The organism is Microvirga flocculans ATCC BAA-817 (assembly GCF_000518665.1).
Taxonomy (GTDB): domain Bacteria; phylum Pseudomonadota; class Alphaproteobacteria; order Rhizobiales; family Beijerinckiaceae; genus Microvirga; species Microvirga flocculans.
Genome location: NZ_JAEA01000007.1, coordinates 115344 through 282207, shown reverse-complemented (window position 1 = coordinate 282207; position 166864 = coordinate 115344). Strand labels below are relative to the sequence as shown.

Sequence of the window (166864 nt, the reverse complement as noted above, 5' to 3'; positions counted from 1 at the left end):
TGGAGACCCAGCTGGCTCCGACCCTGTCGCACGGCGACGTCGTGATCCTCGACAATCTTCCGGCACACAAGAGTGCGAAAGCCGAGATGGCCGTCCGGGCCCGTGGCGCGTGGCTCCTGTTTCTGCCGCCCTACAGTCCGGACTTGAATCCGATTGAGCAGGTCTTCTCGCAGATCAAAGCGCACTTGCGCAAAGCCGAAGCCCGAACCATCGAGGCACTCTGGCGCGCCATCGGCGACATCTGCGATCTCGTGAAGCCTGAGGCGTGCCGCAACTACTTTACCGCCGCCGGATATGGATTCGTTTGAATGACCGCCGCTCTAGCATCCGCACCGTTGCCTGTCACGAAACCAGGCCGGAAATCCCGGCGGGACCGCACAGGACAGTTAATGGAACCTCCATCGCGGGGCTTAGCGCATCGGGTGGATCCCAAAAGTGCAAGTCAACTTTTCTCGTCAGATGTTTACGGTGAGCGCGTTGCATGCGCCGATCGCCATTCGCGGCGCATCCCGTGTTCAGGACGTCAGGCGAGGATACATGCGGGCCGCAATCGCCACGAGCAGCGCCGTCACGGCGGTGAGGATGGCAAGGTCGACACCAAGCCCGTATTTGCTCGTGCCGCCGGCCAGCATGAGGGCGCGGAGGCCGTCGACTTCATAGGTCAGCGGATTGGCGGATGAGACGGCCCTGAGCCACGCCGGCATCAATTCGATAGGATAGATCGCGTTGCTGGCGAAGAAGATCGGCATGGTGAGCACCTGGCCGATGCCCATGAAACGCTCCCGTGTCTTCACGATGCAGGCGATGATCAGGGAGAAGGTCGAGAATAGGGCCGAACCGATGGCGATGAAGAGCGCGACACCGGCGATGTGGACCGGGGAGAACGAAACCTCGATCCCCATAAGGACTGCGAGCCCATATACAATGACGGCCTGGGACAGGCCCCGCACGGCCGACGAGGCCGCCTTGCCGAGAACGAGCGCGCTGCGCGGTGCAGGGCTGACCATGTAGCGGTGCAGCACCCCGAGATCCCGCTCCCAAATTACGGCGATCCCGTAGAAGATGGCGGCGAAAAGGACGCTCTGGGCCAGGATGCCGGGCGCCAGGAAATCCAGGTAGCGGCCTCCATCCGCGATGCCCCGCACCTGGGCCATGACCTGCCCGAACAGCAGAAGCCAGATCGCAGGCTGGAGGGCTCGCGTCAGGAGTTCGCTGGGGTCATGCCCGAGCTTCTGGATCTCGGCTGCCGCCACCGCATAGACCTGGGTGAGGTACCCCATCGCCGGTGACGGCAAAGCCGCTTCACGAATGGGCGCGAGCGCTGGCGCGGGTCTGTCGGACATCGCGATAGGATCCTGCGGTAGTGATCTCGGTCCCCGTCACATGGGCGAACACGTCGTCGAGAGTGGCTTCGGGACCGATCCGGGCTTTCAATTCCTGGGGCGCGCCCACCTCTTCGAGCCGCCCCGCATGCAGAACCCCGATCCGGTCGCAAAGCTCGTCCGCCTCGTCCATCAGATGGGTCGTGATCAGGATCGTGGTGCCGAGATTGGCACGCAACTGCCGCACATGATCCCAGACGGCGCGGCGGGCCACCGGATCGAGCCCGACCGTCGGCTCGTCCATGAACAGGACGGCAGGCTCGTGGATCATGCTCTGCGCGATCTCGAGCCGCCGGATCATGCCCCCGGAAAAGCCCGAGACGAGGCGCTGAGCCGCATCTTCCAGATCCATCAGCTTGAGGGCGGCCTCGATGCGCACCGCCCGTTGTGCCGGAGGAACGAGATAGAGGCGCGCGGAAACCAGAAGGTTCTCGTAAGCCGTCAGGGCGCCGTCCGCCGACAGGAGCTGGGGCACATAGCCGATATGGGCCCTCACCTTCGCAGGCTGGCGCACCACATCGAAGCCCGCTACGCGGGCGGTCCCGGAGGTCGGCGGCAGCAGGGTCGTGAGCATCTTGATGAGGGTCGATTTTCCGGCCCCGTTCGGCCCGATCAGACCGAAAATCTCACCCGGGCGGACCTGCAGGGAAACGGCGTCGAGAGCCGTCAGATCGCCGAAGCTCCGCGTCAGAGCCTGCGTCTCGATGATGCCGGCCTCATTGGGCCGATCACCTGAATCCGGTGCAGCCATCGCCTCTCCGCCCGTTACCTTCAGATCAGGAAGCTTGCCCGGCGATGAGCAGAGTCAATAAGCCGGGCCGCCTTGTCGCAGGCCAAGGGCACTAAGGCTCAGGCGCGTCAGGCTCACGCGGAGAAATAGGCGTCCAGCACCTTGCGGTAGATCGTTGCCAGCCGGTCGAGATCGGCAACCGGCACGCGCTCGTCGATCTGGTGCATGGTCTGGCCCACGAGGCCGAACTCGACCACGGGGCAGTACTTCACGATGAAGCGAGCATCCGAGGTGCCGCCCGTGGTGGAGAGCTTAGGCACTGAGCCGGTCTCGGCCTTGATGGCATCGGCGATGAAGTCCACGAAGGCATTCGGCGGCGTGAGGAAGGCGACCGCGTTGGTCGGCTCCATGGTCAGGGTGTAGCGCACCGTGTTGCCGGCGGCCTCGCGCAGGCGGCGCTCGATCTCCGCCTCAAGGCTACGGGGCGTCCAGAGATCGTTGAAGCGGATGTTGAAGGTGGCCTTCGCCTCGGCCGGGATCACGTTGGAGGCCGGATTGCCCACGTCGATGGTGGTCACCTCCAAGTTCGAGGCATCGAAATGGTCGGTGCCCCGGTCGAGCGGCTCCTTCAAAAGCCCGTCGAGCAGGCGCATCATGCCCGGAATGGGATTGTCCGCGAGGTGCGGATAGGCCACGTGCCCCTGCTTGCCCTCGACGACGATGCTGCCCGTGAGCGAACCGCGCCGCCCGATCTTGATCATGTCGCCGAGCTGGTTCGGGTTCGTCGGCTCGCCCAGGATGCAATGATCGAACCGCTCGCCGCGGCCCTTCGCCCATTCGAGGAGCTTCACCGTGCCGTTGACGGCAGGCCCCTCCTCGTCTCCCGTGATGAGGAAGCCGATGGAGCCTTTGAAATCCGGATTGTCGCGGATGAAGTCGAGCGCCGCCGCCATCATGCAGGCGATGCCGCCCTTCATATCGACCGCGCCGCGCCCGTAGAGTTCGCCGTCGTGGATTTCGCCGCCGAAGGGATCGTGCGTCCAGCGGCCCACATCGCCCGGCGGCACCACATCGGTGTGGCCCGCAAAGAGCAGATACGGCTCGCCCGTGCCGTACCGGGCATAGAGGTTCTCCACGTCCGGCGTTCCGGGCTCGGAGAAGACCGGGCGGTGAACCTCGAAGCCTGCTTGCTTCAGAACGCTCTCGATGAAGGAAAGCGCCCCACCCTCCTCCGGCGTCACGGAGGGGCAGCGGAGAAGGGATTGGGCGAGGGAAAGCGGTGAGTGTTCCATCGGATCAGTCGCGCAACAGCTCGTTGATAGCCGTCTTGGCGCGGGTCTGCGCATCGACGCGCTTCACGATGACGGCGCAGTAGAGGGATGGGCCGGGAGTGCCGTCCGGCAGGGGCTTGCCGGGGAGCGAGCCGGGGACGACCACGGAATAGGGCGGCACGCGGCCGATGAAGACCTCGCCGGTGTTGCGGTCGACGATCTTGGTCGAGGCGGAGAGGAACACGCCCATGGAGAGCACCGAGCCCTCGCCGACGACCACGCCCTCCACCACCTCGGAGCGGGCGCCGATGAAGCAATTGTCCTCGATGATGGTGGGATTGGCCTGGAGCGGCTCCAGCACGCCGCCGATGCCGACGCCGCCGGAGAGATGCACGTTCTTGCCGATCTGGGCGCAGGAACCGACCGTCGCCCAGGTATCGACCATGGTGTTCTCACCCACATAGGCACCGAGATTGACGAAGGAGGGCATCAGCACCACGCCGGGCGCGATATACGCGCCGCGCCGCACGGTGCAGTTCGGAACGGCGCGGAAGCCCGCCTCCCGGAAGCGGTTCTCGCCCCATCCGGCGAACTTGGAGGGCACCTTGTCCCACCAGGTCGCTTCGCCCGGACCGCCCTTGACGATTTCCATGTCGTTGAGGCGGAAGGACAAGAGAACGGCCTTCTTGAGCCACTGATGCACCTGCCACTCGCCGCCGGCGGTCTTCTCGGCCACGCGCGCCTTGCCGGAATCGAGAAGCTCCATGGATTCGTCCACGGCCTCGCGCGCGGCTCCCGTGGTGAAGGGGCTGACATTGGCCCGGTCTTCCCAGGCGGCGTCGATGGTTCGGGCGAGATCGGCGATGGACATGGGGCAACTCGGCGCAAGGGTTTCCAAGGGGTTCATTGCCGTCTGATTAGCAACGGCGCTCCGGCCTGTCACCTGCAACACGCACGATCCGATGCTTCCTTCCTTGATGAGCACATCGTTGACGGCGCAAAACCGGGGCCACTTTTGCGCACGAGGCGCTCACGGATCAGAACGAGGTGCGCTGGCGGATCGCGGCGGAGAGCGTGCCTTCGTCGAGATAGTCGAGCTCGCCGCCGACGGGCACGCCATGGGCGAGCTTCGTCACCTTCACGGGCAAATGGGCAAGAAGCTCCGTGATGTAATGGGCCGTCGTCTGCCCATCCACCGTGGCATTGAGCGCAAGGATGATCTCCGTCACGCCGGGCTCGGACGCGCGGGTGACGAGGCGCTCAAGGTTCAGGTGCTCGGGCCGCACGCCGTCGAGCGGCGAGAGCACGCCGCCGAGCACATGGTACTTGGCGTTGATCGCTCCCGCGCGTTCCAGCGCCCAGAGATCGGACACGTCCTCCACCACCACGAGGATGGACGGATCGCGCTTCGGATCGCGGCAGATCGTGCAGGGATCGGACGTATCGACATTGCCGCAGGACGAGCACACGACGATGCGCTCATTGGCGATGCGCATGGCATCGCTCAACGGATTGAGCAGCGTCTCGCGCTTCTTGATGAGATGAAGCGCCGCGCGCCGCGCCGAACGGGGCCCTAAGCCCGGCAGGCGCGCGAGCAGCTGGATCAGCCGCTCGATCTCAGGGCCGGCGACGTGCTGGGCCATTCGTCACCTCAGAACAGCTTCAGGCCCGGAGGCAGCGGCAGGCCCTTGGTGATGCCTTCCATGCGCTCCTGCGCGGCGCGCTCGGCCTTGGCCCTGGCGTCGTTCATGGCGGCCACGATGAGATCCTCGAGAATCTCCTTCTCGTCCGGATTCATGAGCGACGGATCGATGTTGATCGCCTTGAGGCTGCCCTTGCCGGTGACCTTGACGATCACGACACCGCCGCCGGCCGTGCCGTCGACTTCGAGAGCATCGAGCTCGGCCTGGGCGTCCTGCAGCTTCTGCTGCATCGCCTGAGCCTGCTTCATAAGTCCCATGATGTCCTTCATGAGCGTATCCTTCGCTTAAAACAGATCGTCGTCATCTTCGGCTTCGAGCGCGGCGAGCGTCTCGTCTTCGCCGAGGCTTTCCGCCTGCGCATCGTCGCCGGGCTTCTCGGCGCGCTCGATCACGTTGACGATCTGCGCGCCCGGAAATTTCGACAGCACGGCCTGCACGAGAGGATGATTGGCCGCCCCTTCCTTGCGCTCGCGCTCGGCCGCGATGGCCTTCTCATGGAGGGTCTGCTGCCCCTCCTCGGAGGAGAGCGCCACCATCCAGCGCTCGCCTGTCCATTGCTGGAGGGCGCGGGTCAGATCGTTGGCGATGGTGCGGCTGCCGGTTTCGGTGAGGCTGAGCTCGATCCGCCCTTCCTCGAAGCGCACGAGGCGCACATCCCGTTCGAGCTGCGACTTCAGCACGATCTCGCGCTTCTCGCCGGCCAGCGCCACCACGTCCTCGAAGCGGCGCAGCCGCATGGTCGGCTGGGGCGAGGCCGGTTGCGGGCGCGGCTGCGGATGAGGCTGCGAGGTCGCCAGCGCCATGCTGCCGGAGGTGGCGGGGCCGGAAGGCCGTGGCACCGGGGCGGACGGTCCGCCGGACGGCACGGGCGCACCGTCCTTCAGGGCGCGCAGGGCTTCGTCCGGCGTCGGCAGGTCGGCCGCATAGGCCAGGCGCACGAGCACCATTTCGGCGGCGGCGATCGGGCGGTTCGAGGACTGAACCTCGGGAATGCCCTTCAGAAGAATCTGCCATGCCCGCGACAGGGTGCGCACGGAAAGCTTCTGCGCGTAGTCGAGGCCGCGCGTGCGTTCGATCTCGGAGAGCGCCGGATCCTTCGCCGCTTCCGGGATGAGCTTGAGGCGCGTGACCACATGCGAGAAGGCGGCGAGATCGGAAAGGATCACGGCCGGGTCGGCGCCCGCGTCGTATTGCGAGCGAAGGCCCGCGAAGGCCGCCGGCACGTCGCCGCGCATGACGGCCTCGAAGAGATCGATGACCTGGGTGCGGTCGGCGAGCCCCAGCATGTCGCGCACGGTCTCGGGCGTGACCACGCCGGCTCCGTGGGCGATGGCCTGATCCATGAGGGACAGGGAATCGCGGGCCGAGCCTTCCGCCGCGCGGGCGATGGCGGCGAGCGCCTCCTGGTCGGCCTGCACGCCCTCGGCCTCGCAGATGCGTGCGAGATGCGCGACGAGCTTGTCGGCCTCGATGCGGCGCAGGTCGAAGCGCTGGCAACGGGACAGGATCGTGACCGGCACTTTACGGATTTCGGTGGTGGCGAAGATGAACTTCGCGTGGGGCGGCGGCTCCTCGAGCGTCTTCAGGAAGGCGTTGAACGCCTTCTCCGAGAGCATGTGGACCTCGTCGATGATGTAGACCTTGTAGCGGGCCGAGACCGGCGAGTAGCGGATGCCGTCGATGATCTGGCGCACGTCGTCGATGCCGGTATGCGAGGCGGCGTCCATCTCCAGCACGTCCACGTGCCGGGATTCCATGATCGCCTGGCAATGCACGCCGAGCTCGGGCATGTGGATGGTAGGCGCGCCGGAGCCGTCGGCCTTCTGGTAGTTCAGGCCGCGGGCCAGGATGCGGGCCGTGGTGGTCTTTCCGACGCCGCGGACGCCCGTGAGCATCCAGGCCTGCGGAATGCGGCCGGTCTCGAAGGCGTTCGAGAGAGTGCGGACCATCGCCTCCTGACCGATCAGGTCGTCGAAGGTCTTGGGGCGATATTTGCGGGCAAGGACGCGATAAGGCGAAGCCGGCGCGGCAGGTGCGGGCGCGGAGGGGAAACCCGGCAGGGCCGGCTCGTCGTTCAGGGGCGTGCCGGCTGTGGTGTCGTCCATCGGCTGCAAGGCTTTGGGAAACGGATAAGGTGGGAGGCTGGACGAAGACCCGTTCGGTCTCGTTAGGGCTGCTTCCTTCCGGACCTGACCCGGTTGGCGAGTGAGACGTCCCTCGCCAACCTCCCAGTGGCTATATGGGCGTTTCGGGGCAGGAACGCAAGTTGGAAACGCGCGCACTCCACGGTCATCTCGGCTGGCGGGATGGAGCAGGCGACAGGGCGGCTGACACGACGGCGCAGGCTCGGTTACATAGCGCCATGACATTCACGCTCGATTCCCGGCTCGAAGCCGACACGATCCCCGTCGGGGACCTGGTCCTCTCCTCCGTCCTGCTCCTGAACGACGCCCGGTTTCCCTGGTTCGTCCTGGTGCCGCGCATCGCGGGGCTCAGCGAGTTGACGGACCTCTCGGAGGAGCAGTCCGCCCAGCTCATGCAGGAGATCCGCATCGCGACCAAGGTCATGCTGGAGCTCTCCAAGCCCGACAAGGTGAACGTGGGCGCGCTCGGCAACATCGTGACGCAGCTTCATGTCCATGTGATCGGGCGCTTCCGCTCCGATCCCGCCTGGCCCGGCCCCGTCTGGGGGCACGGCACCCGGACGCCCTACCCTCCTCACGCGGCCACCGCCCTGATCGAGCGCGCCGCCTCCCTTTTCGCGGCAGCCTGACCTCATGACCCGTCCCATCGCCTACATCACGAACCCGCTCGTCCGCCACAGCGCGGAGCGGGACCCCGAGGCGCTCGTCAAGGCCGCCCAGGATTCCCGGACCGCCCAGGTGATCCTGGCAGGCGATCTGCCGGTCCTCCAGACCGGCGAGCCGGGCACAAGCCTCCTCCCGTCAGACGCCATGGGGCGTCTTGCCGCGCACCAGGAACAGGTCTTCCTCGGCACCCTGGGCGAGCGCCCGGTGGTGGCGACCCTGGCCGCGCCCGAGGCCGCCGGTCTTTTCCAGAACGATCCGGCCTTCACGGTGACGGATCTGCGCTCCATCGCGATGCGGGGCCTCGTGCCGGCGGAGGAACTCGGGCTTCTGGCCATGGCCAAGTCCTTGCTCGACTGGCATCGCCGCCACCGCTTCTGCGCCAATTGCGGCGCGCCGACGCAGCCCGCTCAGGCCGGTTTCCGCCGCGATTGCGCGGCCTGCGGCGCCCAGCATTTCCCCCGCACCGACCCGGTGGTGATCATGCTGATCGTCCGCGGCGACAAATGCCTCATGGGTCGCCAGCCGCGCTTTCCGGAAAAGATGTATTCCTGCCTTGCGGGCTTCCTGGAGCCTGGGGAGACCGTCGAGGACGCGGTCCGTCGCGAGACCTTCGAGGAATCCGGCATCCGGGTCGGCGCGGTGCGCTATCTCGCCTCCCAGCCCTGGCCCTTCCCGTCGAACATCATGATCGGCTGCATCGGCGAGGCCCTTACCGACGAGATCCATTTCGACGGCGAGGAACTGGATGACGCCCGCTGGTTCAGCAAGGACGATGTGACGCGCATGCTAGAAGGCTCCCACGAGCATTTCGCCGCTCCCGCCCCCATCGCGATCGCGAACCATCTCCTGCGGGAATGGGTGAAGAAATAGGCGGCTTACGGGAGCCCCGGCCGGTCGAACCTGTAGGCGATCTCGGTCACGCCCTGCCCGCGCAGGTCGAAGGATTGCTCCGGTCCGGGACGTCCGCCCAGCGCTTCATAGAACCGGCGCGCGGCGAGATTGTCCTTGAGCACCCACAGGCCGACGGAAGAGCAGCCCTGGGCGAAGAGGTGATCGAGAACGCGGGACATGAGTTCGCGCCCCAGGCCCTGCCGCTTGACCCTGTCGAGCAGGTAGAGGACGAAGATTTCGGCGTCCGTTGCGAGCAGGTCGGGGGCCTTGTCCCGAAGGGGGCCGCCGCGGATGAACCCGACGATCTCACCCGTCTCGGCTTCCGCGACCAGCAGCTTGGCCTGAGGGTCAGGCTGCGCCAGCACCTTCCGCCACATCTGCACACGCTCGTCGACGGACAATCCGGCAAGGGCGTCAGGCGAGAGGAAATCCTTGTAGGTTTCCCTCCATCCCTGGACATGGACCCTGGCGATGCCTTCGATATCGGCTTCGCCGCCCTCCCGGATCAGGATTCTCACGCCGCCGCGTCCCGGATCTTCTCGCGGAACGGATCGGCCGGATAGACGCCGAGAATGCGCAGCTCGCGGGAGAAGAACTCGAGCTCCTCCAGCGCCCGCTTGAGATTGGCGTCCTCCGGATGGCCGTCGACCTCCGCATAGAACTGGGTGGCCAGGAACTCGCCTTCGAGCATGTAGCTCTCGAGCTTCGTCATGTTGATGCCGTTGGTCGCAAAGCCTCCGAGCGCCTTGTAGAGCGCGGCGGGCAGGTTGCGGACGCGGAAGACGAAGGACGTGACGGTCGGGCCTTTTCCGGCAGGCGCCCATTGCGGCGTCCTGGAGAGGATCACGAAGCGCGTGGTGTTGTGGGCCTCGTCCTCGACGTTCTCGGCCAGGACCTTCAGGCCGTAGATTCCGGCCGCCATGGGTGGAGCGAGCGAGGCCCGGGTCGGGTCCTTCGACTCGGACACCTCGCGGGCGGAGCCCGCCGTGTCGCCCGCGACGACGGCCTTGAGCCCGAGCTTGCGGATGATCTTGCGGCACTGGCCCAGCGCATGCACATGGCTGTGGACGCTCTTGATGGTGCCGAGATTGGCTTCAGGGATCGCCATCAGGTGAAAATGGATCGGCAGGAAGTGCTCGCCGACAATGTGCAGCCCCGACGTCGGCAGGAGGTGATGAATGTCGGCCACCCGCCCCGCGATGGAGTTCTCGATCGGGATCATGGCGAGTTCCGCCGTTCCTTCCTTTACGACGGCGAAGGCGTCCTCGAAGGTCGGGCACGGCAGGACCTCCCAATCCGGACGCGCCTCCGAGCAGGCGGTATGCGAATTGGCGCCGCGCTCGCCCTGGAATGAAATGATCTTGCTCATGCTGTCCTCCGAGCCGCGATGATGGCGCGCGCCCTTTCCAGGTCGTGCGGCGTGTCGACGCCGAGGGGCACATCCTCGACGACGACGGCGTCGATGCGCATGCCGGCTTCCAGGGCGCGCAATTGCTCCAGCTTCTCGCGGATTTCAAGCGGAGAGGGTTTCAGCCCCACGAAACGCTGCAGCGCCTTGCGGCGATAGGCGTAAAGGCCGATGTGATGATAGAGCGGCCCGTCCCCGTAAGGCGCGGTCGCGCGGGTGAAGTAGAGCGCCCGGAAGCGGTGGGGAGAGACTTGGCTTCCCACCATTTTCACCACGTTGGGATCGGTCTTTTCCTCCTCGCGTCCGATCAAGGCGACGAGCGTCGCGAGATCGACGGCGGGATCGCTCAGCGGGGCGACGGAGGCCGCGATGGCCCTCGGATCCACCGTAGGTAGGTCGCCCTGGACGTTCACGACCACATCGTGCCTGCCCTCGGGGTCGAGCTTTTCCACAGCCTCGAAAATGCGATCAGAGCCGGAGGCGTGGTCCGCCCGGGTCATGACCGCCTGCCCTCCGGCGCTGGCGACGGCCTCGGCGATGGCGGGGGCATCCGTCGCCACGGCGACCGGCCCGATCCCCGCCTCCATGGCCCGGCGCCAGACATGAACGATCATGGGCTCGCCCCCGATGTCGGCGAGGGGCTTGTTCGGCAGGCGGGTCGCGGCCAGGCGGGCGGGAATGAGAACGAGAGGATCGGACATTGATGGGATCTTCGATGGAAAGCCTGCGCGTCCTTAGCAAGGGCAGCCCTCTTTGTCATGGGCTCCGGCCAGACGGATCCCGGGAGCTCGGCCGACTTTAGGTGTTGCAAACCCGAGCTGCGACCACGAGAACGGCGAAAACTCCCGAAAACCCCATTGTCAAACCCCCTCGACTACGGCTAAGCAACGCCCCGTCGCGGGCGCTCGCCCGCGGATCCTTTCTGCTGCGCTGGTGTCGCCGGTTGTACGAAGGCGAGGAGAGCCAAACCTATGAATATCGAGACGAATAAGATCGCGGGCGCCGTTTTCGCTTCGCTTCTCTTCGTGGTCGGCGTCAACGTCATCGCCGGCGGCCTGTTCGCTCCCCACAAGCCCGCCGTTCCCGGTTACGACCTCCCCTCCCCCGAGGAAGGCGCCGCCGCCGGCGCGGGCCCTGCGGCCGCTGCGGCAGAGCCGCTGCCGGTCCTCCTCGCCAAGGCCGATCCGGCCAAGGGCCAGGCCCAGGCCCGCAAGTGCGCCTCCTGCCACACCTTCGAGAAGGGCGGCCCGAACAAGGTCGGCCCGAATCTCTACGGCGTCGTGGGCCGCCCGGCCGCCTCGCATGAGGGCTTCAACTATTCGGCCGGCATGAAGGCCCATGGCGGCAACTGGACCTACGAGGCGCTGGACGCCTTCATCCACAACCCGAAGCAGGCGGCGCCCGGCACGATCATGGCCTTCGCAGGCCTTGCCGGTGCCCAGGACCGCGCCGATCTCCTGGCCTACCTGCGGACCCTGTCCGACAATCCGGTTGCTTTCCCGGCCGCCCAGTAAGGCGGCAGAACAGCTTCACGTTTCACAGGAGCCGGGCGCGAAGCCCGGCTCTTTTGTTTTTGCGCCGTCCTTACGTTTCGGGCGTTCTCCCTTGCGCTCGCCCCGGCGGGCACAAAAATGTACCCTGCCGACAGACGCCTCATCTTCAGGAGACGCCGTGTGATCCGCTCCCTTCTGCCGGGCCTCCTGGCCGCCTGCCTCGCAATCTCGCCCCTCGCTGCCCAGGACGCGCCCTGGCGGCATGGCGCGGCCCTTCTCGGCGAGCCGAAATATCCTAAAGGCTTCAAGCATTTCGACTACGTGAACCCGGACGCCCCCAAGGGCGGGCTGGTGCGGCTGGGGGCCCAGGGCACCTTCGACAGCTTCAACATCGTGGTGGCGGGCGTGAAGGGCGCGCCGGAGCAGGGCCTGGGCCTGATCTACGAGACGCTCACCACCTCGGCCCTGGACGAGCCGAGCGCCTCCTACGGCCTCCTGGCGGAGGCGTTCGCCTATCCGGACGATTATTCCTCCGTGACCTTCCGCCTGCGTCCCGAGGCGCGCTGGCACGACGGGAAGCCCGTGACGGCCGACGACGTGATCTTCTCCTTCGAGGCGCTCAAGGCCAACAGCCCCACCTACGCCTTCTACTACGCCAACGTCACGAAGGCGGAAAAACTCGGCGAGCGAGAGGTGAGGTTCACCTTCGACGAGAAGGGCAACCGGGAATTGCCGCAGATCATGGGGCAGCTGATCGTGCTGCCGAAGCACTGGTGGGAGGGAACGGCTCCCGACGGACGCAAACGCGACGTCGCGCAGACGACCCTGGAACCGCCATTGGGCTCGGGCCCCTATCGCCTGAAGAGCTTCGAGCCTGGCCGCAACGCCGCTTATGAGCGCGTGAAGGATTACTGGGGCGCTGCCGTCAACGTGAATGTGGGCCAGAACAACTTCGACGAGATCCGTTACGAGTATTACCGCGACGCGACGGTGCTGCTCGAAGCCTTCAAGGCGGACCGGATCGACTTCCGCTCCGAGAACAGCGCGCGCAACTGGGCGGTGGGATACGACTTTCCGGCGCGCACCGAAGGCCGCGTGGTGCTGGAGGAATTCCCGATCCGCGCGAGCGGCGTGATGCAGGCCTTCGTGCTCAATCTGCGCCGCGACAAGTTCAAGGACCCGCGCGTGCGCCGCGCGTTCAATCTCGCCTTTCCCTTCGAGGAGCTGAACAAGACGCTGTTCTACGGACAATACGAACGCGTCGGCAGCTATTTCTCCGGTCTCGAACTGGCTTCGTCCGGCCTGCCGGAAGGCCGGGAGCTGGCCCTGCTCGAATCCATGCGCGACAAGATTCCTCCGGAAGTCTTCACGACACCTTACCGGAACCCGGTCAACGACTCGCCCGAAGCGATCCGCAACAACCTGCGCGAGGCCGACCGCCTCCTCAAGGAAGCGGGATGGGAGATCAAGGACAGGCGCCGGGTCAACGCGAAAGGCGAAACCCTCAGCGTCGAGCTGCTGGCGGACAGCCCCAACGACGAGCGCGTGTTCCTGCCCTACAAGGCATCGCTCGAACGCCTCGGCATTGCGGTCTCCGTGCGCACCGTCGATGAGGCGCAATACATCAACCGCACCCGCTCCTTCGATTTCGACATCGTCACCGGCGTCTGGGGGCAATCCCTCTCGCCCGGCAACGAACAGCGCGAATACTGGGGCTCGCAGGCAGCCGCACGCGAAGGCTCCCGCAACCTCTCCGGCATCGCCGACCCGGCCGTCGACGCCCTGATCGACAATGTGATCTTCGCCAAGGATCGGGAAGAACTCGTGGCGGCGACGAAGGCCCTCGACCGGGTGCTGCTGGCGCATGACTACGTCGTTCCGCAATGGACCTACCGCAAGCAGCGCACCGCGCGCTGGGACCGTTACAGCCATCCCGTGACCATGCCGCGCTACGGCGCGGCGAGCTTCCCGACCATCTGGTGGTACGACGCGGCCAAGGCCGCCAAGACCGGAGCGCCGCGATGACGCGACTGACCCGCCGCAGCATTCTCAAGACCGGCGCAGCGACCGCCGCCCTGTCCGTTCTTCCCAAGATCGGGCGCGCCCAGGACGGCGAAACGGAGGTCCATGGCCTCTCGAGCTTCGGCGAATTGAAATACGCCCCTGACTTCAAGCATTTCGATTACGTGAATCCGGCGGCGCCGAAAGGCGGGACGCTGGCGATCCAGCTCAAGCAGACCTTCGGCAACCAGAATTTCGATACATTCAACACGCTCAACATCTTTGTGCTGAAAGGCGACGGCGCGGCCGGCATGAGCAGCACCTTCGACAGCCTGATGGCGGGCGGCGGCGACGAACCGGATGCGCTCTACGGCCTCGTTGCGAAGAGCGTGCACGTGAGCGCCGACAAACTGACATACCGCTTCTTCCTTCGACCGGAAGCGCGCTTTCACGACGGCTCGCGGCTGACCGCGAAGGACGCGGCGTTCTCCCTGAACATCCTCAAGACGAAGGGGCATCCGCTCTATGCCCAGCTGCTCACGCAGATGGAGTCGGCGGAGGCCGAATCCGACGAGATCCTGCGTGTCCGGCTGACGCCCCGGCGCAGCCGCGACCTGCATCTCGTGATCGCCGGCATGCCGATCTTCTCCGAGCGCGACTGGCAGGGAAAGGACTTCGAGGCCTCGACCCTGGAAGCACCCCTGGGATCGGGCCCCTACAAGGTCGGGCGCTTCGAAGTCGGGCGCTTCATCGAGTTCGAGCGCGTGCCGGATTACTGGGCCAAGGATCTTCCGGTGAATGTGGGCCAGAACAATTTCGACCGCATCCGCTACGAGTATTTCCGCGACCGCACCGTGGCCTTCGAGGCCTTCAAGAACGGCACGCTCAACTACAACGAGGAATACACGTCCCGAATCTGGGCGACGGGATACGACTTTCCCGCCGTGCAGGACGGCCGCGTGAAGAGGGAGGACATCGAGAGCGGCGCTCCCTCCACCATCCAGGGCTGGTACTTCAACACGCGCCGCGACGCGTTCAAGGATCCGCGCATTCGGGAAGCCATCGGTCTCGCCTTCGATTTCGAATGGACCAACACGAACATCATGTTCGGCCTCTACAAGCGCACGACGTCGTTCTTCGAGAACAGCGACATGAAGGCCGTGGGCGCGCCGTCGCCGGAGGAAACGGCGCTGCTGGAGCCGTTCCGTGACAGGCTTCCCGCCTCGGTGTTCGGGGACCCTCCTCTGCCGCCCGTCTCCGACGGCACGGGACAGGACCGGCGCCTGCTGCGCCGCGCGGACGAACTCCTGCGGGAGGCCGGCTGCAAGCGCGAGGGCGGCGTGCTCAAATTGCCGAGCGGTCAGCCGTTCCGCATCGAGTTCCTCGATTTCCAGCCGTCGCTCCAGCCGCATACCCAGCCGTTCCAGGCCAACCTGAAACGGCTCGGCATCGATGCGTTTTCGCGCATCGTGGACGCGGCGCAGTACCAGCGCCGCATGGAGGAATACGACTTCGACATGGCAAGCCGCAATCTCGGCGGCTCGGCGACGCCTGGGGACAGCCTGCGGCTCGTTTACGGTTCGGCAGCCGGAAAGCGGCCAGGATCGCAGAACATCGCCGGAATTAACGATCCCGCTGTCGATGCGCTGGTCGAGACCATTGCCACCGCCAAGTCGCGGCGGGACCTCACCATCGCCTGCCGCGCCCTGGACCGGGTGCTTCGGGCGGGCCATTATTGGGTTCCCATGTGGTACCGGGCCAGCGACTGGATCGCCTACTGGGACGAGTTTTCACGCCCCCAGACCAAGCCACGCTTCGCCTCGGGCGCACCGGGAACCTGGTGGTACGATGCCGAGAAGGCGAAACGGATCGGGCGAGGGTAAGGCTTGAACGGACCGACATCACGCAGCGCCGCTGAGTGGCCGCTTCCGCCCCTGAGGCCGGACGGCGCGGCTCTCTTCGCCCTCGGGCCTGCGGTCCGACGGGGCTTGGTCTTTTTCTCAAGGGCTCTATGCTGCTCGCGACTGCCGCCATCCGGGCGGCGCATATCGGATTCGACCGCATGTTGGGATATGGCTTGAAAGACACCTCCGGCTTCAACGACACCCATCCCGGCCGCATCGGCCGCCAGCCGGCGGGCGCTTGATGCTGGCTTATATCGCGCGTCGTGTCCTGCTCATGATCCCCACCATCCTGGGGATCATGCTGATCTCGTTCGTCCTGGTGCAGTTCGCCCCCGGCGGCCCCGTGGAGCGCATCATCGCCCAGCTTCAGGGCATGGACACGGGCGCCACCGCGCGCATCTCGGGCGGCGGCGGCGACTTCTCGGGGGGAGGCCAACCCCCCGGCGGCGCAGGCGCGGGAGACGCCTCCTCGTCGCGCTATCGCGGCGCGCAGGGCCTCGACCCGCAATTCATCAAGCAACTCGAAGCGCAGTTCGGCTTCGACAAACCGGCCCATGAGCGCTTCCTGAAAATGCTCTGGGACTACGCGCGTTTCGATTTCGGCAGGAGCTATTTCCGCGACATCTCGGTGCTGGAGCTGATCAAGGAGAAGCTTCCCGTTTCGGTCAGTCTCGGCCTCTGGATGACGCTGCTCTCCTACGCCATCTCAATTCCCCTCGGCATCAAGAAGGCTGTGCAGGACGGCTCCTCCTTCGACATCTGGACATCCGCGGTGGTCATCGTCGGCTATGCGATTCCCGGCTTCCTGTTCGCGATCCTCCTGATCGTGCTGTTCGCGGGCGGGTCGTTCTGGCAGGTCTTTCCCTTGCGCGGACTGATCTCGGAAGGCTGGTCCACCCTGCCCTGGTATTGGCAGATCGCCGATTATCTCTGGCACCTCGTGCTGCCGATTACCGCCATGGCGCTCGGCGCCTTCGCCACCTCGACCCTGCTCACGAAGAACTCGTTCCTCGACGAGATCCGCAAGCAATACGTGCTCACCGCACGGATGAAGGGCCTCTCCGAGCGGCAGGTTCTCTACGGCCACGTGTTCCGCAACGCGATGCTCATCGTAATCGCAGGCTTTCCCGGGGCCTTCATCGGCGCATTCTTCGCGGGCGCGCTCCTCATCGAGACGATCTTCTCCCTCGACGGGCTGGGCCTTCTCTCCTTCGAGTCCATCGTAAACCGCGACTATCCGGTGGTCTTCGCCAACCTCTACATCTTCTCCCTGATGGGACTGGCGGTGAACCTCATCTCCGACCTCACCTATACTTGGATCGATCCGCGGATCGACTTCGAAACCCGGGAGGCGTGAGATGAACGAGAACGTTCCGCTCGTCTCCCCCGCATCATCGCCCGTCGCCCCGCCGCTGCCGCGAGAGGGCTTCATCAAGCTCTCGCCGCTCAACCGGAGGAGGCTTCAGAACTTCAAAGCGAACCGGCGCGGCTCCTGGTCGTTTTGGATCTTCATGGTCCTGTTCGTCCTGAGCCTCTTCGCGGAGCTGATCGCCAACGACAGGCCGATCCTCGCCTCCTACAAGGGCGAGCTGCTCTATCCGGCCTTCGTCGATTATCCGGAGGAGAAGTTCGGCGGGTTCCTGGCACAGACCGATTATCGCGACCCGGTGATCGCCAAGGAAATCCAGGGCAACGGCTGGCTGCTCTGGGCGCCGGTCCGCTTCTCCTACAACACGCACAACCTCGACCTTCCCGTTCCGGCCCCCGCGCCGCCGACCTGGATGCTCACCGACGAGCAGTGCCGCCCCATCGCGGAGCGCACCGGCGGAACGGGCTGCAAGGACATCGAGTGGAACTGGCTCGGCACCGACGACCAGGGGCGCGACGTGGTGGCGCGCCTGATCTACGGCTTCCGCATCTCGGTTCTGTTCGGCCTCACGCTCGCAGGGATTTCGTCGATCATCGGCATCCTGGCCGGCGCGGTGCAGGGCTATTACGGCGGCTGGACGGATCTTCTGTTCCAGCGCTTCATCGAGATCTGGACCGCGATTCCCTCGCTCTACCTGCTGATCATCATCTCGGCCGTGATCACCCCGAGCTTCTTCGTGCTGCTCGGCATCCTGCTGCTCTTCTCCTGGGTGTCGCTCGTCGGCGTCGTGCGCGCGGAGTTTCTGCGCGCGCGGAACTTCGAATACGTGCGCGCCGCCAGAGCGCTCGGCCTCTCCAACGCCACCATCATGTTCAAGCACCTGTTGCCCAACGCCATGGTGGCGACGCTCACCTTCATGCCGTTCATCATCAACGGCTCGATCACGACGCTTACCTCCCTCGACTTCCTGGGCTTCGGGCTGCCGCCGGGATCGCCGTCCCTCGGCGAGCTTCTGGCGCAGGGCAAGGCCAACCTGCAGGCGCCGTGGCTCGGCCTTGCGGGCTTCTTCGTGATCGCCCTCATGCTCAGCCTTCTCATCTTCATCGGCGAAGCCGTGCGCGACGCCTTCGATCCGCGGAAGACGTTCCGATGACAGAGCCTCTCCTCTCCGTGCAGGATCTCTCCGTCGCCTTCCGCCAGGGCGAGCGCGACATGCTGGCGGTCGACCGCGTATCGTTCGACGTGATGCCCGGCGAGACGGTGGCGCTGGTAGGCGAGTCGGGATCTGGCAAGTCCGTCACGGCTCTCTCCGCCCTCAAGCTCCTGCCCTATCCTGCCGCGCATCATCCTTCCGGCCGCATTCTCTTCAAGGGCAAGGACCTGATCGCGGCGGACGAGGACGCGATGCGCAAGGTCCGCGGCAACGACATCACCATGGTGTTCCAGGAGCCGATGACCTCGCTCAACCCGCTCCACACCATCGAGCGGCAGGTGGGCGAGATCCTGAAATTGCATCGCGGCTTCTCGGATCGCGAGGCACGCGCCCGCACGCTCGAACTGCTCGATCTGGTCGGGATCCGCGATGCGGAATCGAGACTCGACGCCTATCCACACCAGCTCTCCGGCGGCCAGCGCCAGCGCGTGATGATCGCCATGGCGCTGGCCAACGAGCCGGACCTGTTCATTGCCGACGAGCCGACCACCGCGCTCGACGTGACGGTGCAGGCGCAGATCCTGAAGCTTCTCGCCGAGCTCAAAGGCCGGCTCGGCATGTCCATGCTCTTCATCACGCACGATCTCGGCATCGTGCGGAAGGTGGCCGACCGGGTCTGCGTGATGCTCAAGGGCAAGATCGTCGAGCAGGGAACGGTGGCGGAGGTCTTCGGCAACCCGCAGCACCCCTACACGCAGCAGCTGCTCGCGGCGGAGCCGAAGGGCCGCGCCAATCCCGTGCCCGCGGATGCGCCGACCGTCGTCGAGGCGGGTCCCCTCAAGGTCTGGTTCCCGATCAAGCGCGGCTTCCTGCAAAGAACCGTCGGCCATGTGAAGGCGGTGGACGGCGTGTCCGTGCGCGTGCGCAGAGGCGAGACCGTGGGCGTCGTGGGCGAGTCCGGTTCCGGCAAGACGACCCTAGGACTCGCCATCCTGCGTCTGATACAGTCGGAAGGCCCCGTCGTCTTTCTCGGCAACCGCATCGACGGCTTGCGCTCAAGGGAGATCCGCCCGATGCGCAAGAACCTTCAGGTGGTGTTCCAAGACCCTTACGGCTCGCTCTCCCCGCGCCTTTCGGTGGCCGAGATCGTCGAGGAGGGCCTCCTCGTCCAGAACAGGAGCCTGACCTACGCGCAGCGCCGCGACGTGGTGGCGAAGGCCCTGCACGATGTGGGACTCGATCCCGCCACCATGGACCGCTACCCGCACGAGTTCTCCGGCGGCCAGCGCCAGCGCATCGCCATTGCCCGCGCCATGGCGCTGGAGCCGCAATTCATCATGCTCGACGAGCCCACCTCCGCCCTCGACATGTCGGTGCAGGCGCAGATCGTCGAATTGCTGCGCGATCTCCAGAAGCGCCGCGACCTCGCCTACCTGTTCATCAGCCACGACCTGAAGGTCGTGCGGGCGCTCGCCAACCACGTGGTGGTGATGCAGAACGGCAGGATCGTCGAGGAAGGTTCGGCCGAGAGCATCTTCGCCGCGCCAAAGACGGATTACACCAAGGCGCTCTTCGCCGCCGCCTTCAACCTCGAAACCGCGGCCTCGAACGCGGTCCGGCAGTAGGGGCGCAGGGCCCGGGCTTGAAGAAATCCACAGGCCGAGGCCCCGCATGCGCGGCCCGGAACGCCTCCCGGGCCATGGGAATGCGACCCCTTGCGCCCCAGGGCAACAGGAATGGCAGGCACCCTCGTCACGAAGGACCGTCGCATCTTTTGCCGCAATGACGTATCACTCGTGATTCTCACGGCTTGAAGGATTGGAACGGATGCCTCGCGCTCTTCTCATCGTGCTCGATTCCGTCGGTATCGGCGGGGCGGAAGATGCTGACGCCTATGGAGATGCCGGTGCCGACACGGTCGGGCACATTGCAGAAGCCTGCGCCGAAGGCCGCGGCGACCGGGGCGGCCTTCGGCGGGGGCTGCTCCATCTGCCGCATATGACGGCGCTCGGCCTCGGGCTCGCCTGCGAGGCCTCCACGGGACGCTTGCCGCCGAACCTGGCACCGCAGGGTCCCCTGAAAGGCGCCTGGGGTTACGGCGTCGAGACCTCCAAGGGCAAGGACACGCCCTCGGGCCATTGGGAGATCGCGGGCGTGCCCGTCGCCTTCGACTGGGGCTATTTCCCCAACACGATCCCGAGTTTCCCAGAGGAATTGACGGCAGCGCTCATCGAGCGCGGCAACCTGCCCGGCATTCTCGGCAACAAGCATGCCTCCGGCACCGCCATCATCGACGAGCTGGGCGTGGAGCACATGCGCACGGGCAAGCCCATCGTCTATACCTCCGTCGACAGCGTGCTTCAGATCGCCGCCCACGAGGAGAGCTTCGGCCTGGAGCGGCTCTACGAGCTGTGCCGGATCGGGCGCGAGATCTGCGACGCGTACAGGATCGGCCGCGTGATCGCCCGCCCCTTCGTCGGCTCCCCCGAGACGGGCTTCAAGCGCACCGGCAACCGCAAGGATTTCGCCACGCCGCCGCCCTCGGACACCATTCTCGACACGCTGAACAAGGCGGGGCGCTCCATCGTCACCGTCGGCAAGATCGGCGACATCTTCGCCCACCGCTCGACGGGCCGGGAGGTCAAGCCCAACGGCAACGACGCCTGCCTCTCCGCCGCCATCGACGCCATGAGGGACCTTCCCGATGGCGGCTTCGTCTTCGCGAACCTCGTCGATTTCGACAGCGAGTTCGGCCATCGCCGCGACATTCCCGGCTATGCGGCGGCGCTGGAGGCCTTCGACCGGCGCATCCCGGAGATCGAAGCGGCGCTGAAGAGCGGCGACCTCGTCATCATCACCGCCGACCACGGCAACGACCCCTCCTGGCGCGGCACGGATCACACCCGCGAGCACGCGCCGATCCTGAGCTTCGGGCCGGGGATCGGGCCCGGCACCATCGGGCGGCGGGAGAGCTTTGCCGATATCGGCGCGGCGGTGCTCGCGCATCTGGGCATTTCCCACAAAGGCAAGGGAGCTTCGTGGATTTAAGCTCGCCCCATCCCGGGACTGCGCCGGCGAAATCGGGGATGGCACCGGGACCGTTCGCCCCCGTCCGAACACCCGCAAAGGCCGGATTTCCGCGTCCTCTGCGGGGCCATTGACGCCTTCGCAACTTTGGATCAGTCTTCCATGGGTCGTATGGAGGCTCTCCGACGATCAGTGGGGGAGTCTTCCCGTTCTTGCGTGGAAGATCGTTCATGAGCTCGCCCAACCGCTCGACCCATATCCGGCTCACCTCCCATCCCGAGCCGAATGCAGGCACCATCAAGCACCCGATCCGGTGGGGCGCGAAAGATCCTGCGGAACGCGGGCCGGTGATCGGCACCGTCACCAACCCGTCCGACCGCAACGTGATCGGCGCCCATGGCGGCTCGTATTCGCTCTACCGGGCCCTTGCGATCTCCGCACGGGCGCTGAACCCGCTGGCGCGGCCCGACCTTCACAATACGCATCCCACCGCCGAGGTCGGTCCCCATCCGCAATGGTTCGAGCCGGGCAAGATCGTTTCCATCGACCCCTGGGGCCATCTGGTCGGCGAGGTCTATAAGGACGAGATCGCCAGCGGCCTCGATATCCGCCCCTCCATCGCGGTCACCAAGGCGCGGCTGAACATGCCGGAGATCCTGTCCGCCATGGGCGCGAACAGGCTCAAGGCCGATGGCGGTTTCCTGTACGAGACGGGCGATATCTCGGTGACGAAGATCGCCGTCGATCCCGTCTGGTACCTGCCCGGCATCGCCCAGCGTTTCGGCTGCTCCGAGGGCGAGCTGCGCCGGACCCTGTTCGAGCAGACCGGCGGCATGTTCCCGGAGCTCGTCACGCGGCCCGACATGAGCGTGTTCCTGCCGCCCATCGGAAACATCACGGTCTATGTGGTGGGCGACGTGTCGCGCCTGAGCGATACGAAAACCCGCATCGCCTGCCGCGTCCACGACGAGTGCAACGGTTCCGACGTGTTCGGCTCCGACATCTGCACCTGCCGTCCCTATCTCGTTCACGGCATCGAGGAATGCGTGAAGGAAGCGCAGGCCGGCGGCGTGGGCGTGATCGCCTATAACCGCAAGGAAGGCCGCGCGCTGGGCGAGGTCACCAAGTTCCTCGTCTACAATGCCCGCAAGCGCCAGGAGGGCGGCGATTCCGCCGCCACCTATTTCGAGCGCACGGAATGCGTGGCCGGCGTACAGGATGCGCGCTTCCAGCAGCTCATGCCCGACGTGCTGCACTGGCTCGGCATCCGCCGCATCGACCGGCTCATGTCCATGTCCAACATGAAGTACGACGCCATCACAGGCTCAGGGATCGAGGTGGTGGAGCGCGTGCCGATCCCGCCGGAACTGGTGCCCCCGGATGCGCAGGTGGAGCTGGAAGCGAAGAAGGCCGCCGGCTACTACACGCCGGACGGCGCACCGGATGCCGCCGATCTCGAACGGGTCAAGGGACGCGACCTGGAGCGCTTTTAACCTTTTCGCCAAACGGTCTCGCCCGGGGATGCTGGGCTGCCCGAGACTGTGCTATCGCATGCCGATTGGAGAGCACCGGAGCCCTGCGTGACCGACCAGCCTGACCTGTCATCCGAAACGAAAGCCGCCCGCAGCCTTCTGTCCGCCGCCGCGGTGCGGGCGCGCTCGCACCAGCTCCTCCAGGCGGGCCTCGAAAACAGGCTTGCGCATTTCACGGTCGATACGGCCCGCCTCGCCGCCTGCGCCGAGGAGGTCGTGAAGACCATCCGCGAGGCCTATCCCTCCCTCGATATCCCCTTCCATGCCCGTTGGCGCCATTTCGCCGCCGGAGGGCACGAGCGCTGGGAAGCGGTGATGCAGGGCGCCCCCTGGGAAAGCGCCGCCGACATGGCCCGCGCAGCCTTCGATCTCGCCATCGTCTCTGTCCTGCTCGACGCGGGAGCGGGCGCGCAATGGCGCTACGAAGAGGGACGCACGGGCGAAACCTATGCTCGCTCCGAAGGGCTTGCCGTGGCAAGCTTCGACATGTTCGTGAGCGGCGCCTTTTCCAGCAGGCCGGACGATCCGTTCCGGGTCGATGCGGACGTGCTGATGGCGCTTACGCCCGAGGACCTGGCCTCCGGCTTCCAGGTTTCGGCCGAAAACCCCCTCGTGGGTCTCGAAGGCCGCGCGGCGCTTCTCAACCGCTTGGGGCGCACGGTGGCCACCAACCCGGACATTTTCGGGCAGGTCGACGATCCCCGCCCTGGCGGCCTCTATGACGTGATCGCCGCGACCGCCGAGAACGGCAGCATCGAGGCAACAGCGATCCTGGAGGCCCTGCTCGCCCATCTGGGGCCGATCTGGCCCGGCCGCATCGTCCTCGGCGGGGTCGATCTCGGCGACACCTGGCGCCATCCCCTGGTCGAGGCCCCGGATGCCACGAAGGGGCTGATCCCCTTCCACAAGCTCTCCCAGTGGCTTTCCTATTCCCTGATCGAGCCCCTCGAATGGGCCGGTTTCACCGTGGTCGACATCGACGGCCTCACGGGCCTGCCCGAATACCGCAACGGCGGCCTTTTCCTGGATACGGGCGTTATCGCCCTGAAGGATCCTGCGGACGCCACCCGCGCTCATGCGGTGGATTCGCAGCTCGTGGTGGAATGGCGGGCCTTGACGGTCGCCCTTCTCGACCGCATTGCCGAACCGATCCGCGCGAAGCTAGGATTCGCGGCGGCGGACTTTCCCCTGGCCAAGGTGCTCGAGGGCGGCACCTGGGCAACCGGGCGGAGGCTGGCGAAGGAGAAGCGTGGCGACGGGTCGCCCCCTCTCAGCGTGATCAGCGACGGGACAGTTTTTTAAATGAATCAGCACACGACAATCCAAGAGGGAAAAAAGATGCAGGGCGTCACGGTGGTCGATCATCCGCTGGTTCAGCACAAGCTGACCTTGATGCGGGAGAAGGAGCGCTCGACGAAGGGCTTCCGGCAGCTCCTCAACGAGATCGGGATGCTGCTCTGCTACGAGGTGACCCGCGACCTGCCCGTCGAGCATATCGAGATCGAGACCCCGCTCACCAAAACGCAGGGCGTGCAGATCGCCGGCAAGAAGCTGGTCTTCGCTCCCATCCTGCGAGCGGGCGTAGGCTTCCTGGACGGCATGCTGACCCTCGTGCCCGCCGCGCGCGTGGCCCATATCGGCCTCTACCGCGATCCGGAATCGCTCCAGGCCGTGGAATACTACTTCAAGGCGCCGTCCGACCTCGCCGACCGCATGGTGCTGGTGCTCGACCCGATGCTCGCCACCGCGAACTCGGCGGTGGCCGCCATCGAACGCCTGAAGGAGCGCGGCGCGAAGGACCTGCGCTTCGTCTGCCTTCTCGCCGCACCCGAGGGCATCGAGAGGCTGCGCAGCGCCCATCCGGACGTGCATATCTGGACCGCCTCCATCGACGAGCGCCTCAACGACCACGGCTATATCGTGCCGGGCCTGGGCGATGCCGGCGACCGCATGTACGGAACGCGTTAGCCCCGAAGCGACTTAACCCTGCGCAGCTCTCAGGATGGATCACCGGACTTGCGCTTCATCGTCGCCGACTGGGGAACGACCCGCTTTCGCGGTTATCTGATCGAGAATGAGACCATTCTCGATCAGATTTCGTCGGATGAGGGCGTCTCGACCCTGCGCAAGGGCCAGCATCGCGACATCTTTCTGAAGCATTGCGGGCCTTGGCTCGCCGCGGAGCCCGATGCGCCGGTCATGCTCGTCGGCATGGCGGGAAGCCGCGAGGGCTGGGTCGAGGCGCCTTACGCCTCCTGCCCCGCGGGTCCCGCCGAGATCGCGCAGGCGCTCGTGCCGGTCGAGCTGGCGAACGGGCGCAGGGGCCACGTCATTCCTGGCCTGTTCTGCGAACCCGCGCCTGGGGCGTCGGACGTGATGCGCGGCGAGGAGACCCTGGCGCTGGGCGCGGGCGTCGCGGATGGGCTGATCTGCGCGGCGGGCACGCACCCCAAATGGATCCTCATGCGCGACGGACGCATCGAGCGTTTCGCGACTTTCATGACGGGGGAGATGTATGCGCTTTTGCGCGAGCACTCCATGATCGGGAGGCCCGCGACGGAACCGTCCGATCCGAGAGGCTTCGACATGGGTCTCGATGCGGCGGAGCGCAACAGGGGCGCGAGCGGCGTGGGCCTGCTGCATCTTCTCTTCGGCGCGCGCGCCGCCGTCGTTTCCGGGCATATGGCGAGCACCCTGCTCGCGCCCTACCTCTCGGGTCTCCTCACCGGCGACGAGATCAACGGCGCCCTCTCGCAGTTCGGGCGCCCCTCCTCCGTCACCGTCCTCGCCGATCGGGCGCGCGCTGACCTCTACGCTCACGCCCTCGCACGCCATGGCGTCACGGCAGTGTCGAAAAACCCTCAGCAGGCCCTGATCGCAGGCCTCGCACGAATCGTGCGTCATCATGCTCTGGGATGACAGCACCGCGTTTCATCTTTAGAACTTCGCTCCGAGTGCCTTCAACTTCAGGTCAAAGCCTATGCCCCACGCGCTTCTTGCCACGTCCGCCGAAAACTCGCTTCCGATCTGGCTCGTGACGGAGAACGCGTGGAGCACGGTTTCGGCCCAGCTGCCGAAGGCGGCCCAGGGCTTTGCGAAGGCTCAAGGCTTCGAGGGCAAGGCCGGCAGCCACTGCCTGCTGCCCGATGCGGATGGCAATCTCTCGGGCGTCGCTTTCGGCTTGCCGAACGGGGATGCCAAGCAGCGCGATCCCTTTGCGGTCGGCAAGCTGCCGAGCGTTCTGCCTGATGGAATCTATCGCTTCGAGACGGAAGCGCCGAACCCTGCGCTCGCAACCCTTGCCTGGCTCCTGGGGAGCTACGGCTTCTCCCGCTATCGCAAGCGCCATGAGAAATCCGTGCGCCTCGTGGTACCGAACGGCGTCGATGCGGAGGAGGTGACCCGCATCGCGGATGCCGTCGCAGCAAGCCGCGATCTCGTCAACACGCCGACGAGCGATCTCGGCCCCGACGGGATCGAAGCGGCTGCGCGACGGATTGCGGAACGGCATGGCGCCTCCTTCACCAGCATCGTCGGCGACGATCTTCTCAAGCAGAACTTCCCGATGATCCATGCGGTGGGCCGCGCGTCGGCCACGCCGCCGCGCCTCATCGACTTCACCTGGGGCAAGGCCGATGCGCCGCGCATCACGCTGGTCGGCAAGGGTGTGGCCTTCGATACCGGCGGCCTCGATATCAAGCCCTCGTCCTCCATGCTGCTCATGCGCAAGGACATGGGCGGCGCGGCCGCGACGCTGGCGCTCGCCGACATGATCATGGGCGCGAAGCTTCCGGTACGCTTGCGCGTTCTCATCCCGGCCGTCGAGAATTCGATTTCGAGCAACGCCTTCCGCCCCGGCGATATCCTCGACAGCCGGAAAGGCATCACGGTGGAGATCGGCAATACGGATGCGGAAGGCCGCCTCATTCTGGCCGACGCCCTCGCGCTCGCCGACGAGGAGAGCCCCGACCTGATCGTCGATTTCGCGACGCTCACGGGCGCGGCCCGCGTGGCCCTCGGCCCCGAGCTGCCGCCTTTCTACACGGATGACGATGCGCTCGCCGCGGACATTGCCCGCCACGGCGCGGAACAGAACGACCCCGTCTGGCGCATGCCGCTCTGGTATCCCTACCAGAGCCAGCTCGATTCCAAGTTCGCGGACATGAACAATACCGGCGGGCCCATGGGTGGCTCGATCACCGCCGCCCTGTTCCTGCGTCGCTTCGTCGAGTCCGCGAAGGCGCATGTGCATTTCGACATCTTCGCCTGGAACAGCGCCACCAAGCCGGCCCGGCCTGAGGGCGGTGAGGTCCAGGCGGCCCGGCTGATGTACGCCCTCCTGAAGGAGCGCTACGATCTTTAAGCATAGCGACAGGCATTGCTTGCACCGTTCGCCCGGAGTCCGAATACTTACGGCTCCGAAACGAACAGTGCGGCCATGCCCATCGCGTTGAGCCCTCTCCAGTCCTTGAAACTCTGGCACGACGTCCATCTCGACCTCGTGCACCAGGGCGGCGACCTCTCCTCGCGGCAGATCGCCATTCTGCTCACGATCTACCTGGAGCCGCCCCCGCATACGGTGCGAGGATTGGCCAGGAAGCTCAACGTGACCAAGCCCGTCGTCACCCGCGCTCTGGACACCATCGGCAAGCTCGGCCTCGTCTCCCGCAGGAGAGACGAGGCTGACCGCCGCAATGTCGTCATCCAGCGCACCGTGGCTGGCGCTTTGGCCGTGGAGCGGCTAGGAGACATGATCATGGCCAGAGCCAAGGAATTGCCCCGATGAATTTCGACCGCCGCATCACCCCTGTCCGCGCCGATCTTGCCGATGAGCGCCTGCGCGGTCAGGTGGAGGCCGAGCGTTACACGCCAGGCGCGGTGAAGCGCGTCGTCGCCTCCTTCTCGGCCCTGCACCGTCAGCCCTCCCGCGAAGCGCCCGTGGACACGCAGGCGATCTTCGGGGAAAGCGTGACCGTTTATGACGAGCATGAGGGCTGGGCCTGGGTGCAGCTCCATGGCGACGGCTATGTGGGCTACCTGCCGAGCGCCGCCCTCGACGAACCGGGGATCGAGCCGACCCACAAGGTGCGCGCGGTCCGCACCTTCGTATATCCGGGTCCGAACCTGAAGCTGCCCTATCTGAGCTACCTGACCTTGAATGCGAAGGTCGCCGTCACGGAGAGGCAGGGAGATTACGCGCGCCTCGCCACCGGAGGCTGGGTCTTCGCCCCGCATCTGGACGATCTCGATGCGTTCGAAGACGATTACGTCGGCGTGGCCGAGCGCTTCCTGCACACGCCCTACCTCTGGGGCGGCAAGACGAGCCTCGGCATCGATTGCTCGGGACTGGCGCAGACCGCCCTCACCGCGGCAGGAATCAAGGCTCCGCGCGACAGCGACATGCAGGAGCGCGATTTAGGAACGCCTGTCGAGGTGACGCCGGGCCTGAGCGGCTTGCTGCGCGGCGACCTCGTGTTCTGGAAGGGTCATGTGGGCCTGATGATGGACGAGTCGAACTTCATCCACGCCACGGGCCACAGCATGACCGTCATGATCGAGCCGCTGGCCGTCGCCGAAGAGCGGATCCGCCGCACGAGCTACGGCCCGATCAGTTCGATCAAGCGGCTGGGCTAGAGCATTTTCGGCGAAGTGGACCCGGTTCGCCGTCAAGAAATGCGACACAACAAAGAAGAGAGACGATTCCATCTCAATGGAAACGGCTCTAATATCCGCGCGTCCTGTCCACCAGGTTCTCGAACGGCTTGCCCGCCTCGTGGCGACGGATCTGCTCCGCGATGTAGCGGGCCGTTGCCTCCGGCTCGCTGACGGCCGAGTTGTGCGGCGTGATCGTAACGCGCGGATGCGTCCAGAGCGGGGAATCCTCCGGCAGCGGCTCGGTCTCGAAGACATCGAGCGTCGCCGCCTTCAGGGTGCCGTCGTCGAGGCAGGAGAGGATGTCCACCTCGACCTGCAGCTTGCCGCGCCCCGCATTGATCAGGACCGGCCCGCCGAGCTTGCCGTCCCGCGCGAGTTTCTCGAACAGGGAGCGGTTCAGAATGCCGCGCGTTTCCGGCGTGAGCGGCACGAGGCTGATGAGGATATCGGTTCGGTTCAGGAAGGGCGCGAGCCCCTTCTCGCCCGCATAGACCTCGAATCTTTCGACGGATTTTGCCGTGCGGCTCCAGCCGGCGACATCGAAGCCCATCATCTTCAGCTTGCGGGCGGAATCCTGGCCCAGGACGCCGAAGCCCATGATGCCGACGCGCACATCGCCCGCGATGGGCGGAGACCGGTCGGGATTCCAACGCCTGGCCTTCTGGTCTTCGTCATAGCGGCGCTGGTCGCGCAGATACATGAGGCAGTGCAGCACCATGTATTCGCTCATGCGATGGGTCAGATCGTCCTGCGACACGCGCACGATAGGCACGTCCGGCAGGCCGGGATAGCTCATCAGATGATCGACGCCCGCACCGAGGGAAAAGATCGCCTCGAGATTGGGAAGGCCCGAGAGGCTTCCCGGTTTCGGGCCCCAGGTCGCCACGTAGCGGATGGCATTCCTGTCGAAATCCTCGCCCAGCACGGCGATCTCGCGGCCGGGCAGATGGCGCTTGAAACGCTCCATCCAGGGCTGCGTCTCCCAGGTGACCGCGATGAGAAGGCTCATGCACTCGCTCCGATCCGTTCGAGAATGCTGGGTCCGGGGGAAGCCTTCGCATCGCCGACGGTGTAGGCCGCACGCACGGCGCGCGCGGCCGCCTCGGCTGCATCCTCGCTGCGGGCATGCACGATCGCCAGCGGACGCGCGGCATCGACCGTCTCGCCGATGGCGGCGAGTTGCGTCAGGCCGACCGCGTGATCGATCGGATCCTGCGGGCGCGTGCGCCCGCCGCCCAGCGCAACCACGGCCACGCCCACATCGCGCGTCGCGATGCTCTGCACAATGCCGGACCGTTCCGCGTGAACGGCCTTGACCACCGGAGCCGCCTGCAGGTGCTTGGCATGGTTCTCGATGAAGTCGGAGGGACCGCCGAGGGCGGTGACCATGCGCTGGAACACCTCAGCCGCCTTGCCCGAGGCAATCGCATGCTCGATCTTTGCGCGCGCATCGGCGATGTTCGCCGCCAGCTTGCCGAGCATCAGCATCTCGGCGGAGAGCTCCACCGTCACCTCGTGGAAACGCTTCTCGCGGCGGCGGCCCGTCAAGTAATCGACCGCATAAGCCATCTCGACCGCGTTGCCTGCGGCCGATGCGAGGGGCTCGTTCATGTCGGTGAGGAGCGCGCTCGTGGGCAGGCCCGCACCGTTGGCGACGAGCACGAGGCTCTCGGCGAGCTTGCGCGCATCGGCGGCATTGTCCATGAACGCGCCGGAGCCGAACTTCACGTCCATCACGAGTCCCTGGAGCCCCGCCGCGAGCTTCTTCGAGAGAATGGACGCGGTGATCAGATCGATCGACTCCACCGTCGCCGTCACGTCGCGGATGGCGTAGAGGCGCTTGTCGGCAGGCGCGAGATCCGCCGTCTGGCCGATGATGGCACAGCCGACCTCCCGCGTGACGCGCCGGAACGTGTCGAGATCGGGCTGCGTGACATAGCCCGGAATGGAATCGAACTTGTCGAGGGTGCCGCCCGTATGGCCAAGGCCGCGTCCGGATATCATCGGCACATAGCCGCCGCAGGCCGCAACCGCAGGACCGAGCGCAAGGCTCACCGTATCGCCTACGCCGCCAGTCGAATGCTTATCGAGCACCGGGCCCGGCAGATCCCATGTGAGCACCGTGCCCGAGTTCATCATGGCCCGCGTGAGCGCCACGCGCTCCGGCACGGAAAGGCCCCGGAAGAAGATCGCCATGGCGAAGGAAGCCACCTGGCCCTCGGTGACGCGGCCGGCAGTGAGCCCTTCGATGAACTGCGCGATATGCTCAGGGTCGAGTACGCCGCCATCGCGTTTGCGGCGGATGATTTCCTGCGGAAGAAGGGTCATGTCAGTAGGTTCCGCCAGTGGTTGTGCCGGTGCGTCCTTCGAGCGCCGCGATCAGCGCATCATAGACGCTGCTCGCGCCGATGCGGAACGTCTGCGGGTTCGCCCAGCCCGGGCCCATGATACGGTCGGCGAGATCGAGATAGACCTTCGCGTCGGCCAGCGAGCGAATGCCGCCCGAGGGCTTCACTCCCACGGGGCGGCCCGAAGCCTTGATGGCGTTCAGCATGATTTCGGCAGCCTCCGGCGTCGCCGAAACCGGCGTCTTGCCCGTCGAGGTCTTGATGAAATCCGCGCCCGCTTCGATGGCGATGCGGCTCGCCGTCTCGATGAGCTTGGGATCCTTCAGCTCGCCGGTCTCCAGGATCACCTTCAGAAGACGTCCCTGGTCGACGAGTTCGCGCACGGCCTCCACCATCTCGCTTGCAACGGCGAGATCGCCGCGGCGCACGGCGTCATAGGGCAGAACGAGATCGATCTCGTTCGCGCCATCGGAGAGCGCCTCCTGGGTGTCGTCCGCCACGCGGCTCACATCCTCGCCGCCGGCGGGAAAGTTGACGACGGTCGCGATACGCACGGCAGAACCCTTCAGGTTCTCCTGCGCGCGCTTGACGAATTGCGGCCACACGCAGACGGCGGCTACCGGTCCGCGCGGATCGAGCGCCTTTCTGCACAGCGCGTCGATGGCCTGATCGGTGCAGTTATCCGTCAGGTCCGTGAGATCGAGACTGCGCAGGGCGCGCACGGCGATTGATGCGTCAGACATGGGGCAACTCCGCAACGAAGGACCGGATGAGGCGCTTGAATTTCTCGGAGGCTTCCGCCGCCGTGTCCTTGGTCTCCTGATGCGAGGGCGAAGCGCCCTCGATGCCGGCCGCGAGATTGGTAACGACGGAAATCGCGGCGACGTTCAGGCCGTAATAGCGCGCTAGGATTACCTCCGGCACCGTAGACATGCCGACGAGATCGCCGCCCAGAATCTGCACCATCCTGATCTCGGCGGGCGTCTCGAAGCTCGGGCCCGACAGCCAAGCATAAACGCCTTCGGGCAGATCGATTCCGGTCTTCTTCGCGGCGCGCTGAAGCGTCTGACGCAGCCCCTCGTCATAGGCGCCCGTCAGGGAGACGAAGCGCCCTTCGGTATGGTCGCACAGCAGCGGATTGGCGCCCGACAGGTTGAGATGATCGTTGATGGCGACGAGGCTTCCGGGGCGGATATCGGCGCGCACGGACCCCGCCGCGTTGGTGGCGACGAAAGTCCTGATGCCGAGTTCCTTCACGAAGGCGACGGGCACGCGCATCGCGCCCGCATCGCCGGTCTCGTAATAATGCGCGCGACCCTGAAACAGCAGAACGCGCTTACCCTCGAGCTTGCCGGCGACCAGCTTGCCCGCATGACCGGAGACGCCGCTGCGCGGGAAATGCGGGATCTCCGCATAGGGCAGGCTCACCGCATCGCTCACCTCGCCGACCAGGGTGCCGAGCCCCGTGCCGAGCACGAAGGCCGCATCGAAATGGCCATCGAAGCCGCGGCTGCGCACGAAGGCGGCCGCTTCCTGAATCATCTGCTGCATCGTCATCGTTTCAGGCCTGAATGGCAGGCCTTCCTTCTGTTGAAAACAATCGGCCCCAGAACGCGTCTACCGGTCGCCCAGATTGTCGGGACCGAACGAGAAGGGCAACAATTCGTCGAGCGTAAAGCTTTTCCGGATGCCCTCGGGCCCCGCGACATGGATCGGCGTATCGGGCGCGGCAAACTCGCGGATGCGTTGGCGGCAGCCGCCGCAGGGCGTGACGAGATGCTCGCCCTCCCCCATCACGACGATCTGCGCAATGCGATCGGCGCCTCCGGCGATCATGGCCGAGATGGCGCCCGCCTCCGCGCAGGAGCCGACCGGATAGGCGGCGTTCTCCACGTTGCAGCCGGTGAAGATCCGGCCATCGGGCGTGGCGATCGCGGCTCCCACCTTGAAGCGGGAATAAGGCGCGTAGGCCTTGGCCTGGATGGCCCTGGCCGCCTCGAAAAGCGTGTCGAGGGACCCCATGATCAGCGCTCCTTCACATAGGGCAGGCCTGCGGCGCGAGGCGGAATCGCCTTGCCGATGACGCCTGCGAGCAGGATGACCGTCATGAGATAGGGCAGCGCCTGAATGAATTGCACAGGCACTTCGCCGATTCCGGGAATGGAGCGCCCCTGCAGCTGGTTCGCTGCGGCATCGAGCCAACCGAAAAGGAAGCAGGCACCGAGCGCGGGCCAGGCCCGCCACTTGGCGAAAATGAGTGCTGCGAGCGCGATGAAGCCTCGGCCCGCGGTCATGTTCGGCAGGAAGCCTGCGGCTTGCCCAACCGAGAGATAGGTGCCGCCGATTCCGCACAGGATGCCGCCGATCACCACGGCCGAGTAGCGAAGGCCCGTCACGGAGATGCCCGCCGTGTCGACCGCAGCCGGGTTCTCACCGACCGCGCGCAGGCGAAGGCCGAAGCGCGTGCGGGCGAGAACGAACCAGGTGAGCGGCACGGCCAGCAGCATGACATAGGTCAACGCGGAATGACCGAAAAGAACGCCATCGAAGCGCTGCGCGCCTTCAAGCGGGGGCGTCCGCCCGCCCTGGCCGTACCAGGCATTGCCGACGATGGCGGTCAGGCCGGCGGCCAGCATGTTGATGGCGACGCCCGACACGATCTGGTTGCCGCGCTGGCTGATGGAGGCAAAGCCGTGGACGAGCGCGAAGGCGATGGACGAAAGAATCCCGAAGACGAGTCCGATCCACGCGGAGCCGAACACGTAAGCACCCGCAGCCGCCGCGAAGGCCGCCACCAACATCTTGCCCTCGAGGCCGATATCCACCACGCCGGAGCGTTCGGACCAGAGACCGGCAAGGCATGCCGCCAGAAGCGGAATGGACATCCGCAGCGCCGAGTCGAAGGTTGCGGGACTGAAAATCGTCGTGAAGAGGAAGAGAAGGAGTTCCACCGCCTTAGGCCCTCGCCAGCTTCTGACGCGCGAACAGATGCGCCACTGCGCGGCGGAACAGCCCGTCGAGCGCCCCCGCGAAGAGAATGATGATGCGCGCGGGCGAAATGCCCGCATAGACTGCCGCCGTCGGGTTCGATCCGACGACGCGGATCGCATAGCCGAGGCGCGAGCGGTAGATGAGGAGCCAGATGAAGTAGGATGCCGCGAGCGCCAGCACGAGCGTGAGATTGAGCTGCGAGGCCGGGATCTCGACGCCGAAGGCGGCGAAGATATCGTGCATGAAGGGGATGTAAGCCTGCTCCGGGAAGGCGCGCGTTTCCGGGTTCATGGATTGCGGCTCGCGCAGCACGTTCACGAGAAGGTAGACGATCAGCACGCTGGCGAGCCAGTTGAACATGATCGTGGTGATGACGATGTGGCTGCCCCGCTTGGCCTGGAGATAGCCCGGCACGGCGGCCCATGCGGCGCCGAACGCCGCCGCGCCCAGAATGCCGAGCGGGATGAGCAGGAAGCCCGGCAGGAACGTGAGATTGTTGAGCACGAGAGCAATGCCGAGCCCCGCAAGCGTGGCCTGCCCTTCGCCGCCGATATTGAACAGGCCCGCGTGATAGGCCACCGCGACGGCGAGACCGACAAAAATGAAATCGGTCATGTAGAACAGAGTGAAGCCAAGCCCCTCCCCCGTGCCGAGACTGCCCTGAAGGAGATGGCGCGTCGCCGTCAGCGGGTTCTCCCCGATGGAGAGCACGACGAGGCCTGCGACGAGAAAGGCCGCGACCACGGAAATGGCGGGGACGAGAACCGTGTCGGCCCATTTGGGTAGGTCGAGAGGAGCGCTCACGTTTTAAGCATCCGGCAGGAACAGGTGTCCCTGTTCATCGAGAGGAAAGAACGGGTTCCAGGCCACTTCCCAGAGATGTCCGTCAGGATCGGCGAAGTAGCCCGAATAACCGCTCCAGAAAACGTCCTGAAGCGGCTTGACGGGTTTCGCGCCCGCCGAGAGAGCGCGGGCAAAGACCTCGTCGGCCTCCGCCTTCGAGCGCGCATTGTAGGCGAGCGTGACGGCGGCAAAACCGGTGGGCTTGTCCTCGACGCCTGCATCCTTGGCGAGATCGGCGCGGCCGAAGAGCGCCAGCGCCAGGCCGTTCGCCTGGAAGAAGGCGATGCCGGGCTGGCTGGCGGAAGATGCCTTCCAGCCCCAGGCCTCGTAGAAGGCCCTGGCCTTCGCGAGATCGGCCACGCCGAGGGTGACGAGGGACAATCGCGGCTGCATCAGGCGGCCTCGTCGGTGACGCCGGCCATGAGCAGGCCGAGTTCCTGCTCGTTGGTCTCTGACGCCTTGCGCTCGCCGGTGATCTTGCCGCCGCACATGGTGAGGATGCGGTCGGAGAGATTCATGATCTCGTCGAGTTCGACGGAGACGAGCAGGATCGCGACGCCCGCATCGCGCAGCGCGATCAGCCGGCGATGGATGAATTCGATGGCGCCGATATCCACGCCGCGAGTAGGCTGCCCCACGAGCAGCACCTTCGGGTTGCGCTCGATTTCGCGGGCCAGCACGATCTTCTGCTGGTTTCCGCCGGAAAACTTCGAGGATTTCAGCCGCGGCGCGGGCGGACGTACGTCATACTGCTCCATCTTCTTCGCGAGATCGGCGATCAGGCGGTCATGATCGAGCAGCGGCCCCGGTCCGAGCCAGGGCTCGTCGCTGAAGCCGAGGATAGCGCTCTCGAAAGCCGGGAAAGACGGAACGAGCCCCATGCGAAGCCGGTCCTCCGGCACATGCAGAAGGCCGAGCCGGCGCATCCGGTGCGGGTCGTGCTCGGCGGGCGGAATGGTCTTTCCTTCGAGCCGGATCTGGCCCAGCACCGGCTGGCGCATGCCGGCGATAGCTTCCAGCAATTCGCTCTGGCCGTTTCCGGCCACGCCTGCGATGCCAACGATCTCGCCCGCGCGAACGGTAAACGAAGCATTCGCCACGCGCAGCACGCCGCGTGCATCGACGACGGAAAGTCCCTCGACTTCGAGCAGCGGCGCACCGGGCGTCTTTTCCGCTTTCTCCACGCGCAGAAGCACGCGCCGCCCCACCATCAGCTCCGCCAGTTCGGGTGGCGAGGTCCTGGCCGTCTCGAGGGTCGCCACCATCTCGCCGCGGCGCATGACCGAGACGCGATCCGTGATCGCCATGATCTCGCGCAGCTTGTGCGTGATGAGAATGACGGTCTTGCCCTGCTCCTTGAGGGAGCGGAGAAGGACGAAGAGCGCATCGGCCTCGGCCGGGGTGAGCACGGCGGTAGGCTCGTCCAGGATGAGGATGTCCGCGCCGCGATAGAGCGCCTTCAGGATCTCGACGCGCTGCTGCAGCCCGACGGAGAGATCGCCGACGGTCGCGTCCACATCGATTTCGAGGCCGTAATCCTTGGCAAGCCGCGCAAGCTCCGCGCGCACCTTCGCCTCGCCCTTGGCGAGCATGGCCCCGCCCTCGGCGCCGAGCATCACATTCTCGACGACGCTCAGAGGCTCCACCAGCATGAAGTGCTGATGCACCATGCCGATCCCGGCTTGGATCGCATCGTTGGGCGAGCGGATTCTGTTCGGGTGACCGTTGATGAGGATATCGCCGGTATCGGCCTCGTAGAACCCGTACAGAATCGACATGAGAGTCGACTTGCCTGCACCGTTCTCGCCAACGATGCCGTGGATCGTGCCGCGCTCCACGCTCAAGTTCACGTCCTTGTTGGCGTGAACGGCGCCGAAGCTCTTGTTGATGGCGATGAGTTGGATGGCGGGGGACATCGGTCTCAAACGGTCTTCCGGCCTCTGTCGAAACGAGAGCCGGATCCTATCGGAAAAACAAAAATCGATCGAAAAGATTCGGCCGCGGGCCTTGAAGGGCCCGCGGCCGGGATAAGTCTTACCTTACATCGGGCACTTGGAGTCCGACATGTAGTCGTGCACCTTGATGGCGCCGGACTTGATGTCGGCGGCAGCCTTGTCGGCGGCGGCCTTCATGTCGGCGGTGATCAGGGACTTGTTGTTGTCGTCGAGCGCCCAGGCCACGCCGTCCTCCTTGAGGCCGAGAACCGAGACGCCGCCCTTGAAGGTACCCTTCTTCGCCTGATCGAAGGCGTTGTAGGTGGCAACGTCCACGCGCTTGACCATGGAGGTCAGCACCTTGCCCGGATGCAGGCCGTTCTGGTTGGAGTCGACGCCGATGCCGAGCTTGCCCGCGTCCGCGGCTGCGCGCAGCACGCCCACGCCGGTGCCGCCGGCCGCATGATAGACCACGTCCGCGCCGCGGGAGATCTGGCCCTTGGTCAGCTCCGCGCCCTTCACCGGATCGTTCCAGGCAGCGCCCGTGGTGCCGGTCATGTTCTGGAACACCTCGGCGTCCTTGTTGGCGTATTTCGCGCCCTGGACGTAGCCGCAGGCGAATTTGCGGATGAGCGGGATATCCATGCCGCCCACGAAGCCGACCTTGCCGGTCTTCGAGGCCTTGACGGCCAGCAGGCCGACCAGGAACGAGCCCTCATGCTCCTTGAACACGATGGACTGCACGTTCGGCTTCTCGACCACGGCGTCGATGATGGCGAACTGGGTCTTCGGGAATTCCTCGGCGACCTTCTTCAGCGCGGTCTCCTGCGAGAAGCCCACGGCGACGATCGGCGAGAAGCCGTCCTTGGCGAAGCGGCGCAGGGCCTGCTCGCGCTGGGCATCGTTCTGCGGCTCGAAATCGCGGTAGTCGGTGCCCGTATCCTTCTTGAACTTCTCGGCGCCCGTGTGCACGCCCTCGTTGAAGGACTTATCGAACTTGCCGCCCAGATCGTAGACGACGGCGGGCTTGAAGGCCGGCTGCTGCGCGAAGGCAGCGGAGGCGGAGAAGGCGAGGCCCGCGAGTGCGAGGCCGAACTTGGTGACTGTCATCGGCTTTGTTCCCTGTTAGACGCCGGATTGGGATCCGGTTGCCCCTTGACGATGGCATGGCAAGGGTCACAACGCCAAGGCTTCTGTCAAGGCGGCATGTTATTTCCTTCACTGAATGGTTGATAGCGCCCGCCATTCCCGTAAGGTCAGACGATGAGCCTGAGCCCCGATGAAATCGACCGCTACGCCCGCCACCTCGTTCTCCGGGACGTGGGCGGCCCCGGGCAGCGAAAGCTGAAGGCCGCTCGCGTTCTCGTGATCGGAGCCGGGGGGCTGGGCGCTCCGCTGATTCAGTATCTCGCGACGGCGGGCATCGGTACCCTCGGGATTGTGGACGACGACACGGTCAGCCTCTCCAACCTGCAGCGGCAGGTGATTCACGGGACCCCGGATGTGGGCCGCCTCAAGGTGGAGAGCGCAGCGGAGGCGGTCGGGCGCCTCAACCCGCATGTGAAGGTCGAACTCCACGCCACCCGGCTCACACCCGGCAATGCGCGCGATCTGGTCCGCGATTATGACGTCGTCGCAGAGGGATCGGACAATTTCGAGACCCGCTATGCGGTGTCCGATGCCTGTTTCTTCGAGAAAAAACCTCTGGTGACGGCGGCCCTCGGGCAGTTCGACGGGTCGCTCACCACGATCAGGGCCCACGAGGTAGGCCCCGACGGGCGTCCCAATCCCACCTATCGCTGCCTCTTTCCCTCCCCGCCCCCGCCGGGCGCGATCCCCACCTGCGCGGAAGCGGGCATCCTGGGAGCGCTTGCCGGGGTCATGGGAAGCCTGATGGCGATGGAGGTGATGCGGGAAATCGTGGGCTTCGGCGAAGGCCTCGTCGGCCGGCTTCTGATGATCGATGCCCGCGCGATGCGCTTCGACACGGTGCGCTACGGATGGGATGAGGGAAATCCGTTGAGTGGCTCATCGCAATAGCCCTCTCCCGCGTCAGGGAGAGGGCTAGGCTGATCCGTCAGGAGCGCAAAACCGCGCCGGTCTTCTTCGACACCTCGCCGACGATCTTGGCCGAAACGGCCTCGATCTCCGTGTCGGTGAGCGTCTTTTCCGTGGGCTGGAGGGTGACGGCGATGGCCACGGACTTTTTATCCGGGTCGATTCCGGCGCCCTCGTAGACGTCGAACACGTCCACGCCCACGATCAGCTGACGCTCGGCCCCTTGCGCCGCCTTCACGATGTCGCCGGCGGCCACGTCGCGGCCGACCACGAAGGCGAAGTCGCGGGTGAGCGGCTGGAACTCCGGAAGGGTGAGCTTCGGCTTCATCTTGGTGGGCTTCGCCTTGGGCGGCGGGAGCGCATTCAGATTGAGCTCGAAGGCCACCAGCGGCCCCTTGAGGTCGAGAGCCTTCAGGATCTTCGGATGAACCTCTCCGAAAGCGCCGACCACGTTCTTGGGGCCGAACTGCAGGGTCCCGGAGCGGCCGGGATGGAACCAGGCCGGACCGCCCGCAACGATCTGGAGACCGCCGGCCGGGATGCCGAGGGCCGCCAGCAGGGCGAGCATATCGGCCTTGGCGTCGAAGGCATCGACGGCCTGCGCGCCGCCATCCCAGTGACGGCCCACGCCCTCCGCCCGCGCGGTGCCGCGACGGACGGCCGCCGCCTTGACCGACTGGCCCTCCGGTTCGTCGGAGGCGAAGGTCTGGCCGACCTCGAACAGGGCCACGTCGCCGAAGCCACGGTCCGCATTGCGCTGCGCCGCCTTCAGCAGGCCGGGCAGCAGGCTCGGACGCATGTCGGAAAGCTCCGCCGCGATCGGGTTGGCGAGCGCCAGGCGCGGGTCGCCACCGCCGAACAACTCCGCCTCGTCCTTGGCGATGAAGGACCAGGTGACGGCCTCCACCAGCCCGCGCCCGGCGAGCGAGCGGCGGGCGAGGCGCGTGCGTTTCTGGATCAGGGTGAGGATCGGCTTGGCCACCGCTGCTTCGAGACGCGGCAAGGGCTGCGGTGCGATGCGGTCGACGCCGGCGATGCGGATGACCTCCTCGACCAGATCCGCCTTGCCGTCGATGTCCGGACGCCAGGACGGAGCCGTGACGCTCACGCGCTCGCCCGATCCTTGAACCTCGAACCCGAGCGCCTTGAGGATCCGCTCCGATTCGGCAGGCGTCACGTCGAGGCCTGAAAGGCGCGGAACCTCCGCCCAGGGGAACTCGACCACCAGCCGGTTGTCGGGAACCTTGCCCGCCACGACCGCTTCGCTCGCCTCGCCGCCGCAGAGGTCGAGAACCATCTGCGTCGCGAGGTCGAGCCCCGGCAGGGTGAAGGCCGGATCGACGCCGCGCTCGAAGCGGTAGCGGGCATCGGTGATGATCCCGAGCCTGCGTCCGGTCTGCGCGATATTGAGCGGATCCCAGAGAGCCGATTCGATCAGCACGTCGGTGGTGCTCTCGTCGCAGCCCGAATGCTCGCCGCCCATGATGCCGCCGATGGATTCGACGCCGTTGTCGTCGGCGATGACCACATTGCCGGAATCGAGCCTGTAGGTGCGCCCGTCGAGTGCCAGCACCTCCTCGCCGTCCTTCGCGCGGCGGACGGTGAGATTGCCCTTCACCTTCTTGAGGTCGAAGACGTGGAGCGGGCGGCCCCGGTCGAAGGTCATGTAGTTGGTGATGTCGACGAGCGCGTTGATCGGGCGAAGCCCGATGGAGAGCAGACGACGCTGCATCCAGTCCGGCGAGGGGCCGTTCTTCACGCCGCGCACGAGGCGCAGCGCGAAGGTGGGGCAGAGCTTCTCGTCGCCGGGGGCGAAGTCGAGCGTCACCGGAACCGGGCAGGCACCCTTGCCCGCGACGGACGCAACGGTAGCGCCCTTGAGCGTGCCGAGACCGGCCGCCGCGAGATCGCGGGCGATGCCGTGGATCGAGGTGCAGTCCGGACGGTTCGGCGTGAGATTGATCTCGATCACCGGATCGTCGAGGCCCGCATAGGCCGCGTAAGCCACGCCCACCGGCGCGTCTGCCGGCAGGTCGATGATGCCGTCATGATCGTCGGAGATTTCCAGCTCCGCCGCCGAGCACAGCATGCCCGCGCTCTCGACGCCGCGGATGGTGCCGACGCCGAGCGTGATGTTCTTGCCCGGGATGTAGGTGCCGGGAGGGGCGAACACGCTCTTCATGCCGGTGCGGGCGTTCGGCGCGCCGCAGACGACCTGGATGGGCGCGCCCTCGCCCGTGTCGACCATGCACACGCGCAGGCGGTCGGCGTTCGGGTGCTGCTCGGCGGAGATCACATAGGCGACCTTGTAGGCACCAAGAGACTTCGCCTTGTCCTCCACGCCCTCGACCTCGAGGCCGATGCGGGTGAGCGTCTCCACGATCTCGTCGAGAGAGGCCGTGGTGTCGAGGTGATCCTTCAGCCAGGAGAGGGTGAATTTCATGGTTGCTCTCCTTTACGCGGTCAGGCCGCCGACGAGGGACGGAATGTCGAGCGGGCGGAAGCCGTAATGGTTCAGCCAGCGCACATCGGCCTCGAAGAAGGGGCGCAGGTCCGGCATGCCGTATTTGAGCATGGCGATGCGGTCGATCCCCATGCCCCAGGCAAAACCCTGGTACTCGTCCGGGTCGAGCCCGCAATTGCGCAGAACATTCGGATGGACCATGCCGCAGCCGAGGATCTCGAGCCAGTCGTTGCCCTCGCCGAAGCGGATCTCGCCTCCCTTACGCGAGCACTGGATATCGACCTCGGCCGACGGCTCGGTGAAGGGGAAGAAGGACGGGCGGAACCGCATCTTCACCTGGTCGACCTCGAAGAAGGCCTTGCAGAACTCCTCCAGGATCCACTTCATGTGCGCGATATTGGCCTGCTTGTCGATGACGAGGCCCTCCACCTGATGGAACATCGGCGTGTGGGTCTGGTCCGAGTCATGGCGGTAGGTGCGCCCCGGGATGATTACCCGGATCGGCGGCTTCTGCGCCATCATCGTGCGGATCTGCACCGGCGAAGTGTGGGTGCGCAGCACCTTGCGCTCGCCCTTCTCGTCGGGGGCGAGGAAGAAGGTGTCGTGCATCTCGCGGGCCGGATGGCCTTCGGGAAAGTTGAGCGCCGTGAAGTTGAGGTAGTCCGTCTCGATGTCCGGCCCCTCGGCCACGGAGAAGCCCATATCGGCGAAGATCGCCGTCAGCTCCTCGATGACCTGGCTGATCGGATGGATGCGCCCGCGCGATTCCGGCGCTTCCGGAACGGGAAGCGTCACGTCGATGCGCTCAGCCGCGAGACGGGCCTCCAGGGCGGCCTCGGCGAGGCTTTCCTTCTTGGCCGCGATCGCGCCCTGCACCCTGTCGCGCAGGCCGTTGATGAGCGGTCCGCGTTCCTTGCGCTCCTCGGGCGTCATGGCGCCGAGGGTCTTGAGCAGTTCGGAGACGGAGCCCTTCTTGCCGAGCGCGGCGACGCGCACGGTTTCCAGAGCCGCCTCGTCTCCGGCGGCTTCGACCTGGGTGAGCAGGTCACGTTCGAGATGGTTGAGATCGGTCATCGGTCCCTGGCCAGATGCAAGCGCCAAATCCAGGCGCCTTGAGTGAGGCGCGGCGCGGGAACCGTCAAGTCGTCCGAGCCGCGAAAAAGCGACCGACAGCAATCAGCCGTCAGCGCAGATGGTCTCGGAGAAGGGGGAGTAAGGCGGTGCGGCTGACAAGCCAGCCGCACCGAAAGCTAGTCTATCCGGCTTTAAGCGGCCTGCTGCGGCAGGGCAGCCTTGGCGCGCTCCACGTAAGCGGCGAAAGCCGCCGGCTCATGGATGGCCAGCTCGGACAGGACCTTGCGATCGACCTCGATCCCAGCCTTGCCGAGACCGTCGATAAATCGGGAATAGGTCAGGCCATGCACGCGGACCGCAGCGTTGAGGCGCTGGATCCAGAGAGCGCGGAACGTGCGCTTCTTGTTGCGACGGTCGCGAGTGGCATATTGCATGCTCTTCTCGACCGCCTGCTTGGCGATGCGGATCGTGTTCTTGCGGCGGCCGTAGAAACCCTTGGCGGCCTTGAAAACCTTCTTGTGCTTGGCGTGGGCGGTAACGCCCCGTTTGACGCGGGCCATGGAAAAACTCCTTCAAAATCCGGGATGTGGGGAAGAACCGCCTTAGCCGTTCGGCAGGAAGTACTTCTTCACGTTGTACGCGTCGCCCTCGAACAGGGTCGTGGTGCCGCGCAGGTTGCGGATCTGCTTGTTGGTCCGCTTGATCATCCCATGGCGCTTGCCGGACTGGGCGTAGACGACCTTGCCGGTGCCAGTGATCTTGAAGCGCTTTTTCGCGCCCGATTTCGTCTTCAGCTTGGGCATTTGGCTCTCCTTTGGTCAGGCCGGGAGGGCAGTAAACCGCCCTTTCGGCCCTATCATTGCTGCTTGAGCAAAACGAACCGCCACGGCAGCCCTAACGGCCGGGCGGTTCAATGAAGGCGGCCTTATGGCAGAAGACCGCCTGAAAAGCAATGGCCGCCGGGATCGCGGCGGCCATGAAATCAGATCCTATGGAACCCTTTACCGGGGAGCCAGGACCATCACGACCTGGCGGCCCTCGAAATTGGGCTCCATCTCGACCTTGGCGAGATCGCCCACATCGGCCTTCACCCGGTCGAGCACCTTCAGGCCGAGCTGCTGGTGCGCCATCTCGCGGCCACGGAAGCGCAGGGTGATCTTCACCTTGTTGCCTTCCTCGAAGAAGCCCTTCATCGCCTTCATCTTGACCTCGTAATCGTGGTCGTCGATGCCGGGACGCAGCTTAATTTCCTTGACCTCGACCGTCTTCTGCTTCTTGCGCGCCTCGGCGGCCTTCTTCTGTTCAAGAAAGCGGTACTTGCCGTAATCGAGGATCTTGCAGACGGGAGGAGTGGCGTTCGGCGAGATCTCCACGAGATCGAGGCCCGCCTCTTCGGCAACCTTGAGGGCGTCGAAGAAGGGCATCACGCCCCGGTTCTGCCCGGCATCATCGATCAGCTGCACTTCGCGAACGCCGCGAATGTCTCGGTTGGCGCGCGGTCCCTCCTTCTGGGGAACCGGCATGGGTCTCATTGGTCTGCGAATGGCTCGTATCTCCTGTTGAAGGGCTCGACCGAGGATCGGTGATCCCGAGGGATCCCGGAGTGTCTGCTCAGTCTTGCCGCGAATGATTCGACATTTCGCGCAAACGCGCGCGAAGTCAACTTGTTCTATGGCTGAATCGGCTCTCGAGAAGGGCGGAATAGACGTCCAGGGTGCTCGAGACCATGCGTTCGAGCGAGAAGTGACGCTCCACATGCGCCCTGGCCCTGGCGCTCAAGGCGATCCTGGCGCTGGCGCCGAGGCCGAGCGCGGCCCCGAGCGCCTCGGCCAGGGCCTCCGCATCGCCTGCCGGGATTCGCCAGCCGGTCCGCTCGTGAGGGGCGACGGCGGGCGGGGCGAGCACCGTCTCCGGCACGGCCCCGAGATCGGAGACGACCACCGGCGTGCCCATGGCCTGGGCCTCCACCGCGGAGCGGCCGAAGGCCTCGGGCTCCGTCGAGGGAACGGTGACGACCGAAGCCGCCAGGAAGGCGGCCGGCATGTCGGTGCAATGGCCGACCCGGCGGACGATGCCCTTGAGCCCCCGCGCCTCAATGAGGCTGTCGAGCTCCTTCACATAGGAATCCCGCCCCTGCGGATCGCCCGCGAGGATATAGGCCACGTCGGCGAGGCCCGCGTCCCGCAACCTGGCGGCGGCCTCGATCAGGACTTTCTGCCCCTTCCAGCCGGTCAGGCGGGCGGCGAGCAGCACCACGCGCTCGTGAGGGGCCACCCCCCAGGCCTTGCGCAAGGCCTCGATTCGCTCCGGGGACACGGCGTGGGGCGAAAAGACGGAAAAGTCCGTTCCCCGGTGGATGACCTGGATGCGGTTTGCGGCCTGGGGATAGACCGAGCGGATGAGATCGCCCGTGTAATGGGAATTGGCGATGACGGCATCTCCACGGGCCATCACGGAATTGTAGAGAACCTTCACCGAGGAACGGCCGGAATAGCTGCCGTGATAGGTCGTCACGAAGGGGATGTTGAGGGAGCGCGCGGCCCCCAGCGCCACCCAGGCCGGCGCCCGCGAGCGGGCGTGAATGAGGGAAACGCGCTCGGTGTAGCAGATCCGTGCGAGCTTTCGCACGTTGAGGAGCATGGAGAACGGGTTCTTCGTCGCCGCGGGGAAAGGAATCCAGATGCCGCCCTTGGTTTGAAGCTCGCCGACCAGCCGCCCGCCTTCCGTTGCGATCAGCGCCCGGGCTCCGGCATGGACCAGCCCCTCGGCGATGTCGACGGTGGTGCGCTCCGCCCCCCCCGCCTCGAGCTCGGGGACGATCTGAAGGATGGTCCGGCCCGCCAGCGGGTGGACGTGAGAGAGCGGAAAAGCCGCCCCGCCGCCGGGTCGCGATGAAAAACTCACGGAAGTAGGAGCCTTCTCATAAGAATCGTCTATGAACGCTTGCTTCAAAGCAGTTGAGGATGAGTTAACCATGCCGCAAAGCGTCACGGTCGGCCAGGATGCCCGCCCCATCGCCGTTCTTGCCCGTGAGGGAAAGGGCCCGCCGGTCGTCTGGCTCGGCGGCTTCAAGTCGGACATGCGGGCCACCAAGGCAACCGCCCTCGACGACTGGGCCGCGGCGAAGGCCCGCGCTTTCGTGCGGTTCGACTACAGCGGCCACGGCGAATCGGGCGGCGCCTTCGAGGAGGGCACGATCTCCCGCTGGCTCGAGGAAGCCCTTGCCGTGATCGAAACCTGCATCCGGGAGCGGCCGATTCTCGTCGGCTCGTCCATGGGGGGCTGGATCGGTTTGCTCGCAGCACGGTCCCTGATGGAAAAGCGGCCCGACCTCGCGCCCGTCGGGATAGTGCTCATCGCCCCGGCCGTAGACATGACCGAGAGGCTGATGTGGGACCGGTTTCCCGAGGACCTCAGGCACAGCATTCAGGAGAAGGGCGTATATCACCGGCCATCGGCCTATTCCGAAAGCCCCTACCCCATCACCTGGAAACTGATCGAGGACGGCCGCCGGCATCTCCTTCTCGGAGGGCCGATCCAGACCGGCTGCCCGGTCCATATCCTGCAGGGAATGGAGGACCCCGACGTGCCCTGGAGCCATGCGCTGGAAGTGGTGGAGCACCTGCCGGGAGACAGCGTCTCCGTGACCCTGATCAAGGACGGCGACCACCGCCTCTCCCGGCCCGAGGACATCGAGCGGCTGATCGCCGCCGTCGCGGCCATCGCCTAGCGCATTCTTTAGCGAAGCGGATCCGATTCGCCGTCAAGAATGCTGCCTGTGAAAGAAAGGAGGGTGAGCCTTAATGCAGGCTCACCGTCGTCAGGTCGTGCGCCCAGGCATTGGCGACCGCGGCGTCGCGGTTGTCGGTGAGCAGAATAGGCTCGCCGCTGGCCGAGAGGAGCGCGAAGAGACGCATGCCGGGCTGGAGCTTCGGCGCCTGCGGAAAGAGCCGGGCGACCTCATCGGATTCCATGGGCTTCACATAGGCCATCTGGCCGAGGCCCAGGCTCGCCAGTTCGGACACATCGGGGACCGGCGCGTGAGAATTCTTGATATCGAAGTTCATGGACATCTCCTTGATGCGGATGCCGTCACACCTTGTCCGAGGCGGCGATGTCGATCTTGCGGATGATCCGTTCCGGCTCGGGCCGGACGAGATCGATCGACAACAGGCCATTGGACAGGTCCGCGCCCATGACCTCCATGCCGTCGACGAGGAGGAAGGTGCGCTGGAATTGACGGGCGGCGATGCCGCGATGAAGGAAGTGCCTTGTCTTGTCGTCGGACTGGCGCCCCCGGATGACGAGCTGGTTCTCCTCCAGGGTCACCTCCAGCTGATCCCGGGTGAATCCGGCGACGGCCAGGGTGATGCGCAGACGCTCGGGAGCCTTTTCGGTGCGAGCCAGACGCTCGATATTGTAGGGCGGATAACCGTCTCCTGCCGCCTTGGCGACCCGATCGAGCGCCTGCTCGATCTCATCGAAGCCTAACAGAAACGGATGCCCGAAGGGCGACTGACGCGACATGTTCGAAGCCCAAGTTTGAGAGGCACTTCGGTGGGTTTTGAGCCCGCTGATGCGGCGCTCAGGCGATCCCGGACAGGACCGCTGCCAGCAATATGGCGATGGCGCGGTGCCCTATCAAGACCCTGCCGGATCACCCGGCAGGGTCCGTTCATGATCGTGACAGGGCAGGATCAGACCCGCTCCCGCCACCAGGCGACCTGCTCGGCCACACGGACGGGCGAGGTGCCGCCGAAGCTCGTGCGGGAGCGGACGGAGTTCTCGACGCCCAGGACGTCGAAGATGCCCTTGTGGATCTTGGGCTCGACCGCCTGCATGGCCTCGAGCGGCAGCTCTTCCAGGGTGCAGCCGCGCTTCTCCGCCTCGGAGACGATGCGGCCCGTGACGTGGTGGGCATCGCGGAACGGGATGTTGAGGCTGCGCACGAGCCAGTCGGCGAGATCCGTCGCCGTGGAAAACCCGGCGCCGGCTACCGCCGCCATCCGCTCCGGAACGGGCTCCAGGTCCAGGATCATGCCGGTCGTGGCGGCCAGCACGATCTCGATGGTGTCGGCCGCGTCGAAGAGCTGCTCCTTGTCCTCCTGCATGTCCTTGGAATAGGCGAGCGGCAGGCCCTTCATGACGGTCAGCAGCGAAACCAGGGAGCCGATCACGCGCCCGGTCTTGCCGCGCACCAGCTCGGCCGCGTCGGGATTGCGCTTCTGCGGCATCATGCTGGAGCCGGTCGTCCAGCGGTCCGGCAGGCGGATGAAGCCGAAGGGCGCGGACATCCAGATGATGATTTCTTCCGCCAGCCGCGAGAGGTGCATGGCGCAGATGGAGGCTGCCGCCATGAACTCGAGCAGGCTGTCCCGGTCGGAAACCGTATCCAGCGAGTTGCGGGTCGGACCGTCGAAGCCGAGCGCCTTGGCGGTCATGTGCCGGTCGATGGGGAAGGACGTGCCGGCGAGCGCCCCCGCGCCCAGGGGGCATTCGTTGAGCCGCCTGCGGGAATCGCGGAAGCGGCTGCGGTCGCGACCGAACATCTCCACATAGGCCATGAGGTGATGGCCGAAGGTCACCGGCTGGGCGCTCTGGAGATGGGTGAAGCCGGGCATGACGGTCGCGGCATGGGCCTCGGCCTTGTCGAGAAGCGCCTTGATCAGCCGGGTGAGCTGCTCATCGGTCCTGTCATGGGCTTCGCGCACCCACAGGCGGGTGTCCGTGGCGACCTGGTCGTTGCGGCTGCGGGCCGTGTGGAGGCGGGCCGCCGGATCGCCGACGATCTCGCGAAGCCTGCTCTCCACGTTCATGTGGATGTCTTCGAGCGCCCTGGAGAAGGTGAAGGAGCCGGATTCGATTTCGCCGAGGACCCGCTGCAACCCCTGGTGGATAGCGTCCCGGTCGCTCTCCGCGATGATCCCCTGCTTCGCCAGCATGGCGCTGTGGGCGATGGAGCCCTGGATGTCCTGCGAAGCCAGTCGCTTGTCGAAATCGATGGAGGCGTTGATGGCTTCCATGAGCGCGCTGGGCGAGGACGAGAACCGTCCGCCCCACATGGTGTTGGCACCCGTTTTCTTGGCTTCTTCAGACACTGTGTTTCATCCGATCGAAAGAGACAGGCAGCCTTTGCCACAATTTGCCCCGCAAGGCCAACCCGGATCGCTGCACCGCAACTGGGCAGGTTCACCAAGGGCTGCACAAAGTTTGCCAGTTCAAAACCAGTTGCTAGACTCGACAGCGCTTGTGTGATTTGCATTCATATCGGCGCACAACAAGCGCTCCTAGCGCTGCAAGGGAATGGCCAATGAAGAGACTTCCGAAATTTCTCCTATCCGCCGCCATGGTTGCTTCCATGGCGACCTCGTTTTCTGCCGTTAAGGCAGCGACGCCGCCGGACACCCTCGTCCAGGCCTGGCAGAGCGACGACATCATCTCGCTCGATCCGGCTGAAATCTTTGAGATGAGCGCATCCGAGATCGCCGGCAACACTTATGAGCGCCTGATCACCTACGATATCAAGGACGTGTCCAAGATCTCCGGTCAGGTCGCTGAATCCTGGACCGTGTCGCCGGATGGCAAGACCTACACCTTCAAGCTCAAGCCGAACAGAAAGTTCGCTTCCGGCAATCCGATCACGGCAGAGGATGTGGTTTACTCCCTCCAGCGCGCCGTGTCGCTCGACAAGTCCCCGGCCTTCATTCTCGGCCAGTTCGGCCTGACGAAGGACAACGTGAAGGACAAGATCAAGCAGACGGGACCGCTCGAGCTCACCATCGAGGTCGACAAGGCCTACGCCCCGACCCTGGTTCTCTACTGCCTCGGCAACTCGGTTGCCTCCATCGTCGACAAGAAGCTGCTCGTGCAGAACGAGAAGGACGGCGACTGGGGCTATAACTGGCTGAAGACCCATTATGCCGGCTCTGGCCCGTATATCATGCGCGATTGGAAGGCCAACGAGGTCATCGTTCTCGAGCGCAACCCGAACTACGAGAAGAAGACGCCCCTCGCCCGCGTCATCTATCGTCACATCAAGGAAACCGCGAGCCAGCGCCTTCTGCTCGAGAAGGGCGACATCGACGTGGCCCGCAACCTGAATCCGGAAGAGCTCGCCGCGATGTCCAAGAACGCGGACGTCAAGATCCAGAGCGCTCCGAAGGGCACGGTCTACTATCTCGGCCTGAACCAGAAGAACCCGAACCTGGCGAAGCCCGAGGTTCGTCAGGCCCTGAAGTATCTCGTCGACTACCAGGCGATCGCCGACACCATCATGAAGAACAAGGGCGAAGTGCACCAGAACTTCCTGCCCAAGGGCTTCCTGGGCGCCGAGAGCAACAACCCCTACAAGCTCGACGTCGCCAAGGCGAAGGAGCTGCTTGCGAAGGCCGGCCTGAAGGACGGCTTCTCGGTGACCATGGACACCCGTTCCACCGCCGAGATCACCGGCGTCGCCCAGGCGATGCAGCAGACCTTCGCGCAGGCGGGCATCAAGCTCGAGATCCTGCCGATGGACTCCAAGCAGGCCCTGACCAAGTACCGCGCCCGCCAGCACGATATCTATATCGGCAACTGGGGCTCGGACTATCAGGACCCGAACTCGAACGCCGACACCTTCGCGGCCAACGACGACAACTCGGACGGGGCTAAGGCCAAGCCGCTCGCATGGCGCAACGCCTGGGATCCGGGCCCGCTGACCGCCAAGACCCGCGCTGCCGTGATGGAGCGTGACGGCGAGAAGCGCGCTCAGATGTACAAGGAACTCCAGAAGGCCGTGCTCGACGACGGTCCCTTCGTGATCTTCCTGCAGCAGACGGAAGTGGCGGCCGTTCGCAAGAACGTGGAGAATTTCATCCTCGGCCCGTCCTTCAGCGACAACGACATGTCACAAGCGAAGAAGAACTGACATCTCGATGACCTCAGCAGTCATGACAGAGGGCGGAGGGCACGCAAGTGCCCTCCGCTCCTTCCTTAAAAAAGCCGCCCAGTTCGTCATCGTCCTAATGACGACACTCCTCGGCCTCGTGGCCGTCACCTTCTTCATCGGCCGCGTCGTGCCGATCGATCCTGTCATCGCCATCGTCGGCGATCGCGCGCCCCCCCAGGTGTATGAGCGCGTCCGGACGGAACTCGGCCTCGATCGTCCGCTGATCGAGCAGTTCGTGATCTATGTGAAGAAGGCGGCCACCGGCGATTTCGGCAATTCCGTTCTCACCACGAATCCGGTGATGACGGATATCGCCAACGTCTTTCCCGCGACGCTCGAACTCGCGACGCTCGGTACCCTCATCGGCGTCCTGTTCGGCATTCCGCTCGGCGTTCTCGCCGCCGTGAAGCGCGGCACGCTGATCGACCAGTTCGTGCGCGTTCTCGGCCTCGTCGGTTATTCCGTGCCGATCTTCTGGCTCGGCCTCATGGGCCTCCTCCTGTTCTACGCCAAGCTCGGCTGGGTCGCAGGACCGGGCCGCATCGACGTGACCTATTCCTATCTCTACACGCCGGTCACGGGCATCGTGCTCCTCGACACCGCCATGCAGGGGCAATGGGATGCGTTCTGGGATGCGGTTTCCCACGTCATCCTGCCCGCCTGCCTGCTCGGCTATTTCTCGCTCGCCTATATCAGCCGCATGACGCGCTCCTTCATGCTCAACGAGCTGGCGCAGGAATACGTGATCGCGGCGCGGGTGAAAGGCCTCTCCGAGTTCCGCGTGATCTGGCGTCATGCCCTGCGCAACGCGGCCGTCCCCCTCGTCACGGTGATCGCCCTGTCCTATGCCAACCTGCTCGAAGGCTCCGTGCTGACCGAAACGGTTTTCGCATGGCCGGGCTTAGGCCAGTACATCACCAATTCCCTGCAGAACGCGGACATGAACGCGGTGCTTGGCGGAACCCTCGTGATCGGGGCCGTCTTCGTGCTGCTCAACCTCGTCTCCGACCTGCTCTACCGCTTGCTTGATCCGAGGACCCGCTGATGGCCGGCGCCCCTCTTGCTGAACAACCCACAGGCCTTCGCGCCTGGCTGCTTTCCGCAGAACCCCATTCCCGCTGGCAGGCCCGCCTCGGCCGCTTCTATCTCGGCTGGCGGTCCTTCACGAAGAATCCGCTCGCCGTGGTGGGCCTTGGCGTCGTCATCCTCCTGATCCTGATGGCGATCTTCGCCGACGTCATCGCGCCCTACTCGCCCGTGGCGGGCGGCGATCTGAGGACGCAGCGCCTCCTGCCGCCGAGCGAGACCTTCTGGCTCGGCACGGACGACCAGGCGCGGGACATCTTCTCCCGTTTGGTTCACGGCTCGCGGATCACCCTCTTCGTGGTGGTGCTCGTCGCTTTGATCGCAACGCCCATCGGGCTTCTGGTCGGCACGGTTTCCGGCTATCTCGGCGGTTGGGTCGATACGGTGCTCATGCGCGTCACCGACATCTTCCTCGCCTTCCCGCGCCTCGTCCTGGCGCTTGCCTTCGTGGCGGCCCTGGGTCCGGGCATCGAGAACGCGATCATCGCCATCGCGATCACCTCGTGGCCGCCTTACGCGCGCATCGCCCGCGCCGAAACGTTGATGATCCGCAACAGCGATTTCATCGCGGCGGTGAGGCTTCAGGGCGCTTCGACGCCGCGCATCATCCTCGGCCATGTGGTCCCGCTCTGCGTTTCCTCGCTGATCGTGCGCGTGACGCTCGACATGGCCGGCATCATCCTGACGGCCGCGGGCCTCGGCTTCCTGGGTCTCGGCGCGCAGCCGCCGATGCCCGAATGGGGCGCCATGGTCGCCACCGGCCGCAACTACCTCATCGACCAATGGTGGGTCGCCGCCATGCCGGGCCTGGCCATCTTCGTGGTGAGCCTCGGCTTCAACCTGCTGGGCGACGGCCTGCGTGACGTTCTCGATCCGAAGGCCGCAAAATGACGAAGCCGCTTCTCGACGTCGAAGACCTCCGCGTCCGTTTTCACCTGCGCACAGGCACCGTGGAAGCGGTGCGCGGCGTATCCTTCCAGCTCGGCCGCGAACGCCTCGGCATCGTGGGCGAGTCGGGCTCCGGCAAGTCGCAGACGGGCCGCGCCATCCTCGGCCTCACGCCGCCTCCCGGCGAGGTGACGGCCAAGCGGCTCGCCTTCGACGGAATCGATCTGCTCACGGCATCGAAGCGCACGCTCCGCCACCTTCGCGGCGGGCGCATCAGCATGGTGATGCAGGACCCGAAATACTCGCTGAACCCGGTCATGACCATCGGCGAGCAGATCATCGAGGCCTATCAGGCCCATGCCAAAGCCGGCCGCAATGAGGCCCGCGACAAGGCGCTGGCCATGCTGGAGGCCGTGAAGATGCGCGATCCCGGACGAGTCTTCTCGCTCTATCCGCACGAAGTCTCGGGCGGCATGGGACAGCGCGCCATGATCGCGATGATGCTCGTGACCGAGCCCGACCTGCTCATCGCCGACGAGCCAACCTCGGCGCTGGACGTCACGGTCTCGATGGAGGTGCTGCGCATCCTCGACGAGCTCGTATCGGAGCGCGGCATGGGGCTCATCTTCATCTCGCACGACCTGAAGCTCGTTTCCTCCTTCTGCGACCGTGTGCTCGTGATGTATGCGGGGCGCGTGGTCGAGGAGCTTGAGGCGAAGAACCTCCGCGAGGCGCAGCACCCCTATACGCAAGGGCTGATGCGCTGCCTGCCGACGCTGGCGAACGACGTTCGTCCGCTCCCCACCCTGAACCGCGACCCGTCCTGGGCCCTGTGAGCCGGGGGGAGAAACGATGATCGATATCCAGAACCTCAGCGTCGTCTACGGCACGGGCCGCCTGCGGGTCGATGCGGTGAAGAACGTGAGCTTCAGCGTCGCGCAGGGTGCGGCCTACGGGCTCGTGGGCGAATCCGGCTCCGGCAAGTCCACTGTGCTGCGCGCCATCTGCGGCCTCGCTCCGATTTCGGGCGGGCGCGTGCTCATCGACGGCAAGGAAGTCACGACGCCGCGCAGCAAGGACTTCTACCGCACGGTGCAGATGGTGTTCCAGGACCCCTATGCCTCGCTGCACCCGCGCCATACGGTCGACCGCACCCTCTCCGAGCCGCTCGCCATTCACGGCGAGAAGGACGCGGAAGCCCGCATTCTCCAGGCGCTCAAGGAAGTGGGCCTGGGCTCCTCCTTCCGCTTCCGCTATCCGCACCAGCTCTCCGGCGGCCAGCGCCAGCGCATCGCCATCGCGCGCGCGCTGATCCTGCGGCCGAAGGTGCTGCTGCTCGACGAGCCGACATCGGCGCTCGACGCCTCGGTTCAGGCGGAGATCCTGAACCTGCTCGACGACCTGCGCCGTCGCCTGGGCCTGACCTATATTCTCGTGAGCCACGACCTCGCCGTCGTCGCGCATCTGTGCGAGCGCCTGCTCGTCATGCGCCATGGCGAAGCGATCGAGGAGATGACGGCCGAGGCGCTGCGCTCCGGCAAGGCCTCCAACGACTATACCCAGTCGCTGATCCAGGCGAGCCAGGGCTTCACGAGAGATTCCCATCCACCGGCTCAGGCTCTGGCCGGTTGAGTGCCTTCCACCTTCCAACTGCTTGATGTGAAAAGATGTCCCGCTCTTCATTGATGCCCGTCTTCGATGGCCATAACGACGTTCTGTTGCGCCTCATGCGCGGCAAGCTCCCGCCGGAGCAGGCATTCCTGGAGGGCGACAATATCGGTCATCTGGACTGGCCGCGCATGAAGCAGGGCGGCTTCGTCGGCGGCTTCTTCGCCGTCTACGTGCCCTCCGAAAGCACGGGCGTGGATGTGGATGCGCTCATGACGCATCCGCAATACGATGTGCCCCTTCCCGCCCCCCTGCCCCTGGCCACCAGCCAGCAGGTCACGGTGCACATGGCCGCCCTTCTGATCCGCATCGAGCGGGCCTCGAAGGGCGAGGTGAAGATCTGCCGGACCGCCGCCGATATCCGAGACTGCATCGATACCGGCAAGCTCGCAGCCATCCTGCACATCGAGGGCGCCGAGGGCATCGACCCCGATCTGCACATGCTCGACGTGCTCTACGGGAGCGGTCTGCGCTCCATCGGTCCGGTCTGGAGCCGGCCGAACATCTTCGGCCACGGCGTGCCGTTCCGCTATCCCTCGACGCCCGATACGGGCCCCGGCCTGACGGAGCGCGGCATGGAGCTGGTGCGCGCCTGCAACCGGCTCAAGATCATGATCGATCTTTCGCACCTGAACGAGAAGGGCTTCTGGGATGTCGCGCGGCTCTCAGACGCGCCGCTCGTCGCCACGCACTCGAACGCCTATGCGATCAGCCCGCATTCGCGCAACCTGACGGACAAGCAGCTCGCCGCGATCCGCGAAAGCCGCGGCATGGTCGGCGTGAACTTCGCCACCTCCTTCATCAGGCCCGACGGCCAGCGCAACGACGACACGCCGCTGGAGGAGATGATCCGCCACATGGATCACCTGATCGAGCATGTGGGCGTCGATGGCGTCGGTTTCGGCTCCGATTTCGACGGTGCGACGATCCCCGCCGAGATCGGCGACGTGCGCGGCCTGCCGCGTCTCGTCGAGGCAATGCGCAAGCACGGCTATGACGAAGCGACCCTGCGCAAGCTCTGCTACGAGAACTGGGTGAACGTTCTGGAGCGCACCTGGGGGCAGTGAGGCTCTAAAGCAGCGGGCACAAAACCGAAGATCGGTTTTGTGTGAAAAGACGCTTCAAAGCAAAAGCTTGCAGTATCGGCCGTGACCTCGACGTCATGGCCGATTTTTTTGATATCCCCAAAGCTAGAAATGACTCAACCTGATCTCCTCCCTCTCGTGGGGATGGCCAGGGTGGGGGTGTGAGCGAGTGCCTATCAAAGTTCGGCGCTGGCACCCCCACCTCCATCTCCTCCCCACAAGGGGGAGGAGGGTTCCAGAGCCGGATGAAGACAGGTCCCAGGCAAGCCCGAGGCTGGAAGGACAGGAGTTTCAGCGTCCCGCCTTCGAGGTCAGCGCGAAGACGCTCGCGATTCCGCCGACGCCCAGCATCAGCAGAAGACTCACGGCGTTGATCGCCGGCGTCGCGCCCTCACGCATCTGGCCGTACATGGTGATCGGCAACGGCGCGTCCGAACCGACGAGCATCAGCGTCGTGTTGAAGTTCTCGAACGACATGAGCAGCGCCACGAGTCCCGCGCCGATGAGCGCCGGGCTTAAGAAAGGCAGCGTGACGGTGCGCAGCACCCGCGCGCGGCTGGCGCCGAGATCGAAGGCGGCCTCCTCAAGGGAGCGGTCGAACTTGCGCAGGCGCGCCGCGATGATGAGCGTCGCGATGGTGAGGATGAACGAGAGCTGCCCGAGCACCACCAGCGGCAGGCCGGGGCGTAGCATGTCGAGATCGGTCTGAAGCCAATCCTCGAGTCCATTCGCGACGCGCGAGAAGAAGGCGAGGATCGAGATGCCGAGCACCACGCCGGGAATGACGAGGGGCCAGAGCATCATCATGGCGAGCACGGTCTTGCCGGGGAACTCCGCGCGCTCCAGGACCCAGGCGTTGACCGTGCCGATGAGTACGGCGAGCAAGGCAACCGGCACCGCCACCTTGAAGCTGTTTCCGATACTGTCGAGCCAGATCGGATCCATCAGGATGCCGGGCTTGCCGAAGACGCTTCCCGAGCCGGTGAACCATTCGAGCGTGAACCCGCGCCAGGGCGGCGACGGGAACGGGCTCGCATTGAAGGCGAAGATCGCCACGATCAGAAGCGGCGCGAACAGGAAGAGATAGAACGCCGCGATGTAGAGTTTCCAGGCGAACGACGGACGGTTCATGGTCTTCAAGCCTGCTTCAAGGTGGTGCCGAGGCTCTGGCCCGTCAGGCGCAGGCCCAGCCACACGATGGCGGAGGAAAGCAGCAGGAGCAGCATGCCGAAGGCCGCGCCCTGAGGCCAGTTGAAGCGCGTGATGAACTGCGCGTAGATCTGCTCGGTGAACCACAGGCCGTTCTTGCCGCCCAGCAGCACCGGCGTCGCGAAATTGCCGACGGTGAGCATGAACACGATGATCGAGCCTGCGACGATGCCCGGCATGGCGTGCGGGATGACGATCCGGCGCAGCACGGTCCAGCGGCTGCCACCGAGATCGAACCCTGCCTCGACGACCGCAGGCTCGAGGCTCTCGAGCGCATTGGCGAGCGGCACGATCATGAAGAGCAGGCCGCCATAGACGAGACCGAGGATTACCGCGCCGTCGTTGTAGAGAAACTCGACCCGCTCCGCGGTGAGGCCCGTGGCCTGCAGAACGTAGGACAGCACGCCCGTCTCGCGTAGGATCATCATCCAGCCAAGGGTGCGAACGAGTTCCGAAACCCAGAAAGGCAGAAGGCACAGCAGAAGCAGCATCGCCTTCAGGCGGCCTTGCGCCACTCGTGCGATGTAGAGCGCGATGGGAAAGGCGAGCACGAGTGTCAGCGCCGTGACCAGGATCGACATGCCCGCCGTGCGCGCGAAGGTGCGCCAGTAGAGCGGCTCGGTGAAGAATTCGAGGTAATTGCCGAAGCCGAAGGCATAGACCCGCGGCGCCACCCTCTCGCTGAAGGAGAGGACGAGGATCTCCACGTGCGGGAGCACGATGAGAAGGCCGAGCCACAGGATGGCGGGCGCGAGCAGCAGGAAGAGCGTGAGGCGTTGCGCCGATTTCGTCATCATGCGGCGAAGACCTTCATCGCATCCGCCGTCCAGCCGAGATGAACGGGAGCACCGACCTCGATGCCCGCGAGCGGACCGGCCTGCGGCAGCACGGCGCGGACAGGTTGTTCGAAGCCGACTGTGTCGATCAGCAGGCTGGAATTGGCGCCATCGAACAGAACCGCCGAGACGCGGCCTTCGAAGCGGTTCGCCAGGGCGCCCAGGGCCGAGGCATCCTGCGCCAGCGCAATCGCCTCGGGGCGCACGAAGGCGAGCGACGTCTTGTTCGCCTCCTTGCCCTGGCCCTGAAGCACGGTGCCCGAGGGCAGGCGCACGGACACGGAGCCGTTGGAGGCAGCAGACGCCTCGCCCTGCCACTTGTTGGTCTCGCCGACGAAGCTCGCGACGAAGGGCGTCGCCGGGTTGTGATACAGCTCGCGCGGGCTTCCCACCTGCTCGAACCGGCCCTGGTTCATCACGGCGATGCGATCGGACATGACAAGCGCTTCGGACTGGTCGTGGGTGATGTACGCGAAGGTTGTATTGAAAGTGCTCTGAAGCTGCTTGAGCTCGATCTTCATGTGCTCGCGCAGCTTCAGGTCGAGCGCGCCGAGCGGCTCGTCGAGCAGCACGAGGGTGGGCTCCAGCACGAGGCAGCGGGCAATGGCCACGCGCTGCCGCTGACCGCCCGACAGCGCCGTCACGCGGCGCTCGCCGAAGTCTTTGAGGCCGACGCGCTCCAGCATGCGGTTGGCGCGTTCCTCGGCCTCCGCGCGGGAAACGCCGCGGCAGGTCAGCCCATAGGCCACGTTCTCGCCGACGCTCATCATGGGGAAAAGCGCGAGGCTCTGGAACACCATGTTCACGGGGCGCTTGTTGGCGGGCACGCCGATCATCGACTGGCCACGGATGCGGATGTCGCCCGATGTCGGGTGTTCGAACCCGGCGATCATGCGCATGAGGGTGGTCTTGCCGCAGCCGGAAGGGCCGAGGATCGAAAAGAACTCGCCGGGCGCGACGCTGAAGCTGACGTCATTCACGGCTGCATGCGAGCCGAAGCGCTTGATGACGTTGACGAGATCGAGATCGGTGGAATGTGCCATGAGCGGTGCAACGCAAAAAGTCATCCCCCGGGCAAGCCGGGGGATGATGATGCTACAGGAAGGGTTCTTACGAACCGGCCTTGAGACGGTCGAGGACCTTGCCCTCGATCTCCTCGATGCCGGCCGGGACCGCCGGGTACCACTTGATGTTGTCGATGGCGGCCTTCGGGAAGCTCTCGGCGAACTGGTCCTTCAGCTTGCCCTGCATGAGCTTGTCGGCACCGTTCGAGGCCGTGAAGTTGCCGGCGGAGGCAGCAACCTTCGCGGCGATCTCGGGCTTCATGTTGAAGTTGATCCACTTGTAGGCGGCATCGTCATTGCGGCCCTTGGCGGGAATCGCGAAGGTGTCGACCCAGCCCAGAGCGCCCGACTTCGGCGCAATGAACTTGATGTCCGCATTCTCGGAATTGAGCTTCCAGCCGCCCGTATCCCAGGCCATGGCCGCGACGACTTCGCCGGAGCGCAGGGCGTTGAGAAGCTGATCCTTGCCGTCCCAGAAGAACTTCACGGTCTTCTTGCACTCGGCGAGCTTGGCGCCGACCTTGTCCATCATGGCGGCGTAGGCCTTCGGGTCCTTATAGGACGCGAAAGGATCCATGCCGTTGGCGAAAGCGAAGGCGATCAGCGCCGGGCGCTTGGCGCGGAAGCTGGTCTTGCCGGCGAGAGCGGCGTCGCAGAGGTCGTTGTAGTCGGCGACCTTGGGGGCGGCCTTCGTGTTCACGATCAGGCCGTCCGTGCCCCAGATATGGGGAACGCCGTAGACCTTGCCTTCCACAGTGGTGTTCTTCTTGGTCGCTTCCAGCATGGAGGCGATGAAGAGGTCGGACTTGATCTTGGAGAGATCGAGCGGCTTGTAGATGCCGAATTCGGCCTGCGGGCCGGCGATGCGGTCCTGGCTCGGCTGGACGAGATCGAAGCCTGCTCCCTGCGTCGCACGCAGCTTGGAGATCATTTCCTCGTTGTTCGAAAGAGTGACCTCGACTTCGATGCCGGTCTCCTTCGTGAACTGCTCCATCACGTCTTTCGGAACGTAATCGGCCCAGGTCAGAAGCCGCAGCTTCTCGGCGGCCTGCGCCGTGCCGACGACCATGAGAGCGGCGAGAGCCGTAGCCAGCTTCAGGCTGGCGCGTTTGGTCAACATTGTAGTCCTCCAGTGTGGTCCGGGCTTTGCCCTGTTCCCCGGTCGCAAAACTATATGACAGTTAGACGACGCGCTAGAGGTTTTGAAGCCGGCTCAAGACTTGTTTCTTTGGGCTGACAACGACTTTTCCCATCTTTATGGATAGGAGCTCCCCTTCCGGAGCCTTTCGCGATGCGCACGTTCTACCCTGAAATCGAACCTTACGACCATGGCATGCTCGATGTCGGCGACGGGCATCGGATCTATTGGGAGCTTTGCGGCAATCCCAACGGCAAACCCGTTGTTTTCCTGCATGGCGGGCCAGGCGGCGGCTGCACGCCGACCCAGCGTCGGCTCTTCGATCCGGAGAAGTACCGGATCCTTCTCTTCGATCAGCGCGGCTGCGGGCGTTCCACCCCCTATGCCAGCCTGGAGGCCAACACCACGTGGCATCTGGTGGCCGATATCGAGCGCCTGCGGGCCATGATTGGTGTGGACAAGTGGATGGTCTTCGGCGGCTCCTGGGGCTCGACCCTCGCCCTGGCCTATGCCCAGACGCATCCCGAGCGCGTCACCGAGCTCGTGGTGCGCGGAATCTTTACCTTAAGGCGCTCGGAACTGCTCTGGTATTACCAGGAGGGAGCTTCCTGGATCTTCCCCGACAAGTGGGAGGGCTTCCTCGCCCCGATTCCGGAAGAGGAGCGCGGCGACCTGATGGCTGCCTACCGCAAGCGCCTCACCGACCCGGACCCGGCCGTGCAGGCCAGCGTGGCGCGGGCCTGGAGCCTGTGGGAGGGCGAGACGATCACGCTGCTGCACAACCAGGGCTACAGCGACCAGTTCGGAGACGAGCACTACGCCATCGCCTTCGCCCGGATCGAGAACCATTATTTCGTCCATGGCGGATGGTTCGAGGAGGATCAGCTCATCCGCAACGCCCACCGGCTCAAGGACATTCCGGGCGTGATCATCCAGGGCCGCTACGACATCGCCACGCCTCCGAAGACCGCCTGGGAGCTGCACAAGGCCTGGCCCGAGGCCAAGTTCATCATGGTGCCGGATGCGGGACACGCGGTCAGCGAGCCCGGCATCACGCATCACCTCGTCGAAGCAACCGACGCTTTCGCGAACCGATAGCCGTCATCCCGGATTGCCTTGCGGCATCCGGGATGACGACGGGAGGCCTTACTTCGCGGTCCAGCCGCCATCCATGGACATGTTGGTGCCGGTGATCTGGCTTGCCGCATCCGAGCAGAGGAAGACGGCGAGCGCCGCCACCTGATCGACGGTCACGAACTGCTTCGTGGGCTGCGCCTCGAGCAGCACGTCGTTGATGACCTGCTCCCGCGTGAGGCCGCGTGCCTTCATGGTGTCGGGAATCTGGTTCTCGACGAGAGGGGTCCAGACATAACCGGGGCTGATGCAGTTGACCGTGACGCCGTGGGTCGCGACTTCCAGCGCCACGGTCTTGGTCAGGCCCGCAACGCCGTGCTTGGCGGCCACGTAAGCCGACTTGAAGGGGGATGCCACCAGGGAGTGAGCCGAGGCCGTATTGATGATCCGGCCCCACTTGCGCGCCTTCATGCCCGGCACCGCGGCGCGGATGGCGTGAAAGGCGGAGGACAGGTTGATGGCGATGATCTGATTCCACTTCTCGACGGGGAAGTCCTCCACCGGCGAGACGAACTGGATGCCTGCATTGTTGACCAGGATGTCGACGCCGCCGAAGGTCCGCTCCCCGAGCCGGACCATCTCCTCGATCTCGTCGGCCTTGAGCATGTTGGCCGGCGAATAGAGAGCCTTCACGCCGAACTCGCTCTCGATTGCCGCACGGGTCCTCTCGATCTCGGCAGCGTCGCCGAGGCCGTTCAGGACGACGTTGGCGCCCTCCTTGGCCAGCGCCCGGGCGATGGCAAGGCCAATGCCGCTGGTCGAACCGGTGACGACGGCTGTCTTGGATGTCAAAGTCATGGTCTTCTCCGCATGGCCTGGGGTCCAGGCGTCAGGTGAGGATGGCATACACGAAGAACAAGGCGGCGATGAGCCTAGCAAAAAGGCGCATGGGGGACAGGGGGCTCGCGCAGTACGCCCATGCCCGCAGAGCATGTGTATTGCGCCCCGGCCCGGCGTTGTCTCCCGAGCCCCGATGTGAGAAGGGGCAGATGCCGTTTCGTCAAACCGGATAGGGCATGGTGCAGATACCGAGAATTCTTCCCTGCGGCGACAGCGCCCTGACGATCGAGTTCGGGGACGCGATCGACCCCGAGATCAACGGCATGGTCCTGGCGCTCGACGACGCCCTGCGGGCCCGCGCGCCGGCGGGTCTGATCGAGACCGTGCCGACCTATCGCTCCCTGACCGTCCAGTTCGATCCCCTCGCCACCGATTACGACGCCCTGATCGAGGCGCTCCACGAGGAAACGAAGGATCTGGCGCCCCGCGCCGCCAAGGGCAAACGCTGGCGCGTGCCCGTCGTCTATGGCGGCGCGTACGGGATCGACCTGGAGGAGGTCGCCGCCCTGCACGGCCTGACGCCGGCCCAGGTGATCGAGATCCACGCATCCGCCGTCTACCGGATCTACATGATTGGCTTCCTGCCGGGCTTCGCCTATCTCGGCGGGCTCGACGAGCGGATCGCGACGTCCCGGCGGGTGCATCCACGGGCTCGGATCCCGGCGGGCTCGATCATGATCGGCGGGGTCCAGGCCGGCATCGCGCCCATGGACATGCCGAGCGGCTGGCACCTGCTCGGCCGCACGCCCGTGCTCACCTATGCGCCGGAGCGCAACCCGGCCTTCCTGTTCGCGGCCGGGGACGAGATCGTCTTCGAGCCCGTCGACGCTTCGCTCTGGGACGCCCTGGAGAGGGCGGCGCTCGCCGGGGAGCCGGTGGCCGAGGAGGTGCGCCCGTGACGGACCTGATCGTCAGAGCATGCGGGCCGATGACCTCCCTGCAGGATCGCGGCCGCCTCGGCTATCAGCGCTTCGGCGTCTCGCCCTCCGGCGCCATGGACCTGCGCGCCCTGGCGATGGCGAACGCCCTTGCCGGCAACCCGCCTGAGATGGCGGCCATCGAGTTCATAAATCTCGGCGGAGCCTTCATCTGCGAAGGAGGCAACCTTCTTGTCGCCCTCACCGGCGCTTCGGCCAGCCTCGACGGAACGCCCGTTCCGCCCCTGACCTCACTGATCCTGCAGGAAGGCCAGACCCTGGAGGTAGGGCATCTGCGCACCGGAACCTTCGCCTATCTGGCCGTGGCCGGGGGCTTCGCCGTGGAGCCTCAGCTGGGCAGCCTCTCGTTTCATCTGCGCTCCCGTCTCGGCGGCCTGAAAGGTGCCGCCCTCCAGGCCGGAAGCCGCCTCCCCTGCCGGCCCGAGGCACAAGGGGGCGAGCCGATGCAGCTCACCCTCGCCATCCCTGAGGAGAACGAGCCTATCCGGGTCATGCTGGGGCCGCAGGACGACTACTTCACGCCCGACGCCATCCGCCTGTTCCTGGAGAGCGAATTCACCATCAGCCCCCAGGCAGACCGCATGGGCTTCCAGCTCACCGGCCCGAGCCTCGGCCATGCCAAGGGCTTCAACATCGTCTCGGACGGAATCGTCGACGGGCACATCCAGGTGCCGGGCAGCGGCCAGCCCATCGTGCTCATGCGCGACCGGCAGACCGCGGGCGGCTACCCGAAGATCGCGACCGTCATCAGCGCCGATCTCCCGCGCCTAGCCCAGATGCGCCCCGGCTCCGCCTTGCGTTTCAAGGCCGTAGAGCGCGAGGAAGCCGTAGCCGCGGCGCGTCGCTTGAGAGACTGGATCGCTGCCCTGCCTGAGCATCTCGTGCCCCTGCGCTTTGCCCTGACGACCGAGCACCTGCTGAGCCGCAATCTCATCGGCGGCACGGTCGATGCGCTGTCCCCCGCAGCGCACGATTGACATAAAAAGGGTGCCGCTTACGCGACACCCTTTCTCGCTTATTGCGCTGCTTCGACAGCCTCGCCCCTTGTCGGCCGTAAGAAGCTACTCAGTGAACACCTTGTCCCGGCCCTTTCGGATCGATGGCAGGACGGCGAGCACCAAGAGGATCAAGGCCGCCACCAGCAAGGCGGCGCTGACGGGACGCTCCATGAAGGTCTCAAGCGAACCGCGGGAGATGACGAGCGCGCGACGCAGATTCTCTTCCATCAATCGCCCAAGGACGAAGCCAAGCAGCATGGGAGCCGGCTCGAAGTCGAGCTTCAGCAGCATGTAGCCGATGATGCCGAAGAACCCGATGAACAGGACATCGGTTGAAAGGGAATTGATCGAATAGATCCCGATGCAGGAGAACATCAGGATTGCCGGAAACATAATGCGGTAAGGAACCTTGAGAAGCCGCACCCACGCGCCAATCAACGGCAGATTGATGACGAGCAGCATCAGGTTCCCGACCCACATGGAAGCGATCATCCCCCAGAACAGATCCGGGTTCCGGGTCATCACCTGAGGACCCGGAACAATGCCGTGGATGGTCATGGCTCCTACCATGAGCGCCATGACCGCATTCGGCGGAATGCCGAGTGTCAGAAGAGGAATGAAGGATGTCTGCGCGCCGGCATTGTTTGCCGATTCAGGGCCAGCCACGCCTTCGATGGCCCCATGTCCGAAACGGCTTGAGTTCTTGGCAAGTTTCTTTTCGAGCGTATAGGAGGCGAAGGGGGCAAGAACGGCCCCATTCCCGGGCAGGATCCCGAGGACGGACCCCAGAAACGTCCCGCGAATGACGGACGGATAGGCCTGCTTGAACTCGCTCCGGCTCGGAATGAGACGTCCGATCGCCTGACGAACGGTATCTCGCGTCTCGACCGCTTCGAGGTTGCGGAGAATTTCGGCAATGCCAAAGATGCCGACGCCAATCACCGTGAACTCGATTCCATCCAGCAGAAGCTGCGATCCGAAGGTCATGCGCTCCTGCCCCGTTTCGAGATCGAGACCAACGGTGGAGAGCAGGATGCCAACCACAATCATTGCGACAGCCTTCAGCACCGAACCGCGTGCGAGAACCACAGCGAAGACCAGGCCGACAACCATGAGAGAGAAGTATTCGGCGGGGCCGAAGAGAAGGGCGAGCTTCGTAAGAGGAGTTCCCAGGATGGCAATGAAGAAAGTAGCGACCGTGCCCGCGAAGAACGAACCGATGGCAGCAATGCCGAGCGCGACCCCTGCTCGGCCCTGCCTAGCCATCTGATGGCCGTCAAGGGCGGTCACCAGAGATGACGCTTCACCGGGCATATTGACCAATATGGCGGTCGTCGAGCCTCCATACTGAGCGCCATAATAGATACCTGCGAGCATGATCAAGGCGCTCGCAGGATCCAGGCTGAAGGTAAGCGGCAGCAGCATCGCAATCGTCGCGACCGGCCCTACTCCCGGCAAAACCCCTATCAAGGTGCCGACGAGGCATCCAAGAAACGCAAGACCGATGTTCTGGAGCGTCAACGCGACGCTAAATCCCAACGTCAATCCGGAAAACAGGTCCGCCATCAGGTCGCCTCTTATTCTGTCTCGGGATGAGAACGTGGCCGATTACGCCCCAAGGCCCATATCGCTGCAGACGAGACGAACATGAGCGCCACGATCCCCCGCAGGATCCCCTTCTGCGACCATCCGGGGGGAACGATACTATTCAGGTATTGAGGATATGTCGGAATCGGCAGGTTGAGCAGATCGCCAAAGAGCAGCATGCAGGCCGGTGTGAGGCCAAGGGCCAGAACGATCAGCTCCTTCAGGCGCGCATCGGGCGAGGCGAAACCTCCGATCATGATCGTAAGAATTCCCGCGACGGCGATGCCCAGGCCCGGTGTCGTCAACGGGCCTATCGTCATGGGTCTCACCGTTCCAGCAAACGCGACGATGGCAAGGATCACGAAGATTGCGGCCCGCACATTCAGTCCTTCAACGCGCTCGCCTTCCCTGATCGACCCCGACATCAACAGGAGAAAGCCGCAGAGTCCTACTGCGATCGCCAGCGAATTCGGCAACATCGCAGGGCCGATGGCATCGAGGCTGCCCTGCGGCAAATCACGATTGACCCATAGAGCGAGGCACGCGAGAAAGACCAGAAGCAGACCTCCCGCGAGATCCTTCTGAAGCCTGCGCCCATTCTGTTGACATGAAGAAGCTGCCTGCGTGCTCATGTTAATCCATCAGCTTGTCGGTGCGATTGGCAGGATGGCTGCACTCGAGCGCATGACCGGGATGCGTAAGACGCGTGAACAAGGCGCGTCTTACGATTGAATTAGTGGAATCTGCTTGGAACGGTTACGACAATGTAATGCCAAGCTCACGCACGATTTCGCTCCATTTCGACTTGTCGGCCCGATAGAATGCCGCGAACTCTTCCGGCGTCGATCCGACCGGATGAAGACCTTGATTCAGGATGAAGTCCTTCATCTCGGGAGTCTGTACGATCCGGTTGATCTCAAGGCTCAGGCGATCAACGATCTTCCGATCCGTTCCTGAACGGATCTTAACACCGTTCCATTGCGCAAGATCGAAGTCAGGGAACCCGAGCTCATCGAATGTCGGCACATCAGGCAACAAGGAATAGCGCGTCTTGGTTGTCACAGCGTAGGGGCGAAGAAGTCCGGCATCGATATGGGGCTTCGACGGGCCAGGACCGATGATGATGAGCGGGACGTGACCGGCGATTGCATCGTTGATCGACTGTCCGCCGCCACGATAGGCGACGTGATTGATCTTGGTTCCGGCCCGCTTGTTGAAAAGCTCGCCGACGATATGCGGGGCGGTCGCGTGCCCCGGCGATGCGAAACTCCAGGCGCTCGGATCGTCTTTCGCTGCCTGAATGAGGCTCTTCAAATCAGGGGTCGGACGCTTTGTGGTTCCTGCAAGGATCATAGGACCACGCCCGATCAGACTCACGGCCTCGAGACCTTTGTCGATTTCGGACACAGGACGGGAATAAAGCGTCGGACCTGCGAATGTAACAAGCGAGTACCCATCCGGTTCAGCTTGCGCGACCGCGTGGGTCGCCAAGGTCTGATTGGCGCCGGCCCTGTTCTCTATCACGACGGACTGACCGATGCTTTTCGACAGCCGATCTGCTATCGCTCGGGTAATGGCGTCGGCTCCTCCTCCTGGAGGCAATCCTATCAGCCACTTGATCATCATCGCCTGGGGCCATTCGGCACCGGCAAGAGCGCGATTGTTGATGGCCAGAGCGCCGGTCGCAATGGCACCAGCAAGAAGCTCACGACGCGATAGTTTAAGCATGATCTATGACTCCTGCCATTATTTCGAGGCTTGGGTATTCCAAACTTGTGAGGCCACGCGCAGCCAGTTTAGTCCCGCAATGGCACGAACATCGTCATCGGAATATCCGCGTTTCTGCAGCGCTTCAGTTATGTGAGGCACATGTTCCGGCTCGATGATCTTGAGGCCGTCATTGGCATAGCCGCCTGCGACGGGATACTTGGCGGGATCGGATCGCGCACCGGCGATTGCCGCATCCATGTCATAGTTGAAATCGAGGCCGAGACCTACATGGCCCGGCCCAACCAGCTGAACGATATGATCGATATGTTGTATGAACTTGTCGAGGAGCTGCTCGTTGGATCCCAGAAATAGCCCGGTTCCCGTCACTCCCATCACTCCGCCCGATCCTGCGCATGCACGGATCCGCTCGTCATCGATATTGCGCGGATGATCATGAACAGAACGGGCCGCTGCATGACTGATGATGACCGGAGCGCTGGAATGTTCAATTGCATCGAGGGACGTCCGAGATCCTGTATGCGCAAGATCGACCAGCATACCGACCCGGTTCATTTCACGGATGAGAGCTATCCCGAAACTGCTGAGCCCATCGTCAGACCGTTCATGACAGCCGCTACCGACCGCATTGCGGAGATTGTAGGCCAGCAGGGCATGGCGGACGCCCAGCCTGTGGTAGGTTTCCACCATGGCCAGATCGCGCGCGAATGGATTGGTCCCCTGAAAATTGAACGCGATCGCCAGCTTTCCGGACTTTCGGGCGTCGATGATGTCCGATACGTTCGAGATCAAAACGTATTTGTCTTCATTGGCCTGGATCATCGCGCGTTCGCGAGCGATTTGCCTTATCGTTTCCTGAACGCCCTGCTCATCTTTGGCAACGGTCAAGGAAACGAAGCCGACGCCATTCTCTCTGTATCGACCAAGGGCCCGATCTTTCAGCCAGCGCCGTCCGTGGTCCTGCCATGGAACCGACATGTCCCAAATCAGCATGTCGCTCGATGGTTCTGCAGGTTCGGGATGAACGTGCGTCATTGAATCTTGTCTTTCGATTTTTTCATCGGCTTCGCATCCGAAAGCAATGAAGAGAAGAGCGTTTGCGTCAGCCGCAATTGCGCCGAGTAGTCTCGTGGCCGCCCAAAGAAGCGCTGAAGCGCCATGCCTCGCATTTGCGTCAGCAAGAAAGACCCAGCCTGGTCGATCACTTCATGCGGAATGTCGGTGCGAGCCGACAAGGATCTGCGCCACGCCTCTTTCACAGCAGTCGAGGTCCGCTCCGCGATTTCATTGATTTCACCGGCAAGAGCCGGATCGACCGAGGCTCCCACATGAATCTGGATCAGAGCCCTGTAGATATTGCTGGAATACAGGGCCCATATTCGATCAACGATGATCTCGGCGCGGATACCGGACGGCATATCGTGCTCGAAATCATCCTTAAAGCTGGCAATCATCTGCTCGCTGAGATGCTCGACCACAGCCACCAAAAGATCGCGCTTGGTCGGAAAGTGATGGGTCATGAGCCCCCGGCTGACGCCAGCGCGCTCGGCGATCAACGGAGTTGCCGCACCGGCGAACCCAGCCTCCGATAGGACCGCGATTGCCGCTTCGATGAGTTTCCGGCGGGAGTCTTGAGACCGCTCAGCTTGGCTGCGTCTTGTTTTTCGAGGGGGTGGGTTCATAGTCATAATGCAAGGGTATATTTAAAAAACAAACAGTCAAGTCTGTTTTTATAATGGGTTTGTTTCTTTCGGCCTGTAAGACCTGGCGTTCATAGTGGAAGCTTTCGGTAAGGCCGGCATCGGAGCAACAACAGATACCCTGAAGGATGATGGCTCGCCCTCCCGGTAGGGCGATGGAGAACACTGTTTAAGGCGCACGAGAGAGATGGGAGCAGGAAGGACGTCACGAGACCGGGCCTGAAGCTTATCAGGTCGGCCTATCAGGTCCCTGACGCCCATACTTATGGCCAGGTAATCGCTCCTCGGCAGGCCGCCGAAGAAATCCAGGCGAGGATTGCTAAAGCAGTTCGGAACTGGATCAATGCGACAGGGGCAAAACTGCCTATACCGAGCCCGGTAGCCCATGGAAGAACGACGACCAAGAGACCTTAAACTCGAAACTTCGCGACGAACTCCTCAATGGCGAGATCTTCTCCACGATCAACGCCACCCCCTGTCGGTGATCCAATATCCCTCCGCCGCCGTATGTCGTGATGTGAATGAAACATTGGGTTGGGGATCGAACGTGAAGACCTACCTTTCCGCCTATGGCGTGACTGCAACCGTTTTTCTGGCGATCGACGCCGTATGGCTGTCGACGATGACGGGCGCATTCTATCGCCCCATGCTGGGTAGCCATCTTGCCGATCAGCCACGGCTGGTTCCGGCAGCCTTTTTCTACCTTCTCTACATTGTCGGGGTCGTCTATTTCGCCGTGGCGCCGGCGCTGCAATCGGAGCAGTGGAGCACGGGGCTCGTCAATGGCGCGCTGCTGGGCCTCATCGCCTACGCAACATATGACCTGACGAACCAAGCAACCCTTCGCGAATGGCCGACGGCGCTCTCGGTGGTCGACATGGCCTGGGGCACGTTTCTCACAGGCATGTCGGCGACGATCGGTTATGTCGTCACCGCCTGGCTGACACGGAATTAACGCCAGCTCCAAATTCCTTCATTAAACCTGCCGTGGTCACACGGCAGGTTTTTTGTTTGGGCCAGAGCCGGTGGAACAGGCAGTTTGCGCGAAGCGCGGAGCAAGGCGCTTGTCCTACCGGTGTGTCAGGAACGCGCTCCCTTGCGAACACCTGGGAAAAAAGCGTTGACCCTTGAGCGGTACGCCTCGAACTGCGCGCCGCGCGAGCGGAGCATATGCGCTTCGAGCAGCGGAATTCCTGAGACATGGACGAGGAGCCAGTACATGAAGACCGGCCCTGCCAGCGTGGCAAACCCTATCGGATAGGTCAGGTCGGCGTTGATGCCGAAGAAGGGATAGGCGCACCAGCCGAGCCATTCGAAGAAGTAGTTCGGGTGACGTGAGTAGGCCCATAAGCCTGTCTCGCAGACTTTGCCGCGATTGGCTGGATTTGAACGGAAATCGCGCAGTTGATTGTCTGCAAGGCGTTCGCCCAGGATCGCAATGGCGAGGACGAAGGCTCCCGCCATGTCCGCCAGACGCAATTCGGTGACTGGATTATGCGCGGCTACGGCAATGGTCGCCACGAGCACGAAAGCCGCAGCCGCCTGGATCTGCAGAAACCAGAACAGCCGGCGCGAATAATTCTCACCCCATTGCTCATAGAGCGCCGCATATCGAGGGTCCTCGCCGCCTTTGATGGTTCTTCTTGCTATGGATGCGCCCAGCCGCAGCGACCAGGCAGCCGCAAGAGCTGCGACGAGAATCTGCCGCAAGGAGAGGCCGTCCTCCCCGGGCCAGAGAGCGAGAGCGGCGCCGACCGTGCCGACGGAGAAGGACCAGATGGTATCGATCCATCCCGATTGTCCTGTGCTCTGCTGGACGCGCCAGGCGACCGCCATGATGACGGAAAGAGCCATTCCCGCGCCTGCGAGCAGGATCGCCGCCTCCAACTCGCTCATGGCGTTGCTCCTAGATCCCCACGAAGGGCTGAACGATGCGGCCCAGAAGCCCCTGGAAGCGCATCTGCCCTTCCAGAGCGGCCAGGCAGATGCACTCCCCATCCTGATCGACGACGGGCTCGTGCTCCACCTGCGCATCCGCTTCGGCAAGATCGCCGCGAGCGTAGCGGCCGCTCGCATCCGAGAAGGCCCCCTTGAGCACGAGGGTGAACTCCGTGCCCGAGTGGCCGTGATGGGGCAGATGCCGCCCCGCGCCGACCTTGATCAGCATCACATGGGCGTCCGGAGCCGCCGGAATGACGACGCGGCTGATCCGCACTCCGGGTCCGCGCCAGCGCCAGGGGCCGATTCTGCAGCCTCGCAGGGCCGCGGGCAGGGCAATGTCGCCCGCCATGACCCGGTCCTGTCTCACGGCGGCCGTAACGGAAGCGGCATGCTTGCCCCCGTCGAGCAGGGCGAGCGCCCGTTCGAGGGCATCCGTGGACATCTCCGCCGGCGGAAGGCCTTCAAGCATGGCCCCACCCACCGCTTCGAAGGTGCGTACCTGTTCCCGGCAATCCGCACAGAGTTCGAGATGGGCGGCGACGACGAGGGCGGGCCCTGCCTCCAGGGTGCCGGCGGCGTAGCGCAGAAGAGTTTCGTCGGATGGGTGATGCTGCATCGTCATGTCAGGTCACCCAGGAGGTTGCGGAGCCGGTCCATGGCGAGCCTGATCCGGGACTTGACCGTCCCGAGGGGGATGCCGAGGTCGCGGGCGATCTCCGCGTGCGGTTTTTCACTGAAGAAAGACATCTGAACGATTTTCGCCTGCTCCTCGGACAGGGATTTGAGGGCCTTGCGGACCCGGTTCTCGCGCTCGGATGCCAGAACGATGGCATCCGACGGGGGCGGCAGATCCGGCTCGTCGCTCGGATCCGGCTCATATTTCGCCGCACTCTTCTCACGACGGATCTGGTCGATTCGCAGGTTACGGGCAATGGTGAAGATCCAGACGCTCGCCCCCGCCTTGTCCGGATCGAAGGACGCAGCCTTCTGCCAGACGGTCAGCATCGTTTCCTGCGCAAGCTCTTCCGCCATGTTGGCGGCGGTTCCGGCCCGCATCAGATAGGCTTTGATGCGGGGCGCAAAATGCAGGAAAAGCGCAGCGAATGCCTTGCGGTCGCGCTCGTGTCCGATCGCTCGGAGCAGGCCGTCGAAATCCGGTGCAGCCTTGCCCGCAGAGGCGGACCCGGCCGTCATCGCCACCCTCCTGGGGCGGGAGGATGGCCAGTATCGAGAACGATCTTCTGTAACGCTGGCTGCATACATGCCTCTGAATACGCGCGGGACGTGGATTTGGATCATCGCATTCCCGCGTGATCCAAAATAGGAGGTGATCCGTATCTTCACCATAACAAAGCAATCAATAGGTCAGCCCCCGTGAACGAACCCCTCAATGTCCTCCGCTTTCCGCACGAGCCTCGGCGGCTCAGGATCGCAGTCGTGGGAAGCGGGATTTCCGGCCTTTCCGCCGCTTGGCTGCTGGGCAAGCGGCATGACGTGACGCTTCTCGAGGCGGATGGGCGGTTCGGCGGGCATTCCCATACGGTGGATGCCCCTGCCGGAGAGGGCAGGATTCCCGTGGACACGGGGTTCATCGTCTACAACGAGCAGACCTATCCGAACCTTACGGCACTGTTCCAGCACCTGTCCGTTCCGACCAAGGCGACCGACATGTCCTTCGCCGTGTCGAGGGACGGCGGGGATCTGGAATATGCCGGAACCGACCTGGCAGGGCTTTTCGCACAAAAGCGCAATATCCTTCGCCCGCGCTTCTGGTCGATGCTGTCCGATCTGGTACGGTTTTACCGCAACGCTCCCGCCGATCTGGCCGAGGTTGGGCTGATGCCGCTCGGCAGTTATCTCGATGCCAAGGGGTATGGCACCGCCTTTCGGGAAGATCACCTCTTCCCGATGGCGGCGGCGATCTGGTCTACTCCCCGGGACCGGATTCAGGATTATCCCGCCGCCGCCTTTATCCGCTTCTGCGACAACCACGGCTTGCTGAAATTCACCGACCGGCCGATATGGCGCACGGTCGATGGCGGCAGCCGCGCCTATGTCGAAAGGCTTCTGGCCGATTTCTCCGGGCAGGCCCGCCAGGGCGATCCCGTCGTGGAAATCGCGCGCGCAGGCGGGCGGGTGGCCGTCGTCACCCGCCACGGAGTCGTGGAACATTATGACCACGTCGTCATCGCCACCCATGCGGACCAGGCGCTGTCGCTTCTCGCCGATCCGTCGTCGCGGGAAAGGGCACTTCTCGGCGCGTTCCGCTACAGCCGCAACCGCACGGTCTTGCATGACGACGAGCGCCTGATGCCGCGCCGCCGCGCCGTCTGGGCGAGCTGGAACTACCTCTCCCGCCGCGACATGGCGGGCACGCATCTCGCCGTGACTTACTGGATGAATCGCCTTCAGGGACTCTCCGGAGACACCCAGTACTTCGTCACGCTCAACCCGATAGTGGAGCCGCGCCGGGAAAAGGTGGTGTGGGAGGGCATCTACGAGCATCCCCTGTTCGACCGGGGCGCGATCCTTGCGCAGGAGGACCTGTGGTCGCTCCAGGGACAGCGCAACACGTGGTTCTGCGGAGCCTATTTCGGGTCGGGCTTCCATGAGGATGGCCTCCAGGCGGGCCTCGCTGTCGCGGAAGAGCTCGGTGGCGTTCGCCGCCCCTGGGAGGTCGAGGACGAATCCGGGCGAATCCGCCTGCCGAGCCGCGCACCCGTCTTCACACCTGCAGAGGTAGCCTGATGTCCATCGCTTCGGCGCTCTATGTAGGAAGCGTCGTTCACAGAAGGCTGCGGCCGCGCAAGCACGATTTGCGCTATCGCGTCTTCTGGCTTTTCCTCGACATCGACACCATGCAGGACACGATGCGGCGCAGCATCGTCATGTCCTTCAACCGGTTCAACCTCTTCAGCATCCGCGAGAAGGATTATGGCGACCGCTCGGGAGCCCCGCTTCGCCCGCAGGTCGAGGCGGCCATGCGCGAGGCGGGCGTCACCCCCGACGGTGGGCGCATCTTCCTGCTCACCATGCCGCGCGTTCTAGGCTACGGGTTCAACCCTCTGAGCATCTATTTCTGCTACAGGCGTGACGAAACTCTGGCTGCGCTTCTGTACGAGGTATCGAACACGTTCGGCCAGCGCCATAGCTATGTGCTGCCTGTCGAGACGGACGATTCCGTGGTGCGCCAGTCGATCGGGAAGTGCTTCTATGTCTCTCCTTTCATGGACATGGACCTTTCCTACAGCTTCCGGGTGAGACGGCCAGAGGACAAGGTAGCCGTTTCGATCCGTTGCGACGACGGGGAAGGAGCGGTCTTGACCGCGTCCCTCATAGGAGAGCGCAGGCCGCTCGGCGACCTCGCGCTGCTCTCGGCCTTCGTGACTCATCCGTTTCTCACCCTGAAAGTGACCGGCGGGATCCATTGGGAAGCATTGCTGCTTTGGATGAAAGGCATCGGCTTGCGAAAGCGCCCACCGCCTCCCGCACGTCCCCTGACGACAGCACAGCACTCATCTTCATAGGAATAGCCGACCATGACGCTCCACAATGCCGGTGAGCCATTTGCAGAAGGAATTGCGCTCCGCAGGAACCGCAGGCTGCGGGGCCTTGCACCGTCGTTCCTGGCGAAGCTCCTCGCGGCCATCCAATATGGCAGCCTTGTCGTCGTAACGCCCTCGGGTGAGCGCATCCGCCATGAGAAGCGCAATCCGGGCCCTGAAGCCATTCTCGTCTTGCATCGCTGGCGCGCCCTGCGCCGCCTTGCGAGTCGGGGAGACCTCGGATTCGCGCAAGGGTACATCGACGGCGACTGGACGACGCCCGATCTGACGACGCTGATTGAGCTTGCCGCGATCAATACCGGGGCGCTGACGCGAATCATCAACGGCTTCTGGCCGATGCGCGTGCTGAACCGGATCAACCACCTTCTGCGCGCCAATACGCGCTCAGGAAGCCGCAAGAACATTGCGTTCCATTACGACCTCGGAAACGATTTCTACGAGCTCTGGCTCGACAGAACCATGACTTACTCGTCCGCGCTGTTCACGCGCGGCAATATGAGCCTCGAGGAGGCGCAGGACGCGAAGCTCGACCGCATCGCACAGCTTCTCCAACTCGCATCACGGCAAACGGTTCTCGAAATCGGTTGCGGCTGGGGCGCGCTGGCGAAGAAACTGGCGGACGAGCATGATGCGAGCGTTACGGCGCTGACGCTCTCTAAGGAGCAGCGAGCTCATGCGCTGTCCGTTGCGGAGACGAACGGGCTTGGCGACAGAATCGATATCCGGCTCCAGGACTATCGCGATGTGACCGGAACCTTCGACCGCATCGTTTCCATCGAGATGCTGGAAGCTGTGGGAGAAGCCTATTGGCCGGCCTATTTCTCGACGCTCCGGCGCTGCCTGAAGCCCGGCGGCCGCGCGGTTCTCCAGGTCATCACCATCGCGGAGGACCGGTACGACTCTTACCGCTCGGGAGCCGACTTCATTCAAACGCATATCTTCCCAGGCGGAATGCTTCCCTCGAAGGCATTGCTCAAGAACCATATCGAGGCGGCAGGCCTTGGACTTGCACACGCAGAGAGCTTCGGTTTGAGCTATGCCCAGACTCTCGCCGAGTGGCGGATCCGCTTCCATCGGGCCTGGCCTGATATCGAGAAATTGGGCTTTGACGACCGGTTTCGGCGCATGTGGGACTATTACCTCTGCTACTGCGAAGCTGGCTTCCGCACCAATGCCATCGATGTGGGCCTTTACGTCGTAACCAAAGAATGAGGTGAATTGAGCCATGATCCGGCGACGCGATGTTCTGATCGGTGCGGGAGCCCTTCTGCTCACCCCGAAAGCATCCTTTGCTGCACTTCCGGTTCCTCCTGACGGTCGTCTTACCTTCGACGTCGTCAGGAAGGGCAGCCGCATCGGCGTTCATGAACTCACCTTCACCCGCTCGGGGGAGCGCCTCACGGTCAGCGTCGATGTCGAACTCTCCGTAGGTATCGGGCCCATCAAGTTCTACCGCTACACCCACCGTGTATCGGAGATCTGGCAGGGCGAGGATGTGGTGTCGTTGACGGCGCAGACGAATGACGACGGCCAGAAACTGAGCGTGACATGCGAGCGCACGCCATCCGGCCTCCTCGTCGATTCCACGCGTTCCGGCCGCTACGTCGCTCCCGCGGGAGCGCATCCGGCAACCCACTGGAACCGGGAGATGCTCGACGGGCCGCTCATCAATACCCAGAACGGCGAGCTTTTGCGCCCCGTCGTTATCCGGAAGGGCCGGGACCGTGTTCAGACATCGGCTGGGACGATCGTTCCCGCTCAGCGTTTCGCGTTGAGCGGCCCCATATCGTTCGAAACCTGGTATGATGACACCCCGTCCTGGGTCGGCCTGACCTTCGTGGCGAAGGACGGATCGCAGGTGCTTTACCGCCGCGCGTAAGCCGCCTCGTTCACATCCAGCCTCAAGACAGGTGAGAGGAACGTCTCGTTTCGGGAGCTTCCTCACTCAATCTCCAGGGAACTGGCTTTCGATCCGCCTCCCGGTATGAGTATCGAAAAGGTGAACATGCTTTGCCGGAGCGTCGAGGTGAATCGTATCGCCCGGCCGGATGTCGGTCCGCCCCCGGATCAGGATGCGAAGCGGAATATCTCCCAGTTGCGCATTGATCTGCGTTTCCGATCCGGTCGGCTCGATCACCAGAACGGTCGCGGGCCACCCCGTCTGCGCGACGTCCAGATGCTCCGGTCGGATTCCTAAAGTGACGGCCCTCCCCGATGGAGCTTTCGCGCCTGTCGGCAGTGGCAGGCTGGTACCGTTCGCCAGATGAAGTCCGGTTCCATCGGCGTTGGCTTGACCTTCGATGAAGTTCATCGGTGGCGAGCCTATGAAGGCAGCAACGAACAGATTCGCAGGCCGATCATAGAGATCGAGCGGCGGACCGATTTGCTCCACCTGTCCTGAGTTCATGACGACAATCCGGTCGGCGAGAGTCATGGCCTCAATCTGGTCGTGTGTCACATAGACGGTTGTCGTGCCTAACCGCTGATGCAGTTGCTTCAACTCCGAACGCACCTGAACGCGCAACTTGGCATCAAGGTTGGAGAGAGGCTCGTCGAAGAGGAAGACCGTTGGATCGCGAACGATCGCACGCCCCATGGCGACGCGTTGCCGCTGCCCGCCGGAAAGAGCGCGCGGCTTGCGCTCGAGGAGGGATTGCAGGTTGAGGATCTGCGCAGCCACCTGTACGCGTTCCTCAATCTGGGCCTTAGGCATTCCTCTCAGTTTCAACGCGAAGCCCATATTCTCGCGCACGCTCATGTGAGGGTAGAGGGCATAATTCTGGAATACCATCGCGATATCCCGGTCCTTGGGCGCGACATCGTTGACGACCCGCCCCTCGATTGCGATCTCACCGTCCGTGATATCTTCAAGGCCAGCGATCATCCGCAGCAACGTCGACTTTCCGCATCCCGAAGGACCTACCAGGGCGACAAACTCACCATCGGGAATGGTAACTGAGACGCCGTGCATGACCGCATGGCTGCCATAGGACTTGCGGACGTTCCTGATCTCGACGGTGCCCACCGGCTCACTCCATCATGTTTGCACTGCAAGAGGGAATTTCCCTCCGGACTTTGAGAGGTTTCGCATTCCGCGCTACCAGCGGCGATGCACTTCTTCCGCCCATCCGAGCATATGCTCGATTTCATATCGGCGCCCGGCCTCATCGAACACATGGCCATCGAAGTAGCCAAAGACCTGATGCTCTTTGCTGCAGACGATGAGGCGGTCGAACGACGAGGCGCGATCGTAGAGGGGCGTGAAGACGAGGTCGACGCGCTCGCTCCGAATTGTCCAGGGACGCATCCAGTCGTTTCGGTCATAGGTCCAGATGGTTTCCTGGCTCAATTTCTCGATGCGCCCATCGATCCGCAACGCATTCTCCGTCGAGGGAGTGTTGTCGGTCCATTTCGCGCCGAACTGAAGGCCGATTTCATGGCCATGGGTACGACCGCTCGCGGATGCCCAGTTCCAGGTAATGGAGTAAGGCCAGCGCCCACGGCCGTGATCGAGCGTTGCGTAAGCGGTCGCGCGGTCAACCGAATATTCGCGACCGTCTGCGACGACTCTTCCGCTGACAGGCAGGCAGTTGTCCTTTCGCGTATACTGAAAGCGCCGATCGTCCCATGGCACGACGACGCCCATGGATTCATGGCCCGGCTCTACGATGACGGCGAGGTCGACGTCCAGTCGCGGCGTCTTCGCACGCAGGGTGACACCGGTTGAAGAGGGCAGCATCTCAATTCGCATCCGGTCTCCTCTGCCGACGACGGGACCGGTGCCAGAGCGTTCCGGCATCTCATCGACACGGCTGCGGGGCAGCCAATGAATTTCGGCCTCCGGAATCGCATTCAGACTTTTCAGATCGAGAAAGAACGTCGCGAGGGTAACTCGGTAATCGGAATGAGACACGTTCACGGCAACGATGAGGTCAGGCGTCGTTATGCACCAATACTCGAAGCGTTTGTTGCGTCCCCAACCCTTCAGGTTGGCCCGGTGGAGCGGCTTGCGCGTCCATCCTACCGCGGCGGGATTGAGCCGGCCATTCGGCAGGCAAAGATCGACCTCGCGTGTGAGCTCGCGCTCGACTTTCATCTCGCCCCCAACCATCGCACAAAAGTCCTCTTTAGCGATCATCGTTGTTGCCGAGCAGCAAAAGCTGCCCGAGTTCAGTCCTTCACAAGGAGCTATCCCTTGGTTGCTCCATCGGCCAGCCCCTGAATCAGCCATTTCTGAACGATCAACGCAAAGATGACGACAGGAATGACCGTCAGCGTTCCGACGGCGGTCAAGGCACCCCAGTTCGCGCCGTTCACCGTATCGCCCGCGATCCCGGCAATCGCGACGGGAATGGTGGAGGCATTTCGATTGGTCAGAACGAGCGCGAACAGCAATTCCTCCCATGCCAGGATGACGCTGAAGATGAGAGTCGATATGAGACCGGGCATGGAAATCGGAACGATGATGCGGAAGAACGCCCCCATGCGCGTGCAGCCGTCCAACAGGGCCGCTTCCTCCAGCTCCGCCGGGAGGGCCTTGAAGAAGCCGCGCATCAGCCACATCACATAGGGAATGAGGAAGGTGCAATAGGCAAGGATGAGGGTAATATGCTGGTCGAGGAGTCCGAGATTGCGCGCGACCAGGAACATCGGCACCGCAAGCGCGATCGGGGGAACGCCGCGCGATAACAGGATCAGCACGCCGATCGTCGCTGCGCCCCGTAACTTGATGCGCGCCAGGGCATAGCCCGCCATGGCGCCGGCAAAAATGGAAACGAGGCCAGCGCCAAAAGCAACGATGACGGTATTGAACATGCGACGGGGAACGTCAGCATGGAAAAAATAGCTCGTGTATGTTTCCAGCGTCGGCGCAAAGATGAAGGTTGGCGGCGTCGTGAAGATGTCCCGCGGCATCTTGAATGAGGTCAACACCATCCAGAAGACCGGAAACAAAAAGACGAGACAAGCGAAGACGCCGGAGATGATGCGGACATAGCGTCCGATCCTCGGCTTGCGGCGTTTCTTGATCGGACTAAGCAGAGCACTCACTGCCGCTCCTCCAGCTTCCGGGACCCAACCAGGAAAATTCCCGTGAGCACCATGGTGAGAACGAGGATGATCATCGCCATCGCTGCGGACTCGGCGAATTTGAGCGAGCGGAAAGCCTCCTCATAGATGAAGAGATTGATCACGTTCGTTGCCTGCCCAGGGCCGCCATTGGTCGCCGCAAGAGCGATATCGAACATCTTCACGGCGCCGAGCCATCTGACGATGAAGGTTGCCGCTATGATCGGCAGGAGAAGCGGAAGAGTGATCGACCAGAAAATTCGCCACCAGTTCGCACCGTCGATTTGCGCGGCCTCGAATACGTCTCGCGGCAAGGAAAGAAGTGCGGCGGTGGCGATCAGCGTCACGAAGGGGGTCCAGCGCCACGTATCGATAATGACGAGAGTCATCATGGCGAGGCTCGGGTTGCCGAGCCAGTCCAACGGCTCCAGCCCAAAAAATCCGAGCAGATAGTTTACCAGGCCCCACAAGGGATCGAGAAGCATGCGCCACACGCCGCCGGCTACAACGGGGGCAACGACCATCGGAATGATGAAAAGGGCGCGAACCACGCCGCGTCCTTTCCAGTTGGCATTGATCAGGAAGGCGATCCCGAATCCCAGAACCATCTGCAAAGGGAGAGCGAGGATCAGGTAGGTTCCCGTTACTTTCAGCGAGTTCCAGAAACGGTCGTTCTCCACCACGGCGAGGTAATTGTCCCAGCCGACCCATGTATCCGCTTCGAAGGTGCCGAGGTTCAGCTCTGCGAAGCTGATCCGAAGCGTGTAGAAAATCGGATACGCGAGGACTACAAGGAGGAGGATCGTCGCAGGGGACATGAATGTCCACCGGCTTATCGCATCGACGACCCGTGACAACCCGCGGCTGCGATGAGGCTTGAACGTCCGTTGCTGAACTGTGCTCATGATGACGGTCTTCCGACCTCTTTTTACAGGCGCAGGCGTTCGATCTTGCGCGCGGCGTTGTTCAACGCCTCGGCAGCACTGATCTCGCCGGAAATCGCCCGGCTCGTCTCGTCCGCAAGGATCTGCTGCACAGCATCCGACTTGGGGTGACGCGGGCGCCACATCTGTCCTGCCTCAGCCGCATCGTATCCCTGCTGAAGAGCCGCATAGACGGGAACGAGCCATGCATTCTCAGGCGCTTTCGCAAGCGTCGACTTGCGCGCCGGGAAAACCCCGAGGGTATTGGCATGCCAGACCTCGCCCTCCTTAGAGCTCAGCCATTGGAGGAGAGCCCAGGCGGCCTGCTGGTTGGCGCTCTTCTTGGAGATTGCGCCGCTCCATATGCCGCGATGAGCGCCGGGGCCCTTGGAACCGACCGGCATGACCTGGATGCCAACCTGCTCGGGCTTGAGCGTCGTGGTCGCTGCATCGACAGCGGTTCCTTTGAACACACTGCCCCACATGAACATGGTGGCAACCTGGCCCTGCCGGAACGCTTGGAGCGACTCGTTGAAGCCGTGGCTGACGCCGCCTGGGGGAGCGTATTTCAGGAGATCGATATGGGTCTGGAGAGCCTTCACCCCTGCTTCATTGTTGAAGGCCGGCTTGTTGTCCTTGTCGAGAAGGGCTCCGCCATTGGAGTTGAGGATCGTCTGCCAGATGGTTGGCGTCAGGCTGTCCCTCATGAAGTAGGTGTCGATGGCCCAGGCATCGGGCTTGCCGTCGCCATTTGTATCCTGCACAAGTTTCGGAGCCTGCTGGAAATACTCCGCCCAAGTCAGCTTAGGCGTTGGAGCGGGAAGACCCGCCTTTTCGTAGAGGGCCTTGTTGGTAAACATCAGGAGCAGGTTGGAGCGAAGCGGCACACCATATTGCGCCCCCTTCCATTCTCCAGCCGCTAGCGGCGCCGAGTTGAAATCGTTCCAGTCGTAGTCCGGCGACGTCCAGTTCGCCACGTCCTTCTTCAGATCGAGCAAGGCTCCCGTTTGAGCAAGCTGCGGAATCCAGGGATCGTCGGCGATGATGATATCGTAGGTCGGAACCGCACCGGTAAGATCGAGAACGCTCTTGGGAAGAAGCTCGGCATAGGGAACGCCGTCGATCGTGACCTTGATATGCGGATAAGTCTTGTTGAACTCCGGCACCATGTTGGTTTGCCACTGCTTGGCAAAAGCCTCATTCGCGATCATGCGGATCTGGACCGGCGCATCCGCAGTGCCGAGACCGCTTCCTTCAGCAGCCTGCGACTTTGCAACTCCGGCCGTCGTGAGGGCCAGCACGGCCGAGAGCCGCGCGGCGGTCCAAAACATACGGCTTTTGTTCTTCAAGTGGCTCATCTCCTACCTCCCATCACGCCTTGCGGCGCAGCATGTCACGGCGACAGGAGCGTCGCCGCAGTCATTCGCCTCGCCCTGTTGAGACCTGCCTGGCGGTCGTTTTATTCCAACAGACGAAATTTATTTCTGTTTTTCAAGGGATTCGTACCATCCGCTTGGAAAGTCGTCAACGGCGCAGGATCTCGCGCAGAGAAAAGATGCGGCTTGTGAATGAGTATCGATCACGATGAAGACTAAAGCGCAAAAAAGGAATTTCTCATCGAAAGTTTCAAGGTTTCCCGCAAAGTCAGAGGTGCTCGCGCGGCACTGGCCTTCGATGGGGGCGTCCGCGCCAAAGGCAGCGCCCAAGCTGGATGTCGGCTATTTGGCAATCGCACGTTTTGCTTTAAGATCGATGAAATTTCGTATATTGGAAATAAATTCTGAAAGTTGACGAGGATGGTATGGACTGCTAGCTCTTGTGAAAAGTGAACGGTTTTCCTTTTTCAGATGCGCCAAGGATGGACAGGACCAGACCTGCCGCTCACCGCGGGCATCTTTTGCCGAAGGCAAAACCCTTCTTCGAGCCTCGCACAGTGGGGCGGGGCTCACCTTCGTCTGGTTTCGATTTGTCAGGTAACGGCGCAAGACAAGGAACATAAAGGTGGCTGCAGCGCTCGAAGGGATCAAGGTTCTCGATCTGTCGCGAGTGCTGGCTGGGCCCTGGGCGACGATGACTTTGGGAGATTTGGGAGCCCAGATCTGGAAAGTCGAACATCCATCGAGCGGAGACGACACACGCTCATGGTCGCCACCTTCAGTGGACGGCATCTCGACTTATTATCTTGCGGCGAACAGAAACAAGCGCAGCATCGCAGTCGATATCAGCAGCCAAGACGGCCGGAAGATCGTCACGGAATTGATTGCGCAGGCCGACATCCTGGTTGAGAACTTCAAGGCGTCCAGTCTGCGCAAGCTCAATTTGACCTTTGAGGAAACGCGCAAGATCAATCCTCGTCTGATCCATTGCTCCATATCCGGCTACGGGCGCGACAACCCGCTTGAAGATCGTCCGGGATACGACTTCATTCTCCAGGCGGAATGCGGGTTCATGGCCATCACGGGCGATCCGGCCGGCGAGCCGATGCGCCTCGGGGTCGCTTTCATCGACCTCGTTTCAGGCATGAATGCGGTACAGGCCATTTTGGCTGCGCTTTACGTGCGAGAACGCACCGGTAAAGGCCAGTTCATCGACATCGGCCTCTCCGACAGCGCCCTGTTCTTTCTGGCCAACATCGCATCGGGTTATCTCAATACCGGCAAGGATCCGAAACGTTTCGGGAATGCCCATCCAAGCATCGTTCCGTACCAGCTCTTTCACTGCGTCGATGGCATCTTTGCCCTTGCCGTCGGCAATGACGAGCAATACCGGCGCTTGTGCATGAATGTCCTAAGCGATGCATCATTGGTCGAAGACGACCGCTATCGCACCAATCAAGCCAGAACGGTTCATCGCGATGAGCTGATCTCAAAGCTTCAGGCGGCTTTCGCATCCTTGAGCTTGGAAGATCTCATGAGAAAGCTGCGGCAAAACTCCATTCCTGCAGGCGAAGTGAAGACCGTCTCTGAGGCCTTCTCCTCCGAGCATGCCCAATCCAGGAAGGTCGTTGTGGAAGCAACTCATCCGACCCTTGGGACGGTTCGCACGGTCCGCAGTCCTTTGCGTCTGTCCGGAACACCGCCAGTCGATCCTACTGCACCGCCTCTGCTCGGGGAGCATACCGACAGCATCCTGCGGGAAGTCCTGTCGTACTCGGAGGCGGACATCGCGTCCCTGCGCGCTGCGGGAGTCATTGCATGACTGCGAATGGAACAGCGTCGCTGGAACGGCAGACGCTCTCTCTTCTTCTCTCGACAGTCGAGCGCTTTGTCCAGGAGCGTCTGAGACCTCTCGAAAGACAGGTTGCGGATGAGGAGCGCATCCCCGACGAGATCGTGCAGGAGATGCGCGATCTCGGCATGTTCGGACTGACCATTCCGGAAGAATATGGCGGTCTTGGCCTCTCCGTCGAGCAGGAGGTCGAAGTCGCATTCCTGTTGGGGCGAACGTCCCCCGCCTTCCGCTCCCGGATCGGAACCAATATCGGCATTGGATCGCAAGGCATCGTCATTGACGGAACGCCCGAGCAGAAACGACGCTATCTTCCCCGTCTCGCATCGGGTGAGATGACAGGCTCTTTCTGCCTGACCGAGCCGGAAGCGGGAACGGATGCGGGCTCACTCCGAACCGTCGGCCTGCGCGACGGCGACGACTATGTCATTACAGGAACCAAACGCTTCATCACGAATGCGCCGCAAGCCAGCCTGTTCACTGTTTTCGCGAGAACCGATCCTGCAAGCCGCACGGCCAGCGGAATATCGGCATTCCTGGTCGAAGCCGGTCTTCCAGGAATTGCCTTGGGCCCGGTCGACAGGAAAATGGGCCAGCAAGGTGCGCAGACCTGCGACGTGATTTTCGACGCAGTTCGTGTTCCGGCTTCGGCTATCGTCGGTGGGCCTGCGAAAGAAGGGCATGGTTTCAAAACCGCCATGAAGGTGCTCGACCGTGGGCGGCTTCACATCGCGGCCATCTGCGTTGGAGCGGCCGAACGGCTCATCGCCGATAGCCTTGCCTACGCCATGACGCGCAAGCAGTTCGGGCAGCCGATTGCGCAGTTTCAGCTCATCCAGGCCATGCTGGCGGATATGCGCGCTGAAGCCTTCGCGGCCCGTTGCATGGTCATGGAAACTGCGCGCCGCAAGGATCTCGGAATCGATGTCTCCACGGATGCGGCGTGCTGCAAGATGTTCGCGAGCGAGATGGTGGGACGTGCGGCCGATAAGGCGGTTCAGATCCACGGGGGCGCCGGATATATGATGGAATATGGCGTTGAACGGTTCTTCCGCGATGTCCGCCTCTTCCGCATCTACGAGGGAACGACCCAGCTCCAGCAGATTTTGATTGCACGGAACATGATTCGGGAAGCCAGTCGGGTCTCCTAGAACCATGGGCACTTGAGACTGAAGGGAAGCCTCTGCAGCGGATGCGAAGAAACGACCGTGCTATTCTATGTTATAACCCTATGATAGTACGATGCGGATCATTGAAACCTCTCGGCAACGAAACTTGAGACCTGAATGCGCAAACGTGAAACTGCTCTGCTTCCAGGCTCTGGAAAAGAACTCGGCGAGGAACGAGATCCCCAGTTCGTGACGGCGCTCGCCCGAGGTCTCGAGATCCTGCGGGCCTTCCGGCGTGGAGATCCTCCCCTGGGGAACCAGGAAATTGCGCGGCGCACGGGCCTTCCCAAGGCGACCGTCTCACGTCTGACTTATACGTTGGGAGTTCTCGGCTATCTCAAATACTCTCCCGACGATTCCCGATACAGCCTTTCGACGGCGGCGCTTGCATTGGGCTTCAGCGCCCTGGGCAGCGTCGCCGTACGCGACATCGCCCGGCCCTACATGCAATCTCTGGCTGATGAAACAGGTGTCTCTGTCGCTCTCGGCGCCCGCGACGGAAAGTCCATGGTCTATCTCGAACATTGCCGCGGGGACAGCCCCCTGCATATGGGCATCGAAGTCGGGTCCCATATCAAGATGGCAACATCTGCGATGGGGCGCGCCTATCTGGCTGCGCTTCCTCAAGCCGAACGCGATCAGTTTCTTGAGCGGTTGAAAGCAGATCCGGTTTCATGGCCAAAGCTGCGGGATGGGATCAGCCAAGCGGTTCAAGATCTGTCGGAGCGCGGCTTCGTTCTCTCGATCGGCGAGTGGAAAGAGCAGGTCAATGCGGTCGGAGTGCCGCTGGCCCTCGGGACCGGAACGCTCCTGTTCGCCCTAAACTGTGGCGGGCCCGCCATCATCCTCACCCGAGAGCAACTCGTCGAGCGGGTCGGTCCGCGCCTGGTCGAGATCGCCAAGGCGATCATTGCCGATATGAACGGATTGCAAGCCTCTGCTTGAGGACTTCGGCGCCGGCATGAGTTCATGCCGGGCAGGCCTGACCTTGATTCACGCTATGCGTTGCGCTCGAGGATGCGCGATACGGCCGGGATCTTTGCTGCGGCTTCCGCGGCTGAAAGCAACTTCGGGCAGTTCTGCGCAAACCAGGCACGCCCCGGCCTCCAGGCAGACATGACCGCGAGATAAAGATCGACCGCCGTCAATTGGGGGCCGAGCGCATAAGGAGATGGGGAGATCAGTGTCTCTATGGACTGCCAGATCCGGTTGCGACGGGCATCGCTCTCTGCGCGGAGGGCCGAGGCGGCGGCATCGTCGAGCCCGAACTGCTTCGGGTCGTCCCCGAAAGTGAAGGTGGGATAGATCGCGGCAACCAGAACGATCATCAGATTGAAGAATGCCGCTCGGCTGTCGACATCGGACGGAACGAGACCCGCCTGGGGCGCAACATCGTGGATGTGCAGCAGCATGGCGGCGCTCTCGGTCATCACGTTGCCGTTCGGAAGAATCAGCGTCGGAACCTGTCCCAAGGGGTTGAGCGACAACAGTCGATCCCGCTCGAGACCGGGCTCGAGATAAGGGATCATCGTCACACGATGCGGCAGCCCTGCGAGCGCCAGCGCCATCTCGATCACGGCCGAGCCGCAGCCCTTGGAGGCAATCAGTTCATATTCCGACATTTCGCATCCTCTTTGAATTCAGTGACGGTTTCAGCCGATCCAGCTGGACAAGCGCTGCATGATGCCGGTCATGGCCGAGACCGATCCGACTACGTCGTTTGGCTTTTCAAGTCCATGATCCAGATCGGGAACGACGAGGACCTCCGCTCCCCGGCGCCGCGCGGCATCGAGATGCTCCTCGTTATAGTGAGGATCGGCCGAGCCGATGACGATGATCGAGCGTTGCGCGCAACGTGCCATGCCTTCGGGCACTCCGGGTGTGCGAAAGCCCGGAGTAAGCCATATCAGTTCGGCATCTGCGAGTTCAGACCGGCCGGGAACGACCATTGCCATTGCTGCCGTTCCGGCCGATTTGCCGATGATGGTAAGACGCTCATAACGACCCAGGGATTCGATCGCGTCGAATACCGCCGTTGCATCGGACCGGATCCAGGCCAGCTTCTCATCGTCGGAGGCGGCGAGGAAGTCAGGCATCAGGTCGTAGGTGTAGTCGACTGTGAGCACGTCGGCACCCCGTGCAAGCATCAAGGCGCGGCTGTAGTAGAGAGCCGGCATCGTCGTGCGATAGCCGAAACCGGGCAGAAGGATGGCCAGATGACGGCTCTGCTCGTGCATCCGGTTCAGGGCGTTCGGCACATGCAAGCCGCGATGGCCGGTGATGGGCAAGGTCTCAATGGGCATGGTGCATCTTCACAGGGAATCGACGAAACGTCATCGTCTCTGGCGCCGCAAGGAATGAATTTCGGTGGGAAAAGGCTCAGGCCGTCAGATCGACATCCATCTCGAACTGGCCGATCGGTGTCCGTTCGAAACCCATATATGCCATGAACGCCCGAGCGAGATCTTCGGGAACATTAGCGGTCATGAGCAGGTCCTGCCCCGGATGGGTCGCCGCCAGAGCTGAGATCATCGCTTGTCCCAGGCCGCGCCGCCGCGCGTTACGGTTTACGATGATTGTCCGCAGGGCGAGGCCTGACGGTTGCGGCGTCGGCTCCACGATGGCGAAAGCCTCTCCCGCAAGAGACAATCCGCGTGCAGGCGCCGCCATCGTGGCCAGGGTTTCCGCGGCCAGGAACCATGGAAGATCGGGCGGTCCTTCCTCGGCAACCTTCCGGGCGATCGACAGCGGGTCGATCTCAGTGAGCTCGAGTGCGGTTGAGAGCGTCGCGGCCGAAGCGGGGCGGCGATAGCCGATCAACCGGCGACGGACCTTGAATCCGAGACTGCTGTAAAGGCGCACCGCGGGTTCGTTGGTATCGATAACCTCGAGCATCAGTCGACGGTCGCCAAGCTCGCGCAGTTCGTGGATGACGTCACCCAATGCGCGCCGTCCGAGACCTTTGGCGCGGTAGGCGGGAACGATGCCCATCGCGGCGATCCTGGCCGTCCAGCCGCGGCGGGCCACGAGAATGATGGCGACCGGATGGTCGCCTTCCATGAGCACGCGGCTGGCGCGCAGGTCGAGGGCTTCGCGGCGGAAGCGCGCGTTGAACATGTCGCCGTTGATCGCCTGGGGTATGACATAGCCTTCGAAACAGGCGGTCATGATCTCTGCAAGTGCGGTCGTCGTGAACGTGAGAGCGGGGTGGCTGACCACGCCGGAAGGCAAGGACATTGGGAGCGTCTCCAAGGAGTTTGTCTGGATTGGATGTCGGTCTCGATGGCAGGAAAGAAAGAAGGCTAGTTCGACGGAAGCCATCGCGCGATCTGTTCGTGGGTCAGGTTCGCGCCGCACAGGACGGTCGCTATCCGGCTTCCTGAATAGTCCTGACGATGTGCCAGAAGGCCGGCGAGACCTGCAGCGCCAGCCGGCTCGACAATACTGCCGAGATGCCGCCGGATGAGCCTCATGGCCTCGAGGATCGCTTCGTCGTTGACGAGCATCACCTCGTCGACGGTCCCCTTCATGGTATCGACGGCAAAGCTCACGGGCACTCGCACGGCAATGCCGTCGGCGATCGTGTCGACGGCCGGCATCTGCGTGAGCCGTCCCGACGAGAAGGAATGTGCCATGCATGGCGCTCCCTCTGCCGCGACTGCGACGACCCGGGTCCGGGGCGAGCGGTGCTTGAGCCAGCATCCCATCCCTGTCGCGAGTGCACCGTTGCCCAACGGGATGAACACGGCATCGAGGTCTGGAAGGGCGGCTGAGATCTCCAGCGCGACTGTGCCCGCTCCCTCTGCAATGGCAGGCTCGGCTCCATCCTCGACGAAGCGGAAACCCTTTCCCGCGGCGAAGGCCATCGCCTCCGCCTTGGCGTCGTCGAGGTCGCGTCCATGGAGGATGACGTGGGCACCAAACCCGCGCATGGCCTCTATCTTGAGCGGGCTCGCCGTTTCGGCGGCAAAGACGATGACCTTGTGCCCGGCCCGAGCAGCCGCATAGGTGAGGCCTTGACCGAAATTGCCGGCCGATGCCGCGACCAGAGTGCTGGCTTCGTTCAGTTCACGGGCGACGAACAGGCCGGCGCCGCGGCCCTTGAAGGAGCGGATCGGGTTATCGGTCTCGTCCTTCAGCCATAGGGACAGCCCGAGATGCCGGTCGAGATCCGGCGATGTCCTCAGGGCGGAGTCGAGAAAAACGGGCGGGATGAGCCGGGGCGCCTCGGCGATCCGGGCAGGTGACAGGGCTGGAGTAATCATGGCACAAGCCTAGCAGCAGTTTGTGCCGCGCGGCCCCGATTTTGGCCGCTCGAACGCTGAAATCTCGCGCCTTAAGATCATTATTTGCGGAATCTTCGCATGGCAGATCTCGATGACCTCGACATCAAAATCCTCGACATGGTCCAGGAGGATGCCGAGCGACCCAGTGAAGCCATTGCCTATGAGGTCGGGCTCTCAGCCTCGGCCGTGCAGCGGCGTATCTCGCGCCTCAAGCGGGACGGCATCATCGAGAAGGTTGTGGCTGTGGTCGAGCCGCGGACGCTCGGCCGTACCGTGACGGTGCTGGTCGGCGTGGAGATCGACAACGAGCGCCGTAATGCTCTCGACCAATTCCAGCGATGGGTCGCGGAAGCGCCGGAGGTGCAGTCCTGCTGGTATGTCACGGGCGATGCCGACTACATGCTTCTCGTCTCGACGCGCGATCTCGACGGCTACAATGCCTTCATCGAGCGGCTGATGACCGAGCAGCCTGTGGTGCGCAAGTACAAGAGCCTGATCGCGCTCAAGACGATCAAGCGCGGCCTGAAGATCGCAACGGGCGATTGAAGCGAAAAGGGCGCCGCTCCTGCGGCGCCCCATTCCGGTTTACTTCGCTCCGGCCTTCGCCTCACGGCGGCGCTCGTGGAGGATCCATTCCGTATAACCGTTGGGCTGGGCCGCGCCCTTGAAGACGAGATCGCAGGCAGCCTTGAAGGCGGGGCCGTCGAAGCCTGGCGCCATCGGCCGGTAGAGCGGATCGCCCGCATTCTGCCGGTCGACCACCTCCGCCATGCGGCGCAGGGTCTGCATCACCTGTTCCTGGCTGACGATGCCGTGGCGCAGCCAGTTGGCAAGGTGCTGACTGGAGATCCGCAACGTCGCGCGGTCTTCCATGAGGCCCACGTCGTGGATGTCAGGCACCTTCGAGCAGCCGACGCCCTGGTCGACCCAGCGCACCACGTAGCCGAGGATGCCCTGGCAGTTGTTGTCGAGTTCCTGCTGCACGGCGTCCGGCGCCCAGTTGGACTGCGAGACCGGAATGGTCAGGATGTCCGAGAGCTTCGCGCGCGGGCGCGTCTTCAGCTCCTCCTGGCGCGCCTGCACGTCGACCTGATGATAATGCAGCGCATGCAGCGTCGCGGCGGTGGGCGACGGCACCCAGGCGGTGTTGGCGCCCGCCTGCGGGTGGCCGATCTTCTGCGCCAGCATGTCGGCCATCTTGTCGGGCGCTGCCCACATGCCCTTGCCGATCTGGGCCTTGCCGGGAAGGCCGCAGAGCATGCCGACATCCACGTTGTTGTCCTCGTAGGCCTTGATCCAGGCGGTCGCCTTCATGTCGTTCTTGCGGATCATGGGACCGGCTTCCATGGAGGTGTGGATCTCGTCGCCGGTGCGGTCCAGGAAGCCCGTGTTGATGAACACGATGCGCTCGGCGGCGGCCCTGATGCAGGCCTTGAGGTTGACGGAGGTGCGACGCTCCTCGTCCATGATGCCCATCTTGAGCGTGTTGCGGGCAAGGCCCAGCATGTCCTCCACGGCGGCGAAGAGATCGCTGGCAAAGGCCACCTCGTCCGGCCCGTGCATCTTGGGCTTCACGATATAGACCGACCCTGCGCGGCTGTTGCGCAGGGGCCCGGAGCCCTTCAGGTCGTGGATCGCGATGAGCGACGTGACGGCGGCATCGAGAATGGTCTCGGGGATCTCCTCGCCCTTCTCGTCGAGCACCGCATCGGTGAACATGTGATGGCCCACATTGCGCACCAGCATGAGGCTGCGCCCATGCAGGCGCAGCTCGCCGCCGTTCGGCAGGGTATAGACCCGGTCCGGGTTGAGGCGCCGCTCGATGGTGCGCCCGCCCTTCTCGAAGCTCTCGCTCAGGTCGCCCTTCATGAGGCCGAGCCAGGTGCGGTAGACCTGCACCTTGTCCTCGGCATCGACCGCGGCGACCGAGTCCTCCAGGTCCATGATGGTGGAAACCGCCGATTCCAGGACCACGTCGGCGACACCCGCCGGGTCCTCGGCCCCGATGGGGTGGGAACGGTCGATGCGGATATCGAGATGCAGGTTGTTGTGGCGCAGGAGCACCGAGGAGGGATGGGCCGCCTCGCCCTGGTAGCCCACGAGCTGGACCGGATCGGCGAGGCCGGTCTCCGTGCCGTCCCGAAGCGTAACGATCAGGGTGCCGTCCCGGAGGGCATAGGAGGCCGCGTCCCTATGGCTGCCCGTCGCCAGGGGGGCTGCCCGGTCGAGCACCTCGCGGGCGCGGGCCACGACCTTGGCGCCGCGGATCTTGTTGTAGCCGCCCGAGCGGGTGGCCCCTTCCTCCTCCGAAATCGCATCGGTCCCGTAGAGGGCGTCGTAGAGGCTCCCCCAGCGGGCATTGGCGGCATTGAGCGCATAGCGGGCGTTGGAAACCGGCACCACGAGCTGGGGACCTGCGATGCGGGCGATCTCGTCGTCCACGTTCTGCGTCTGAACCGAGAAATCCCCCGGCTCGGGCAGGACATAGCCGATGTCGCGCAGGAAGCGCTCGTAATCGGCCTGATCGAAGGGCTTGCCGGCCCTGGCGCGGTGATAATCGTCGATCTGGGCCTGGATCTTGTCGCGGACGGCGAGGAGCTCGCGGTCCCGCGGGGCGAAGTCCCTGACCAGGCCGGCCAGCCCCTTCCAGAAAGCCTCGGCGGATACGCCGGTGCCGGCCAGCGCCTCTCGCTCGATGAAATCATGAAGAACCGGTGCAACCTGGAGGCCGTTCGTCTGGACGCGCGTCATCGTTCCCGCTTTCGGTGGGTGGAAGATCCTGGCCTTAGCTTAAGGCGGCCTGACTAAAAATGAAGATCATGGGTCTTTCCATGAGACAAAGGGCGCATGAGGTAAACGCATCAGGCGTAAAAGAAGCCCCGTTCCGCCTCGGAAAGCGCCACTGAAGGGCGCGGGCCACGGAGCAACAAAAAAGCCGCCTGAAACGGCGGCCTTTTTGGAAAATTTGGTGGAGCCAGGCGGGATCGAACCGCCGACCTCTTGCATGCCATGCAAGCGCTCTCCCAGCTGAGCTATGGCCCCTTGAAAGCCGCGGCGCTCGGGGTGCCGCGGCGGGTCGCTGTATGAAGCAGCGGCGTCTCTATAGTCGCCTCTGCTTCGAGGTTCAAGCCTCTTCGTCGTCTTCCAGATCGCTGTCGATCAGGTCCGACACGTCGTCGTCGCCCTCTTCCTCGTCCTCGAGGAAAGTGTCGTCGTCGGCAACGTCATCGCCCACGTCGATATCGTCGTCGACCGGGATATCCTTCTCGTTCTCATCGGCCTCGACCTCGTCGAGGGAGACCATTTCCGGCCCGACCGATTCGAGATCGGCCTCGTCCTCTTCCTCGGCGCGGGCGGCCACGGGAGCGGCCACACGGGTCAGGGCCGTGGCCTGGAAGACCGTGCCGCATTTCGGGCACACGGCCGGGTCCTTGTTGAGATCGTAGAATTTCGCGCCGCAGCTCATGCACTGGCGCTTCAAGCCGAGTTCCGGTTTGGCCACGGGAGATGCCTTCGAAAGTGAATGGTTGGGAAGGCTCCGTTAGTCGTGAGGGAAAGGCTTGTCAAATAGGAAATTGCAATGACGCGTCCGAGCTTAAGCCAGCTAGCGCGTGACGGCGGGAAAACACCGTGTTAGGAGCCCGCCCTAACAAGAAGGCTCAAGGAACTCTCAAATGTCCCACGCGCATGGATCGCCGTCCCCGGTCGCCAGCAGGTCTGGAACGCCCCTGAAGGGGCGCATTCGCGTTCCCGGCGACAAGTCGATTTCCCACCGTTCCATGATCTTCGGCCTCCTTTCCATTGGAGAAACCCGTGTCGAAGGGCTTCTGGAGGGCGACGACGTGCTGCGCACGGCCGAGGCCTGCCGGGCGCTCGGCGCCACCATCACCCGCGAGGCTCCCGGCCGCTGGCGCATCGTGGGCGTCGGCATCGGCGGGCTGACCGAGCCCAAGGGTGTTCTCGATTTCGGCAACGCGGGCACCGGCTCGCGCCTCATGATGGGCGTCGCGGGGAGCCATCCGATCACCACGACCTTCGACGGCGACGCCTCCCTGCGCAAGCGCCCCATGCGCCGGATCCTCGACCCTCTGGTCAAGATGGGCGTCACGGTGGTCAGCGAGGCCGAGGGCGGACGGGTCCCCCTGACCCTGCGAGGCCCCAAGGAAACGATTCCGATCGTCTACGAGACCCCGGCGGCCTCGGCCCAGATCAAGTCGGCCATCCTTCTCGCCGGCCTCAACTCGCCGGGCAGGACCACCGTGATCGAGCGCGAGGCGACCCGTGACCATACGGAACGCATGCTGCGCCATTTCGGGGCGAGCGTGGAGGTTGTCCCCCACGGGGCCGAGGGACGCGCCATCACCCTCCAGGGACAGCCGGAGCTGCGCGGGACCGAGATCGTCGTGCCGACAGACCCCTCCTCCGCAGCCTTCCCCCTGGTGGCGGCCCTGATCACTCCCGGCTCGGACGTGATCATCGAGGGCGTGATGATGAACCCGCTGCGCACGGGCCTCATCACCACCCTGATCGAGATGGGCGCCTCCATCGAGCGCCTGAACGAGCGCGACGAGGGCGGCGAGACGGTGGCGGACCTGCGTGTGCGCCACAGCCGGCTCACCGGCGTGACCGTTCCCCATGCCCGCGCCCCGGCCATGATCGACGAGTACCCGATCCTGGCGGTCGCGGCCTCCTTCGCTGAAGGCACGACCCGGATGCAGGGCCTCCACGAGTTGCGCATCAAGGAATCCGACCGCCTGGCGGCCGTCGCCGCCGGTCTGGCGGAAGCGGGCGTCGAGCATGAAATCGAGGGAGACGACCTCATCGTCCACGGCTCCAGCGGCACGGTCCGCGGCGGCGGCAATCCGGTCGCCACCCATCTCGACCATCGCATCGCCATGTCCTTCCTGGTCATGGGCCTGGCCACGCAGGAGCCGATGACGGTGGATGACGGCGCCATGATCATGACGAGCTTCCCGACCTTCATCCCGCTCATGCGGGAGCTGGGCGCCGCGATCCAGGACTGAGCCCGCCCATGATCATCGCCATCGACGGTCCCGCCGCTTCGGGCAAGGGCACCCTGGGAAAGCGCCTTGCCGAGCATTACGGTTTCGCCCATCTCGATACCGGCCTGCTCTACCGGGCGGTCGCCCGCGCGCTCATGGACCGGGACATTCCCCTGACCGACCGGGATGCGGCGGCGCATGCGGCACAGAACCTGGACGTCTCGCATCTGGAGGACGATACCCGCCTGCGCGGCGCGGCGATGGGCGAAGCGGCCTCCGTGGTCTCCGCCTATCAGCCCGTCAGGGACGCTCTGCTTGCCTTCCAGCGCCAGTTCGCGGCCCGGAAGCCCGGCGCCGTGCTCGACGGGCGCGACATCGGGACCGTGGTCTGCCCGGATGCCGACGTGAAGCTGTTCATCACCGCCTCCCCCGAAGAGCGGGCGCGCCGCCGGCATCTCGAACTGCAGCGGCGCGGTGAGCAAGCCGCCTATGAGACGATTCTCGAGGACATCCGCCGCCGGGACGAACGCGACATGAGCCGCAGCACCGCGCCGCTGAAAGCCGCCGCGGACGCCCTTACCCTCGACACGACCGACCTGGACGCCGATGCGGCCTTCGATGCCGCTCTGAAGATGGTGGAGAGCAGCCGTTCATAGGACCTCTGGTCCCACGGCGACCGTGCCTTAATTTTACAAGCTGGCTCACTTCGAAAACCAACCCGGCTCCCGCACAGGAGATCCCGATGGTTCGCTCCGGCTTCCCCCGCCTTGCCGCAGGACTGGCCTGCCTTTGGGCGCTGCTTGCGCAACCGGCGCAAGCTCAACCAGAGGCGGATGTCGACCTCGCCCTGGTGATCGCCGTCGACATCTCCTTCTCGATGGACACGGACGAGCAGGCCCTGCAGCGGGAGGGCTTCGCCCAGGCCTTCCGCTCCAAGCCCGTCCATGACGCGATCCGCGGCGGGATGCTGGGCAGGGTTGCCGTGACCTACATGGAATGGGCGGGCTCGCCGGATCAGAAGGTCATCGTCCCCTGGACGATCCTGGACAATTCGGAAAGCCTGATGGCCTTCGCCGACAGGATCGCCGCAACGCCCCTGCGGCGTGCCCAGCGGACCTCGATCTCGAGCGCCATCGACTTCAGCGTGAAGCTCTTGCAGGAAAGCGGCGTCAATGCCGCGCGGCAGGTCATCGACATTTCGGGCGACGGCCCCAACAACCAGGGTCGCCTCGTGCTGGAAGCCCGGGACGAAGCACTCGCCAAGGGGATTGTCATCAATGGGCTGCCGATCATGCTGCGCCAGCCCGGCTATCTCGACATTCCGGATCTCGACATTTATTACAGGGATTGCGTGATCGGCGGACAGGGCTCGTTCACCGTTCCGGTGCGGGAGCGCGACCAGTTCGTGGAGGCCATCAAGACCAAGATCCTGCTCGAAGTGGCCAACCTCGTGCCCGAGACGCTCCGGATCGATCGCGTTCAGTCCCCTCCCCGCACCAACTGCATGGCCGGCGAGATGCAGTGGCGCGACCGCTGGAGCAATTGAGCGATCTCATGACACAATTGACGCTGGCGCTCGTCGCGCACGACGCCAAGAAGGACGACATGGCCGAATTCGTGGCCATGCACGAGAACGACATCCGCCCTTTTACTCTCTTCGCCACCGGTACCACGGGCGGGCGTGTGATGGAGCGCTGTCCGTCTCTCTCCGTCACGCGGCTCAAAAGCGGCCCGCTCGGCGGCGACCAGCAGATCGGCGCGATGATCGCGGAAGGAAAGGTCGATGCCCTGTTCTTCTTCGTCGATCCGCTCTCGCCGCATCCGCATGACGTGGACGTGAAGGCGCTGATGCGCCTCGCCCTCGTCTACAACATTCCGATGGCGCTCAACCGCGCCACGGCCGAGCGGCTGATCGAAACGTTCAGGCGATAAGCGAACCGACGAGCCGTCCGCCGGAATATCCCTCGATCATGGCCTTGGCACGGGGCGGAGCGCTGGAGCCTGGCGAGGCTTTCAGGCGTGGACTTTGTGGATTGAGAGCCTGAAGGCGCCTTTTCCAGAACGTCCCTTCCGGTCCAGTGCCTTACTCCGCAACACGATTGCCCGATCCCTGCATAAACGAAAGGACCCTGCCTTTTGGGGCAGGGCCGAGTTCTCCTCGCCTCCGGATGATCATCCGCAAGCGAGACGATCCTGCGCAATGTGCCTCGCCAGAGTCAAGAGACAATAAGACAATTTAGAAATCATTAGGAATATGACCTGAAGATTGACGTAGAGTATTGCAGTAATATCAGGATATTCCTATACGTAAGGTCATGGTCGCAACAGCGACTCCTTGCACAAGGATACACCCTATGTCTCATCGTCTTCTTGCCCTGCTGGCCAGCTCCGCCGCTGTGGCGCTTGCCACGACGGCTGCCTCCGCCGCCGACCTTCCGTCCCGCCGCGCCCCGGCTCCCGTGGTCGCCGCAGCGCCCCTGTTCACCTGGACCGGTTTCTACGCCGGTGTGAACGCGGGCTATACCTGGGGCGACAACACGATGACGCTCAGCTCCGTGGATCCGGACTTCTTCGCGGGCGTGCCCCTCGCCGGTTTCGGCCGCAGCAAGAACGAAGGCAGCTTCACGGGCGGCGGACAGATCGGCTACAACTACCAGATCGGCTCGGCCGTTCTCGGTCTTGAGACCGACCTGAACTACGTCAACCTGAACGACCGCTACGCCCTGACCTTCGCCGATGCGGTCGATTCCGCCATCCTCGAAGCTCGCCACAAGGTTCAGTGGTTCGGCACCCTGCGCGCCCGTCTCGGCTTCACGCCGGCAGAGCGCCTGCTGGTTTACGCCACCGGCGGTCTTGCCTACGGTTCCGTGAAGACCAACACCGGACTGGCCGTCGACACCGCTGACATGGGCTCCGGCGCGTTCTCCGCTTCGAAGTCCGACACCCGGTGGGGCTGGGCCCTCGGCGCCGGCGCCGAGTATGCGGTCACAAACAACCTGACGCTCAAGGCCGAGTACCTCTATGTGGATCTCGACTCCAAGAACCTGTCTGCGACCAGCCCGCAGTTCCCCGGCGTCAGCTACAACGTGAAAGACGAGACGAGCTTCCACACCCTGCGCGCCGGCCTGAACTACAAGTTCAACAGCTACTGATCGTCGACGCTTCTTCATGGAAAGGCCCGAGATCTCTCGGGCCTTTTTTGTATTCATACGCCGTGAAACGGATCGCAACAGCCATGGTCGTCGTACGCGCTTCAAAGACACTCATGGTTGCCGCCATGGGCTTGTTCGCAAGTCTCGTGGCCTTCGGGAACATCACGGATTACGGCACGAACTTCGCCTTCGTCGCGCATGTTCTGTCCATGGACACGGTGTTTCCGGACACGGCCATCAAGTCCCGGGCCGTCATGACCCCGGCGCTTCATCACGCCGCCTACATCCTCATCATCGCGGCCGAAACCGTCATGGCCGTTCTCTGCTGGGTCGGTGCCTACCGGATGCTGAAGGGACTCAGAAAACCGGCTTGCGAATTCAACCGCTCCAAGGGGATCGCCATCACAGGCCTGACACTGGGCTTTCTCATCTGGCAGGTTGGCTTCATGTCGATCGGGGGCGAATGGTTCGGCATGTGGATGTCTCAGACTTGGAACGGTGTTCCATCCGCCTTTCGCTTCGTCGTCACTCTGCTTGCCGTCTTGATCTATGTAACGGTTCCGGACAGCGACTGATGCACGGCAAGGACTTTGTGACCGTCGACAATCGGCGCAAGAGGATCGCTCCATGCAGGGTACCTGCCCTGCAAAGGGCGTACCCTGATCGGACCCTTGAACTAGTGCCGAAAAACGTCCTTGATTTTTATCCTACCGCTGCCGCAGTGTTGCGTTCCTCCCCATCGGTGATCGACGTCTCATGAAGATTTTAGCCCTCGCTGCAGCTGCTCTTCTTTTTGCCGGTCAGGGCGCATTCGCGTGCTATGAGGATGGCGATGCGCCGATCCTGACGGGAAGGCTCATCTCCGTGCAGCCAGCCATAGCTTCCGCGTCGGGCGCATCGTCAGCCACGGAACCATATTACGTGCTGGAGCTCGACGCGCCGGTCTGCATCAAGGGCGAGTACAGCAACAGGATCGCCCGGGACATTCGCAGCGTGCACGTGTTCGCGGTCGAGCGCGCCAGGGAAGCGGACCTGAAGAGGAACGCGGGAAAGCGGGTTTCCGTGGCCTTTATGACCGTGTTCGAAGAATACAACAGCCTCCATCGCCGACCGATGGTCGGATCCATTCGTACGATCAAGCAACTCTGATGACTGAAGGCAGCGCCGTCGCTGCATCACGTCTCGCTCTTGAGCCGCAGGGCGAACAGCACGAAGACGAGGCAGGCGAGGCTGACGAAGAGCGGAAGGCCGTGCGCTGAGACGTCCATGGCTAGACCTGCGAGAGCCGGCCCCAGCAAGGCGCCAGCGCCCCATGTGAGCCCCATGACGGCATAGATGCCGACGAGCTCTCCACCCTTGAAGCGGCTGCCGACCACGGTCAGCATGATCGTGTAGATTCCAACGAACAGGCCGCCCCAGAAGAACACTGTGGCATGAGCCAGCCACGGCGTTTGAAGAACGAACGGCCAGATCAGCGCTCCGCAGGCCGCGAGCATGCCCAGGATCAGGACAAGCCGACGGCGGTCCATCTTGTCCCCGAGCCATCCGATGGGAAGCTGGAGCAGAATGGCTCCGAACATCATGGTCGCGATCAGCCGCGCTGCGCTTTCCTCGGCCCAGCCGTTACCCATGGCGTAAAGAGCGAGAAAGGACAGTCCGGCCGTCTCGACCGCTGCATTCAAAATCGTCGTCGCTATGGCGACAGGAGCGAGACGAGCATAGCGGATCGGATTGCCCATGCCATGGGCTTCGCGAGCCGGCGTGACGACGATGGGGAGTGCGATCACGCACAAGGCCAGCGCCGCAAGACCCGCGCCGATGTAATAGGGAGTCGCATCCGCTGTGCCTGTCCATGAGAGGATGAGCGGCCCCAGGGCGAAGCCGAGGGACAGGGATGCGGTGTAGACCGCCATGGCCCTTGCGCGGATTCGTTCCGTGCTCAGAAAGTTGATCCAGGTTTCCGAAAGCACAAACAGAATTTCGGAGGCCATGCCGAGCAGAAAGCGCAAGGGGAACCAGAGCCAGACGAAAGGCACTGCCGGGAACAGCACGAGCACAATGGCCGCCGAGCCAAGCGCCGAGATCACGAGCGGGCGCGCTCCCCATAGGCCGACGAGCCGGGGAAGGAGCGGCGCGATTGTGAGAACGCCGATGGCATGCATCGCGGCATTCAGGCCGATCATCGATTCCTCGAATCCGCGTTCTGAGAGATCGAGGGCGATCAGCGCAGCGCTGAGGCTGTAGGTGAGGCCGAACATCATCGCGGTCGCGATGACGGCACCGGCCGACGCGATGCGGCGGTTGGAAGCCAGGACGATCTCTTGTGTCATGCGGCGGCTCTCGCCTCGGTGCGAACCCTGCGATGCTCCCGCAGCATGTTCCGGAACTTGCTTGGCCAGCGCACGGGTGAGGGATGCACGATCCGGCGCAAGGCCCGCGCGTAATCGAGCACGAGGCCCGGGGTCCAAGTCATCGACTCGGCACGCCCATGCAGGATCGCCGCAAGCCAGAGATCGGGATTGGCGAGAAGCCGCAGAAAGACCCGCCAAACCTTGTCGGTCCTGAGAACACCTTCGAGGGCCGATTCCAGGGCGAGCGCGACCACGACGGAGCAGTTGCGGTTAGCCAGGTTGTAGGTATCGTCCTGCTGATACGCCATCCAGAACGCCGCGAGATTGGCGGCGTTGAACCGGCTGAACTTCACATGCGCGTCGGCCTCCCGCCATTGCGACGCCTCGTAGGAGTAAGACGGCTGGAACCGGCCGGGCACGTCGTTCTCGGGGTTGGCGCGGATCACCCTGACGAGATCGTTCGCGGACCGGTCGATCTCAACGGCGGGGTAATGGCTGACATAGATGTCGTCGCCGCATTCCAGCGCGGCGTGTCCGGTCGAGATGACGCCGTTGCGGTCGACGGCGACGATGTAACGATCGATGACGGGCCGCTGGCGTGTGTGCTCGTCGTCCCCTCGCGGCGTCCAGACCCTAACGGAGAGAAGATCCGCCTTCGGCTGCGCCTGCAGCATGGCAGTGTCGAGGCGCGGCACCCATCGCGAGCGTGCGAAGAGCGGCCATTGCCCGGGTTCCGGCGGCAGGTTTCGCAGATTCATGGCCAACCGGATGAATGTGAAGCCGGACAGGAGCAGCGCGATGCCGATGCAGAAAGGCACGGTCTTTGTGTAGGAAACCGGCCAGCTCGCGAAGGACAGCACCGCAAGAACGATCTCGCCGGTCGCGATGCCTGCTATCGCTTTCCATCGCGGATAACGCACGAGGAACGCGGCAACGAGGCGGACAGAGCCATCCAGCAGAAAGGCGATGCCGAAGAGAAGGCTGTTGGCAATGTCGTTGTGCCAGGGAAGATCGATGATCAGCAGGCCCATGACCAGCATGATCAATCCTCGCGCGAGGAAGAACCGCCCTCTGTAGCGCCCGAGACTGACCGTGAGCAGGATCGCCCCCAGCCCTTCGGCGACGAGAAGGTATCCGAACGCTTCCGTCACGACGGCTGTCACACCATCGGCGGCATCCATGAGAATCGCGAGTCCGAGGATTCCCCAGAAAGCGCCGAAGGCGGCAAGTGATCGCCACTGACGCCGCATCGTCTCGAAACCTATCAGGATGATGGCGAGCCTGATCATGCGAGCTTTCCGTGCAACTGTATTTCAGGAAGCGTAACCAGCACTTCGCACAAGGCGAACGTGAGATGCGCAAGGTCGCCGAAGGGCATCGTCATGAGCGGATGCATTCCGAAGGATGGGAGAATTTCCCTTTAGCACCGTCTTCGTTCAGGCGACAAGGCAAGTGGATGTGTGCCGTCGAGGGAATGCGATGGGTGTTGCGCGGTTGTGACGGGGACAAGCGCCGGAATCGAACTAACGTTCGATGGAACAACCGGAACGCGCGTGATGCGTGTGCATCAAGCAGAGAAACATTATCCCGTTTTATGTCGAGTGCGATGGATCGTTCGAGCACGCGGCATGGAACGGAGCTCAAGTGCCTCGCGGCTTGGCGCGGCGCGTCGGCGGCGCGGTCAGCGGATCTTCAGGCCAGGGATGCTTCGGATATTGCCCGCGCATATCGGCCCGGACGGCAGCCCAGGAACCGCGCCAGAAACCTGGCAGATCGCGGGTGATTTGAATCGGGCGCTGCGCCGGCGAGAGCAGGTGCAGGATGAGCGGCACACGCCCGGCTGCGAGGGTGGGATGCGTGTCGAGCCCGAACAGTTCCTGCACCCGCACCGCCAGAACGGGCCCCTCCTCCGCGCCGTAATCGATCGGGATCTGCGATCCCGTCGGCACCTCGAAATGGGTGGGAGCTTCTGCATCGAGCCGCCGCTGAAGATTCCACGGCAAGAGGCTGCGCAGGGCCTCGCTGAGCAGATCGGGACCGATCTCGCCGAGGCCGCTCTTGCCGACGAGGTGAGGCGCAAGCCATTCTCCCGCCGTTCGGGCCAGCGCCTCGTCCGAGAGGTCGGGCCATTCCTCGCCCTCGGCCTGACGCAGAAACATCACGCGCTCCCGCCACTGCGCGAGAGCCTTCGACCACGGCAGCGCAGCGAGCCCCAGCGCGACCAGTCCCTCGGCCAGCGCCCTTGCCGCCTCATCGGTCGCCGGAACCTTCAGAGGGCGCTCGTTCAGCAGCAGGGCGCCCAGGCGCCTGACGCCCCGCGCCCGGAGTGCTTTGGCCTGTTTGTCGAAGGTGACCTCGTCGCGCTGGACGATGGCATTGCCGTATTGCGCCTCGATCTCTTCCGGTGAGATGGCGGCCGCCGCGAGGATGCGCGCGGAGGCGGCTCCGCCGGCGATTTCGGCAACGGCGAGATAGGGCTCCTTCGCCAGTCGCTCATGCGCATCGAGCGTGGCCCCGCGTCCGTTGGCCATGAGATAGTCGCCGGGTTTGCCGCGGGCCTTGGCGAGACGGTCGGGATAGGCGAGCGTGAGGATCGCTCCGACGGAGTATGGTTCGCCCTTCGATGCGCCGTTGTGTCCTTTCGCCCAACCCTCGGCCATGCGCCGCATGTCCTCCGCGCGCCTGGAGCGGTCACGGCGAAAGCGCTCGACGCGCTCGGCCAAATCCACCGCATCGCCGCCGAGGCCGCGCTCGACGAGAACGGCGGCGATGTCCGCCGCATCGCGCGCCTGGCCTCTCTCTCCCGCATGCAGGATCATCCGTGCGAGGCGCGGCGGCAGCGGCAGATCGCGCAGGCGATGGCCTGTATCGGTGATGCGTCCCACCTCATCGAGGGCGTCGAGCTGCTGCAGCAGCGCCTTCGCCTCCTTGAGCGCCGGAGCCGGGGGCGGATCGAGGAAAGCGAGCGTGGCCGGATCGGTCACGCCCCAGGCCGCGCAATCGAGCAGCAGGGGCGCGAGATCGGCGGCCAGGATTTCCGGGCGCGCGAAGGGCTCCAGCGCTCCGGTGGCGGCCTCCTCCCAGAGGCGGTAGCACACCCCGGGCTCGGTGCGGCCCGCGCGGCCACGGCGCTGATCCGCTGCGGCTCGCGAAACGCGAACGGTTTCCAGGCGCGTGAGGCCGATATTCGGCTCGAAGACCGGAACGCGAGCAAGACCTGAATCGACGACCACGCGCACACCTTCGATGGTCAGCGACGTTTCCGCGATAGAGGTGGCGAGCACCACCTTGCGCCGCCCGGGCTTTACGGGGCTGACGGCCAGATCCTGCTCGCCGCGCTCCAGTGCACCATAAAGCGGCGCGATATCGATGGCAGGATCGGCGATGCGCTCCCGGAGAAGGGTCTCGACCCGGCGGATTTCCCCTTGCCCCGGCAGGAACACCAGCATGGAACCCGTCTCCGCCCTCAGGCCGCGCACGACCGCATCTGCAACCTGCTCTTCGATGCGCTTGTTCGGATCGCGCCCGAGATAGCGCGTCTCGACCGGATAGGCGCGGCCTTCGGATTCGATCACGGGCGCATCGCCCAGGAGCTTCGCGACGCGTGCGCCGTCGAGCGTTGCCGACATGACGAGCAGGCGCAGGTCCTCACGCAAGCCGCTTTGCGCATCGAGCGCCAGGGCGAGGCCGAGATCGGCATCGAGGGAGCGTTCGTGGAACTCGTCGAAGAGCACGGCGGCAATGCCATCGAGGCTCGGATCGTCGAGGATCATACGCGCGAAGACGCCCTCGGTCACGACCTCGATCCGCGTCTTCCGGCTCACCTTGGAGCCGAGGCGCACACGAAGGCCCACCGTCTCACCGACCTGCTCGTCCAGCGTCTGCGCCATGCGCGCGGCGGCGGCGCGGGCGGCCAGGCGGCGGGGCTCCAGCACGATGATCTTTCCACCCTTCACCCAGGGCTCGTCCAGCAGCACCAGCGGCACGCGCGTCGTCTTGCCCGCGCCGGGAGGCGCGACGAGCACCGCATTCGGCCGCAAGCGAAGGCTCGCCGTCAGGTCGCCGAGAACGGCATCGATGGGAAGGGAGGTGTCGAAAGCGCGCATGCCGCCCGATGGCTCAAGCTGAGACGAAGAGCAAGCTGCCCTTACACAGGAAAGTCATAGCGCCTGAGTTCGTCGCCCAGGTCGACCTGCTCATGAGGATAATGGATCGTATGCATGCCGACGTCGCGGGCCGCCTCGATATTGGCAGGCGAATCGTCAATGAAGACGCAATCCCCAGCCTCAAGTCCATAGCGATCCAACAGCAAGTGATAGATGGCGGGATCGGGTTTCAGGAGACGTTCGTCGCCCGAGACGATGACGCCATCGAACCCGGCGAGGAACGGGAAGCGCTGCTGCGCCAGAACGAACTTGGGTCCGGAGAAATTCGTGATGCAGTAGTTCGGCACCTTCGCGTCCCGCAGCCGATGGAGAAGCGCGACGTTCTGCTCGAAGACGCCGGATACGGTTTCCGTCCAGCGCTCATGGAAGGCGCGGATCGCACTCTGGTGGGTAGGATGGTCCTTCACGAGCAAGGCTACGGCCTCATCCCAATCGCGCCCGCGATCCTGCTCCACATTCCAGTCATGGGTGCAGACATTGGCCAAAAACCATTCCATCTGCGCCTCGTCGTCGAAGATGTGACGGTAGAGATTGCGCGGGTCCCAGCGCAGGAGAACATTGCCGACGTCAAAGACGACAGTGGTTGGGTTCCTCACGGTCACGATCATTCCCTTTGCAGCTTCGGCCTCAGGATCTTCAGCTTTTTCGATGCGCAGGTTGAAGACTCGCGACCATGAACCTGGGCTGAAGGCGCAGCGCCGTTGCATTCCTCGGGCGCTGCGCTCATGCGGCGGCTGTTCAGCCGCCGATGTTGTAGGCTGCGAGCGCCGCCATGTTGACGATATCGCTGTCGGTCGCCCCCAAGGACACGACCTGCACCGGCTTGTCGAGACCGACGATCAGCGGCCCCAGAACCATCGCACCGCCCAGCTCCTGCAGCATCTTGGTCGAGATGGAAGCGGAGTGGAAGGCCGGCATGACGAGCACGTTCGCCGGTTCCGTCAGCCGGCAGAAGGGATACTGCGCCATGGCGTCCCGATTGAGCGCCAAGTCCGCCGCCATCTCGCCGTCATACTCGAAATCGACGCGCATGCCGTCCAGGATCCGCACGGCCTCCTGAATCTTCTCCGCACGCTCCGCCTTGGGATGCCCGAAGCTCGAGAAAGACAGAAGCGCCACGCGCGGCTCGTAGCCGAGACGCCGTGCGACGCCCGCGGCCTCGATGGCGATTTCCGCCAGTTCAGGCGCGCTGGGCATTTCATGGAGGGCCGTATCGGCCACCAGAACCGTGCGCCCGCGGGCAAGGCAGAGCGAGACGCCGATCACGCGATGACCGGGCTTGGCGTCGATCACATGCCGCACGTCGGCGAGCGCCGTCGAGAAGTTGCGGGTTGCGCCCGTCACCATGGCATCCGCATCGCCGAGCGCCACCATGGAAGCGGCGAAGTGGTTGCGGTCCTGATTGATCATGCGCTGGCAGTCGCGGAACAGGTAACCCTTGCGCTGCAGGCGCTCGTAGAGGAACTGCGCATAGGTCGCGTTGCGATTGGAGAGACGCGCATTGTGGATCTCGATGCCCTCGCGGCCCTCGAGATCGATGCCCGCTTGCGCGGCAGTCTCATGGATGCGGTCCTCGCGGCCGACGAGGATGGCCTTGCCCAGGCCCTGGTTGACAAAGGACAGGGCGGCGCGGATCACCTGCTCCTCCTCGCCTTCGGCGAAGACAACGCGCTTCGGGAACTTGCGCACACGCTCGAAGATCCGGTTGAGCGTTCCGGCCACGGGATCGCGCCGCGCGGAGAGCTGCGCCTTGTAGGCGCGCATGTCGACGATCGGACGGCGCGCGACGCCGGTGTCCATCGCCGCCTGCGCGACCGCCATGGGGATGGTGTGGATGAGCCGCGGATCGAAGGGCACGGGAATGATGTATTCCCGTCCGAAGCGCGGACGGGAGCCCTGATAGGCGGCCGCCACCTCGTCGGGCACGTCCTCGCGGGCGAGATTCGCGAGAGCCTGAGCGGCGGCGACCTTCATCTCCATGTTGATGGTGGTGGCCTGAACGTCGAGGGCTCCGCGGAAGATATAGGGAAAGCCGAGAACGTTGTTGACCTGGTTCGGATAATCCGAGCGGCCCGTGGCGATGATGACGTCGTCGCGGATGCGGGCCACTTCCTCCGGCGTGATTTCCGGGTCGGGATTGGCCATGGCGAAGATGATCGGGTTCTCCGCCATGGAGCGGATCATCTCGTCCGTGAAGGCGCCCTTGGCCGAGAGGCCGAACACCGCATCCGCCCCTTTCAGGGCATCCGCCAGGGTGCGCGCGTCGGTATCGGCCGCATGCGCCGATTTCCACTGGTTCATGCCCTCGGTGCGGCCTTTGTAGATCACGCCCTTGGTATCGCAGAGAATGACGTTGTTCGGGGCAAAACCCATCGCCTTCAGAAGCTCGGTGCAGGCGATGCCGGCTGCACCCGCGCCGTTCACCACGAGCTTGGTCTTCGCCATGTCGCGGCCCGTCAGATGCAGCGCATTGATGAGACCCGCCGCCGCGATGATCGCCGTGCCGTGCTGGTCGTCATGAAAGACGGGAATGTCCATCAGCTCCCGCAGGCGCTGCTCGATGATAAAGCATTCGGGCGCCTTGATGTCCTCGAGGTTGATGCCGCCGAAGGAGGGACCGAGATAGCGCACGCAGTTGACGAAGGTGTCGGCATCTTCCGTATCGACCTCGAGATCGATGGAATCCACGTCCGCGAAGCGCTTGAAGAGCACCGACTTGCCTTCCATCACCGGCTTCGAGGCGAGCGCGCCGAGATTGCCGAGACCGAGGATCGCCGTGCCGTTCGAGATCACCGCCACCATGTTGGAGCGGGTGGTGTAGTCGAAGGCCGCGGAAGGGTTCTCGGCGATGGCGAGCACCGGCACCGCGACGCCCGGCGAATAGGCCAGGGACAGGTCGCGCTGGGTCGCCATGGGCTTGGTCGGGACGACCTCGAGCTTGCCGGGGCGGCCTTGGGCGTGAAACTGCAGCGCCTCCTGGTCGGTGAAGGTGGGGCGCTTGCGGCGGCTGGGGCGCTGATCGTCTGTCATGGGAGCGGTTACTTATGATGGGCGTTTCCAAGGGGATGCGACCTTAAGACATAGGACCCACCTACCTCAAGACTTGTCCACATCCGCATTTTCGGACCCCATGACACGGGTGAAAGCATCCCTGGGCTTTGCTAAACAGGGGGGATGTCGTCCCAAGCCGCCTATCACGCCCCTGAAAGCCTCGAGCCGAACGCCTCCGCCGTGTCCAAGCCCGCTCAGGACAGTCGCGTCACGCCCATGATGGCGCAGTACATCGAGATCAAGGCCGCCAATCCTGACAGCCTGCTCTTCTACCGCATGGGCGATTTCTATGAGCTGTTCTTCGAGGATGCGGAGATCGCAAGCCAGGCGCTCGGCATCGTCCTGACCAAGCGCGGCAAGCATCTGGGGCAGGACATCCCCATGTGCGGCGTGCCCGTGGAGCGGGCCGACGACTATCTCCAGCGTCTCATCGGCCTCGGCCATCGTGTCGCCGTCTGCGAGCAGACCGAGGACCCGGCGGAGGCGAAGAAGCGAGGCTCGAAATCGGTGGTGCGCCGCGACGTGGTGCGTCTCGTCACGCCGGGAACGATCACCGAGGAGCGCCTGCTGGAGCCGGGACGGGCCAATTATCTCCTGGCCATCGCCCGACGCCGGGCCTCCGACACGCATTGGTGCTACGGTCTTGCCGCCGTGGACATATCCACAGGTCATTTCGCCTTAAGCGAGACGGATGGCGCCGGCCTCTCGGCCGAGATCGCCCGGTTCGAGCCCCGCGAGATCCTGGTTCCGGACGTGATTCATGACGATCCGGAGCTGAAGAGCTTCTGGCAGGAGACCCGGGCCTCGATCACGCCCCTCTCCCGCGAGGGGCTCGATCCGGCCTCCGCCGAGCGGCGGCTGAAGGATTATTTCGGGGTCGCCACGCTCGATGCCTTCGGCGCTTTCAGCCCGGCCGAGATCACGGCGGCGGGCAGCGCCCTGTTCTATATCGAGAAAACCCAGATCGACAGCCGCCCGGCGCTCAACCCGCCTTCCCGCGACACGGCCGGAGCGGCGCTCGCCATCGACGCGGCGACCCGCGCCAACCTGGAACTGACCCGCACCCTCTCGGGCGAGCGGGCAGGCAGCCTGCTCGCCACCATCGACTGCACGGTGACGCCGGGCGGCGCCCGGCTTCTGGCCGAGCGGCTGGCCGGTCCCCTCACCCATCCGGGCCGGATTCGCGACCGGCAGGATGCCGTTGCGGCGCTCGTCGAGAACGGCGATCTGCGCGACCGGCTGCGGCGCATCCTCAAGCGCTCGCCCGACCTCGCCCGCGCGCTCTCGCGCCTGAGCCTGGGGCGTGGGGGCCCAAGAGATCTCGCCTGCGTGCGCGACGGGCTTTTCGCGGCGCGCGAACTCGGCCTCGAACTCGCCATCGCCCCCGATCTGCCGAGGGAGCTGTCCGAGGCGGCTCAAACGCTGCAGCGCCTGCGCACGGATGTGGCCGACAGGCTCGCGGCGGCGCTCACCGACGAATTGCCCCTGCTCAAGCGCGACGGCGGCTTCATTCGCGCGGGCTTCGATTCCAGCCTCGACGAGCTGCGCGAGCTGCAGCAGGATTCCCGCCGCTTCATCGCGGCCCTCCAGGCGCGCTATGCCACCGAAACCGGCTGCCGGACCCTGCGCGTCAAGCACAACCACATGATCGGCTATTTCGTGGAGGTGCCGCAGAATGTGGGCGAGGACCTGCTGAAGGAGCCGTGGAAGGACACCTTCGTCCACCGCCAGACCATGGCGGGCGCCATGCGCTTCTCGACCCTGGAGCTCGGCGAGCTGGAATCGAAGATCGCCTCCGCTGCCGACCGGGCGCTGAAGATCGAGCTCGCCCTCTTCGACGACATGGTGCAGGCGCTGCTCGACCTTACGGCGGACATCGCCGCGGCCGCCGCGGCCATCGCCGTCATCGACGTGACCGCGGCGCTCGCCGACCTCGCCATGCGTCTCGACTGGACGCGCCCCGTAATCGATACCGGCCTCGCCTTCACCATCAGGGGCGGCCGGCACCCTGTCGTGGAGGCCGCCCTCAAGCGTGAGGGCGTTCCGTTCATCGCCAACGATTCGGACCTCTCCGGCAAGGAAGCCGGGCATATCCTGCTCATCACCGGCCCGAACATGGGCGGTAAATCGACCTATCTGCGCCAGAACGCCCTGATCGTCGTGCTGGCCCAGATGGGTTCCTACGTGCCCGCGAAGGAAGCGCATATCGGCATCGTCGACCGGCTCTTCTCCCGCGTCGGCGCAGCCGACGATCTGGCGCGGGGCCGCTCGACCTTCATGGTCGAGATGGTGGAAACCGCCGCCATCCTCAACCAGGCGACCTCCCGCTCGCTCGTCATCCTCGACGAGATTGGCCGCGGCACGGCGACCTTCGACGGCCTGTCCATCGCCTGGGCCGCCATCGAGCACCTGCACGAGACGAACCGCTGCCGCGCCCTGTTCGCGACCCACTTCCACGAATTGACGGCGCTGGCCGAGCGGATGCCGCGCATTTCCAATGCAACCCTGAAGGTCACCGAATGGAACGGCGAGGTTGTGTTCCTGCACGAAGTCGTGCCGGGAGCCGCCGACCGCTCCTACGGCCTCCAGGTGGCGCGTCTCGCCGGGCTGCCGGCGGCCGTCGTCGAGCGGGCGAAGACGATCCTGAGCGAATTGGAGCGCTCCGACCGCGAAACCCCGAAGCGGGCGCTCCTCGACGACCTGCCCCTCTTCGCCGTTCCCGTCCGCAACGACCCCGCTCCGGCTCCGAAGACGGATTCCCTGCGCGAGGCGCTCGATGCGCTCGATCCCGACCAGATGACGCCACGGGAGGCGCTCGACGCGCTCTACCGGCTCAAGGCCCAGAGATAGAGGCGTTCACAGCCTCTGCGCAAAAGTCAGCGCAACACTATCGCGTTGCAAAAGGCCAAGCTAAACTTGAACCATCACCGGAGGTTCAGGCGGATGGTCACGCGCGTTTCCACTGTTGCGTTCGAAGGAATCGAGGCGCGCGCGGTCGACGTGCAGGTGCAGATTTCTCCCGGAACGGTAGCCTTCACCATCGTCGGCCTGCCGGACAAGGCCGTGGCGGAATCCCGCGAAAGGGTGCGCTCCGCCCTCATCGCCTCGGGCCTCGCCCTGCCGGCCAAGCGCATCACGGTCAATCTCGCCCCCGCCGATTTGCCGAAGGAGGGCAGCCATTACGACCTTCCCATCGCGCTCGGCGTCATGGCCGCCATCGGGGCCATCCCCCCGGACGCGCTGAACGGATTCACGGTGCTGGGCGAGCTGGCGCTCGACGGCTCGATCACGGCGGTGGCGGGAGCGCTGCCTGCCGCCATGGCTGCCTATGAACGCGAGCACGGGCTGATCTGCCCCGAAGCCTGCGGGTCGGAGGCGGCCTGGGCGGGCAGCGACATCGAGATCCTGGCTCCGCGTTCGCTGATCCAGCTCGCCAACCATTTCAAGGGGACCCAGGTCATGGCGCGGCCCGAGCCCGCCATCATGCCCGCTTCCGGCGCCCTGCCCGACCTCAGGGACATCAAGGGGCAGGAAAGCGCCAAGCGCACGCTCGAAATCGCGGCCGCCGGCGCCCACAACCTCCTGATGAACGGGCCGCCCGGCGCGGGCAAATCCATGCTGGCCCAACGCCTGCCCTCCATCCTGCCGCCGCTCTCGCCGCGGGAGCTCCTGGAGGTCTCGATGATCCAGTCGGTGGCTGGCCTCCTGGCGGATGGGGCCCTTTCCAATCGCCGCCCGTTCCGGGCTCCCCATCACTCGGCCTCCATGGCAGCGCTCGTCGGCGGAGGGCTCAATGCCCGGCCGGGCGAGGCGTCGCTCGCCCATCACGGGGTGCTTTTTCTCGACGAATTGCCGGAGTTCCAGCCCCAGGTGCTGGATTCCCTGAGGCAGCCGCTCGAGGCGGGAGAGATCCTGATCGCCCGGGCCAATCACCGGGTCACCTATCCGGCCCGTTTCCAGCTCGTCGCCGCCATGAATCCATGCCGCTGCGGGCAGGCGACCGAGCCCGGCTATGTCTGCCGCCGCCAGCCGAACGAGCGCTGCATCGCGCAGTATCAGGCCCGCCTCTCGGGTCCGCTGCTCGACCGGATCGACCTCTCGATCGACGTTCCGGCCGTCACGGCCGCCGACCTCATTCTTCCGGCCCCGTCGGAAGGCTCCGCCGAGGTCGCTGCCCGGGTGGCCCAGGCGCGCGAGCGCCAGGCGAGGCGCTATGCGGCCCTGAAGCTCGACGGCGTCACTACCAATGCCGCCTGCCCCCCGGCCATCCTGGAGGAGGTCGCTCAGCCCGATTCCGACGGCCTGACCCTCATCCGCGACGCCGCCAATGCCATGCGCCTGTCCGCGCGGGGTTTTCACAGGGTTCTGAAAGTGGGCCGGACGCTCGCCGATCTCGACGGGGACGACCGCGTCCGCCGCATTCACATCGCGGAAGCCCTGTCCTACCGCAGTCATGCCGACCGGCGGCCAGTAGCGGCTTGAGCCAACGCAATGCCAGCTTGACCGTTTCCTGTTAAAGGCCGATCGCCTTCGATATTTTCCCCCGGCGCACTGATGTTTTCTGTCACAAAACAGTTTGAAACAGGTCTTATGCCGGGACGAAGCGGGCTGGCGCCAAAAGACCAGTCGCCTGAGACAGGACCCAGCGAGACAGCAATGACACTTTCCCAGTTCAACGAAGCGGCCCCTGCTCCGATAGGTTTGCGCCCGCACGGCCTGAACAAGTTTATCCCCGGCGCCGACCGAATCGTCCGGGATTACGGCAGTCTCGATCCCGTTCTCGGCCGGATCGGCTCCCTCGAAGTGCGCCTCGCGACCACCGCCAAGGAGATCAGGCGCGCCCAGCGGCTGCGTTTCAAGGTTTTCTACGAGGAAATGTCGGCGGCTCCCAACGGAGCGGCCCTGCTCTCGCGCCGGGACGTGGATCCCTACGACGCCATCTGCGACCATCTCCTCGTCCTTGACCATGACGTGAAGCGCAAGCCCTTCCGCCCGGCCAAGCCCAAGGTGGTGGGCACCTACCGCCTGCTCCGCCAGGATGTAGCCGACCGCCACGGCGGGTTCTACACGAAGGGCGAATACGACATCGCCCCCCTGCTGAAGGCGCATCCCGATCTACGCTTTCTCGAGCTCGGCCGCTCCTGCGTGCTCAAGCCCTATCGCAACAAGCGCACGGTCGAGCTCCTGTGGCATGGCATCTGGGCTTATGTCCTGCATCACCGGATCGACGTGATGATGGGCTGCGCCAGCCTGGAAGGCACGGACCCCCGCGAACTGGCGCTTCCGCTGAGCTTCCTGCACCACTACGCCGCGGCGCCGGCCGCGTGGCAGGCCCGCGCCCTGCCCAAACGCTTCACGGCCATGGACATCCTGCCCAAGGAGGCCATCGACCCGAAGGCCGCCCTTCACGCCCTTCCGCCGCTGATCAAGGGATATCTGCGCCTCGGCGCGACCTTCGGCACGGGTGCGGTGGTCGACCGTCAGTTCGGCACCACGGACGTGCTCGTCGTCCTGCCCGTCTCGGCCATCAACCCGCGCTACATCGTCCATTTCGGCCCGACCGCGAACCGTCACGCCGCCTGATCAGGACGAGCCTGCAGCCTCCGCGGCCGACGCCAGCGCCCGCCGCCATTCCGCGCGCACGTCCGCGTCGCTCTCCCGCTCCTGCCGCCCCTCCGCATGCGAGGCAACGTCCTCGATCGGGAGCAACCGTGAGAGCGCCCAGACGGCCATGGCGCGCACGAGCGGCGAAGCGTCGTCCAGCAGGCGTTCGGCCTCTCCGGCAAGGCCCGCTTCGCCCGAGTTGCCGATGGCGATCAGCACGTTGCGGACGAACCGGTCGCGGCCGGTGCGCTTGACCGGCGTTCCGGAAAACCGGGTGCGAAAGGCGGGATCGTCGAGCCGGGCGAGTTCCTCCAGCGGCAGAGCCGTCAGGTCCTCCCGCTGCACGAGGCGTGCCTCGCGTCCGGCTTGAGCGAACTTGTTCCAGGGGCAGACCGCCAGGCAATCGTCGCAGCCAAAGATACGGTTGCCGATGCCGGGACGCAGCTCTTCGGGAATATGCCCCTTATGCTCGATGGTAAGATAGGAGATGCAACGGCGGGCATCGAGCCGGTAGGGCGCGGGAAAGGCCCCGGTCGGGCAGATGTCGAGGCAGCGGCGGCAGGAGCCGCAATGGTCCCGCTCCGGCTCGTCGGCGGGCAGATCCGCAGTGGTGAAGATGGCGCCCAGGAAGAGCCAGTTTCCGAAGTCGCGGGAGACGACGACCGTGTGCTTGCCCTGCCAGCCGAGCCCCGCCGCCTCCGCCAGCGGCTTTTCCATCACCGGGGCGGTATCGACGAAAACCTTCACATCCGACGAGGCCCTGGCGGCGAGAAAGCCAGCCGCTTCCTTGAGCTTGCCCTTGATCACATCGTGATAATCGCGATTACGGGCATAGACCGAGATATAGCCCCGGTCCCTGCGGGCGAGTTCGGCAAGCGGGTTTTCGCGGGGGCCGTAATTGAGCCCGAGCAGGATGACGCTGCGCACCTCCGGCCAGAGGCTGCGCGGATCGGCGCGGCGCTCCGCCGTGTCGGCCATCCAGTCCATGGAGCCGTGACAGCCGGCCTCCAGCCAGGCCTTGAGCCGCTCCGGCGCCAGCGGGATCGAATCGGGCCGCGCGACGCGGATCGCATCGAAGCCGAGAGCCCTGGCGCGCTCCGTGAAGGCGCGCTTCAGGGCCTCGCCGTCTAGAAGTCCAGGTTGTCGTAATGGTCCGCCGGGGCCATGCCCGGCACCCGGTCCGCCAGGAGCGCGCGAAACGACGGCCGGGACTTGATCCTGGCGTACCAGAGCTTCGCTGTCTCGTCCTCGTTCCATGGCACGTCGCCGAGATAATCCACCACCGACAGATGGGCGGCCGCCGCCAGATCCGCATAGGTCATCTGGTCGCCGGCCAGCCAATTCCGCTTGGAAATCAGAAAACCGATATATTTGAGGTGGTATCGCACATTGGTCTGGGCAGCGCGAATCGCCCCCATATCCGGCGGCCCCCCTCCCAGCTCGCCCGGCATGAAACGCTTATAGATCTTTTCCGTGGCGAGGTAGTCCGAGACCTCACCGTGAAACTTGACCAGGAACCAGTCGAGCAGGCGCCGCACCTCCACGCGCTGCCCGAGTTCCTGCGGCAGGAAGCGGCGGTCCCTCAGATCCTCCCCGCGCGTCTCGTCCAGATATTCCGCAAGACAGGAAGGTCCCGCCACGGCAAGGCCGCTGTCGTCGATATAGAGGGGAAGGCTTCCGGCGGGATTGATCTCGAGAAAGGGGACGCGCCGGTCCCACGGCTTTTCCTCGACCACGTCCGGCTCAAGGCCGAGTTCCGCGAGAACAAGGCGCGCAAACCGCGACTGCGGGCAAAACGGATAAGAATGGAGGATGGCCATGAATTTATGAGAGACGCGAAACAGGCGGCGAGAATAAGGCCGTGCTTCGTTAAGGGTTGGTAAGGAATAATGGTGAATCTCATGTCCGTGATGCAATAGGGTCACGCCGGCAGCGCAAACCTTGCTTGACAGGCATGGGATGCTCCCGCATCTGGCGCCGTTCTCAGGATTTTCAACGATGTCGCAACTCATCGAGGCGCTGTTCCTGGGCCTCATCGAAGGCCTGACGGAATTCCTTCCCGTCTCCTCCACCGGCCACCTGCTCCTCGTCGGCCATTTCCTCGGCTTCGAGTCCACGGGCAAGACCTTCGAGGTCCTGATCCAGCTCGGCGCGATCCTGGCGATCCTGTCGGTCTACTTCAATAAGCTGTGGTCCATCGCCAAGGCCCTGCCGCACGATCCGATGGCGCGCCACTTCGTCATCGGCGTCCTGGTGGCCTTCCTGCCCGCGGCCCTGATCGGCGCGGTGCTGCACGGCTTCATCAAGGAAGTGCTCTTCGATCCCTGGATCGTCTGCATCACGCTCATCGTCGGCGGCTTCATCCTTCTCGCCATCGACCGGCTTCCCCTGGAAGGGACCAAGACCGACGCAACGCGGTTTCCGCTTCCGATGTACTTCAAGATCGGCCTGCTGCAATGCGCGGCGATGATCCCCGGCGTGTCGCGCTCGGGCGCGACCATCGTCGGCGCCATGCTGATGGGCGCGTCCAAACGGGCGGCGGCGGAGTTCTCGTTCTTCCTCGCCATGCCCACCATGGCGGGCGCCTTCACCTACGACCTTCTGAAGAACTACAAGATCCTCTCGGCCGACGACGCCGTGATCATCGTGGCCGGTTTCCTCTCCGCCTTCGTGGCGGCCCTGCTCGTGGTGAAGCTGCTCCTCGACTACGTCTCGCGCCACGGCTTCACGCCCTTCGCCTATTGGCGCATCCTCGTGGGCGTCGCGGGGCTCGCGGGGCTGCTCGTCTACGGGTGAGCCGAAAGGCCGCCCGCGCCATCCCGGCCGTGGGCGACCTTCTTATGGAATCGTCTTGTCCGGGTAGCGGCACAGGTCGTTGATCGGGCAGCGCCAGCATTCCGGCTTGCGCGCCTTGCAGATGTACCGGCCATGCAGGATGAGCCAGTGATGGGCGTGGAGCCGGTACGCGTCCGGGATCAGCTTTTCGAGCGCCTCCTGCGTCTCCAGCGGTGTCCTGGTGATCGCGAGCGGGATGCGGTTGGTAACCCGGAAAATATGCGTGTCGACGGCGATGCGCGGATCGCCGAAGGCGATGTTGACCACGACGCTCGCGGTCTTGCGCCCTACCCCCGGCAGGGTTTCGAGAACCTCGACGGAGTTGGGCACCTTGCCGCCGAACTCATCCACCAAACGCCGCGACATCGCGATCACGTTCTTCGCCTTCGTGTTGAAGAAGTTCAGGGTCTTGATGCGCTCCTTCAAGCCCTCCTCGCCCAGCGCCAGCATCTTCTGCGGCGTGTCGGCTACGGGAAAGAGATTGCGCGTCGCCTTGTTGACGCCGATATCGGTCGCTTGCGCCGAGAGCGCGACCGCCACGAGCAGTGTGTAGGGATTGGTGTGTTCCAGCTCTCCCTTGGGCTCCGGGTTGGCTGCGTGCAGGCGCCGGAAAATCTCGATCATCGTCGTCCGGTCGACCGGCTTCGGCGTGCGGGCGCGCAGGCTGCGGCCTACCGCCTTCGCAGGAACGGCAGGCTTGCGTTTCGACGGGGAAATGCGACGAGAGGTTTGCTTCAGTTCGGACATTTCTGCGTTATATCTGGACCATGGCCAGCAGCAAGGCGACATTCGACGGGACGGACCGGTTCGACCGACCGGTGTTCTCGGCCGTCATCCGCCCGCACCGGTCCTTGAGCCCGCAGGGTTTCAGGACCGTCATGACCCTCGTCTGCCTGATCTCGGTGGTGGCGAGCCTGCCTTTCCTCGTAATGGGCTTCTGGCCGGTGGCCGGTTTCTTCGGGCTCGATTTCCTCGGTCTCTACATCGCCTTCCGTGTCAGCTACCGGCAGGGCGAGGCCTTCGAACTGCTCGAACTGACGCCGCTCCGGCTCCTGTTCCGCAAGGTGAGCCCCAAGGGCGAGGTGAAGGACTGGCAGTTCAACCCTCTCTGGACCCGCATCGACCGGACGATCGACGACGAATACGGAGTGCAGCAGCTTTCCCTTGCCTCCCGCAACGAGCACGTGGTCATCGCCCGCGACCTCTCCCCGCCGGAGCGCGAGACCCTCGCCGAGGCGCTCGGGCGGGCCCTGGCGGACGTGAAGCGGGGCTATTGATTCGCAGGGGATTCCCGGTCTCCCTTTCCTGTGGCGCGCAGAAGGCCACCACAGAAATCGGGTGTCGCCTCCTCTTGGAACCTCCTAGAGTGCGCACAAGAGGAACACGCCATGCTCGATACCCTGCGCAACATCACCATCGAACCGGCTGCACTGACAGTTCCGGACGAACCCCACTCGGATTACGAGCGGGTGCGCCGGATCATTGCGTTCATCTCCGAGCGCTGGCGCGAGCAGCCCTCGCTGGAGGCCATCGCGGACCATGTGGGCCTGTCGACCACCCATGTGCACCACCTGTTCCGGCGCTGGGCGGGGCTGAGCCCGAAGGCCTTTCTCCAGGCGATCACGCTGGACAACGCCAAGGCGCTGCTGGCGGATTCGGCGAGCGTGCTCGACGCCACCTACGAGGTCGGGCTCTCGGGCCCGGCCCGGCTGCACGACCTCTTCATCACCCATGAGGCCATGACGCCCGGCGACTACAAGGCGGGCGGCCTGGGCCTCACCATGCGCTTCGGCTTTCACCCCTCCCCCTTCGGCGAGGCGGTGCTGATCGCGACGGATCGGGGCCTCGCGGGCCTCGGCTTCGTGGATGACGGCGACCGGCAGGCGGCCCTCCACGACCTGACCCGCCGCTGGCCCAAGGCAAGCTACATCGAGGACCAGGCCGCCACCGCCCCGCTGGCGAAGCGCATCTTCGACCCCTCCCGCTGGCAGGCGGAGCAGCCCCTGCGGGTCGTCCTGATCGGCACCGATTTCGAGGTCCGGGTCTGGCAGACCCTGCTGCGCATCCCCAGAGACCGGGCCACCACCTACTCCGACATCGCCCGCCACATCGGCAAGCCCGCCGCCTGCCGGGCGGTGGGCGCGGCGGTGGGCAAGAACCCGGTCTCCTTCGTAGTCCCCTGCCACCGGGTCCTCGGCCGCTCGGGCGCGCTCACCGGCTACCATTGGGGACTGACGCGCAAGCAGGCGATCCTGGGCTGGGAAGCGGGGCAGAGCCTGGGAGGGAGCAGGTAAAGAAGTATCATTCGCCATAGATTATTGCCGTCACGCCGAAGCCCCCAGGCTAGGCGCTCGACGAATGCTAAAGTCCGTTCCGGGGCGTGATTGCTGGCATGATACCCCATGATTAGAGAACCAGCCCCCGCCTGTTCCCTCATTGCAGGAATGCAACAGATCACCGCCCTGACCCCCTTCAGGCAAAACTACCCCTCAGGATCGACTTGCAGCGCTGAAAGCCCCTTCTTATATCAGCGCCAGAACAGGGCATGGCTCGGCTTGAGGCGGCCCTGTCCTTTAGTCATCAACATGTAAGCCATGGGCCGGGCTGCTTTTAGGGCTCGGCGGTCTGCTTGAAAGTGAGGGATCCCGCCATGGGTAAGGTCATCGGTATCGACCTCGGCACCACCAATTCCTGCGTCGCTGTCATGGAAGGCACGACGCCCAAAGTCATCGAAAACGCGGAAGGCGCCCGGACGACCCCGTCCATCGTGGCCTTCACGGACGAAGGCGAGCGCCTCGTCGGCCAGCCGGCCAAGCGCCAGGCGGTCACGAACCCGTCGCGCACCTTCTTCGCCATCAAGCGCCTGATCGGGCGCACCTTCGACGACCCCATGACCAAGAAGGACATGGGCCTCGTCCCGTACCACATCATCAAGGGACCGAACGGCGACGCCTGGGTCGAGGCCGACGGCAAGCAGTATTCGCCCTCGCAGATTTCCGCCTTCACCCTTCAGAAGATGAAGGAGACGGCCGAGTCCTATCTCGGGCAGCCGGTGACGCAGGCCGTCATCACGGTTCCGGCCTACTTTAACGACGCCCAGCGCCAGGCTACCAAGGACGCCGGCAAGATCGCCGGCCTCGAGGTCCTGCGCATCATCAACGAGCCGACCGCTGCGGCCCTGGCCTACGGCCTGGACAAGAAGCAATCCGGCATGATCGCGGTCTATGACCTCGGCGGCGGCACCTTCGACGTGTCCGTGCTCGAGATCGGCGACGGCGTGTTCGAGGTGAAGTCGACCAATGGCGACACCTTCCTCGGCGGCGAGGACTTCGACATGCGCCTCGTCGAGTACCTGGCGGCCGAGTTCAAGAAGGAGCAGGGCATCGACCTGACCAAGGACAAGCTCGCCCTCCAGCGCCTGAAGGAAGCCGCCGAGAAGGCCAAGATCGAGCTCTCCTCCGCGCAGCAGACCGAGATCAACCTGCCCTACATCACGGCGGATGCCTCCGGTCCGAAGCACCTCGCCCTCAAGCTGTCGCGCGCCAAGTTCGAGCAGCTCGTGGACGACCTGGTGCAGAAGACCATCGAGCCCTGCAAGAAGGCCCTCAAGGACGCCGGCATCTCCGCTGGCGACATCGACGAGGTGGTTCTCGTCGGCGGCATGACCCGCATGCCGAAGATCCAGGAAGTGGTGAAGACCTTCTTCGGCAAGGAGCCCCACAAGGGCGTGAACCCGGATGAGGTCGTGGCCATCGGCGCGGCGATCCAGGCGGGCGTGCTCCAGGGCGACGTGAAGGACGTTCTGCTCCTCGACGTGACCCCGCTGTCGCTCGGCATCGAGACGCTCGGCGGCGTGTTCACCCGCCTGATCGACCGCAACACGACGATCCCGACGAAGAAGAGCCAGGTGTTCTCGACCGCGGACGACAACCAGAATGCGGTGACCATCCGCGTCTTCCAGGGCGAGCGCGAAATGGCGGCGGACAACAAGCTGCTCGGCCAGTTCGACCTCGTGGGCATTCCGCCCGCCCCGCGCGGCGTGCCGCAGATCGAGGTGACCTTCGACATCGACGCGAACGGCATCGTGAACGTCACGGCGAAGGACAAGGCGACGGGCAAGGAGCACCAGATCCGCATCCAGGCATCCGGCGGCCTTTCCGAGGCCGACATCGAGAAGATGGTCAAGGACGCCGAGGCCCATGCCGAGGAAGACAAGAAGCGCCGCGAGCTCGTGGAGGCGAAGAACCAGGGCGAGAGCCTCGTTCACGCCACCGAGAAGTCGCTCACCGAGTACGGCGAGAAGGTCTCCGAAGCCGACAAGCAGGGCATCACGACCGCCATCGACGCGCTCAAGCAGGCGCTCGCCGGCGAGGACGCCGAGGTCATCAAGGCCCGCACCACGGACCTGATGCAGGCTTCCATGAAGCTCGGCGAGGCCATGTACGCGGCTCAGGCCGGCGCCGGCGAGGCGGGCCCTGAGGCAGGCGAAGAGCCCAAGAAGGACGACGTCATCGACGCCGACTTCCAGGAAGTCGACGAAGGCGACAAGAAGAAGCGCGCTTAAAAAACCCATGAGCGCACTTTGAGGAAATCGGCACCCGGCTTCATGTCCGGGTGCCGTTTTCATGATTGGAACAAGACAAGAATGACCGATCGACCCATCGCTTTGCACGCCGCGACGGACAAGGATGCCGGGGGCTTTGCCCTTGCGGCGCATGTGGAATGGACGGTCGGCATAACGGAGCGCACGGTCGCTCCCAGGGGCGCCTGACATGTCCAAGCGCGATTATTACGAGGTTCTCGGCGTCGCCAAGACGGCCACAGAGGCGGAGATGAAATCCGCCTTCCGCAAGCTCGCCATGCAGTATCACCCTGACCGCAACCCGGGCGACCATGAAGCCGAGGTGAAGTTCAAGGAAATCAACGAGGCCTATCAGACCCTTTCCGACACGCAGAAACGCGCGGCCTACGACCGCTACGGCCATGCGGCCTTTGCCAATGGCAGCGGCGGCGCGGGCGGACCCGGCTTCGGCGGCGACTTCTCCGACTTCATGTCGGACATCTTCGAGAATTTCTTCGGCGATGCGGGCGGGCGCGGGCGGGGCCGCTCTTCGGGCGGGCGCGAGCGCGGCGCGGACATGCGCTACAACCTCGAGATCACCCTCGACGAGGCCTTCCACGGCAAGACCGCCGAACTCAAGATTCCCACCGCCATCACCTGCGAAGCCTGCTCGGGGAGCGGCGCGAAGCCAGGCTCCAAGCCGAAGACCTGCCCCACCTGCGGCGGCGCAGGCCGGGTGCGGGCGACGCAAGGCTTCTTCTCCATCGAGCGCACCTGCCCCAACTGCCACGGGCGCGGCGAGGTGATCGACGATCCCTGCGGCTCCTGCGGCGGCGCGGGACGGGTGACGCGCGAACGCACGCTTTCCGTCAATATTCCGGCAGGCGTCGAGGACGGCACGCGCATCCGTCTCGCGGGCGAGGGCGAGGCGGGCCTGCGCGGCGGGCCCCCTGGCGACCTCTACATCTTCCTGTCCTTGAAGCCCCATCCGTTCTTCCAGCGCGACGGGGCAGACCTGTTCTGCCGCGTGCCGATCTCCATGGTGACGGCGGCGCTCGGCGGCGAGTTCAGCGTGCCGACCCTCGGCGGCTCGGAGGCCCTCGTTAAGGTTCCCGAAGGCACCCAGACCGGCAAGCAGTTCCGCCTCAAGGGCAAGGGCATGCCGGTTCTGCGCTCGCGGGACGTGGGCGACCTGTATATCCAGGTGGTCGTAGAGACGCCGCAGAAGCTCACCAAGCGCCAGCGCGAGCTCCTCATGGAGTTCGACCAGGAGTGTTCCAAGGAAAATCACCCGGAAAGTTCGGGCTTTTTCTCGCGATTCCGCGAGTTTCTCGACGGGTTGGGTGGATCGACTTAACTTGACGGTCGTTTTCTCAGCGCATCGTGCGGAAGGCGTGAATCCGGTTTTTCCGCTCTAGACGATGCGCCCTTTAAATGAGAAGCATCGGGCCGGTCCCAAAAGTGGCCCTCCATTTCTGGGACCGGTGCTCTAGGGTTCTCTACAGCCGACGTGATCCGCAAGATCGAGGGGTCTTCTTCAGTGCTTCAGTCGTCCCAACGGCCTACCGCCCGAAAAATCCCCCTCAAGAAGGATCGCTTCGAAGACGAGGCCCGCTTCCTGCGGTCCTGGCTCGAACGGCCCCTTGTCATCGGAGCGGTCACGCCCTCCGGCAAGATTCTGGCCCGGACCATGGCGTCCTACGTGGACCCGCGCATTCCCGGCCCGGTCGTCGAGCTCGGCCCCGGCACCGGCCCGGTGACCGATGCCCTGATCCGGCGCGGCGTGGCCCAGGAGCGGCTCGTCCTCATCGAGTACAACCCCGATTTCTGCCGACTCCTGAAGCGCCGCTTTCCGAAGGCGACGATCATCCAGGGCGATGCCTACGACCTGAAGGAAACGCTTTCCGGCATCCTGACGGAGCCCGCGGCCGCCACCGTGTCGAGCCTGCCCCTCTTCACGAAGCCCATGGACCAGCGCCTGGACCTTCTCGAAGCCGCGCAGGAGCTGATGCATCCCGGCGCCCCCTTCATCCAGTTCACCTATGCGGTCGTCCCGCCGATCCCGGCGCGCTCGCAAACCTACAAGGCCAGAGCCTCCAACCGGATCTGGCGCAACCTCCCCCCGGCCCGTGTCTGGGTCTACAACAAGGTCACAAGCCCATGAGCCCTGCGATGTCCCTCCCAACGAAGCCCGTTGCCGCAGGAGACATTCGCGACAAGCTCATCATCGGTCTCGATGTTCCCTCCGTCGAGGAGGCGCGCTCCCTTGTCGAGCGGATCGGGGATGCCGGCACCTTCTACAAGATCGGCTACCAGCTCGCCTATGCGGGCGGCTTCGCGTTCGCCCGCGAGCTGATCGACCAGGGCAAGAAGGTCTTTCTGGACCTCAAGCTCCACGACATCGGCAACACGGTGGAGGAAGGCGTGCGCTCCGTCGCGCGCCTCGGCGTCACGTTCCTGACCGTTCATGCCTATCCGCAGACCATGCGGGCAGCGGTGGCGGGCAGCGCCGGAACGGATCTGAAGATCCTCGCCGTGACGGTGCTCACGTCCTACGACGACGACGACCTCGTCGAGGCCGGTTATGCCCCGGTTCCGGCCGCGGAGCTCGTCGCCCGGCGCGCGCGGCAGGCCCGCGAGATCGGCATCGACGGCATCGTCTGCGCGGCGACGGAAGCTCAAGCCGTGCGCGCCGTCGTCGGCCCGGACCGCCTGATCGTCACCCCCGGCATCCGCCCGGCAGGAGCGGATGCGGGCGACCAGAAGCGCATCGTCACCCCGGCAGAGGGCATCCGGCTCGGCGCCGACCATCTCGTGGTGGCCCGCCCCATCGTGAAGGCTCCCGACCCGCGTGCCGCAGCTGAGGCGATCGTTCGGGAAATCGCTCAAGCGGCGGGTTGACGATCCGCCTCCCGTGGCGTTCGCTGCGGCGCCTGAAACCTCAGAGGAGCCCTCATGCCCAAAGGCTATGTCATTGCCCGTGTGACCGTCACCAATCCCGAGGCTTATGCCGAATATGCCAAGGGCGCGACCGAGGCGATCAGGAAGTACGGCGGCCGCCCTCTCGTGCGCGGCGGCGCCTATGAAGCGCTGGAGGGCGAGGCGCGTCCCCGCAACGTCGTCATCGAGTTCGACAGCGTGGAGCAGGCGAGAACCTATTATCATTCGCCGGAATACCAGGCCGCCAAGGCCAAGCGCGACGGTGCATGCGTGGCGGAATTCGTGCTCGTGGAAGGAGCCTGAACGATGAAGGGTTATTGGATCGGCCGCGTCGACGTCTCGAACCCGGATGCCTACCAGAACTATGTGAAGGCGAATGCCGTGCCGTTCGCAAAATACGGCGCCCGCTTCCTGGTGCGCGGCGGGGCCTACCGGGTCGCCGAAGGCGAGGCGCGCGCCCGCAACGTGGTGATCGAATTTCCGTCCTACGAAGCGGCCGTCGCGTGCTGGGACTCGCCTGAATACCAGGCCGCCAAGGCGGAGCGGGACGGCCATGCGGTGGCCGATATCATCATCATCGAGGGCTACGAGGGCCCGCAGCCGGGGTGACGGGCCGAAGCCTCCGCGCTTCTCAGCCTTCTTTTAAGCGGCTATACCCTGCCCCGTGACAACAGGAGAACGGGCATGAGCGAGATGCGACTTGTCGTGGTGGGTGCCGCCGGACGCATGGGGCGCATGCTCATCAAGGCCGTAGCCGAGACCGAGGGCTGCACCCTCGTCGGGGCCATCGAGCGGGAGGGGTCTCCCGTGCTCGGCCAGGATGCGGGACTTCTCGCCGGCACGGGCCTGCTCGATGTGGACGTGACGGACGATCCCCTGCCCGTCTTCGCCCAGGCCGACGGCGTCCTCGACTTCACAGCCCCCGCTGCTACGACAGCCTTCGCGGCGCTCGCGGCCCAGGCGCGGATCGTGCACGTGATCGGTACGACCGGCCTGCAGGAGGCCGACTTCACGAAGCTCGAAGCGGCCGCACGCCATGCCCGCATCATTCAGTCCGGCAACATGTCGCTCGGGGTCAACCTGCTCGCGGGCCTCGTGCGCAAGGTCGCCGCGACGCTCGGCGAGGACTACGACATCGAGATTCTCGAAATGCACCACCGCATGAAGGTGGACGCGCCCTCAGGCACGGCCCTGCTTCTCGGCGAGGCGGCGGCGGAGGGACGCAAGGTGTCGCTGAAAGACCGCTCCGTGCGCAGCCGCGACGGGCATACGGGCGCGCGCAACCCCGGCGATATCGGCTTCGCGACCCTTCGCGGCGGCACCGTGGTCGGCGATCATTCCGTCATCTTTGCCGGTCCCGGCGAACGCCTGGAGCTGTCCCACCGCGCCGAGGACCGGAGCATCTTCGCGCGCGGCGCGGTGAAGGCCGCCCTCTGGGGCTTCGACAAGAAGCCGGGCTACTACACCATGGCCAATGTGCTCGGTCTCGACCGGCTCTAACCCCACCCCACACCTTGACTGGAGACGCCAAGACATGAACCGCCTTCTCGTCCTTGCCCGCCACGGCCAGAGCGAATGGAACCTCAAGAACCTGTTCACCGGCTGGAAGGATCCGGGGCTCACGGATCTCGGCATCGAGGAGGCGCGCAATGCGGGCCGCCGCCTGAAGGACATGGGCGTCCAGTTCGACGTCGCCTTCACCTCCGACCTCGGGCGCGCGCAAGCCACCTGCAAGCTGATCCTCGAGGAAATCGGCCAGCCCGATCTCAAGGTCATCGCCAATCAGGCTCTGAACGAGCGCGACTACGGCGACCTTTCGGGCCTCAACAAGGACGACGCCCGCGCCCGCTGGGGCGAGGAGCAGGTCCATATCTGGCGCCGCTCCTACGACGTGCCTCCTCCTGGCGGAGAAAGCCTGAAGGACACCGTGGCCCGCGTGCTGCCCTACTACATCCGCGAGATCCTGCCCCGCGTCATGCGCGGCGAGCGCGTGCTCGTGGCCGCCCACGGCAATTCGCTCCGCGCCCTCGTGATGGTGCTCGACGGCCTCACCTCCGAGACGATCCCGGGCCTCGAGCTCGCAACAGGCATCCCGCTCGTCTACAACCTGAATGCGGATACCACCGTATCCAGCAAGAAGGTGCTGGAAGGTTAGGACCGCCATGACCGCCATTCCGGGCCCGGCTGCCGCAAGCGGCCCGGAATGACAGTGGAGCGCATTCGAATCCATGTCCTCCCTGACCCTTGCCCCCGGCCTCGCCTATTACCCGGATTATCTCGACCGTGCGGCCCAGGAGAGGCTCCTCGCCTCCCTGCGCGAGATCGTGAAGGCCGCTCCGCTCTTCACCCCGCACATGCCGCGCACGGGCAAGCCGTTCTCCGTGCGCATGACCAATTGCGGGAGGCTGGGCTGGGTATCGGACGTGGATGGCTACCGTTACCAGCCGTCACACCCCGAGACCGGAAAGCTCTGGCCTGCCATGCCTCCCCAAGTGCTGCGCGCCTGGGAAGAGTTGAGCGGCTATCCGCATCCGCCGGACGCCTGCCTGATCAATTTCTACGCCCCCTCGGCCCGCATGGGCCTGCACCAGGACAAGGACGAGGAGGCGTTCGATGCGCCCGTGGTGTCGCTCTCCATCGGGGACACGGCGCTTTTCCGCTATGGCGGGCTGGAACGGAGTGACCCGACGAAATCCGTCAGGCTCCGTTCCGGTGACGCGATCGTGTTCGGCGGCCCGGCACGGCTGATCTATCATGGGATCGACCGGGTGAGCGCGGGAAGCTCCGACCTGCTGCCGCAGGGCGGGCGCCTGAATCTCACCTTGCGCAAGGTGGAAAAGCCGCTTTAGCTTTCAACCTAGAGATGACATGCCGTTTCCTGGAGGAGCCCCTATGAAAGGTCTCGCAACCGCTGCCTTAGGTCTCGTCCTGTCGGTTCAGGCCGCTCTCGCGGTAGAACCCGTCTTTCCGCCTGCCTCGCGGATCGGCCTCGTCCCCCCGAAGGACATGACGGTCTCACGGCGGTTCAGCGGTTTCGAGAACGAGGAGAAGGCCACCGCCATCACCCTCGTGGAAATGCCGGCGGCCGCCTATGAGCAGCTCGTGGGCGGCTTCACGAAGGAGGCGCTGAAGCGCCAGGGCCTGAACGAGACCTCCCGCGAGGACGTAAAGCTCAGCCAGAGGGCAGGCGTTCTGATCGGCGGCACCCTGCTGGGTGCCGTTCAGGGCCGCAAATGGATCCTGGCGGTGAAGGGCGAGGACATGGCCGCCCTCGTGATCGCCGATATCCGGGGCGGTGAGGACGGCTACAGCGAGGCGCAGATGCGCGAGGCCCTCACGAGCGTCGCCCTGCGCGGCCCTGTCTCCCTGGAGGAGCAGGTCGCGGCCATGCCCTTCCGGGTCGGAGACAAGGCCGGCTTTCGCCCGGTGCGGGCGATGACGGGGAACTCGGTTCTGTTCACCGACGGCCCCAAGGACACCATCAAGGCGGTGGAGCAACCGATCCTGATCGTCGCCTCGTCGCTAGCGGTTCCGCCACCTCCCGGCGAGCGGCGCAACCAGTTCGCCCGCGCGGCCCTCAACGCCAACCAGATCCTGAAGGACATCAAGATCGAGCGCTCGGAAGCCTTCCGCTTCAAGGGGCAGGACTGGCACGAGATCGTGGCGACGGCCACGGAGGCGGAATCGGGTCAGCCCATCGTCGTGATGCAAACCATCCGCTTCGAATCCGACCGCTATGTGCGCATGGTCGGCATGACACGCACCGAGCAGCGGAGCGAAAACCTGCGGCGCTTCCGGGCCGTGATCGACAGCGTTGAAATCAATCCTTAATCCCGCGCCGGGAAAGCCGGGAGGGACCAGCCGCGCAGGATGGCCAGCGCCCGCAAGGCGAAGGCCGCAACGAAACCGGCGGCCGAGCAGAGGAAAGGCTCGAGCCCGAGGCTCTGCAAGCCGACCATGACGGCCGCGCCGAGCGCCGCCGCCGTGACATAGATTTCCTGGCGCAGCACGAGAGGGGTCGTTCCGGCGAAGATGTCGCGGATGATGCCGCCGAAGGTGGCCGTGATGGTGCCGAGCGCAATAGCCGAGAGGGCCGGCACCCCGACCGCCAGGGCCTTGGCGGTGCCTGAAACGGCGAAAAGGGCAAGCCCCAGGGCATCGGCCCAGATCAGGGCGCGGCCGCGCCGTCCGCCCTCGATCCGGGCCACGCGCTTGGGACCCAAGGCGAAGACCAGCTCCGCCACGACGAGACAGACCAGCACATCGCTCGGGTCGCCCACCCAGAAGACCGGATCCGCGCCGATGAGCAGATCCCGCACCGTCCCTCCGCCGACGCCCGTGAGCGTGGCGAGCAGCGCAAAGCCGAAGGGATCCATGCCCTTGCGGGCCGCCATCAGCGCGCCCGAGAGCGCGAAGACGGCGACACCGACGGTTTCAAAGGGAATGGTTTGAAGGAAGTCCACTTAAGATGCGGAGGAATTGTCCGCGGACTCAGCGCCGTTGGCGGCCTTCGGGCCGCCCTTGGAAACGCCGACCAGGGCCGGGCGCAGGACGCGGTCGCCGATGACGTAGCCGGACTGGACCACCTGCAGGACCGTGCCGTTCGGCACCTCCGCATTGGGAATCTCGAACATGGCCTGATGCACGTTCGGGTCGAACTTCTGGCCCTGCGGGTCGAGCTTCTTCACCCCATGCCGCTCAAGGGTCTTGAGCATGTCGCGTTCGGTGAGGTCGATGCCCTCGATGAGGCCCTTGAAGGCGCCCTCGGCGGTGCTGCGGGCCTCCTCCGGCACGCTTTCGATGGCGCGGCGGATATTGTCGGCCACATTGAGCATGTCGCGGGCGAAATTGGCCACCGCATAGGTGCGGGCATCGGCTACTTCGCGCTCTGTGCGCCGGCGCAGGTTCTCCATGTCGGCCATGAGGCGCAGGAGCTTGTCCTTCAGATCCGCCTTCTCGGCCTCGAGAACGGCGATCGGGTCGGCCTCGGGCGCGGACGCAGCCTCGTTGACGGCGTCCTGGGCGGGCTCGGCCTGCGGGGCCGCGTTCTGGTTTTCCGTGTCGTTCGGATTCATGATCGATCAGTTTAAGGTGGAACGGAAGGGTTCGGGGCACATATCAGGTTCCTGGGGCCACAAATCAAGCGCTACGCCGCTGAAGAGCCTCGCTTTCCTCCGTCTTGAACACGTCGAGAAGGGCCCGGCGGATGGACGCCTGGCGGCCCGCATGGGTGACCTTCGTGCCGGTCAGGTCCGTGACATAGAACACGTCCACCGCCTTCTCGCCGAAGGTCACGATATGGGCCGAGGCGATGTTCAGGTTGAGCTTGCCCAAAGCCGTCGTGAGGTCGTAGAGGAGCCCCGGCCGGTCGAGACCCGAGACCTCGATCACCGTCTGGCGGTTCGACAGGGAATTGTCGATCGTCACCTCCGGCGGCACGTGGAACGCTTTTGCGCGCTCCTTCGCCGGGCGCTTGCCGTCCACGAGATCGGCGATCCTCACCTCCCCCTTCAGCGCCCGCTCGATGGCCTTGGCGACCCGCTCGGCCCGACGCAGCTCGTCCTCGTCCCGGTCGAAAGCGCGGGAGAGCACGATGGTGTCCACGGCAATACCGTCCGTAGTGGTGAAGATCTGGGCATCGACGATATTGCCGCCCGCCGCCGCGCAGGCGCCCGTGACGATGGCGAGCAGGCGTGGATGGTCCGGCGAGAGAATGGTGAGCTCGGTGACGCCGCGAAACTGGTCCGTCTCGTAAGCCGTGGTCACGCTGTGCCCGGCCTTGTCCGCCTCCCGCAGCAGGCGGGCCTGCTTGGCGCGCCGGGTCTCGTCGGTCTTGAGCCAGTAGCCCGGCGCATGACGCGCGACATAGGCCTCGAACTCCGCATCGGACCAGTCGGGCAGCTCGGCCCGCAGACATTCCTGCGCGAGGCGCACCCGTTCGGAACGGGCGAGATCCACCGCGCCGCCGCCGAGGATCACCTCGGTCTCATGATAAAGGGTGCGCAGGAGCTGGCCCTTCCAGCCGGTCCAGGTGCCGGGCCCCACGGCCTTGATGTCGGCGATGGTGAGCACGAGCAGGAGCTTCAGCCGCTCCATGGTCTGCACCACTTCGGCGAAGCTCTTGATGGTGGCCGGGTCGGAGAGATCGCGGCTCTGCGCCGTGTTCGACATCAGCAGGTGATGTTCGACGAGCCAGGCCACCGTGTCGGTTTCCGCCTCGGTGAGGCCGAAGCGCGGCCCGAGCTTGCGTGCGATGGCCGCGCCCGCCGTCGAATGGTCTTCCGGCCGCCCCTTGGCGATGTCATGCAGGAAGACGGCGACATAGAGCGCGCGTCGGTTGCGGATGGTGGGAAAAATCTTGTTCGCCAGGGGATGCTCGTTGACGAGCTGCCCGGCCTCGATTTCGGTCAGGACGCCGACCGAGCGGATGAGATGCTCGTCCACCGTGTAGTGATGGTACATGTTGAACTGCATCATCGCGACGATGCGCCCGAAATCCGGCACGAAACGACCGAGCAGGCCGGCTTCGTTCATGTGCCGCAGCACGACTTCCGGCGCGTTCTTCGACGTGATGATGTCGAGGAAGAGCTTGTTGGCTTCCGGATCGTTGCGCAGGCCCGGTCCGATCAGCTTGAGCGAACGGGTGGCGAGCCGCGTCGCATCGGGATGGATCGCGAGATTGCGCCGGTCGGCGAGCCAGAAGAGGCGGATGATGTTGACGGGATCGCGCTCGAACACCGCCTCGTTCTCGACGTTGAGACGGTTGTTGTCGATGATGAAGCCTTCACCCAGCATCGCCCCGGTGCGCCTACGGCGGAAGCGGCCGAACACGCGATCCAGCATGGGGCGGCGCTTGGTCTGGCGCGCCTCGAGCTCGGCGCAGACGATGGCCGTGAGATCGCCGACATCCTTGGCGATGCGGAAGTAAGCCTTCATGAAGCGCTCGACCGCCGACAGGCCCGCCCGCGGGACGAATCCGATGCGCGTGGCGATCGCCCGCTGCAGGTCGAAGGTCAGACGCTCCTCGGCACGTCCTGTGGCGAAATGCATGTGGCAGCGCACCCGCCACAGGAATTCCTCGCAGCGGGCGAAGAGATTGAACTCCTCCGGCGTGAAGAGCCCCGCCTTCACCAGTTCATTCGGCTCCTTCACGCGATAGACGTATTTCGCGATCCAGAAGAGCGTGTTGAGGTCGCGCAGACCGCCCTTGCCGTCCTTCACGTTCGGCTCGACGAGATAGCGGGAGGCGCCGGCCTTGGCGACACGGGCGTCGCGCTCCTTGAGCTTGGCATCCACGAAGGCGGGGGCCGAGACCGCGACGATTTCCTGATCGAAACGCTTTTCGAGATCGTCGAAGAGATCCCGGTCGCCGAACAGGAAGCGGGCTTCGAGCAGGGACGTGCGGATCGTCATGTCCGCGTTCGCCTCGCGCAGGCATTCATCCACGGAGCGGGTCGCGTGCCCTACCTTGAGCTTCAGGTCCCACAACACATAGAGCATGGCCTCGACGACGCTCTCGCTCCAGGCGGTCTGCTTGTAGGGCAGCAGAAACAGGAGATCGACGTCGGAGCCCGGCGCGAGGGTTCCGCGTCCATAGCCGCCGGTCGCGGCCACGGCGAAGCGCTCGCCGGCAGAGGGATTGGCGGCCGGATAGAGATGACGGATCACCGCATCGTGGACGATGCGCACCACCTGATCCATCTGCTCGCAGAGATAGCGGGCGCAGTCGAGACCGTTCTGGCTTTCCAGAAGCCTGGCTTCGGCCTCGGCCCTTCCCTCGTCGAGAAAAGTCTTCAGCGTAGGCACCAGCTTTGCGCGCAGGTCCGCCGCATCCCGGGTCGGCCGGTCGCCGAGGCTTTGCAGGAGGCTCTGGGGGCTGTGGGTAGGCATGAAACGACCGTATGCGAAGTATCCCCGGCTTACCATCTCCTTGCGCCTGGGCCCAAGGGAGGAATTCCATGGACTGGATTTATCCGGAAAAACGGATATCGTGTTCTTTATAAGAAATATCGTTTGACATAAAGTACAAACCGTTCCATATAAGGAACACGCGCCGATTTGAGCATGCAGCTTGCGGGCGCGAAACAAGTGCAGCTAAAGCGCGGGTGCCTCGGACAAGGCCCCATGCGCCAGACAGGGGACCGAAACGATGAGCCTGACCCGACGTCTTTTCCTCGCAGCCTCCCTTGCAACCGGCCTTGCCTCCGGCACGGCCTCGGCCCAGGTGAAGGAGGTCCGTATCGACTTCGCCACCTACAATCCGGTCAGTCTCGTCCTGAAGGAGCAGGGCTTCCTCGAAAGGGAACTCGCCAAGGACAATATCGGCGTGCGCTGGGTGCAGTCGCTCGGTTCCAACAAGGCGCTCGAATTCCTCAATGCCGGCTCGATCGACTTCGGCTCGACAGCCGGAGCCGCCGCGCTGATCGCCAGGATCAACGGCAACCCGATCAAGTCGATCTATGTCTATTCGCGTCCCGAATGGACGGCGCTCGTTACCCGCAAGGACACGGGCATTGCCAAGGTCGAAGACCTGAAGGGCAAGCGCGTGGCCGTGACCCGCGGCACCGATCCGCACATCTTCCTCGTGCGCGCCCTGCAGGACGCCAAGCTGACCGAGAAGGACGTGAAACTCGTTCTTCTCCAGCACCCGGACGGTCGCACGGCCCTCGAGCGCGGCGACGTGGATGCCTGGGCCGGGCTCGATCCGTTGATGGCCGCAGCCGAGGTGGAAAGCGGCGCCCAGCTCTTCTTCCGCAACGCAGCCGCCAATACCTGGGGCGTGCTGAACGTCTCCGAGTCCTTCGCCAAGGATAACCCAGCCCTCGTCGAGCGTGTCCTCAAAGCCTATGAGCAAGCCCGGCAATATGCCCTTGCCAATCCGACGGAGCTGAAGAAGATCCTGATCACTTACACCAAGCTGTCGGATGCTGTGATCGAGCGCCAGCTGCAGCGCACGGAACTTACCCATTCCACCATCGGCCAGCCGCAGGCCGACACGATCCTCGCTGCGGGGCTCGCGCTCCAGCAGGCCGGTGTCGTGCCCGCAGAGGCGAATGTGCAGGCCGCCGTCGATGCTCTCATCGACCGCCGCTTCGCCACCGCATCGCGCTGATGACGTCGTCACGGGAGAGCGCCGTGTCAGGCAACGCTGAAACTGTCGCCTGGTCCTCCCAAGAGGGTGCCGCCGCTCTCGCGGCCCCTGACTTTGCCGAGAAGCGACGCGCCTTCGACGGGCGCATCCTTCTCGGCTTTTTATTGCCCATTGCCATCGCGCTTCTCTGGGAAGCCGCCGTTTATTTCGGCCTTTCCCAAGGCCGGCTCATTCCTCCGCCGAGCCGCATCCTCGCGACGCTCGAGGCGCTGGCCAAGACCGGCGAATTGTGGGCCCATAGCTGGATGACGCTCTGGCGCGTTCTGACCGGCTTCGCCATCGGCGCAGTGGCCGGCATCGTGCTGGGCACGCTCTCAGGGTCGAGCCGCACGATCAGGCAATTTCTCGATCCCACCCTTCAGGCGCTGCGCGCCATTCCCTCCATCGCCTGGGTGCCGCTGTTCATCCTGTGGCTCGGGATCTTCGAGGCCTCGAAAGTGGCGCTCATTGCGGTGGGCGTGTTCTTTCCTGTCTATCTCGGCATCGCGGGCGCGATTCTTTCCCTAGACCGCAAGCTCGTGGAGGTCGGCCACGTGTTTCGCCTCTCGCGCCTCCAGCTTGCGCGGCGCATCCTGCTGCCCGCCGTTCTGCCCGAAGCCGTGATCGCGCTGCGCTCGGGCCTGGGGCTCGGCTTCATGTTCGTGGTCGCCGCAGAATTCATGGGCGCGTCCGAGGGTCTCGGCTATCTGCTCGTCGACGGACAGCAGATGGGAAAGCCCGACCAGATCGTAGCGGCCATCATCGCCTTCGCGCTTCTGGGCAAGATCGCCGACAGCCTGCTCGTCGTGGCCTCCATGCCGCTCGTGCGCTGGCAGGACACCGTGCGGGAGAGACTGTGATGCTGTCCCTCAAACATCTCTCCAAGACCTATGCCGACGGCACGCGCGCGCTTTCCGACATCACTCTCACGGTGCATGAAGGCGAGATCGTCGCGCTGATCGGTGGCTCGGGCTGCGGCAAGACCACGCTTCTACGCCTCATAGCCGGCCTCGACCGGGAAAGCGCCGGGCGTATCCGCCTCGATGGCGAGGTTCTCTCGGGGCCGCATCCGGCCGTGGGCATCGTGTTCCAGGAGCCGCGCCTTCTGCCGTGGCTCACGGTTTTTGAGAACATCGCCTTCGGCCTCGACGGTGTGAGCGCCGCCGAGAAGAACGCACGCGTGTCGCATGCGCTCGAAAAGATCGGCCTGTCAGAACATGCGAACCGCTGGCCGCGCGATCTTTCGGGCGGCCAGCAACAGCGCGTATCGATCGCGCGCGCCTTCGTGACCAACCCGAAGGTGCTTCTCCTCGACGAACCGTTCTCCGCCCTCGATGCCTTCACCCGCGCGAGCCTGCACGAGCATCTGCTCGGACTGTGGGAGGAGACGCGCCCCACCGTCGTGCTCGTCACCCACGATGTGCAGGAGGCGGTGACGCTTGCGGATCGCGCCGTCGTCATGCAGCCGAAGCCGGGACGCATCTTCGATGAGTTGCCGCTGACGCTCGCGCGCCCGCGCGACAGGACGGGACTGCCCTTCGAGAGTTCCGTGCGCCGCATCTTGACGGCCCTGGACCATTCCCTCAAAGCTCCGCAAGAGCAGCCGCAGCGCGAACGCGACCGCCAGGCCGCCGCGCTGTGGTGGTAGGAACCACAAGGACATCATCATGGATGCGACCGCCCTTCGCTCTCTCCAGGCGCCGTTGAAGGATCAATACCGCAGCGATCCGAATTCCGCCGTCATCACCTTGAAGGCGCAAGGCACGCTCGACGACCAGCACATCGCCTGCAAGGTCGAGACCGGGCGCGCGCTCGCGGTCGCGGGCCTTCATCCGGCCACCGGCGGCTCCGGCGCGGAATTGTGCTCGGGCGACATGCTGCTCGAGGCGCTCGTGGCCTGCGCGGGCGTGACCTTGAAGGCGGTCGCGACCGCGCTCGAGATCGACCTGCGCCACGGCGCCGTGAAGGCGGAAGGCGATCTCGACTTCCGCGGCACGCTCGGCGTCGACAAGACGGCGCCCGTGGGCTTCAAGAACATCCGCCTTTCCTTCGAGGTCGACACGGATGCGCCGCAGGAAAAGATCGACCAGCTGCTCAAGCTCACCGAGCGTTACTGCGTCGTCTTCCAGACCCTCAACAACAAGCCGGATTTGAGCGCGACGCTGACGCGAAAATAGCCTTGCGGTCAGTTGCCTGCCACGAGCGTTCTCGGTGCGCCGCTGACCAGGATTGCGGTGCCGTTGCGGATTTCCTGAACGGTCAGCGCGCGGTTGTTGGTGCCGTCGGGGTTGAAGCGGAACACGCCGTCGGCCCCGGCGAATCCGGACGGGTTCGTGAGCGCCGCATCGCTGAACCCCTGCACGCCCTGCATCCGCGCCAGCGCCGCCGCCAGCGTCACCGCATCGTAGGACAGGGTCGCAAGCCTGATCGGATCGGTGTTGAAGCGCGCCCGGTAGCGCTCGGCGAAGGCATTGAAGCCGCGATTGTCAGGCGCCGCGAACCAGCCGCCCTGCAAGGCCGACAGGCTCAGAACGCGCGGCTCGTCCCACACGCCGGTGCCGAGCGGCTTGACCCGAATCGGGTCGAACCCCGCCATCTGCAGGGCCTGGGCTACGGCGGGCAGCCCATCGCCGTTGTCGGGAACGAACAGCGCATCGGCCTGGGGCGCAGGGCCCCCGATCACGGGAGCAAGGCGCTGCATGGCCGCCTGGGGCTGCGCTGGCGGGTAATGTTCGAGCGCGACGATGCGGATGCCCTGCTGCGCCGCCGCCTGCTGGAAACGCGCCTCGGCCACGCGGCCATAGGTCGTCTCCGGGATCAGGGCTGCGACGGACCGCCGGCCCTGGGTCGCGGCGAAAGAAACGATGCGGTCGACCTCTTCCTGCAAGAGGAAGCTCAGGAGATAGACGCCGCGCGTGGCGACGCTCGCATCCGTGGAAAAGCCGATGACAGGTTTACCCACAGGGCGCGCCGCCTGCCCGGCCGCCTGGACGGAACCGGCGAAGAGCGGGCCGATGATGAGCTCGGCCCCCTCGGCGAGAGCCTGCTGGGCGGCGGCCTGCGCTCCCTCGGGCGTGCCGCGATCGTCCTTCACGAGGAGGGTGATTCCCGAACCCTGAAACTCGCCGAGCGCCATTTCGGCAGCATTGCGCATGCTCTGCGCCACCACTGCCCCCTGCCCCGGAGCGGTCATGGGCAGGATGAGGCCGACCTTGACGGGACCGGAGCCGATGGTGGCGCCATCCGGCGGCACGACGCCGGCAGCGTAAACAGGCTCGACGGCGGGAGCGCGCGGCTCGCCCGTCCGGCTCGGCGGCATCAGGCTTCCCGAGCCGATGCAGCCGGACAGGGCCAGCGACACAGCCAGAACGCCGGTCCATGCGGCCCGGCTCAAAAGGCTTCCCGCCCTTCCAAACGATCCATGCGCCATCTCCGCCCCCTCTGGAAACAGCTTTGCTTGCCGGGGAAAAGGTGGCAGCAAAAAGTAAACATTGTTTCTCATGCAGGATTGGGCGCCCGCTCCGGCTTTCGCGACGGCTCCGCTTCATGCGACAGTGACAGGACATGACTCAGAGAATCGACAACCGGACCAAGCGGCGCGAACCCACCGAGCGGGTGGCGACCTTCACCGCCTTCGGCCTCGCCGCCGAAGCCAAGCCCCTCTCGCCCGGCCTCTATGTGGTCGCGACCCCCATCGGCAACCTGCAGGACGTGTCCTTCCGGGCCCTGAGCGTACTCGCGGCGGCGGATGCGATCCTGGCCGAGGATACGCGGGTGACGAAGACCCTGCTTGCCCATTACGGCATCACCACGCCGCTCGTGGCCTATCACGAGCATTCCAACGATGCCGTGCGCGAGCGCATGGTTCACCGCATAAGGGAGGGGCAGGCGCTGGCCCTGGTGTCGGATGCTGGGACGCCGCTGGTCTCGGACCCAGGCTACAAGCTCGTCCAGTCGGCCATCGAGGAAGGACTGCCGGTTACCCCGATTCCCGGCCCCTCCGCCGTGCTCACCGCGCTCGTGGCGTCGGGCCTGCCCACCGACCGTTTCTTCTTCGAGGGCTTTCTGCCGCCCAAGAGCGCGGCGCGACGGGCGCGACTTGCCGAGATCGGCTCCATCCCCGGCACGCTCATGCTCTTCGAGGGCCCGCACCGGCTGCCCGAGATGCTGGCCGATGCCGCCGACGTGCTGGGCGAGCGGCAGGCCGTTGTGGCGCGCGAGCTCACCAAGATGTTCGAGACGATCCGGCGCGGCACGCTCCCCGAACTCGCCCGGCAATTCGCGGAGGAAGGCCCGCCGAAAGGCGAGATCGTGGTCCTGATCGGCGAAGCGACGAAGGCGATGCACGCGGCCGAGGCCGACGCGGCCCTCGACGGCAAGCTGGAAGCCGCACTCAAGAACCACTCGATCAAGGACGCCGCGGCACTGGTGGCGGCAGACCTCGGCCTGCCCAAGCGCGAGGTGTATGCCCGCGCACTCGAACTCGCGAAACGGGATGCATGAAGACCGCCCTCGAGCGACGCAGAGCGACGTTCCTGCGAGGGCACCATGCCGAGTGGGTCGCGCTTCTGTTCCTGCTCGCCAAAGGCTACCGTCCCCTCGCGCGCCGCTATGCGGCCTCCGGCGGCGAGATCGACCTCATCGTCATGCGCGGCGACACCATCGCCTTCGTCGAGGTGAAGGCGCGCGGGCTGATGGACGATGCGCTCTCCGCCATCACGGCAGCAAAACGCCGTCGCTTCTCCCGCGCCGTGAGGGCCTGGCTTTCGCGCAATGACTGGGCCGTGAACAAGACATGGCGCGCCGACGCGGTGTTCATCGCACCCAAGACGTGGCCGCGGCATATCGTGTCGGCATTCGAGTTGGAGATGGGCTGAAGATACGGCGGCTCTGTTACTTCGGCGCGAACACCGTCACGGCGGCGGGCCTGATGGAGAAGTGAGCGGGCGTCTGCGTCACGATCTCGCCATCCGCATTGATGGGCCTGGGCCTGCGGGTGCGGATGTCGAATTCCTTCGCCCGCACCGCCCTCACCTCCTCCCAGGCTCCGTGCTGGCCATAGCGGAAGGAGCGCGCCATGAGGGCGAGCTTCCAGGCCCGCTCCAGCTCGAGGCTGTAGAGGTCGAGGTGCTGATCGTCGATGGCGGCATCCTTCTCGACAGCGTTGCCGCCGCCGTAGAAACGCCCGTTGCCGACCGCGATCTGAAGCGTCCGCACGCGCACGGATTCCGTTTCGCTCGTGATCGTCGCCCGGAAAGGCCTTGCCTGGGCCAGGACCTTCAAGGCCACGAGCGCATAGCCGAGGCGGCCCCAGCGTCGCTTGATGTCCCGCGTCAGCTTCTGGGCAAGCTCCGCCGAGAGGCCGAGGCTCGCCACGTTGAAGAAGGGTTCGCCATTGACGATGCCGAGGTCGATCCTGCGGGTATGGCCATCGGCGATGACCTGGGCCGCGCCGTCGAGATCGAAGGGGATGTGGAGGGTGCGCGCAAGATCGTTGGCCGTGCCGAGCGGCAGAATGCCGAGCGGCAGCCCTGCCTCGATCACGCCGAAGGCCGCCGCATTGAGGGTGCCGTCCCCCCCCGCCGACGATGGCGCAATCCATGCCCTCGGCATTCTCGACGATGAGGGGAGAAAGATCCTCACGGCGGCTGCATTCCAAGGGGAAAGGCTCGATGCCGTGGCCTCTCAGGCGCTCGATGGCGATATCGCGTTGGGCGGCGCCGCTGCGGCTCTTGGCGTTGACGATGAGAAGGGCGCGGCGGGACATGCTCGGTCACATGGAGAAGCTTGAGGGGAACTGCAAGGGGCCGCGGCAAGCGGAGCCGTTCGATAACACGCATCCCCCGCTTTTCGTTCGCTCCGCGTGGCTTCGGAGTTGCCATCCCGCCTTTTTGGCACAATAACCCTGCTTCCCAAGGAGGCCTGACGCATGACCCTCACCGTCGCGTTCCAGATGGACCACATCCGCAGCATCAAGATCGCGGGCGACACCGGCTTCGCGCTGCTGCTCGAAGCCCAGCGGCGTGGACACCGGGTCCTGCATTACACGCCCGACCGCCTGTCGCTGCGCGACGGCGCCGTGATCGCCATGGCCGAACCCATCGAGGTGCGCGACGTGGAGGGCGACCATTTCACCCTGGGCACGCCCGAGCGAGTCGACCTCTCGACCGTCGACGCGGTGCTCATGCGCCAGGACCCGCCCTTCGATCTGGCCTACATCACCGCCACGCATTTCCTGGAGCGCATCCACCCCAAGACTCTCGTGGTCAACGATCCCTCGCATGTGCGCAACGCGCCGGAAAAGATCTTCGTCACGCATTTCCCGCACCTGATGCCGCCGACGCTCATTTCCCGCGACAAGCAGGAAATCGAGGAGTTCCGCCGCGAGCACGGCGACGTCGTCATGAAGCCGCTCTATGGCCATGGCGGCGCGAGCGTGTTCAAGGTCGGGCGCGAGGATCCCAATTTCGGCTCGCTCTACGATCTTTTCGCCAACCTCTTCCGCGAGCCCTGGGTGATCCAGCGGTTCCTGCCGAGGATCACGGAAGGCGACAAGCGCATCATCCTCATCGACGGCGAGGCGGCGGGTGCGATCAACCGCGTTCCAGCGGCCAACGACATCCGTTCCTACATGGTGCGCGGGGGCGCCGCGAAGCCCACCGACCTCACGCCCCGCGAGCGCGAGATCTGCGAGACCATCGGCCCGGACCTCAAGCGCATGGGGCTCATCCTCGTCGGCATCGACGTGATCGACGGCAACCTCACCGAGATCAACGTGACGGCGCCCACGGGCCTGCGCGCCATCAAGCGCCTCGGCGGGCCGGATCTGTCGGCGACGGTGTGGGACGTAATCGAGAGCAAGGTGAAGCGCTAAGCGCTGCGCCATCATAGAGTGCGTGTTTCCCTCCCCCTTGTGGGGAGGGCCAGGGTGGGGGGTGTCGGCGCTGAACTGGACCAGCATGGCGCTCACCCCCCACCTCCAACTCCTCCCCACAAGGGGGAGGAGAGCCCGCGTGCTACAAGACAGGTCGCGGGCAAGCCCTAGATTTTCAGGGAGAAAAGTCGGATGGCGCTATTCTCGTCCAACAATTCCGGCCTCTGCTGAACAGTGCCACAGAGACAGCCTGGAACTAGGCTGCGAGTTCCGCGATCACCGCATTGAGAACCGGAAACCCCTTCGGCGTCACCGCCAGGCGCGAGCCGTCGAGGCGGATCAGGCCTTCCTCCTCCAGAATCCGCAGCCGCCGCGGATTGAGCGTTCGGCCCGTGAAGGCCTCGAAACGGCGCGCATCCACGCCCTCCTTGAGACGCAGCCCCATCAGCAGGAACTCGTCGCCCTCCGCCTCGGAGGTCAGCACCTCCTCGTCGATCACGCCGTGGCCTTCGCGTTCCACGCGGTCCAGCCATGTTTCGGGATGCTTCTCCGTCGCGGTGGCGAGCCGCGCATTGCCGGTGACGAGACGTCCGTGAGCGCCGGGGCCGATGCCGGCATATTCACCGTAGCGCCAGTAGAGGAGGTTGTGGCGCGATTCCGCGCCGGGCCTGGCGTGATTCGAGATTTCATAGGCAGGAAGCCCGTGCTTCTCGCAGACCTCCTGCGTGATGTCGTAGAGCGCGCGGCCCGTCTCCTCGTCCGGCACCGTGATCTTGCCCGCATCGTAGAGACGCTGGAACCAGGTGCCGGGCTCGATGGTGAGCTGGTAGAGCGAGAGATGCTCGACCGCATGGGAAATGGCCTGTTCCAGCTCGGCGCCCCAGGCCTGGGGTGTCTGGCCCGGGCGAGCATAGATGAGGTCGAAGGAATAGCGCTCGAAGATGGAGGCCGCGATCGATACGGCCGCCAGCGCCTCCTCGACCGAATGCATGCGGCCGAGGCGCTTGAGGTCAGGATCGTTGAGAGCCTGCACGCCGAGGGACACCCGGTTGATGCCGGCCGTGCGGTAACCGCGGAAGCGCTCCGCTTCGACGCTCGTCGGGTTGGCTTCGAGGGTCACCTCGGCATGGGAATCGATGGCCCATGCACCGCCGATGGCGTCGAGGATCGCGCCGACGGTTTCCGGCTTCATGAGCGAGGGCGTGCCGCCGCCGAAAAAGATGCTCGTGACCGTCCGACCCGGAATGCGCGACGCCGTATGGGCGATCTCGCGCCGGAAGGCAGCGAGAAACCGCTCCTGATCCACCGGCTGGTGGCGGACATGGCTGTTGAAGTCGCAATAAGGACATTTGGAGGCGCAGAAGGGCCAATGGACATAGACGCCAAAGCCCACGTCGCGCGTCGGATGATCGATCATGGGGCGTATATGGCAGGTCGGAGGCCGAACGTCACGGGTGGCGGTGTCGCGACCTGAAGATGGCCTGCGCCTCTCTCCCCGCGTGAGGAAGGAGAAAGAATGCGCATAAACTTTTCCGAACCGTTTGCCCGGGCGGTTGTTCACCCTTCATGAGCCTCCGCCCTAGCCTCTGCGGCGGCAGAGACTTAAGATTGATGCAGGAACACAGGAACCCATCATGCGGCATTGGCGCGGCCCGTTCGACCGGCAGGGCTATCACCACGGCAATCTAAAGGAGGCGCTGATCGAGGCGGCACAGCGCTTCATCGCCGAGCGGGGAATCGGCGGTTTCACGCTGGCCGACGCAGCCAAGCTCGTGGGCGTGACCCCGGCCGCGCTCTACCGCCATTTCCGGGGCCGGGACGCCCTGGTGGCGGAGGTGGCGTTCCGCGGCTACGACGAGCTGGCCAAACGCCTCGGCCGGGCGCTCCAGAGCGAGGGCACGGCGCTCGAACGCTTCACCCGGATGGGGGAGGCCTATCTGGCCTTTGCCGAGCAGGAGCCGGGCTTCTACGCCGCCATGTTCTCGGCCAAGCCTGCCGAGGGCGAGGCCTGCAGCCCGTTCTGGGCGAAGGCTGTGGAGAACGGGGGAAAAGCTTCGGGCAACGCCTTCGACTTCCTGGTCAAGGCCGTCAGCGACACGTTCCCGGAGGGCTTCCAGAACGTCGATGTCCGCTTCATCGCCATCGAGGTCTGGGCGCTGTCCCACGGCATCGCCACTCTCGACGCAGCCGGCCAGCTGCCGAAGGGCCCCGGCCTGCCCGACAAGTACGAGCTCCTGCGCGCCGGCGTCCTCGCCCTGGTCCATGGCGCCCTCAAGGGCAAGCCTTAGCCCCTCTCCAACGCATCATCCGATTTTCGGACCCGATCCCTTGAAAGCGCCAAAATCGATACGCATGTTAATGTTGTTAGCATTAACATAGGACCCTTCTCGATGTCTGATACTGCCTCCGCCGCCTGGAATGCGGGCCCGCATCAGGGCCCCTGGAATCAGGGCGCTCACCGCCGCTGCGGGCGCAAGCCCGGCCGCGGTCTGGAGATCGCCGGCATCATCCTGGGCTTCATCTTCGTCTGGCCGCTCGCGCTGGCCTATCTGGTGTGGAAAATGTGTGGATATCCGAACTACGACGAGGCCAAGGCCTATCTCCGTGACACCTTCGGCCGCGCCAAGGACGATTTCTTCGCCGCACGCGGTCCCGCAGGCTTCGGAGGCTTTGCCAGCACCGGCAACGCGGCCTTCGACGAATATCGCCGCAGCGAGCTGGAACGCCTAGAGGAAGAGCGCCGCAAGCTCGACGAGGAGGTCCGCGCCTTCCGCGACTTCGTCGAGGAGCTGAAACGGGCCAAGGACCGCGAGGAATTCGACGCCTTCATGGCCAAGCGCCGCGGCAACGGCCCGACGAACGTCTGATCAGCAACTCAAGCGAAGCGCCCTTCCCGGGCGCTTCGTGCTCTTAGGCCCTTTGCAGGCATCCCGCCGCCAGCTTCACGAAGGCCTGCGCCCGGTGGGAGAGCCCCGAGGGCTCGGGCTTCGACCAGTCGATGCCGTGCTTCTCCTCCGAAGAAATCTCACCGAAGGTCTCGGCGAAGCCGTCCGGCTGGAACATCGGGTCGTAGCCGAACCCCTTGTCGCCGCGCGGCGGCCAGACCACCTGGCCGAAGACGCGCCCCTCGAACAGCTCCTCGTGCCCATCGGGCCAGGCAATGACGAGAGCGGAGACGAAATGAGCCCGACGATCCGTCGCCTCGCGCTTGTCGAGCTCGCGCTTCACCCGCTCCATGGCGGCATAAAAATCCCGCGCCGGACCGGCCCAGTCGGCCGTGAACAGGCCCGGCGCGCCATCGAGGGCGTGAACGCAGAGCCCTGAATCGTCGGACAGCGCCGGCAGGCCCGTGGCCTTCGCCGCCGCATGGGCCTTGATAGCCGCGTTCTCGGCGAACATGTGGCCCGTCTCGTCGGGCACAGGCAGGCCGAGCTCGCCCGCCGACACGGCCTCGACGCCGAACGGGGCCAGCAATTCCCGCATCTCGCGCAGCTTTCCCGCATTGTGGGTGGCGATGACGACCTTGCCGGTCAGAGGGCGGTGCATCATCACGCCACGGCCTTCTTCTGGAGATCCACGAGCTGCGCCACGCCGGCCTTGGCGAGGCGCAGGAGGTTCAGGAACTCGTCCTCGGAGAACGGCTTGCCTTCCGCCGTGCCTTGCACCTCGACGATGCCGCCGGAGCCGGTCATGACGAAATTGGCGTCCGTCTCGGCGGCGGAATCCTCGGCATAGTCGAGGTCGAGCACGGGCTTGCCCTGATAGATGCCGCAGGACACGGCGGCGACGGGCTCGCGCAGGGGATTGATCGAGATGATCGAGCGGTTCTGCATCCATGCGAAGCAATCGTGCAGGGCCACCCAGGCTCCGGTGATGGAGGCTGTGCGGGTGCCGCCGTCGGCCTGGATCACGTCGCAATCGACGACGATCTGCCGCTCGCCGATGGCGGGCAGGTTGACGACCGCGCGCAGGGAGCGCCCGATGAGGCGCTGAATCTCCTGCGTGCGGCCCGAGGGCTTGCCGGAATTGACCTCGCGCCTAGTGCGCTCGTGGGTGGCGCGGGGCAGCATGGAATACTCCGCCGTCACCCAGCCGCGGCCTGTGCCGCGCAGCCACGGCGGCCCCTTTTCCTCGAGCGACGCGGTGCAGATCACCTTCGTGTTGCCGAAGGATACGAGGCAGGAGCCCTCCGCATAGCGCGCGACGCCCCGCTCCAGGGTGACGGGACGCAGTTCGTCGGGGGCGCGGTTGGACGGGCGCATGGGGGATTCTCCTCACAATCTTCCGATTCCCGCCTGTTTGAAGCGCCGGGGCGGTTTGCGCAAGGGTCAAGCCTTGCCTAACGGCTCCTCAAACCGCACATAATGCGGACTTGCAGGGTCGAATTGTGAAAGCGTAGAACCCATCGCATGCACGCAACCGGTCCTTTCTCCCCTCTGTCGGAAACCCGCGCCATCGCGGAGCTGAACGACCGTTCCCGCGAGATTTTCCGCCAGATCGTCGAAAGCTACCTGATGACCGGCGAGCCCGTGGGCTCGCGCCATCTCTCGCGCATCCTGCCGATGCCCCTCTCCCCCGCTTCGATCCGCAACGTCATGGCGGACCTGGAGGCGGCGGGCCTGATCTTCGCGCCCCATACCAGCGCAGGCCGCCTGCCGACGGAAACGGGCCTGCGCTTCTTCGTGGACGCCATGCTTGAAATCGGCGACGTGACCGCCGACGAGCGCTCGCGCATCGAGGCGCAGATGCGGGCGGCCGCCTCGGGCCACACCCTGGAAACGGCCCTCGCCGAGGCCTCGGCCCTGCTCTCGGGCGTTTCGCGCGGGGCGGGCGTGGTCGTGACCTCGAAGTCCAATGCGCGCCTCAAGCATATCGAATTCGTGCGACTCGACCCCACCCGCGCCCTCGTAGTGCTCGTTTCCGAGGACGGCTCGGTGGAAAACCGCCTCCTCGACCTCCCCGCCGGCCTGCCGGCCGGCGCCCTGGTGGAGGCCGGGAATTTTCTGAACGCCCGCATCCAGGGCAAGACCCTGGGCGACCTGACGCGCGAGATCGTCACCCGCCGCGAGGAGATGGAGCGCGAGCTCGATGCTCTCACGGCCCGACTCGTGGAGGCGGGGCTCGCGACCACCGTGGGCTCGGCTGAAACCCGCCAGCTGATCGTGCGCGGGCAGGCCAACCTGCTCGACGACCTGAAGGCGGCGGAGGACCTGGAGCGGATCCGCCTGCTCTTCTCCGACCTCGAAACGCAGACCGACGTGATCGACCTGTTGAGCCGCGCCGAGGGCGGGGAAGGCGTGCGCATCTTCATCGGGTCGGAGAACAAGCTGTTCTCCCTCTCCGGCTCCTCGATGATCGCCGCCCCCTTCCGCGACGGCAGCCAGAAGATCGTGGGCGTGCTCGGGGTGATCGGCCCGACCCGGCTGAACTATGCCCGCATCGTGCCGATGGTCGATTACACGGCCAAGGTGATCTCCCGGATCCTGGAGAAAGGGCGTTGAGGACCGGGTTTAATGCCCGACTTGCAACTGGCGCCTAAAGAAGCCCACGATCATGTTCACCAACTGCGCGTGGATGGCAGCGCGGGGACGGGAACCTCCGTCCTCGCATAAAGGATCTTCATCTCCTTCAGCCTTCAGTATGGCCGGACCTTCAGGCTTGCACTCGCCCAGGAAAGAATAATGCGTTGCATCGGAGACTGTATCATATCCGGCGCCAGGAATGGCTCGCGCAAGCTTTGAGCCCTCGATGGCGGGAATGATCCAGCCTGGACGCCCGAGGTTGATGATATGCGTCGGGACCGCAACCTTGGCCAGGCTCTCAGGCTGGTAGGCCTGCGCCATGGCCGGATCGATCACAACGGCCGCCTTGATGCGTCCGTCGAGATTGGAACGGTTGAAGCGTTCCTTGTCCAAAGCCTTGAAGCTCACTCCGCCTCTGACGAACCATGCACATTCGGGACCGGCAGCGCTCCCCTCGCAATAGCGGGAATAGGCCTCGGCATCGGCCCGCGCCCCCACAAGGGAAAGAGCCGTGTTTCCACCGAGGGAGAAGCCAAGCACGCCGATTCTGTTCCCATCGATCCGGGAGCCGAGTCTCTTGTCCGCCACGACGGCCGTGATGACAGCCGAGATGTCGGCAGGACGGTTCCAGATCTTGATGGTGGCGATCTGCGATGCATTGCCAGTGGTGCTGCCGGGATGGTTGGGAGCCGCGACTACGAACCCCTCCGCCGCCAGGCGCGATGCCAGCCAGCCGAGGCCAGGTGCATTGCCGCCGGAACCGTGCGAGAGCAGCACGAGCGGGAAACGCCCCTCGGCGAATGGCGCGTCGCCGCGCGCGGCTGTGCCCCTGAAGAGCGTGCTGTCTCCAACGAGCATGGGTTTTCCGCCCTCAGCCGCAGGATACCAGACCGAAACGGGGAGATCCGCTCCACGCTCCGGAGCGTGAACGGAAAAAGCATGGTAGCCGACCGGCTCCGCAGCCTCGGCGCCCTGGATAGCACCGAGAAAGCATAGGCCAACAGAAAGAACGACAGGTTTCATGATTGCGCTTTCAAAGTTCTCCGCCCCATTGGCGGACGGCCTGAAACTGCATCGTTCGGAGCCGCCAGCGACCTGGATCGCGATCAAGGTCGTCCTGAAACGCGTTTTAGGTCATAAGGAGCGTCAGAAAGACGGCCCTCCCATGATTTCCCTGCCCTTGCCCTTCGTCGTCGCCCTCATCTTGCTTCTTCTGTTGGGGCAGATGTTGAGTCGACGCCACGAGGCCCCCCTGAACCTCCCGTTCGTGCTTCTCCTCGGGTTTCATGTCCTGCAATCCGTTCTCGTCGGGCTGCGCTGGAGCTACGGGATGACCTGGCTTCTGCCGATCCAGTCCGTCCTGGCGGCGCTCATCGCGGCCCTGGCTTGGCTTTGTTTCCGCGTGCTCGCGGCACAAGAGAAAGGCCGGGGGCAGTTCCCAATCTGGGTCCACGGCGTTCCCGCCCTGGCCGTCATTACCCTGAGCGTCCTGTGGCCAGACGGAATCGATCTCATGCTGATCGGGACGTTCTTGGGCTATGGAGCTGCCTTGACCCGACTTGCTCTGAGAGGCCCCGACGCATTGAGCCGATCCTCCTTCGAGCAGGTGCTTTCGACCTATGGTGCGCTCTGGGCAACGGCGGCCACCATGATCCTGTCAGCTCTTCTCGAAATCGCGATCTCGATTACCATGAATTCGGGCAACGCATCCTATGCGGGCCTGATCGTTGGGATCGCCAATGTGCTGTTTCTTCTGATTTTGGGAGCGGCGGCCGCCGTGGCCGGGCGAGGTCCCGCCGAGCCGGAATCCGAGCAGGACCTGACCATCGAGTCGGAGGGTCCAGCCCAGGAGAACGTGGATATTGTCGCGCAGCTCGACGACGCCATGCAGACAAAACGTCTCTTTGAGGATCTCGACCTGAACCTGGAGCGCCTCGCCCGCAAGACCCGGATACCCGCCCGTCGGATTTCCACAGCCATCAACCGGGTCAAGGGCCAGAACGTCTCGCAATACATCAACGACCATCGGATCGCGGAGGCCTGCCGCCTTTTGTCTGAGACGGCCGAACCCGTCACCGCGATCATGTTCAAGGCGGGGTTCCAGACGAAGTCGAACTTCAACCGGGAGTTCCGTCGCGTCACGGGCACCTCGCCCAGCGCTTGGAGAGCGGAAGCCTACCTCCGTGAGGGAGAACGCGTGCCTGACCCCGCCTGAACCTTGGCCGGACCTGGATAGACCTTCAGGCTGAGCTCCAGCGACACCGGCCTCCCTTGGCTTTGGGGGCCGCCCCTGCTATTGCGGCCTGAACATTCTTATATTTGCAGTATTATGACCGCACGCACCTTCGACAACATCCGCAACTTCTCCATCGTGGCCCATATCGACCACGGCAAGTCGACGCTCGCCGACCGCCTGATCCAGACCACGGGGGCGCTCTCGGCCCGCGAGATGACGGAGCAGGTGCTCGACAACATGGATATCGAGCGCGAGCGCGGCATCACCATCAAGGCGCAGACCGTCCGCCTGGAATACAAGGCTGAAGACGGCAAGACCTATATCCTGAACCTGATGGACACACCCGGCCACGTGGACTTCGCCTACGAGGTCTCCCGCTCGCTGGCCGCCTGCGAAGGCTCGCTCCTGGTGGTCGACGCCTCGCAGGGCGTGGAGGCGCAGACGCTCGCCAACGTCTACCAAGCCATCGACGCCAACCACGAGATCGTGCCGGTCCTCAACAAGATCGACCTGCCCGCCGCGGATCCGGACCGGATCAAGGAGCAGATCGAAGAGGTGATTGGCATCGACGCGTCGGAAGCCGTGCCGATCTCGGCCAAGACCGGCCTCAATATCGAGGGCGTGCTGGAGGCCATCGTCAAGAAGCTGCCGCCGCCCAAGGGCGACAAGGAAGCGCCGCTCAAGGCGATGCTCGTCGATTCCTGGTACGACGCCTATCTCGGCGTCGTCGTGCTCGTGCGCATCATCGACGGCACCCTGAAAAAGGGCCAGACCATCAAGATGATGGGAACCGGCGCCACTTACGGGGTCGACAAGGTCGGCGTGTTCCGCCCCAAGATGACCGACGTCGAGGTGCTCGGCCCCGGCGAGGTCGGGTTCCTCACCGCATCGATCAAGGAAGTGGCCGATACCCGCGTCGGCGACACCATCACCGACGACCGCAAGCCCACGGCCGAAGCGCTTCCCGGCTTCAAGCCCGTGCAGCCGGTGGTGTTCTGCGGCCTCTTCCCCGTGGATGCTGCCGACTTCGAGAACCTGCGCGCGGCCATGGGCAAGCTTCGCCTGAACGACGCGAGCTTTACCTACGAGATGGAGACCTCAGCCGCGCTCGGCTTCGGTTTCCGCTGCGGCTTCCTCGGCCTCCTGCATCTCGAAATCATCCAGGAGCGCCTGGAGCGCGAGTTCAACCTCGACCTCATCTCCACCGCGCCCTCCGTGGTGTATCACCTGCGCATGCGCGACGGCTCGATCAAGGAGCTTCACAATCCGGCCGACATGCCGGACGTGATGCAGATCGAGGCCATCGAGGAGCCTTGGATTCGCGCGACGATCCTCACCCCCGACGACTATCTCGGCTCCGTGCTGAAACTCTGCCAGGATCGCCGCGGCGTGCAGATCGATCTCAACTATGTCGGCAAGCGCGCCATGGTGGTCTACGACCTGCCGCTCAACGAGGTGGTGTTCGACTTCTACGACCGCCTGAAATCGGTCTCGAAGGGTTACGCCTCGTTCGACTACCACATCTCCGACTACCGCGAGGGCGACCTCGTGAAGATGTCCGTGCTCGTCAACGGCGAGCCGGTGGACGCGCTCTCGATGCTGGTGCACCGCGCCCGCGCCGAAGGCCGCGGCCGCGCCATGTGCGAGAAGCTCAAAGAGCTGATCCCGCCGCACATGTTCCAGATCCCCGTGCAAGCGGCCATCGGCGGCAAGATCATCGCCCGCGAAACCATCCGGGCGCTCCGCAAGGACGTGACGGCCAAGTGCTACGGCGGCGATGCCTCCCGCAAGCGCAAGCTGCTCGACAAGCAGAAGGAAGGCAAGAAGCGGATGCGCCAGTACGGCAAGGTCGACATCCCGCAGGAAGCCTTCATCGCCGCGCTGAAGATGGATACATAACAAATAAAAGGAAGGCCACGGGGCCTTCCTTTTTTATTCCGCCGTCGCGCGAGCTTCGGATCGAACACGTGTCCGCTCGTACCAGCCCTGACTGGCATTGACGATCTTCACCACCGAGAGCATCACCGGGACCTCGATCAGGACGCCCACGACGGTGGCGAGCGCCGCACCCGAATGGAAACCGAAGAGGCTGATGGCGGCGGCGACCGCCAGCTCGAAGAAGTTGCTCGCGCCGATCAGCGCTGATGGGCCGGCGACGCAATGCTTCTCGCCCGCGATGCGGTTGAGCAGATAGGCAAACCCGGCATTGAAATAGACCTGGATCAGAATGGGCACGGCGAGGATCGCGATGACGAGCGGCTGCGCCAGGATCTGCTCGCCCTGGAAGCCGAAGAGCAGCACCAGGGTCGCCAGCAGCGCCACGAGCGACAAGGGCTGGAGCATACGCAGCAGATGTCCGAGAGCGGCCTCCCCGCCCCTCGCCAGCACGAAACGCCGCAGCGCCTGCGCGGCGATCACGGGCAGGACGATGTAGAGCACGACCGACAGAACCAGCGTGTCCCACGGCACCGCGATGGCGGAGATGCCAAGGAGCAGGCCGACGATGGGCGCGAAGGCGAAGACCATGATCGTGTCGTTGAGCGCGACCTGGGAGAGCGTGAAATGCGGCTCGCCCTTGGTCAGGTTGCTCCAGACGAACACCATGGCCGTGCAGGGCGCGGCCGCCAGAAGGATGAGGCCGGCGATATAGGAGGCGATCTCGCCTTCCGGCAGATAGGACCGGAACAGGTATCCCACAAAGAACCATCCCAACGCTGCCATGGAGAACGGCTTCACGGCCCAGTTGATGAAGAGCGTGATGCCGATGCCGCGCCAGTGCCGGCGTACCTCGCCCAAGGCCGCGAAATCGATCTTCACCAGCATGGGCACGATCATGAGCCAGATCAGCACGGCGACCGGCAGGTTGACCCGAGCGAACTCGACCCCGCCGATGACCTGGAACACGCCAGGCATCATATGCCCGAGGGCGATCCCTGCGACGATGCAGAGCGCGACCCAAAGGGTCAGGTAGCGTTCGAAGATGGACATGACCGTTCTCGGAGCAGACGTCAGGAATGATCGAGTTGCAGTGATGTCGCGCCCTCGATCCGCCCGATCTCGCGAAGCTTGTGGTGGAGCGATACGGAATCGAGCTGGCTCAAAGGCAGGTTCAGGAACAGCTCGATGCGGTTGTGAAGATACTTGAAGGCCTGCACGAAGGCCTTTTCCTTCTCGATATCCGGCCCTTCGACGGCGGCAGGGTCTTCGACGCCCCAATGGGCGGTCGCCGGATGCCCCGGCCAGATGGGGCAGGATTCGCCCGCGGCGGAATCGCAGACCGTGAAGATGAAATCCATCTGCGGGGCATCCGGTCGCGTGAACTCGTCCCAGCTCTTCGAGCGATACCCTTGGGAGGGATAGCCATAGGCATCGAGTACCTTCAGGGCGAAGGGATTGACCCTTCCCTTCGGCTGGCTGCCCGCAGAGAAGGCGCGGAAGCGCCCTTCCCCATCCTTGCGCAGGATCCCCTCCGCCAGGATCGAGCGGGCCGTGTTGCCCGTGCAGAGGAACAGGACGTTGTAGATCGGCTCAGCCATGAGCGGATTCCTTCGGTGGACAGCAGGGAGTGAGGTCGGCAATGAGCGGCGCGCAGACCTCCGGCCTGCCGCCGCAGCAATCCCTCAGGATAAACGTCGCGAGGGAGCGGACATGGTCCAGGTCCGCGCGATAGACGATGGACCGGCCGCGACGCTCCGAGCGGACCAGTTCAGCCCGCGTCAGAACCGCGAGATGCGCCGACATGGTGTTGGCGGGCACCGCCAGCTCACGGGCGATATCGCCAGCAGGCATCCCGGCCGGCTCTCGGCGGACAAGCAGGCGGAACACGTCGAGGCGGGTCGGTTGGGCCAAGGCGGCAAGAGTCTGGATGGCTGTCTCTGATTCCATATTTCTAGAAATATGGAATTATTGGCCTCCAGGCAAGCCGAAATTCACTGGCCGTCGGCGAGCCCCGATTGCAGTTTCGAACTCTGTCTCGTCGAATGAAAACGGCCTCAAGCGATCCCGACCCGGCGGCCGGACGCATCCACGACCGGCTCTCCGTCTTCCTTGACGAACTCGCCCTGCTGCGGCGGCAGGATGTCGAGCACCATTTCGGAAGGCCGGCAGAGTCTGACGCCGAGCGGGGTGACCACGATAGGCCGGTTGATCAGCACCGGGTGCGCCATCATGGCGTCGAGGAGCTGGTCGTCGCTCAAGCCTGGATCGCCGAGCCCGAGCTCCTGGTAAGGCGTTCCCTTCTCGCGGATTACGTCGCGCACGGAAAGCCCCATGCGCCCGATGAGCTGGCGCAGGAGCAGGCGCGTCGGCGGGCACTTGAGATACTCGATGATATGCGGCTCGACCCCGGCATTGCGGATCATCGCCAGGGCGTTGCGCGAGGTCCCGCATTCGGGATTGTGGTAGATGATCACATCCATGGCTCGTTCCTCATGAGGCCGTGAGCGGAACCTTGAAGAGGTATTCAAGACCGGCCGGCGCGAAATTCACTTCCATCGTGCCGCCGAGTTCATGGACGACGCTTCTCTCGATCAAGCGCGTTCCGAAGCCTCGGCTCCTGGGCCCGTCGACGCTCGGCCCGCCCTGTTCGCTCCAGCGCAGAACGAGCTGCCGCCCCTCCTGTCCCGCGCCTTCCACATGCCAGGAGATAGAGGTTTGCCCGTCCGCCGTCGAGAGTGCGCCATGCTTGGCCGCATTGGTGGACAGTTCGTGAATGGCCATGCCGAGACTTAAAGCCTGCTGCGGCTTGAGCAGCACATCCTCTCCCTCGATCCGGATTCGCTCTTGCTCCGGGCCGCCTCCGCCGTAAGGGGACAGCTCGGCCTCGAGAATATCCCTGATCGAAGCGCTTTCCCATAATGTCTGGGTCAGGATGTTGTGCGTCGCCGAAAGCGCCAGGAGACGGGCCATAAAATCCTTCTGGATGTCGGCAGGATTCTTGCTGCTACGAAAGGTCTGAACGGCAAGGGACTGCACGGTCGCGAGCGTATTCTTGACCCGGTGGTTGAGCTCGTGGAGCAGCAGGTTCTGGCGCTGCTCCGCCCGCTTGCGCTCCGTGATGTTCAGGCAGGCGCCCACCATGTAGAGGGGCCTGCCCTCCCCGTCATGGACGCCGCGCCCGCGATCATAGATCCATCGTTCCTCTCCGTCGGGAAGCACGATCCGGAATTCGATCTCGGACGGGACCCTGTCGACGATGGCCTGAGCGGTTGCCCGTCTGACTCTCTCCCGGTCGCGCGGATGGATCAGCGCCAGGAACTCCTCCAGATTCCGCGGAGGCAACCGCTCGCCGAGACCGACGACGTTGGCCATGGCCGGATCCCATTCGACGGCATCGCTTTTGATATCCCACCGCCACGTGCCGGTATTCGAGGCTTCGAGCGCCGCCAGGAGCTTCTGCTGCGCCGTCTCGAGGCGCTCGACGGCGCGCCGCATCGCGGTCGCCGTCAGAACCATCAGGAAGGCCGATAGGACATAAAAAAAGGCGCTCGTGACGCTGGTGACGGAGACAGGCGCGAAGCTGAACCTGGGCTCGACGAAGATGTATTGGGCTGTTGCCGCACTCAGCAGGATCGCCAGTAGACCGGGCCCGAACCCACCGATCACGGATGCCAGAAGCACGGCTGGGAACATCGTGATGTAAGGGGTCATCGGCCCGATGGCGGGTTCCAAAGCCAAGCGCGCAAGCGTCGCAAGGACGACACAGCCGACGGACACACCGTATGCCAGCGACGAACCGGCTGGGACGAGTTTGGTGTAACGAGTCAGCAAGATACCGGCTTTGGCAAGAGAAAGGGCGAGACAAACCTTCTACACGAAACTCGATCTTGCAAGAAGGATCCACGCATGATGCGCGGCTTCCTAAGCTCACTCTCTGCAGGCCGCCGCGCCCTGCACCTTCAAGCGCATCCATAAATTCCTGATCAGGATATTGTAATCCTCGGGTGTCTCGACCCCGGAGAGAGAGAGTTCGAGCACCCATTCCGGCGAAAGCGGCATAATGAGAGTTTCGACCGTCATGGAATGCGAGGCAGAGGGAAGGTTGGCGTCGATCCAGGTCGCCGACCATCGCGCGCCCCCGGCACCGGGTGTCAGGGAAACCGATTGCGCAGGACGCCCGAGAAGCTCCTCGTAATCATTCTGCAGCACGGCGGCGTCGCGGCTGACGAGGTCGGGCCGCGGCACATGGCGCAGCGCCTCTGCCGAACGCAGGCCGACGGAAATTTCGGCACGAGTGAGCGCCGCTGTCAGCCCCTGCGGGCTCGCGCGCCATTCATCGGGCAGGGCGAAAGCGAAGCAGAGATCCGATCCGGCCGTGCCTTGCACAAAGGTCTGCCGGGTGGCCGGATCGAACCGTGCCTCGACCGGTTCCGCCACCATGGGGCGGTCGGGCAGCCCGGCAGCGCGTGGCGCAGAGACCCGGCCCGCAGCCGAGGATGCGTTCTGCAGAGAAGTGCTCATCGGCTCAAGCCGAAAAGAGGGAGCCTCTGTCGGAGCCGATGCACACGAGACCTGCGAATTCAGTACGACGCCGAAAAGAGCCAACGCGGCAACCTTGCAGGCCCGTGCACCCCGGTGTGTAACACTGCGCACCATCGCCTCCAGCCGTAACAGCTTCCTTTTCATGGCAACGCACGCGAAGCGCAGCGGTTTCCCCGCAACGGCAACGGTCTTGAGTTGTCGGCACCGAGCCCTACCTCGCTCAGGAACGGAATGAACCTGGAGAGATTTCATGCAGGCCTTCATGCGCGCCTCCTTTCTTGCTGCCGCCCTGGTCGCGGCCGGTCAGGCGACGGCGGCAACCTGCCGCGATCCGGCGGGGTTCGAGAAATGGCTCGACGACATCGGGCAGGAAGCGGTGGCGCAGGGTATTTCGCCGGAGGCCGTCAGGCGTAGCCTGTCCGGCGTCACGTTCGACCAGACCATCATCAGGAAGGATCGTGGCCAAGGCGTGTTCAAGCAGAGCTTCGAGCAGTTCGCCGGCCGCATGGTCTCGCCCGCGCGGCTCAAAGGCGGCGCGAGCATGCTCAAGCGCCATGCGGCAACCCTCAACCGCATCGAGCAGCGCTATGGCGTACCCGCACCCGTTCTCGTCGCGATCTGGGGGCTGGAGACCGATTTCGGCGCAGTGAAGGGCAACCTGCCCGTCATCCGCTCGGTCGCAACCCTCGCCTATGATTGCCGCCGCTCGGATTTCTTCACGGCTCATCTCTTCGATGCCATGCGGATCGTAGACCGGGGAGATCTTTCGCCCGCCGAGATGCGCGGCGCCTGGGCAGGCGAGATGGGGCAGACTCAGTTCATGCCGTCGAACTATGTCAGATACGCCGTCGACTTCGACGGCGACGGACGCGCCGATCTTCTGCACAGCCCGGTCGACGTGCTGGCGTCGACCGCCAATTATCTCAAAAGTCACGGCTGGGTGAAAGGCGGCGACTGGCAGCCGGGCTCCCCGAATTTCGAGGCCATTCGGGCCTGGAACAAGTCGCAGGTCTATGCGCGGACGATCGCCTTTTACGCTTCGAAGCTTGCCAACGGCGACACATCGGCCACGGCGAGCCAATGACCTGAAAAGAAAGGCGGGCCCTGAAGCCCGCCTTTCTCATTTGATCATCCGCGGGCGCGGGCGCGGACCATGAAGGTGTCGTAGGCGTATTCGGCCACCTGGAACCAGAGGTACTCCTCGTTCCGGAACGCCTTGTAGCTGTCATAGAGCGTCTTGAATTCCGCGTTCTTGGCCGAGAGATCGTCATAGAGCTCGTTGGCGGCCTTGTAGGCCGCCTCCATGATCTCCTGCGAGAACGGACGCAGCTGCGCGCCACCGGCGACCAGGCGGCGGAGGGCGCCAGGATTGCCTGCATCGTACTTCGCCTGCATGTCGGCATTGGCATAACCCGATGCCGCCTTGAGCGCCGCTTGATATGCCTTCGGCAATTCGTTCCATTTCTGCAGGTTGATGAAGAAATGGATGGCCGGGCCGCCTTCCCAGAAGCCGGGATAGTAGTAGTAAGGCGCGACCTTCTGGAAGCCGAGCTTCTCGTCGTCGTAAGGTGCAACCCACTCGGCGGCGTCGATGGTGCCGCGCTCCAGCGCCGGGTAGATGTCGCCCCCGGAGATCTGCTGCGGCACGACGCCGAGCTTCTGCATGACCGTGCCGGCAAGACCCGCAATGCGCATCTTCAGGCCCTTCAGATCGTCGACGGTCTTGATCTCCTTGCGGAACCAGCCGCCCATCTGCGCGCCGGTATTGCCGCCCGGCAGGGCATAGAAATTGTGCTTGGCATAGAACGCGTTCAGCAGCTCGTTGCCGCCGCCATGGTAGAGCCACGCATTCATCTGGCGGGAATTGAGACCGAACGGCAGGGTCGTTCCGATGGCGAAGGTCGGGTCCTTGCCGACATAGTAATAGGAGCAGGTATGCGCCATCTCGACGGTGCCGCTGCCGACCGCGTCGGCCGCCTGCGGCGTGCCGACGATCTCACCGGCCGCGAACGACTGAATCTGGAACTTCCCGTCGGTCGCCTCGAAGACGTATTTCGCCAGGGTTTCCCCGGTTCCGAACAGGGTGTCGAGCGACTTCGGGAAGCCCGAGGTCATGCGCCAGCGGATCTCCGGATTGGATTGGGCGATGGCGGGCTTGGCGATGGTTCCTGCGGCGGCGCCAAGGGTGGCGGCTTGGAGGAATGAACGACGTTTCATGGGCGTCCCTTTCGTAGGTTTGCGTTTCAAGACGTGTCTGAGACAGAAAATTTCATCTCGACGCGCCCAAACGCAAAAAGTTGAGGAGCCCCTATAGCGAGCCTCAGGAAAGAAGGCAGGCCTGCCGGAGCAGGGACTTCATGCGTTCAGCGCATGAGTCGCAGCCCGCGAAGGGAGGGATCGGGAATGATCCCTAGAACATCAGCTCTCCCGCGCCCCAGGCGATCAGGATGAGGATGAGGAAAGCAAGGAGGAAGAGGGCGAACAGGACCTTGGCGATGCTGCGTGCCCCGGACGCGACTCCCGTAAAGCCCAGTGCGCCCGCGACGAGGGAGACCACGAGGAAGATCAGAGCCCATTTCAGCATGTCCGCACCCTGCCAATCGTTCAGTGACAGAAGACATAAGCGCTCAAGCTTGATCCGGTTCCGGTCGCGGATGTGGAGCGGGGCCGGCGGGTGCGGCTCAGATCACGACCGTAATCTTTTCCGCCGCCCGCGTCAGGGCGGTGTAGAGCCAGCGGCTGCGATGCTCGCGGAAGGCATAGGATTCGTCGAAGAGCACGAGATTGTCCCATTGCGAGCCCTGGGCCTTGTGCACGGTCAGCGCATAACCGTAAGTAAACTCGTCCGACTCCTTGCGGAGGACGAAGGGAACCTCCTCTTCCGTGCCCTCGAAGAACGCTTTGTGGACGGCCACCTCGACCGACCGGCGGCGCGCATCGTCGTCGGGCACCACATCCATGCGGACGAAGTCGTTGCGGATGCCGCGAAGGGCCTGGATGGACCAGGTGCCGCCGTTGAGCAGCCCCTTGGTCTTGTCGTTGCGCAGGCACACCAGCTTCTCGCCCGCCGCCGGCATGGGATCGCGATAGCCGTTCAACTCACGCAGGCGCGTGTTGTAGAGGCGCCGCGTCTTGTTGAGGCCGACGAGAACCTGATCGGCCGCCATGACGGCGGCGGCATCGATCTCGCGGCGGCGGATGATGCGGCTCTCGCCGTACGAGCCGGCATCGAGGCGTCCGCCCTCGCGGACCGTCATCGACAGATGAATGATGGGGTTGTCCCGCGCCTGGCGATGCACCTCGGTGAGCATCACGTCGGGCTCCCCCTCCGTGAAGAAGCCCCCGCCCTTGACGGGCGGCAGCTGCGCCGGGTCTCCCAGCACCAGAACAGGTTGCCCGAAGGACAGAAGGTCGCGCCCCAGCTCTTCGTCCACCATCGAGCATTCGTCGATGACGATCAGGTCGGCCTTGGCAGCCGGGCTCTGGCGGTTGAGAACGAATTGCGGTCCGTTCTCGTCCGATTCCCGCGAGCGATAGATCATGGAATGGATGGTGGAGGCATCCGTGCAGCCCTTGGTGCGCAGCACGAGCGCGGCCTTACCCGTATAGGCCCCGAAGGCCACCTCGCCATCCACATGCTCGGCGATGTGCTTGGCGAGCGTCGTCTTGCCGGTTCCGGCATAACCGAAAAGCCGAAACACCTGACGGTCGCCGCGGCGCAGCCAATCGGCGACGGCCTTGAGGGCGGCATCCTGTTGCGACGACCAGCTCATGCGGACCTCGCCTCGCGATGCAGGGAATAGAGAAGGCCGAGGATGATGCACCCGCTGCCCAGGAAGACGAAGGGGTCGAGAGGCTCGCCATAGAACTGCCAGCCGACGAGAGCGATCAGCGGGATGCGCATGAAGTCCAGGGGAACCACCATCGTCGCATCGCCCCGGCGGTAGGCGTTGGTCAGGAAATAATGGGAGAGGAGACCGCCGAGGCAGATGCCGGCGAGAGGCAGGAGATGAACCTTCTGGATCTCGAGCCAGAAGGCCCGGCTCACGCCGGCAAGGTTCATGGGAAGCTGAATCAGATTCATGAAGAAGAGGATCGAGAAGGTGCTCTCGGTCATCGTAAGGCGCTTGGTCATGATCGCCACGAGAGCGAAGCTGAAGGCGACCCCGAGCATGAGCAAACCGGCCGGCTGCAAGCTTTCCAGCCCCGGCCGCAGGATCACGAGGATGCCGATGAAACCGAGCACGACGGCAACCAGACGGCCTCTCGTCATCCTCTCCTTCAGCAGCGGAATCGCCAGCAGCGCGACCCAGGCCGGTGTGGTGAATTCCAGCGCGAAGACCGTCGCGAGCGGCAGAAGCGTGAGACCGAAAGCCCACCCATCCGTTCCCGCGAAATGCAGGACGTTGCGAGCCAGGTGCAGCCCGAAGCGACGCGGCTTCAAGCCGGGCCTCAGCTCCGGCCTGAGGAGCGCGAGGGCGAGCAGGATCAGGACACCGGCGGCATTGCGGACGGCCAGCATCTCGAAGATCGAGAAGGAGGGCGCAAGCGCGCGCACCGCGATCGCTGTTGCGGAGAAGGCGAGAAGCGCACCGGTCATCCAGAGGACGACGGCGAGGATGCTGCGATGAGGCACGGCGGACCAACGAAGTGAATGCCTTCTCCGATTACCCTGCCTTTACCGTTCCGTGAAGCCTCCGCCATCCTCTTCACCGGGGCGACCGGCGTGACGAGACTCGACGCGGGGGTGTCGCGCGAACCGATGGACGTTCGAGGCGCGATGGCTCGCGTGTGATTCTTGACTCGCGCGATGACTCGCGACCGCTCTCATGCGTCGAAGCGATGAAAAATTTTCAGCCGCACACGACAGGCGAGCAATGGCCCGCGCAGCCCCTCATCGCCCCCTCCAAGTAAGGGGGATTTCCATTGCGATGTTGATCGACGTTCAACACCGGCGAATACTCGCAGGGGCTTCATCGACATCTTCAAAGACCACTTAACATTTTGAAAAATTTAACGTTTTCAGAACACCAGAAATACCTTGCGAGCATGCCGAAGCACAGCGGTGAGTCTGAAGAAGAGACTCTAACTGCTTCATCGTGAACCCCTTATTGAGTCTTTGGACTGCAAGCGTAGAGAGATGCATCGGCAAACATATCCACAGAAAAAGTGAGCATTCTACTGTCTGCACTTTCCGATATTCGGAACCGCGTTGATATAACGACGTTGCCTTGCAAGCGTGACGGTTGCACGCGAAGGCCCTTGAAGGAGGCGGCTATGCCGACAGACACAAAGTCCAACCCGCTGACGATGCTGTTCACGGGTGACACCGGTGCGACCCGCACCAAGAAGAAGACCGCAAAGGGCACGAAGTCCTCTGCCAAGAAGTCCAGCGCCAAGAAGGCTGCTCCGAAGGCCGCTGCCAAGAAGTCGGCTGCGAAGTCTTCGAAGGCCGGCGCCAAGAAGACCGTCGCTAAGAAGGCCACGGCCAAGAAGGCTGTTGCCAAGAAGACGGTCGCCAAGAAGACCGTCGCCAAGAAGGCGGCTGTGAAGAAGACCGCGGCCAAGAAGACCGTTGCGAAGAAGACCGTCGCTAAGAAGGCCACGGCCAAGAAGGCCGGTGCCAAGAAGACGGTTGCCAAGAAGTCGGCTGCTTCGACCGCGCGGAAGTCCGCTTCCCGTCCTTCGGCGAAGAAGACCGCTTCCCGCAGCGCCAGCCGTGGTGCGGTGAAGGCCGCGAAGCCGCGCAGCGCCAAGAAGGCCGCCCCGAAGCGCGCCGCCGCCGCCGCCAGCCGGACCTCTTCCACGAAGAAGTCGGCCGCGGTCGCCAAGCGCTCCTCGAAGTCGAAGCGCTAAGAGCGAGCATGCCGCACGCACCGGAGCGGGATCTCCTGCAATCCGGTGCATGCCCATAAAAAATCGCCCGGTGAAAGCCGGGCGATTTTGTTTTTTCGGGAGGGGCCGCCAGGCTATCGCCCGGTGCTCATCGGGTCGCTGCTGCCCCAATAGGGCGTCGCGTTGTAATAGCGGTGGACGTGTTCCTCCCACTCGCGGTCGTAGGAGGCATCGTGCCCCTCCGCACTCCGGCGGGGGGCACCGCGCAGCTGCTCCTCAGAGAGGTTCAGCTCATAGGCATCGAGCTCGGTATTGTACGTCAGGACGCCCCACGGCAGCGTGTAGTATTCTTCCCCGAGCCCCATGAAACCGCCGAAGCTCATGACCGCATAGGCGACCTTGCCGGAGCGTTTCTCGATCATGACGCGCTCGATCGTGCCGATCTTCTCGCCATCCGATCGGCGCACCGGCGTTCCTTCAACCTTGTCGCTGGCGATCAGGCTGTTGGTTTCACGAACGTCACGACCCTGTGCCATTGTCTGCATCATCCTTGCTCCTTCCTCTGTGAGATCCTAAGGCAACGTTCGGCTTGAAAAGCCGGTTCCGGCCTGGGCCGGGCGTCCCGAGGGAACCTGGAGGCCGTGAGAAGCGCTGCCTTAGGAACCCCCCATCCCCCCTCACGTTGATCCTCGTTCAAGAAACCCGAGGATCCGGAGGAAATTGTCATGGCGGTTCGGCAGAAGCCGGTCGAGGAACAGGTGATCGTCATCACCGGCGCATCCAGCGGGATCGGCCTCGCGACGGCGCATGTGCTGGCCGAGCGCGGCGTGAAAGGGCTCGTCCTCGCCGCGCGCAACGAGGAGGCGCTGCGCGCGGTCGCCGAGGAGCTGAGCCGCGGCCGCACGCGCGTCATCGCCGCCCCTGCGGATGTCAGCCGGCGGGAGGATGTGGAGCGAGTGGCACGCACCGCCATCGATGCCTTCGGAGGGTTCGATACCTGGGTGAACGACGCGGCCGTCGCTCTCTATGGCAATCTCACGGAGATCCCCCTGGAGGACCAGCGGCGCCTCTTCGACGTCAACTATTGGGGCGTCGTCAACGGCTCCATGATCGCGGCGGATCACCTGCGCCGGCGCGGCGGCACCATCATCAATATCGGCAGCGTGCTGTCCGAGCGGACCATGATCCTGCAGACCCAGTACTCGGCCTCCAAACACGCGGTGAAAGCCTTCACGGATGGCCTGCGCATGGAACTCGAGAACCAGGGCGCACCGATCGCGGTGACCCTGATCAAGCCCTCCTCCATCGATACGCCCTACGTGGAGCACGCGCGCAATTATCTCGACCGGGAGAGCGCCGTTCCTGCGCCTGTCTACGACCCGCATCTCGTCGCGAAGGCCATCGTCTTCGCTGCCGAGCACCAGCGCCGCGAGATCACGGTCGGCTTCGGCGGCTGGGTCATCGGCGCGATGGGAAAGATGGCGCCCCGCCTGATGGACCGGGCCATGGAATGGACGGGCTACGGCCTGCAGACCACGGATCAACGCGAACGGCCGGGAATGCGCGACAATCTCTACCAGGCGCGCGAGGATGGCGACATGTACTCGTCCCAGCCCCGCGAGCCACGCAGGACAAGCCTGCTGCTCGAGGCGCAGCTCCATCCCTTCGTGACGGCCACCGTGCTGGCAGGGCTCGCGGCGGGCCTCGCCGCCCTGCTCATCCCTCCCATGGCAAGCGTCCGCCGGCGGCGTCCGTCCCGGTCGCCCTCTTCGCGCCACCAGCCGACCGTGCGACGCACCGGGAACGGCCATGACAAGCGAACCTTGGGACCGGGTCATGTCAGCCAGCGCGGACCTTCCGAGGGACGACCGCAACCGAGACATTGAGTCTTTCGGCTGCTGCCCCTCTGATGCCAAAGGCGACAAGATGGCCGCCACGGAACCGTTCCGAAGTCGTGGGATGCGGTTTAGCCTTTCCGCATGAATCCGATTCGCTCTTTCGCTTTCGCCCTTGTCCTTCTCATCGGCAGCCCTGCCGTTGCCCAGGACAAGGGAACCCTCGATCCGAAGCCGCTGCCTCCTCTTGCCAACCCCAGCGATCCCAAGCTCGCCGCAAAGGAGCTGTTCGGGCGGCGCACCACGCCGGCCGATCTGCGCCCGCGCGCCATCGGCGGCTATGCGCGCGGCTGCGTCGCGGGCGCGGCGGCGATCCCGGTCGATGGCGAGAACTGGCAGGTCATGCGCCTGTCCCGCAACCGCAATTGGGGCCACCCGAAGATGATCGGCTTCCTGCAACGGTTCGCGACCAGGCTTCCCGCGATCAACGGATGGCCCGGCCTTCTCGTGGGAGACATCTCACAGCCGCGCGGCGGCCCCATGATCACGGGCCATGCCTCCCACCAGATCGGCCTCGACGCCGATATCTGGCTCACTCCCATGCCCGACCGGCGCCTGTCACAGGCCGAGCGCGAGGAAATGTCCGCCACGAATATGGTGCGCGACGACTGGCTCGACATCGATCCTGCCCGATGGACGCCGCAGCACACCGCGCTCATCCGCGCCGCCGCGCAGGAAGAAAGCGTCGCCCGGATCTTCGTGAACCCGGCCATCAAGAAGGCGCTCTGCCGCGAGGCCGGAGCGGAGCGCGACTGGCTGACCAAGGTGCGGCCGATGTGGGGGCACAATTATCACTTTCACATCCGCCTCGCCTGCCCGCCCGGCGAGACAGGCTGCGCGGACCAGGATCCGCCTCCGGGCGGCGACGGCTGCGGCGCGGAGCTCGCGGGGTGGTTCACCCCGGACATGCTGAACCCGAAGCCCGGCAAGCCCCGCCCGCCGCTCACCATGGCTCAACTGCCGCCCGAGTGCCGCCGGGTGCTGGAGGCTCCCTGAGCTCTGGAACGAAAAGAGCGGCCTGCTTGCGAAGCGGGCCGCCCACGCATTCTTAGAAAGAAGAATCCGCCCTATTCGGCGGCCACCCCGACGCCGACCGGACAGGACACGCCCGTGCCGCCCAGGCCGCAATAGCCGTTCGGGTTCTTCGCCAGATATTGCTGATGGTAGTCCTCGGCGAAGTAGAACGGCCCCGCCTCCAGGATCTCGGTCGTGATCGGTCCGTAGCCCTTGGCGGAGAGCGCCTCCGCATAGGCGGCCCTGGAGGCCTCGGCGGCCCGGCGCTGGGCCTCGCCGAACACATAGATCCCCGAGCGGTACTGGGTGCCGACATCGTTGCCCTGGCGCATTCCCTGCGTCGGGTCGTGGCTCTCCCAGAAGGTCTTGAGCAGGGCTTCGTAGGTCACGGCCTTCGGATCGAAGACCACCAGAACGACCTCGTTTTGGCCGGTCAACCCCGTGCAGACTTCCTCATAGGTCGGGTTGGGCGTGATCCCCGCCGCATAGCCTGCGGCCGTAATCCAGATGCCGTCACCCATCTGCCAGAACTTGCGCTCCGCACCCCAGAAGCAGCCAAGGCCGAAAAGCGCCTTTTCCATGCCGTCAGGATAGGGCGGCATCAGCGGACGGCCGTTGACGAAATGCCGCTCGGCGGTCGAAATCGGGCTGGCACGGCCCGGCAGGGCCTCGGAGGCGCTCGGCAGGTCGAGACGTTTGCGGAAGCTGAACATGGGACGATTCCCTCGTGTGACCCCGCTCATATAGTCACGATCTCACGCATGGGGGAGAAGGCGCTCCCGTCACCTTCCCGTGAGGATTTCAGCGTTCGACGAGATATCCTATGGGCTCCAGGGGCTTTTGCCCCAGCCACATGAGCAGCGCCCCGAGAAGGAAGCCGGACAGAGACGCCGGCATCTGCAGGAGGCTGGTCGTGATCGGGTCCCACAGCCAGGGATAGCCCCGCTGGGCGATGCTGCCTTCGAGCCCAGTCATCCCGCCCGGGAAAAGGGTGCCCGCCACTTTTCCGATGGGAGCAAACGATACAGCATTGTTGACGATGGACCGTGTGCCGTCGATCACCAATCCGACGAAACCTGCCGCGATCAGCAGAAGACCCAGGATACGCGCTAGGAACTTCAAGGGGAGATACCTCTATGAACAGAGGGGGAAGTATGTAGTGCGTTTTGTCGCAATCGCAAAGGCGATTCCGGATGACTTGTCGCAAGTTCGGTCTTGCCTTTTGCCCTCATTTAGCGATACACGAGCGCTCCGCAGACCACGCGGAGAACCTGATCGGCTCGTTTCGAGCTCAGGTTTCCGAGCCGAAAGGCTCATGCTGGAGGGGTGGCCGAGTGGTTGAAGGCGCACGCCTGGAAAGTGTGTATACGGGAAACCGTATCGCGGGTTCGAATCCCGCTCCCTCCGCCATTCAACCGATCGCTGCATAGGCTGCTGAAATTACTTGCTTTCAGATGCGATCGGGGTTTGATCCGCTTCCCCTTTCATTAGTCCTTGCTCAGATGCCAAGACATCGCTTTGTAAAATTCTTGATATATTATAGCAATTCTCAAGAAAGAAACGCGGCGTCTTGAATAATTCCCAATTTTGCATCTATTTCAGCATCGTTTTTATATATAAAATGGCTGCGTTGAATTAACCCTGTCAAAAGTCACGTACCATTCGACAGTAGGAGAATAAACTTAGCTAAGGAGAAAACTTACTTGCGATAGGATCGATTAAATCCTTATCTTCCTCTGTTCTACATGCCGGTATAGTATAAATCAAATTTACATCTGCTTTTGCTGCCGATCCGGAGGCCCTGGCAGTGCCCGGACACGACGATGCAGTGCCTCGTTCCGATCCTCATATGGCGTGGGCCACGCGCGCTGTATTGCTGGTCGATATCGTTGAGTCGGTTCGCCTCATCGAACAGGATGAGAGCGGCGTCATCTATCGATGGCTCGACTTTGTCGATCACGTAAAGACGATCGTTCTTCCTCGTCACAATGGACGTCTCGTCAAAAGTCTCGGCGACGGAATGCTGCTGGATTTTGAAGATGTTCGGTCGGCAACAGCTGCCGCCCTTGAAATCCAACGAACCATCGTTCTCAGAAACGACGCGCACCCGCAGGACAAGCATATCCTGCTGCGCATGGGCATGGAGCTGAGCGATGTCATCGTAGCTCCGGATGACATCCTCGGGCGCGGCGTCAACCTCGCAGCGCGGCTGATGACCCTGGCCCAGCCGGGTGAAATCGTGGTCTCGCAGCAGGTGCGTGATCGCCTGACCGCAGACCTCGATGCCGATGTCGAAGACATGGGGGACTGCTTTCTCCGCCATCTGAGGCATCCGGTGCGAGCCTATCGCATCGCTCCTCCAGGTTCCCGCCCGGCGATCGCTCCGGCCATGTCCCTTGACGATATGGCACCATCCATAGCGGTCGTCCCTTTTTCGCCACTCGGAGGGGGACACCTCCAGGGTGCACTTGGGGAGATTCTCGCGGAGGAGATCATCAGGACGCTCTCACGCTCATCGGACATCAACCTGATCTCCCGTCTTTCGACATCCGCTTTCCGTGGGCGGAATTTTCCCGTTGAAGAGCTTGGAACGCGGCTGCATGCAGATTACGTTCTCTCGGGCGCCTACAGCGGCGACGAGCAGCATCTCAAGCTCGATGTCGAACTTGCCGAAACCAAATCGGGCCGCATCCTCTGGGCAGACTATCTTCAGGATGACATGCGCGCGCTCCTGAGCGTCGACCATGGCCTCATCGACCATATGGTTTCCGGAATTTCGTCCGCCGTGATGTCCCGTGAATTGCAGCGTGCGAGAGCCTACCCCTTGCCCACGCTCAAGGCTTATACGCTTCTCATCAGCGCGATCTCCCTGATGCATCATTTGTCTCGGCCGGACTTCGAGGAGGCGCGCAGGTTCCTGGAAGCCCTCATCGAACGGAGCCCTCGTCAACCGATCCCGCTGGCATGGCTGGCCAACTGGCACGTTCTGCGCGTGCAACAGGGCTGGTCTTCAGACGAGAGACAGGATGCTTACCTTGCCCTGGAATGCACGAAGCGCGCCCTGGACGCAGATCCTGAATGCTCGCTCGCTCTCGCAATCAACGGCTTTGCCCATACCAATCTGCTCAAGCAACTCGATGTTGCCCAGGAATCATATGAGAATGCTCTTTCGGTCAATCCCAGCAATGCTCTGGCCTGGCTGCTCAAGGGCACGATGCATGCCTTCATGAGCCAAGGACAGCAGGCTGTCGAACACACCGAGCGCGCGCTCAGGCTTTCCCCTCTCGATCCTCATCGCTACTTCTACGATTCACTCGCGGCAACGGCCTGCGTCGCAGCCCGGCAATATGAACGCGCCGTGGAGCTGGCGCAGCGCTCGCTTCGCGCCAACCGTCAGCACACCTCAACCTTGCGCGTCCTGACAATCGCCCAATGGCAACTCGGACGGCACGAGGATTCCCGCCGAACGGCGACAGAACTTTTGCGGCTTCAACCTTCTCTCACGGTCAGCGGTTGGCTCTCGCGCTCTCCGGCGGCACCGTACCCTATCGGACGCGAGAGCGCCGAAGCGTTGCGCCAGGCCGGCGTGCCGGATTGACGGGTTCACTCAAGCAGCGGGGATCTCATGGCAGGGGAATCTTACACAGGGGGCTTAGGTGGCCTTGGCGGATTGGGAGGCCTGGGAGGTCTTGGCGGACTTGGAGGGTTAGGAGGATTGGGAGGTCTCGGCGGGTTGGGCGGATTGGGTGGACTCGGTCTCGCCAATTCGCCAGCACTCGCCGATGCGCTGATCCGGACGCGTGACGGCGTCGGCGGCGGCTGGAGCCCTCCGGGCAGTGCCCCACGCTCTCTCAAGCCCGATCATCCCGAGAACCTGGAAAGGTGGGAGCCTTGGGTCAGAGCCAGCATTCTCGATTTCGAGCTTCTCTCGAAGCTCGGATTCAGCCAGCCCGCGACCGGCACGATGATGGTGTCGCACATTGATACCTCCGGTGCAGCCGTTACGTACCGCCCTCTCGTCACGATCACGCGCCCCACGCTGGAAATCTTCAGGAAGCAACTCGTCTTCTTGGACCGGTATGCGGACCTTCGCGGCGACCGCGCTTCGGAAATTCTGACACAGACTGGCGGAGCGCTCGCCTTCTTATCCTCGGCAGCCTTCCTGCACCCCTCCCGAACGCCCTGGACCCTGGAGTTGCTTGCCACGGCCCTGCGCCTGGCGAATTTCACGGAGATGCGCCTCAAGCACGCCCTCGCCTGCCGGCGGCCGAACGAGTTTTCACCGCAAGTCCAACCGATGATCCTCACGCCTTCGCATGGAAGCTTTCCGAGCGGCCATGCCACCGAAACATTCATGGCGGCCCTCGTTCTCTGGATGGTTCTGCGCGATTCCAGAACCCTGCCTCCCAACTCTGCAACGCCGACGCCTCCTTATGGCGATGTACGATGGGGAACCCAGTTCATGCGCATGGCATCCCGAGTTGCGATCAACAGAACGGTCGCAGGCGTCCATTTTCCAATCGACAGCGCAGCAGGCGCCTTTCTGGGACTGACGCTCGGGCAGTATTTCGTCAATCTTTGCAGGAATGCTGGCACTTACGAAGCTTATCAATTTGAAAGCATGCAATTCCCGGATCCGACCGCGGGAGGAGCCCCTCCCAACGATGGCGACTTCTATTGGTCGGAGCTGTTCGACGAAACAATCCCCGGCCCCAAGCAACCGCTGCCGGCTTACGTCATCAGCAACGGCGCACAAGGACTTTCACCCAGTCCCCTTCTGACTTGGCTCTGGGACAAGGCTAAGCGTGAATGGAATTGATGAAGCGCCTTCAATCACTTCTGTGAGGTCTGCAATGTCAATGGCTGACCAGGAAAGCAATCAAGAGCCTGTTGGACTGGATCCCTATATCGATTGGGCCTTGCAATCCAGACGATCTTATTCCGTCACTCTCGAGCGCGGGGATGACTGGCATTTCGTGCTCATTCGATTGAACGGCATCAGCGTCCACGATTTCGCCAGAGGGATCGGCCTCTTCGATGATGACGAGAGCGTAAGGCGCTGGCAGCATCTGATCCGCGTATCTCCCCTCTATACCGCCTCGTCTGCTGCACCTTATGTCACGACATTCTGCACGGCTATGGTGCGAGAGGATTTCTTCTCGCTCGTTGAAGAGAATACGAAGCTGCGCTCGGTCATCGGCGGCATTGCCCTCGGCGCTCCCCTCGCTCCCGAAGCGCTTCCTTCCGGGACGATTGACGCGACATCTTGAAGGAGCCTGCCATGAGCGACGCGACAGGACCGATACCGGTTGTCATGGGCGTCATAGACGATGGCATCGCTTTTGCGCATGAGCGCTTCCGAAGCCTTGTGAACGGTCGATGGAAGAGCCGGGTCGAATCCTGGTGGCTTCAGGACGGCGCTCATCAGGGCTCGACATCTTCGGTCCCCTATGGCCGGGAGCTTCGAAAGGCGGAGATCGACAACCTCCTGGATGCCTGCAATCGTGCTGGTCATGTCGATGAGGATCTTCTCTACCGGAAGGCCGGATTGATCGACTTTCGTCAAGCGGGCCACAAGTCCGCAGCCTGGAGAGCTGCGCATGGCACGCATGTCATGGATCTGGCCTGCGGGCTTGTTCCGTATGAACCGCAAGCGGAGCGTCCCATCGTCTGTGTCCAGCTTCCAACGCGCGTGACGGCGCAAACCTCCGGCGCGGCTCTCTATCCCTATGCGCTCGATGCCATCGCATACATCCTGTCCTGTGCCGAGGAAATTTCAAAGGAACGGGGATATTCCCATCTGCCCGTCGTCATCAATCTGAGTTACGGAAGGCTCGCTGGCCCTCATGACGGCACACTGGATCTCGAAAGCGCCATTGACGACATCGTCGACAATTGCGCGGAGCATGGGATCTCTTTGCGAGTCGTCCTCCCTTCCGGGAACAGCTATCTGTACCGGTGTCATTCTCAGGTGTCCTTCGAGCGCAGGAGTCAAACAGCGTCCTTACTCTGGCGCGTGATGCCGGACGACCGAACGCCGAGTTTCCTCGAAATCTGGCTTCCGCCGCGCAAATCGGGATTAAGTGCGAGCAGGATCGAGCTGAAGATCACGTCGCCGACAGGGCAAAGCCGTTCGATCGGAGAGACGCCTGGCGCCGTGCGATGGGC

General features: G+C 64.3%; 165 protein-coding genes, 2 tRNA genes, 1 other RNA gene and 1 pseudogene (1 of these 169 running past the window's edge). 84 read left to right on the top strand and 85 right to left on the bottom strand.

Features of this window, described 5'->3' with window-relative positions; translation table 11 throughout:
* Positions 1–308, top strand: a 308-nt coding sequence (locus L879_RS0109735; protein ID WP_027315945.1) for a transposase, incomplete at its 5' end; no start/stop codon positions are given.
* 207 nt (positions 309–515) lie between these two features.
* Here L879_RS0109735 and L879_RS0109730 read toward each other — a convergent pair.
* The 8 genes from L879_RS0109730 to ffs form a co-directional block, all read right to left on the bottom strand.
* Positions 516–1343 (bottom strand): ABC transporter permease, encoded by an 828-nt coding sequence (locus tag L879_RS0109730; RefSeq protein ID WP_084020880.1) that lies wholly within the window; start codon positions 1341–1343, stop codon positions 516–518.
* Positions 1303–2133 (bottom strand): ABC transporter ATP-binding protein, encoded by an 831-nt coding sequence (locus tag L879_RS0109725; RefSeq protein ID WP_027315943.1) that lies wholly within the window; start codon positions 2131–2133, stop codon positions 1303–1305. Before L879_RS0109725 ends, L879_RS0109730 begins: the two co-directional genes overlap by 41 nt.
* A gap of 113 nt (positions 2134–2246) precedes the next feature.
* Entirely contained in the window at positions 2247–3404 is a 1158-nt protein-coding gene (gene dapE / locus L879_RS0109720) for a succinyl-diaminopimelate desuccinylase (protein ID WP_027315942.1), read from the bottom strand.
* Positions 3405–3408: 4 nt separating this feature from the next.
* Positions 3409–4254: a 2,3,4,5-tetrahydropyridine-2,6-dicarboxylate N-succinyltransferase gene (dapD, locus tag L879_RS0109715; protein ID WP_027315941.1), complete on the bottom strand. Its 846-nt coding sequence runs from the start codon at positions 4252–4254 to the stop codon at positions 3409–3411.
* A gap of 166 nt (positions 4255–4420) precedes the next feature.
* Entirely contained in the window at positions 4421–5026 is a 606-nt protein-coding gene (recR, locus tag L879_RS0109710; protein WP_027315940.1) for a recombination mediator RecR, read from the bottom strand.
* Positions 5027–5034: 8 nt separating this feature from the next.
* Entirely contained in the window at positions 5035–5355 is a 321-nt protein-coding gene (locus L879_RS0109705; RefSeq protein WP_027315939.1) for a YbaB/EbfC family nucleoid-associated protein, read from the bottom strand.
* A 15-nt stretch (positions 5356–5370) separates the two neighbouring features.
* The gene (locus L879_RS0109700; protein WP_027315938.1) at positions 5371–7191 is read right to left on the bottom strand and encodes a DNA polymerase III subunit gamma/tau; all 1821 of its coding nucleotides are present in this window, start codon (positions 7189–7191) and stop codon (positions 5371–5373) included.
* Between the two features lie 28 nt (positions 7192–7219).
* Positions 7220–7316, bottom strand: an RNA gene (gene ffs, locus L879_RS23210) — signal recognition particle sRNA small type.
* Between the two features lie 132 nt (positions 7317–7448).
* Here ffs and L879_RS0109695 point away from each other — a divergent pair.
* A complete protein-coding gene (locus L879_RS0109695) occupies positions 7449–7859 on the top strand; it encodes an HIT domain-containing protein (RefSeq protein ID WP_027315937.1) in 411 nt (136 codons plus the stop codon).
* A 4-nt stretch (positions 7860–7863) separates the two neighbouring features.
* Complete coding sequence (gene nudC, locus L879_RS0109690) at positions 7864–8766, top strand: NAD(+) diphosphatase (RefSeq protein WP_027315936.1); 903 nt, start codon at positions 7864–7866, stop codon at positions 8764–8766.
* Between the two features lie 5 nt (positions 8767–8771).
* Here the strand turns inward: nudC and L879_RS0109685 are convergent, their stop codons facing one another.
* The 3 genes from L879_RS0109685 to L879_RS0109675 are packed head-to-tail and all read right to left on the bottom strand — an operon-like array spanning position 8772 to position 10896.
* On the bottom strand, positions 8772–9305 hold the full coding sequence (locus L879_RS0109685; RefSeq protein ID WP_051435190.1) for a GNAT family N-acetyltransferase: 534 nt from the start codon (positions 9303–9305) through the stop codon (positions 8772–8774).
* Positions 9302–10156 carry a prephenate dehydratase gene (locus tag L879_RS0109680; RefSeq protein WP_027315934.1) on the bottom strand — a complete coding sequence of 285 codons (855 nt, stop codon included), beginning with the start codon at positions 10154–10156 and terminating at the stop codon, positions 9302–9304. Before L879_RS0109680 ends, L879_RS0109685 begins: the two co-directional genes overlap by 4 nt.
* Entirely contained in the window at positions 10153–10896 is a 744-nt protein-coding gene (locus L879_RS0109675; RefSeq protein WP_027315933.1) for a 3-deoxy-manno-octulosonate cytidylyltransferase, read from the bottom strand. The genes L879_RS0109680 and L879_RS0109675 overlap by 4 nt, the downstream gene beginning before the upstream one ends.
* A 270-nt stretch (positions 10897–11166) precedes the next feature.
* On the opposite strand from L879_RS0109675, the gene L879_RS0109670 reads away from it, so the two are divergent.
* The 15 genes from L879_RS0109670 (at position 11167) to L879_RS0109600 (ending at position 28308) form a co-directional block, all read left to right on the top strand.
* Positions 11167–11709, top strand: a complete 543-nt coding sequence (locus L879_RS0109670) for a c-type cytochrome (protein WP_027315932.1) — start codon at positions 11167–11169, stop codon at positions 11707–11709.
* A 117-nt stretch (positions 11710–11826) separates the two neighbouring features.
* Positions 11827–13713 carry an extracellular solute-binding protein gene (locus L879_RS0109665; protein ID WP_035459181.1) on the top strand — a complete coding sequence of 629 codons (1887 nt, stop codon included), beginning with the start codon at positions 11827–11829 and terminating at the stop codon, positions 13711–13713.
* Positions 13710–15572 (top strand): extracellular solute-binding protein, encoded by a 1863-nt coding sequence (locus L879_RS0109660; protein ID WP_027315930.1) that lies wholly within the window; start codon positions 13710–13712, stop codon positions 15570–15572. Before L879_RS0109665 ends, L879_RS0109660 begins: the two co-directional genes overlap by 4 nt.
* Before the next feature lie 128 nt (positions 15573–15700).
* The gene (locus L879_RS23205) at positions 15701–15835 is read left to right on the top strand and encodes a DUF4260 family protein (protein WP_084020877.1); all 135 of its coding nucleotides are present in this window, start codon (positions 15701–15703) and stop codon (positions 15833–15835) included.
* Positions 15835–16950, top strand: coding sequence for a microcin C ABC transporter permease YejB (locus L879_RS0109650; protein WP_027315929.1), 1116 nt, complete (start codon positions 15835–15837; stop codon positions 16948–16950). The genes L879_RS23205 and L879_RS0109650 overlap by 1 nt, the downstream gene beginning before the upstream one ends.
* Position 16951: 1 nt before the next feature.
* Positions 16952–18115: an ABC transporter permease gene (locus tag L879_RS0109645; RefSeq protein WP_027315928.1), complete on the top strand. Its 1164-nt coding sequence runs from the start codon at positions 16952–16954 to the stop codon at positions 18113–18115.
* Complete coding sequence (locus L879_RS0109640; RefSeq protein ID WP_027315927.1) at positions 18112–19740, top strand: ABC transporter ATP-binding protein; 1629 nt, start codon at positions 18112–18114, stop codon at positions 19738–19740. Before L879_RS0109645 ends, L879_RS0109640 begins: the two co-directional genes overlap by 4 nt.
* Positions 19741–19942: 202 nt before the next feature.
* Positions 19943–21163 carry a phosphopentomutase gene (locus L879_RS0109635; protein ID WP_027315926.1) on the top strand — a complete coding sequence of 407 codons (1221 nt, stop codon included), beginning with the start codon at positions 19943–19945 and terminating at the stop codon, positions 21161–21163.
* Positions 21164–21372: 209 nt separating this feature from the next.
* On the top strand, positions 21373–22635 hold the full coding sequence (locus tag L879_RS0109630; protein WP_027315925.1) for a GTP cyclohydrolase II: 1263 nt from the start codon (positions 21373–21375) through the stop codon (positions 22633–22635).
* 87 nt (positions 22636–22722) lie between these two features.
* Positions 22723–23976: a URC4/urg3 family protein gene (locus L879_RS0109625; protein ID WP_084020875.1), complete on the top strand. Its 1254-nt coding sequence runs from the start codon at positions 22723–22725 to the stop codon at positions 23974–23976.
* A 36-nt stretch (positions 23977–24012) separates the two neighbouring features.
* A complete protein-coding gene (gene upp, locus L879_RS0109620) occupies positions 24013–24642 on the top strand; it encodes a uracil phosphoribosyltransferase (RefSeq protein WP_027315923.1) in 630 nt (209 codons plus the stop codon).
* A gap of 48 nt (positions 24643–24690) precedes the next feature.
* Positions 24691–25593 (top strand): 2-dehydro-3-deoxygalactonokinase, encoded by a 903-nt coding sequence (locus L879_RS21105; RefSeq protein WP_051435189.1) that lies wholly within the window; start codon positions 24691–24693, stop codon positions 25591–25593.
* 61 nt (positions 25594–25654) lie between these two features.
* Complete coding sequence (locus L879_RS0109610; protein WP_027315922.1) at positions 25655–27037, top strand: leucyl aminopeptidase family protein; 1383 nt, start codon at positions 25655–25657, stop codon at positions 27035–27037.
* A 75-nt stretch (positions 27038–27112) separates the two neighbouring features.
* On the top strand, positions 27113–27460 hold the full coding sequence (locus L879_RS0109605; protein WP_027315921.1) for a MarR family transcriptional regulator: 348 nt from the start codon (positions 27113–27115) through the stop codon (positions 27458–27460).
* Positions 27457–28308 carry a C40 family peptidase gene (locus tag L879_RS0109600; RefSeq protein WP_027315920.1) on the top strand — a complete coding sequence of 284 codons (852 nt, stop codon included), beginning with the start codon at positions 27457–27459 and terminating at the stop codon, positions 28306–28308. The genes L879_RS0109605 and L879_RS0109600 overlap by 4 nt, the downstream gene beginning before the upstream one ends.
* Positions 28309–28396: 88 nt before the next feature.
* Here the strand turns inward: L879_RS0109600 and L879_RS0109595 are convergent, their stop codons facing one another.
* From L879_RS0109595 to L879_RS0109550, 10 genes are all read right to left on the bottom strand, one after another.
* Entirely contained in the window at positions 28397–29338 is a 942-nt protein-coding gene (locus tag L879_RS0109595; RefSeq protein ID WP_027315919.1) for a 2-hydroxyacid dehydrogenase, read from the bottom strand.
* A complete protein-coding gene (gene deoA, locus L879_RS0109590; RefSeq protein ID WP_027315918.1) occupies positions 29335–30657 on the bottom strand; it encodes a thymidine phosphorylase in 1323 nt (440 codons plus the stop codon). Before deoA ends, L879_RS0109595 begins: the two co-directional genes overlap by 4 nt.
* Position 30658: 1 nt before the next feature.
* On the bottom strand, positions 30659–31420 hold the full coding sequence (gene deoC / locus L879_RS0109585; protein ID WP_027315917.1) for a deoxyribose-phosphate aldolase: 762 nt from the start codon (positions 31418–31420) through the stop codon (positions 30659–30661).
* Entirely contained in the window at positions 31413–32234 is an 822-nt protein-coding gene (locus L879_RS0109580; protein WP_027315916.1) for a purine-nucleoside phosphorylase, read from the bottom strand. The genes deoC and L879_RS0109580 overlap by 8 nt, the downstream gene beginning before the upstream one ends.
* A gap of 60 nt (positions 32235–32294) precedes the next feature.
* Positions 32295–32699 carry a cytidine deaminase gene (locus L879_RS0109575; protein WP_027315915.1) on the bottom strand — a complete coding sequence of 135 codons (405 nt, stop codon included), beginning with the start codon at positions 32697–32699 and terminating at the stop codon, positions 32295–32297.
* A 2-nt stretch (positions 32700–32701) separates the two neighbouring features.
* Positions 32702–33562, bottom strand: a complete 861-nt coding sequence (locus L879_RS0109570) for an ABC transporter permease (RefSeq protein WP_051435200.1) — start codon at positions 33560–33562, stop codon at positions 32702–32704.
* Positions 33563–33632: 70 nt separating this feature from the next.
* Complete coding sequence (locus L879_RS0109565; protein WP_027315913.1) at positions 33633–34472, bottom strand: ABC transporter permease; 840 nt, start codon at positions 34470–34472, stop codon at positions 33633–33635.
* Between the two features lie 3 nt (positions 34473–34475).
* The gene (locus tag L879_RS0109560; RefSeq protein WP_027315912.1) at positions 34476–34904 is read right to left on the bottom strand and encodes a VOC family protein; all 429 of its coding nucleotides are present in this window, start codon (positions 34902–34904) and stop codon (positions 34476–34478) included.
* Complete coding sequence (locus L879_RS0109555; RefSeq protein ID WP_027315911.1) at positions 34904–36427, bottom strand: ABC transporter ATP-binding protein; 1524 nt, start codon at positions 36425–36427, stop codon at positions 34904–34906. Before L879_RS0109555 ends, L879_RS0109560 begins: the two co-directional genes overlap by 1 nt.
* Positions 36428–36550: 123 nt before the next feature.
* Positions 36551–37555, bottom strand: coding sequence for a BMP family lipoprotein (locus tag L879_RS0109550; RefSeq protein WP_027315910.1), 1005 nt, complete (start codon positions 37553–37555; stop codon positions 36551–36553).
* Between the two features lie 153 nt (positions 37556–37708).
* Between L879_RS0109550 and L879_RS0109545 the strand changes: the two genes are divergently transcribed.
* Positions 37709–38485: a HesA/MoeB/ThiF family protein gene (locus tag L879_RS0109545; RefSeq protein WP_027315909.1), complete on the top strand. Its 777-nt coding sequence runs from the start codon at positions 37709–37711 to the stop codon at positions 38483–38485.
* A gap of 37 nt (positions 38486–38522) precedes the next feature.
* Here L879_RS0109545 and pheT read toward each other — a convergent pair whose 3' ends face one another.
* The 6 genes from pheT to L879_RS0109515 all read right to left on the bottom strand — a co-directional run bounded on the left by pheT (position 38523) and on the right by L879_RS0109515 (position 44945).
* Positions 38523–40946, bottom strand: a complete 2424-nt coding sequence (gene pheT / locus L879_RS0109540; RefSeq protein ID WP_027315908.1) for a phenylalanine--tRNA ligase subunit beta — start codon at positions 40944–40946, stop codon at positions 38523–38525.
* 12 nt (positions 40947–40958) lie between these two features.
* Positions 40959–42041 carry a phenylalanine--tRNA ligase subunit alpha gene (gene pheS, locus L879_RS0109535; protein WP_027315907.1) on the bottom strand — a complete coding sequence of 361 codons (1083 nt, stop codon included), beginning with the start codon at positions 42039–42041 and terminating at the stop codon, positions 40959–40961.
* A 191-nt stretch (positions 42042–42232) separates the two neighbouring features.
* The gene (gene rplT, locus L879_RS0109530) at positions 42233–42601 is read right to left on the bottom strand and encodes a 50S ribosomal protein L20 (RefSeq protein ID WP_027315906.1); all 369 of its coding nucleotides are present in this window, start codon (positions 42599–42601) and stop codon (positions 42233–42235) included.
* A 42-nt stretch (positions 42602–42643) separates the two neighbouring features.
* Complete coding sequence (gene rpmI, locus L879_RS0109525; RefSeq protein WP_027315905.1) at positions 42644–42844, bottom strand: 50S ribosomal protein L35; 201 nt, start codon at positions 42842–42844, stop codon at positions 42644–42646.
* Between the two features lie 198 nt (positions 42845–43042).
* On the bottom strand, positions 43043–43564 hold the full coding sequence (gene infC / locus L879_RS0109520; protein ID WP_027315904.1) for a translation initiation factor IF-3: 522 nt from the start codon (positions 43562–43564) through the stop codon (positions 43043–43045).
* Between the two features lie 136 nt (positions 43565–43700).
* Positions 43701–44945, bottom strand: coding sequence for a glycosyltransferase family 4 protein (locus tag L879_RS0109515; RefSeq protein WP_051435188.1), 1245 nt, complete (start codon positions 44943–44945; stop codon positions 43701–43703).
* A 70-nt stretch (positions 44946–45015) separates the two neighbouring features.
* Between L879_RS0109515 and L879_RS0109510 the strand changes: the two genes are divergently transcribed.
* Entirely contained in the window at positions 45016–45771 is a 756-nt protein-coding gene (locus L879_RS0109510; protein WP_027315946.1) for an alpha/beta hydrolase, read from the top strand.
* Positions 45772–45841: 70 nt separating this feature from the next.
* Here L879_RS0109510 and L879_RS0109505 read toward each other — a convergent pair whose 3' ends face one another.
* The 3 genes from L879_RS0109505 to argH form a co-directional block, all read right to left on the bottom strand.
* Entirely contained in the window at positions 45842–46108 is a 267-nt protein-coding gene (locus L879_RS0109505; RefSeq protein ID WP_051435187.1) for a BQ00720 family protein, read from the bottom strand.
* 25 nt (positions 46109–46133) lie between these two features.
* A complete protein-coding gene (locus L879_RS0109500) occupies positions 46134–46568 on the bottom strand; it encodes an Hsp20 family protein (protein WP_027315901.1) in 435 nt (144 codons plus the stop codon).
* A 170-nt stretch (positions 46569–46738) separates the two neighbouring features.
* Positions 46739–48139 (bottom strand): argininosuccinate lyase, encoded by a 1401-nt coding sequence (argH, locus tag L879_RS0109495; protein WP_027315900.1) that lies wholly within the window; start codon positions 48137–48139, stop codon positions 46739–46741.
* A 260-nt stretch (positions 48140–48399) separates the two neighbouring features.
* Between argH and L879_RS0109490 the strand changes: the two genes are divergently transcribed.
* The 6 genes from L879_RS0109490 (at position 48400) to L879_RS0109465 (ending at position 54677) form a co-directional block, all read left to right on the top strand.
* Positions 48400–49947: an ABC transporter substrate-binding protein gene (locus L879_RS0109490; protein WP_245265201.1), complete on the top strand. Its 1548-nt coding sequence runs from the start codon at positions 48400–48402 to the stop codon at positions 49945–49947.
* 97 nt (positions 49948–50044) lie between these two features.
* A complete protein-coding gene (locus L879_RS0109485) occupies positions 50045–51013 on the top strand; it encodes an ABC transporter permease (RefSeq protein ID WP_438268100.1) in 969 nt (322 codons plus the stop codon).
* Complete coding sequence (locus tag L879_RS0109480; RefSeq protein WP_027315897.1) at positions 51013–51945, top strand: ABC transporter permease; 933 nt, start codon at positions 51013–51015, stop codon at positions 51943–51945. The genes L879_RS0109485 and L879_RS0109480 overlap by 1 nt, the downstream gene beginning before the upstream one ends.
* Positions 51942–52778, top strand: coding sequence for an ABC transporter ATP-binding protein (locus L879_RS0109475; RefSeq protein WP_027315896.1), 837 nt, complete (start codon positions 51942–51944; stop codon positions 52776–52778). The genes L879_RS0109480 and L879_RS0109475 overlap by 4 nt, the downstream gene beginning before the upstream one ends.
* Before the next feature lie 16 nt (positions 52779–52794).
* Positions 52795–53574, top strand: coding sequence for an ABC transporter ATP-binding protein (locus L879_RS0109470; protein ID WP_027315895.1), 780 nt, complete (start codon positions 52795–52797; stop codon positions 53572–53574).
* 35 nt (positions 53575–53609) lie between these two features.
* Positions 53610–54677 (top strand): dipeptidase, encoded by a 1068-nt coding sequence (locus L879_RS0109465; protein ID WP_027315894.1) that lies wholly within the window; start codon positions 53610–53612, stop codon positions 54675–54677.
* A 309-nt stretch (positions 54678–54986) separates the two neighbouring features.
* Here L879_RS0109465 and L879_RS0109460 read toward each other — a convergent pair whose 3' ends face one another.
* The 4 genes from L879_RS0109460 to L879_RS0109445 all read right to left on the bottom strand — a co-directional run bounded on the left by L879_RS0109460 (position 54987) and on the right by L879_RS0109445 (position 58924).
* Entirely contained in the window at positions 54987–55826 is an 840-nt protein-coding gene (locus tag L879_RS0109460) for an ABC transporter permease (protein ID WP_027315893.1), read from the bottom strand.
* A gap of 5 nt (positions 55827–55831) precedes the next feature.
* A complete protein-coding gene (locus tag L879_RS0109455; protein ID WP_183501366.1) occupies positions 55832–56701 on the bottom strand; it encodes an ABC transporter permease in 870 nt (289 codons plus the stop codon).
* Positions 56698–57783 carry an ABC transporter ATP-binding protein gene (locus L879_RS0109450; RefSeq protein ID WP_027315891.1) on the bottom strand — a complete coding sequence of 362 codons (1086 nt, stop codon included), beginning with the start codon at positions 57781–57783 and terminating at the stop codon, positions 56698–56700. The genes L879_RS0109455 and L879_RS0109450 overlap by 4 nt, the downstream gene beginning before the upstream one ends.
* Positions 57784–57850: 67 nt before the next feature.
* Positions 57851–58924 carry an extracellular solute-binding protein gene (locus L879_RS0109445; protein WP_027315890.1) on the bottom strand — a complete coding sequence of 358 codons (1074 nt, stop codon included), beginning with the start codon at positions 58922–58924 and terminating at the stop codon, positions 57851–57853.
* Between the two features lie 171 nt (positions 58925–59095).
* On the opposite strand from L879_RS0109445, the gene pip reads away from it, so the two are divergent.
* On the top strand, positions 59096–60040 hold the full coding sequence (gene pip, locus L879_RS0109440) for a prolyl aminopeptidase (protein ID WP_027315889.1): 945 nt from the start codon (positions 59096–59098) through the stop codon (positions 60038–60040).
* A gap of 48 nt (positions 60041–60088) precedes the next feature.
* On the opposite strand, the gene L879_RS0109435 is transcribed toward pip, so the two are convergent.
* Positions 60089–60874: a 3-hydroxybutyrate dehydrogenase gene (locus tag L879_RS0109435; protein ID WP_027315888.1), complete on the bottom strand. Its 786-nt coding sequence runs from the start codon at positions 60872–60874 to the stop codon at positions 60089–60091.
* A 218-nt stretch (positions 60875–61092) separates the two neighbouring features.
* Between L879_RS0109435 and pxpB the strand changes: the two genes are divergently transcribed.
* Both pxpB and L879_RS0109425 read left to right on the top strand, forming a co-directional pair.
* Positions 61093–61815 (top strand): 5-oxoprolinase subunit PxpB, encoded by a 723-nt coding sequence (gene pxpB / locus L879_RS0109430; protein ID WP_027315887.1) that lies wholly within the window; start codon positions 61093–61095, stop codon positions 61813–61815.
* Positions 61812–62831: a 5-oxoprolinase subunit C family protein gene (locus tag L879_RS0109425; RefSeq protein WP_035459171.1), complete on the top strand. Its 1020-nt coding sequence runs from the start codon at positions 61812–61814 to the stop codon at positions 62829–62831. Before pxpB ends, L879_RS0109425 begins: the two co-directional genes overlap by 4 nt.
* Before the next feature lie 84 nt (positions 62832–62915).
* On the opposite strand, the gene L879_RS0109420 is transcribed toward L879_RS0109425, so the two are convergent.
* The 5 genes from L879_RS0109420 to L879_RS22740 all read right to left on the bottom strand — a co-directional run bounded on the left by L879_RS0109420 (position 62916) and on the right by L879_RS22740 (position 67849).
* Positions 62916–64418 carry a tripartite tricarboxylate transporter permease gene (locus L879_RS0109420; RefSeq protein ID WP_027315885.1) on the bottom strand — a complete coding sequence of 501 codons (1503 nt, stop codon included), beginning with the start codon at positions 64416–64418 and terminating at the stop codon, positions 62916–62918.
* A gap of 11 nt (positions 64419–64429) precedes the next feature.
* Entirely contained in the window at positions 64430–65071 is a 642-nt protein-coding gene (locus L879_RS0109415) for a tripartite tricarboxylate transporter TctB family protein (RefSeq protein ID WP_035459169.1), read from the bottom strand.
* Positions 65072–65195: 124 nt separating this feature from the next.
* Entirely contained in the window at positions 65196–66167 is a 972-nt protein-coding gene (locus L879_RS23200; RefSeq protein WP_084020871.1) for a Bug family tripartite tricarboxylate transporter substrate binding protein, read from the bottom strand.
* Between the two features lie 18 nt (positions 66168–66185).
* Entirely contained in the window at positions 66186–67202 is a 1017-nt protein-coding gene (locus L879_RS21100) for a dipeptidase (protein ID WP_027315882.1), read from the bottom strand.
* Complete coding sequence (locus L879_RS22740; RefSeq protein WP_161634652.1) at positions 67199–67849, bottom strand: TetR/AcrR family transcriptional regulator; 651 nt, start codon at positions 67847–67849, stop codon at positions 67199–67201. The genes L879_RS21100 and L879_RS22740 overlap by 4 nt, the downstream gene beginning before the upstream one ends.
* Before the next feature lie 333 nt (positions 67850–68182).
* On the opposite strand from L879_RS22740, the pseudogene L879_RS23620 reads away from it, so the two are divergent.
* Together L879_RS23620 and L879_RS0109390 are read left to right on the top strand one after the other, a co-directional pair.
* Positions 68183–68331 (top strand): annotated as a pseudogene (locus L879_RS23620) (integrase core domain-containing protein); the annotation flags it as partial.
* An 83-nt stretch (positions 68332–68414) separates the two neighbouring features.
* Positions 68415–68822, top strand: a complete 408-nt coding sequence (locus L879_RS0109390; protein WP_027315881.1) for a DUF2177 family protein — start codon at positions 68415–68417, stop codon at positions 68820–68822.
* Between the two features lie 125 nt (positions 68823–68947).
* Here the strand turns inward: L879_RS0109390 and L879_RS0109385 are convergent, their stop codons facing one another.
* Genes L879_RS0109385 through L879_RS0109375 form a run of 3 tightly spaced genes read right to left on the bottom strand, consistent with a single transcriptional unit; the run spans position 68948 to position 71002 of the window.
* Positions 68948–69763 carry a DUF1295 domain-containing protein gene (locus L879_RS0109385; RefSeq protein ID WP_027315880.1) on the bottom strand — a complete coding sequence of 272 codons (816 nt, stop codon included), beginning with the start codon at positions 69761–69763 and terminating at the stop codon, positions 68948–68950.
* A 10-nt stretch (positions 69764–69773) separates the two neighbouring features.
* Entirely contained in the window at positions 69774–70430 is a 657-nt protein-coding gene (locus L879_RS0109380; protein WP_027315879.1) for a ChrR family anti-sigma-E factor, read from the bottom strand.
* Complete coding sequence (locus L879_RS0109375) at positions 70427–71002, bottom strand: sigma-70 family RNA polymerase sigma factor (RefSeq protein WP_051435184.1); 576 nt, start codon at positions 71000–71002, stop codon at positions 70427–70429. The genes L879_RS0109380 and L879_RS0109375 overlap by 4 nt, the downstream gene beginning before the upstream one ends.
* 243 nt (positions 71003–71245) lie before the next feature.
* Here L879_RS0109375 and L879_RS21090 point away from each other — a divergent pair, with 243 nt between their 5' ends.
* From L879_RS21090 to L879_RS0109355, 4 genes are read left to right on the top strand one after another with little or no spacing between them, the layout of a single operon-like run.
* Positions 71246–72556, top strand: coding sequence for an NAD(P)/FAD-dependent oxidoreductase (locus tag L879_RS21090; protein ID WP_245265200.1), 1311 nt, complete (start codon positions 71246–71248; stop codon positions 72554–72556).
* On the top strand, positions 72556–73335 hold the full coding sequence (locus L879_RS0109365; protein WP_035459167.1) for a DUF1365 domain-containing protein: 780 nt from the start codon (positions 72556–72558) through the stop codon (positions 73333–73335). The genes L879_RS21090 and L879_RS0109365 overlap by 1 nt, the downstream gene beginning before the upstream one ends.
* Positions 73336–73347: 12 nt before the next feature.
* Positions 73348–74586, top strand: a complete 1239-nt coding sequence (locus L879_RS0109360) for an SAM-dependent methyltransferase (RefSeq protein ID WP_027315876.1) — start codon at positions 73348–73350, stop codon at positions 74584–74586.
* A 13-nt stretch (positions 74587–74599) separates the two neighbouring features.
* Positions 74600–75253, top strand: coding sequence for a DUF6134 family protein (locus tag L879_RS0109355; protein WP_027315875.1), 654 nt, complete (start codon positions 74600–74602; stop codon positions 75251–75253).
* A 66-nt stretch (positions 75254–75319) separates the two neighbouring features.
* On the opposite strand, the gene L879_RS0109350 is transcribed toward L879_RS0109355, so the two are convergent.
* The 5 genes from L879_RS0109350 to L879_RS0109330 all read right to left on the bottom strand — a co-directional run bounded on the left by L879_RS0109350 (position 75320) and on the right by L879_RS0109330 (position 80695).
* Positions 75320–76399, bottom strand: coding sequence for an ABC transporter ATP-binding protein (locus L879_RS0109350; protein ID WP_027315874.1), 1080 nt, complete (start codon positions 76397–76399; stop codon positions 75320–75322).
* A 72-nt stretch (positions 76400–76471) separates the two neighbouring features.
* Positions 76472–77512, bottom strand: coding sequence for a DUF2804 domain-containing protein (locus L879_RS0109345; RefSeq protein WP_210163816.1), 1041 nt, complete (start codon positions 77510–77512; stop codon positions 76472–76474).
* Between the two features lie 50 nt (positions 77513–77562).
* Positions 77563–78423: a carbohydrate ABC transporter permease gene (locus L879_RS0109340; RefSeq protein ID WP_245265199.1), complete on the bottom strand. Its 861-nt coding sequence runs from the start codon at positions 78421–78423 to the stop codon at positions 77563–77565.
* Positions 78420–79259, bottom strand: a complete 840-nt coding sequence (locus L879_RS0109335; protein ID WP_027315871.1) for a carbohydrate ABC transporter permease — start codon at positions 79257–79259, stop codon at positions 78420–78422. Before L879_RS0109335 ends, L879_RS0109340 begins: the two co-directional genes overlap by 4 nt.
* 110 nt (positions 79260–79369) lie before the next feature.
* Positions 79370–80695 (bottom strand): ABC transporter substrate-binding protein, encoded by a 1326-nt coding sequence (locus L879_RS0109330; protein WP_084020865.1) that lies wholly within the window; start codon positions 80693–80695, stop codon positions 79370–79372.
* Between the two features lie 670 nt (positions 80696–81365).
* On the opposite strand from L879_RS0109330, the gene L879_RS0109325 reads away from it, so the two are divergent.
* The 3 genes from L879_RS0109325 (at position 81366) to L879_RS0109315 (ending at position 84706) form a co-directional block, all read left to right on the top strand.
* Positions 81366–82562: a CaiB/BaiF CoA transferase family protein gene (locus L879_RS0109325; RefSeq protein ID WP_035459165.1), complete on the top strand. Its 1197-nt coding sequence runs from the start codon at positions 81366–81368 to the stop codon at positions 82560–82562.
* On the top strand, positions 82559–83743 hold the full coding sequence (locus tag L879_RS0109320) for an acyl-CoA dehydrogenase family protein (protein ID WP_035459163.1): 1185 nt from the start codon (positions 82559–82561) through the stop codon (positions 83741–83743). The genes L879_RS0109325 and L879_RS0109320 overlap by 4 nt, the downstream gene beginning before the upstream one ends.
* Before the next feature lie 135 nt (positions 83744–83878).
* Complete coding sequence (locus L879_RS0109315) at positions 83879–84706, top strand: IclR family transcriptional regulator (protein WP_027315867.1); 828 nt, start codon at positions 83879–83881, stop codon at positions 84704–84706.
* A 53-nt stretch (positions 84707–84759) separates the two neighbouring features.
* On the opposite strand, the gene L879_RS0109310 is transcribed toward L879_RS0109315, so the two are convergent.
* The 4 genes from L879_RS0109310 to L879_RS0109295 form a co-directional block, all read right to left on the bottom strand.
* Positions 84760–85383: a glutathione S-transferase family protein gene (locus tag L879_RS0109310; protein WP_027315866.1), complete on the bottom strand. Its 624-nt coding sequence runs from the start codon at positions 85381–85383 to the stop codon at positions 84760–84762.
* Positions 85384–85413: 30 nt separating this feature from the next.
* Positions 85414–86064, bottom strand: a complete 651-nt coding sequence (locus L879_RS0109305) for an alpha/beta hydrolase (RefSeq protein WP_027315865.1) — start codon at positions 86062–86064, stop codon at positions 85414–85416.
* A 76-nt stretch (positions 86065–86140) separates the two neighbouring features.
* On the bottom strand, positions 86141–86992 hold the full coding sequence (locus tag L879_RS0109300) for a GNAT family N-acetyltransferase (protein WP_183501364.1): 852 nt from the start codon (positions 86990–86992) through the stop codon (positions 86141–86143).
* Between the two features lie 71 nt (positions 86993–87063).
* The gene (locus L879_RS0109295; RefSeq protein WP_027315863.1) at positions 87064–88026 is read right to left on the bottom strand and encodes a threonine ammonia-lyase; all 963 of its coding nucleotides are present in this window, start codon (positions 88024–88026) and stop codon (positions 87064–87066) included.
* Positions 88027–88125: 99 nt separating this feature from the next.
* Here L879_RS0109295 and L879_RS0109290 point away from each other — a divergent pair, with 99 nt between their 5' ends.
* A complete protein-coding gene (locus tag L879_RS0109290; RefSeq protein ID WP_084020861.1) occupies positions 88126–88593 on the top strand; it encodes an Lrp/AsnC family transcriptional regulator in 468 nt (155 codons plus the stop codon).
* 39 nt (positions 88594–88632) lie between these two features.
* Here the strand turns inward: L879_RS0109290 and L879_RS0109285 are convergent, their stop codons facing one another.
* The 3 genes from L879_RS0109285 to L879_RS0109275 all read right to left on the bottom strand — a co-directional run bounded on the left by L879_RS0109285 (position 88633) and on the right by L879_RS0109275 (position 91549).
* Entirely contained in the window at positions 88633–90798 is a 2166-nt protein-coding gene (locus L879_RS0109285) for a malate synthase G (protein ID WP_027315861.1), read from the bottom strand.
* Positions 90799–91013: 215 nt separating this feature from the next.
* Positions 91014–91089: transfer RNA gene (locus tag L879_RS0109280), tRNA-Ala, on the bottom strand.
* Between the two features lie 82 nt (positions 91090–91171).
* Positions 91172–91549: a TIGR02300 family protein gene (locus tag L879_RS0109275; protein ID WP_027315860.1), complete on the bottom strand. Its 378-nt coding sequence runs from the start codon at positions 91547–91549 to the stop codon at positions 91172–91174.
* Positions 91550–91721: 172 nt separating this feature from the next.
* Here L879_RS0109275 and aroA point away from each other — a divergent pair, with 172 nt between their 5' ends.
* The 7 genes from aroA to L879_RS0109240 all read left to right on the top strand — a co-directional run bounded on the left by aroA (position 91722) and on the right by L879_RS0109240 (position 97351).
* On the top strand, positions 91722–93071 hold the full coding sequence (gene aroA, locus L879_RS0109270; protein ID WP_027315859.1) for a 3-phosphoshikimate 1-carboxyvinyltransferase: 1350 nt from the start codon (positions 91722–91724) through the stop codon (positions 93069–93071).
* An 8-nt stretch (positions 93072–93079) separates the two neighbouring features.
* Positions 93080–93706 (top strand): (d)CMP kinase, encoded by a 627-nt coding sequence (gene cmk, locus L879_RS0109265; RefSeq protein WP_027315858.1) that lies wholly within the window; start codon positions 93080–93082, stop codon positions 93704–93706.
* Positions 93707–93792: 86 nt separating this feature from the next.
* Positions 93793–94596, top strand: coding sequence for a DUF1194 domain-containing protein (locus L879_RS0109260; RefSeq protein WP_027315857.1), 804 nt, complete (start codon positions 93793–93795; stop codon positions 94594–94596).
* Between the two features lie 8 nt (positions 94597–94604).
* Complete coding sequence (locus tag L879_RS0109255; RefSeq protein ID WP_027315856.1) at positions 94605–94982, top strand: methylglyoxal synthase; 378 nt, start codon at positions 94605–94607, stop codon at positions 94980–94982.
* Between the two features lie 422 nt (positions 94983–95404).
* Positions 95405–96202 (top strand): outer membrane protein, encoded by a 798-nt coding sequence (locus L879_RS0109250; RefSeq protein ID WP_035459157.1) that lies wholly within the window; start codon positions 95405–95407, stop codon positions 96200–96202.
* Positions 96203–96285: 83 nt separating this feature from the next.
* On the top strand, positions 96286–96777 hold the full coding sequence (locus L879_RS0109245) for a DUF2165 family protein (protein WP_027315854.1): 492 nt from the start codon (positions 96286–96288) through the stop codon (positions 96775–96777).
* Between the two features lie 181 nt (positions 96778–96958).
* Positions 96959–97351 carry a hypothetical protein gene (locus L879_RS0109240; RefSeq protein WP_027315853.1) on the top strand — a complete coding sequence of 131 codons (393 nt, stop codon included), beginning with the start codon at positions 96959–96961 and terminating at the stop codon, positions 97349–97351.
* A gap of 26 nt (positions 97352–97377) precedes the next feature.
* Here the strand turns inward: L879_RS0109240 and L879_RS0109235 are convergent, their stop codons facing one another.
* The 5 genes from L879_RS0109235 to L879_RS0109210 all read right to left on the bottom strand — a co-directional run bounded on the left by L879_RS0109235 (position 97378) and on the right by L879_RS0109210 (position 105749).
* Positions 97378–98532, bottom strand: a complete 1155-nt coding sequence (locus tag L879_RS0109235; protein ID WP_051435180.1) for an MFS transporter — start codon at positions 98530–98532, stop codon at positions 97378–97380.
* Complete coding sequence (locus tag L879_RS21085) at positions 98529–99842, bottom strand: HdeD family acid-resistance protein (protein WP_051435179.1); 1314 nt, start codon at positions 99840–99842, stop codon at positions 98529–98531. The genes L879_RS0109235 and L879_RS21085 overlap by 4 nt, the downstream gene beginning before the upstream one ends.
* A gap of 351 nt (positions 99843–100193) precedes the next feature.
* Positions 100194–102659 carry an ATP-dependent helicase HrpB gene (gene hrpB / locus L879_RS0109220; protein WP_027315851.1) on the bottom strand — a complete coding sequence of 822 codons (2466 nt, stop codon included), beginning with the start codon at positions 102657–102659 and terminating at the stop codon, positions 100194–100196.
* Between the two features lie 41 nt (positions 102660–102700).
* Positions 102701–103321, bottom strand: coding sequence for an HAD family hydrolase (locus L879_RS21080; protein WP_438268224.1), 621 nt, complete (start codon positions 103319–103321; stop codon positions 102701–102703).
* Between the two features lie 136 nt (positions 103322–103457).
* Positions 103458–105749, bottom strand: a complete 2292-nt coding sequence (locus L879_RS0109210) for an NADP-dependent malic enzyme (RefSeq protein ID WP_027315850.1) — start codon at positions 105747–105749, stop codon at positions 103458–103460.
* 144 nt (positions 105750–105893) lie between these two features.
* On the opposite strand from L879_RS0109210, the gene mutS reads away from it, so the two are divergent.
* The 3 genes from mutS (at position 105894) to olsB (ending at position 111353) form a co-directional block, all read left to right on the top strand.
* Complete coding sequence (gene mutS / locus L879_RS0109205; RefSeq protein WP_027315849.1) at positions 105894–108620, top strand: DNA mismatch repair protein MutS; 2727 nt, start codon at positions 105894–105896, stop codon at positions 108618–108620.
* 93 nt (positions 108621–108713) lie between these two features.
* On the top strand, positions 108714–110252 hold the full coding sequence (locus L879_RS0109200; RefSeq protein WP_027315848.1) for a YifB family Mg chelatase-like AAA ATPase: 1539 nt from the start codon (positions 108714–108716) through the stop codon (positions 110250–110252).
* Positions 110253–110426: 174 nt separating this feature from the next.
* Complete coding sequence (gene olsB / locus L879_RS0109195) at positions 110427–111353, top strand: l-ornithine N(alpha)-acyltransferase (protein WP_027315847.1); 927 nt, start codon at positions 110427–110429, stop codon at positions 111351–111353.
* Here the strand turns inward: olsB and queG are convergent, their stop codons facing one another.
* Both queG and L879_RS24240 read right to left on the bottom strand, forming a co-directional pair.
* Positions 111354–112490 carry a tRNA epoxyqueuosine(34) reductase QueG gene (gene queG / locus L879_RS21075; RefSeq protein WP_051435196.1) on the bottom strand — a complete coding sequence of 379 codons (1137 nt, stop codon included), beginning with the start codon at positions 112488–112490 and terminating at the stop codon, positions 111354–111356.
* Between the two features lie 11 nt (positions 112491–112501).
* The gene (locus L879_RS24240) at positions 112502–113194 is read right to left on the bottom strand and encodes a glutathione S-transferase family protein (RefSeq protein ID WP_027315846.1); all 693 of its coding nucleotides are present in this window, start codon (positions 113192–113194) and stop codon (positions 112502–112504) included.
* Between the two features lie 178 nt (positions 113195–113372).
* On the opposite strand from L879_RS24240, the gene L879_RS0109180 reads away from it, so the two are divergent.
* A complete protein-coding gene (locus tag L879_RS0109180) occupies positions 113373–114170 on the top strand; it encodes an undecaprenyl-diphosphate phosphatase (protein ID WP_027315845.1) in 798 nt (265 codons plus the stop codon).
* A gap of 42 nt (positions 114171–114212) precedes the next feature.
* Here L879_RS0109180 and nth read toward each other — a convergent pair whose 3' ends face one another.
* Positions 114213–114956 (bottom strand): endonuclease III, encoded by a 744-nt coding sequence (gene nth, locus L879_RS0109175; RefSeq protein ID WP_027315844.1) that lies wholly within the window; start codon positions 114954–114956, stop codon positions 114213–114215.
* A gap of 20 nt (positions 114957–114976) precedes the next feature.
* Here nth and L879_RS0109170 point away from each other — a divergent pair, with 20 nt between their 5' ends.
* The 13 genes from L879_RS0109170 (at position 114977) to L879_RS0109110 (ending at position 125541) form a co-directional block, all read left to right on the top strand.
* Positions 114977–115486 carry a DUF2244 domain-containing protein gene (locus tag L879_RS0109170; protein WP_027315843.1) on the top strand — a complete coding sequence of 170 codons (510 nt, stop codon included), beginning with the start codon at positions 114977–114979 and terminating at the stop codon, positions 115484–115486.
* A 111-nt stretch (positions 115487–115597) separates the two neighbouring features.
* Entirely contained in the window at positions 115598–116503 is a 906-nt protein-coding gene (locus L879_RS0109165) for a methylated-DNA--[protein]-cysteine S-methyltransferase (RefSeq protein WP_027315842.1), read from the top strand.
* A 356-nt stretch (positions 116504–116859) separates the two neighbouring features.
* Entirely contained in the window at positions 116860–118773 is a 1914-nt protein-coding gene (dnaK, locus tag L879_RS0109160; protein ID WP_027315841.1) for a molecular chaperone DnaK, read from the top strand.
* Between the two features lie 81 nt (positions 118774–118854).
* Positions 118855–118980: a hypothetical protein gene (locus L879_RS24475; protein ID WP_275944455.1), complete on the top strand. Its 126-nt coding sequence runs from the start codon at positions 118855–118857 to the stop codon at positions 118978–118980.
* Between the two features lies 1 nt (position 118981).
* Complete coding sequence (gene dnaJ, locus L879_RS0109150; RefSeq protein WP_027315840.1) at positions 118982–120127, top strand: molecular chaperone DnaJ; 1146 nt, start codon at positions 118982–118984, stop codon at positions 120125–120127.
* Positions 120128–120310: 183 nt separating this feature from the next.
* A complete protein-coding gene (locus L879_RS0109145) occupies positions 120311–120934 on the top strand; it encodes a class I SAM-dependent methyltransferase (protein ID WP_027315839.1) in 624 nt (207 codons plus the stop codon).
* Positions 120935–120942: 8 nt separating this feature from the next.
* Entirely contained in the window at positions 120943–121671 is a 729-nt protein-coding gene (gene pyrF, locus L879_RS0109140) for an orotidine-5'-phosphate decarboxylase (protein WP_027315838.1), read from the top strand.
* A 54-nt stretch (positions 121672–121725) separates the two neighbouring features.
* Entirely contained in the window at positions 121726–122013 is a 288-nt protein-coding gene (locus tag L879_RS0109135; RefSeq protein WP_027315837.1) for a DUF1330 domain-containing protein, read from the top strand.
* A 3-nt stretch (positions 122014–122016) separates the two neighbouring features.
* Positions 122017–122319 (top strand): DUF1330 domain-containing protein, encoded by a 303-nt coding sequence (locus tag L879_RS0109130; RefSeq protein ID WP_027315836.1) that lies wholly within the window; start codon positions 122017–122019, stop codon positions 122317–122319.
* An 84-nt stretch (positions 122320–122403) separates the two neighbouring features.
* Positions 122404–123210, top strand: coding sequence for a 4-hydroxy-tetrahydrodipicolinate reductase (dapB, locus tag L879_RS0109125; protein ID WP_027315835.1), 807 nt, complete (start codon positions 122404–122406; stop codon positions 123208–123210).
* Between the two features lie 34 nt (positions 123211–123244).
* Positions 123245–123865: a 2,3-bisphosphoglycerate-dependent phosphoglycerate mutase gene (locus L879_RS0109120; RefSeq protein ID WP_027315834.1), complete on the top strand. Its 621-nt coding sequence runs from the start codon at positions 123245–123247 to the stop codon at positions 123863–123865.
* 73 nt (positions 123866–123938) lie between these two features.
* Positions 123939–124559, top strand: coding sequence for an alpha-ketoglutarate-dependent dioxygenase AlkB family protein (locus L879_RS0109115; protein ID WP_027315833.1), 621 nt, complete (start codon positions 123939–123941; stop codon positions 124557–124559).
* A 43-nt stretch (positions 124560–124602) separates the two neighbouring features.
* On the top strand, positions 124603–125541 hold the full coding sequence (locus tag L879_RS0109110; protein ID WP_035459142.1) for a hypothetical protein: 939 nt from the start codon (positions 124603–124605) through the stop codon (positions 125539–125541).
* Here L879_RS0109110 and L879_RS0109105 read toward each other — a convergent pair.
* From L879_RS0109105 to L879_RS21070, 3 genes are all read right to left on the bottom strand, one after another.
* Positions 125538–126173: a trimeric intracellular cation channel family protein gene (locus L879_RS0109105; protein WP_027315831.1), complete on the bottom strand. Its 636-nt coding sequence runs from the start codon at positions 126171–126173 to the stop codon at positions 125538–125540. The genes L879_RS0109110 and L879_RS0109105 overlap by 4 nt on opposite strands.
* Entirely contained in the window at positions 126174–126785 is a 612-nt protein-coding gene (grpE, locus tag L879_RS0109100) for a nucleotide exchange factor GrpE (protein WP_027315830.1), read from the bottom strand.
* A gap of 64 nt (positions 126786–126849) precedes the next feature.
* Positions 126850–129600: a [protein-PII] uridylyltransferase gene (locus tag L879_RS21070; protein ID WP_035459139.1), complete on the bottom strand. Its 2751-nt coding sequence runs from the start codon at positions 129598–129600 to the stop codon at positions 126850–126852.
* 259 nt (positions 129601–129859) lie between these two features.
* On the opposite strand from L879_RS21070, the gene L879_RS0109090 reads away from it, so the two are divergent.
* From L879_RS0109090 to L879_RS0109075, 4 genes are read left to right on the top strand one after another with little or no spacing between them, the layout of a single operon-like run.
* Entirely contained in the window at positions 129860–130822 is a 963-nt protein-coding gene (locus L879_RS0109090; RefSeq protein WP_027315829.1) for an aliphatic sulfonate ABC transporter substrate-binding protein, read from the top strand.
* 23 nt (positions 130823–130845) lie between these two features.
* Entirely contained in the window at positions 130846–131700 is an 855-nt protein-coding gene (locus L879_RS0109085) for an ABC transporter permease (RefSeq protein ID WP_027315828.1), read from the top strand.
* Positions 131700–132488, top strand: coding sequence for an ABC transporter ATP-binding protein (locus tag L879_RS0109080; protein WP_027315827.1), 789 nt, complete (start codon positions 131700–131702; stop codon positions 132486–132488). The genes L879_RS0109085 and L879_RS0109080 overlap by 1 nt, the downstream gene beginning before the upstream one ends.
* A 19-nt stretch (positions 132489–132507) precedes the next feature.
* Positions 132508–133017, top strand: a complete 510-nt coding sequence (locus tag L879_RS0109075) for an OsmC family protein (RefSeq protein WP_027315826.1) — start codon at positions 132508–132510, stop codon at positions 133015–133017.
* 8 nt (positions 133018–133025) lie between these two features.
* On the opposite strand, the gene L879_RS0109070 is transcribed toward L879_RS0109075, so the two are convergent.
* Positions 133026–134234: a penicillin-binding protein activator gene (locus L879_RS0109070; protein ID WP_368086317.1), complete on the bottom strand. Its 1209-nt coding sequence runs from the start codon at positions 134232–134234 to the stop codon at positions 133026–133028.
* A 170-nt stretch (positions 134235–134404) separates the two neighbouring features.
* Here L879_RS0109070 and rsmI point away from each other — a divergent pair, with 170 nt between their 5' ends.
* The gene (gene rsmI, locus L879_RS0109065) at positions 134405–135343 is read left to right on the top strand and encodes a 16S rRNA (cytidine(1402)-2'-O)-methyltransferase (protein ID WP_027315824.1); all 939 of its coding nucleotides are present in this window, start codon (positions 134405–134407) and stop codon (positions 135341–135343) included.
* A complete protein-coding gene (locus tag L879_RS0109060; protein ID WP_027315823.1) occupies positions 135340–135717 on the top strand; it encodes a YraN family protein in 378 nt (125 codons plus the stop codon). Before rsmI ends, L879_RS0109060 begins: the two co-directional genes overlap by 4 nt.
* A gap of 16 nt (positions 135718–135733) precedes the next feature.
* Here the strand turns inward: L879_RS0109060 and L879_RS21065 are convergent, their stop codons facing one another.
* Positions 135734–136453 (bottom strand): lipid kinase, encoded by a 720-nt coding sequence (locus tag L879_RS21065; protein ID WP_368086316.1) that lies wholly within the window; start codon positions 136451–136453, stop codon positions 135734–135736.
* 316 nt (positions 136454–136769) lie between these two features.
* Here L879_RS21065 and gshB point away from each other — a divergent pair, with 316 nt between their 5' ends.
* Complete coding sequence (gene gshB / locus L879_RS0109050; RefSeq protein ID WP_027315822.1) at positions 136770–137714, top strand: glutathione synthase; 945 nt, start codon at positions 136770–136772, stop codon at positions 137712–137714.
* Positions 137715–137970: 256 nt separating this feature from the next.
* Here the strand turns inward: gshB and hemW are convergent, their stop codons facing one another.
* Entirely contained in the window at positions 137971–139131 is a 1161-nt protein-coding gene (gene hemW, locus L879_RS0109045) for a radical SAM family heme chaperone HemW (RefSeq protein ID WP_027315821.1), read from the bottom strand.
* A gap of 217 nt (positions 139132–139348) precedes the next feature.
* On the opposite strand from hemW, the gene L879_RS0109040 reads away from it, so the two are divergent.
* Both L879_RS0109040 and L879_RS0109035 read left to right on the top strand, forming a co-directional pair.
* Entirely contained in the window at positions 139349–140002 is a 654-nt protein-coding gene (locus L879_RS0109040) for a TetR/AcrR family transcriptional regulator (RefSeq protein ID WP_027315820.1), read from the top strand.
* Positions 140003–140104: 102 nt separating this feature from the next.
* On the top strand, positions 140105–140581 hold the full coding sequence (locus L879_RS0109035) for a DUF2852 domain-containing protein (protein WP_027315819.1): 477 nt from the start codon (positions 140105–140107) through the stop codon (positions 140579–140581).
* 43 nt (positions 140582–140624) lie between these two features.
* Here the strand turns inward: L879_RS0109035 and L879_RS0109030 are convergent, their stop codons facing one another.
* Both L879_RS0109030 and rph read right to left on the bottom strand, forming a co-directional pair.
* Entirely contained in the window at positions 140625–141260 is a 636-nt protein-coding gene (locus tag L879_RS0109030) for a non-canonical purine NTP pyrophosphatase (protein WP_027315818.1), read from the bottom strand.
* Between the two features lie 2 nt (positions 141261–141262).
* Positions 141263–141976, bottom strand: a complete 714-nt coding sequence (gene rph, locus L879_RS0109025) for a ribonuclease PH (RefSeq protein ID WP_027315817.1) — start codon at positions 141974–141976, stop codon at positions 141263–141265.
* Positions 141977–142123: 147 nt separating this feature from the next.
* On the opposite strand from rph, the gene hrcA reads away from it, so the two are divergent.
* Positions 142124–143215, top strand: a complete 1092-nt coding sequence (gene hrcA, locus L879_RS0109020; RefSeq protein WP_027315816.1) for a heat-inducible transcriptional repressor HrcA — start codon at positions 142124–142126, stop codon at positions 143213–143215.
* Positions 143216–143224: 9 nt separating this feature from the next.
* Here the strand turns inward: hrcA and L879_RS0109015 are convergent, their stop codons facing one another.
* The gene (locus L879_RS0109015) at positions 143225–144259 is read right to left on the bottom strand and encodes an alpha/beta hydrolase family protein (RefSeq protein WP_027315815.1); all 1035 of its coding nucleotides are present in this window, start codon (positions 144257–144259) and stop codon (positions 143225–143227) included.
* Between the two features lie 142 nt (positions 144260–144401).
* Between L879_RS0109015 and L879_RS0109010 the strand changes: the two genes are divergently transcribed.
* Together L879_RS0109010 and lepA are read left to right on the top strand one after the other, a co-directional pair.
* Positions 144402–145451, top strand: coding sequence for a helix-turn-helix domain-containing protein (locus L879_RS0109010; RefSeq protein ID WP_027315814.1), 1050 nt, complete (start codon positions 144402–144404; stop codon positions 145449–145451).
* Between the two features lie 114 nt (positions 145452–145565).
* Positions 145566–147371 carry a translation elongation factor 4 gene (lepA, locus tag L879_RS0109005; RefSeq protein WP_027315813.1) on the top strand — a complete coding sequence of 602 codons (1806 nt, stop codon included), beginning with the start codon at positions 145566–145568 and terminating at the stop codon, positions 147369–147371.
* Between the two features lie 33 nt (positions 147372–147404).
* Here lepA and arsB read toward each other — a convergent pair whose 3' ends face one another.
* The 6 genes from arsB to L879_RS0108975 all read right to left on the bottom strand — a co-directional run bounded on the left by arsB (position 147405) and on the right by L879_RS0108975 (position 151931).
* Positions 147405–148460: an ACR3 family arsenite efflux transporter gene (gene arsB, locus L879_RS0109000; RefSeq protein WP_027315812.1), complete on the bottom strand. Its 1056-nt coding sequence runs from the start codon at positions 148458–148460 to the stop codon at positions 147405–147407.
* Between the two features lie 20 nt (positions 148461–148480).
* Entirely contained in the window at positions 148481–149008 is a 528-nt protein-coding gene (locus L879_RS0108995; RefSeq protein ID WP_027315811.1) for an arsenate reductase ArsC, read from the bottom strand.
* A complete protein-coding gene (locus L879_RS0108990; protein WP_027315810.1) occupies positions 149001–149357 on the bottom strand; it encodes an ArsR/SmtB family transcription factor in 357 nt (118 codons plus the stop codon). Before L879_RS0108990 ends, L879_RS0108995 begins: the two co-directional genes overlap by 8 nt.
* A 107-nt stretch (positions 149358–149464) precedes the next feature.
* On the bottom strand, positions 149465–149890 hold the full coding sequence (gene arsC, locus L879_RS0108985; RefSeq protein WP_027315809.1) for an arsenate reductase (glutaredoxin): 426 nt from the start codon (positions 149888–149890) through the stop codon (positions 149465–149467).
* A 10-nt stretch (positions 149891–149900) separates the two neighbouring features.
* Positions 149901–151187: an HWE histidine kinase domain-containing protein gene (locus L879_RS21060; RefSeq protein WP_280948945.1), complete on the bottom strand. Its 1287-nt coding sequence runs from the start codon at positions 151185–151187 to the stop codon at positions 149901–149903.
* A 150-nt stretch (positions 151188–151337) separates the two neighbouring features.
* The gene (locus L879_RS0108975; protein ID WP_027315808.1) at positions 151338–151931 is read right to left on the bottom strand and encodes a hypothetical protein; all 594 of its coding nucleotides are present in this window, start codon (positions 151929–151931) and stop codon (positions 151338–151340) included.
* 271 nt (positions 151932–152202) lie between these two features.
* On the opposite strand from L879_RS0108975, the gene L879_RS0108970 reads away from it, so the two are divergent.
* The gene (locus L879_RS0108970; RefSeq protein WP_027315807.1) at positions 152203–153036 is read left to right on the top strand and encodes a lytic murein transglycosylase; all 834 of its coding nucleotides are present in this window, start codon (positions 152203–152205) and stop codon (positions 153034–153036) included.
* Positions 153037–153080: 44 nt separating this feature from the next.
* On the opposite strand, the gene L879_RS0108965 is transcribed toward L879_RS0108970, so the two are convergent.
* From L879_RS0108965 to L879_RS0108950, 4 genes are all read right to left on the bottom strand, one after another.
* Complete coding sequence (locus L879_RS0108965) at positions 153081–154169, bottom strand: TRAP transporter substrate-binding protein (RefSeq protein WP_027315806.1); 1089 nt, start codon at positions 154167–154169, stop codon at positions 153081–153083.
* Positions 154170–154362: 193 nt separating this feature from the next.
* Positions 154363–154536 (bottom strand): DUF1328 domain-containing protein, encoded by a 174-nt coding sequence (locus L879_RS23195; RefSeq protein WP_027315805.1) that lies wholly within the window; start codon positions 154534–154536, stop codon positions 154363–154365.
* 97 nt (positions 154537–154633) lie between these two features.
* Positions 154634–155725 (bottom strand): ATP-dependent DNA helicase, encoded by a 1092-nt coding sequence (locus L879_RS0108955; RefSeq protein WP_027315804.1) that lies wholly within the window; start codon positions 155723–155725, stop codon positions 154634–154636.
* Positions 155722–156588, bottom strand: coding sequence for a DMT family transporter (locus L879_RS0108950; RefSeq protein WP_027315803.1), 867 nt, complete (start codon positions 156586–156588; stop codon positions 155722–155724). The genes L879_RS0108955 and L879_RS0108950 overlap by 4 nt, the downstream gene beginning before the upstream one ends.
* Before the next feature lie 641 nt (positions 156589–157229).
* Here L879_RS0108950 and L879_RS21055 point away from each other — a divergent pair.
* Positions 157230–157808: a histone H1-like repetitive region-containing protein gene (locus tag L879_RS21055; RefSeq protein ID WP_084020853.1), complete on the top strand. Its 579-nt coding sequence runs from the start codon at positions 157230–157232 to the stop codon at positions 157806–157808.
* Between the two features lie 113 nt (positions 157809–157921).
* On the opposite strand, the gene L879_RS0108935 is transcribed toward L879_RS21055, so the two are convergent.
* Positions 157922–158332, bottom strand: a complete 411-nt coding sequence (locus L879_RS0108935) for a PRC-barrel domain-containing protein (RefSeq protein WP_051435193.1) — start codon at positions 158330–158332, stop codon at positions 157922–157924.
* Between the two features lie 180 nt (positions 158333–158512).
* On the opposite strand from L879_RS0108935, the gene L879_RS0108930 reads away from it, so the two are divergent.
* Both L879_RS0108930 and mepA read left to right on the top strand, forming a co-directional pair.
* On the top strand, positions 158513–159673 hold the full coding sequence (locus tag L879_RS0108930) for an SDR family oxidoreductase (RefSeq protein WP_027315801.1): 1161 nt from the start codon (positions 158513–158515) through the stop codon (positions 159671–159673).
* Between the two features lie 93 nt (positions 159674–159766).
* On the top strand, positions 159767–160678 hold the full coding sequence (gene mepA, locus L879_RS0108925; RefSeq protein ID WP_027315800.1) for a penicillin-insensitive murein endopeptidase: 912 nt from the start codon (positions 159767–159769) through the stop codon (positions 160676–160678).
* Positions 160679–160749: 71 nt separating this feature from the next.
* On the opposite strand, the gene msrA is transcribed toward mepA, so the two are convergent.
* Together msrA and L879_RS0108915 are read right to left on the bottom strand one after the other, a co-directional pair.
* Positions 160750–161409 carry a peptide-methionine (S)-S-oxide reductase MsrA gene (msrA, locus tag L879_RS0108920; RefSeq protein ID WP_027315799.1) on the bottom strand — a complete coding sequence of 220 codons (660 nt, stop codon included), beginning with the start codon at positions 161407–161409 and terminating at the stop codon, positions 160750–160752.
* An 88-nt stretch (positions 161410–161497) separates the two neighbouring features.
* Entirely contained in the window at positions 161498–161818 is a 321-nt protein-coding gene (locus tag L879_RS0108915; protein ID WP_027315798.1) for a hypothetical protein, read from the bottom strand.
* Positions 161819–162016: 198 nt separating this feature from the next.
* Here L879_RS0108915 and L879_RS0108910 point away from each other — a divergent pair.
* From L879_RS0108910 to L879_RS0108890, 5 genes are all read left to right on the top strand, one after another.
* Positions 162017–162106: transfer RNA gene (locus tag L879_RS0108910), tRNA-Ser, on the top strand.
* A 439-nt stretch (positions 162107–162545) separates the two neighbouring features.
* Positions 162546–164294 carry an adenylate/guanylate cyclase domain-containing protein gene (locus tag L879_RS0108905; RefSeq protein WP_035459134.1) on the top strand — a complete coding sequence of 583 codons (1749 nt, stop codon included), beginning with the start codon at positions 162546–162548 and terminating at the stop codon, positions 164292–164294.
* Between the two features lie 366 nt (positions 164295–164660).
* The gene (locus tag L879_RS21050) at positions 164661–165515 is read left to right on the top strand and encodes a phosphatase PAP2 family protein (RefSeq protein WP_084020851.1); all 855 of its coding nucleotides are present in this window, start codon (positions 164661–164663) and stop codon (positions 165513–165515) included.
* 40 nt (positions 165516–165555) lie between these two features.
* Positions 165556–165966: a hypothetical protein gene (locus L879_RS0108895; RefSeq protein ID WP_027315796.1), complete on the top strand. Its 411-nt coding sequence runs from the start codon at positions 165556–165558 to the stop codon at positions 165964–165966.
* A gap of 11 nt (positions 165967–165977) precedes the next feature.
* Positions 165978–166864: the 5' portion of a S8/S53 family peptidase gene (locus tag L879_RS0108890; protein ID WP_154664151.1), read on the top strand. It continues 760 nt past the right edge of the window; 887 of the gene's 1647 nt are visible here — the first part of the coding sequence; the start codon lies at positions 165978–165980; its stop codon lies off the right edge, out of view.

Bases quoted from the DNA above. Each gene is read 5' to 3' on its own strand.
- L879_RS0109730 (WP_084020880.1), bottom strand. From the start codon at position 1,343: ATGTCCGACAGACCCGCGCCAGCGCTCGCGCCCATTCGTGAAGCGGCT.
- L879_RS0109725 (WP_027315943.1), bottom strand. From the start codon at position 2,133: ATGGCTGCACCGGATTCAGGTGATCGGCCCAATGAGGCCGGCATCATC.
- dapE (WP_027315942.1), bottom strand. From the start codon at position 3,404: ATGGAACACTCACCGCTTTCCCTCGCCCAATCCCTTCTCCGCTGCCCC.
- dapD (WP_027315941.1), bottom strand. From the start codon at position 4,254: ATGTCCATCGCCGATCTCGCCCGAACCATCGACGCCGCCTGGGAAGAC.
- recR (WP_027315940.1), bottom strand. From the start codon at position 5,026: ATGGCCCAGCACGTCGCCGGCCCTGAGATCGAGCGGCTGATCCAGCTG.
- L879_RS0109705 (WP_027315939.1), bottom strand. From the start codon at position 5,355: ATGAAGGACATCATGGGACTTATGAAGCAGGCTCAGGCGATGCAGCAG.
- L879_RS0109700 (WP_027315938.1), bottom strand. From the start codon at position 7,191: ATGGACGACACCACAGCCGGCACGCCCCTGAACGACGAGCCGGCCCTG.
- L879_RS0109695 (WP_027315937.1), top strand. From the start codon at position 7,449: ATGACATTCACGCTCGATTCCCGGCTCGAAGCCGACACGATCCCCGTC.
- nudC (WP_027315936.1), top strand. From the start codon at position 7,864: ATGACCCGTCCCATCGCCTACATCACGAACCCGCTCGTCCGCCACAGC.
- L879_RS0109680 (WP_027315934.1), bottom strand. From the start codon at position 10,156: ATGAGCAAGATCATTTCATTCCAGGGCGAGCGCGGCGCCAATTCGCAT.
- L879_RS0109675 (WP_027315933.1), bottom strand. From the start codon at position 10,896: ATGTCCGATCCTCTCGTTCTCATTCCCGCCCGCCTGGCCGCGACCCGC.
- L879_RS0109670 (WP_027315932.1), top strand. From the start codon at position 11,167: ATGAATATCGAGACGAATAAGATCGCGGGCGCCGTTTTCGCTTCGCTT.
- L879_RS0109665 (WP_035459181.1), top strand. From the start codon at position 11,827: ATGTACCCTGCCGACAGACGCCTCATCTTCAGGAGACGCCGTGTGATC.
- L879_RS0109660 (WP_027315930.1), top strand. From the start codon at position 13,710: ATGACGCGACTGACCCGCCGCAGCATTCTCAAGACCGGCGCAGCGACC.
- L879_RS23205 (WP_084020877.1), top strand. From the start codon at position 15,701: ATGCTGCTCGCGACTGCCGCCATCCGGGCGGCGCATATCGGATTCGAC.
- L879_RS0109650 (WP_027315929.1), top strand. From the start codon at position 15,835: ATGCTGGCTTATATCGCGCGTCGTGTCCTGCTCATGATCCCCACCATC.
- L879_RS0109645 (WP_027315928.1), top strand. From the start codon at position 16,952: ATGAACGAGAACGTTCCGCTCGTCTCCCCCGCATCATCGCCCGTCGCC.
- L879_RS0109640 (WP_027315927.1), top strand. From the start codon at position 18,112: ATGACAGAGCCTCTCCTCTCCGTGCAGGATCTCTCCGTCGCCTTCCGC.
- L879_RS0109635 (WP_027315926.1), top strand. From the start codon at position 19,943: ATGCCTCGCGCTCTTCTCATCGTGCTCGATTCCGTCGGTATCGGCGGG.
- L879_RS0109630 (WP_027315925.1), top strand. From the start codon at position 21,373: ATGAGCTCGCCCAACCGCTCGACCCATATCCGGCTCACCTCCCATCCC.
- upp (WP_027315923.1), top strand. From the start codon at position 24,013: ATGCAGGGCGTCACGGTGGTCGATCATCCGCTGGTTCAGCACAAGCTG.
- L879_RS0109610 (WP_027315922.1), top strand. From the start codon at position 25,655: ATGCCCCACGCGCTTCTTGCCACGTCCGCCGAAAACTCGCTTCCGATC.
- L879_RS0109605 (WP_027315921.1), top strand. From the start codon at position 27,113: ATGCCCATCGCGTTGAGCCCTCTCCAGTCCTTGAAACTCTGGCACGAC.
- L879_RS0109600 (WP_027315920.1), top strand. From the start codon at position 27,457: ATGAATTTCGACCGCCGCATCACCCCTGTCCGCGCCGATCTTGCCGAT.
- L879_RS0109595 (WP_027315919.1), bottom strand. From the start codon at position 29,338: ATGAGCCTTCTCATCGCGGTCACCTGGGAGACGCAGCCCTGGATGGAG.
- deoA (WP_027315918.1), bottom strand. From the start codon at position 30,657: ATGACCCTTCTTCCGCAGGAAATCATCCGCCGCAAACGCGATGGCGGC.
- deoC (WP_027315917.1), bottom strand. From the start codon at position 31,420: ATGTCTGACGCATCAATCGCCGTGCGCGCCCTGCGCAGTCTCGATCTC.
- L879_RS0109580 (WP_027315916.1), bottom strand. From the start codon at position 32,234: ATGACGATGCAGCAGATGATTCAGGAAGCGGCCGCCTTCGTGCGCAGC.
- L879_RS0109575 (WP_027315915.1), bottom strand. From the start codon at position 32,699: ATGGGGTCCCTCGACACGCTTTTCGAGGCGGCCAGGGCCATCCAGGCC.
- L879_RS0109570 (WP_051435200.1), bottom strand. From the start codon at position 33,562: ATGTCCATTCCGCTTCTGGCGGCATGCCTTGCCGGTCTCTGGTCCGAA.
- L879_RS0109560 (WP_027315912.1), bottom strand. From the start codon at position 34,904: ATGCAGCCGCGATTGTCCCTCGTCACCCTCGGCGTGGCCGATCTCGCG.
- L879_RS0109555 (WP_027315911.1), bottom strand. From the start codon at position 36,427: ATGTCCCCCGCCATCCAACTCATCGCCATCAACAAGAGCTTCGGCGCC.
- L879_RS0109550 (WP_027315910.1), bottom strand. From the start codon at position 37,555: ATGACAGTCACCAAGTTCGGCCTCGCACTCGCGGGCCTCGCCTTCTCC.
- L879_RS0109545 (WP_027315909.1), top strand. From the start codon at position 37,709: ATGAGCCTGAGCCCCGATGAAATCGACCGCTACGCCCGCCACCTCGTT.
- pheT (WP_027315908.1), bottom strand. From the start codon at position 40,946: ATGAAATTCACCCTCTCCTGGCTGAAGGATCACCTCGACACCACGGCC.
- pheS (WP_027315907.1), bottom strand. From the start codon at position 42,041: ATGACCGATCTCAACCATCTCGAACGTGACCTGCTCACCCAGGTCGAA.
- rplT (WP_027315906.1), bottom strand. From the start codon at position 42,601: ATGGCCCGCGTCAAACGGGGCGTTACCGCCCACGCCAAGCACAAGAAG.
- rpmI (WP_027315905.1), bottom strand. From the start codon at position 42,844: ATGCCCAAGCTGAAGACGAAATCGGGCGCGAAAAAGCGCTTCAAGATC.
- infC (WP_027315904.1), bottom strand. From the start codon at position 43,564: ATGCCGGTTCCCCAGAAGGAGGGACCGCGCGCCAACCGAGACATTCGC.
- L879_RS0109510 (WP_027315946.1), top strand. From the start codon at position 45,016: ATGCCGCAAAGCGTCACGGTCGGCCAGGATGCCCGCCCCATCGCCGTT.
- L879_RS0109505 (WP_051435187.1), bottom strand. From the start codon at position 46,108: ATGAACTTCGATATCAAGAATTCTCACGCGCCGGTCCCCGATGTGTCC.
- L879_RS0109500 (WP_027315901.1), bottom strand. From the start codon at position 46,568: ATGTCGCGTCAGTCGCCCTTCGGGCATCCGTTTCTGTTAGGCTTCGAT.
- L879_RS0109490 (WP_245265201.1), top strand. From the start codon at position 48,400: ATGGCGACCTCGTTTTCTGCCGTTAAGGCAGCGACGCCGCCGGACACC.
- L879_RS0109485 (WP_438268100.1), top strand. From the start codon at position 50,045: ATGACGACACTCCTCGGCCTCGTGGCCGTCACCTTCTTCATCGGCCGC.
- L879_RS0109480 (WP_027315897.1), top strand. From the start codon at position 51,013: ATGGCCGGCGCCCCTCTTGCTGAACAACCCACAGGCCTTCGCGCCTGG.
- L879_RS0109475 (WP_027315896.1), top strand. From the start codon at position 51,942: ATGACGAAGCCGCTTCTCGACGTCGAAGACCTCCGCGTCCGTTTTCAC.
- L879_RS0109470 (WP_027315895.1), top strand. From the start codon at position 52,795: ATGATCGATATCCAGAACCTCAGCGTCGTCTACGGCACGGGCCGCCTG.
- L879_RS0109465 (WP_027315894.1), top strand. From the start codon at position 53,610: ATGTCCCGCTCTTCATTGATGCCCGTCTTCGATGGCCATAACGACGTT.
- L879_RS0109460 (WP_027315893.1), bottom strand. From the start codon at position 55,826: ATGAACCGTCCGTCGTTCGCCTGGAAACTCTACATCGCGGCGTTCTAT.
- L879_RS0109455 (WP_183501366.1), bottom strand. From the start codon at position 56,701: ATGATGACGAAATCGGCGCAACGCCTCACGCTCTTCCTGCTGCTCGCG.
- L879_RS0109450 (WP_027315891.1), bottom strand. From the start codon at position 57,783: ATGGCACATTCCACCGATCTCGATCTCGTCAACGTCATCAAGCGCTTC.
- L879_RS0109445 (WP_027315890.1), bottom strand. From the start codon at position 58,924: ATGTTGACCAAACGCGCCAGCCTGAAGCTGGCTACGGCTCTCGCCGCT.
- pip (WP_027315889.1), top strand. From the start codon at position 59,096: ATGCGCACGTTCTACCCTGAAATCGAACCTTACGACCATGGCATGCTC.
- L879_RS0109435 (WP_027315888.1), bottom strand. From the start codon at position 60,874: ATGACTTTGACATCCAAGACAGCCGTCGTCACCGGTTCGACCAGCGGC.
- pxpB (WP_027315887.1), top strand. From the start codon at position 61,093: ATGGTGCAGATACCGAGAATTCTTCCCTGCGGCGACAGCGCCCTGACG.
- L879_RS0109420 (WP_027315885.1), bottom strand. From the start codon at position 64,418: ATGGCGGACCTGTTTTCCGGATTGACGTTGGGATTTAGCGTCGCGTTG.
- L879_RS0109415 (WP_035459169.1), bottom strand. From the start codon at position 65,071: ATGAGCACGCAGGCAGCTTCTTCATGTCAACAGAATGGGCGCAGGCTT.
- L879_RS23200 (WP_084020871.1), bottom strand. From the start codon at position 66,167: ATGCTTAAACTATCGCGTCGTGAGCTTCTTGCTGGTGCCATTGCGACC.
- L879_RS21100 (WP_027315882.1), bottom strand. From the start codon at position 67,202: ATGACGCACGTTCATCCCGAACCTGCAGAACCATCGAGCGACATGCTG.
- L879_RS22740 (WP_161634652.1), bottom strand. From the start codon at position 67,849: ATGAACCCACCCCCTCGAAAAACAAGACGCAGCCAAGCTGAGCGGTCT.
- L879_RS0109385 (WP_027315880.1), bottom strand. From the start codon at position 69,763: ATGAGCGAGTTGGAGGCGGCGATCCTGCTCGCAGGCGCGGGAATGGCT.
- L879_RS0109380 (WP_027315879.1), bottom strand. From the start codon at position 70,430: ATGACGATGCAGCATCACCCATCCGACGAAACTCTTCTGCGCTACGCC.
- L879_RS0109375 (WP_051435184.1), bottom strand. From the start codon at position 71,002: ATGACGGCCGGGTCCGCCTCTGCGGGCAAGGCTGCACCGGATTTCGAC.
- L879_RS0109365 (WP_035459167.1), top strand. From the start codon at position 72,556: ATGTCCATCGCTTCGGCGCTCTATGTAGGAAGCGTCGTTCACAGAAGG.
- L879_RS0109360 (WP_027315876.1), top strand. From the start codon at position 73,348: ATGACGCTCCACAATGCCGGTGAGCCATTTGCAGAAGGAATTGCGCTC.
- L879_RS0109355 (WP_027315875.1), top strand. From the start codon at position 74,600: ATGATCCGGCGACGCGATGTTCTGATCGGTGCGGGAGCCCTTCTGCTC.
- L879_RS0109345 (WP_210163816.1), bottom strand. From the start codon at position 77,512: ATGATCGCTAAAGAGGACTTTTGTGCGATGGTTGGGGGCGAGATGAAA.
- L879_RS0109335 (WP_027315871.1), bottom strand. From the start codon at position 79,259: ATGTCCCCTGCGACGATCCTCCTCCTTGTAGTCCTCGCGTATCCGATT.
- L879_RS0109330 (WP_084020865.1), bottom strand. From the start codon at position 80,695: ATGTTTTGGACCGCCGCGCGGCTCTCGGCCGTGCTGGCCCTCACGACG.
- L879_RS0109320 (WP_035459163.1), top strand. From the start codon at position 82,559: ATGACTGCGAATGGAACAGCGTCGCTGGAACGGCAGACGCTCTCTCTT.
- L879_RS0109315 (WP_027315867.1), top strand. From the start codon at position 83,879: ATGCGCAAACGTGAAACTGCTCTGCTTCCAGGCTCTGGAAAAGAACTC.
- L879_RS0109310 (WP_027315866.1), bottom strand. From the start codon at position 85,383: ATGTCGGAATATGAACTGATTGCCTCCAAGGGCTGCGGCTCGGCCGTG.
- L879_RS0109305 (WP_027315865.1), bottom strand. From the start codon at position 86,064: ATGCCCATTGAGACCTTGCCCATCACCGGCCATCGCGGCTTGCATGTG.
- L879_RS0109295 (WP_027315863.1), bottom strand. From the start codon at position 88,026: ATGATTACTCCAGCCCTGTCACCTGCCCGGATCGCCGAGGCGCCCCGG.
- L879_RS0109290 (WP_084020861.1), top strand. From the start codon at position 88,126: ATGGCAGATCTCGATGACCTCGACATCAAAATCCTCGACATGGTCCAG.
- L879_RS0109285 (WP_027315861.1), bottom strand. From the start codon at position 90,798: ATGACGCGCGTCCAGACGAACGGCCTCCAGGTTGCACCGGTTCTTCAT.
- aroA (WP_027315859.1), top strand. From the start codon at position 91,722: ATGTCCCACGCGCATGGATCGCCGTCCCCGGTCGCCAGCAGGTCTGGA.
- cmk (WP_027315858.1), top strand. From the start codon at position 93,080: ATGATCATCGCCATCGACGGTCCCGCCGCTTCGGGCAAGGGCACCCTG.
- L879_RS0109260 (WP_027315857.1), top strand. From the start codon at position 93,793: ATGGTTCGCTCCGGCTTCCCCCGCCTTGCCGCAGGACTGGCCTGCCTT.
- L879_RS0109255 (WP_027315856.1), top strand. From the start codon at position 94,605: ATGACACAATTGACGCTGGCGCTCGTCGCGCACGACGCCAAGAAGGAC.
- L879_RS0109250 (WP_035459157.1), top strand. From the start codon at position 95,405: ATGTCTCATCGTCTTCTTGCCCTGCTGGCCAGCTCCGCCGCTGTGGCG.
- L879_RS0109245 (WP_027315854.1), top strand. From the start codon at position 96,286: ATGGTCGTCGTACGCGCTTCAAAGACACTCATGGTTGCCGCCATGGGC.
- L879_RS0109240 (WP_027315853.1), top strand. From the start codon at position 96,959: ATGAAGATTTTAGCCCTCGCTGCAGCTGCTCTTCTTTTTGCCGGTCAG.
- L879_RS0109235 (WP_051435180.1), bottom strand. From the start codon at position 98,532: ATGACACAAGAGATCGTCCTGGCTTCCAACCGCCGCATCGCGTCGGCC.
- L879_RS21085 (WP_051435179.1), bottom strand. From the start codon at position 99,842: ATGATCAGGCTCGCCATCATCCTGATAGGTTTCGAGACGATGCGGCGT.
- hrpB (WP_027315851.1), bottom strand. From the start codon at position 102,659: ATGCGCGCTTTCGACACCTCCCTTCCCATCGATGCCGTTCTCGGCGAC.
- L879_RS0109210 (WP_027315850.1), bottom strand. From the start codon at position 105,749: ATGACAGACGATCAGCGCCCCAGCCGCCGCAAGCGCCCCACCTTCACC.
- mutS (WP_027315849.1), top strand. From the start codon at position 105,894: ATGTCGTCCCAAGCCGCCTATCACGCCCCTGAAAGCCTCGAGCCGAAC.
- L879_RS0109200 (WP_027315848.1), top strand. From the start codon at position 108,714: ATGGTCACGCGCGTTTCCACTGTTGCGTTCGAAGGAATCGAGGCGCGC.
- olsB (WP_027315847.1), top strand. From the start codon at position 110,427: ATGACACTTTCCCAGTTCAACGAAGCGGCCCCTGCTCCGATAGGTTTG.
- L879_RS24240 (WP_027315846.1), bottom strand. From the start codon at position 113,194: ATGGCCATCCTCCATTCTTATCCGTTTTGCCCGCAGTCGCGGTTTGCG.
- L879_RS0109180 (WP_027315845.1), top strand. From the start codon at position 113,373: ATGTCGCAACTCATCGAGGCGCTGTTCCTGGGCCTCATCGAAGGCCTG.
- nth (WP_027315844.1), bottom strand. From the start codon at position 114,956: ATGTCCGAACTGAAGCAAACCTCTCGTCGCATTTCCCCGTCGAAACGC.
- L879_RS0109170 (WP_027315843.1), top strand. From the start codon at position 114,977: ATGGCCAGCAGCAAGGCGACATTCGACGGGACGGACCGGTTCGACCGA.
- L879_RS0109165 (WP_027315842.1), top strand. From the start codon at position 115,598: ATGCTCGATACCCTGCGCAACATCACCATCGAACCGGCTGCACTGACA.
- dnaK (WP_027315841.1), top strand. From the start codon at position 116,860: ATGGGTAAGGTCATCGGTATCGACCTCGGCACCACCAATTCCTGCGTC.
- L879_RS24475 (WP_275944455.1), top strand. From the start codon at position 118,855: ATGACCGATCGACCCATCGCTTTGCACGCCGCGACGGACAAGGATGCC.
- dnaJ (WP_027315840.1), top strand. From the start codon at position 118,982: ATGTCCAAGCGCGATTATTACGAGGTTCTCGGCGTCGCCAAGACGGCC.
- pyrF (WP_027315838.1), top strand. From the start codon at position 120,943: ATGTCCCTCCCAACGAAGCCCGTTGCCGCAGGAGACATTCGCGACAAG.
- L879_RS0109135 (WP_027315837.1), top strand. From the start codon at position 121,726: ATGCCCAAAGGCTATGTCATTGCCCGTGTGACCGTCACCAATCCCGAG.
- L879_RS0109130 (WP_027315836.1), top strand. From the start codon at position 122,017: ATGAAGGGTTATTGGATCGGCCGCGTCGACGTCTCGAACCCGGATGCC.
- dapB (WP_027315835.1), top strand. From the start codon at position 122,404: ATGCGACTTGTCGTGGTGGGTGCCGCCGGACGCATGGGGCGCATGCTC.
- L879_RS0109120 (WP_027315834.1), top strand. From the start codon at position 123,245: ATGAACCGCCTTCTCGTCCTTGCCCGCCACGGCCAGAGCGAATGGAAC.
- L879_RS0109115 (WP_027315833.1), top strand. From the start codon at position 123,939: ATGTCCTCCCTGACCCTTGCCCCCGGCCTCGCCTATTACCCGGATTAT.
- L879_RS0109110 (WP_035459142.1), top strand. From the start codon at position 124,603: ATGAAAGGTCTCGCAACCGCTGCCTTAGGTCTCGTCCTGTCGGTTCAG.
- grpE (WP_027315830.1), bottom strand. From the start codon at position 126,785: ATGAATCCGAACGACACGGAAAACCAGAACGCGGCCCCGCAGGCCGAG.
- L879_RS21070 (WP_035459139.1), bottom strand. From the start codon at position 129,600: ATGCCTACCCACAGCCCCCAGAGCCTCCTGCAAAGCCTCGGCGACCGG.
- L879_RS0109090 (WP_027315829.1), top strand. From the start codon at position 129,860: ATGAGCCTGACCCGACGTCTTTTCCTCGCAGCCTCCCTTGCAACCGGC.
- L879_RS0109080 (WP_027315827.1), top strand. From the start codon at position 131,700: ATGCTGTCCCTCAAACATCTCTCCAAGACCTATGCCGACGGCACGCGC.
- L879_RS0109075 (WP_027315826.1), top strand. From the start codon at position 132,508: ATGGATGCGACCGCCCTTCGCTCTCTCCAGGCGCCGTTGAAGGATCAA.
- rsmI (WP_027315824.1), top strand. From the start codon at position 134,405: ATGACTCAGAGAATCGACAACCGGACCAAGCGGCGCGAACCCACCGAG.
- L879_RS0109060 (WP_027315823.1), top strand. From the start codon at position 135,340: ATGAAGACCGCCCTCGAGCGACGCAGAGCGACGTTCCTGCGAGGGCAC.
- L879_RS21065 (WP_368086316.1), bottom strand. From the start codon at position 136,453: ATGCCGAGGGCATGGATTGCGCCATCGTCGGCGGGGGGGGACGGCACC.
- gshB (WP_027315822.1), top strand. From the start codon at position 136,770: ATGACCCTCACCGTCGCGTTCCAGATGGACCACATCCGCAGCATCAAG.
- hemW (WP_027315821.1), bottom strand. From the start codon at position 139,131: ATGATCGATCATCCGACGCGCGACGTGGGCTTTGGCGTCTATGTCCAT.
- L879_RS0109040 (WP_027315820.1), top strand. From the start codon at position 139,349: ATGCGGCATTGGCGCGGCCCGTTCGACCGGCAGGGCTATCACCACGGC.
- L879_RS0109035 (WP_027315819.1), top strand. From the start codon at position 140,105: ATGTCTGATACTGCCTCCGCCGCCTGGAATGCGGGCCCGCATCAGGGC.
- L879_RS0109030 (WP_027315818.1), bottom strand. From the start codon at position 141,260: ATGCACCGCCCTCTGACCGGCAAGGTCGTCATCGCCACCCACAATGCG.
- rph (WP_027315817.1), bottom strand. From the start codon at position 141,976: ATGCGCCCGTCCAACCGCGCCCCCGACGAACTGCGTCCCGTCACCCTG.
- hrcA (WP_027315816.1), top strand. From the start codon at position 142,124: ATGCACGCAACCGGTCCTTTCTCCCCTCTGTCGGAAACCCGCGCCATC.
- L879_RS0109015 (WP_027315815.1), bottom strand. From the start codon at position 144,259: ATGAAACCTGTCGTTCTTTCTGTTGGCCTATGCTTTCTCGGTGCTATC.
- L879_RS0109010 (WP_027315814.1), top strand. From the start codon at position 144,402: ATGATTTCCCTGCCCTTGCCCTTCGTCGTCGCCCTCATCTTGCTTCTT.
- lepA (WP_027315813.1), top strand. From the start codon at position 145,566: ATGACCGCACGCACCTTCGACAACATCCGCAACTTCTCCATCGTGGCC.
- arsB (WP_027315812.1), bottom strand. From the start codon at position 148,460: ATGTCCATCTTCGAACGCTACCTGACCCTTTGGGTCGCGCTCTGCATC.
- L879_RS0108995 (WP_027315811.1), bottom strand. From the start codon at position 149,008: ATGGCTGAGCCGATCTACAACGTCCTGTTCCTCTGCACGGGCAACACG.
- L879_RS0108990 (WP_027315810.1), bottom strand. From the start codon at position 149,357: ATGGAATCAGAGACAGCCATCCAGACTCTTGCCGCCTTGGCCCAACCG.
- arsC (WP_027315809.1), bottom strand. From the start codon at position 149,890: ATGGATGTGATCATCTACCACAATCCCGAATGCGGGACCTCGCGCAAC.
- L879_RS0108975 (WP_027315808.1), bottom strand. From the start codon at position 151,931: ATGAGCACTTCTCTGCAGAACGCATCCTCGGCTGCGGGCCGGGTCTCT.
- L879_RS0108970 (WP_027315807.1), top strand. From the start codon at position 152,203: ATGCAGGCCTTCATGCGCGCCTCCTTTCTTGCTGCCGCCCTGGTCGCG.
- L879_RS0108965 (WP_027315806.1), bottom strand. From the start codon at position 154,169: ATGAAACGTCGTTCATTCCTCCAAGCCGCCACCCTTGGCGCCGCCGCA.
- L879_RS23195 (WP_027315805.1), bottom strand. From the start codon at position 154,536: ATGCTGAAATGGGCTCTGATCTTCCTCGTGGTCTCCCTCGTCGCGGGC.
- L879_RS0108955 (WP_027315804.1), bottom strand. From the start codon at position 155,725: ATGAGCTGGTCGTCGCAACAGGATGCCGCCCTCAAGGCCGTCGCCGAT.
- L879_RS21055 (WP_084020853.1), top strand. From the start codon at position 157,230: ATGCCGACAGACACAAAGTCCAACCCGCTGACGATGCTGTTCACGGGT.
- L879_RS0108935 (WP_051435193.1), bottom strand. From the start codon at position 158,332: ATGCAGACAATGGCACAGGGTCGTGACGTTCGTGAAACCAACAGCCTG.
- L879_RS0108930 (WP_027315801.1), top strand. From the start codon at position 158,513: ATGGCGGTTCGGCAGAAGCCGGTCGAGGAACAGGTGATCGTCATCACC.
- mepA (WP_027315800.1), top strand. From the start codon at position 159,767: ATGAATCCGATTCGCTCTTTCGCTTTCGCCCTTGTCCTTCTCATCGGC.
- msrA (WP_027315799.1), bottom strand. From the start codon at position 161,409: ATGTTCAGCTTCCGCAAACGTCTCGACCTGCCGAGCGCCTCCGAGGCC.
- L879_RS0108905 (WP_035459134.1), top strand. From the start codon at position 162,546: ATGGCGTGGGCCACGCGCGCTGTATTGCTGGTCGATATCGTTGAGTCG.
- L879_RS21050 (WP_084020851.1), top strand. From the start codon at position 164,661: ATGATGGTGTCGCACATTGATACCTCCGGTGCAGCCGTTACGTACCGC.
- L879_RS0108895 (WP_027315796.1), top strand. From the start codon at position 165,556: ATGGCTGACCAGGAAAGCAATCAAGAGCCTGTTGGACTGGATCCCTAT.